We start from the raw sequence: 230,686 nt of genomic DNA on the forward strand, positions 1-230,686 counted from the left end.
CGCGACGAGCGCCGGAAACAGCGTGCGCCCGCGCTCGGGCGTGAGCAGTCCCGTCGGATCCTTCACGGAGATGAAGTCCGCGCGCAACGCGACCAGTTCCTTTGCCCGCTCCACGTAATACGCGTCGGTGTGGACGGGGCTCAGCGTGTAGGTCAGCATGGCGTTGACCTTCATGCCGGCTTCGTGCGCCGAGCGCACCGACGAAACGATGTTCCGGTTGTCGTTGAGCGCGTCGTAGACGGTCAGCACGGACAAGCCGAGACCGGCGAGGACTCTCGAGTTGAGCGCGACGATGTCGTCGGGAAAGAGCTCGAACGTGTAGAGGCTCTGGCCGCGCGTGAGGCCGTCGCAGGGCGTTGCGAGCCTGTCGCACAGAAGGCCGACGCGCCGCCACGGATTCTCCTGCAAGTAGCGCACGCAAACGTCGAAGACCGCGCCGCCGAGAATGTTGACGTAGGCATAGCCCACGCGATCGATTGCGCCGAGAATCGGCGTCATCGTCGAGGTCGTCATGCGCGTGGACCACAGGCATTGATGCGCGTCGCGCAGCGTCACATCGACGAGACCGAACGTGCGAGTCCCGCGATCGTGCGGCGCGCTCGTGCGTTGCATGATGGACAGGTCGGTCATTTCGTCTCCAGAAGCCGCTCTTCGACGAAGCGCGTATGAATCTCGCCGCGTGCGAAGTGCGGATCGTCGAGCAGCGAGAGGTGAAAAGGGATCGTCGTCGTGACGCCTTCGACGCGCATTTCGCCGAGCGCGCGCCGCATCCGCGCGATCGCTTCCTCGCGCGACGCGCCCCACACCACGAGCTTCGCGACGAGCGAGTCGTAATACGGCGGAATGCGATACCCGGAAAACAGATGCGAATCGACGCGCACGCCCGGACCGCCCGGCGCATGGAACTCGCGCACGGTCCCGGGACACGGCGCGAAGTTCTGCGCGGCATCTTCGGCGTTGATGCGGCATTCGATCGCGTGACCATGAATGCGCACGTCCGCCTGAGCGATGCGCAGCGGCTCGCCCTGCGCGATGCGAATCTGTTCCTTCACGATATCGATGCCGGTGACGCATTCCGTCACCGGATGCTCGACCTGCACGCGCGTGTTCATCTCCATGAAGTAGAAGCGGCCCGAAGCATCGTCGAGAATGCATTCGATCGTGCCCGCGCTCCGATATCCGACGTGCCGGCACAGACGCACCGCCGCGTCCCCGATCTGCGCGCGCATGTCTTCGGTCAGCGCGGGCGACGGGCTCTCCTCCAGCAGCTTCTGGTTGCGCCGCTGCGCGGAGCAGTCGCGCTCGCCGAGATGCAGCACGGTTTCGCCGTCCGACAGAATCTGGATCTCGATGTGACGCACACGCGTCAGGAATTTTTCGACGTAGATCGAGCCGTCGCCGAATGCGGCTTTCGCTTCGCGCGAGGCGTCGCCGAATTGCGTATCGAGATCGGCGGGATCGTGCACGACGCGCATGCCGCGCCCGCCGCCGCCTGCCGCCGCCTTGAGCAGAACCGGATAGCCGATCTCCCGCGCGATCTCGCGCGCCTGCGCCGGACTCTCTACCGTGCCGCGCGAACCGGGCGTAGTCGGCACGCCGGCTTCCTCGGCCATGCGGCGCGCCATCGCCTTGTCGCCCATCAGCGAGATCACGCGCGCCGACGGACCGATGAACACCACGCCTTCCTTCTCGCACAACTCGGCGAACCCGGCGTTCTCGGAGAGAAAGCCATAGCCGGGATGAATCGCGTCCACGCCATGCACGAGCGCTGCCGACACGATGAAACGCGCGTTCAGATAGCTTTCGCTCGAGCGCGGCGGCCCGATGCAGACCGCGCGGTCCGCAAGGCGCACGGCGAGCGAATCGCGATCGGCGTCCGAATAGACCTGCACGGTTTCGATGCCGAGATCGCGACATGCGCGGATGATGCGCACCGCGATCTCGCCGCGGTTCGCGATCAGCACGCGCCTGAAGGGCTTTGCGCGCGCGCTCGGTTCGGCGAGCACGTTCATGCGCTGGCCCCCGCGCTTTTCGGCGCGATCACGATGAGCGGCTGGCCGTACTCCACCGGATCGCCGTCCTCGACCAGTACATGCGTGACCACGCCGCCCGCGCCCGCCGCGATGGAGTTCATCAGCTTCATGACTTCGATGATGCAGACGGTGGCTTCCGCCTCGACGGCATCGCCGACTTCGACGAAGGTTTTGGCGCCAGGCTCGGGCGAACGATAGAAAGTGCCGACCATCGGCGATTTGACGACGGTGGAATCCGCCGGCCATTCGGTAGTGGCGGCAGACGCGGATGACGCCGCCGGCTCAGGCGGCCGTGAGACGGACGCGGGAGCGGGAGCGGGCGCAGGCGCAGGCGTCTGCGAAGCAGCGCCGTTTCGCGCGGGAACGGCAGGCGCACTGCCATCGACCGCTTCACCGCGCCGCAGATCGAGTTCGACATCGCCCATGCGCAGATGGAACTCGTTGAAATTCTCCGACGCCTTGATCAGCTCGACGAGTTGCACGAGATCCTGAAACGTCAGGGTTCCTTGTCTTTCCATGTGCGCGGCACCTCGCCGTTCGGTCGACGTTCGCACACGATGCGTGCGAATTCCGTTGAGTGAAATGTGGCGTTCCGTTGAGAGAGATGATTGCACACACTAAGGCAGGATGCAATAATGAAATGCCACATCTCATTCAGTGAAATCCACTAGACCATCGTTTTCGCTCAAGAGGAGTTCCGCATGCCCTCTCCCGTCATCATCACCGTTGCCATCACCGGCGCGGTGCCGAAGAAGCGCGACAATCCCGCCGTTCCCGTCACGCCGGATCAGCAGATCGAATCGACGCACGAGGCGTTCGAGGCGGGCGCATCGCTCGTTCATATTCATGTGCGCGACGCCGACGAAAACCCGAGTTCCAATCCCGAGCTTTTCGGCCGCGTGCAGGAAGGCGTGCGCAAGCATTGCCCCGGCATGATCGTGCAGTTCTCGACGGGCGGACGTGGCCGCGAGCAGTCGGCCCGCGGTGCGATGCTGCCGCTCAGGCCGGACATGGCGTCGCTCGCCACCGGTTCGGTCAACTTTCCGAAGAACATTTATGAGAACCCGCCGGAGTTCGTGGAAGGACTCGCGAAGACGATGCTCGAACACGGCATCAAGCCCGAAATCGAGGTGTTCGATCTCGCGATGTTGTATAACGCCGCGAACCTGGTGAAGGCGGGCCTGCTCGCGCCGAACGCGCACGTGCAGTTCGTGCTCGGCGTGCCGAATGCGTTGCCCGCGCGGCGCAACGTGTTCGATTTTCTGCGTGCCGAGCTTCGCGAAGTGCTGCCCCAGGCGACGTGGGTCGCGGCCGGAATCGGGCGACATCAATGGGAGGTCAACCAGTGGTGTCTGGAGGCGGGCGGTCACTGCCGCACCGGCCTGGAGGACAACACGCGCATCGATGCGACCCGGCTTGCATCGAGCAACGCGGAACTCGTCGGCAAGATCGTCGACGCTTGCGAGCGCTTCGATCGCGTACCCGCGACGCCCCAGGAAGCGCGCGCGATCCTGAAGCTGCCGCAGGCGGCGTGAAGGGGTGCTCACGTACAATGGCCGCTTCGAGGATTCTTGCGACGCGCAATGCTGAACGTTGACCCACAGAAGCCGGAATCGACCGCGTTGAGGGCGTTTGCCGTACTCGAATACGTGGCGCATGCGAACACGCCCGTTTCCCTCGACGATGTGACCCACGCCTGCAAGCTGCCCAAGCCGACGGTGTTCCGCATCCTGTCGATGCTCTTCGAGGCCGATCTCGTCTATCGCGAACCGCTCGGCAAGCGCTATACGGTGGGCGCACGCTCGGCCGCGCTCGCGCTCGACGTGCTGCGCCATTCCACCTTGCGCTCGCAACCGCACACGGTCTTGCAGGAACTCGTGGACGCAGTGGGCGAAACCTGCAACCTGACGATCCTCGACGGCAATCAGGTGCTCTATCTCGATCGCGTCGAAACGCCGATGCCCTTGCGTCTGCATCTGGAGCCGGGCACGCGCGTGCCGCTGCACTGCACGGCGAGCGGCAAGCTCTTTCTGATGAACATGACGCAGAAGCAGATCGAGGCGCTGATCGGCAAGCCGCCGTACAAGCGCTTCACGTCGCGCACGATCACGGAGTGGGAGCCGTTGAAGGAAGAACTGGCCCGCGCACGCGAGACGGGCGTCGGCCTGCACGACAGCGAACTGTTCGACGACTCGGTGGCGATCGCCGTGCCGCTTTCCGATACCTCGGGGCGCGTGTACGCCGCGCTCGCATTACATGGACCGACGTCGCGGCTCGATATCGCGGCCTGTCTGAAGCTGTTGCCCGACTTGCGTGGAGCGGCCAGCGCCATCGCGGATGCAATGGCGCCGCTCAGCAAACAAGCCAGCCCCATGACCCAGAGCGATTCGGCCGAATTGTTGTAGGAAACGACCCGCGCCCGCTAAATACAGCGAACATCAGGCGCCAACGTCGCTCACTTCACTTGCGATATCCCATCGCCCGCGAGATGTTCAGCGCCGCATCCTGAACCGCCGGCGCGAATTCCTTCATGCGCTTGACGCTCAGGCGCTCCAACGGCCCCGAGATTCCGATGGCCGCAGCCGGAAGGCCGAACGCATCGAAGATCGGCGCGGCGACACCGCCCACACTGTCCCGCCATTCGCCACGATTGATCGCATAGCCATTCGCCGCCGCACGCGCGAGCTCGACCTTGAGCGCCTGCAAATCCGTGATGGTGGCCTTCGTATGCGCGGTGAGATCGACCAGATGCCGCGCGAGGAATTCCTGCGTCTGATGCGCGAGAAGAATCTTGCCCGTCGCAACGCAATACGCAGGCGCATGACCGCCGAGCACGGAATACGCGCGCACGGGCTGCGCGCTCTCGATCTTGTCGACATACACGACCGAGGCGCCATCGAGAATCGACAGGTGCACCGTCTCTTGCGTGAGATCGACCAGCGCACGCATATGCACGGCCGCGAACTGCCGCACGTCGATCTGCGCCATCTGCTTCGCGCCCAGCTCGAAGAGTTTGAACGTGCTGCGGTAGTTGCCCGTGGCTTCATCGCGCGTTGCATAGCCTGCGTGCGCGAGCGTTTGCAACGTGCGGTGCGTGTTGCTCTTCGTGAGCCCGACCTGCTCGGCCAGCACCGGGATCGTGACGGGCTTGCCATTCTGATCGGCGAGCGCTTCCAGCAGCATCAGGCCCTTCAGCAACGTCTTGTCCATTGTCCTAAGATTTAGGATTAAAAGCTCATTCTACACCGCGTGTAGCGCCAGGAGCCGCTTATCGATCCGGCAATCTCCCCGGTACGTGTTCACGGTCCCCTGTCACATCATCCTATTTTATAGGACGCATATATCATTTTTTGGTTTACACGCCCGGAAGATCGCGCCACAATCGAATCGACGCGCAGGAGCGCCGCCGCATGCCAACGGGATCGCCAGGGAAAACACATGGATCAGCCACTTCAAGGAATCAGGGTCATCGAGTTCTGCAACGTCGCGGCGGGGCCGTATTGCGGAATGCTGCTCGCGGACATGGGCGCGGACGTCATCAAGGTCGAGCATCCGAACGGCGGCGATACGTTGCGTGCGTGGCCGCCCATCTCCGATGGCTACAGCGAGAATTTCGCGTCTCTCAACCGCAACAAGCGCTCGGTCACGCTCGATCTGAAAAACCCCGAAGACATTCTTCAGGCGAAGTCGTTGATTCAGACAGCCGATGTCGTCATCGAGAACAATCGTCCCGGCGTGATGCATCGCCTCGGGCTCGGTTACGAGGACATTCGCGCGATGAAACCATCCATCGTCTATTGCTCGATCTCCGCGTATGGTCAGACCGGACCGCGCTCGCAGGAAGGCGGTTTCGATCTGACCGTGCAAGCGATGAGCGGCATCATGAGCATCACGGGCGAACCCGATGGTGCGCCGGTCAAGTGCGGCGTACCGCTCGCGGATTTCTCCGCTGGCCTGTATGCCGCGTTCTCGGTGACATCGGCGCTGCGCGGCGTTGCGGCAACGGGCGAAGGCACGCATATCGACGTGCCGATGCTCGGCGCGACGCTCGCCATCGCCGCGTTGCAGACGTCCGAATACTTCGGCACGGGGCGCGATCCGCAGAAACTCGGCTCGGCGCATCCGCGTAACGCGCCTTATCAGGCGTTCAAGGCGCGCGACACGTATTTCGGAATGGCTGCAGGCAATAACGCGCTGTGGGAGTCGGTGTGCAAGGTCGTGCAACGCGACGATCTCAAGGCGGACTCGCGTTATGCGACGACCACGCTGCGCGCGCAGCATCAGGTCGAATTGCGCGACACGCTGGAGGCGATCTTCGCCGCCGACGACGCCGAACACTGGATCGAGCGCTTTCGTGCGGCGGGCGTACCGTGCGCGCCGATCAACACGTATTCGCAAGTGTTGAAGGACACGCAGGTCGAGCATATGGAATGGGTGCAGCCGCTCGAATTGCCCAATGGCGTGCAGACGAAGACGTTCGCATCGCCCGTCAAATTCTCCGGTAAAACGCCTGACATTCGCCTGCGTCCGCCGGGTCTCGGTGAACACAACGCCGAGTTGCTGAAGCGCTCGGAGGTCGAGGCATGAGCGGCATCGTCGTCGAGAAAATGCCGACGCATTGGTCGATCACGCTCAATCGCCCGGACAAGCTGAATGCGTTATCTGCGAGTATCGTGGAAGAACTGATTCAGGCTTTCGACGCTGCCGATGCCGCAAAAATATCGCTCGTGACGCTGCAAGGCGAAGGCCGATGCTTCAGCGCGGGATTCGATATGAGCGACGTGCATGCGCAAAGCGAAGGCGATCTGGTGCTGCGGTTTATCCGCATCGAAACGTTGCTGAACAAGATTGCGAGCGCGTCGTGCTTCACCGTGGCGCTCGCGCATGGCAGAAATTTCGGCGCGGGTGTCGATCTGATTGCGGCGTGCAATCTGCGCGTGGCCGCGCCCGGTTCGACGTTTCGCATGCCGGGGCTGAAGTTCGGCCTCGTGCTGGGTTCGGCGCGATTCGCGCGAATCGTCGGCACGCGTGAGGCGCAGCGCATTCTCGAAACAGCCGCCACGTTCGATGTCGAACGTGCTTGTGCGAACGGGTTTATCGAGCGCGTGGCGGGTCCGGAGCAGTACGCGGATGTCGTCGCCGAAGCGGTGGAACGCGCGCACGCGTTGCCCGCCGAGAGCCGCGCCATGTTGCGACGCGCGCTGGACACCGAAGAGGCCGATACCGACCTCGCCGCGCTCGTTCGATCGGCGTCCGCGCCGGGCATTCACGAGCGCATCGAAGCGTATCTGGCGTCGTCGAAGAAGGCTTAGGAGACAACTCGCATGAGTTCGGGATTCGCAAGCAAGGACAAACAGGTCTCGCTCGCCGAACTGGTTGCGCTCGTACCCAATGGCGCGTCATTGGGCCTGGGCGGCAGCTTTCTGCATCGCGGGCCATTCGCGTTCGTGCGCGAACTGATCCGGCAGGAGAAGCGCGACATCGAGATCATCAAGCAGTCGCCGGGTTACGACATCGACATACTTTGCCGCGCGGGCGTGGCCTCGCGCGCGCGTTGCGGCATCGTCGCGATGGAAGGCAATTTCGGGCTTGCGCCTTGGTATCGGCGCGCGGTCGAGAAGGGTCATCTGAAGCTCGAAGAACACGCATGCGCGAGCCTCACCGCGGGACTGCGCGCGGCTGCCTTCGGCGTGCCGTTCATGCCGTGCGGCGGCTTGCACGGCAGCGATCTCGTGCGGATCAACGACTGGAAATGTCTCGACGATCCCTATGGCAGCGACCAGAAAACCTACGTGATTCCCGCTATTTCGCCGGACTTTGCCGTGATTCATGCATCGAGCGTGGATCGCGATGGCAACGTGCGCGTGGCCGGCACGTATCACTGGGACCGCATCATGAGCCGCGCCGCCAAAAGCGTGCTCGTCGTGGCCGAGGAACTCAGCGATACGCGCTTCGCCGATCAGCCCGAACTCACGATCGTGCCTTATTTCATGGTACAAAACTACGCGATCGTGAAGAACGGCGCATGGCCGGGCTCATGCTGGCCATCGTATGCGATCGACTATCCGGCGGTAGATGCGTATCTTCAAGAAGGCCCCGAAGCGCTCGCACGCCATATCGATGCCGCGCCCGAAGCGGAGGTTCATCGACATGGCTGAACAATGGAGCGGCTTCTCCTACATCGTCACGAATCTCGCGCGCTTCATCCGGCCGAACGAGATCACGTTCAGCGGCGTGAACTCCACGCCGCCGATGCTCGCATGTCTGCTCGCAAAGCGCGCTTATGACTGGGACTTCGTGTATATCAATGTGGCGGGCGGCGTCGATCCGTCGCCCTCTTCCATTCCGATTTCGAGCTCCGACCCATTGCTTGCGGAAGGCTCGGCCTCGATCTTCGCCAACGAGGATTTCTACGATCTCTGCACGCGCGGCCGCATGGATCTCACGTTCCTCGGCGCGGCGCAACTCGATGGCGCGGGCTGCGCGAACAACTCGTGCATCGGCGAATGGGCGCATCCGAAGGTGCGACTGCCGGGCGGCGGCGGCGGCGCGGTCATGCTGCCGACGGCCAAACGCGCCTGCACGTGGCGCACCGAGCATTCGAAACGCACGCTCGTCGCGAAGCTCGACTTCGTGACATCGTGGGGCGGCATGCATGGCGTGGTCACGCCCATCGCCGTATTCGTGAAGCGCGACGGCAAGCTTGCATTGCAATCGTGGCATCCAGAATCGAGTCTCGACGAAGTGCGCGAACGCACCGGCTTCACGTTCGATGCAAGCGACGCCGAGCCCACCGCGCCGCCGACATCGCGCGAACGTGAAGCGCTCGAATCACTCGACCCGCACGGGCAATTCGAGCGCGACGCAGCCGTTCGACTCAGGTAACGAGACGACACAGTGACGACGACCACCGCATTGCATTTCGATGTCAGACCGACGAGTCTCGCGCAAGCCTTCGAACAATACTGGCATGTGCGCAATGTGCAGAACCTTCCCGCAATCGGCGATGGCACGCGTTCGCTGACATATGCCGAACTCGCACGCGAGACCGGCAGCGTCGCGGCGCACTTGTCGGGCCGCAATGCGCGCCCCGGCGATGTCGTCGCTATCACGATGTCGCGCTCGCTCGATGCCGTCGTGTTGTTGCTCGCGGCGATTCGCGCGGGACTGTGTCCGTGCGTGTTCGAACCCAAGCTCGCACCGGACGAAGTGAGCGCGCGTCTCGTCGAAACAGGTGCACGCTTTCTCGTGCATGACGACGACAACACATCGCTCGTGAGCGAACTTGCCATTCCCTCGCATACGACGATCATCGACTTCGCGCGTCTGACGGAGCCGGCGTACTGGCCGCCTGTCGATGTCGCCGCCGATTGCCCCGCCCTTCTGCTCTTCACGTCGGGAAGCACGGGACGTCCGAAAGTCGTGCAACTCACTCAGGCCGCGCTGCTCAACAATGCACTCGGCGTGCTCGAACAAAGCGCGCTATCGAGCGACGACAGGCTGCTTCATGTCATGCCGATCTATCACACGAATGGCGTGAACAATCAGTTGTTCGCGCCGTTGCTCGCGGGCGCGAGCGTCGTGTTTTGCCCGCGTTTTCGTGCGGAAGACATGCCCGATTTGATGACGCGCTTCAGGCCGACCATCATCACCGGCGTGCCTACGATGTATTCGCGCATGCTGGCGCAGCACTTCGACGCCAGCTCGCTCGCAACGCTGCGCATGGCGCGCTGCGGCTCCGCGCCGATCACGGAAGCCTTGCACCGCGAAGTGGAAGCAAAGCTCGGTTGTCCGCTCGTGATTTCCTATGGTTTATCGGAAGCGACATGTACGAGCACGCTCAATCCGCCAACTGCGCGACGCGTGGATTCGGTCGGCAAGGTCGTGCCGGGACAGACAGTCAGGCTGCGCGCCGCCGACGACACGATGATCGATACACCGAATGTCGAAGGTGAAATCTGCATTGCGGGGCCGAATCTCATGACAGGCTATCTGGGCGCCGCCGATGAAACCTCGCGCGCGATCGTCGATGGATGGCTGCGCACCGGCGATCTCGGCCGCTTCGACGACGATGGCTATCTCTACGTGACAGGTCGCATCAAGGACGTGATCATTCGCGGCGGCGAGAACATTTCGCCGTTGCTGATCGAGAGCGTGATCGTGGCGGAAGGGAATGTCGCTGCGTGCTGTGTCGTGGGCCGCGCGGATCGCGATCTCGGTGAAGTGCCGGTTGCGTTCGTCGTGCCGAGAGACCTTACCGCGATACATGCCGAACGCGTGCAGGACGCGGTACGCAAGCGCCTTTCACGCATCTACGTGCCGCACGACGTGGTGTTTGTCGAATCGTTGCCGGAGACGGCGGTCGGCAAGGTGGATCGCAAGGCGCTCGCGTGGCGCCTTGCCAAAGGCTTCTACGATACTCAGCCGTTATAGAACCGCCGGCGAGCATCGCGAAGCCACAAACGCACGAGATGCCGCTTGCGATGCTCTTCATCGAAATCGACGAAGTTCGTGCGTCGATGTCCGCAACGCAAGTTATCGACGATCTGAATCTGGCCTGGATCGAAGAAAAACTCACGCGCCCATTGCGGTTCGCGCATGACGGCTTCGAGCGTTTCCAGTGCTTCGAGGGTCTCCTCGTCCATCTCCCGCTGCGCCATCCGATAGCCGTTGATCACATGACGATGCGACAGCCTGCACACCACACCATCGGCTTCTTTACAAAAGAGAGGATGACTGATGATAGTCGAATCGCCGGGTGCGTGCTCGCGTTGCCGATCGAACAGATACGGCCGATGCAAGCGCGCAAGCAGATGCGGATAACGCTCGATCATCTGGTTGTAGACGGTATGGAAACTGACGATACTGCTCACGCCGCCCTCCTTGGCGGGATGCAGGCACAACAGCGCGACGTAATCCGGCGGGCAGACGTTATAGCTATTGTCGGTATGAAAGTTCTGTTCCGCGTTGGTGATGTCCGGCCGCACGCCGTTGCCGGGCGGCTTGCCGAGATCGCGCACGTCATAAATCATCTTGCCGTCCCAGCTCTGCGCGACGGGACGCGACACCATCTGCGCGAGCAGCCAGTACACCGCCGTTGCTTCTTCCTTGCTCCATAATTCCATCGGCAAGCGGTCGACGATCACGAAGCCCGGCCCGTCGCTCAGCAATCGCGCCGCCTCGCGCATCATCGCGCGGCAGCGTTCGAGCGAAAAGTCGTCTGGACGCAGAAGCGGCGTGGGCAGTGGATTCGCACGCAGCGTCGCCACGACTTCATCGAGCTCGCGGCGGCACGCATCGTCGATCTTCACGATGCCGTCTTCGGGCGCGAGGCTGTCACGCGTCCACGCTATCTTGCCGGTGAAAGGCGTCATGCGTACCGCCTCGCCGAGATCGTGCGCGGCGTCTTCTTCCAGTATCATCGTTTGATCCGTCATCTCCGAGGCTCCTTTTTTGCGGCGCAATGTCGTGTGTTTTATGCCGCGATGCAAGCCAGTCTAGGGCGTGCGCGCCGCGCCGGATAGCGAGACTTTCCGATCGCGCATCATCGAAATAAGCGATGAAGTGATGCCGCCCAACCGCCATGAAGAGCAATGGACATTCGACAACTGGAGACCTTTCTGCGCATCGTGGATACGGGCAGTTTCGCCGCCGCCGCGCAAACGCTCAACGCGACGCAATCGACCGTTTCGGCGCGCATTCGCGAGCTCGAACGCTCGCTCGGCGTCGATCTGTTCGATCGCAGCCAGCATCGCGCGCGGCTCACGGCGAAGGGGCAAGACCTCGTTGTATCGGCGCGCGAGATCGTCGCGCTGGCATCGCGCGTGAGGCATCGTATCGGCGATAAAGACGCGCTCACGGGCACGGTGCGACTCGGCGTCGTGGGGCTCGTCGCGATTACCTGGCTGCCGAAGTTGATGGGCGCATTGCGCGAGCGCTATCCGAATCTCGCGGTCGTGCTCGATATGGGTCTGACGGCGACGCTCGTCGACAAGCTGCGCAACGGCGATCTCGATCTCGCGTTGGTGACAGGTCCGGTCGTGCAAAGTGGGCTTCAGGCCATTTCGCTCGGCTACGACGAATTCGTCTGGATGTGCTCGCCCGCGCTCGCCGTGCCCGCGCGCAAGCTATCGCCCGCCGAGCTCGCGACGTGGCCTGTGCTGGGCTTGTCGTCGCAATCGCATCACTATCCGGTCATCGAACGATGGTTCCGCGATGCGAACGCCGATTATCGTCCGGTCATCTCGTGCAACAACGTGCGCGTGCTCGCGGAGTTGACCGTATCGTGTCTGGGCGTGAGCCTCTTGCCACGCGCGTCGTATCACGCGGAAATTGCGGCGGGCAAGCTGCGCGTCATCGATACCGCACCGCAGATCGGTCCGGTGCAGTTCGTCGCGCTGCATCGGCATACGACGACAGATCCTATCGTCGCGGCCGTGGCCGAGCTCGCGCTGGAGACGAGCGAGTTCGAACGGCCGGGCAATGCGTGATCGCGCTGCGTCGGCTCAAGGCAACGCGGTCCGGGGCTCGCCCGAAGGCCGCGCGAACATGCGGAAGGTCGCGAACAACGCGATCAGCGCGGCGAACGAAAGCCACAACGCAGGCACCGCCCGATTCTGCGTGACCTGAATCAACGCGGTACAAATGAACGGCGTGAAGCCGCCGAAGATGGCCTGCGCGAGACTCCATACGAGCGAGAAGCCCGTGCCGCGAATGCTCGCGGGCATGATCTCCGTGAGCGCGACCACCATGCCTGCCTGATACGAGCCGTAGATCATCGCGTACCACATCTCCACGGCGAGCAAGCGCGTGAAACTGGGCGCCTGCACGAGCCATAACATCGCGGGATAGGCGGTCAGAATCACGAGCACCGCACATACGGTGAGCACGGCCCGCCGCCCGACCCTGTCCGAAATCGCGCCGACGATAGGCAGCATCGTGAAGTTGATGATGCCGACCGCCATCGTCACGAGAAAGGAATCGATGGCGGGCAGGTGAAGCACGCGCGAGCCGTATGTCGGCGTGTAAGCGGTGATGAGATTGAACATGACGGCGGTGAGCGTCACCAGCATGATCGCCCCGCCGATGAGACGCGCGTTGTCTCGCAGCGATGTAAAGATCTCCTTGCTCGTCGGATGCCGCGCGCGCGATTCGAACTCTTTCGTTTCTCGCAGACGGCGGCGAATCATGAAGAGCACGGGAATGATGAGACAGCCGATCATGAACGGAATGCGCCAGCCCCAGCTATTCATCTGTTCGGCCGTGAGCGTGAAGCGCAGGCCCACGCCGAGCACCGCTGCAAACACCACCGCCGCCTGCTGGCTCGCCGATTGCCAGCTGACGAAGAAGCCGCGCCGTCCCGGCGGCGCGATTTCCGCGAGATACACCGACACGCCGCCGAGCTCCGCGCCCGCGGAAAAGCCCTGCAACAAGCGCCCCACCACGACGATGATCGGCGCGGCAATGCCGATTGTGTCGTAGCCCGGCACGAAGGTGATCATCAACATGCCGACCGACATCAGCGCGAGCGTAAGCAGGAGGCCCGCACGCCGTCCGCGCCGGTCGATGTAGGAGCCGAGCACGAGCGCACCGATCGGCCGCATCAGAAAGCCGACGCCGAATGTAGCGAACGACAGCATCAGCGAGACGAATTCGTTGCCGCGCGGAAAGAGCGCCTGGGAGATCGAAAGCGCGTAGAAACCGTAGACGGAGAAGTCGTACATCTCCAGGAAATTGCCGCTCGTGACGCGCAAGATCGTTCGTGCCGATGCCTCGTGCGCTTTACCCGATGTGCCTGATTGCATGACGTGCGTCTCCATTTGATTCGCGCTCTCTGCTCGCAGCCTTCTTGCTCGACCACATTCTGCGACGGACCGAGCATCGTGTAAACCACATTTTGAATGTAGAGTCCTATTTTATAGGACGCATTGGCTTATCTGTCCGATACGAGCGCGCCATCTCGACGACGTTGATAGGCATCCCATCGAATGCTAAAAATGCCGATGCCCGCGCGAGTGTGAAGCGCGCGGGCATCATCGAATGGATCAGTGAAATAGCCGGACTAGGTGCCCGCCCACACCGGCACGACGAACAGATACACGAAGCCGAGCAGCGATCCCGCCGTCAGAAAGATAACCAGCGTGAAGCCCAGCACGCGCTGCACGCCGACGCCCGCAATGGCGACGACCGGAATCGCCCAGAACGGCTGCAACAGACTGCCTGCCATTTCGCCCGCGGCAATCGCCATCGACGTGCCCGGCAAGGATGCGCCGAGCTGCATGGCGGCGGGGATCGTGAACGGCCCCTGCACCGCCCAGTGACCGCCGCCGCTCGGAATGAACAACGTAATCACGCCCGATGCGAGATAGCTCAGGAACGGCAACGTCGTGCTCGAAGCAACGTGAATGTAGGCATGTGCGACAGTTTCATCGAGTGCGGTCGCGCTCATGATGCCCATGATTCCGCCATAGAACGGATACTGCAGCAACATCGGCCCCGTGACCTTCGCGGCCTCCGTCACCGCGCCGACATACCGCCGCGGGCTGCCGTGCAGACACAATCCCGCGAGCAGAAAGATAAAGATGACCGTGTTGATGTCCAGGCTCACGCCGTGACGCGTCCACTGGATTGCCAGGTAGCCCACGCCCGCGAGCACGAAAAGGAGGGCGCAGATGCGCGAGCGTTCGAGCCGGCCCGCGAAGGTCCCTGCGCGCGAATCGGCCGTATCGTCGACCTTCTTGTCTTCCGCTTCGAGCAACGCGGCGTCGGCGGCGATCACGTCTTTATCGGCGGGACGCATGAGGATGAAAACCACCGGAATCAGCACCATTGCAGCGATGCCCGCGAGCAGGTTCCATCCCGCGAACACCGTATGCGCGAGCGGCACCGCCGAGTGCGTATGTTGCTCGACGATATTGAGCGGATTGCCCGGCGACGCGATCGAGAGCGCTATCGAACTCGACATGCCGGTGAACGCCCACAACACCCATGAGCTATACGCGGCGGCCACGAGCCATGCGAAGTCCACGCGCACCTGCCGCGCGACTTGCTTGGACAACAATGCGCCGACGACCAGGCCGAAGCCCCAGTTCAGGAAGGTCGCGACAGCCCCGACGCCGAACACGAGCAGCACGGCGGAAACCGGCCCCACCGCAAGCTTGCTCACGCTGCGCAAGCCCGACTTGATGAGCGGCGCGCTCGCGAGCGCATAGCCCGTGACGAGCACGAGCACCATCTGGAACGCGAAGGTGAAGATGCCGAAAATGCCTTTGTACCAGCCGGTCAGGATCACTTCGGGCGTGCCCTTCGGTGCGAAGACGAGCGCGAGACACGCGACCATCGCCGTGAGCAGAATGACGATGACGAACGGATCCGGCATCACGCGTTCGAACAGATACACGCACGAGGACACCGCTCGCTGCAACAGGGTCTTGCCTTCGTCCGGATGATCAGGGACGGCTTGAGGCCTCACCGCCAGCGGCGGGGAATCATGGGTTTCCATCGTGTGTCTCCTGAACCGGGGTCGATGCTCTCTCGTATGGAGCCTTGTTTACAGGCCTTTTTTGCAGGCCTTTCACGCGGGATGGCGGGTAAAGGCGGCAGTGACCTCAAGGATCTACGCCATCGCAGATTCGTTCGCGGGCGCGCTCTGTCCTGCCAAGCCGATATGAAGCTCGCGCTCCTTGCGCTGCAGACCGACGAGAATCTGACGGGCGCGGCGCAATGCCTTGTCGGTCTTGAGAAAGAGTTCGGAATAGCCATCGTCCGGGTATTCCATCATCCGTTGCTGCCGCTCCAGCGCCCATTGATCCTGCGCGACGACCGCAGGGAACATCTCCGCGACCTTCTTCGCGGTGGGCATGTTCGCATCGCTCAACGTGGTGTGCCAATTCTTGCACGACACGTTCCAGCGCCACACGAGGTTGCGTTCATCCACCGGCAAGTGGAGATGCAGAAGCGTATACCCGCGTTCCTTGTCCGTGCCGAGTTCTCCCTCCGGCGCGACGCGCATCACCACGCGCGTGAGTCCGGGCGTGACCATGCAATGTGTGTGAACGCGCTCCACTTCGTCATACAGAAACCATTCCTTCAGATACGGCGGCTGCCGATAGCCATGCACGTGGCGCGTCGTACGCACGAATGTGTAGCCTTCGCTGTCGCCTTCTTCGAGGTCCACCGGAATCTTGCTGTTTTCCTTATCGCCGATATTGCCGTCGTGTAGCGGATAAAAGTGCGTGATGTCCAGCAGATTTTCGATCAGCAATAAATAATTCGCGGGCACGTAAAGCGGTTCGGGTGAGCCGATCGACAGGTTCTCCGCATCGGTGACCTCGGGCGTGCGCGGCGGCTCACAGCGCTGCGAAGCCGCGATGTCGCCCGGCCAGATCCAGACCACGCCGTCCTGTTCGCGCACGGACACGACGCTCAGGCGCGCTTGCGGTGGAATCGGCTTGTCGGGTGCGGACGGAATCGCCACGCACCGGCCCGCCGCGTCGTAGCACAAGCCGTGATATGCGCATTCGAGCTGACCGTTATCGAGCAGCCTGCTTTGTGAAAGCGGAAAGCGCTTGTGGCAGCAGCGATCGTCGAACGCGACGACATCGCCGCTCTCAGCTCGCCACATCACAATGGGGCGATCGACGATCTTATGCCCCTGCAACTGGCCGATAGCAAACTCCGACGAAAAGCCGATCGGATACCAGCAATCCTTCACATATTCGAATGTGCTCATGGCGCGCATCCTCTTTCTCGATGAGTGGGGAACGTTGAGTCGAGCGGAACCAGTCGCTCCGCGTGTTCTTACTGAAACCGCTTGAAAAGGCGTTTCAAAGATCGAGCACCAGCTTCGGCGACTTCGAACGCGAGCAGCAGATCATGACGAATTCCTCGCGGTCCTCGTCGTCGAGCACGGTGTCGCGATGCAGCGGTTCGCCCGCGAGATAGCGCGTCATGCACGTGCCGCAATACCCTTCGCAACACGACGTATCGACTTCCACGCCGTTCGCGCGCATGACATCGACAATGGATTCGCCTGGTGGCACCGTGAGGATTTTTTGCGAGCGCCGCAGTTCGATATCGAAGGGTGTCTCGGTTTCGGTCGCCGCCTCGCTTTCCTTGATCGCGCCGCTTGCGGAAAAACGTTCGCAATGACGCGTTCCCGCGGGCCAATGCGCGCTCGCGGCTTCGATCGCGTCCATGAAACGGCCGGGGCCGCAGTAGTAGAGATGCGTATCGGCGGGCCGTCGTTCGAGCGTCGATGCGAGATCGAGTCCATTGCGCGGATCGCCGTTATCGAAGTGCAGCGAGACATCGCCGCGCTCGATGAGCGTCTTCAGGCGATCGAGAAACGCGGCACGTTGCGAGCTGCGCGCGCAATAGAAGAGATGGAACGGCTCGCCGCGCTTTCGCACTTCCGCGATCATCGCCATGACCGGCGTGATGCCGATTCCGCCCGCGATGAACACATGCCTGCGCGCCGACTTCGATAGCGCGAAGTGATTGCGCGGCGCTGAAATAAAGAGCTTATCGCCCGCTCGCAAGGTGCCATGCATCGCGACCGATCCGCCGCGGCCCGTCGGATCGCGCAGCACGGCGACCACATAGCGATGTCGTTCGTCAGGCGAATTGCAAAGCGAGTATTGTCGAATGGTTGCGTCGGGAAGGTGCACGTCGATATGCGAACCCGCCGTGAACGCGGGCAAAGGCTCGCCATCGGCGCTCACGAATTCGAATGCGTTGATGTCGTCGGCCAGCGAGGTAATGGACTTCAGCGTGACGTGCAGTTTCTTCTGCCGTTCGTCGTCCGGACGAGCAACCGCCTCCTCTCGCGTGAGGACCGTTTCCATGTGTCTCTCTCCTTATCTCGCAGCAACAGTCGGTGCGGGTCGTGTAGGAACGCGCGCTGTGCTTGAAGAAAAGGTTAGGCGTGACGGCACATGAACTCAAACGAGTAATTTGCGCGAAAAAACATCAGGAAACTTGATGTGTCATGGCGCGCCGCACCATTTATCGCGACGAAGCCGTGGTCTTGATGCACTCGAAATCGCTGACTTCGCGAGCGAGTTCCGCGATCGCGCGAGCGAGCGAATAAGAATGCCCGGCGGGACATGCCGCGATGAATTCGACCGGCTCCAACGGATTTTCCACCTGCACGATCGCGAGTTTGTTCTGCGCGATCTCCTGCCTGTAGGAGCGCACCGGCAGATACGACACGCCCATGCCCGCGATCGTCATCGACGCCGCAACGGCCACGCTTTTGCAGCGCGCGAGATAACGGCATCGCACATGTTCCGTGAGGAACCAGTCCTCCAGCGCGGCGTAATGAAACGACGATTGCTTCATGCCGATGATCGGATACTCGGCCAGTTCGTGGGGCTTGTACGTGCGCGCGTCGAGGCCCAGCGCGGGACTTGCCATCCACTGGAAATCAACGATGCCGAGCGAGAGTGTCGAAAGCTCCGGTGTGCGCGTATGCCCCGGCGCGAGCACGAGTTCCAGTTCGGCCTGATGCAGACTCGCCATCAATTCCGCAGTCAGCGCTTCTTCGATTTCCAGACGCACATTCGGATAGCGTTCCGCAATCGTGGTGATGAGACGCGGCAGCCATGTCGTCGTGACGACTTCCGCCACGCCGAAGCGCACCGTGCCCGACACCGCTTCGGGCGCGCCGATCCGATGCTCCAGTTCGGTCGATAGATCGAGAATGCGGCTAGCATAATCCATCAGTTCGCGGCCCTTTGGCGTGAGCCGCGCCGTGCGATGCGTGCGGTCGAACAACTCGACGCCCAGCGTGCGTTCGAGTTCGCGCACGCGCATGGACACGGCGGATTGCGTCGCGTACAGGCGCTCGGCGGCGGCAGCAAAGCTGCCGAGCTTCACGGTCCAGAAGAAAGTCTCCAACTGTTGCAAAGTCATGATCGCGCTGCCTTATGACTGATGGCCGGTCCGGGCGTAGCGCGAGTTTACGGATTTCGTCGTCATGCGTCAGCCGTGGAAAGCCCTAGCGATTGCAACTTGTATGAGCATGTCTTATTATCCGAATACATGTGTGTCACGTGTCTTGTCGCGGACACACGACGCTAGCTCAAAGGCAATCCATGCAAGGCAATTCCAGCAAACGCGCCGCCGCTCCGAAACGCGGCAAAACGACGAATGAACCGCTGCTCAATCGCGACAGCGCCATCGCGCTTTATATCCAGATTGCGGACCGTCTCCGCGCGGAAATCGACGCGGGCACCTTCGCGACCGATAGCAAACTTCCCGCCGAAAGCGAGCTGACGCAACGTTTCGATGTGAGTCGCGTGACCGTGCGGCAGGCCATCGCGCAGTTGCTTGCGGACGGGTATGTCGTCAGCAAGCAAGGCAAGGGCACCTTCGTCTCGCGCAACAAGTTCGTCCATGATCTGAAGCCGATGCGCGGCTTCTACGATGCCCTGGTTGCACAAGGCGTGGAGCCGAAGACGAAGCTGCTGGAGTTCGGACCCGTGAGCACGCCGGAACCCTTGCGGCAGGCATTCGGGAAAGACGATGGCGAAAGTGATTGCTTTCGCCTCAAGCGGCTCTATCTCGTCGATGGCGAGCCAATTGCGCTCGTCGTGTCGTATCTGCCGCCGCAGGCAAGCGGGCTCACCTGGGAGCAGGCGAACCGCAACCCTATCTACGTGCTGCTCGAAAATCTGCTCGCGATGCCCGTAGCCCAGGCGCAGATTCGCATTCGCGCGTGTTCGGCGGGTACGTCGGTCGGGCGCGCGCTCGGGCTATCGCCGCGTGCCGCATTGCTCGTGATGGACCGCGAATCGTTCGATGGAAACGGCATGCTGCTGGAACGCACGTCGTTTCATATTCGTCCGGAGAACTACGAATTCACGCTGAGCGTGCAAGGACCGTTGCCGGTCGGCTCGTCGATCAAGAACGTGAACGGCGCGGCATCGCACGATCACGCGGCGTGACCGTGCGACGCTGGCTCGTTCAACGATGCGCAGGTTTCACATGCACTGTCGACGTGCCCTGCTGCCCTTGCGCGAACGTCGCCGAAGCAGGTTCGCCCGCTGCCGCGCGCAACACGCGCAGCGTCTTCGTTGCAGGATCGATCTCTACGAACGCGCCATGCGGCACGACCGCCGTCACGTCGCAATCGAAACCCGCGATCATCGAGATATCGCCGAGGGCCGCGCCTTGCGCGAGAATCGGGTTCACCGTGTTGAACACGATTGCCGCCGGCGCCATGTTGCGCGACTGCATCTCGTGCAACATCCACGCGCTGGCTACGCCGCCTTTTGCCGTATCGAGCACGAGTATGCGGCCGATATACGATTGCCCCACGAGCTTGTGTGAAGGCCGAGAAAAGACGCCTTCCAGACGGTTCAGATCGTAGCGGGCGGAGAAGCCGTCGCTTGCAACCAGCGCCTCCGCCGACACTTTATTGCCGAGCGCGTGACGCGCGACAAGCACGATTTCGTTCATGCGAGTTCTCCTGTCACGGCTGCGTCGATGCATGCCTGCATCGATGCCAGCATCGGTGTATAGCCGTATCCGCCGAGAATATTCACCAGCTTCGCGCTGTTGGTGGCGAGCGTTTTCCAGCCCTTCGCCTCGGACATCTCGCGCGCATACGACTGATAAAAGCACATACCCGCGAGCACCGTGCCGCCCGCTTTTTCAATGCAGCGCGTATAACCGAACCGCTCGGCATCGGGCGCGACCTGCGGGCTCGTGATCGCGAGCATCGGCACCTTGAAGGTGCGGCCATCGCAGAGTTCAGCGAGCGCGCGCAGTTCGTAAAGACTCAGTTGCGGCGCGGAAAAGACCACGACGTCCACATGTTTTTCGACTGCATAACTCGCGGTCAGCGCTTCGATTTCCGCGCGGCCGATACGATGATGCACCGGCAACGCATCGCCGCCGACATCTTCGAGCCGCGACGCTTCCGGCGTGATGCCGACGATATGAAACAGCGCGATCGATCCGTAACTCGCCATCGCCGCGCCGAAGTGCTTGAGGTCGTCGGAAGTCGGCGCGGCCTCGATGCCTTCGATCACCGGCACTTCCCAGTAATTGCCCGCAAGACGGCCGATCACGCCGCCGAGGGCGCCCCATTCGTTGAGCGTGCGCGGCGTGAAATCGACGCGAAAGCGCTTTGTCGCACGGCGTTTCTCATCGAGATGAAAACCATAGCGCGGCGTGCGTCCCGTGAGACCAGCGGACAACGCAGACGGGCCGCCTTCGAAATTCGTGCGCGCGCCGCTCACCGAGTTCGAATAGATCACGACGCCGGTATCGCCGAACGCGACGTGTTCGCCGCGCGTGGCCGCAAGCACGGTCTGATAGTTGATGCAGGTGTCGGTCATGCTGACGCCCAGGCGCTCGAACGCGTGAATCGTGCGGCGTTCGAGCTCGACCATCCAGTCGCGCTGACCGAGATCGCTGGCCTTCGAAAAATCGGTGCCACGCGGATCGGTGATGGTCGGAATACGCACGGTGTGGCGGCCATCGCCGAATTCGGAAAGCCGCTCCAGCCACATGACGCCCGCCTGTCCGAGACTCTCGGTATCGGCCATGATGTGCGCCTGCGTGACCGGCACGAAATCACGCGCACCGAAGAATTCGCCGACCTGTATCTGATGGCGCATGGCCATTTGCAGGACCTTGCCTTGCTCTCCATTGAGCATGGCGGTCTCTTCATCGTCGAGCAGCATTCGCAATCCCCCTACGGATATCGTCGCTGAAAACTACGCCTTGATTGTCTTATCTTGTATTAAGACAAGATAGGCGGATAGTAACGACGTGCTCTACCGATGTCAACACGCGTCGATCCGTCATTGGCATCGTGCGGCGGGTCGCACGGCGTCGGCGATTCCACCAGTTGACAGGTGCGAAAGCACGGCGATAGCATGCATCACGATGTATTGATACAAGCTAATACAACGACTGAGCCACATGTCTGACCCAGAACATCGCAGCATTTTCGTTCCCGCCGGCGTGAGTCCGCGTGCGCTTCAATGCGCCGAACGTTCCCGCGTCGAAAAACAAATCGAGGGGAGACACCGGTATGACCAACATCCATATCGTTGCGCTTGTCCTGCTGGTGGTCGTATTTGCGATCAGCCTGTGGCGCGGCATCAATCTAGGGCTGGTTGCGATTCCCGCGAGCTTCTTGCTGGCGGTGCTCGCGAGCGTTCCGCAAAAGCGGATATTCGCATCCTTCCCGACCGATCTCGTCATGCTGATTCTCGGCGTGATGTATCTGTGGAATCTCGTGCGCGATAGCGGACTTGCAGAATTGATCGTGCATCAGGCTGCCGCGATGTCTCGCGGGCGGCCGTGGCTGCTGCCGTGGACGACGTGTGCCCTCACCGCCTGTATCTGCGCATTGGGCGCGTTGCCGATCGCCGCGCTCGTCATCACGTTGCCGGTTGCGCTGGAGATTGCGCGGCGCGAGAGAATCCGCCCGGCGTTGATGGGCATCGTGACCATTCAGGGCGGATGTATCGGCGGATTGTCGCCGTTGAATCCGTGGGCCAAGGTGGTCGCCGCGCAAGCGGCCAAGGGCGGCGTGACGCTGCTTCCCATGCACTTTTTCTTCTGTCAGCTCGCGATCAATTTCACCTTCGCGCTCCTGGCGTTCTTCGCGTTTGGCGGAGCGGAACTGATCGCGCGCGGCAGGAGAGGCAACGCCCCTTCGAAAATCGCTTCAGGAGCGGTCTCCTCGCGACTCGCGCTGACCTGGCAGCAATGGGCCGCGCTCGCCGCGTTGCTCGGTTTCGTCGCGCTGGTGTTGACGCACCACGATGTCGGTCTTAGCGCGTTTTCCATGGGCGTTCTGCTCAACATGGCGGTTCGGGCGGACCCGCGCAAGGTCATCGCCGATCTGCCGTGGAGCATGGTCGTGATGATCTCGGGCATTCTGATTTATATCGGCATGCTCGAACACGTCGGCGTATTGAAGGCGACCGGCGAGCTGCTGCAAAATCTGGAACAGCAATCGCTGGTCCGCGTGGGCATGACGTACCTCGGCACGTTGATGGCGAATTTCGAGGCTTCGTCGGTGGTCGTGCTCGGGTTGGTCATTCCGGTAGTGACGCACTCGCTGGCGAACGAACCGTCCGCGTTGCTTGCGTCGATCCAGTTGGCGCTATCGGCGACGAGCATCGTCGTGATTACGGCGAGTCCGTTTCATCTGGGCGGCGGACTTGTTCTGGCGGAGTTGCATGGAGATGAGAGAACGTTCAAGGATCTCTTGAAGTGGACGGCGGCGTTGACGCTTTTCGTGCCGCTGGGTGCGTTTTTCATCTGAGGCCAGAGCGAACTGCCTTCAACTCACTAATGAAGGTGTCGACGGACGGGTTGCGCGTGTCGCCGCGCCAGCAGACGACCATATCGATTGCCGTGTCCCTGTCCGAGAGCGGCCGGATGCACAATCCGCTGCGCTGAATGTTGCGAATGCACTCGGGATAAATGCTCACGCCCGTATTCGCAGCGACGAGGCCGATGATGCCGTCGCTTGTCGATGCCTCCTGAGCGATCGCGGGCGCAAAGCCCGCGCGATGGCAGATCGAGAAGAAGTGATGGCGAAACGCTTCCCACGAATGCGGCGTGCCGAGCACGAAGCGCTCGTTCGCGAGGTCGGTGAGTTTCAGCGCTTTCTTCTGCGCCAACGGATGCGCGGTTGGCAGGAGCGCAACCATCGGTTCCCGGCCGAACACCCGCGTTTCGACGCCGGGCGCCGCGAACGGCCCGATCATGAAACCGACGTCGATGGTCGAATCGAGCATCGCTTCTTTCTGCACCGTGCTTGGCATATGCACGAGATCGATGTTGATCGACGGAAACTTCTTGCCGAACGCCTCGATGATGGCGGGCAACGTGCCGTTGATCGCGAAGTCCATGTAGGCGATGCGCAAATGCCCGATGTTGCCCGCCTCCGCGCGTCGCGCGAGCGTGATCGCCTGATCGATATGCGTGAGCGCGAGTTGACAATGCTCCGCGAATACGCGGCCCGCATCGGTCAACTCGACGCGCCGCGTCGTGCGCGTGAGCAACGCCGCGCCCACCGATTCCTCCAGCGCCTTGATGATGCGGCTCAACGCCGGCTGCGTCATGTGGAGACGCTCTGCCGCGACATTGAACTGCAGCGCGTCGGCGACCGCCAGGAAGGCTCGAATGTGATGAACGTCGATTCGCATGTCGCGTCGTGGACCCTTCAGCGTCTGTCGGGCCGGACGCGAGGTCGTCGCGGTCCGGGCAAGTGCCCTATCTTACCGGTCGCCCGGCCGAGCCCAGCGTGATCAGCGCGCCAACGACGACCAAGGCCGATACGACGAACAGGCCGTTGTTCAGGCTTCCCGTGACCGTCTTCACGAAGCCCAGCATACTCGGGCTCGCGAAGCCGCCAAGCAGGCCCAGGCTGTTGATGAACGCGATCGTGCCCGCTACCGCGCGCGTGCCTGCGAGGAAGTCGGTGACGATCGCCCAGAACAGCGGCTGCAAAGTGAAGATACAGGCCGTCGCCACGCTGATGCACGCGAGCGCGAGCCGCAGATCGGAGCCCGTGCCCGCAATGGCCGACAGCGCGGCTGCGCCGATCAGGGCACAACCTGCCGTATGCCAGCGCCGTTCGCGTGTTCTATCGGAATGGCGGCTGACAAGCACCATCGTGAGCGCGGCGACGCCATAGGGAATCGCGGAGAGCATACCGATCGAGTAGGCGTCGGTGACGCCTGCACCCCTGATCAGGGCTGGCAACCAGAAGCTGATCGCATACACGCCGCAGATGAACGTGAACCAGACGAGCGCGAGCGCATAGATCCGGCCGCTTCTCAGCGCGCCGCCAAAGCCGTGTCGCTCGAAGAGAGACGACGCGTCACGCTCCCGGTCGAGCTCGTGCAGCACGACCGCCTTCTCGGCATCGGAGAGCCAGCGTGCCTCGCGCGGATTGTCGTCGAGATAGAAGAACGCAGCGATGCCAAGCAGGCACGACGGCAATCCCTCCACGAGAAAGAGCCATTGCCAGCCTTGCAGCCCATGCACACCGTCGAGCCGGTTCAGGGCCCATCCTGACATCGGGCCGCCCAGCACGCCTGCCATCGCCACCGCGGTGAGAAAGAGCGCCATCACGCGGCCGCGTCGCGCGGCCGGATACCAGCACGTGAGATAGAAAATCATGCCCGGAAAGAAGCCCGCCTCGAAGACGCCGAGCATGAAGCGCATCACATAGAACGCCGTGGGCGATTTAACGAACATCATGCCCGCTGAGGTGAGCCCCCAGAGCAGCATGATCCGGATCAGAGTCTTGCGCGCGCCGATGCGCTCGAGAATGAGATTGCTCGGCACCTCGAAAAGAAAATATCCGGCGAAAAAGATACCGGCTCCGAGTCCGTACACCGCGTCGCTGAAGCCGAGATCGCTGCGCATCTGGATCTGCGCGAAACCGATGTTGATGCGGTCCAGATACGCCGCCACGTAGCATACGAAGAGAAACGGAATCAGCCGCCACGTAATGCGGCGATACGTGGCGTTCGCCATCGCGGACGAATGCGGCACGCCATCCTCCGTCAAAACTGCGCCTTGCAATGCACCTTCGTTCATTGCGCTCTCCAAAGATGAGCAATAAATGGCGAAGCGACGACCCCTCGGGAGTCGGTGGCGCGCGGCTCCCGTTCGAAACCGCAAGTGCAGCAACGCGGGCCGCCAGCGGCCCGCGCAACACTCAGCCCTTCACCGATTGCAGATAGTCCACGCAGCGATCGACCGATTCGACATCCGCGAACTTCGCATCGATGTCGAACAGGTTCCATTCGACCGCACCCGGCACGCGGTCGCCGATGCATTCACGCACCGCGATCGTGCGGAAGCCTTCGGCCAGTCCGTCGCACAGCGTCGTGCGTACGCAGGCCGAGGCCGTCACGCCGGTCACGAGAATCGTGTCGACGCCCGCTGCGCGCAGAAAGCCCGCGAGGTACGTCCCGTGAAACGAGCTTGCGCGCTTCTTGATCAGCACCTGCTCGCCTTCGATCGGCGCGATGCGCGAATCGATGGCCCAAAGGTTCTCGTCCGATTGAGCGACCACATCGACGGGAATCTTGTTGTGCCAGAGGCCCATGTCGGTATGCGGATTCTTGCGGTCGGTGACCTGATAGCACGTCGTCACGTGAACGACCGGATGACCGTTCGCGCGGCACGCGGCAAGCAGACGCTGCACGCCGGGAATGATCTGGTCGTCGATGTGCTCGCACGTGAACGGATTGCCCGGTCGCGTCCAGGCATTCGCGAGATCGACGTTGATCAGCGCGGGCTTTTTGCCAAAGCCCACGCGCCGCTGAAAACCACGCTCCTGATAGAGCTTCGTTGATTCTGCGAAGGCTTGCGCCAACATTTCGTTCAGTCCTGCATTCATCTCTTCACTCTCCGATAGTTACTCTGGGACGCTTGTGCCTTGTGTGTCGGCAAGAAAACTATAGGTTCGTCATTAATGCTCGTCCAATTCCGTTTTAGCCGTGTTTAATAGCGATTTTGGTACTAATCCCCCGCCTTCCACACACGCACAAAAAAGCCCGGGACAGGCCCGGGCCAGGACGGCATCAACCATCGCGAATCAGAATCGGCTGCGAATTCCCACGCCGTAAGTCATGCCCGAGGACAGCGCGCTCGCGCGATCCGCGAGTACGGCGGCGTAGAGGTCCGTTCGTCTCGACACGTTGTAGTCGAAGCCGACTGCGAGCGTGCTGCGGCTCGCCTGTGACGCGCCCGAGGACTTCGAATGCATATACGACGCGAGCGCCTTGCCGTCACCGATCGGCACGGCAAGGCCGAGCTGTACGCCATTGACCGTCGTGTCCGCGCCGCTTATGTCGTTGGATAAGCGCTGATACTGGCCGTAGAAGCGCACCACGTTCAGATCGCACAGCGCGGCGACCATCACGGCAGTCTGTCGCGAATAGCCTGGCGCGATCGCATTGAGATCGCCGGGTGTCGTGTCGAAGGGCTGGCTCTGGAACGCGACATTCACGGAGAAGATGCCGCCTGCGTACCCAGCCGATCCGCCCCATTTGTGCGCGTTGCCCGGTTGATTGCCGAGCGCGTAGATCGCGTCCGCGCTGAAGCCCGAAAGGACCGGCGTGCGATACAGCGCCGCGTTGTTCCAGGCATATCCGCCGATGAGTCCCTGCCCGTTCACGCCCAGATACGTGTGCAGTACAGTCGGCGAGAACGTGTAAGAGTCGATGAACGGATTGAACAGCACCGCCGTCACGAAATAGGGCGAGACGATGCGCCCGAGGTGGATCGATCCGTAAGGCCCGCCGACCGAAACCTCCGCGCTGCGTCCGAAGAACGGTTCGCCGTCGAAGCTGCCCGCGCGCCCGTTCTGGGGCCGGAAAAAGTCTTCCAGCGTGAAGCTCGCGTGCCATCCGCCGCCCAGATCGTCCGTGCCGCGCATCCCCCAGTACGACGTCGACATGCCGCCACCGCCGACCGTCCATGCCTGCGCGCTGCCCAGCGGTTTCGATGAGCCCATCCACGCGTCGACCAGTCCGTACAACTGGACCGACGACTGCGCGTGCGCCGCCTGTGCCTGCCACGCCACGACGAGCGCGGCGGCGATTCTCGTCATGGTCCTCGCGCGCCTCATTTGTCCGCCCCCTCGTCGCCCTTGCGCGCGAACATCATCAGCAGCGCGGATGCGAAGCACGGCAGCGCCCCGAAATACAGCGCGCCCTCCTTCCACGAGCCACCGTGCGCGAGCAGCGCGGTGACGCCCGCGCTCGCGATGACCGCGCCGACGGGCCCCATCGCGGTGACGATTGCGCCACCGGTAGCGCGAATGGACGTCGGATAGCTTTCGCCGATGAAGAACAGCGCCGCGGCATACGGCCCGATCAGGAAGAAGAGCCCCAGGCTGTAAAGTGCGACGACCACGGCGAAATCGCTGGGCGCGTAGAGCATCGCGAGAAACGAGAAGGCGCCGAGCGTCCATCCGGCGACGATGGTATTGCGCCGACCCAGCCGGTCGCCGATGTAACCGTGCGCGACATAGCCCAGATAGCCGACCACGTTCGACAGCACGAGCACGACCAGCGAACTCTGAAACGATAACGCGTGAACCTTGGTGATGACGGTCGTGCCGAGAACGCTGAAGACCTGAATCGTCGACCAGTTCAGCATGAAGCTCAAACCCAGAACGAGCGTCGAGCGCAGCGCCCGTCCGCGAAACGCCGCGCCGATTCCTCCACCGTGTTTCTCATAGTCGAGGCCATGCGCCCGCGCGAGCTCTCGCGCTTGCGCCGTGCCTCCCGCGCGCGCCGTATCGACGATGCGCCGGTGCAGCAGAAACTGCGGGCTCTCCTTGAGCCGCCGCGTCATGAACAGAATAGCGACAGCCGGGAACGCCGCGAAAACGAAGCAGCCCTGCCAGCCGACCAGAGGCAGCAACACAGCGGTGAGCCCGGCCGCGACCAGCGCACCGATCGGCCAGCCGCCCTGTACGAGGCTGAAGAAGAAGCCTTTGCGGCGATCCATGCGCGGATCGTCGAGGGCGGCGTACATCTCGTTCAGGTACGTTGCGTTGACCGTCTGCTCGGCGTAGCCGAGTCCCGCCAGCGAACGCACGAGCACGAGTACGGCCTGCCCCGCGTTGCCGGCCGTCGCGGTGAGTCCGGAGCAGAGCGCGGCGCCCGCGACCGTCGTGATCATGCCGGTGCGCCGCCCGAAGCGATCGACGATCGGGCCGACGAGAAACGCGACGACCGCCGAGCCGATCGCCACCAGCGTTGCGATCTTAGCCTGCTGCGCCTCGCTCCATTGATAATGCAGGCCGATCTCGGGCAACAATGTGCCGAACAGAATGAAGTCATACACTGCGAAAATCCACGCAAAAAATGCCGTCCAGCTTGCGCGGCTCACGTCGCGAACGTCGACGGGCGGCGGGGCCCAGAATTTCTGCGATACGGCGTCTTCTCGTTTCATCGTGTCTCTCTTTGCGCTCGCGCGATTGATCGTATCAACGAAAGCACGTTGATTCGTATAGCTAACTATTCATTTCGGAAATCGAAACCGGGAAGGCAGCGGCGAGCCGGAGAGCCCGGCTCGCGATCTGATGCGTTAGCTGCGAATCTTTACGCGCAGCGCCTCGGTCGCCGCGAGATCGAGAGTGAGTCCGGCAGTAATCACGACGCCGTAGGCATCGCGTGCATGCTCGATCGTGCAGAAGTCGTCGAGCACATCGTCGAGGACCTGCTGCGCGGGCCTGTCCAGCGGATCGCCATACCCGCCGCCGCACGGCGCGTAATACGCCATCGCTTCGCCTGCTTCGAGCGCGACGTTGGAGAACTTCGCGGGCATCGGTTTCACGCTGCCGTCGCGCGCAACGATTTCGACCTTGCCCACCTGACCCTCGCCTCCACCGAACGCGCCCCAGGGCACGTCCTCATGACGTTCCGATTCGTGCGTGAGCGTGCCGCCTTCTAGCAGGCGCTGCGTCTTCACGACACCGATGCCGCCACGATACTTCCCCGCGCCCGGCAGCACGTCGTCGCGCAACTCGTAGCGGTCGCATACCATCGGCAGATGCATGCCGAGATCTTCGATGGGATTGTTGCGCGTGTTGGCCATCAGGTTGTCGATGCAGTCGGGACCATCCGACCTGGGGCGCCCGCCATACGCGCCCTCGTTCACTTCGAGAAACACCCAGTAATCGCCCGTCGGACGAATGCCCGAGTAGGCGGCGAAGGACAGTGTCGCCGAATTGCCGGCCGTCGTGCGCTCGGGCAGCACGGGCGAGAGCGCCTTGATGATCAGGTCGATCATGCGGTTGCACTGCGTGAAGCGCGCTTCGGCCGCGGCCGGGAAAATCGGATTGAAGATCGAGCCCTCGGGCGCGGTCACGCTGATCGGCCGGAACGAACCTTCGTTCGGCGGCAGCTTCACGTCCATCAGCGCCGTGTCGGTCAAGAGCGCGCGGAATGCGCAGTAGCAGGCCGGCTTCGTCGATCCCTCGAACGGCACGTTGAAGCCCGTCGGCACCTGATCGGCGGAGCCGGTCAGATCGACTTCGACGCCGTCGCCACGCACTTTCACGCACACCTTGATCGGCAGACGCTTGTCGCGATTGAGCCCGTCGTCATCGAGAAAGCCTTCGGCGGTGTAATCGCCGTCGGGAATCTCCGCGATACGGTTGCGCATCATCGTTTCGGTGTAGTCCATCAACTGATCGGCGGCGCCGAACACCGTTTCGCGGCCGTATTCGTCGAGCAGCTCCTGCATGCGCCGCGCACCGAGCTGGGCCGAGGCGATCTGTGCGTCGATGTCGTCTTTCGTCTGACGCGCGGTGCGGCTGTTGTAGCCGATGAATTGCCAGAGCCCCTCGTTGCGCCTGCCGCGCTCGTAGAGCTTCACGCCTGCGAACAGCATGCCTTCCGCGAACACATCGGGAATATCGATGATGAGCCCGGGCGTCGCCGCGCCGATATCGACGTGATGCGCTGTGTTGGCCGCGAACGCCACCAGTTCGCCGCGCCAGAATATCGGCACGACGATGCAGAGATCCGGGCTATGGCTCGATCCATAGTACGGGTGATTGTGGATGACCACATCGCCTTCTTCCCACGTGCCGCCCTGAAGACAGCGCGAAATGCCTCGCAGATACGCGGGAATCGAGCCGATATGCAGCGGCGAGCCTTCCGATTCGGTCAGCGTGTTGAAGTCCAGATCGAAGAGTCCTGCTCCGATGTCCTGCGATTCGCGAATGATCGACGAGAACGACATGCGATACAGCACGTGTCCCATTTCTTCCGCGATCGTATGCAGCGCCCCGCTGATCACCTGCAAGGTGATGGGGTCGACGCGTCCGTTGTCCATGGTTGCCCTCCTCTTACGCGGTAAGCCGGTTGATATGGATATTGCCGTTCGCGACGACGCGCGCGCGATAACCCGGCGGCACGAGCGTCGTCGAATCGCGCTGCACGACGATTGCGGGTCCGTCGAGCGTATTGCCGGCGAGCAGGCGGCTGCGGTCGTAACGCGGTGTGTCGTAGGTCGCGCCGTCGTCGAAGGTCGTGCGGCGCACGAACATGAGCGCGCGATCGTCGGGTCGCACCGAACCCGTCGACAAGGGCGGCCACTGCAAGGCCGGCGTCTTCGCCACGCCGATGACGCGCAGCGTGACGATCTCCACTTCGACGTCGTCGAAGGCCCAGCCGTAATCGCGCTTGTGCTGCGCGTGAAAGTTCGCTTCGATACGCTTCACGTTCGCGAGGCCGATCGCACCGTCGGGAATGTCGGCGCGCAACTCGAAGCCCTGACCGTGATAGCGGCATTCCGCGACGCGCACGTAGTGCTGGCGGTGCGCCGGAACGCCGTCCGCTTCCAGGCGCGCACGGCATTGCGCGGTCAGTTCTTCAATGACGCCGTTGATCTTGTCGATGTCCTGCTCGGTGACGTTATCGAGCACCGTCATCACCGAACGCGTGAATTCGTATTGCATGTCGGTGACGAGCAGGCCGATGGCGGCTGTGATGCCCGGCGCGGGAGGCACGATCACCTCGCGCGCGCCGACTGCTTCGGCGAGCGCGACGCCATTGAGCGGACCCGCGCCGCCGAACGGCAGCAGCGCGAAACGGCGCGGATCGAATCCCTTCGCAACGGAATTCGCGCGTATCGCGAGCGACATGTTCGAGTTGAGAATGCGGATGATGCCGAGCGCCGCTTCCTTGACGCTCATGCCGAGCGGCCGCGCGATCTTCTCCTCGATCGCGCGATGCGCGAGCTCCGGATCGATCTTTACGCCACCGCCGAGGAACTGGTCGGCGTCGAGCCGGCCGAGCACGACTTGCGCATCGGTGACCGTGGGCTCCGTGCCGCCGCGCCCGTAGCAGGCCGGGCCCGGATCGGCGCCCGCCGAGCGCGGTCCCACGCGAAACGCGCCGCCTTCGTCGATATACGCGATCGAGCCGCCGCCCGCGCCCATCGTCGCCATGTCGATCATCGGCGCGAGCACCGGATACGCGCCCACATAGGTATCGCGCGGATTCATGATCTTGACCTGACCATCGGGAATCGTGCTGAACTCCGCCGACGTGCCGCCGATATCGACCGTGATCACGTCGCGCGCATCGGACATCGCGCCTGCCCACCGTCCGCCCATTACGCCGCCCGCGAGTCCCGACATGAGAATCGACACGGGCCGCTGCGCGCACATCTCGACCGTCGACACGCCGCCGTTCGACTGCATGATGCGCAGGTGCGCGTGGATGCCCGCGTCGCGCAGCTTGCCTTCGAGGTTGTTCAGATAGAGCGCGGTCTTCGGACCAACGAAGGCGTTCATCGCGGTCGTCGAAAAGCGCTCGTACTCGCGGATCACATTCACCACTTCCGACGAACACGACACGTAGGCGTGCGGCAGCACCGACTGGATCAGCGCCTTGGCGCGGCGCTCGTGCGTATCGTTGAGAAAGGAGTACAGGAAGCACACGATCACCGAGTCGATGCCACGCGCCTTGAACACGCGCGCCGCTTCGAGCACTTCGTCCTCGTTCAGCTCCGCGGCGATCTCGCCGGTCGGCGGCATGACGCGCTCGGTGATCGCAATGCGATTGCGGCGCTTCACGAGCGGATGCGACTGCCACGGCACGTCGAACTGCAACGAGAAGTTGTGCGGCCGCTTGTGCCGTCCGATGTGCAGAATGTCGCGAAAACCGCGCGTCGTCAGCATGCCGACTTCGGCGCCGTTGTGCTCGATCGTGATGTTGGTGGCGACGGTCGTGCCGTGCACGATCATCGAGACATCAGCGGGCTTCACGCCGGCGAGCTCGCAGATCTCGAGCACGCCGCGCAGCACGCCCACCGACTGGTCATGCGGCGTGCTCGGTACCTTGTGGACGAACACGCTCGCGCGATCGTTCTTGTTTGCTTTCTCGAGGACCAGATCGGTGAACGTGCCGCCGACGTCGACTCCTATTCTTGCCATGGCCATTTCCTCATTGAACCCTGATGAAGCGCCTGCGCTTCGATTCAGACTGATCGAAGCCAAAGCGCACGTCCGTGCTGCCGCGCAGTGGAAAAGTGGAAGCAACAGGAGGAATTTGGCCCGCCCAATAATCGCATGTCTATTGATATTTCGGGCTCGATTGATACCGCTTTCGGCATGAATTCGTTAGGCGTCGTCGGTCGGTCCGAAGGCTGGATGCGCGCCTTTGCGATCACGATGACGCTTATTTGAAGTTGGCGAATCCGACTGGAGTCGCATAGAGTAAATGCAGCACATCGCGCCTTTTCGTATCGATGATTCGCACGGCTGCGTGCGTGCCGACATCGAGGTCTGTGTAGAAAGCGTTCCAGGAGAAGCGTATCTCCCGGACTTGGCTGGAGCAGGCAGATGAACAAGATGCTTATAACCGGTGCCACGACGATCATCACACTGGCCGGCGCAGCACATGCGCAAAGCAGTGTCACGCTATACGGGCTCATCGACGCGGGTCTGACCTACACGAACAACCAGATCACCGGGACGGGAGGCGGACACAGCAACTGGGAGATGACAAGCGGTGCGGTTCAGTACAGCCGCTGGGGCTTGCGCGGGACCGAAGACCTCGGCGCAGGGTTGAGTGCCATCTTCACCCTGGAGAGCGGCTTCAACCTGAACAACGGGCAGTTCTCGTCGAGCAACCGCATATTCAATCGCCAGGCTTATGTCGGCTTGTCGAGCCGCGAATACGGCGCGCTCACGCTGGGCCGCCAAACCGACGGCATGGTCGATTTCGTCGCGCCGCTTTCATTGACCGGCACGGAGTTCGGCGGCACACATTTCGCGCATCCGCTGGACAACGACAACCTGAACGATTCGTTTCAGATAAACAACTCCGTGAAGTACCTGAGCCCGTATTTCGCCGGCTTCAGATTCGGCGCGCTTTACGGCTTTTCCAATCAGGCAGGTGGCTTCACGAACAATCGCGCCTATAGCTTCGGAATGTCGTATGTATCGGGAGCGTGGAGCTTCGGGGCCGGTTATCTGCAGCTCAACAGTGCCGCGCGCACGCCGGCACAGTTGAACACGAATGGCGCAGTCACCGATACGACCGGCTCGTCCCTGCAAAGCGCGCTCACGCCGACCGCTGTGCCTTTAGGCGTGCTGGCCAGCAGTCAGAAGACCTTTGGCGCCGGCGTGAACTACACCTTTGGCCCGGCTGTGGCGGGCTTCGTTTACTCGCACAGCAAGTTCGCGCAATTCTTCCAGAATTCGCTAAGTGGAACCTTCCAGAACTTCGAGGGCAACCTTCGCTACGCGCTCACGCCGGCGGTCGAATTATCGGGTGCATATACCTATACGCGCGCTGGCGGAAATGGAGGCGCCGGCGGAGTTCCCCATTGGAATCAGGTAAGTGCGATGGCCGACTACCGCTTCTCGCGGCGCACCGATGTTTATGTTCAGGGTGTATGGCAACGGGTGAGTCCAAGCGGCAATTCGCCACTGGGCGTGGCATGGATTAACGGCGTCACCGAGCCGTCATCCACGAGCAATCAGATTGAGGCGACCGTCGGCCTGAGGCATCGCTTCTGATGCTCCAGGAACGATTGAGCAGTGCCTGCTTCAATCATCATCGCCTTGTCTTCATCGCCTCGTCGCTCGCCATCCTGCGCCTGGACGGGCATGTCATCTCGTCAGGTGCCGGACGACGCTAACGTTTCCAACATGTGAGCCGTCGCGTCCCTTCCTGCTTCCACGACGGTGGTGAAATCAGCGGTCTGAAGTGCAGCGGTGTCAGCGCCCGCAATCGGACGTTTTCGCATGGCCTGCCTCAGGATGAGCGTCTTGTGCTGATAAAAGAGTTCGAGTTGCCTTGCATCCGATGCATGAGGTGCCAAGTCGAAAGTCTCTTCAAGCGCCCGGCGTGAGATATGAAAACGTTGAAGTCCGCGAATCACGCGAACCTGGAACACGACCCCGTCACTGTTGTGAGGGATTGCTGCCCAAACCAGCGCGCTGCCCATGCCATGCCTCCATTTGACTTCAATCCTGATTCAAAACTCCTTGCCCTATGATGGCGCTCAAAAAATACGTTTCAAAAATACGGCTTCGTGGCTTTGACATTTTTACGACAAGAGGCTTGTGAGCCTTGACCTGGACTACGGATCAGGGTCGCCGTTTGCCGCGGCCATCAGCGGGTTTCCCAGCCGGCTTATGGGAACCCGCAGCCGGCTCGCCTGCGGGTTTGCTGCGTGGCTTTTGCACGCTGAATGGATTACTGCCGGGCATGCTCGCGCCTTTACCGGCGGCCACAGTGCCCTGCGCCGCAGGCTTGCGCCGGTTTTCGGCACTTTGCGGGTGAAGTTCTTTGCCGAGCACCTTCATGGAGCCCGGCGCAGCTTGCGGCACTTTGGGCTTCTTGGGCTTTTTGGGTTTCTTGATGAGCTGGCCTGTCGCGCTGGTTTGCGGCACGCGATGTTCGGCTTCGAAACCCGGCTCCTCTTCACGGGGCAGCGTTTGCCGGATCAGCGCTTCGATCGCGGCGAGTTGCGGCGCTTCATCGGCACACACGAGGGACACGGCCACGCCGCTGGCGCCCGCGCGGCCAGTTCGGCCAATACGGTGCACATAGTCCTGCGCCACGATCGGCAGATCGACGTTGATCACGAGCGGCAGGTCGTCGATATCCAGCCCGCGCGCAGCCACATCGGTGGCTACCAGCATATCCACTTCGCGTGTCTTGAAACGCTCCAGCGCACGCAAGCGCGCGGGCTGCGGTTTGTCGCCGTGGATGGTGTCGACCGCATAGCCCGCTTCATCCAGCATGGCCGCAAGATAATCCACGCCGTTGCGGGTTTTGACGAACACCAACGCGTGCTTCCATTCGTTCTCAGCCAGAAGATGCATGAGGAGGTCGGGCTTGTTCCTCTTGTCCACGGGCACCACCCATTGCTTGATCCTGCTGGCCGTGGCATTGGGCGGGCTGACGCTGATATTGACCGGGCCGCGCAGAATGCTTGTCGCCATCGCGCGGATGTCATCGGTAAACGTGGCGGAAAACAGCAGTGTCTGCCGTCGAGCGGGCAAAGCGGCAAAGACAGCGTTGAGCTCGCGCGCAAAGCCCAGATCCAGCATGCGGTCAGCTTCATCCAGCACGAGCGTTTCTACTTGATCGAACTGCACCGCATTCTGCCGATTGAGATCCAGCAAACGGCCCGGCGTGGCAACGAGCACATCCACTCCTTTGCGCAACTTCATCATCTGCGGATTGATACTCACACCGCCGTAGGCGGCCAGGCAGCGCAAGTCGAGGCCCTTGCCGTACTCGATAAAACTTTGCAGCACTTGTTCAGCCAGCTCACGCGTGGGCACCAGCACCAGAACCCGCGCGCGATTGCTGGACACCGCCGGGCCGGACTGCGTCAGCCGTTGCAACAGCGGCAGCGCGAAACCGGCCGTTTTGCCAGTGCCGGTCTGTGCCGCAGCCATAATGTCCTTGCCGCTGAGCACGGCAGGAATCGCCTTGGCCTGCACCGGCGTAGGCGTCTGGTAATTGAGGTCCTGCAAATTGCGCAGTAACGGATCGATCAGGCCGAGCGAAGAAAAAGACATGCGCGTATTCCGGACTAAAAGCGCAATTTTAGCGGTTACCGGGGTGATTGCACGGCGCGGATCGATTCGACAACCCGGACCCCTACGGTCCGGGCGGATCGTTCGTCTTGCAAGTAAAGCACGTTGATGAGCGGCGAATGGCAGTTGTCGAAGCAAAAGGAACTATCGAGAATCTATATAATTCGGCATCCGAATTTTCATATCATTTCAAGAGTGCCGTGCGTTTTCCTCGATATCCTTGCTGGCACTCCATCCAAAGCCGCACCCGCAGACCAACCGCCCTATTGCTCGACGAGACACACGGACCCATCGTCTTCGATCTGCGAATGCGGATCGGCGCGAGGAATGCCGTTGAACAACAGGTTCAAGCCGACCGAGGTAAGACAGGCCAACAGTATGCTGCTATGCAGGAGCGGTTGAATCCAGGCCGGAAGTTGCTTGAACAGGGTTGGAGAAAAGGTCGGTAACAGCGAAATGGCCAGCGTTGCGGCGACGATATACACGTTGCGCCGGCTGCTTTCGAAATCTACTCTGGCCAGCGTGCGAACACCCGCCGCCGTGACGACGCCGAACATGAATAGCCCCGCACCGCCCAGCGCCGGCAACGGCACCGATGCCACAATCGTCGCGAGTTTCGGCAACAGTCCAAGGACACAGAGGATCACCCCTGCGGCCACCGCGACCCAGCGGCTTTTCACGCCCGTCACGACAACCAGTCCGATGTTCTGGCTGTAGATGGTGTAGGGAAAGCCGTTGAACACGCCGCCGATCACGCTTGCAAGCCCGTTGGCTCGCAGACCATCCGTCATGTTCGCGGCCGTCAGGTGCTTGCCGGTGACGTCGCCCGTCGCCAGAAAAAGACCCATCGATTCGATCATGATGATGACCATCACGATCACGATGGTCGCTATCGCGAGCGGGTCGAAGACAGGCCAGCCAAAATAGAAAGGCTTGACCATGTCGACCATCGGCGCTTGCTCTACGCCGTGGAAATTGACCATCCCGAAGGGGATCGCGACCAGCATGCCTGCAGCCAGCGCGAGCAAGACCGATATATTCGACCAGAACCCTTTCAGCCAGCGGTTGATCACGAGGATCATGGTGAATACGAACGCCGCCAGCGCAAGGTTATGCGGCGCACCGAAATCCGCCGCGCCTCTGCCACCGCCGACCCAACTCACGCCCACGGGAAACAGCGAAAGCCCCACCACCATGACGATCGAGCCGCCCACGATCGGCGGGAAATATCTCACGAGCTTGCCGAACACCGGCGAGATCAACATGGTCAGCAGACCACCGGCTATCACTGCGCCGATCACCGCTGTCAGGCCGAGGCCCGGACTTGTGGCGATCACCAGAATGGGCGGGAGCGCGCTGAACGCGACGCCCTGCATGACAGGCATCCGTACGCCGAAGCGCCAGAATCCGCCCGACTGCAAGATCGTCGCGATGCCGCAGGTGAACAGATCGGCGTTGATGAGTACAGCGATCGCTTCTTTGGGAAGCTTGAGCGCGCTGGCGATGATCATCGGGACCGCGATAGCCCCAACGTACATCACCAGTACATGCTGGAAGCCAAGCATGAAGAGCAACCCCGGCTTCGGCACTTGATCGACAGGGGCCGGTTCGGGGCGTCGCAATTCAGATCGTGCATGCATACATTGTCTCCTGCATAACTGGGCATGGCGCCAGCGTTGTGAGTATGGTCAAGTCAGGTTTGGGCCATAACGAACGGCGTTGCGCGCAGTCGTTTGCCAGTTGCAGCGAAAATCGCATTGCCTATGGCTGGTACGACGGGGGGATTCGACAGTTCTCCGACACCTCCCGGCGGGCGTCCGGACGGTGGCAATATCTCAATCGCCAACTCGGGTGCTTCGTGTATGCGCAGCACGGGGTAGTCGTGAAAGTTGCTCTCGCGCACCTGGCCGTTTTCGATATGGATCGCATTCGTCAGTGCGGTCGACACTCCCCAGAAAATCCCGCCCGCCAGTTGCTGATGAACCGAACTCGGATCGACTGCGAGCCCGCAGTCCACCACGCAAGTGATCTTATTGACCTTGACCGTGTCCTCCTTCACTTCTACGTCGGCAACGATCGCGATATAACTTTTATATCCTTCGTAGACGGCGACGCCCTGCCCGCGACCCGTGCCGATATCGCGGAAGTTATTCGCTTTCCAACCGGCGAGGACAGCCGCCCGATCGAGCACAGCTTGCAAATTGGGCCGACTGGAAAGCGCTCTGCGACGATAGTCCACCGGGTCCTGTCCGGCCGCGTACGCAGCTTCGTCGATAAGACTCTCGATCGCGAAGATATTGGGTACATAGCTCACTGCGCGCCACCACCAGATCGGGAAACCGGGTTCGTGTCTTACCCATGCGAGGTCGAGAGAGGCGATGTCGTAGTAAAAGTCGTCGCGCATGCCTTCGGTGCAACTGGGATCTACCGGAACCTTTGCCAGAAAGCCCGGGTCATCGGGTTCCTTGATCGACGGCACCACCGCACGCAGACTGAAGCCCAGCAGATTGCCGGAAGCGTCGAGTGCGGCGCGCGCCTTGTGCACGCTGGCGGCGTGATAGTACAGGCCGCGCACATCGTCCTCGCGACTGTAAAGCAGCTTGATCGGCCGACCCATGCGCTTCGAGATAAAGGTGGCTTCCAGAATCTGATGCAGTCCCTCGCGCGCTCCGAAACTGCCTCCGGCCTCGGTCAGGTGAATGCGGACCTTGTCACGCGGCACGCCGGCAATCGATTCCGCCGCTTGCGCGCACCGCGAAGGCACCTGAATGCCTCCCCAGTATTCGACTGCATCCGGCTTGACCCACGCCACCACGCTCAACGGCTCCATCTGAGCATGCGCCTTGTACGGCATGCTGTAGACCTCCTCCACGACGCGCGGCGCGTCCCTGAACGTCGTTTCGGCGGCGCCTTTCGTCTTCGACTTCATGCCTGGATCGTCGACGTGCTTCTTCATCTCCTCGATGGTGGTCTCGGAGTTGAAGCTCGCGAGGTCGCTCTCGCCCCACTCGACTTTCAATAGCTTCCGTGCGCGCTGCGCTGCCCAGAAATGATCGGCAACGATGGCCACACCGGGCTGCGCCGCGCCGTTCGCAACAGGCATCGCGGGCATGTTCTCGCGAAAGTGCGCGATAGCATCCGGAATCTCGATGGCAAAGACATCGCGTACGCCAGGCAATGCCTTGACCGCGTCCGCGTTGAATGACTTCACGCTCGCGTTGACGACAGGCGGATGGATCACGATTGCGGTCAGCATGCCCGGCAGCTTGACGTCGATCGCGTATTGAGCGCGCCCTGTCACTTTGTCGGCAACCCGATAGCTGCGCCGCTCCTTTCCGATCAGGACGAACTGATCGGGGCGCTTGAGCGTCACCTGTGCCGGAACCGGTCCGGCTGCCGCGCCCGCCGCGAGTTCGCCATAGGATGCCTTGCGTCCGCTCGCGGGATGGAACACCACGCTAGCCGCGGCGTTGCAGGCATCCTGGTCGACCGACCAACGCCGGGCGGCTTCAGCGACGAGCATGGCCCGGGCAGTCGCACCGGCGCGCCGCAAGGTATCCCATTCCAGCGACACGCTCGTACTGCCGCCGGTCGCGTGCATTCCCCAGAGCGGATGAAGATAAGCCTTCGCCAGCGGATCGTCCGGTTGAATCACTCGCACTCGATCCCAGTCCGCGTCGAGTTCTTCCGCCAGCATCAGGCCGAGCGCGTTCTTGACGCCGGTGCCGCTATCGAACTTGTGGACGACGAGCAGCACCTGATTGTCCGGCGTGATTCGAACCCACGCGTTCGGCGCGAAGTTCCCGGCTGTGCTGTCCGCGATCGATGCTGCCCGCGCGCTGCGAATGCCGATCCCCGTCGCGTGGATCTCGAGCAGCAGGCCGCCCGCGAGTGCAGCGCCGGTCTGGAGAAAGCGTCGGCGGCCCGCGGAAACGTCGGGTGCATGCAGGTTCGGTTGATCGCGCTTCATGCCGCCGCCCCCTTGCGAAGGACAGCGGCAGCCCGATGGATCGCGCGGCGAATCCGCACGTACGTCCCGCAGCGGCACAGGTTGCCCGCCATCGCCGCGTCGATCTCCTGATCGTTGGGATCGCGCGTATGCCGGAGCAACGCGGCAGCCGACATGATCTGGCCGGACTGACAGTAGCCGCACTGTGGAACATCTTCTTCCTGCCACGCCTGCTGTAGTGCGTGCAGGGTCTGCGGCGCGCCCAGGCCTTCGATCGTGGTGACGCGCTGCGCGGCAACGGACGCCAACGGTGTCTGACAGGCCCGCACCGCCTTCCCGTTCAGGTGGACCGTGCAGGCGCCGCACAGGCCCATTCCGCAGCCGTATTTGGTGCCGGTGAGATTCAGTTCATCGCGCAGCACCCATAACAGCGGCGTGTCGCCCGGCATGGCAACGGTGCGGCGCTCGCCATTCACCTCGAGCATGATCATGTCGTCTCCTGCGTTACCGTCGGTGCGGCAACATTCTCGTAAAGGAATCGCAACGCACGGCGCCTGCATCGACGTCTTTGAGCCGTGTGGGTAAAGCCTATGTGCACAAAATCGATATGTGAAATACGATTTCGGAATCCATTCGATACGAGAAACATATGGATATCCGGCAGCTCCGCTATTTCATTTCAGTCGCTGAGGAAGGCAACTTCAGTCGCGCGGCCGAGCGTCTGCACATCTCTCAACCGCCGCTGAGCCAGCAGATCAAGTCGCTGGAAGACTCGCTTCGGGTTACGCTTTTCGTGCGCGGACGCCACGGGGCACGGTTGACGCGCGCCGGAGAGGCGCTCCTCGTGCGCGCGCGCAGCATCGTCGGCGACTGCGACTCGGTCGAGAAGCTCTTGCGCAGGGTCGCCGATGGACTCGAAGGCTATATCCGCATCGGGATCATCAACTCGGTGATGTACGGTCCGTTGCCGAGGACCATGCATCTGTTCCAGAAGCACAATCCGGAAGTCGAGTGGACGCTGCATGAGCTCTTGCCCGATCAGCAGCAAGAGGCATTGGTGCGGGGCAAGATCGACGTGGGCTTTGCGTGCAGTCCGACGGAGCATCGCGAGCTCCGGTCGATCCTGGTCTATCCGCAACCGCTGGTCGTCGCGCTGCCGGACAGCCATCCGCTTGCCGATTGCCGTTCCGTCAGTCTGCGCGTGCTCTCCGTTGACCGGTTCGTCCTGCTCAACACACAGAGTCCGATGATTCGAGGCATTCTCGCCGCGTGCATCACGGAGGGCTTCCAGCCGCGTGTGCTGCACGAATCCGCCGATCCCGAGACGATACTCAGTCTCGTGGGTGCCGGCGTCGGCATCAGCATCCTGCCCGAGTCGCTCTCGACCACGCCGCGCGAGAACGTCGCGTTCGTCGCACTGGACGAATCCGCGATGAATGCGGACCTCTACGCCACGGTCCGGCGTGACGACTCGCTGCCCGCGCTCGAGCGCTTTCTGGCGTTGCTGAGCGAAGTCACGGACGCGTGGCGCAGCGAATCATCCGACTGACGCGTCGATAAAAAAGGCATTCGTTGCGGGTTTTCCATGCCCATATGCCCTCGCCTTTCGCTTGACAAGCAAATCTCGACCGCTGCATGATTCGCTCGTGGGTAGAAGCGGTCGATTGAACATGCAGCGGCGCAATGCCGCGATCGTTCAACTGGAGATTGCTCACTGACGGAGTATTTGTCAGTGGCGTCAGTTTCCTTTCTCTGCCCCCTCGACAATGCTCCCGAATGCAAGATGCAGTCCGCTCGGCTCATGCCGCGGTCTGCCTGCCTTCAACCTAAGCATTGCGAGGAGATCCCGCATGATTATCGACACCAGCTGCTACCCGACGAATCTCGTCGATCTGGCATGGCGGCATGATGGCGAACCCTTCACCGGAGAACGCCTGATCCAGATGATGGACGGTCCGTTCACGATCAACGGCAAGCCGCGCCGCATCGATAAGGCCTTCATCCAGCCGCCGCAAGGCAACACCATCTACACCTACACCGACGGCAACAAATCCGGCGTCGAGTCCATCGACGCGTACATGGCTTATACGGTGGAAATGGTCGAGAAATATCCCGACCGCTTCATCGGCTGCTTCGTCTACAACCCGCGCTGCGGTGTGGAGAACGGCGTCAATGCCATCGAGCATTACGTTCGCAAGCTCGGCTTCAAGATGGTTCAGTTCCAGGCCAACATGCACGCCTACCGGCCCGACCGCGCGCTCGACTGGCTGCGTCCGGCGCTGCAAAAGTGCGCGGAACTCGGCGTGATGGTCAAGCTGCATACGGGCGATGGCCCGTACAGCATTCCGACTGAATGGGTACCCATGATCAAGGAGTTCCCGACGGTCAACTTCATCATGGCGCACTTCGGTGTGCAGACGGGCGGCGTCTATTGTTTCGAGCCCTTCCAGATGGCCATGGACCTGCCGAACGTGTATTGCGAATCGGGCTGGTGCCTGCAGTCGCGCATCGTCGAGTTCGCGAAGGTGCTGCCGAAGCACAAGATCCTGTTCGGTTCCGATACCCCGCCGAACGAGCCGGGCATGTGGCTGCGTCTGCTCGAAGTGCTTTGCTTCGAACCGCCGCAGGGTCTGAATCTCGATGAAGACACGCTCGAAGACTATCTCGGCAACAACACGGCTCGCATGATCGGCCTCGATCCCACGCCCGCGCCGCGCTCCGTCGAAGAAGCGAAGACCTTGCTGGCCGCCTGAGCGAGGCTGCGGCACGCCAATTCACAAGATACTGGAGTACCAGCATGATCATCGATACCCATCTGCACCCGACCAATCTCGTCGACGAAGCGTGGCGACACACCGGCGAGCCGTTCACAGGCGAGCGTCTGCTGAAGATGATGGATGGACCGTATGTCATCAACGGCAAACCGCGCCGCATCGACATGGGCTTCATCCAGCCGCCGCCGGGCAATACCGGCTATCGCGACGGCAACCGTCGCGGCCGCGAGGGCATCCGCGACTACATGGCTTACGTGGCCGAACTGACACAGAAGTACCCCGATCGGTTCATCGGCAACTTCACGTTCAATCCGCGCTGGGGTCCGGAAGAAGGCGCGCTCGAACTCGAATTTCACGTGAAGGAGTACGGCTTCAAGATGCTGAAGCTGCACGCGAACATGCACGGCTATCGTCCGGATCGCGCGCTGGACTGGCTGCGCCCCGCGATGAAGGTTTGCGCGAAATACAACGTCGTCGTTCTGATCCATACCGGCGACGGTCCCTACACGATCCCGACGATGTTCTATCCGATCATCCGCGAGTTCCCGATGGTGAATTTCATCATCGGTCACTTCGGCATTCAGACGGGCGGCAACTACTCGTTCGAAGCGTTCTGGATGGCGATGGACACACCCAACGTGTACTGCGAGTCGGGATGGTGCTTCCAGTCGCGCATTGTCGAGTTCGCCCGACAACTGCCACGCGACAAGATCGTTTTCGGCACGGACACGCCGCCGAACGAGCCGGGCATGTGGCTGCGCGAGCTGGAGATGTTGTGCGGTCCCGCGCCGCAGGGCATGGATCTCGACGAGGACGGTCTCGAAGACTATATGGGCAACAACATCGCCCGTCTGGTCGGCATCGAGCCGTCGCCGCCGCCGCGCAATCTCGACGAAGCCGAGCTGCGCCTGAAGGATAGCTATGCAAAGCTCAACGACGTCGTAGCGTAAGCGGACGTGCGGCGGGCCGGCGCATCGACGGCCGGCCCGCGATAGCAGCCGAGCGCAGCGGCCCCCGGGATACGGTCCACATAGACACCCCGGGGCGTTGCAAGGCTGATGACAAGGAATAACCATGACATCGTCTAATCCATCTGCCCTCGCCTGCTCGCGCGCAAATCCGCAAGATTTCCGCCATTTTCTCGACGGCTACAGCATTGCAAATCCGGGCGACGTTCTGACCATTCGCGAAAGCGCGAGCGCGAATCAGGATCCGACCGCAGTGATATGGCAGCTTGCCGCGAGAGGGCAACATCCTTTACTGATTTTCGATCGGGTCACAGGTCTTCGGAGTCCGTTGATAACCAACGTCTTCGCGTCGCGCAGCCGGATTGCGTGGATGCTCGATTCGTCTCTCGAGAATCTGCACGCGGCATTCCAGCAGCGCAGCCGCCGGATGATGCCGCCGCGCCTGCTGGCGAATGGGCCGGTGCTGGAGCACGTCCAGACCGATAACATCGATCTGACCGACATTCCGGCCATCACCCATTTCTCGACGGATCGCGGTCCGTACATCACGAACGCCATTCTGATCGCCGAGGATCCTGAAACGGGCGTCGGGAATGCGAGTTATCACCGTTCGACGCTCCATTCGACCACCGAAATCGCCACCAGCCTGCATTCGCGCGGGCATCTCTGGCGCATGCTCCAGCGAGCTCAGGAGCGTGGAACTTCGCTGCCCGTCGCGATGGTGATCGGCGCTCATCCCTTGTTCATGCTTGCCGGTGCGGCGCGGTTGCCCTACGGGGTCGACGAGCGTCATGTGGCGGGCGGCCTGTTCGGCGCGCCGCTCGACGTCGTGCGCACGCCGAGACACGGTATCGCGGTACCGGCGTACGCGGAAATCGTGCTCGAAGGCGTGATCGATCCGCAGGCACGCGCAGACGAAGGCCCTTTCGGCGAGTTCACGGGCTACTCATCGGATCGTTCGACGAACAACCTCTTTCGCGTGCAAAGCGTGCTGCGCCGGCGCGATGCGATGCTGATCGATGTGGCCGGCGGCAATTCCGCCGAACACCTCAATCTGGGTCGCATTCCGCGCGAATCGGAGATGGTCGAGAAGCTCAAGGAGCGCTTTCCGAGCGTAACCGCTGTCCACTATCCCTCTTCCGGCACGCACTTTCATGCTTACGTGGCGCTCAGGCAGATGCGCGCCGGCGAAGCGCGACAGGTCATGCTCGGCTTGCTGGGTTGGGATCCCTATCTGAAAACGGTCATCGCCGTGGACGCGGACGTCGATATCACGCGTGACGAAGAGGTGCTGTGGGCCGTGGCCACCCATTTGCAGCCGCACCTGGACGTCGTGATCATCGACGGCTTGCCGGGCAGCGCGCTCGACCCGTCCGCATCCGGTGTGGGGACGACATCGCGAATGGGACTCGACGCGACGCGCGGCCCCAACTTCGACGGAGTGCGCGCGCAGATCAGCGCCGAAGCCATGGCGCGCGCCGCACAACTGATCGCTGCAGCCAGATCGCACACAGGGCCGGATAGCGTATGACGAAGCGCATGATCGTTGGCATCACGGGCGCGAGCGGCGCGGTTTATGGCGTGCGTCTGCTACAAAGTCTCGCGCAACGCCCGGAGTGGGAAACGCACCTCGTGCTGTCCGCGTCCGGACTGTTGACGGCGGGGCACGAGCTCGGGCTGCAGCGCCGCGAGATCGAGGCCATGGCGCATGTCGTGCATAACGTGCGGGATATCGGCGCGGCCGTCGCCAGTGGTTCATTTCGTTGCGATGGCATGGCCATCGCACCGTGCTCGATGCGCACGCTGGCCGCGATAGCCACGGGCCTCGCCGACAACCTGATCACACGCGCCGCCGACGTGATGCTCAAGGAACGCCGCAAGCTGGTGCTCATGGTGCGCGAGACGCCGCTCAATCTCATCCACCTGCGCAACATGACCACCGCGACCGAAGCCGGGGCGATCGTGTTGCCGCCCGTGCCTGCCTTCTATAACCACCCTCGAACTGTGGACGACATCGTCAACCATACCGTCGGGCGCGTGCTCGACCTTTTCGACATCGATCACGACGGTCTCGTCGGTCGCTGGCAAGGGCTTCGGCCTGAACATTCAGCGGCATAAGCACCTTCTCGAACATCGACACCATTGCAGGAGACATCATGAGCCAACTCGACACCCGACATGCTTCTTCCAACGCGCCCGTTCCGGTCACGATCCTGACCGGGTTCCTCGGATCGGGCAAGACGACACTGCTGAACCATATCCTGACAGAGCGGCATGGGCATCGCATCGCCGTGATCGAGAACGAATTCGGGGAAGTCGATGTCGATTCGGATCTCGTCATGACGTCCGATGAAGAGATCTTCCAGATGACGAACGGCTGCATCTGCTGCGTCGTCGATGTGCGTACCGACCTCGTTCGCATCCTCCAGAAGTTGCTGGAGCGTCCGGAGAAGTTCGATCACATTCTCGTGGAGACGAGCGGTCTCGCCGATCCCACGCCGGTGGCGGCAACGTTCTTCATGGACCACGACGTGGCGCGCCAGGTGACGCTGGATGGCGTCGTCACGCTGGTCGACGCGGTACATATCGAGAGTCATCTCGACGACCCGGCCCTGCGAGGGCGCGACAATCAGGCAGTCGATCAGATCGTTGCAGCCGACCGGATCATCATCAACAAGACCGACCTGGTGCCGAGCTGGTTCGTCGTCGCCCTTGAACAGAGGTTGCACCGGTTGAACGAGGGTGCGCAAATCTTGCGCTCCAACTACGCACAGGTCGATCTGAGCCAGATCCTGGGCATCGGCGGATTTACGCCGACATCGGCAAGCCTGGACGTCGAAGAAGAACACGACCACGCTCACGACCCCGACCACGTGTGCGACGAGGCTTGCGAGCACGCCCACGACCATCACGAACACGACGAAGGCGATAGCACACCGCACGGTCATCGCCACGATCCTTCGGTAACGTCCGTGTCGCTCGTGTTCGACCGTCCGTTCGATCGCTCGCGACTCGATGCCGGTTTGCGCGCGCTACTCGCGGCTCAAGGCGACGATGTATTCCGTATGAAGGGAATCTTCGATATCGCCGACGAGAATCAGCGCTATGTCGTTCAGGCGGTGCACCGTCTCTTCGACCTGCATCCGGCCGATACCTGGGCTGCGGGTCCGCGCGAAAGCAAACTGGTGTTCATCGGACGCAATCTGGATCGTCAGCGTCTCAAGGTGCTGCTCGACCTGTGTCTGTCGCGGCAGCATGCGGACGTCGTTGTGTGAGGCCTTCGGGCTTGGCGTTTTCGTAGCGTGTGACCCCGACGACACGTCAAGCCCATTTCTTTTGTTCTGAATGCATCGGTTGAGGTCGACCTTATGAAAACAGATAAGGATAACGAATCAACACGATCTATTCCGCCAAAGTGATCGGCGTACTAAACCAAGCGTGTTGACTGGAAACCCTATGAAATCGAAACATATCGTGGCGGACTGCGTTCCGAAATCGACGAAACTGACTGTACTTCTTTTTGCGGCGCTGTCGGCGGGAACGGCCTGCGCCCAATCCAGCATACAACTCTATGGTCAGATAGACGAATGGATCGGTTCCCAGAAATTCCCCGCAAACGAGCGTGCGTGGAATATCTCGGGCGGCGGGATGTCCACGTCCTATTGGGGCATGAAGGGGACCGAGGATCTCGGCGGTGGATTCAAAACGATCTTCGCGCTGGAAGCGTTTTATCGCCCGCAGAACGGTCAAGCCGGGAGATTCCAGGGCGATACTTTCTTCGCGCGTAACGCGTATGTCGGCATGTTCTCACCGTACGGCACGCTGACGGCCGGGCGCATTACGTCGAATCTGTTTGTGTCGACGATCCTCTTCAATCCGTTCGTCGACTCGTACGTGTTCTCGCCGATGATCTATCACACGTACCTCGGCACCAGCACCTTTCCTGCCTATCGGACAGACCAGGGCGCGGTCGGTGACTCGGGATGGAGCAATTCGGTTGCCTATACATCGCCGGACTTCTCCGGCCTGAGCGGTTCGGTGATGTATTCGTTCGGCAACGGTGCCGGCGCAGGCGGCCAGCATAAAGACAGCGCGCAAGTGCTGTATCTGAATGGGGCGCTCAGTGCGACCGCGGTCTACCAGTACGTGAACTATAAGAACGTCGCCAACGATTTCTCGAACCCGGCCTCGGCCAACATCGTTGCAGGATTGCGCAGCCAAAGTATCGGCCAGCTTGGCCTGACCTACGATTTCAAGCTCGTGAAGCTATACGGGCAGTACATGTACACGCAGAATTCCGTGTCGTCAGGGGACTACCACGTGAGCACCGGTCAGGCAGGTTTCACGATACCGATCGCAAACGGCAAGGTCATGGCGTCCTATGCGTATTCGAAGGATTCCGGCGGTTTCGATCAAACCAGGAGAACGTGGGCGGTCGGCTACGATTACCCGCTATCCAAACGAACCGATGTCTACGCTGCGTATCTGGATGACAAGATATCGGGCGAATCGCACGGCGAGACATTCGGTGTTGGGATTCGCGCGAAGTTCTAGCGTTGCTTATGGACCGCGATGCCGGATCAAGCTTTCACGCGCTGGACAGGGAAAGGAACCGAGGCGCTGCCTCACTAAAGGCAGGCTGCCTCGGCGACGTCTACATAACGGTTGCCTCAGACTCGAACTTTGCGCAGATCGAACGGCGTCTCGCGCAAGCGCTTGCCCGTCAGCCTGAACACGGCATTGGCGATCGCCGGTGCCACCGACGGACTCGACAACTCGCCGACACCGCCGGGCTTCGCCGGATCGCCCTGCACGATCTGTATGTCGATGTCGGGCATGTCGTTCATGCGCATCACGCGATACGAACCGAAATTGGTCTGCTGAACCTGACCGCCGCGGATATCGATGCGGTCCGCGAGCGCGTGTCCGAGTCCCCACATCAATCCGCCGTACAACTGCTCTTCGACGCCGCCCGGCGACACCGCGAGCCCGCAATCGGCCACGCATGTGAGCTTGTCGATCACGATGGCATCGTCCCGGCGCGTCACGCGCGCAATCACCGCGATATAGCTGCCGTACGCCCGGTTCGTCGCGACGCCGAGCGCGGTGCCGCGCGGCAGCGGCTTGTCCCAGCCGGCTCGCGTCGCCGCCTCGCGCAACACGGCGACATGCCGCGCATCCTTCATATGCGCAAGCCGAAAGTCGACCGGATCGCGATGCCCTGAATGCGCGGCTTCGTCCATGAACGACTCGACCGCGAACACGTTCGGGATATAACTCACCGCGCGATACCAGCCGGTCGGCACGCCCGTTTCGTGACGCACCCAGCCGATATCCACATGCGGCGCGCCATAGGCGAACTCGAATTTGCTGATGGCTTCCGTGGTGCTGTAGTCCATGCGATCGGGGCGATCGGTGTAGCCCGGCTCCCATTGTTCGGGCGATGCGGGCATCACCGCGCGCAGTTGCAGCGCCGAGAGATTGCCGCGCGCATCGAGCACGGCCCGCGCACGATGATGGCTCGCCGAATGATAAAAGAGCGCGCGCATTTCGTCCTCGCGGCTGTTCATCAGCTTGACCGGCTTGCCGGTTTGCAGCGCGAGCCACGTGACTTCGAAGAGCCAGTACTTCGATTCGCGCGCACCGAAGCTGCCACCCGAAACCAGCTCGTGCAGCACGACGCGATTCGCCGGAATGCGGCCGATCACTTCGGCCGCCTCCCGTGCCATCGATGGCACCTGCAACCCGCCCCAATACGCGATGCCGCCGTCTTTCGCCCATGCCGTCACGTTGACGGGTTCGAGCGGATTCTGCGCCTTGTAAGGCATCGAGTACGACGCCTCGATCACACGCGAACCGTGCTTCAGGACGGATGCGGCGTCGCCGTTCATCACGGTCGGCACGACCCGGGCGGCGGGATCGTCGAGCCATGCGGCCTGACGCGCGGACAGATCGCGGCTGTCGAACTTTTTGAACGGACTGTCTTCCCATTCGATGCGCAACGCCGCCTGCCCCTTGTGCGCGGACCAGTAATCGTCGGCGAGCACGGCCACGCCAGCCTGATTGCCGCCGAGCACATCCGGGCGTCCAGGTATCTGCACTACCTGGCGCACGCCTGGCACGGCGAGCGCGGCTTTGGCGTCGACGCTGCGCACGCGCGCATCGATCACGGGCGCGCGCGTGACGACCGCGACCAGCATGCCGGGCAAGCGCACGTCGATGCTGTATGCGAACGCGCCGCACACCTTCTGCGCGGCGTCGCGCTTCTTGCGCAGCTTGCCGATATACCTGAACTGCGACGGATCTTTGAGCGGCACGTCTTTCGGCGCAGGCAAGCTCGCGGCGACGGCGGCGAGCGTGCCGTAGCTCGCGCGCGCGCCACTCGCCTTGTCGATCACGAAGCCATCGTCCGTGGAGCACGCGGACGTCGGCACATTCCACTGTTTCGCGGCGGCCGCGATCAGCATCGCGCGAGCGGTCGCGCCCGCATGTCGCAAGCGATCGTATTCGAGCGACACGCTCGTGCTTCCGCCCGTCGAAAACACCTTCCACAAGGGATGAATGTAATCCGCGTAGAACGGATTCTCGGGCGTGATCACGTCGATGCGAAACGGATCGACATCCAGTTCTTCCGCGACCATCGCGGCGAGCGCGGTGCGCGTGCCGGTGCCCGAATCGTGCTTATGAACGACGAGCTTGATGGTGTCGTCGGGCAGCACGCGCACCCAGGCGTTCGGCTCGAATTCGCCGTCGCGTGGGTGCGGATCGCCGCTCTTCGCCGACGCCTCGGGCAACCGGAAGCCGATCGCGAGCCCCGCTGCCAGCAACGCGGACCCTTGCTGTATGAAACGGCGACGCGCCGCGCGATGTTCGATCCGCATTCAGGCCTCCGCCGCCGCGCGTTTGATCGCCCGGCGAATGCGCGAATACGTCCCGCAGCGGCAGATGTTGCCGGACATCGCCGCCGCGATGGCGTCGTCGCTGACGGACGTCTTGCCCTTCAGAAACGCGGCCGCCTGCATCAATTGCCCCGACTGACAGTAGCCGCATTGCGGCACGTCTTCCGCGATCCACGCACGCTGCAAGGGACTCGCGCCATCCTTGGACAAACCTTCGATCGTCGTGATGCGCCGGCCCGCGACGGCCGCGATCGGCAACAGGCACGAGCGCACCGCTTCGCCCTCCAGATGCACCGTGCACGCGCCGCAAAAGCCGCCGCCGCAGCCGAATTTCGTGCCCGTCAGACCCAGCGAATCGCGCAGCACCCACAACAAGGGCATGTCTTCCGGTACATTGTCGAGCGAGTGCCGCGCGTCGTTGACGATGATTTCTATCATGCGCTGTCTCCTGAATGTCGTTCGTGTTCGCGGCATTATGGGAAGCCGCCGCGGCGGAACGCCAGCGACGATTTCTTTGATCATCCGTAAGCCCGGCTAACACCCATGTTGAAGCGCTACCCTTCCATCCAGTCGATGCAGGCCTTTCTCCAGGCCGCGCGTGCCGGCAGCTTTTCGAGCGCGGCGCGTCAGTTGTCGCTCACGCATAGCGCGATCAGCCAGCAGATCCGCACGCTCGAGGATTTTGTCGGCCAGCCGCTCTTCGTGCGCGAAGGCGCGCGCGTCGTGCTGACCGATGCGGGCGCGCTCTTCGCGAATCAACTGGGCGATGGCTTCGAGCAGATCGATCGTGCGCTGTCGTCGGTGAAGGAACGCGAGGTCAAGCAGTCGATCACACTCGACGTCGATCCCGAACTCGCGCAAAGCTGGCTCGTCGCGCGCCTGCCCGCGCTGCTCGGCGCGCTGACAGGCGTGACGCTGACCGTGTTGTCCGCGCCGCGACACGATCGCAGCGCATTCGAGCGCGTGGATCTCGCACTGCGTTACGGCTATGGCGAATGGGATGGCTTCGAGAACGCGCTGATCTGCGGCGATCGCCTGACGGTCATGGGCGCGCCCGCGCTGCTCAAAGCGCGCGGGCTCACCGCGCCGCTTGCGCCGGAACACGTGCTCGCGCTGCCCTTGCTCGGCTACACGAAGCGCTCATGGATACCGTGGCTCGCCGCTGCCGGTCTGCCGGAAGTTGAACCGCATGCGGTTGCCGTCTTCGACAACGCGGCGGGACTGATCGCGGCCGCGAGCGCGGGCGTGGGCGTCGGACTCGCGCGTGGCCTGCTCGCCGCCGATGCACAGCGCGACGGCAGGCTGATCGAATTGACGCAAGTCGAGATCCCGACGCACTACAACCTCTACGCCGTATGGCCGCGCGAAAAGTCGGCGCGCGTGGCCCCGCTCGTCGATGCGATCCGCGCGCTCGTCGCGCAAACGCTCAATGCGCGCGTTCCGCGCTGACGACCTCGCGCACCGTTTCGAGAAACCGCGCCAGCACCGGCGACGGCGTTTCCGCGCGATAACGCGCATGCAGCGAAACTTCGGGACGCTGCCCCGCGAGCGGCACGAAGGCGACGCCGCCGCCCGACAACTGCTCCGCCGACGCCGGCAGCAGCGCAACGCCGAGCCCTTCGCGCACGAGACATAGAAGCGTGTGCAGCTCCACGACTTCCTGCTCGATGCGCGGCGTGAAGCCCGCCTCGACGCAACAGTCGCGCAAGAACCGCGCGAGTTGGGACTGCAGCAAACCGAACGACAGGAAGCGCTCGGCTTCGAGTTCGCGCAGCGCGATCTCCCCGCGCGACGCGAACGGATGCGTCATCGACAACGCGACCACGGCGGGTTCGCGCAACACGACTTCGCTGACGATCTCCGGATCTTCGCGCGCCACGCGAAAGAAGCACACATCGAGCCGGCGCTCTTTCAACGCCTGAATCTGCGCGGCGGGCGTCATCTCGTGCAGCGTCCATCTCACTTGCGGATGCTTGCGCGCGAATACGCCGAGCGCGCGTGGAATGGGCTCGACCATCGCCGAGCTGATGACGCCGATCTCCAGGCTGCCCACTTCGCCGCGTCCCGCGCAACGCGTGAGATCGATCGCGCGCTCGAACTGCGCGAAGATCAGCGGCGCCTGTTCCTTCAGTGTTTTCCCTGCCTCGGTGAGCTCGACGCGATGTTGCGAGCGCAGGAAAAGCGCGGTGCCCATCTCCTCTTCGAGTATGCGGATCTGCTGACTCAGCGGCGGCTGCGAAATGTGCAGCCGCGCGGCCGCGCGGCCGAAATGCAGTTCATCGGCGAGCACCGCGAAGTACCGCAAAAGCCGCATATCCATATCGCCAACGTATCAAAGTCGTGGTCAAAAAATATTGTACAGAGCGTGCGTAACTTGTGAGACTGCATCGCAAGCAGCAGTGCACGTCAGTGTGACACTCGATGCCGGCGAGGGGAAGACGCAGTCACGACGCGTCTTGCAAAAGGCCGCATGGGCAAGCTCGCGAGAGCTTTCGTTCCATCGACGCGCCTGCCCGCGATGCGGCAACTGGACAAGCCAGTTCCCCTCAAGGAGATCGAGACCATGATCATCGACACGAGCGGGCTCGCGGCTCCGTATCCGGTCGCGCAGACCTGAACAACCCCGCCGACAACGATAATCAGGAGACACGTGATGAACCCCGAACAACACCCCGTCGATCGAGTCCTGCCCAAGCGGCAGATGATCACGCTCGGCCTGCAGCACATGCTCGTCGCTTATATCGGCGCGATTGCCGTGCCGTTGATCGTCGCATCCGCATTGAAGATGTCGCCCGCCGACACCACCGTGCTCATCAGCACGGCGCTCTTCTGCTCGGGCATCTCGACGGTGCTGCAAACCGTCGGCATCTGGAAGTTCGGCGTGCGCCTGCCGATCCTGCAAGGCGTTGCGTTCAGCAGCGTGGGTCCGGTCATCGCGATCGGCATGAGTCCGGGCGTCGGCTTCGCGGGCGTGTGCGGCGCGGTGATCGGCGCGGGCGTGTTCACGATGTTCGCCGCGCCGCTCGTCGGACGTCTGCGGCGCTTCTTTCCGCCTGTCGTGACCGGCTGCATCGTCACGGTGATCGGGCTGCAGCTCTTTCCCGTCGCGTATCAATGGGCGGGCGGCGGCGAGAACGCGCGGCAGCACTTCGGCGCGCTGCCCTTTCTTTGCGTCGCGCTCTTCGTCGCGCTGGTGATCCTCGCCGTCAACCGCTTCGCCAATGCGTTCCTGCGCAATCTGTCGGTGCTGATCGGCCTCGTCGCGGGCAGCGTGCTGGCCTGCGCGCTCGGCATGGGCGACTTCGGCAGCGTCGCCGACGCGCCGTGGTTCACGATGCCGCTGCCGTTTCACTTCGGCATGCCCGTGTTCTCCGTGGTGCCGGTGCTGACGATGATCGTCGTCATGGTCGTGCAGATGGTCGAATCGATGGGCCTCTTCGTCGCGATCGGCGATATCGTCGACAAGAACATCAGCGAGGAAGACGCCGTGCGCGGCATGCGCGCGAACGGTCTCGCGAGCGCGATCGCCGGCATGTTCGCCGCGTTTCCGTTCATCGCGTTCATGGAAAACGTGGGCCTCGTGATTCTGACCGGCGTGCGCAGCCGATGGGTCGTGGCGGTGAGTGGCGTGCTCATGTGCGTCGTCGCGCTGGTGCCGAAGATCGGGGCGGTCGTGGCCGCGACGCCTGCGGCCGCGCTCGGCGGCGCGGGGGTCGCAATGTTCGGTGTCGTGGTCGCGGCGGGCGTGCAGACGCTCTCGAAAGTGGACTTCGAGCGCAATCGCTACAACGTGCTGATCGTCGGCTTCACGATCGCGACCGCGCTCATTCCCGTGATGGCCCCGCAAGTCTTCAAGCAGATGCCGGAGTGGACGCAGCCCTTCGTGCACAGCGGCGTCGTGCTCGCGTGCCTCGTATCGGTCGTGCTGAACGCCGTGCTCAACGGTGCCCACGAAGAAGAAGACGTGCCTGCGCACAGCATGGTGCGCGAGTGAAACGTAATGACAGGACTACCCTTCATGAACATGAAAAACGAAGCGCTGCTGATCAGAAATCCCGTCGCGGTGATGAGCGGCTTGCGCGGCGATGACGCGCGTCTCGGACAGGTCGACATTCGCATCCGCAACGGCATCATCGAGGCCATCGCGCCCGATCTCCAGGCTCGCGACGGCGAGCGCGTCATCGATGCGAGTGCGTGCGTCGTCTATCCCGGCTGGGTGAACACGCATCATCATCTGTTCCAGAATCTGCTCAAGGCGGTGCCTTCGGGCATCGATGCGGATCTGCAGGAATGGCTCGCAGCCGTGCCCTATCCGCGCCTTGCGCGCTTCACGCCGGAGCTCGCGCGCGTCGCGGCACGCCTCGGCATGGTCGAACTGCTTTTGTCGGGCGTGACGACGTGCGCGGACCATCACTATCTCTATCACGCGGACGGCACGACGGAAACCGGCGATCTGCTCTTCGACGAAGCGGCGTCTTTCGGCTTGCGCTTCGTGCTGTGTCGCGGCGGCGCGTTGCAGGCGGCGGGCGATCACCCGGGCTTCTCGAAGGTCGCGCTCAAGCCTGAAACGCTCGATCAGATGCTTGCCGATATCGAACGACTGAAGGCGCGCTATCACGATCCACGCGCGGCATCGATGCGCCGCGTGGTCGTCGCGCCGACGACACCGACCTTCTCGCTGCCTCCCGCGCTGCTGCCCGAAATCGCGCGCGCGGCGCGCGGCATGGGTCTGCGCATGCACACGCATCTGTCGGAGACGCGGCGCTATGTCGAATTCTGCCGCGAGCGGTTCGACATGCTGCCGGTCGAGTTCGTCGCCGAACACGAATGGCTCGGCCCCGATGTATGGTTCGCGCACCTCGTGCATCTCGAAGCGAGCGAGATCGCGATGCTCGCCGAAACGGGCAGCGGCTGCTCGCACTGCCCTGTCAGCAACGCGCGGCTCGGCAGCGGCATCGCGCCCGCGCCGGCGATGGCCGCGGCGGGCGTGCCGATGTCGCTCGCGGTGGATGGCGTCGCGTCGAACGAGTCGGGCAGCATGATCAACGAGGCGCACTTCGCGTGGCTCGTGCATCGCGCGGCGCAAGGCGCGTCGGCGACGACGGTGGAGGAGACCATTCACTGGGGCAGCGCGGGCGGCGCGGGCGTGCTCGGCCTCGATGCGGTCGGCTCGATCGAAGTCGGCAAGGCTGCAGACCTCGTGCTGTACGACATCGACGATCCGCGCTTTTACGGCTTCCACGATCTCGCCGTTGCGCCGGTGACGGCGGGCGAACCCGCGCGTGTGCGCTACAACATCGTGAACGGGCGCGTGGTCGTCGATGACGGCGTGATTCCCGGTCTCGATATCGATGCCTTGCGCCGCGAGGCCGCTGAGGGCGTGAAAGTTTTGCTGGCCGACTAGCGAGGGCTCGACATGCAAACGAAACGATTGAGGATCGGCATTCTGACGCCTTCGTCCAACACGGCGCTCGAACCGATCACCTGCGCGATGCTGAGCGCGCTGCCGCAAGTGAGCGCGCACTTCGCGCGCTTCACGGTGACGGAAATCAGCCTGACGAATCGGGCGCTCGGCCAGTTCGACGTGAGCCGCATTCTCGATGCGGCGAAGCAACTCGCGGATGCGCGCGTCGACGTGATCGGCTGGAGCGGCACGTCGGCGGGCTGGCTCGGCTTCGAGCGCGACGAGGCGCTATGCCGTCAGTTGACGGAAGCGACTGGCATTCCCGCGACGACATCGGTGCTGGCGTTGAACGAGATTCTCGCGACGACGGGCGTGCGCCGGCTCGCTCTCGTTTCGCCCTATACCGACGATGTGCAGGAGCGCATTATCCGCAACTACGAGAACATCGGCGTCGAGTGCGTGGCGGAACGGCATCTGGGACTGAGCGAGAACTTCAGCTTCGCCGAGGTGCCCGACACGCTTCTCGCCGACATGATGCGCGAAGCGGCCTTCGCCCGGCCCGATGCAGTGACGACGTTCTGCACGAATCTGCACGCGGCGCATCTGGCGCGGCCGTTCGAGCGCGAGACGGGAATTGCTGCTTACGATACGGTGGCGACGGTCGTGTGGAAAGCGCTGCGGATGCTCGATGTCGATACGTCGCCGTTGGCGGAATGGGGGAGCGTGTTCGCGATGAGTGCGTGATGTGGACTATCGCGAACGCTCCGGCATCAACTCATGTGCACCGACCGTCCGTCAAACTACCTTCGACCGTTTAACGCTCGCGCGTCTGCCGTGAAACCCGCCTTGTTGCGCCATAACGGCGCCAAGGCTTCGCGCCTGCTCCGCGATGATCGCGCAAAACGCGTCGGTAAAAGAACTGCCCGGTCGCAACGACGGCCTTAGCATCGCGATCGTACGCGGCGGGATTAGTTCGAGCGGTACGAACGCGAGCCCGCTCACATCGATCGATGCCACCGTCAAACTCTCGACTATCGCGCGGCCGCCGGTCAACTGCACCATGCGGCAAGCCAGCGCCGAACTGGACACGCGCGCATGAATCATCGCACCGGTCTCGGCCGATGAGAGCAGTGCCTGCAATTCAGGAATACTTTCGAGCGCCCCCACGGTCGTCAGGGCGACATCGTGAAGATCATCCATTCGCAGCATGCGCCGATTCGCGAGCGGATCATCGGAAGGCATTGCGCAGACGATTGTGGAATCGAGCAAGTGTTGCTCGATGACATTTCTCATCTCCCGGAACGGCGTGCAGATGCCGAGATCGACCTGCTGGCTCTCGACCAGATCGAGCATCTTCTCCGCGTTCTCGATGGCGACTTCCACGAAAACCTTGGGAAACCGCGCCTGAAATGCCGCGATGGCTTCGGGCAGCAATCGTTCCGTGATCGCCGGATAGGCACAGATGCTCAGGCGCCCGAGCGTGCCTGTGCGCAATCCGTCGGCAAGCTCGTTCAACGCGCGCAAGCTGGCATTGGTGCGCTCGGTTTGCTCGAACAGCAGGATCGCCTCGGCCGTAGGCAGCAACCGTCCCTTCTCACGCTTGAAGAGCCTCACGCCGAGGCTTTCTTCCAGCGCCTTGAGTTGCTTGGTCACGGCGGGCTGCGAGATGTGCATGTTATGCGCGGCCGCGGTAAGCGTCCTGCATCGGACGACCTCATAGAGCAACTGGACCTGATGGTAGTTGAGCGTCTGCCTGGCCATGTCGTCTCCGGAATGCACGCGATCCAAAAGCATAACCCACGGTTATGGACTCGCGTTCAAAGATGTATTGGCACACAAACGGATTTTTCGCTGAAATTGCAAGCACACACGGATGAACGGGCTCGCCACGAGCCGCGGAGACGAAAATGCAAACGACAGCGATCGCACGGGCCGAAAAGCCCACGAAATTCAGATGGTTCATGGTGTTCCTCGCGTTTCTCGCGATCGTCACCAACTACATGGATCGCGCGAATCTTGCAGTCGCCTTGCCGTACATGAACACGGAACTGCATCTGTCGTCGGGGGAATCGGGGCTGATTCTCGGCGCGTTCTTCTGGACCTACGCGGCGTTTCAGATTCCGGCCGGCATGCTCGTCGACCGGTTGGGCGCAAAAGCCGTGTTCGCCGCCGCGGTCGTGTGGTGGTCGGTGTTCACGATGGCGACGGGTCTCGCGCGCGGCGCGGCCTCGCTGCTCGGCCTGCGGTTCCTGCTCGGCGTAGGCGAAGCCGGGGCCTTCCCGGCCGCCACGAAGTTCGTCGAACGCTGGTTTCCGCCGACCGAGCGCGGCCTTGCATCCGGCATCTACGACTGCGGCGCACGCGGCGGCACGCTCATCGCGCTGCCCATCTGCACCGCGATCATCACGGCCTACGGCTGGAAGGCGTCGTTCATCTTCACGGGCGCGGTCGGACTCGTGTGGGTCGTCGTATGGCTCTTCGTGGCCAGCGAATTTCCCTCGCAAAGCCGCTTCGTCAACGAAGCCGAAGCAAAGCACATCGAAGAAGGCGCGCCCGCCACGAAGAAGCCCGCCGTGCGCATCAAGTGGGGCCAACTCTTCACGTCCCGCGTCGTCTGGGCCATGTCGCTGGGCTTCGCCTGCCAGGGCTACGTGATCTACTTCTTCATCACCTGGTATCCCACCTATCTCGTCAAGGAGCGCGGCTTCACCCTGCTCCAGCTCGGCTTCTACGGCATCCTGCCGGGCCTCGCGGGACTCGTCGGCTCGTGGTTCGGCGGCTGGATCTCGGACCGCATCGCGGCGAGCCACTACGGCCTGAACTTCGCGCGCAAGGCCTGCATCGTCGTGGGCATGGCGTTGAGCGCGACGATCGGCCTCGCCGGCATCGTCACGCAGGCTTGGCTCGCGCTGCTGCTTCTGTCGATCGCGTTCTTCGGCGTCTCCGTCGCCACGTCGAGCATTCTCGCGCTGCCCGCCGACGTCTCAACCCGCGGCGAGCGCTCCGTGGCCGGCACGGTCGCGGGTTTCCAGAACTGCGTCGCGAATCTCGCCGGCATCGCGAGTCCCGCCGTCATCGGCTTTCTGAAGGACGCGACAGGGTCGTTCACACCGGGTCTCGTGTCGGCATCGATCGTCGCGATCGTCGGGTGCCTCATCTATATCTTCGCGCTCGGGCCGATTCGCTCCGGCGTGCTGGACCACGTCATCGCCGACTGACGCACGGTTCGCGCATTCGTCTTTCTCATCGAGGTTTCCATGCTTTGCGACTCACCGAAAACGCCGTTTCTCGCCTTTCCCGCCGAGCCGGATCTGAGCAAGGTCGATGCGACCTTCGCCGTGCTCGGCGCGCCCTATGGCATTCCCTACGGCCCCGCGCTGCTTCATTGCGATGTCTCGAACGCGCCCGACAAGATCCGCGAGCGCAGCTTTCGTTACGGACGGCAAATCGGCCATTTCGATTTCGATCTGAACGGCACGCTGTTCGGCGACTCGGGCGCGACGGGCGTCGACTGCGGTAACGTGCCCGGCACGCTCGACGTCGCGCGCAACGCGGCGGCGGTGACATCGGCGGTCGCTGCGTTGCTCGCGCGCGGCGCGATTCCGATCGTGCTCGGCGGTGACGATTCGATCCCGCCGCTCTGCGTGCGCGCCTATGAATCGCGCGGCCCGCTCAATGTGCTTCAGTTCGACGCGCACCTCGATTTCCGCGACGAAGTGAACGGCGAGCGCCACGGCTATTCGAGCCCGATCCGGCGCATCCGCGAAATGCCGTTCGTAAAGCGCATCGTGCAGGTCGGCTTGCGCGGCAGCGGCAGCGCACGCACAAGCGACGTCGAAGACGCGCTGCGCTCGGGCAACGTGCTGGTCCCGGCGGAAGTCGTGCACGACGAGGGCATCGGTGCAGTCACGAAGCATCTGGTGAACGATGCGCCGTGGTTCGTGACCTTCGATGTCGACGGCCTCGATCCGGCAATCGCGCCGGGCGTGATCGCGCCCTTGCCCGGCGGATTGAGCTTTCATCAAGCGCGCGGCATTCTCAGGCATCTCTGCATGAAGGCGCAGTTCGCGGGCATCGATTTCGTCGAACATCATCCCGCGCTCGACGTGCGGGACATGACCGCGCTGACGATCGTGCGTCTGCTGACCAACGTGATCGGTCAGCACGCGCGCCGCATGGCTTCATGAGTACGACGCGGCAGCATCTCGCCGACGTCCCGACGACACGATGGAAAAACGGCAAGGGCACGACGCGCGAATTGCTCAGAATCCCCGCGCGAAATGATCCCGATGACTTCGTGCTGCGCGTGAGCGTCGCCGATATGAATGCCGATGGTGCGTTCTCGCTTTATCCGGGTATCGACAGAATAACGGCGATCCTGCGGGGTTCGGGCATTGACCTGATCGATGAATCGGACGGCGCTGTCTGGGAAACGCTCGCCGGCCGATTTTCGTCGCTCGCGTTCGCGGGAGAACGACAGCTACGCGGCCGCCTGCTCGGCGCGCCTGTTCAGGATTTCAATGTGATGGTCAGCCGCGACGCCGGAGTCGCGGCGTTGAGGATCGTCGATGGTCCTTGCACCGTGCCGGTTTCGACATGCCGCTTGCTCTTCGTGGCGCAGGGATCCGCATGCATCGTGTTCGATGACGGAGGCACGCTTGTGCTCGACGCGTCGGAATTCATCGAGCCGATTGGCGCGGCGTCTATCGCAATGGCAAGTGACTCGGTAGCGTTTCTCGTCGATTTCTCGCCGCTCGATTGAGAGGGGCGCGGCGTGTCCGTCGCGGTCTGCTTACCGCAGCCACACCTGAGCGTGCCCGCTTGCTCAATGCGACGAAACATACAGCGAGGACCCCGGACCCGCCTCCGGGATTGCAAAATGCCGTTTCATTCGCCGCAATTCTTCCGAAGGCGTGCCACCGAAGAGCCGCTTGAACTCGCGGCTGAACTGTGGCGCGCTCTCATAGCCCACCCGTGCGCTTGCCGCAGCAGCCGTCATGCCTTGCCGCGCCATCAATAGCCTCGCCTGATGGAGTCGCGTCGACTTGATGTACTGCAGCGGAGAGGTGTTCGTGGCCGCCTTGAAGTGCAGATGAAACGACGGCACGCTCATGGCCGCTTCCTTTGCGAGCGTTTCGATCGTCAGCGCCTCGGCATAACTCGAATGAATCATGCGCAGCACTCTCGATATGCGCCCGAAGTTGCCATCCAGGTTGAGCGCCGCACGCATCGAAGCGCCCTGCTCTCCGATAAACACGCGAAAGTAGATCTCCCGCACGAGGGTCGGCCCCAGAAGCGCGGCTTCGAGCGGATCGCGCATCGCATCGAGGAACCGCAGCATGGTTTCGCCAAGCGCCACATCGAGCCTCGTCGTGGCCATGCCACCCGGCTCGCCCGGCACCACGCCGTTACGCTCGTCGATCTGCAGCAACACATCGGCGGCAAGCGTCGGATCGAGGCGCACGTACACCGCGAGCAAGGGTTCGTCCGCGGTGGCGTCGGTTTCCATCGAGAACGGCAGCGGCAAGGCGACGGCAAGATAATGCTGCGCATCATAGACATACACCTTGCTGCCGAGATAACCGCGCTTGCGGCCTTGCGCGATGACCACGATACCCGGCTCGTAGAGCACCGGCGTGCGCGTGAGCGGACGATTCGATCGCAACAGGCGAATGTCCGGCATCGGCGTCGCGTTATAGCCTTCGTTCGGCGCGAGTTCCAGCAGGCGGCTCACCATCGAAGCGTGCACACGAGCCAGGGCAGCGGCTTCGGTTTCCATCGTCGGCAACTTGGGAGAGCGGTGCGTTTCCATACTTCGAGTTCGATATCGGTGCGTTCATAGAATCGGGCAAGCTTCGCAGACGATCATGCGTTCTCGTCTCCTGCCAACATTCCTAACATTCGATCATGCATCGCACGCACGAATCACGATGCGTCGATGCGCCGGGAAGGCTCACTCACTTCGGAGAATAAAGCATGATCGATGTAATCAATCCCGCCGACGGCACGCGTGTCGGGCAAGTCGAACATCATTCGGAAGCGCAGGTGCGCGCCGCCATCGATCGCACATGCGCGGCCTTTCCGGCCTGGTCGCGCACCCTGGCACGCGAGCGGAGCGCACTGCTGCGCGCATGGTTCGACCTCGTCAGCGCCGACAAGACCGCATTCGCCGAACTGATTTGCCGCGAGAACGGCAAGTGCATATCGGAAGCCTTCGGCGAAATCGAATATGGGTTGGGCTTCGTCGAATGGTACGCGGAGGAAGCGAAACGCATGTACGGCGATACCATCCCCACTCACGCGAAAGACGCGGCGGTGATCGTCACGAAAGAACCTGTCGGGCCAGTGGCGTCGATTACACCCTGGAATTTCCCGTTCATGATGATCACGCGCAAGGTCGCGACCGCGCTCGCAGCAGGCTGCACGATCCTCTTGAAGCCTGCAGAGGAAACGCCCCTGACTGCGTACAAGCTGCTCGAATACGCGCGCCGCGCCGGCATTCCGGAAGGCGTGTTCGAGATGGTCACGGGCGACCCCGTGCAGATCGGCAAGCTCATCACCGACGATCCGCGCATCCGCAAGATCTCGTTCACCGGTTCGACCGCGGTCGGCAAGTTGCTCGCCGCGCAGTGCGCCGGCACGCTTAAGAAGATGACGATGGAACTGGGCGGCAACGCACCGTTCATCGTCTTCGACGACGCCGATCTCGACGAAGCCGCAAAGGCGCTCGTGTCCGCGAAGCTGCGCAACAGCGGGCAGGTCTGCATCTCGCCGAACCGCGTGTATGTTCAGGCCAGCGTGCATGACGCGTTCGTTCAGCGCGTGAAGGCGCTCGTCGAGGCGATTCCCGTCGATCAGGGGCTGCAGGAGGGCTTCGTCGTCGGTCCGCTGATCAATCGCGCGGCCATCGACAAGGTCGCCAGGCTCGTCGACGATTCGCGCGAACGCGGCGCCAAGGTCGTGCTGGGCGGACATCCGCACGCGAAAGGCGGACTTTTCTACGCGCCCACCATCCTCGTCGATGTCGCGGACGATATGCCTGTCGCCTCGTCCGAAATCTTCGGACCCGTCTTCCCGATCTACCGTTTCTCCACCGAAGCCGAAGTCATTGCACGCAGCAACGACAGCGAATATGGTCTCGTCGCCTATGCGTTCACGCGCCAGCTGGGCCGCTCGTTCCGGCTGTCGCGCAACCTCGAGGCGGGCATGGTGATCCTGAACTCCGGCTCGGTCGGCACGGCTTCGGTGCCGTTCGGCGGCGTGAAGCAATCCGGTTACGGGCGCGAAGGTAGTCATCATGGAATCGAGGAATATGTGCACGTCAAATACACGCTCATGAGTTGTCTCGCCTGAACGATGCGAGGCGCGGCATCACGATGCCGCGCCTCGTGTCATGGTTGACTCAGCGTACCGGCAACTGGCCCGCGTCCGCGGGGCTTGCGCACTGTACTTCGCGATTGCGCTGACGGATGAGCCGATCCTGCCGCAGTCCCCAGAAGAACGTGACGGCAAGACAGGGCAACAGCGACGCGATCGAGTACCCGACGCCTGCAAGCGGGTTGCCTGTCAGATTGACGAGCGAAAGACTGATCAACGGAAGAAACCCGCCGAACAGCACATTGCCGAGTTGTTGCGACAATCCGAAGCCCGTGGTCCTGCTTTGCGGCGGAAAACATTCGGCGATGAACGCGGGCAGCGGCGCCATGATCATCGCGGTCAACACGGCCAGCAGCGCGACGAGCATCGTCACCGTGGCCCAGCCGCCTGCGAGCGCATTCGTCCTGATGCCCGCGAACGCAGGATACGCTGCAAGTATCCACAGCACGATGCCGATCAGCATCACACGCGAACGGCCGATCGCATCGGACAGACGGCCGAATGCGGGATAAAGCGGCGCAGCCACGACGATAGCGACACCGAGGCACAGATTGGCGCGCGCAGGATCGACCTTCAACACGTTTTGCAGGAAGTACAGCATGTAGACGATCGACGTATAGAGCGACACCGAGGTTGCGCCTTGCGCGCCGAACATCGCGACAAGAATCGCTTTCCACGACGTCGCGCTCGACAAAGTGTCCTGCAGCGGCGATTTCGACAGACGGCCCGCCTGCTTCATCTCCGCGAACACAGGCGTTTCCATCATGCCGAGGCGAATCCATGTCGCCACCGCGACGATCGGCGCCGAGATCAGGAACGGGACGCGCCAGCCCCAGGATTCGAATGCCGATGCATCGAGCGCGAACTTCAGCGCCGACACGATCGCCAGCGCCAGCAACAGTCCGAGGCTCGCGGTACCTTGCAGCACGCTCGTCGCCATGCCTTTTCGGCCTGCGGGCGCATGCTCCATCACGTAGACGACCGCAGAGCCGTATTCGCCGCCGAGCGCGATGCCCTGCACCACGCGCAGCGTGATCAGTCCCATGGGCGCGAGCAGGCCGGCCATCGCGTAGGTCGGCAGACAGCCGATGCCCACTGTCGCTATGCCCATGATCGCGAGCGTGATGACGAACGTCTTCTTGCGTCCGATGCGGTCGGCCATCGGGCTGAAGATGATCGTGCCCAACGGCCGCGCGATATACGCGATGCCGAAGGTGGCGACGCCCGCCATGGCGGCGACGGTCCGGTCCGTCGATGGAAGAAACAAGTGCGTCAAGGTCGATGTCAGCGCGACATAGACGAAGAAATCGTAGTACTCGAGCATCGTGCCGAGGCTCGATGTCGCGATGATCCGCAGCATGCCGGGCTTTGGATTGCGGGCTCCGGAAGTCGTGGACATGGTCGTCTCCTGTGATTCGGGTTGTGAGGCCCCGCGCGATCGACGCGATGGCCGTATCGGCGCATCACATGTGTGTGCGCTTCTTCGCCGCCTGCTGTTCCAGAAACCGGCCGACGGCCTCCTTGTGCTCGCGACCGCATAGCAGAATGGCCTGCATGCTTGCCGCCATTTCGAGCGTCGTCGCAAGCGATGCATCGGCCGCTTCGCGCACGAGCCGCTTCGCCATGCGCAGCGCCGTCGGCGGGTTCTGCGCGATGCGCTTCGCCAGCGACCGGGCGTCGATGTCGAGCGCGTCCTCGGGCACCACCTTCGACACGATGCCGAGGCCCAGCGCCGCTTCGGCATCGATGAACTCGCTGGTCAGCGTCAGTTCCAGCGCCTTCGCATAGCCCACGATCCGCGCGAGGAACCACGATCCGCCGATGCCCGACACCAGTCCGAGCCGCAGGAAACTCTCTGCGAACACGGCTTTTGTGCTCGCCACGCGGATATCGCACATCAACGCAAGATCGCAGCCCGCTCCGACTGCGGCGCCATTCACCGCGCATACCGAAGGCACATCGAGACCGCTCAGTGCGCGCGTGATTCTGTGCAGGCTGCGATGCAGGCGGTCGCGTACATCCTCGACACTGCCGCTCATGAGATCGCTGCCCCTTTGCATGTCCTTCACATTGCCGCCCGTGCAGAAGTGCGGCGACGACGAACGCAGCAGCACGCAGTGCACGTCGCGCTGCTCGTTGATCTGCTCGAGCGCGTCCGACAGCGCCTCCGTCATCGCGACGTTCAGCGCGTTGCCGTCGCTCGGGCTGTTGAGTGTGAGCGTGAGCACGCCGTCATCGACGGACGATTCGACCCGTGAACCGGCATCGTTTGCATGAGTTGACACGAAGAAGTCTCCTGATTGTTGTCCCGGCCGCTAGCGGTTCTGGAATACCGCCTGACGGCGTTCCAGAAACGCGGCCATGCCCTCTTTCTGATCGGCGAGCGAAAAGCCCGCGTGAAACAGCCGTCGCTCGAACAAAAGTCCTTCCGACAGCGACGACTCGAACGCGCGATTGACGGCTTCCTTGATCGCGACGATCACCGGCAGCGAATGACGCGCGATCTGTTCGCCGACGCGCATCGCTTCGTCGATCAACCGCTCGCGGGCGACGACCTTCGACACGAGTCCGTAAGCCAATGCCTCGCGCGCGCCAAGCGGCTCGCCGGTCAGACACGCGAGCATCGCGGTCGATTTGCCGACCGCGCGCGGCAGACGCTGCGTGCCGCCCGCGCCCGGCACGATGCCGAGCTTGATCTCGGGCTGGCCGAAAAGCGCGTCGTCCGCGGCGATGACGATGTCGCACATCATCGCCAGTTCGCAACCGCCGCCGAGCGCATAGCCGCCTACCGCCGCGATGATGGGTTTGCGGGCCGTGCGGATGCGGTCCCAGCTACGGCCGATGTAGTCATCCGAGAATGCGTTTGCGTAATCGAGCTTCGACATCGCGACAATGTCCGCGCCGGCGGCGAAAGCCTTGTCGGACCCTGTCAGAACGGTGGCGAAAACCTGCGGGTCGGCTTCGTTGCGCAGCAGGACGTCGATCAGCTGATCCATCAACGCGTCGGTCAGCGGATTGAGCGGGTTGTCCGACGCGAGACGCACGAGCGCGACCCGCCCGCGTCGTTCGCTCCGGATCATCGCGGCGCTCATGCGCTCACCTTGCGGTCTTCATCGCTGGTTTCGCGCGATGCGCGGCCCACGCGGATGACGCCCGCGTTCAGCAGGCCCGCGATCTCGCTTTCAGCGAAGCCGTATCGCTCCAGCATCTGCAGCGTGTGCTGGCCCGTCAGCGGCGCGGGCAAATCCGGCGCGCTCGGGCGATCGGATGGACCGAGCGCGAAACCGTGCGTGCGCATGGTGCCCGCGACCGGATGATCGATCGTCCGCGCCAGTCCGCATTCGGCGTACTCCGCTGTTTCGATGACATCGCCGTAGGTTGCGACGGGCGCGCACAGAATGTCGCGCGCCGCGAGCCGTTCCATCCAGTCCGCCGTCGTGCGTTCGACGAAACGCGCGGCGAGCATGTGATGCAGGGTCGTGCGATGGCGCACGCGATCGTCGTTGGCGGCGAATCGCGGATCCGCTTCGAGTGACGGCGAAGCGAGCACCTCACATAACGCGTGCCATCGTTCCGGATGGTAGGCGACGACCATCATCCAGCCGTCCCGCGTTGGGAACGCCTCGTTCGGGCACGCGTAAGGCGCGGCGCTGCCGGTCTTTTCCGGTTCGCTTCCGGACGCGAAGAATGCAGCGAAGCCGATTTGCTGCAGCATCAACGTCGCGTTGTAGAGACTCACGTCGAGATGCTGCCCGCCGCCGCCCGCGCGAACCTGATGCAGCGCGCCGAGAATCGCGATCGACGCGAGATAGCCGCCCATCATGTCGGCGACGGGGATCGGGACTTTGAGCGGCTCGGCGCTCGTCGTGCCGAGCGTGCTCATCAGACCGCTGACGGCCTGGATCACGCCGTCGACGCCAGGCCGCTTGCGATTCGCGCCCGTCTGGCCGAACGCGGAGATCGAGCAGTAGACGAGCCGGGGATTCAGCTGCCGCAATGCGTCGAAGTCGAGTCCCATCGACGCCATCACGCCCGGCCGGAAGTTTTCGACCAGCACATCCGCCTCCAGCAGCATGCGGCGAACGGCCTCGCGCCCTGCATCGGTTTTCAGATCGATCGCGACGCTGTACTTGTTGCGGTTGACGCTGATGAAGGCCGGGCTTTCACCGCTTATCCACGGCGGCCCGATGCGCCGCCCGATCTCGCCGTCGGGCGGCTCTATCTTGACGACGTGCGCGCCGAGATCGGCGAGCGTCATCGAGCAGACCGGTCCGGCGAGGACGTGCGAGAAATCGATCACCCGCACGCCGTTGAGGCTGTCTCTTGGCATTTGTGATTGTCCTGTCTCGTGACTCGCCACAGCGACGAATCATGCCGACGAGAATAGGTACTCACCGGCCTGCCGGACAATCTACAATTTGGAAATGAGCCGTTGACTTTTTGTTAAAAGGTCGGCGGCTGGCCGGACCTATTTGCCGAGCAACGTAAGCAGCCATCGGCGAAAAGTCTTCAATGCATCCGATTGCGCACGCTCCGTCGGCCACGCGAAGTAGTAAGTGTGATGCCCGCGATCGAGCTCGAATGAAAACGGTGTGACGAGCAGACCGCTTTCCAGTTCACCACGCACCAGCGCCTTCTGCGCGATCGCGACACCGTGTCCTTCTATCGCCGCCTGGTACGCGAGCAGCGACGTTTCGTAGCGCATCTCGCGGCGTCGCGCGTTCAAAGGAAGGCCCGCCGCCTTCAGCCACAAGGTCCAGTCTTCCGGGCGCGCAAGCGTGTGCAGAAGCGTCTCGCCCTGCAACTGCGAGCGGGCCTTGACCTGTCTGGAAGGCGCTGCAACAGGCACCAGCTCGTTCGCGATCAGACGTTGTACGCGCAGGCCGGGCCACTTGCCGTCGCCTAGCTGAATGCCGCCGTCGATGTCCTCACGCGCAAAATTCAGCGGAGCCGGGGATGTCGTGAGTTGCACGTCGATGTTTTCGTGCAACCGATGAAAGCTCGCGAGACGTGGGATCAGCCAGCGCACCGCGAAGGTCGCGGGCGAGCGGATCTTGAGCACGCGCGCACGCCGCTCGGACGATCGCAGGCTGTCGGTGGCTTCGCGCAGGGATGCGAACAGCGGCATGAGTTCCGCCAGATACCGCGCACCCGCCGACGTCAGCTCCAGCCGCCCTCTCACCCGCTCGAACAGATCGACGCCCAGGTAAGTTTCGAGCGTACGTACCTGCCGGCTGACGGCGGCGGGCGTGACGGCCAGCTCGTCAGCGGCCTTGGAAATGCTCAGCAGGCGTCCGGTCGCCTCGAACGCCCGGGCGGGATTCAACGGGGGAAGCTGTGCTCGACGTTCCATGGCCTATCCGTGTAGAAGCATATCGAGATTGTGGCTCGAAATGCCCGAAAGACGGTTCGGCACGTGGCGACTCGCCAGATCGTGAAGCACGGAAGAGCGAGGACGGAGCGGGAGGCTACCCCCACCGGTCAGAAAGCAAGTGCCTCGGAACCGGCGCGCTCGTAATACGCGGAGACTGAAAACGAACTAATGTGACGAGACCACCGAAGCCTCGGCGCGAATCCGGTACTGCTCCATCTTTCGATACAGCGTGCTGCGCGATACGCCCAGCGCACGCGCGGCCTGCGCCATGTTGCCCTGCGCCTGCCGCAGCGCCCGCGCAATGGCGAATCGCTCGGTTTCCTCCAGACTTCCCGTGCCCGGCGCGGCGCCGGATGTCACGCTGTCGCGCGCGGCGGGAGATTCGTCGAGCACCTCGGCGGGCAGTTCGGCCAGCATCACGCGCGTGTCATTGGACGTGAGCAGCAGGTTCTCGACGAGATTGCGCAGTTCGCGCACATTGCCCGGCCACGAGTAAGCGCGCAGCACTTCCATCACGATGTCCGCAAACTCTCTCGCCGGCACGCCATGCCGCAGCGCGAGCGCGCGATTGAAATGCTCGATCAGCAAATCGACGTCGCCATCGCGCTCGCGCAGGCTCGGAATACAGATCCGCGTCACGCCGACGCGATAGTAGAGATCCGCGCGAAAACGCCCGCACTCGACCTCTTCGCGCAGGTTCCGGTTCGTCATGGCGAGAAGCCGCACATCGACGCGGCGCGGCTGGGTATCGCCGAGCCGGTAGATCACGCCCTCTTCCAGCGCGCGCAGCAGGATGGGCTGGAGATCGAGCGGCAATTCGCCGATTTCGTCGAGGCACAGCGTTCCGCCGTGCGCGAGTTCGAAGCGCCCGGGCCGCCCTTCCGCCGTCGCGCCCGTGTAGGCGCCGCGCACGTGCCCGAACAGTTCCGCGCCGATCAGCTCCTTCGACGCCGCCCCGCAGTTGTACGCCACGAACGGACCCTCGCCCGACTCCTCGCCGTGGATCGCGCGCGCGAAAAGCTCCTTGCCGACGCCCGTCTGCCCTTCGATCAGCACCGGCACCCGGCGCCGCGCAAGCTGCCGTCCGCGCTCGATGGCGCGCTGCATCGCCACGCTCTGACAGATGATCTGGGCGAAGCAGTTGCGTTTCGGATCGGCTTCGCTGCGCCCCTGAACCTGCACGCCGACACGCCGCGCACCGCTCGTCAGACGCGACGCGCCCGCGAGCCCGGAAGGCGCGGGCACGACGAGCATCGCCCCGATCGCTTCGCCGTCCGCGACGACCGGATCGAACCATTCAGGCCGCAAGCCTTGCGGAAGATGATTCGGCCACTCTTCGATCGGGCAATGCTCGCTCATGCCGGGAAACCGCTCGCCCAAATTGATGGGCAACGGAATGCGCGCGGTGGTGTGCACGAGCCGCCCGCGCCGGTCGATGGCGATGAGCCCCGCCGCATCCGCCGATGACAGCCGTTGCAGACAATACGCAAGCAGGCGCATCTGCTCGCGCGCCACCTGCTCCGCGAGCACCATTTCGATCTGCCGCGCGGCCGTCACGGCGAGCGTCAGATTGTTGATCTGATACGTCGATGGCGGCCCCGAAATGTCCAGCACGCCGAGCACCGCGCCCGTTCCCGGCTCGCAGATCGGCGCGGCGGCGCAGCTCCACGCCTTGATGCCTTCGCAGAAATGCTCGGAGGCGTGGATATAGGTCGGCTGGCGCGTCGCCAGCGCCGTGCCGATGCCGTTGGTCCCGGCCGTCGCCTCGCGCCAGTCGCCGCCCGTCATCAAATGGATTTTTTCGCCGGCGTCGAGCGTGCGCAGGTCGCCGGCGGCCTTGAGAATGACGCCGTCGGCATTGGTGAGCAGCAGAATCGAGGACGAATCGGCGAAGAGGTCCGCCGTCGCCATGAACAGCCGGTCCGATGCCGCCAGCAGTTCGCGATGACGCCAGCGCAGCGCGTCGATCGCATCGCCATGCACCGCGAACGGCGCCGCGCCCGAGGTCGGATTGACGCCCGATTGCAGACTCCGCTTCCACGACGCGATCAGTTCGGTCGGTGCGGCGGTCGTGATTTCGCCCGCCAGAAAGCGTTCCCACGCGAGCATGGTGCTGCTGTCCGAATGAAATCCAGCGTTCACGTCGGCTCGTGTCCGCCCGGCGATACCGCGTTCGCCCGCGGAATCGTCGCCAGCCGGCATGCCGATGAGGCGCCTCGTCATGTGTCTCCTCCGTGCGAGTTGGGGACGCGCGGCCCGCTCTGCGGCGGACCTCGGCGCGACTCGCGAGGGCGTGCCGGCCAGCCCCGGGCGAAGCGCCCGGCGGCTGCGCGGCATCGTCCGCTGAGTATAGACCTCACGCGTGCGCCACGTCCTTTTGGGCAAACGCTTCCGGCGGCCGGACGCGTGTCGCGACGCACAAGGCGGGCGGCCTATTTTCTCCCGAGCAGTTCGGCGCCCGCACCGAGCGCCGGCCCGGCTGTCGGATCGGCGAAATCGGGCTTCTTGGCGATCAGCGTCTGGGTCGTCAGGATCAGCCCGGCGACGGATGCCGCATTGCGCACCGCGCTATATGTCACCTTCACCGGATCGATGATGCCGCGCTCCAGCAGATCGACGATCTCGCCGGTGCGCGCATCGAGTCCGACGCAGCGGCCCGCCGCCGCCACCTGCGCGACGATCGCATGGCCGTCCAGCCCGCAATTCGACGCGATCGTGAAGAGCGGCTTCTCCAGCGCCCGCTTGAGCAGCAGCGCGCCGAGTTGCGCCGCGCCGCGCGTGCGTCCGATCAGATCATCCAGTTGCGCCGATGCGCGCAGCAACGCCGTGCCCCCTCCAGGCACGATCCCTTCCGCGATCGCCGCGCGCGCCGCGTTGATCGAATCCTCGATCAGATGCAGACGGCGCTTCTGCTCGACCGGCGTCGCGCCGCCGGCGAGGATCATCGCGGTGCCGCCCGAAAGCTTCGCCAGCCGGACTTCGAACTTGTCGCGCTCGACGTTCTCCGGCGCCATCTCGTACTGACGCGCGACCTGCTGACGGCGCGCCGCCACCGCCGCCGGATCGCCGCCGCCCGCGGTGATGATGGTCTGGTTGGACGATATGCGGACCTGCCGCGCGCTGCCCAGATCGCGCATTTCGACGGCTTCGAGCCTGCCGCCGAGATCGCGTGCGATGACGCGCCCGCCGGTGACGATCGCGATGTCTTCCAGCATGGCCTTGCGCCAGTGGCCGTATTCGGGCGGATGAATCGCCGCGACCGCGGGCCCGCCGTTGTCGCGGCTCGCCAGCAGCGTGACCACGCAGGCGGGCGCGACCTCTTCCGCGATGATCAGCAGCGGCCGCTTGCTTGCGTTCGCGAGCGCGAGCAACGCCGTCACTTCGGCCTGGTTTTGCAGGCGCTGGTCGGTCATCAGGATGAGCGGGCTGTCGAGCACCACCTGCATGCGTTCGATGTCCGTGACCATGTGATGCGAGAGATAGCCGCGATCGAACGCCATGCCGTCGACCACTTCGAGCCGCGTCTCCACGGTCGTGCCGTACTCGACATCGACGATGCCGTCCGGCCCCACGCGCTCCAGCGCCTCGGCGACGAGACCGCCGGTGAAGTCGTCGTTGGCCGCGACCACGGCGACCGCGCGCACTTCCTCCGGCCCGCGCAGCGGCGTGGCCGCACGCCTGAGCGCAGCGATGACTTCGTTCACCGCCGCGTCGAGCCCCTGCACGAGCTCGACCGGATTCGCGCCGTCCGCGAGACATTCGAGACCTTGCTGCACGAGCGTATCGGCGAGCACGGTGGCCGTGGTCGTGCCGTCGCCGGCGACTTCGTTGGTCTGCTTCGAGACTTCGCGCACGACCTGCGCGCCGATGTTCTCGAACGGATCTTCCAGCTCGATCTCGCTCGCGATGCTCACGCCGTCGCGCGAGATGATCGGCGAGCCGATCGGCCGGTCGATGATCGCGTTCATGCCTTTCGGCCCGAGCGTGGCGCTCACCGCGCGCGCGAGCTTGCCGACGCCGCGTCCGAGCGCCGCGCGCGCCTCTTCGTCATGCAGCATGATGTTGGGCATCGTGTGCTCCTGTCTCCGGTTTATGGTTGTCTGGTTCGAGCGGTCGCGGGAAAAAACGAATCGGCTGCTCCTCGACTTCGCCGTAGCGGGCCGCGAGCAGGCCACGGCAGAGCGCGCTGTTGAACTCGGCATTCACGCCCACGCGCCGCAGCGCGCGCAGATAGGCGCCGAGCGTCGCGGGATCGATGGGCGCGCTGTTGGTATCGACGAAGGCGAGTTCGTGCGTGCAGACATCACGGCGCTCTAGGTATCGCCGGATGAGACGCCCGGTTTCGGGATCGTCGTCGAGCGCGGCAAGCTCGTCCGTGGCGAGCGCAAGCAGCTGCGCCGCTTCGTGCCCTTTGGCGAGCAGATGCGACAGCAGCGCCTCCTGCCTGCGCTGGAACGCCTTGACGAGAAACGTCCGGCGCACCTCGTCGAGATCGTCGCTGGCGGCGTCTCCGAAGGCTCGCTGGAACGACAGGTTCTGCGCCATGCCGCGATTGATCTCGTCCGCGTACATGTGCTCGTCGAGCGTGAGGCCGATGCGCGTCACCCACGGCAGGCCCGCGACGGCCGCGCGCATGTCCGCCGCCATCAGATACGCGAAGTTCGCCGCGCACCAGTAAGTCGGCAGACGATACGCGATGTCCACGCCGCCTTCGGCATCGACCTCGACGCTGGTGACGAAGCCGAGCTCCGTCACCGCCTCGTCGAGTTCCGGATCGACGACGGCTGCGAGTCGCGCCCAGACCTGCTGCGCGCGATCGCCGCTCATGCGTGCGCCACCGCAGCGCGCGGCGCCTCTTCGAGCAGCTTCTTCTGCGCGTCGATATCGATGCCGTACAGGCGCGCCGCATTCAGCCCGAGGATCTTTTTCTTCGCTTCCAGCGTCAGCTTCACGCCCGTTTCCTTGCTGACCGATTCCGGCAGCTCGAACGCCATGAACTTCTCGATCAGCCATTTGGGCGACCAGATCGCGTAATCGCTGCCGTAGAGAATGCGGTCCTCGCCGATCCAGAACAGCAGCTCCGAAATCACATGCGCGAAGTATTCGGGCCGCGTGTGAATGAACGGCAGCACGACGGCGAGCCCGCCATAGACGTTCGTTTCCTGCGTGGCGATCCAGCAGAAATCGTCCAGACGCGGCAGCCCGCAATGCTCGACGATGAAGTTCAGTCCCTGGAAGCTCGTCGCGACATCGTCGATATCCGCGACGTCGAAGGCATCGCGGTTGAGCGGCAGAATCGTCGGACCCTTATGCACGTGAATGTTCCTGATGCCCAGTTGCTCGCATCGCTCCAGGAAGCGATACGCGCCCGGATCGGACAGCTTGTAGCCCTTGCTGTCGCCGCGCCATTCCGCCGTATAGAGCTTCACGCCCTGAATCTTGTATAGCTCGGCAAGCTCGTTCAGGCGCTCCAGCCCCGCTTCGCCATCGCGCGGATCGAACGCGCCGTTCACGATGAAACGGTGCGGATACTTCTTCTTCACCACGTAGTTCGCCTCGGTGGTGTTGAAGCCGTTCTTGTAGAAGTCGGTGAGATAGGTCGGCTGGCAGATCGCCATGTCGTCGTAGCCGGTGACGAACAGGTCGTCATACATGACTTCTTCGCCGTACTTGTCGAACTTCTCCTTCGGCCACAGATAATCCTTCGGGCTCAGATTCTTGTGATACGCATAGAAGCAGTCGATGAACTGCTGGCCGTGCACGTTCTTCAGATTCGCCTTGCTGCCGTCCCATAGATGAACGTGCCCGTCGATGATGAAAATCTCCTCGCCGTCCTGAGTTCTGAACATGTGTGTGTCTCCGTGGGGTTGCCGGACAGCGGCGCGCGCTGCGCGCCGTCGCGCGTTTTCATTCGTAGGCCATCGCGTCTTCCATGTTGCCGAACAGCACGACGGTGTCGTCATCGACCATCACCATGCGGCCGTAATGCGTCGACGTCGATATCTCGAACAGATGGGGCGTCATCTCGCGGCCCAGCACTTCGCTGATTTCGCCCATCCTGAACTCGATCTTGTCCTGCCCGTCGATGCGGATCATCGCCGGCAGATACGTGACCGTGATGCCCGGCTTGCTTCCCATGAGCTCGGCGATCGCGCGAGCCTCGACGCTGTCGTTCATCGTCACGCCGCACTGATGCGAGATGGTCTGCTCGAAGCGAAGATCCTTGATCGACTTGAAGATGTTGTCGGTATGCACTGACATGAGCTGCTCCTGTTCGCGGTGGATTCAATCGAGTCTCAGGCTTCGATCGCGAGTGAAGACGGAATGCCGATTTCCTTGGCGATCAGTTGCGCACGTTCGACGGAACTGTTCAGGCAATCGGTGAATTGCGCCGCCTTCGCATGGGGAATCGACCAGATCGGCTGCAAGTGCCTGGCCGCGTCCGCGGCTAGCGCGCCGTGCTTTTCGAGCCACGCTCCGAACAGCGCGCGGTTCGCGTCGCCGTGCGCCGGATCGTTCGCGAGCATATGAAACAGCTCGACCGCGTTGGCGAGATTGCGCTCGTAGTCGCCTTCGGCGGCGGACACGACGGTCGGCGTCACGAAGTCGTTCTGCGCGGCCGCGATCTGCATGATGAAACCGCTGCGGAACAGGTCTCCGACGAGCGGCTCGAACACCACGTTGACGGCGAAATACTTTTCAAGGTAATCGGTCGCGCCGCCGATCGTCTCGATGGCAAGGCGCGTCGGCTGCCAGAGCGGATCTTCGAGCCAGTGCTTCTTGCCGGCATCGAGATCGAAGCCGGGCAGATCGAGCGCGATCTCGCCGAGATACAGCGTCAGGTCCTGTGCGAAACGCAGCTTGTACGACGCGTTCGTCAGGATCGCGCTGTTGATCATCTGCGTGTAGCCGTAGCGTTGCGCGTGCATGGTCGCGGTGCCGAGCCCGAATTCCGCATGCTTGTAGGCGCCCAGATGCTGCTCCAGCACCTTCACCCACGCCTTGTCGAAACGCTTGACCACGCCCGTGCGCCGCGCATTGGCGATCGCATTCGTGATCATCCCGACGATGGTCGACTGACGCTGATAATGCGTGCGTTCCCATTCCTCATCGACCGCGCGGAACGTGTGCCAGTCCGAGCTTTTCGCCGCGGTCCACGTCTCCGAGTAGGTCGGCGTGCCGTCGGCGAACTGAAGGATCCAGTCCTGAATCAGATAGCGCTTCGGGTCCGGCTGCACATCGACGGTCATGTCCTCGTAATGGCTCGCCTTGCGGCCCTTCGGCTCGAAATAGTTGTACTTGCGGCTGTCCCAGCCCACGAATTGCGCCGCGCCCGCGGCGCCCGACTTGAGCGCTGCCGACTGCTCCGTCACTGTACTCATGTCGCGTCTCCTTTACTTAGCCTTGTGCACCGATGAATCGATCATCGGACCGCCTGAGTGAACTTGTCGAAGAAGAGCCGCTCCGGTTCCACGCCCGCCATCTGCAACGCCGGAATCACGGCGTCGATCATCGCCGTGGGACCGCATGCGTAGGCGTCGATGTCGCCCGCGAGCGATTCCTCGCGCAACGTACGGCTCACGACTTCATGGATGAAACCCGTGTCGCCCGTCCAGTCGTCGCCGGGTTCGGCATTCGACAGCGCCGGAATGAAGCGGAAGTCCGGCAGCCGTTCGGCGAAGTCCGCGAACTCGTCGAGATAGAACAGGTCGCGGCGGGTGCGCGCGCCGTAGAAGAAGCGCACGGGCCGCTCTTCGCCGCTTTGCACGTGATCCTGCAGGATCGACCACAACGGCGACATGCCCGAACCGCCGCCGACCAGCACCATCGGGCCGGGTTGATCCTCGCGCCGAAAACACGTGCCGTAAGGGCCTTTGGCGACGAGCCGGTCGCCGGGCTTCAGGCCATCGTCGAGCAGCGAAGAGAACGCGCCGTTCGGATACTTCTTGATGATGAAGCGCAGCCGCCTTTCGCCATCGGGCGGATTGGCCATCGAGAACGAGCGCGTGATGCCCGCGAACGGGATCGTCAGATCGACGTACTGGCCGGCCCAGAAGCGCAACGGACGGCTCAGTTCGACTTCGAGCAGACGGATGTCGTGCGTGAGCGGCGCGATGCTCGTGACCGTCGCGTCGTATTCGGCTACGGGTATCGAGCGGCGCATCAGGTCTTCGTCGAAGTTCAGCAGCTCGACGGTCAGGTCGCTGTAGGCGAGCGTCCTGCACAGCAGAATATGACCCGACTCCTTTTCATAGTCGGGCAGCGCGAAGGTCGAATACTTCTTCAGCTCGACGTCGCCCTCCACGAGCAGCGACTTGCAACTGCTGCACTGCCCTTCCTTGCATCCGTGCATGACGGCGATGCCCTGCCGGAACGCGGCCTCCAGCACCGTCTCGCCCTCCGCGACGGACATCTCGACGCCGACCGGCTCGAAGCGGACCGTATGCGTCTGATTCGAATCGCTCATAGGTTTTCCCATGCTCGTCGCGGCCCGCTGCGCACGAACGCAGCGGGCCGCAGGCCCGTCTCAACTGCACGGATTGATCGTGAAGCCCGCGCGATATTCCGCGATGTGCTTCTCGCGCTGCTCCGGCGTCATCTCCCGCAACAGCACGATCGGACTCTGGATGGTGTGGCCGCGAACATGGTCGAGCGTCCACATGTCGCGGTTGTCGAAGCGCAGATGCGGTTGCGGCACGAGCGTCCGGCCGTCGCTGCGAACGAAGCCGAGATCCTTGATGCAATCCGCGAGATCCCAGCCGTGATAGACCTCTTCCCATTCGCGGCGGCCGCTGAAGCGGCCCATCGCGGGCGTCGGACGGCCTTCGTATTCCGACGCGAACGCGACCTTGTGCGTCCAGCGGCACAGCTCCGAGCAGTACGTATAGAGCTTGCCGTCGACTTCATCGACACAGAAGTCCTCGCGGATCAGACACGGCACGAGGCAGCTCCAGCACCGATGCGGGTACACATAGCCGTTCTCCTGATCGAACAGCATGTTGGTTTCGCCCGGCACGCTCTTCTTCGCATACCACTTCCAGTAGTCGCCGAACTCCGCATACCAGCCCGGATACTTGTGCTCGAACCACTCGAAGTCCTTCTCCGTCTGCGCCTCGATGCGCCAGAAGTTCACCGGCCAGCCGACCGAGAAGAATTGCGCGACCTTGTGCACGTAGTTCTTCTTGACGAGGCGATCCCACGCGGCGGCGACATCGTCGTGATGAATCTTGATGCCGTACTTTTCGAGCGGCAGCATGTAGGTGCGGTAGTAATCTTCGTAGATCCACCGGTGCCACAACTCCGCATACGACTCCTTCTTCTTGTCGCGATCGGTCGTGCCGTACTCGATGAACGTGCCGATAGCCGCATCGACGATGGCGTGGTTCTGCCAGAACGCATAGCGCAGATCGCGTTCGAGCAGCAGGTGATTGTCCGGATCGTTGATGACCGACATCATCAGCGAGTGACCATTGCCGATGTGCCGGCTCTCATCCGACTGCACCGAGAGGAACACGGTCGGCAACGCATAGTCGCCGTTGCGCGCCGCCTCCGATGGCATCGCCACGAACAGCGTGTTGGTGAAGGCGGTTTCCGCGACCACCTGCAGGAACACGTTGGCGGCCGTCACGGCATCGCCCGTCAGAAAGCCTTCCGCGAACTGGCGGCCGATGGTCGTCGCGTAGCACTTGCCGAACGCGGCTTCCGTGATATCGAAGCCCGCCGGGTCGATGTAGTTCTCCATGTACCACTTCTTCAGATTCATCTGGATCGTCGAGTGGCGAAACTCGTCGACCATCTGCATCGTGAAGCCGGTGCGCAGTTCTTCGCCGGGCGCGAGACGGCCGAGCATCGCCATCGAGCGTGCGGCGGAGATTTCCGGAAACGGGATGATCGCGAGGAACAGCTTCATCCACTCGACCCAGCGCGGCTCGACATTGCGGAACATGTCGCCGCGCAGCGCCGCGTCGAGCGCGCCGTAGACGCGGTTGTCCTTCTCCTCCTGCATAGGGAAATACGAGCGCAGCACCTGCTTCATGGGATCGCGTGGCGCCTTGCTGATCTTGTAGTCGGTCGGGAAGGTCATCGCTTCCTGAACGTAACTGGGTGTCCAGCCGAGATCCGCGACGCGTTTGGCCGCCTCGCCGATGCTGATTCCTCGCTGGGACGTGATCTTGTTGAGCGTTAATGCTTCTGACATCGAGCTCTCCTTGTCCGGTTACAGGGGGACCGGCGGCTTCTCGCGCGCAGGTCCGTGATCACCAACACATGCGCCGCTTTCGTCGGCACGGCCCGACATAGAGCGACAAGCGTGCCATGCACTTCGGGCCCATACAGCAAGGCCGCGCTCGCGATCATGTCGTGGAACGCGACGTATGCATTCCTGCGGTGTCCGAAACTGCGACATCGTTCACTGGCTGTCCGCCGGCGTGGCTTCGTTCTGAACCGGCTGACCTTGCGCGATGCAGCGCGCGGCGACGAGCAGCGCGCCCATTGCGAAGTCGCGGCCGAACACGCCGATCATCTCGTCGGACAGCGCGCCCAGCCGTTCGAAGAACGCTTCTTTCGTGGTTGCATCGGTCGTCATGTTCGTCTCCCTGGTTCCGAGATCCGGCGCGCCGCCGCTTCCATCTCCGCCAGCGCAGCCGTGAGACGCGCGCGATCTTCCTCCAGCGCGCGCATCGATTCGTTCGCGTCGTGCAGCCGTTCGCGCAGCATCTCGATGTTCAGACATTGCTGCGACGTGCGCGCTTCGGGCGGACTCGCCGCCAGCGCGCCTTCCAGTTCGATCTCGACGCCCGCGACGCGGCTCTTGCTGCGCAGATGATCCGAATTGATCTGCGTCAGCGCGATCACGAGCCGCACGCGCTCCGAGATGGGCGTGACATTGCCTTGCGCCGCCATGACGCTCTCCGTTCGAGTCCTGTTGACCGGCTGCTAGGGAATGAGGACCGCGCGTCCCTTGATCCTGCCGTGATGCAGATCCTTGAGCGCCTGATTCGCGTCGCTCAGCCGGTATTCGCGCGTGGCCAGATGCACGAGCCCGCGATCGGCGAGCGCCATCAGCTCGACGAGTTCGGGATAGGTGCCGACCAGATTGCCGACGATGGTCTTTTCGCTCGTGATCATGTCGATGGTCGGAATCTCGATCTTCCCGCCATAACCGACGATGTAGTAGAAGCCCGCGTTGCGCGTCATCGCGAGACCCTTCGCGATGGCATCGCCCTCGCCGACGAAATCGATCACGGCTTCCGCGCCGTTGCCGTGCGTCAGTTCGAGCACGCGTTCCACTTCGCCTTCGCCGCCTTGCACGGTGTGATGCGCGCCGCACTCTTTCGCCAGCGCGAGCGCGGTCTCCGAACGATCGACGACGATGATCTCCGCCGCGCACAGCGCATTGAGCACCTGAATGCCGATATGCCCCAGTCCGCCCGCGCCGATCACCACGGCGAACTGGCCGGGCAGCAAGTGACGCGACGCCTTCTTCGCGGCGCGATATGCGGTCAGGCCGGCATCGGTGTAGGGCGCGACGTCTTTGGGTGCGAGCGTGGATGGCAGACGAATCAATGAGCGTTCGCCGGTCGACAGATATTCGGCGTAACCGCCATTCGCGTTGATGCCGGGAAAGCGGCTCTCGGTCGCGTGCATGTCGTCGCCGCGCCGGCACGCGAGACAGTGGCCGCTCGTGACGAGCGGATGACAGACGACCGGATCGCCCACCTTGACGCTTTCGACGGCGCGCCCGACGGCCTCCACCCAGCCGGCGTTCTCGTGGCCCATGATGTAGGGCAGCGCGACATCGACCTTGCTGCGCCAGATTCCCTCGACGACGTGCAGGTCGGTGCGGCACACGCCTGCTCCGCCGATGCGGACGATCACGTCGGTCGGCCTGACGATGTCGGGCGTTTCGACGTCTTCATAGCGAACGAACTCGTCGCGGGACAAGGTTTCGTCGTACTCATGCAGCACGGCAGCCTTCACGTTATGTCTCCTTGATCGTTATCGTCGAGTCAGCGCGGCGCTGCCCGCGGAGCCTCTGGAGCAAGGATTACGCCAATGAAGACCGATGCGCGGAGAATCCGGATACCTGCACGTCTTTGCGGCCATCGGCTACGCGATACGCGCATGACGCCGGGCGAGTTAAGGGGGGACGTGTCGCAGTTTCGAACACATTGACGAGGCTTTGTCGTATGAGGATGTCGCAACTTGCGACGGCCAGCGCCGGCGATCAGACCGGCTCTTTGCGCCTCGCGCTGTCGTCCTGATCGATCACGATGCGAGCAAACGCATGCCTGTCACGCGATACCGCGCCGCGCAGCGGCATGCCGTTGGCGCGGAGTTCTTCTTCGATCTGGCGCATGCGATGTTGAAGATCGGCGCGATCATCCAGCGCTGCGTAACGAGCGTAACGGGCGCGGCGCGCAGACACGCTGTAGCGGGAAATCAGCCATCCGGCCACGCGAGAAAAGAGTGCGGACATGATGTGCTCCTTGTCGGGTTAGTTCGGCGTTCGCCGCAGCGCACATGTCGTTTCTTTCCTGAGGCTGCCTTGCATGCACCGCCGATGCAAAGCAGGTTACAACCCGTGAATTAGCCTGGAATGAGCGGGCCGGCATGACTTGCGCGCGCCGGCGCACGGTGGCAGGAACGCCGATACACGTCGTCACATCACGGTCAGCGCAGCGGCTCGATCACGCTCGAAAGATCGATCCTGCCGCCTTCGACGACGCGCGCCGTGATGCCGCCGAATCCGCGCACCGCGTTATAGCCGCCGACGCCGAACGCCTCTTCCATGCGCGAGCACGGATGACATTCCCCGCTCGCTTCCAGCACCGCGCCGCCGATGCGAAAGCGACGGTCCTTCAGCGCGTGAAGATTCACGCCCGCCGTCACGATATTGCGCCGCAAATCCAGGGGCGAAACGTCATCGAGACCGAGGTGGCTCGCTATCGCGCGCAGGCTCTCCGCCTGAATCAGCGTCACTTGCCGGTTGCCGCCCTTGCGGCTGTAGTGATCGCCTTCGAGACCGCCGCCCGCCTGCGCGAGCGCGAATTCGACCACGTCGAGCGGCTCGCGCCGCACGCCGCGCAAGCCTATCCATACGACTTTGCCCGGCCTCACCGGAGCATTCATGAGACGTGCGAGAGGGGAATCGGGATTGAGCGGCATGGCATTGACCGTGAGTGATTCGCACGATTTTATCTGTCATGCCATGCCGTGGATTCAAAGGGGGTGCAAAGCGGATATGGCCTGGCGGCGGCATGGGCCGCGCGATGATCGTCAGACGCTCGCTATTGCCGATTTTCGTCGAACGATTCAAGAAAACGCAGATTGATAGATCTTCGGTGTCACGCCGGTTTGCTGTTTGAAGACGCGCGTGAAGTGTGACTGGTCCGCAAAGCCGGTTCGGGCGCCGACTTCTGCAATGGGTCTGCCGTCGCGCAGCATCGGCATCGCTGCGCGCAAGCGCTCCTGCTGCTGAAAGGCATGAGGGCTCAGTCCCGCCTCGCGCACGAAAGCGCGTAACAGCACGAACGGCGTAACGCCGAACTCCGACGCAAGCGTCGACAACGTCACCCTCGCATGAAGGTCTTCGCGCAAGCGGCGCTTTATCGCACGTACCAGAGCAGGCTCGCTTCGCACTGAGGGCAGGTCACCGGAGCGCCCAGGCTGGCGCGCGTACAAGCCGACGATAGCGCAGGCCAGCGCCTCGCTGCGCTTGAAAGGATCGTCGTTTTTCTCGGAACACCAGTTCACGCCGTAGAGGTGCCGCGACAACGCATTGTCGATGACAAACGGGCTATCCAGTTCGAATCGCTCGCGCCGCGGAATGCCAAGCCGTTCACAGTACGCGGCCAGTTCCGCGGGCTGCACGTGTTCGACGCGCATCTTCCATTGGCCGTCACCGGCGGCGGCGCCTGAATGCACCACGTCGGCATCGATGACGATGACGTCGCCGCGCCGGCATATGCGCCGCTGTCCCCGAACCTCGACCGCCAATTCCCCGCCGGTAATGACCGCGAGGCAATGCGTATCGTGTGCGTGCGGCGGATACCGGTGACCGACGAACTGGCCCTTCAGCATGACGGCGTCCATGACGTCGGGCGCGCGCCAGACCTTGACCGAACGAATCGCCGATGCAGCTTTCATGATGAAACCGTCCGTGGAAGTGCTCTGAACACGTCATCATAATCCTGGAGCAGCGGCATCGCGATGCGCGGTCGCGTGTCGTGGCTATCGATGAAGTCGCGCCAGCGCGTCAATGTGTCGGCCCGCTCGGCGTCCGAGCAATAGGGAACGTGCCAGGCGAAGAACGGCTCGACCACTTCATAGCCCACATATCCCAACGTGCCTTGCAGCAGATGACGCAGCATGCCGCTCGCCAGTTCGCCATGAATGCCTTGCGCGCCGAACATGTGCTCCCGGCCACCCAATGTCACGCCGATCACGGCGCGCTTGCCGACCATGCCGCCGCGACCGTAGATGCGCTTGCCGCCATACATCGCGCCCGACAGGAAACAGCGGTCGATCCAGCCCTTGATCAGCGCGGGCACCGAGAACCAGTAAAGCGGAAACACCAGCACGAGCGTGTCGCTGGCCAACAGTGCATCGACCTCTCGCCGCACGTCGGGCGCAAGCGCATCGTGCTCGAGCGCGTGACGTTGCTCCAGTGCATAGACGAGATAGTCGTCGTTGGCGCGCTCGGTGAACTCGCTGGCGCGGACTACGGGATCGAAGTTGAGCGCATACAGGTCAGAGAAGCTCACATCGTGGCCGCGTGACTTCAGTACGCGTTCGGCTTCGCGGGCCATTGCCGAACAGAACGAGTGCGGCTCGGGGTGAGCGTGAACAAGGTGGACTTTAGCCATGAGGAATCGATCTCCAGATGCTCGCGGGAATGAAGGCATTGAGATGGAAGAACTCCCGCTCGATCGCCTCTTGCGCCGTTAACGTAGCGCCTTCCAGAATCAAACGCCGTGTGGTCTGCAAAGCACCCGGCGGTTTAGCGGCGAGGCGCAGGGCGTATTCGTTTGCAACGGCGCGCACGTCCGCGTCCGGTACTACGCGGGACACAAAGCCGTGCCGCAACGCTTCCGATGCCGCTACCGCGCGACCGCTCATCAGCCAGTCGCGTGCCGCGAGATCGCCTACCCTGCGAGCCAGCAACGCTGTCGCTCCCGCTTCGGGCACGATACCGAGATCGGAAAACGGAAACCGGAAGGTCGCGCTTTCGCCGGCAACCACCCAGTCCGCGTGTAACAGCATCGTTGCGCCGAATCCAACGGCCGCGCCATTGACAGCGGCAATCAGGGGCTTGGGCTGCTCGGCGAACGCCGCGATGCATCGCCGGATCGCACCGTCTTCGGCTTGCGGCCACAGGGTGCCGAAAGCGGCGATGTCGTGTCCCGCGCAGAAGCTCTCGCCGGTTCCTTGCAGCAGCACGCAGTGCACGCGTTCGTCGCCCTGTGCGAGGCGCAACGAGTTCGCCAGCGCGTCGAACATCAGACCGTCGAGCGCGTTTCGCTTGTCGGGGCGGTTCAAACTGACAGACCAGATCTGACCGATGCGCTCCGATGTAATCCGCGCTTCCATCATGCGAACAGCGAAAAACCGCCGACCAGTTTGCTGACACGGTTCCTGGGGCCGACCAGTCCGACCGCCAGATATTGAAGCGATTCGCCGGCGTGCGCCTCGACGGCTTCGAGGAACATGGCGTAATCCGTGGTGGCCTGCCCTTGCACGGGAAAGTCCACGACGTCACACTGCGCGAGCGATTTCCGGCGAAGCTCGCTCAGTTGAAGCGCGGATGCCTTCAATACCGGAATGCCGATGGGAATGAGTCCCGGATGCGCCGTGCCGTCCCGCTCGACCAAAGGCGCGCCGACGAGACGGCTGTGGCGCTGGCCCAGAGTGAACGCGACGACCGCCGCAGCGTTCGATGCCTTGCCCGGCGGCAACGCTTCATCAACGACGATCACACAACGCTCCAGCTTCGGCGGCGCTTTCTGCGCGTCCGCCTCGATTGCTTCGGTATGCAACAGCAATGTCTCTCTCCTGAAAAATCGACCCTGGAGAGCATGCTAGGCATTCCATTGCCAAAAGTATTGGACGATTTTGCAGCGCGCCGACCCAGTCGAGTCGAGGTCGGCGTGGACCGGCGCAGCGCGCACGCAGCCGGATCAGCCTCTGCCGACGAACGGCATCTTTGTCGCCATGATCGTATGGAACAACACGTTGGCATCGGGCGGCAGACTCGCGAGATACGCGACCGAGCGTCCGACTATCGCCGCGTCGATCAGCGGCTCGGCTGCGAGCTCGCCGTTCGCCTGCGGCACGCCGTGCGCCATCGCCGATGCCAGCGCGCTGTGCGCATTGCCGACGTCGATCTGACCGACAGCGATGTCATGCGCGCGACCATCGAGCGACGCGCAGCGCGTGAGGCCCGTGACGGCGTGCTTGGTCGCCGTGTAGGCCGTCGAATTGGGCCGCGGCGCCCAGGCCGACAGCGAGCCGTTATTGATGATGCGGCCGCCGCGCGGCGTCTGCGCCGACATGATCCGGAACGCGCGTTGCAGGCAAAAGAACATGCCGTTGAGATTCACGTCCACGACCCCGCGCCATTGCTCCGCTGTCCACGTATCGAAAGCGCCGGGCGGATTGCCGACGCCCGCATTGTTGAACAGCAGGTCGAGCCGGCCGAAATGAGCGACGACCGCATCGAACGACGAAGCCACCGCCGTCGCATCCGACACGTCGCACGATAACGCGAGCGCGCGGCCCGCGAACTCGGGGTCATGCGCGATCTCGAAGAGCGGCTCGCGCCGCCTGCCGAGCAGCGCGACGGACCAGCCGTCGCGCAGCAATTCGATTGCCGCCGCCCTGCCGATGCCCGAGCCCGCGCCCGTCACGATGCCCACGCGCGGCCCCCGCGCGCCGTCCAGTCGATTCATGCGCGCTCCGTCAATGGTTGTCGCGCGCTTCGCCGCGCGCCTCGACGATGTTCAGAAAGAGCGTCGCCGGTTCGAGACACGCGCCGCTGCCCTGCTGCCCGACCATGCTTCGATAGATGGCTTCCCACGGCGTCTGGTTCGCGAGTTCGGGCCGCCTCCATGCGGCACGTCGCGCGGCGAGTTCATCGGCGGATACGAGCAGATCGACACGTCGCACGCCGAGATCGATACGCAGGCGATCGCCGGTCCTGAGCAGCGCGAGCCCGCCGCCCACCGCACTTTCCGGCGACACGTTCAGAATCGACGGACTGCCCGACGTCCCGCTCTGACGGCCATCGCCCATGGTAGGAAGCGTGTCGATGCCGCGCCGGATCAGCGCGGCGGGCGGCTGCATATTGACCACCTCCGCGCCGCCCGGATAACCCACCGGGCCGCAATTGCGCATGACCAGGATCGAGTGTTCGTCGATGTCGAGCGCAGGATCGTCGATGCGCGCGTGATAGTCCTCCGGCCCCTCGAAGACGATTGCCTTCACCTCGAACGCGTCCGGATCGGCGGCGTTCGAGAGAAAGCGCTCGCGAAAGCGCGCGTCGATCACGCTGACTTTCATCACGGCGTTATCGAACAGATTGCCGCTCAGCACGACGTGACCGCCTGCCGACTTCAGCGGTGTATCGAAGGCGCGAATCACCTCGCGGTCAGGCGCCGCGACGCCGGCGAGATTATCGGCGAGCGTGCGTCCCGTCACGGTCATCGCATCGCGATGAAGCCGGCCCGCGTGCAGCAGCTCGCGCATCACGCCAGGCACGCCCCCGGCGCGATGGAACGCCTCGCCGAGAAAGCGTCCGGCCGGCTGGCAATCGACCAGCAACGGAATCTGCGCACCTACGCGCTGCCAGTCATCGAGCGTATGGTCCACGCCGATGTGACGCGCAATCGCGATCATATGGATCGGGCAATTCGACGACGCGCCGATGGCAGCCGCCACCGCGACCGCATTCTCGAACGCCTCGTGGGTCATGATGTCCGATGGCCGCAGGTTCTCCGCAATCATCGAGACGATGCGCCTGCCCGTCTCGTAGGCGAACCATCCGCGCTCGCGGTACGGCGCGGGCACCGACGCGCAACCGGGCAGCGACATGCCGAGCGCCTCGGCGAGCGCGTTCATCGAAAGCGCGGTGCCCATCGAATTGCAATGCCCGGCGGATGGCGCGGACGAAGCCACTTTCTCCATGAACGTGTCGTAGCCGATCTGGCCGGTCGCGAGTTCCTTGCGCGCCTCCCACACGACCGTGCCCGACCCCGCCAGCTTGCCGCGATGCCAGCCGTCGAGCATCGGTCCGCCCGACAGCACGATCGACGGAATGTTGACCGTCGCCGCCGCCATCAGGCAGGCGGGCGTGGTCTTGTCGCAACCGGTCGTGAGCACGACGCCATCGAGCGGATAACCGTGCAGCACTTCGACGAGACCGAGATACGCGAGATTGCGGTCGAGCGCGGCCGTCGGACGCTTGCCGGTTTCCTGGATCGGATGCACGGGAAACTCGAGCGGAATGCCGCCCACGTCGCGAATGCCGTCGCGCACGCGCTTCGCCAGTTCGAGATGATGCCGGTTGCACGGCGCGAGATCCGAGCCGGTCTGCGCAATGCCCACGATCGGCTTGCCCGACTGCAACTCCTCACGCGTGATGCCGAAGTTCATGTAGCGCTCAAGGTAGAGCGCGGTCATGCCGGGATTCGACGGATCGTCGAACCAGCGGCGGCTGCGCAGACGCTTCGGTTCGGCCGGTGACTGAGCGGAATTCAACGATGTCTCCATGAATGATCTAGCGTGCGCGCAACAGCGCTTCATGACGTTCGACGAACGAGGCCACCGCTTGCGCGAAGCGTTCGAGATCGCCTTCGTCGTGCGCGAGCGTCAGCACGATGAAGCCGCGCCGCGCGACATAGCAGCCGCGCTCCAGCATGTGGAAGAAGAACAGGTCCTTGAGCGGCGATTCGCCTTCGATGAAGTCCGCCACCGAATGGATCGGATGCACGCCGGCATGCAGGTTCATCAGCGATCCGATACCGGTGAATTGCATCGCCACGCCGCGCTCGCGGCACAGTCCGTTCAGTCGCGCGCGCAAGCGCTCGCCCTTTTCGCTGAGCGCGGCGGCAGCGCCCGGCGTATAGAGCCGCGACAGACCCGCATGACCCGCCGACATCGACAGCACGTTGTTGTTGAAGGTGCCCGCGTGCGGCGTCGCGCCGGGCCTGCGCGGATCGAATTGCGCCATCACGTCCGCCCGGCCGCCGAACGCGCCGAACGACATGCCGCCGCCGATGTACTTGCCGAACGTCGTGAGGTCGGGCCTGATCCCGAGCAGCGCCTGCCGCCCGCCGCCCGACAGCCGCGAGGTCACGACTTCATCGAAGATCAGCAACGCGCCATGACGCTGCGTGAGATCGCGCAGGCCTTCGAGAAAAGCCGGTTCGCCGACGATGCATCCGCCCGCGACCTGCATCGGTTCGACGATGACGGCGGCGATCTCGTCGCCATGCGCGGCGAAGATTCGTTGCGCGCCGGCCAGATCGTTGTACGACGCGACGATGAACTCGTGCGGCACGTTCACGGGACTGTTGCCGCTGCCGAAGGTCAGCACGCCACCGTGATAACCGCCCGTGAACGCGACGACTTTCCTGCGCCCCGTGAAGATGAGCGATGCCGCGATGGCCATCAGGTTCGATTCGGTTCCCGAGTTCGTGAAGCGCAAGGACTCGACCGATTCGAAGCGTTCGCGCAACAGGCGCGCGAGCGGCACTTCCAGCGTGTTGTGACCCGTCAGGTTCAGGCCGTTGTCGAGCGCTTCGACGATCGCCGCGCGTATCACCGGATGGCTGTGGCCGTACATCGCCGTCGTGTATTCGGCGAGGAAATCGGTATAGGCGTGGCCGTCGAGATCCCACAGGCGCTTGCCTTCGCCGCGTGCGATCGTCAGCGGGAACGGCTTGTAGAACAGCACCGAGCGCGTGTTGCCGCCGGGCATGACAGCGAGCGCATCGAGATGAGCGGCGGCGCTCTTCGGGTTCGCTTCCGCGAACACGCCGGCGGCACGCTCCGCGGCGTGGCCGAGCCCTTCCACGTCGAGTCGTGGCGATACTGCGTTTTCAGTGGACATACGCTTCCTGGATTGTTCGAGGTTCGTTCATGATCTGTATTCGTCCCGCGTTCAATCGACCGGCACGATCGATCCGCCCGCCGACCAGTACAGCGTCATCGGCGCCTTGATCCATTCGCCGCGCTGATCGAACCGCACCTGACCGAACAGCGTATTGAAGGTGGTCTGATGCAGCGTCTTGTCGAGCGCTTCCGGAGACAGCGACTGCGCCGACGAGATCGCGTCGCCGATCATCATCGTCGCCGCATAGAACGACGGTCCCTTCTGATCCGGATTCACGCCGTAAGCGGCCTTGAAGCGCGTCTCGAAACGCTTGCCTTCGGGCAATGCGCCGAGCGGCGTGCCGCCCTGCGGACAGTACATTTTCTTGTCGAGCGCGCCGTCCGCGAGACGCGGAAACTCGCCGACGCACAGACCGTCGCCGCCCATCAATACGCCGCTGACCGCGAGATCGCGCATCTGCCGGGCGAGATAGGCAGCCTGACCGTAGTAGCCGCCGTAGAAGATGCCGTCCGGTTTCGCCGGCTTGATCTTCGACAGCACGGCCTTGAAGTCCACCGTGTGATCGGTCGAGTACTCGCGCGTCACGATGTCGATGCCGAGCTTCTTCGCCGTGGCGACGAACACATCCGCGACGCCGGAGCCATAAGCGGTGCGATCGTCGATCACGGCGACACGCTTCAGATGCAGCGTATTGGCCGCGTAATCGGCCATCCTCGCGCCGAGCACGTTGTCGTCGGTGGTGAGGCGAAACACATACGGATAGCCCGGAACGGTCAACGCCGGGTTCGACGCCGCGGGCGTGATCATGATCACCTTGGCATCGTTGTAGATCTTCGACGCGGGAATCGTCACGCCCGAATTCCAGTGACCGATGACCGCGATCACCCCGCTGTCCACGAGCTTTTGCGCGGCGGTCACGCCGGCTTTCGGGTCCGACTCGTCGTCCACCGAAATGAGCTCGAACCTGAGCGGCTGGCCGCCGAGCGTCATATGTTTCGCGTTCAGGTCATCGATCGCCAGCCTGGCGCCGCGTTCGTTGTCCTTGCCGCTTGCGGCCTGCGAGCCCGTCAACGGTCCTGCCACGCCGATCTTCACGAGCGTGTCCGCATGGACGGCCGGCGCCGCGCACGCCACGCTCAGACATAGAACGAGGGTCTTGATTGCTGCTATTTGCATGATCGTGCTCCTGTCACCGGTCGATGAGACGTTCCAGCACGCCGCGCACCGGTTCGAGCGTGGCGAATTCGTGATCCGGACGCGCCTGCCAGTCGCCCAGACGCTCGTTGCCGCGATTGATCCACGCGACCCGGATGCCGAGCGGTTTCGCGCCGTCGATGTCCGCCCAGGTGCCGATCGAGCAATGGAAGATCTCGTCGGCATTCAGGCCGAGCGTCGCGAGCCCGGTCTTGAAGATCGTCTCGGAAGGCTTGTAGGCCCGCGCCATCTCGGCCGTCGTCACCTGCGGGAAGTAGCGCACGAGGCGGCTGCGTTTCCATAGGTCCGTATCCATGTTCGTGATGGGCATCAGCGCGAAATGTTCACGGGCCCAGTCGAGGAATGCGACGGCGTCGTCGAAAGGCGGCGAGGACTCCACCAGATGCGTAAGCAGCAGCTCGGTCAGCGCCGCCATGTCCTGGCCATCGGTGCATCCCTCCGCAAGCGCTTCCAGACAACCCGTGAGCGCATGCTGCGCGACCACGCGATAACGCATATACGCGTGGCTTCGGTAGGTCTGCACCGCGCGCATGTCCCAGTCGAGATAGACATCGGCGGCGGACTTCGCCGGATCGAGAGAGAGCTGCTGGAGCACCGCTTCGATGCCGCGTATGCCTCCCGTCGTCACGTCTACGAGCGTGCCGAAGTAGTCGAAGGTAAGCGCCTTGGGCTTCATGGATCGGTCCTTTATGTAGTATGACTAATCAAAACGAATGTCGCGGCGCTCGCATGAGCGTCGCCCTCTCCGGACAGAAAACGGGTTCGCCCGCGATGTCCGTGCCGTCGATTTGCATTTACTGTACGCCGTACAATTAAATCGTGCAAGCGAGCGAATTGCCGGGTTTTCCCGCACCTGTCGCATGTCGCCACCGATTGCAGTAGAGTGACGCTCGGTCGAACTCAAACTCGGGAAGTCACGTTGAGGAAAAAGGAAGAGGCAGCGCCGGAAAAGAAGCGACGGGGCCGCTCCGCGCGCGACCAGGGGCTTTCGCGGGAACGCGTCGTGGAGGCGGCGCTCGCGCTGATCGACGCAAAGGGTTATGCAAACTTCAGCCTGCGCGATGTGGCGCGGGAGCTCGGCGTCTATCCGACCGCCATCTACTGGTATGTCACGAGCCGCGACGAACTGCTGGTCGAGGTCATCACGCGCGCGCTAGGCGATCTCATTCCCGGGCCGCTTCCCGCCGGGCGCTGGCGCGACTGGCTGAAAGAACTGTTTCATCGCTACCGTCGCGCGGTCGCGCGGCATCCGAACGTCGCGCCGCTGCTCGGTTCGCAGATCATCTCGAACGCCAGTATGAATCCGGTGATGGTCGAGGCGGTGCTCCGGACGCTGTTGTCCGCGGGCTTCAAATCGGAGGAACTGATTCACGTCTATAACACCGTGATCACCGCGATGGTCGGATTCGTCACGCTCGAATTCGCGGGCCACGGCGCCGACGAGCGCGACGAATGGGAGGACAGGCTGCGCGTGCGCTTCGAGGAGCTTGACCGTGATGAGTTTCCGCTGTTGACCGCGAACATGACGCGCATGTCGAATCAGGCGTTCATCGTGCGATGGAAGGGAGGAACGAATCGCGCGCTCGAACAGAGCTTCGATCGATATATCGATGTCGTACTGGATGGATTGCAGAGGCAACTGGCGGGCGATGCCGATACGCAGAAGCAATGAACCCGACTGCCGCGCAATCCGCGGCAATCGGGTCGAATCGTTCAGTCCTCTTCGTTCAGACGACCCATCGTTTCAGGCACGATGAACGCGCCGATGAGGAACAGGACGCTGATTACGACGAGCGCGACCGCGAGCACGACCGGCAAATCGACGGGCGACTTCGCGACCACGGAAACGACCGTCGGCATGATGCCGCCCACTGCAAAGCCCAGATTCCACGACAATCCCGTTCCCGATGCGCGTATCGCGGTAGGAAAGCGTTCGTTCAGGAATATGAGGATCGGCGCATAGCCTGCGCTGCCGAGCGCGCTCAACACGATCGCATAGAAGCCGATGAGCCACACGCCGTCCGCATGCGGCATCGCGAGATAGAGCAGCGGAAAGCAGATCAGACGCGCGACGCCGAGCCAGATGAAGCTGCGTTTGCGTCCGATCAGCGTGCTCAGATGTCCCGCCGCCGTCGATGCGATCACCACGGCGACGCTCGACCACATCAGAATCCATCCCGCGCTCGTCGCTGAAGTATGCGTGACGACCTTGAGGAACGTCGGCAAGTATCCCGACGTCAGGTAATAGCCGCTGCCTCCACCGACGGTCAGCAACAGGTTCACGAAGAGGATCGAGCGATACTTCTTCGAGAACAAGACGCGCAACGGCGAAGCGACCGGCCCTTCCTGCGCGGCGCCTTTCGCGCGCGCGGCTGCCTTCTTTCGTGCGGCGAGCTCGGCCCACAGCGGCGATTCCTCGAGCCTGTTGAAGACGAACACGCCGAGCACGGAACTCACGATGCCCGCGAAGAACATGCAGCGCCAGCCCCACACCTCGAACGCCGCACCCGGAAAGATCGCGGTCGTCGCCAGATAGACGAGCGATGCGAGCAACGCGCCAAGTCCCGCGCCACCGCCGCCGACGAACCCGGACACCGCACCGCGCCACTTGAGACTGACCGTCTCCGTCCCGATCGTATGCGTCGATGCAACCACGCCTCCGACGAACACGCCCTGCACGAGACGCAGCAAGAGGAACAGCGCGGGCGCGACGATGCCTACCTGTGCAACAGTCGGCAACATGCCGAATGCGGCCGTGGAAACGCCCACGCCGACGACGGACACCACCATTGCGCGCTTGCGTCCGTGTTGATCGGCAAAGGAACCGAAGATCGCGGAGCCGAGCGGCCTCATCAACAACGTGACGGCGAACGATGCATAAACAGCCGCGAGCGAAAGCATCGGATTGGACGACGGAAAGAACAGATGCCCCACCACCGGTGCCACAAACAACACGACGAACAGGTCGAACAGATCGAGCGCCCATCCGAGGCACGATGCCATCACGGCGACCGCCACCTGACTTCCCTTCACATCTTGCGCGACTTCATCGCGCCGGTATACTTCGTCCATTTCCGATCTCCATGTCCAATTTTTAATTTGGATACCTATCTGTATGATTTTTACGTCTCGCCTGCCGGGACAACTCGCGACGGTCGTTTCCTAACGCTCCGGTTCGTATTCGCCGCTCGAAAGCTTGCGTCGCAGTATCTTTCCGACGGGCGATTTCGGTATCTGATCGACAAACACGTATTCACGCGGACGCTTGAAGTTCACGAGGTCCGAGGTGCGGCAAAACTCGTCGAGCGCGCGCTCGTCGACGTGATGCGATCGCTTGACGAACGCGACTACTTTCTGGCCCCAGCGCTCGTCCTTCACGCCCGCCACGGCCACTTCATCGACGGCGGGATGCAGCGACAGTACCGATTCGATATCGACCGGCGATATGTTCTCGCCGCCGCTGATGATCATGTCGTCGACGCGGCCGGTGACGTAGAGATCGCCGTCCGCATCCAGGTAGCCGGTATCGCCGGTGAAGTACCAGCCCTCGCGTAACGACTTCGTGTTCGCATCGGGACGGTTCCAATAGCCTTCGAAGGCTTCATCGCCGAGCAGTTCGACGATGATCTGGCCTTCCTCGCCGCGCGATGCAAGCTGTCCGGGCGATGCAGCGTCGAGCTTCACGACGCGCAGGCGCGTGTTGAGGCCCGCGCGTCCCGCGCTGCCGGGTTTCTTCGTCGCGTCCTGATCGATGCTGAACGTGTACACCTCGGACGAGCCGTAGTGATTCACGAAGAGCTCGGGCTCGAACGCGGTCGAGCAGCGCTTGAGCAGGCCGTCGTTCATCGGCGCACCCGCGAATCCCAGCTTCGTGACGGAACGCGTGCGCGCGCTCGAAAAGCCGGGCGCGGCGAGCAGGTCGTGATATAGCGTCGGCACCAGATAGAGGCAGGTCAGCGCATGCGCTTCGATCGAGTCGAGCGCGAGTTGCGCATTCCATCGCCGCACGCAGACGAAAAGTCCGTCGACGAGCGCCATCGCGAGCAGCGAGCGCACGCCCATCGTGTGATAGAGGGGCATCACGCCGAGCGTGCGTTCGCCGTGCCGATAGAGATTCTGCGCGACATGCGCGAGCGCGGCGGCTCGCTCATGCCGGTGCCTGCGCGGCACGCCCTTGCCCATGCCGGTCGTGCCGGAGGTGTAGAGCATCACCGAGTAGTCGTCCGCCGACGCTTCCGTGGCAAGCTGCGCAGGCGCGCGCGCTCGAAGCACATCGAACGCATGTGTCGCACCTTCGACGTCGTCGAGACCGATGCGCGCGATATCCTGCGCCGCCGCGCTCTGCGTCACGGCTTGCGCGCAAACGCCTTCATAGACGATCGCGCGCGCGCCGGCATCGGTCACGCTGTAGTTGAGCTCCTCGGGCTTGATGCGCCAGTTCAACGGCACGATGACGATGCCCGTGAACTGACACGCCCAGTGCAGCGTCGCCATCTCCCAGCGATTCTGCAGCGCGACCAGCAGACGATCGCCGCGCGTCAGGCCGAGCGACTGGAAACCTGTCGCGACCCTGGCGATTTCGTCGAACCATTGCGCATAGGTGAACGCGATATCGCCGTCGATAAGCGCGGGCGCATGCGGGCTGCGCTCCACCGATTGCATGAACGTGCGGCCGAGATCAAACATGGCTCGCCTCCTCTTCACGCGAATGCGCCTGCCGCCGCTTCGCCACGTCGAGCACCGCCGCGACGATCGGCGTATAGCCCGTACATCGGCACAGGTGGCCGGACAACATCTCGCGCACCTCGTGCTCATCGGGATTCGGCACGCGCTCCAGGAAGTCCGTGCACGACATCAGGATGCCCGCCGTGCAAAAGCCGCACTGCAACGCATGATGACGCGCGAACGCTTCCTGTAGATCGCCGAGTGTCTGCGCCGACGCGGACAGTCCATCCACGGTGTCGATGCGCCGTCCGTCCGCCTGCACCGCGAGCATGAGGCACGAACGCGCCGCGACGCCATCGACGAGCACCGTGCACGCGCCGCACACGCCGTGCTCGCACCCGACATGCGTGCCGGTCGCGCCCAGCTCGTGACGCAGGAAATCGGACAGCAGCTCGCGTGTTTCGCATGCGCCGCGACGCATGACGCCGTTAAGCTCCAGCGTCACGGCGCATGACGTGTCTTCTGAGAGCGCGAAGCGCAATGCATCGCCGGAACCTGCATGTTGGGTCTTTCTCACTTCGCCTCCTGTATGACTTGCCATCCGAGCTGGCGCACGAGATGACGTCGATATGACGCGCTGACATTCGCGTCGTCGCGCGCGCCGAGCTTCCAACTGAAATCGTTCAGTGCGCCGCGCAGATCGTCGCCTTCTAGGCGCGGCAGGCACTCGAGCACGGGCCTGTCGGCGACGCCGCCCACGCCGATGCGGATCGAATCGTCCGTGACGAGCGCCGCGCACGAGACCAGCGCGAAATCGCCATGACGCGCCGAGAATTCCGTGAAGCCGAAGCGTTGTCCGGGCGTCTTCAGCGGAAAGCGCACGGACTCGACGAGTTCGTCCGGCTCGCGTGCGGTCATCAACATGCCCTGAAAGAAATCGGCCGCGCCCAAGGTGCGCTTGCGCTTCGCGGAACGCAGCGTGACGTCGCCGCCGAGCGTGAGCAGCGCGAGCGGAAGCTCCGCGCTCGGATCCGCATGCGCGATGGAGCCGCATACGGTGCCGCGATTCCTGATCTGAAAATGCGAAATATGGGGGAACGTCATGCGCAGGAGCGGCACTTCATCGTCGAGCGTCTTGCGCCATTCGACGCTGCCTTGCGTCGCCGCCGCGCCCACGACGAGATGTCCCGACTCCACGCGCACCGTGTTCAGTTCCGCGGTGCGCGAAATGTCGATGAGCCAGCGCGGCTGCGCCAGCCGCATGTTGAGCACCGCCATGAGCGACTGGCCGCCCGCGAGCACACGCGCGTCGGCGCCGGCCTGCGCAAGCGCGTCGAGCGCGTGGCGCGTGTCCTGCGCGCGCAGATAGGCAAACGGTGCTGGCTTCATGACGGCCTCCGCAGTTTCGCGAGCATGCGTCCGAGCCACGATGCATTCGTGCGCACGGCCTTGCCCGATGCCTGTCTGCCAAGCGATTCGAAGAGTTGCCGCAATACCACCTGCGCCGCGCCTTCGAGCATGCGTGCGCCGACCGCCGCGACCTTGCCCGACACCTGCGCTTCGTAGTCGTACGCGAGCAGCGTGCCTTTCGCGGTCGGCTCCAGCCTGACGAGACCTTCGCCCTGCGCGCTGCCGAGCGGCGATATCCCCGCGCCCGCGAGACGTAGGCTACGCGGTGCATCGATGTCGGAGAGACCGATCTTCGCCTCGAAGCGCGCCTTGATCATGCCGACGCCGACCGTCACATCGGCGCGATACTGATTCGGTCCGATGGTCTCCAGCGCATGACAGCCCGGCACGACCTTCGCGAGCGCCTCGGGGTTCATCAAGACCGCGAAGACGGCCTCGGGCGTCGCTTCGAGTTCGACGGTGCCCTGCGCGGTGAGCGCCTTGCCGCCGCCGCTCACCGGCTTCTTCGCCGGCGCGGCTTCGCGATACTCGGGCCGCGACGGCGGCGGATCGTCGATGCCGATCATCGACATCACCTTCGCCGGCGTGAGCGGCAATCGAATGTCCGCCACGCCGAGCGCATCGGCCACTGCATTCGCGATGCAGGGCGGCGTGCTCATGTTGTTGCCTTCGCCGAGTCCCTTCGCGCCGAGCGGCGTAAAAGGCGAAGGCGTTTCCAGATGCACGATGATTGGATCGGGCACCTCGCATGTCGTCGGCATCAGATAGTCGGCGAGCGTGCCCGACTGAAAGCTGCCGTCCGCGCCGTAACGAAACTCTTCCATCAGCGCCGCGCCCAGGCCCTGCGCGAACGCGCCGCGAATCTGGCCATCCGCGAGCGCGGGATTGAGCAGCGTGCCCGCATCGTGCGCGGTCACATAGCGGTCGATGCGCACGCGTCCCGTCGCGCGATCGATCTCGACGCCGCACATGTCGAACGCGAAGCCGTAGCACGCGGAGGTGTTGATGCGATCCTCGTCATCGGGCGGGGTCATGTTGGGCGGATTCCAGAACACGGTTTCGCGCAGCCCCGGCGACTCGCCTTCGGGCAGGAGCGCGGGCGACCAATGCGGCGCGTTGCTCGCGGCGCGTGCGAACGGCAACGCTTTCTCGGGCGCCTGCCGCATGTACACGCGTCCGCCTTCGAAACACACGTCCTGCTCCGTGCAAGAAAACTGCTTCGCGAGAATGCGCGCGAGCTTGTCCTTCACGCGCGTCGCGGCGAGATGCACCGTGCCCGCCACCGCACCGGCGAACCGGCTCGAATAGTTGCCGGCCGCGACCGACCACGCGTCCTTCTGCGTGTCGAACTCGACGTTCACGACGATATCCGCCGGATCGAGACCGAGCACATCCGCGACGACCTGCGCGCACACGGTCATATGCCCTTGCCCCGCCGGCGTCGATGCAATGGTGACGATCACGCCACCCATCAGATCGACGCTCACGGTCGCGCTCGCGATCGCACCGCTTTTCGGACCGGCCTTGCGACGCGCTTCGGCGGGCATGACCGTCGTGATGTAGCCCATGTTCGATACGGACGGCTCGACGATCGCCGCGAAACCGATGCCATACAGGCGCCCTTCGCTGCGCGCGATCTCGCGGCGCGCCTTCAGTTCGTCATGGCCGCCCTGCGACAACGCACGCCGCAGCGCTTCCTGATAGTTGCCCGAATCGAGCAACGCGCCCGCTGCCGCGCGATACGGAAACGCATCGGCCCTGACGAAGTTGCGGCGATAGACATCGAGCACATCGAGCTTCAGTTCGTCCGCGATGCGCTGAATCAGGCGCTCCAGCGAGAAATACACCTGCGGTCCGCCGAAGCCGCGCACGAGTCCGGTCGGCGTTTTCGTCGTCAGCGCGACGCGATTGCGCACGAGCAGGTTCGAAATGTCGTATGCGCCCGTCAGACATCCATGCATGCGATAGAACGTGGCGGGCTCCGGCGCGCGCAGATAGCCGCCGCAATCCTCGATCTGATCGTAGGACAGCGCGGTGATGCGCCCGTCGCGCTCGACGGCGGCTTCGAGCGTCGCGAGGCGCGCGGTCGCGGAAGTCGCCGCGCTCAGATGTTCGAGGCGGTCTTCGACCCACTTCACGGGCGCGCCGCATTTTCTCGACGCGAGGCACATGAGCACGACATAAGGAAACACCGCCTGCTTCACGCCGAAGCTGCCGCCCGAATCGCGCGGCGCCTTGTGACGCAGACGATTGGCGGGCACTTTCAGCGCCATCGACATGACCGCGTGCAACGAGAACGGCCCCATGAAATTCGAGGTCACGTCGTAGCCTTCGTTGCCCGGGAGACATTCCGCGATCACGACGCCGCATTCGATCGGCGCGCACGTGTTGCGCGGATAGTGCGTGGTGATCGACACGCGATGCGGCGCGTTGTCGAACGCCGCTTCCGGCTCGCCATAACGAAAGCTGCGGTCGCTGACCACGTTGCTGCCGATCTTCTCGTGAAGCACCGGCGCATCGTCGGCGATGGCCGCTTCGATCGATACCACTGGCGGTAGCGGCGCGTAGTCCACCTTGACGAGATCGAGCCCGTCCTCGGCGATGGCGCGCGTCTCGCCGATCACCACCGCCACCGGCTCGCCGCTATAACGCGCGCGATCCATCGCGAGCGCCCAGTGCTCCATCGGCGATTTCACGCCGACGACGAACGGCTGCGACCATGCGCGCACATCGTCGCGCGTGAGCACGGCGCGAATGCCCTTGTGCGCGAGCGCGGCGCTCACGTCGATGCTTCTGATCTCCGCATGCGCATAAGGCGAGCGCAGCACGGCGGCGTGCAGCGTGCCTGTCTTGATGGCGATATCGTCGCCATAGCGGCCGCGACCCGTGAGAATCGCGGGGTCTTCGAGGCGTTGCATCGGTCGGCCCACAAACGGGCGAGAGGACGCTTGCGCCTCGTTGCGACCGGAAGCGATCGCGGGCGTCTTGCGTTCCTTCAGGGCGGTGTCGGTATCGGTGTCGCTCACACGTGTCTCCTGCATGGCTGTGCGCGATGTTCAGTAACAGCGGGTCTCGCACTTGCGGCGAGACACATCGCATCGTCGATTCAATGTACTGCCCGACTGCGCAAAATCGCTTACCAAGCGGTCGGGCGAATTACCTTACAGTCCGATGCTTTTCGCGAGGCAAGCCCTGGTGACAGACGCGACAGTGCAGCGCACGCGCGAGATCGCGTGCGCGGGGATGTGTCCACGCTCAGATCTGTACTTGCCTGGAATCCGCTTCGTACAACTGCACCACACGGCGATACTCGCTCGGCGTGATACCCAGGTTCTGCTTGAAGAAGCGCGTGAAATGCGCGGGCGCCGAAAACCCCAGATCGTATGAGATGTCCGTCAGCGAATGCGCGCTCGCGGATAGATCGTTGATCGCCGTTTCCATGCGCAGCACGTTCAGATACACGTTGGGCGTCACGCCCGTGCAGCGATGAAACAGCGCGAAGAAATGCGCACGCGAAAGCCCGCAATGCTCCGCCAGGCGATTCATGTCCGGCTCTGCTCCCGTGTTCTCGCGCAGATACGCGATTGCCTTGCGGATGCGCGGATCGTTCGGACGCCGGCCCGACAACTCCATCTGCCGCGACGACTCGTGCCAGCTTCGGCTCGGATCGATCACCGAAAGGATCAGCTCGAAGAGCAGCCCCTCCAGACGCCCGGCGGCGACGCTGTCCGCCCACCACATCTCCATCGCGAGTTCTTCGGCGCGCTTTTTCGCATGGTTCGACATGCGCACGCACGACTGCGGGAAGAAGCGCGGATGACCGCCGCTCACGAGCGGATGCTGAATGGCGGTCAGCCAGTCCGGCTCGATATACATCGCGAGAATCACCGTGCGCTGCTCGGCATGTTCGATATGACGATACGCGTGCGGCTCCCACGGATTGATCAGCACCGCGGTGTCGCCGGTCAGCGGCTGGAGTTCATCGTGAACGGCGAAGAACGTGTCCGGTCCTGCCGCCTTGATCAGAAGATGGCAGTGATGATGCGCGTGCTGAATGAGCGGCGCATCCATGTCGAGCAGCGCCACTCGTCCAAAACGTCCCTGATAGATCTTGATCGCACTAGACACTCGTTTTGCCTCACTCCATGCCGCTGCCGCTTTGCGCGGCTTATTTTCGGTCGAGTTTAAACCCGCTCCGGCTCAGGAACCCTTGAACGCGGCCCTGCGCTTTTCATGGAACGCTTCCACGCCCTCGCGGAAGTCGTCGGAGCTGCGCAAGCGACTGTAGTTGAGCCCCTCCAGTTCGATGGCGACTGAAAGCGGCGCATCTTCCGTGTCGTTCAGTAGCTTCTTCGCGGTGCGCTGCGCGAGCGGCGAGAACGCGAGCAGTTCGCGCACGAGCGAATCCGTGGCGCTTTCCAGTTCGGCATCGGCGACGAACTCCGTCGCGATGCCCCATTCGTATGCCTGCGATCCCGTGATGCGGCGCGAGCGCATCACGATGTCCTTCGTGCGCCCGATGCCCACCATCTTCTGCAGGCGCGCGGAGCCTCCCGAGCCGGGAATCTGCCCGAGCTTTTGTTCGGGCAGCGCGTAGAGCGTCGTTTCTGTTGCGATGCGGAAATCGCAGGCAAGCGACAGCTCGAAGCCGACGCCGAAGCAATAGCCGCGATTCGCCGCGATGACCGGTTTGCTGCAACGCGCCGGCGACGCGATATTCCACGCGAGCTTCGCCACATGCTCGGGCGATGCCTCGATGAAGCCCTTGATATCGCCGCCGCTGGAAAAATGCTCGCCTTTCGCGCGCACGACGATCACTCGCACGGCGTCGTTGGCGTCGAGCGCTTCGAACGTCAGACGCAATTGCTCGCGCTGATGCATCGACACGATATTGAACGGCGGCCGGTCCAGAACGATGTCGGCGCGCGAATCGGCGGAATTGAAGTCGACGTGAAAGCCGTCGAGTTCGGCGAGCAGCGAATGAGCTGGGTGAGCGAGCTGGGTCATGAATTGTCCTTCGATGAGCGATGCCTGAACGAGATCCGTTGCTTAAGCCACGGTTCAAGTATCCGCGCCTCGCTGACATCCTGCTTACCCCTGATTCCGGCGAGTTACCCATGAGTCTGATTTTGCGCCACGAAAGCCTTCCCTTGCCTGCCTTCGACAGACATGCAATACTGAACCACATGGCTCAGTATTCTGAAAGAACCCGAATCGATGCTTCGTTCGCCGCGCTGGCCGATCCCACCCGGCGCGGCGTGCTGGAGCAGTTGATGCGCGCCGATGCATCCGTCACCGATCTCGCCGAGCGGTTTCACATGACCCTGACCGGTATGAGGAAACACATCGGCATACTGGAGCAGGCGGAACTCGTCACCACGGAGAAAGTGGGGCGCGTGCGGACCTGCCGGCTGGGCTCGCGCCGCCTCGAAGAAGAGTCGGCCTGGATCGAGAACTACCGTCAGACGTGGGCCGCGCGCTTCGACGCGCTGGACAGCGTCATCGAGGAACTCAAACGCAAGGAGAAACGCGATGGTCGCAAGCAGAGAGAATGAGCCCGGCGGCGCGAGCAACCGTACTACGTCGGAGCGAAAGTCCGATCGCGAGATGGTTATCACGCGAATTTTCGACGCCCCGCCGCGGCTCGTGTTCGAAGCGTGGACCACGCCCGAGTTGTTCAGGCAGTGGTGGGTGCCGAAGTCGAGCGGCGCGACACTGCTTTCTTGCGAACAGGATGTCCGTGTCGGCGGCGGCTATCGTCTGGAGTTTGCGCATCCCAGGGCGGCGGCGCCCATGGCGTTCTTCGGCAGATATCTCGAAGTCGTGCCGAATGCCCGCCTCGTCTGGACCAACGAGGAAAGCGAGGACGGCGCCGTCACGACCGTGACCTTCGAGGAGAAGGATGGCAAGACGCTGCTGGTGATGCGCGAGCTCTATCCGTCGAAGGAAGCACTCGACATCGCTATCGAAGGAATGGACGAGGCGATGCCCGAGACGTTCGAACAACTGGATCAATTCCTGATTGCCCGCGGCGCGGGGGCCATGCTCAGTCAAAGCGACGTCTCGACTCGAATCCCGGCACAAGACCTCGTTCGGGCGAGAGCTTTCTACTCGACGAGGCTCGGCCTCGAACCCGTGGAAGAACGGCCTGGCGGCCTGCGCTACAAGTGCGGCAGTGGCTACTTCACACTGTTTCAATCATCCGGTTCGGCCTCTGGCGCACACACGCAAATGGGCTGGGAAGTCGACGACATCGAGGCAACCGTTAGCGAACTGCGACAGAGGGGTGTCACGTTCGAAGAGTACGATCTTCCCGGCCTCAAGACCGTCAACGGGATCGCCGAGATAGACGGGAATTACCCGTCGAAGGGAGCGTCGGGAGAAAGAGGCGCGTGGTTCCGGGATAGCGAGGGCAACCTCCTCGGCATTGGACAGCCGCGCAGATAAGGCGGCACGTTATCGTTTCATCACGTCACTCTGAGTCGAACATGAACGTATCCGAACGCCTTGCACAAGCGGGCCTCGAATTGCCGCCGCCCATCGACCCGCTCGGCTCCTATCGAACGGTCTCCGTTTCGGGGAGTCGACTCTACGTCTCCGGTCTCGGACCCTTCGAGGATGGCAAGCCGATCGTCGGAATAGTCGGCGGCGATATGTCTCTGGAAAGGGCTCAGCACGCAGCACGTCTGACGATGCTCATGATCCTCGCGTGCGTCGATCAGGCATGTGGGCTCGACAACATCGACAGATGCAGCCGGCTGACCGTGTACGTGCGTGCCGATCAGTCGTTCACCCGGCATCCGCAGGTAGCCAATGGCGCCAGCGATCTCTTGCTGACATTGTTTGGGCAAGACAAGCTTCCGGCTCGAAGCGCGCTTGGCGTGTACACGTTGCCGATGGGCATCCCGGTCGAGATCGACAGCATCTTCGAATTGAAGCGATGAAGATGTGCCGAGTCACGCTATATCCCGCCCGCGATCAATACTCGATGCCCGAATCCAGCGGATAGACCGGCCGCTTCAGGTTCTCGAACGAGAAAAGGCCATAGTCGGAGCTCGTGACGCCACGGCTATCGCATTCGACGAGTCCGCCCGAAATCGGCACGAACACCGGGCGGCAATACATGCGCGACTTGAGTATCAGAAACCGCGCGCCACGCGGATCGATACCAACGCTCTCGAACACGCCCAGATCCCACGGTTCGTGCGTCCGCTCCGTGACCAGGATGCGCGCCGCCGGCGTTTCCAGCACGGCGGCGCGACCCATGTACGCGCGTTGTCCCGTGTAGGTCGGGCCGCTGATGATGTACTCGCCATCGGTCAGCGTACGCACGATACCCGTCACTTCGAGCGGCGGCTTTCCGCGCGAAGGCACGCTTGCAAGCTTGTTGCCGATGCCGATCGTGACCGTCGCGCCCTCGCCCGCTTCGAAGAGCGTGGCCACCGCTTCGGGATCGCACAAGGGCCCGACGACAATCCCATCGAGACCTTGCTGCAACGCTTCTTCGAATGCATCGGTCGTGTCGCATGTGCCGCCCGACATGCAGTTGTCGCCGTGATCGAGGAGCAGCACGGGCTTGTCGGTCTCGCGCGCGAGTGCGGCGCCTTCGCGTATCGATAGCGCAAGCGGCGCGCTGCGATACACGAAGTCATCGCGCTCGTCCCAGATCTGCCGCGCGATGCGGTCGGCGACTTCCTGCGCCTTCGCGCGCGCACCGTTCGCCACGACGACGACGCTGATGCAAGGCGCGTCGATATCGGCAAGCGAGAAGCCCGACAGTACCGACACGGCCAGCACGCCATCCTCGCCTTCGACGGCGCGAGCGGCATCGACGGCGCGCTTCATCGCACCCCCGGCGGTCGAACTCCTGAGCGTGTGCGTGAGCAGCGGCGGCTGCGCCCATGCGATCACGGGCTTCGCCTTGCCATGAATGAGATCGAGCAAGAGCCGAGCCGCATGCTCGCCGCTCTCGTACATGTCGACGTGCGGATAAGTCTTGAAGCTCGTTATCACATCCGCGTTGTCGATCATCTTCTGCGTGACGTTCGCGTGCAGATCGAGCGATACGGCGATCGGCGCATGAGGCAGCGCGCGCCGCACGCGTTCGAGCAGATCGCCTTCGCCATCGGACGAGTTTTCCGCGACCATCGCGCCGTGCAGATCGAGCATCACCGCATCGCAACCTGCTGCGGCATCGACGATCGCCTGGCAGATCGCGTCATAAGCCGCAGCGGCCACGCGCCCGCTCGGATTCGCCGATGCCGATATCGGCGTGACGACCTCGGCCTGCTCGCGCCTCGCGGCATCGATGAACGCGGACATCGCCGTGCGCATGCCCGCATTCTCGCGATACGCGTCGTCGCCATAGCACGGGCCTTCGCGCCCAAAGGCCGCGAGCGGCGTCGCGACCGGCGAAAAAGTATTGGTCTCGTGATTCATCCGCGCGATGAGAATCTTCATGCGGTCTCTCCTTCGACGCCTTCGGCAGATGCATTCGCCGCGCGCAGCATCACTTGCAGGAGCACGTTGCAGCCCGCTTCGAGATGATCGGCGCGCGCATCCTCGATTTCATTGTGACTGATGCCGTCCTTGCACGGCACGAAGATCATCGCCGCAGGCGCCACACGCGCGAGATACACGGCGTCATGTCCCGCGCCGCTCACGACATTCATCGAGTTCAGGCCGAGCGCCTGCGCGCTCTCTCGCACCGAAGCAACCAGCGATGCTTCGAACGGCTGCGGCGCGAAGTAGACAACTTCGTCTACCTGTACCGGCAAGCCCGCTTGCGCACACGCGTCGCGCAATGCACGGTCCATCGCGAGGAGCGCGGCATCGTCTGCGGCGCGCAGATCGACGCTCAGCTTCACGCGCCCCGGAATCACGTTGCGCGAATTCGGATGCACGTTCACCCAGCCCACCGTGCCGCGTCCATGCGGCGCGTGATCGAGCGCGATGCGATTGACCGTGCGAATCAGATCGGCGGCGGCCAGCAGCGCATCGCGGCGCAACTCCATCGGCGTCGGGCCCGCGTGCGCTTCCATGCCGTCGATCGTCACGTCGTACCAGCGTTGGCCGAGCGCGCCCTGCACGACGCCGATCACCGTGTCGTTCGCCTCCAGCACCGGCCCCTGCTCGATATGCGCTTCGAAATACGCGCCCACGTCATGCGCCGCAACACGTTCGCCCGCATAACCGATGGATGCGAGCGCATCGCGCACCGATACGCCTTCGCGATCCGTCTGCGCCAGCGCATGATCGAGCGTGAATGCGCCCGCGAACACGCCCGATCCCATCATCACCGGCACGAAACGCGAGCCTTCCTCATTGGTCCATACAGCGACTTCGAGCGGCGCTATCGTGCGCACGTTGTTGTCGTTCAGCGTGCGCAAGACTTCGAGGCCCGCCAGAACGCCGTAGTTGCCGTCGAACTTGCCGCCGGTCGGTTGCGTATCGATGTGGCTGCCCGTCATCACGGGCGGCAGATCGTCGCGCGTGCCCGCGCGGCGCGCGAAGATATTGCCGATCGCATCCACGTGCACCGTGCAGCCGATATCCTTCGCCCATGCGACGAAAAGATCGCGGCCTTGCTTGTCGAGCGGGGTAAGCGCCAGTCGACATACGCCGCCCTTTGGCGTCGCGCCGATGCGCGCGAGTTCCATCAGGCTGTTCCAGAGACGCGCACCGTCGATGCGCAAGCCGGCCAGCGCCGGCAGATCATGAGCTTGCATGCAGAGTTCCTGAGCTGAGTGTTGCTGATACGACCTTCAGACGACGCCAACGCCGAGATAACGATCCTTGATCGATTCATCGGCGATGAACGCATCATTCGCGCCTTCGTACACGATGCGCCCCTGCTCGATGATGTAGTGACGATCGGCGAGCTGCGTGCACACTTCGAGGTTCTGTTCGACGAGAAGAATCGCCACGCCCGCTTTGCGGATCAGCTTCAGTTGCGCGACGATTTCCTCGACGATCACCGGCGCGAGTCCTTCCACCGGCTCGTCGAGCATCAGCAGACGCGGATGATTCATCAGCGCACGTCCGATCGCGAGCATTTGCTGTTCGCCGCCGGAAAGCTGGCCGCCGCCGTTCGTGCGCCGCTCGTGCAAACGCGGAAAGATGCGATAGATGTCCGCAAGCTGCCACGGCGAGTCCTTGCGCGCGCCAAGGCGCAAGTTCTCTTCCACCGATAACAGCCTGAAGATGCCGCGATGCTCCGGCACGAAGCACACGCCGCGCGCAGCGATCTTGTGAGGCGGCAGCTTCGAAAGCTCGGCTCCCTTGAATTTCACGCTGCCCTGCTCCGCCGTCACGACGCCCGCGATGCTCTTGAGCGTCGTCGATTTGCCCGCGCCATTGCGCCCGAGCAGAGTAACGGTTTCGCCGTCGCCTATCTTCAGCGAAACGCCTTGCAGGATATGGCTCTTGCCGTAATAGCCGTGGATGTTATCGACATCGAGCATCATGCGCGGCCTCCGGTGATCATGTTGCCGAGATAGGCGCTGCGCACGCGCTCGTCGCCACGAATATCGGCGGGCTTGCCTTCGACGAGCACGCGGCCTTGCTGCATCACCGTGATCGTGTCCGAGATGTCCATCACGATATCCATGTTGTGCTCGATCAGAACGACCGTGTAGTCCTCGCGCAGACTGCGGATCAGATGCTTCATGTCGTCGAGATCGTCGATGCCCATGCCCGAGGTCGGCTCGTCGAGAAAGATCGCCTTCGGCCGTGCGGCGAGCGCCATGCCTACTTCGAGGCGTCGTTGCTGACCATGCGACAGCGCGCTTGCCTGCGTCGATGCGAAGCGTTGCAGCGCGAGGCGCTCCAGAATGCCATCGACTGTATCGCGATGTTCGAGCGCGCCACGCGGCGGCGTCCATGCATCGAGCGCGCGCTTCGAATCCACGCCTTGCGCGGCGAGCCGCAGATTCTCGCGCACCGGGAGATTCGCAAACAGGCTCGTCACCTGAAACGAACGCGCAATGCCGCGCTTCACGCGCCGGTGATCGGGCTCGTGCGTCACATCGTGACCATCGAACACGATACTGCCCGCGGTGATCGGCACCGTGCCCGTCAGCACATGAAAGAGCGTGGTCTTGCCCGCGCCGTTCGGGCCGATGACGGAATGCACCGTGTTCCTTGCGATGCGCAGATGCACATCGGTGAGTGCCGCGAACTTGCCATAGCGTTTCGCGACGCCCTTCGCTTCCAGTATCGACACGCTCATGCCGGCTCTCCCCGATCGCGCTTCACCATGCGCCAGATACGTTCTCCCAGTCCCCACAAACCGCGCTGCATGAAGAGGCTCACCGCGATCAGCACGAGACCGAGCAACAGCAGCCAGCGCGGCCAGAGCGTCGACAGCCAGTCGGCGAAGAGCACATAGAACGCCGCGCCGAGCACGGAGGAAAAGAGATTGCCCGTGCCGCCGATCACCGTCATCACGAGAATCATCTCGCTCGTGTGATAGTCGATGTTCGATAGCGGCGCGATACCCGTCATCATCGCGTGCAGTGCGCCGGCGAGCCCCGTGACCGCGCCCGATACCACGAACGCCACGAGCTTGAAGCGCCTCACGTCGTAACCAACGGCAGCGGCGCGCGCTTCGTTGTCGCGGATCGCGAGCAAGGTGCGGCCGAAGACCGAATGCGACACGCGCAGCATCAGCCAGAACGCGATCAGGAACAGCACCGCCACGAACGCGTAGTACTGCCACGGCGATGCGATCGATACGAGCGGCTGACCGAAGATCGACAAGGCGGGACGCGGAATATCGAGCAGGCCGTTGTCGCCGCCGGTGAGATCGGGCGTCGTGTACGCAAGAAAGTAGAACATCTGCCCGAATGCCAGCGTGAGCATCACGAAGTACGCGCCGCGCTGACGGATCGAGAACCATCCTACGATGGCCGCCGCGACCGCACCCGTCACGATCGCACCGAGCAACGCGACCGGTACTTGCAGTCCTGACTTCGTGAGTATCAGACCGGCGCTATAACTGCCGAGGCCGAAGAAGATGCCTTGCCCGAAGGACAGCAGGCCCGTATGCCCGAGCAGCAGATTGCAGCCGAGCGCGGCGAGCGCATAGACGAGCACTTCGGTGGCGAGCGATCCGGAACGCATCGTCATCGGCAGGATGCAGACGACGATCGCCGCGAGCACCAGGAACCGATAGCGATGCAGCGAATGCCTGAGGGATCGTTGGGGCACGCTCACGTCCAATGTATTCGAATCGAGCTTGGAATTCACGCGGTCCTCCCGAGCAATCCGTTCGGACGCAGCAGGAGCACCGCCGCCATCGCGACATAGATCATGAGACGCGCGCCTTCGGGCCATAGCGTGCTCATCACGCTTTGCACGATGCCGACCAGCAATCCGCCGACGAGCGCACCGAGAAAGTTGCCCATGCCGCCCACCACGACGACCACGAACGCAACGCCGAGCGCCTCGATGCCCATGAATGGATCGACGCCGCGTATCGGCGCGGCGAGCACGCCCGCCAGCGCCGCCGTGCCTGCGCCGAGCGCGAACACGAGACTGAAGATGCGCGTCACGTTGATGCCGAGCAGCGACACCATCTCGCTCGATTCACTGCCCGCGCGCACTGCGCTGCCGAGGCGCGTGCCTTCGAGCACCCACCACAAAACGCCCGCCAGCACGGCCGTGAACGCGATCACGAAGAGGCGGTACTTCGGGTAGATGAAGCTGCCCCACATCACGACGCCGTTCAGGATGTCGGGCACGGCGACGTTATCGCCGAGCGGTCCCCACACGATGATCGCGCACTCCTGTATCACGAGCGCGAGACCGACCGTCGCGAGAATATGGAACTCATGCTGTTGCGCATAGACATGCCGCAGCACGAGTTTCTCGACGATCCACGCGCACGCGCCGACGACGATGGGCACGATGACGAGCGCGGCCCAAAAGCTCATCGACCACTGCATCGCCTGATAGCAGAAATACGCGCCCAACAGATAGAACGCGCCATGGGCGAAGTTCACGAAGCGCAGCAGCCCGAACACGATCGACAAACCGACCGCGAGCAGAAAATACAGCATGCCCACGCCGATGCCGTTCACGACCTGCAACAGATAAACGTTCATGGCCTTGCATCAGAAAGGTGTCGGCGCGAATGCAGGTCTTGCCCGCATTCGCGTGAGAATGACCTGGTCAGTACATCACGCGATCAGGCAAGCTTGCACTGCGTCTTGTCGAGCGGCAGGAACGATTGCCCCGAACTCACGATGTCGGCGTAATCGTCCTTGTCTTTCATCTTGCTCTTGGGCTTGCCCTTCAGCAGATAGTAATTCTTCAGCACCTGATGATCGCCCGCGCGAATCTCTTCGGGACCGGTCAGGCCCGCGTACTTCATACCCTGGAGCGCGGCGATGACTTTCTTCGGATCGGCGGTGCCCGCCTTCACGATGCCATCGAGCAAAATCTTCGTGCAGATATACGATCCGGCGAGGCTGTAGTTCGGGTTCGACTTATAAGCCGCGCTCACGCGCTTGACGAGATCGTGGTTGAGCGGTGCGTCGATCGCGTGCCAGTATTGCGCGCCGAAATACACGCCCTCGCAGATATCCGGCCCGAGCGCTTCGAACTGCTCCAGACCGGACGCCCATGCCATCAGGATCGTGCAGTTGTTCTTCATGCCGAAGCTCACGGCCTGACGCAACGTGTCCGACGATTGCGAGCCGAAGTTGAGGATGAGAAGAACGTCGGGCTTGGCCGCGACCGCATTGGTCAGATAGCCGCTGAATTCCTTTTCATTGAGCGAGTGATAGCTGTTGCCCACATGCTCGATGCCCTTCTCCTTGAAGATGTTCTTCGCCGCGGACAAGAGGCCGTCGCCGAACACATATTGCGGCGTGATCGTGTACCAGCGCTTCGCCTTGGGCATCGATTCGATCAGCGGGCGCACGGTCTGCTCGATCGCACCGAAAGTCGGCACCGACCAGCGGAACGTCGCGCTGTTGCAGTCCTTGCCGGTGAGTTCATCCGCGCCTGCCGTCGTGATGAAAATGCCGTCGGCCTTCTCGGCTTCCTTGCCCATCGCGAGCGCTTCCGAAGAAAGAATGCCGCCCGCGAAATAGCGCGCGTTCTTTTGCTGCGCGATTTCCTGCACGCGCCGAACGGCGGTTGCGGGTTTTCCCTCGGTATCGAGCGTCGTGTAGGCGAGCGGCTGGCCGAGCACCTTGCCGTATTGATCGATCGCGAGCTTCATGCCGAGATCGGCGTACTTGCCGTTCGCCGCAAACGGACCGGACATGGGCACCGGGCACGCAAACTGGATCGGCGAGCCCTGCGCGAAGGCGCTTCTTGCGACGAGCGCTTCGAACGATCCCGGAATGGCCGACAGCGCGGCCAGCTTCAACATGTTTCGGCGATTCAAAATTGACGCTCCTTGAGAAGATGACCCGCGCAGCCGCTACGCTTTATTTTCGTGGTAGCTTCAAGCCTCGGCCCGGTTCATTCTATTTATCATGATAAATAGAATGAACCTGATGCTAGGAACAATAAATTCGCGTGTCAATAAGGCAAAATTCCAAGTCCGACGAGCGGGCCGTGCGCGCGTATAAATCAGACAAAGACAGGGAGCATCGACATGGTGATGGAGCGTGCAAAACGCGCGGGCGCGGCAATCGAGATCGCGCAGCAACCGATCAAGCAGCCAAAGCGCGCCGACCTGGTCGCGGAGGAGATCAAACGGCTGATCACGGAAAAGAACCTCAAGCCCGGCGACAAGCTGCCGCGCGAGGTCGAGTTGCAGCAGCTCTTTTCCGTGAGCAAGAGCACGACGCGCGAGGCGCTCAAGTCGCTCGAAGTGCAAGGGCTCATCAAGGTGACGACAGGGCCTTCGGGCGGCGGCACGATCGTCGAGGTGCCGCTCGATCGCACCTTGCAGTTGCTGCAGAACTATCTGTTCTTCAAGGACGTGACCATCGACGACATCTACACGGTGCGTCAGTTGCTTGAACCCGAACTTGCGGCGGGCGCGGTGCCGCATCTCACCGACGAGGATTTCGCGGCGCTGGAAACGAACATCGCATGTTGCGACGAACCTGCTTCGAAGCATGCGGATCGCGATATCGTGCGGCAACGACAGGAGGACGTGAACTTCCACGACATTCTCGCCGCGGCGAACCCCAATCCCTTTTTGCGCTTCACGTGCGAGCTCATCAACGAGATGATCCGGCAGCTCATCGAGTTCAGGAACGACACGCCGCCGGCCGAGCATGAGCGCTTCGGCCGCGCGAATGTGAAGATCCATAAGGCGATCACGGAAGCGGCGCGCGCACGGGATGCGGACAAGGTGCGCGAACTGATGGTGATCCATATGACCGAGGCGCCGCGTTATGTGAAGCGCATGAAGGGCAAGTTGCGCGGGCGGCTGATTCTCGACTCGGAGATTCGCAAGCGCACGGGCGGACGCGGCAGTTGATCGTGGAGGTCCGCCAGAGATCTAAAGGGACCAGCCCGAGGTCCAGCGAAACTATTCCCGAATCTCCCATCTTCAGCGCCGTCGTGATGAACCGCCCAATAGCATTGGACGCCGCTTAGCCTCAAGCCATCGCCTTCGCTTGCCGATAACCCGATCAGTTCCCGAACCCTGCGTTGTGCCAGGAAGCCCTCGCACGCGTATCCCCTGGCGCGGGCTATCTACCCTGCCGCCTTTAACCGTATGCTCCGACGAAGGACCCGAAGATGACGACCAAATCCATCAGCCGACGCACTTTTCTTCTCGGCATGGGGGCATCGGGCCTCCTCGCGGCATGCGGCGGCGGTTCGGGTTCGAATCCGGCATCGGGATCCGCGGCGGCGTCGTCCGGTCCTGCCTCCCCGTCCGGGCCGCAGGCAGGAGGCGCGCAATCCACCGCGAAGACGCCACTGACGCTCGATCTCACGCAGACCGATCTGCCGGCCGGTACGGCCGTTTATGCCTATGTGATCGGCGAGACGAGTCTCACCTCCGGCGTGACGCAGTACTGGGTGGACTCGACCGGCACACCCCACGTGATGAGCGCCGCCGACAACACGATCGCCGCGAAGACGTTCCCCGGCTCGTCCGCGTTGCCCGGCAGCGAAGCCGCGGCGCTTGCACAAACGTATCCGCTCGCATGGGCCGATTACAGCATTCCGCTCACGGTCGGTTCGAGCTTCGTACTGGATCTGTCGAAGCTCAACGCATCGAGCATTCCGGGTCTGGGCACCGGCACGGCGGCGTTCAGCGGCCGCATTTATCTGTCCGTCGGTGTGCCGAAACTGCCGTTCACGGCGCTCAGCAGCAGCGCATACACGGCCCCTGTGACCGTCGACGGTCCCGGCTCACTTACCTTGTTCGACTGGATCGAATTTTCCTTCGACAGCGAAGGCAATTTCAACGGCAACACCACGCAGGTCGATCAGTTCGGCTTTCCGCTGTTGCTCGCCGGCACGCCGGGCGGCGCGCAGCAAGGTCAGTACGATTCGTCGCGTCCGGCTATCCTCGATGCGGTGTCGAAGCTGCCCGCCGCGTTCTACCTGCCGCAGAGCGTGTCCGCGCCGTCCGCGTTTCCGGCGGGACTCGCGGTCAATGGCAGCGTCACCTTGCGCGCGCTGTCGCCCAAGAGCATCTCGGCGCAGAACCGGTACAGCGGCTCGCTGCTGACGTATTTCGATCAGACCATCGAGAACTGGTATCAGACGTGGACCGCCACGCCGCTGTCGGTCACCGATCTCGCGACGGGCACCTACACCGGCATCGTGCAATCCGGTGTCGGCCTGACCTTCTACGCCGGTTCGACGGCGAGCGGCACGGCGGCGTTCACGGTCGGCGGCGCGGGCACGCCCGGCATCTCCAGCTATGACGTCTGGCAGTGCGCAAACAGCCTCGCGACCGGCAGCGACGCGGCCAAGAACGTGCAGAAGATGCTGGCCGCCGCGTTCAACCGAGGCGTGATGTCGAACACGCTCGCCGATGCGACCTGCAAGAACGATGCAGCCAGCTTCTATCAGATCGCGAACCCGAACACGCTCGTCTTCAATCCGTGGGCGCAGTTGTTCCATCGACTGAGCAGCAACTCGCTCGCCTATGCCTTCCCGTACGACGACGTGTGCGACCAGAATCCGTCGATCGGACTGACGGCGACGCAGTCGGTCACGATCACGCTCGGAAAGTTCTTCAGCTGAATTTCGGCAAAGTGGGATGAGGCTCATGTTTCATTCGTAACCTGAGCCCGTTTTTCTGAAACGCAGCGGTAACGGCGCGTGCACAGAATACATCTCATGCGCTAAACGAAACGCGCCAAACAAACCGGAGAACAAATCATGCCGATGCCGTGCTACCTCACCCTCGAAGGTCAGAATCAAGGCAAGATCGAAGGCTCGAACAAAGTCCAGGGCCACGAAGGAAAGATTCTCGTCCAGGCCGTCGATCACACCATCGAAATTCCGAAGAGCCCGCAAACGGGCCTGCCCACCGGCAAGCGCGTGCATGGCGCGATGACGATCACGAAGGAAATCGACAAGTCCTCGCCCAAGCTGTTTCAGGCGCTGACCTCGGGCGAGCAGATGAAGGACGTGTCGCTGGAGTTCTATCGCATCTCGCCGAAGGGCACGGAAGAGAAGTACTACACCGTGAAGCTGTCGAACGCGATTCTGACGAACATGAAGTCGTGGACGCCGAACGCGCTGGACCCGAACAACAAGCAAATGGGCCACATGGAAGACCTCGCGTTCACATACGAGAAGATCACGTGGACCTACGAACCGGACGGTATCGAAGCCGAGGATTCGTGGCTCGCGCCGAAGGCCTGATTTCGAGTTGATCGGTGCACAGTGGTTCCGCTCTGGTTACGGCTTCATCGACACCAGAGGAGAAAGGAACTGCTCGACGTGCGGCAACCAGATAGGAATGGAATCGGTGACGGCGAACATCCCGTGACCGTTCCTTCCAAAAGGCGGCTCGACGATCATCTCTCCCTGACCGCCCGCCGCCTGAAACGCGGCGTACCAGGTCGCCACGATCTCGGGCGAAAAGTACATATCGTTTTCGACATAGTGCCAAAGCACCGGCGCTTTTATCGTCGATGAAAAATGCCGGATCGCGTCGGCCATCTGTTGCGGGCCGCAAGGTACGCCCGGATGTTTCGCCGGGTCGCCACCGCGACCACCCGAGAAGTTCACGACCGCGACCAGCCCCTTCGGGGCATAGCTCGCCGCTGCAAGCGACGCGAATCCGCCTGCCGACTGACCGACCAGAACGACGTGATCCCTATCGATCTGGGGCAACGTCGCGGCATAGGCGACGGCTGCGAGCACATCCTGCGCCGACTCCTTGCCTGCCTGGATATAGTCGGGGTTCTTGCATGATCCGAAGCCCTCTTCATAAGTCCCGCCCGTAGCGCCGAAGCCCCGGCGAATCGGCACGATGACTGCAAAGCCGTGCTGGACGAATGTCCGGATTTGCGGCAATTCACGGTAGCGGCCGACCTTCGGACGGTCCCTCGGATCAGGCGGACTGCCGTGGCTCAATACGATCAACGGAAAAGGTCCATCGCCGTCGGGCATGTAGGTGGTCGCGACGATGTCGCGTTCGTGTTCGCCGAAGAGCCCGTGCTCGATCACCGGCACCTTGACGACAGTTTCGTGCAGATCGGTAGCGCGTGTGTCCATGTCGTCACCAGCCAATGCGACGCCGGCGATACCCCAGATCGATGCGCCCAACGTCATCGACCACGCCAGCCGGATCAGAATCCCTTTTCGACGATTCATCGCGGTCATACCAAGGCTCAGACGCGCGGTCGCGCCCGGTACCACTTCGGATGAAATGCTTCGACCAGCGGGCCGTCGCTACGCAGCGCATGACAACCGTCGATTTGAAACGGCCGCGTGGCGCCGCTCGCGTTGATCTCTTCGCTCATGGTCTGGAACGCGGCCGTCGCCACTGCGCCGATCAGCTCCGTCAGATGCGTGCAGCCCTGAACGCCACCGAACAGGCTTCTGATCTCGCGCATGAAACCCGGCGCGAGTGTCATGCCTTGCAGCTTCCGATACTCCGGCGCGATCGAGTCGCAATGGCCGACATAGGGCACCGTAATCGACTCGGCATGCGCATCGCGAATCACGAAGTCGACGCCTATCGTAATGCACAGCATCATTTCGTGTACCGGATCGCCTGCCTTGACCACCACGCCATGCGATGCACGGTCGTATGACTTCGTATCGCGCAGACGGCCTTCGATGTCGTAGAGACCGTCGGCGCGTTTGAAGCCTTGAAGTGTGATCTGCCGCGTGTGCAGCGGCACGCGATCCGTCGTCACAGCGTGCTCGCGAGTTCCGGTACGACCGTGAAGAGATCGCCGACGAGACCGTAATCGGCCACGCTGAAGATCGGCGCTTCCGGGTCTTTGTTTATCGCGACGATGACCTTCGAATCCTTCATGCCGGCCAAGTGCTGAATCGCGCCCGAGATACCGACCGCCACGTACAGTTGCGGCGCGACGATCTTGCCGGTTTGACCGACCTGATAATCGTTCGGGACATAGCCAGCATCGACTGCCGCGCGCGATGCGCCCAGCGCCGCATTGAGTTTGTCCGCGAGCGGTTCGAGCGTTTTCGTATAGTTCTCGCCGCTGCCGAGGCCGCGTCCGCCCGACACGATGATATTTGCACTCGTCAGTTCCGGACGATCGAGCTTCGTCACTTCACGGCTCACGAACTGCGAGATGCCTGCATCGGCCGCGGCTTCGATCTTTTCAATCGCAGCACTGCCGCCTTCCGCTGCAACCGGATCGAAGCCCGTCGCGCGCACCGTGACGACTTTGATCGGATCGCTCGATTGAACCGTCGCAATCGCATTGCCCGCGTAGATCGGGCGCTCGAAGGTATCGGCGCTATCGACGGCGGTGATATCGCTGATCTGCGCGACATCCAGATGCGCGGCGATGCGCGGCGCGATGTTCTTACCGTAAGCCGTCGCTGGCGCGAAGATATGCGAATAGTCCTTCGCGATGTTCAATACCGTCGCTTCGACGTTTTCCGCGAGGCCATCGGCGAGTTGAGGCGCATCGGCGAGCAGCACTTTCGAAACGCCCGCGATCTTCGCCGCCGCATCCGCCGCGCCTCGCGCGTTCGAACCCGCGATCAGCACATGCACATCGCCACCGATCTTCAACGCAGCCGCAATCGTGTTCAGCGTCGCTGCCTTGATCGATGCGTTGTCGTGTTCCGCAATAACGAGAGTCGTCATCAGATTACCTTCGCTTCGTTCTTCAGTTTCTCGACCAGCGTCTTCACGTCCGGCACCGTAATGCCCGCGCTGCGCCTCGGCGGCTCGACAACTTTCAATGTCTTCAGACGCGGCGTAACATCGACGCCCAGATCGGCGGGCTTCACCGTCGACAAAGGCTTCTTCTTCGCTTTCATGATGTTCGGCAACGTCACGTAGCGCGGTTCGTTCAGGCGCAAATCAGTCGTGACCACTGCGGGGAGTTGCAAAGAAAGCGTTTCCGCGCCGCCATCGACTTCACGCGATACAGTCGCCTTGCCGTCCGCGACTACGACCTTGGATGCGAACGTCGCCTGCGGCAGACCTGCCAATGCAGCAAGCATCTGACCGGTCTGATTCGAATCGTCGTCGATAGCCTGCTTGCCGAGAATGACGAGTTCGGGCTTCTCCTGATCGACCAGCGCCTTCAACAACTTCGCGACGGCCAAAGGCTGCAAGTCCTCCGACGTTTCCACCAGCACAGCCCGATCCGCGCCAATGGCAAGCGCAGTACGCAACGTCTCCTGACACTGCGTCACCCCGCACGACACCGCGATAACTTCCGTCGCCACACCCGCTTCCCTCAACCGCACCGCTTCTTCAACAGCGATCTCATCGAACGGATTCATCGACATCTTCACGTTGGCGATATCGACGCCCGTGTTATCCGACTTCACCCGGACCTTGACGTTGTAATCGACCACACGCTTGACCGGCACCAGAACCTTCATTCCTCTTATCTCCTCATGTCCGCTTCACGCGGCCTGAATTCGTCGGGCGCGATCGACGATCGGCTTGTCGACGAGTTTTCCGTCCACCGAAATCGCGCCGCGCGGATTGGCTTCGAGCGCGGCCAGAACACGCGCCGCCCATTCGCGTTCCGCGCCGCTCGGCGCGAAACCCGTGTTCACCGAATCGACCTGCTTCGGATGGATGCACAACTTGCCGCCGAAACCGAAACGGCGCGCATCGAGCACATCGGCGTTGATCGCATCGATATCGCCGGTGGCGAGCGTCACGCCGTCTACCGGCGGCGGCAGTCCCGCAAAGCGCGACTCGATGACGAACTGCGAGCGCACGTAATCCAGCTCGCGCCCGGTGCCATCGATGCCCGCGTCCACGCCGAAATCGAACGAACCGAAGGCGAGCCGCGCCACGCGTCCGCCCTGCGCGATCTCGCGCATACGGACCACGCCCGCGACGCTTTCCACCAGCGCGATCAGTTCGACGCCCTCGACACAGCGCGCCGCGATATCGGCGAGCTGCGCCGCATCCTCGGCCTTCGGCGCCATGACGGCGCGCACGCCAGCCGCGCGCACCATCGACACATCTTCCTCGTGCCACGGCGTGCCATAGGCATTCACGCGTATCACGACGCGCTCGCGCACCTCGGCCGATAGTGGCGACTGCAACCATTGCGCGATCTGCGTGCGAGCCTGCGCTTTCGCGTCGATGGCGACCGCATCCTCCAGATCGATGACGACGCGATGCGCCTCTGTCGCCAATGCCTTGTCGAAACGTTCCGGACGATCACCCGGAACGAACAGATAACTGCGTGCAATCATGCGCAATTCCTCGAATGCTTCAGGCGCCGCTCCAGCCGCGCTGGAACGTCTCCGAATAGCTGAAGCGGTCGGCGGGGTGGATGCTGACCGCCGCCTCGACGATCTCCCCGCGCTTGTTGAAATACCGGCGCGACAGCCACAGTGCGGGCGAACGCGCCTTCGCATTGACGAGGCGCGCGATGTCCGCGGGCAACGCCATCGCGCGAATCTCCTGCTCCACGCGTGCGATCTGCTCGCCGAACTGACGCTCGATCATCATGAAGATCGGCGTATGCGGCTCGTCCTCGATGCCCGTCAGCGAACGGAACGCGGGCTGTATATAGACTTCGGTATGACAGATCGGATCGGCACTCTCCGGCGAGCGCCGGATGCCTTCCAGACGCAGCCACGTTTCGCCGGGCTTCGCCTGCAACATCGCGCACAGCGAGGCATCGCTCACTTCGACGGTCTCCTTCTTCAGGACCTGAAGCGCGGTGTCCGCGGAATAGCGATGCAGGTCGCTCAGTTGCTGCATGACCTGCCGATAACTGCCTTCCGAATTCAGCGCCTTGACCGTGGTGCCGATGCCCGCCTGCCGCACCACCATGCCGAGTTGCACGAGCTGCTTGACCGCTTCGCGCACGGTCGAGCGGCTTGCGCCGAATTGCTCGCACAGTTCGAATTCGGTGGGAATGGTGGAGCCCACGGGAAAGCGTCCGTTCTGAATTTCGTTGATGAGCGTCTGCGCCAGTTGCAGATAACGCGGTTGCTGACCGAGCACGTTGACCATCTTTTGCACGCACGATGAGGGATTGACGGACGGACCCGCCATTCGCGCGACATCATCCGGTGCAAGCATCATCATTGCACCGCGCCGCTTTCGCGCAAATGAGCGATCCGTCCAGCATCGTAACCGAGTTCGGCCAGAAGCCTCGCGTTGTCCTGCCCGAGGTCGGGCGCGGCGCGTGCCGCCAGGGTCTCGTTCACGCGCACCGGCGCGGCCACGTTGCGGACCTTGCCGAAGCGCGGATGCTCCGCTTCCGTCACGCTCTGACGCTCCGCGACGAACGGATTGTCGAGCGCCTGCTTGACGTCGTAGACCGGCGCGGCGGGCACGCGGCCACCCAGGCGTTCGAGCCATTCGGCGGTCGTCGCGCGCGAGAGCGCCGCATCCAGTTCCTGTTCCACGAGATCGCGATTCGCGAGCCGCGCCTTGAAATTGCAGAAGCGTTCGTCGGTGATCCACGACGGCTTGTCGAGTATCTCGGCCAGCACGCCCCAGAACTTTTCCTTGTTGCACATCAGGAAAATCCAGCCATCCTTCGTCTTGTACAACTGGCTCGGCGTGAGCGACGGATGCGCCGAGCGACGGTCGCGTCCGGTCACCGTGCCGCCGTTCAGATACCACGTGCCGACATACGCGAGGTTATGCAGCGCGACATCGAAGAGGCTCGTGTCCATGTCGCGGCCGATGCCCGTCGTGCGCGCCTGCACGAGACCCGCGAGCAGCGCCATCGCGGCCGTGGTCCCGGTCATCAGATCGATGATCGAGAGGCCGAAGCGCGCAGGCGGCGCGTCGGGCTCGCCGGTCACGGACAGATACCCCGCTTCCGCCTGCATCAGATAATCGTAGCCGGGCCACGATGCGCGGCTGCCGGTGCGTCCATACGCGGAAAGATGCGCGCAGACGATCGCCGGATTCGCGTCCTTCAACTGGTCGTAGGTGAGACCCAGTTTCACAGGCAGATCGCCGCGCAGATTGTTGAAGACCGCATCGCTCGTCTTCACGAGATCGAGCAGCACTTCACGCCCCTCGGGCTTCTTCAGATCGAGCGTCAGGCTGCACTTGTTGCGATTGAACGCCTCGAAGAAATGGCTGTCGCCCTCGCCGAAGAAATAAGGACCCACGTTGCGGCCGACATCGCCGCCTTCGCGGAAGTTCTCGATCTTGATGACTTCCGCGCCGAGATCGGCGAGATGCTGCGTCGCGAACGGACCCGCACCGTATTGTTCGATGGCGACGATACGTACGCCGGAAAGAGGCAGGCTCATGCAGGGTTCCTCGCAATCAGCATCTTGGCGATGATCAGGCGTTGCATCTCGTTGGTGCCCTCGCCGATGGTCAGGAGCGGCGCATCGCGATACAGCCGCTCCACGTTGTATTCCTTCGAATAGCCATATGCGCCGTGGATGCGCATGGCTTCCATGCTGTTCTCGACAGCCGCTTCGGTCGCGAAGTACTTCGCCATGCCCGCTTCCATGTCGCAGCGCAGGCCTTTGTCGTACGCGCGCGCGGCCGAGTCGGTCAGAAGGCGCGCGGCTTCCACGCGCGTCGCCATTTCGCCGAGCTTGAGCGCGATCGCCTGATGCTCGCAGATGGGCTTGCCGAAGGTCTTGCGCTGCTGCGAATACGCGACCGCTTCATCGAGCGCGGCCTGCGCGACGCCGACGCCGCGTGCCGCCACGTTGATGCGGCCGAGTTCCAGACCGCTCAGAATTTGCTTGAGCCCGAGCCCTTCCTGACCGCCGATCACGCGCGACACCGGCACGCGAAAATCGGTGAACGTGAGCTCGCAGGTATCGATGCCCTTGTAGCCGAGCTTCTGCAACTGGCGGCTCACTTCGTAACCCGGTCCTTTCTCGACGATCAACAGGCTCATGCCTTTATGACGCGGCTGTGCGTCCGGATCGGTCTTGACGAGCAGCGCGAGCACGTTGCCGTACTTGCTGTTCGTGATCCATGTCTTGTTGCCATTGACGACATACTCGTCGCCATCGCGGCGCGCGACGGTGCGGATCGCCTGAAGGTCCGTGCCGCAATCCGGCTCGGTCAGGCCGATGCCGCCGCGCAGTTCGCCCGTCGCCATGCGCGGCAGGAACTCGCGTTTCTGGTCTTCGGTGCCGTTGCGCTGGATCGTCATCGCCATGATGAGGTGCGAGTTGATGATGCCGCTCACCGACATCCACACCGCCGAAATGCGATCGACGATCTTCGCGTAGGTCGCCGTCGTCAGACCGAGACCGCCGTACTCGGGCGAGATCAGGCAACCGAACAGCCCCATGTCCTTCATCTTCTCGACGATCTCGTGCGGATACTCGTCCTTCGCGTCGAGTTCGTGCACATACGGTTTGACTTCCGTCTTGAGGAAGCGGTCGAGCATGTCGAGAATGAGCGTCTCGTTCTCTGCGTAGTCGCTCATGTCCTGCTGTTGATCGGTGTCGATGGTAGCCATTGCTTCTCCTGTATTCGTGTGTACGTCTTACGCGAGCGCGTGCGCCAGCGTGCGTGCCGGATGCGCGTCGAGCGAAAGCACCGCTTCGCAGATGCGTTCGGCGGCATCGCGCGAAACATTGCGCTGCGCGTTGTCGAAAAACTTCGCGACGATGTCGTCGTTGGTGAGCGGCTTGTCCGACGAGCCGCGATTGATCGACTCGCGATGCGTCAGCGTGCGGCCATCGCGCGTATGCACGATCACTTCGCCCGTGTAGTGACGCGGGTATGTCGAGTCCGGGTCCGCCTCGTGTACGACGCGCGCCGCGAGTGCGCGCACGGTTGCATCGGAGAGCGCTTCCGGTTCGAGATCGTCGAGCGTGAAGCGGCCATGCAGCAGCCCGGTCGCGACGATGTACGGAATGCTGAACTGCGCGTCGTAACTGTTCGAAGGGTTCTGCTTCGGCGCGACCGGCTCGCAGACGATCGGGATCGTCGGGCCGGGCACGCGCACGATCACGCGCTCGATATCGCTCGCCTTCAAACCATGCGCGCGATGCAGCGCGATCGCCGCATCCGACGATGCATGCGTGAAATGGCACGCGGGAATCGGCTTGAGGGCAACGCCGTCGATTTCCCATGTTTCGCCGAGGCCCGCCGTCGCGATGTCGATATCGCCCGCTTCGAGCGACTGCTTCATGTAGAGCGCATAGAGACCGAAGCGGCCTTCATACGCCGCGCCCGGGCCGATATAACCATGCTTCGCGAGCGTCGCGGATGTTGCGCCTGCGACCGCGGCCCATCCCGGATGCAGGCGCTTGGTCCATGCGCCGTCTTGCAGAAATTCCAGATTGCCCGATGCCATCGACAGCACGATGCCTTGCGCATGCTGCGCCTGTTCGACCGACAGACCGAGCAGACGCGCCGCGCCCAGCGCGCAGCCGAACGCGCCTACGAGGCCCGTCGGATGAAAGCCCGCGTTATGAAAGCCGCTCTTCGCGGCGGAGCCTACGCGCGTCGATACTTCCATCGCGCAGAGATAGGCGGTGAGCAGATCGGCGCCGCTCGCGTTCTCGCGCTCGGCGAGATTGAAGGCGACGGGCAAGGCGCTCGCCGTCGAATGAATCACGCCGCGTGCGTGGGTGTCGTCGAAATCGAGGCTGTGAATCAGCAGGCCGTTGAGCAGCATCGCATCGCGCAGCGCGAGCTTTTGCTCGTGTCCGAAGACCGTCGCTTCGCCGCTGCCGAGTTCCTGCATCGCGGCGAGCGTCGAGCTTGCGTAAGGCAGCTTCAGCGTCGCATAGGCAAGGCCGATGCTGTCGAGGATCAGATGCTTCGCGCGTTCGCGCACGCGCTCTGGCACGTCGCTCAGTTGCAGATGCGTCGTAAAGGAAGCCAGGCGTTGCGACACCGTTAGTGCCTGCTGCTGAATCTCGTTGCGTGCATTCATCGCGTGGCTCCCTGATGGTTGAGCGGCAGATCGTTGGCGGCGGGTTCCTCATCGGGCGAGACGTCTTCCAGCGAGAACTGGTTCGCGTCCACGCCGAGACTCAACACGGCGATCACGAGCAGGACCAGAACGCCCGCGACCATGCCGAGCACGCCGAACAGGCCGAGTTGCGCGTACAGGATCACCGCTGCATACGAAGTGAGCATCGACGCGACGCGTCCGCATACGCCCGCCACGCCCGTGCCGCGCAGACGCAGCGCGGTCGGGAACAGTTCGGGCACATAGCCGAACAGGCCCAGCGTGACGATGCCGAAGATGCAGCTCACGAGCGTGAAGCCCACGACGGCGATCGCCGCATTGGCCGTCATCTGCGGATAGACGAAGCCCAGCACGATAGTGATGACGCTAAAGAACACGAGTCCTTTCGCGCGGCCCAGACGATCGGCGGTCACGTAGCCGAGCACCGCGCCGAACGGCGCACCGAAGGACATCAGCGTCGTGAAGCCGAGCGAAGTCACGATGTCGCGACCTTCGTGCACGAAGAACGTCGGCAGCCACGCGACGAAGCCGTACACCGCGACATTCACCGCGACCGCCGTCAACGCGGCCGTGAGCGTGCGGCCGATCATGCCGCGGCGAAAGAGGGCCGACAGCGGCACGCTCGGCACCTGAAGATTCTGCGTGCGGGGGACGTCGGACAGCGGGCCTTTGCGCGCGGCGACTTCGGCTTCGATGGCGCTCACGGTTTCTTCCGCTTCCTGCGTGCGTCCGACCGATTCGAGCCAGCGCGGCGACTCGGGCATGCGATGACGCAGCGCCCACACGATCACCGCACCGATGCCCGCGATGCCGAACATCCAGCGCCAGCCGAGATGCGGAATGACCACATAGCCCACGCTCGTCGCGATCACGAGGCCCGAGTTGACGATGAGGCCGAGCAGCGAGATCCAGCGTCCGCGATACGCGGGCGGAATGAATTCGCACAAGGTGCCCGCCGCGACGACCAACTCTGCGCCGAGCCCGATGCCCATGACGAAGCGCGCGCCGATCAGCCATTGGATGTTCGGCGCGAATGCGGCGACGAACGACATCAAGCCGAAGAGCGCGAGATTGAACTGATACGAAGAGCGGCGGCCGAAGCGGTCGCCGAGATAGCCCGACAGGCCCGCGCCGATCACCATGCCGAGAAAGCCCGACGAGACGAACAGCGCGTTGAGTTGCAGCGTCGAGAAGCCCGATTTGAGCATGGCGGCGGACACGCCGCCCGCGAGATAGACATCGAATGCGTCGAGGCATGCGCCCGCGCTGATGAGACCGAGAATCTTCCAGTGAAAACGCGACATCGGCAGCCGGTCAAGCCGGGCGCCCGAGCTTACGTAATGACTCACAGTTGTCTCCAGTACTGTGACGATGAACCGTCGCGCCGCCGCGTGTCGTCGTTATCGAGGCGGTCTTGTGGGCGAGACGGAAAGGGAGCGCCGGCGGCAATGTCGCCGGCTGGATGCATCAGGTCTGCGGGCTCAGTCTTCGGCCGTGCCGTGGCCGCGCTTTGCGATCAGCGCGGTACGGATGAAGTCCATGACGGGCTTGCCGTCCTGATTGAACGCACGCGTGTGCACCGTGACGACGCCTTGCGTCGGGCGTGATTTCGACTCGCGCACTTCGAGCACTTCCGACTCCGCGTACAGCGTGTCGCCCGCAAAAACGGGACCCGTCAGGCGGATTTCCTTCCAGCCGAGATTGGCGATCGCCTTGCCGCTCACGTCGTTCACCGACATGCCCAGCACGATCGCAACGGTCAGGCCGCTGCTCACGAGAAGCTTGCCGAACTCGCTCTTCGATGCGTGATGCGCGTCGCAGTGCATTGGGTGGAAGTTCATCGTCAGCAGCGAGAACTGGATGTTGTCCGCATCCGTGATGGTGCGGCCCGGGCGATGCTCGTAGATATCGCCGACGGTGAACTCTTCCAGATAACGACCGTAGCTGGCCCGGTAACGCTGTTTGCCCACTCTGTCCGAATGCATGCTTTACGTCTCCTGTCTTAAACGTTGCTTTGTACGGACAAAGTATCGTTTGTGATGAAGTTGACGTCAAGGCGGAATGTGTAGCGGTAAACCCTTCCTGCGTTCGGAACGGCGACCGCTCGGCCAGAGGCGGACGGCCAGGCAACCCTGCGAACGAGCCGGGGCGAACCGGCGCGTGAACACAGCGACACGTAGTCAGCCATGATTGCGTTCATTCCGGCGCAGTGAATTTCGGTCCGCGTCGCAACCGAATCGGGCCATGAATGCTCGACTCGGGGTTCAATCGCGTCCCTTTCTGCGTCATCACAATGCGCTCCTCACGCGCAAGCCTCGTAGCGACTTGCCTTATCGACGGCATCAACGCTCGCCATCCGTCTTCGTCGTGAACTAAAGCACGCGCGACGTCCGATGGACAAATCGAGGCCGTCGTAGCGCGCCTGCCGAGCAAGTCCAGCATGCATTTCTCGATGTCGAACTTCGTTACGGTCATGGCTGTCTCGTGCCCTCGTGTTTGACGGTCCTGTTCTGCAGCACCGTCCAGGAACATGGCCGTTTGAAATGATCGAGTCAATCGCGAGGGTCGACATCAGTTCTTCGGGCACAGCTTTACACGCGTCGCCTCGCCACAACACTTTCTGATACGACCAATCGATAAATGTACCGTTCGTTTAACTTTTTGCCCTACAATCGCGAATAATTCGCATTTACATATTTCACTTACCACTCAACGAAAAAGAGTCTGGCCTTATGTCGCAACGGGGAATGCAGCAAGAAACTCATCGGCGCACTGCGGTGTCGTGGGCGGTCGACCGCCTGTTCGTCGGACTGATCGCCGCAACTGCGCTCCAGGCGAGCGCCTACGCGCAGAGCCCGACCGACGGCACCGACGGCACCGCATCGCAATCGACGGCGCTTCCCGCCATCGTGGTCAAGGGCACCGCCGACGCTGGCGACCTGCCCGCGCCCTACGCGGGCGGTCAACTGGCGCGAGGCGGCAGCATCGGGGTTCTCGGGACATCGAACGTGATGAATCAGCCGTTCGACACCACCAACTACACCGAGCAGATGATCCGCGACACGCAGGCGCGCACCATCGCCGATGTCGTCACCAACAACGCCTCCGTGCGCGCGGAACAGAGCAGCGGCGGCTTCGGCGATGTCTTCCAGATTCGCGGCTTCGATGTGCAACCGACCGATGTCGCGCTCAACGGCCTGTACGGCATGGTCTCGGCGGCGCGCGTGCCCGTGAATCTGCTCGAGCGCGTGGAAGTGCTCGAAGGCCCGGGTTCGCTGATGTACGGCATGGGACCGGGCGGCAGCGTCGGCGGCGCGATCAACATCGTCACCAAGCGCGCCGACGATACGCCGCTCACGCGACTGACGGCGCTGTATCAGACCAAAGGCCAGTTCGGCATCGCCGCCGATGTCGGCCGCCGCTTCGGCGACGAAGGCCAGTGGGGCATCCGCTTCAACGGACAGATCAAGGACGGACAGACGGGCATCGCGCACGGCAATCAGCTCCAGGGCGACAGCGCGATCGGGCTGGACTATCGCGGCAAGCAACTGCGCTGGTCGTTCGACGCCTACAACGTCTCCGAAAACACCGACGAGTTCCGTTCGCAAATCGGCTTCGGCACTGCGACTGCCGTGCCGGCGGTGCCGTCGGCGTACAACAACCTCTATCCCGGATCGAAGCTGAAGCTGCGCGACTCGGCCGTCATGACGCGCGCCGAGTACGACATCAACAAGTACGTGACCGTGTACGGCGCGGCAGGCGAGCACTACGGCACGTCCGAGCAGAACTTCCCGTTCGCGAGCGGCATGACGGCCGCGGGCGCCTTCGACGTCGCGAACGGCTACTACGATCAATACACCCGCACGAAGACCGTCGACGCGGGCCTGCGCTTTCACTTCGATACCTTCGGCGTCAGGCACACGCTCGTCACCGGCGTCACGAGCCTGAATCAGGAGATCGGCTATTTCTATGCGCTGTCGTCGGATTCGGTGGCGTCCAATCTCTACAGTCCGACGCCGCTCGCACCGGTGGGCATCCCGCGCGGCGACATGCAGCGCAGCAGCCAGACGCGCCTGAACAGTCAGCAGATCATCGATACGATGTCGTTCCTCAATGACCGCGTGCTGATCACGGGCGGCTTCCGCCGTCAGACGATCGGGCAGGACAACTACGATCCGACCACGGGCATCCAGCAAAGCTCGATCGATCAGCAGGCGATCACGCCGCTCGCGGGCATCGTGGTGAAGCCGCTATCGAACGTTTCGGTGTACGGCAACTTCACGTCGGGTCTCAGCAATGGCGGCACCGCGCCGGCCGGCACCGCGAATGCAGGACAGGCATTCGCGCCGTACAAATCGAACCAGTACGAAGCGGGCGTGAAGGCGGACTGGGGCCGCGTGATGACGTCGGCCGCGATCTTCCAGATCTCGCAGCCGAACGCCGTCACCGATCCGACGACGAACATCTACGGCTACAACGGCAAGACGCGTGTGCGCGGGCTCGAACTGGCCGCTTACGGCGAGGTATATCGCGGCCTTCGCATGATGGCGAGCGCGACGTTCTACGATCCTAAGGTCTCGGGCACGGCGGGCGGCACGCAGGACGGCAACGATCCGGGCGGCGTGCCGAAGTTCGCGTTCAACCTCGGCGCGGACTACGACCTGCCGTGGGTGGCCGGGCTGAGCGTCAATGGCCGGATCATCCATACGGGCGCGCAGTACTACGATTCGAGCGACACGTTGCGCCTGCCGGCGTGGACGCGTTACGACGTCGGTGTGCGTTACGGAATGCGGATCGCGCAGAAGGATGTCGTATTCCGCGCGAACATCGAGAATCTCTTCGGTAGCCGATACTGGATTCAGCAAGGCACGTACGTGATGAATGCCGCGCCGCGCACGTTGCTGCTTTCCGCGCAGATCGATTTCTGATGTGCTTCGCTGTCGTGACCTGAAGGTGGTGGCCAACGCAAAAGGGGCGCGCAGCGACACATAGCGTCGATCAACGCCCCGCCACGCGTATCAACCTTGCCGTCTGATCCGCCTGCTCCATCGCGTCAGTCTGATCACCGACGACGCGCCACTTCGGAAACGTCCCGGACCTGTCGACTTTCCACGGATCGCCCATTTCATCGACATACATCGCGCCCGCGCTTCGCCCAACCGCCGACGCGCGTCGCAGCGCGCCCGGCGCGGCACGTTCGAACGAACGGCTGCCCTCTTCGTTGAACACGGTCGCAATCGGCCGCCGCGCCTGGCCTGACAGACTCAGCGGCGCGGTGAGCGGTCCGGCGGGCGCGCGCAACACCGCGTCGGCGGGCTTGCGGCCGGCGAGGATCGCAGCGAGCAGCGTGGACGGACCGTTGGCCGTATCGTCGGACCGCTTCACGGTCGGCGCGCTCGGCGAATCGAGTGCGAGCGATTCGCTCGCGCCGTCGATCTGCACGACGAGGATCACGTGCCAGTCGTCCGGCGTGTTGTTGTAGCGCGGCGCGAGCGACACGAGACGCAGTCGCGCGATGTCGAAACCCGCGTCGCGTAAAAGCAGATACTTCGCGACGGCGAAGTCCTTGCATACGCCGCTTTCGGCAAAGAACCGTGCCGGCGCGTAGTAGCTGCCGTCGGTTCCATCGCGGTAGCGCACCTCGTTGACGAGCGCATCGGCGAGCAGCGCGGCCGACGCATCGCCGGCCTTCAGGCGCTCGGCCCGCACCTGCGCAACGAGGCGGCTCCAGCCGGCGGGTTGGCGCATCTGATGGCTGCGCATCGCTTCGCGCAGGCGCTGCACGCGGCCGATCGCATCCGACGATGGTTCGAGCTTCTTGTCGGCAAGCGGCAAGAGAAACATCAGGTCGCCGACTTGCGCGAGTTCCGGGCGGATCTTCCGATTGGCTTCCCACCACGTTCCGGTACGCAGGCGCTCGATGCCTGTCTTCAATGCGTGAGGCATGGCCGAAGCGCTGGAATCCCCGTCGCGCGTTGCGGGTTCATAGCTGTGCGAGGCGGCTGGCAGACTCGCCGCGCCCGCGACGAATGGCAAAAGCACCGCCGCAGCGAAGGTGCATCGGAGAAGGCAGAGGAGCAGTCGAGCGAGCGGCATGGGTTGACTCCGGTGTTGCGAAGCCTCCCGATGCCGTTCTACGTCATTCCGCGCAAGGCAACGCTGGCTCGACACCAACATTGCATGGGCCGTGCCAATTTGTCGTGTCGCTCTATGCCTTTGATTGGAAGGGATATTGTCTCCGATGAACAAGGGCCGAAAGCTGCCGATGACGCCCGCCACCCGACAGGCCCGCGATATCCGTTGGTGTCATCCGAACACGTTAAGTTGACGGAGGGTTGCCCTCTTCCCGAATGTCTTCGACGAATCTGTCCACCGCGCGCCGCTCGACGTTCTCGCTCCAAACGCATGGGTTTTCACTACCCCATATAAAGCGGTTTTGAACGCTTCTATTAGATTGCCTAATATTAATCGTAAAACTTGGCTCGTTATTGGGTGTGAATTAACATGCCTTATATCAGGAGCAGCAATGACAGAGCTTTCCCGGCTGGAGATTCGGGCGCTTCAAGTCTTCGAAGCTGTCGCGGCCGAAGGTAGCGTATCCGCCGCGGCGTCGAGACTCGGCGTTACGCAGTCTGCCGTCTCACAGACGATTGCACAGATCGAAGAAGTCCTGGGGACGAAGGTGCTCGATCGCAGCCGTCGCCCGATCAGGCTCACTTCCGCAGGAATCGCGCTGAGGAGAGACGCCCATTCGGTCGTCGAGGAGATGAATCGACTGCTGGCGAATGCGCGAGAAGCTGACGCGGCGAATCGCCCGGAAATCAGAATCGGCATGATCGACTCGTATGCCGCCACGGTCGGACCGGCAGTCGTGAAAGAGGCAATCCACCAGGGTCATCAGGTGGTTTTGTGGGCGGGACTCGCATATCGACATTCACAAGCCCTTTTGCAGCGGCAACTGGACCTGATCGTGACGTCCGACGCACTTGAAGATATGGATCGGCTGGTCAGACGTCCATTATTCAGCGAGCCGTTCATGATCGTTTTGCCTGCCGGGCGAAAGGAGAAGATTCGAGAAGGGGTCATTGCCGACATTGCACGTCAATTGCCGTTAGTACGCTTCAGTACGACTTCGCACTATGGCGCATTGACCGAACGCTATCTGAGGCGCTGCGGTATCTCGGCCAAGCGACATCTGGAGATCGACGCCTCGGACGTCGTCCTGTCGATGGTCGCCGCCGACCTTGGTTGGGCAATCACTACGCCCCTGGTTCTTTTGCAGAGCCGGGGCTATTTGAAGGACGTTTGCGTGTTGCCGATCAGCGGGCCTCCGCTTACTCGAACCATCTATCAGGTGTCGCGTGCCGGAGAGTACGAAGAGACCGCCGAATACTTTTACCAGACGAGCCGGCGCGTATTGGAGACAGCGGTTTTCCCGGAGATAAAAAGTTTGCTCCCGGACGCAGGTCTGAAGTTGCACTTAAGTTGACAGGGCTAACTATTGCGGCGGCGTGTATGTCAGCGCTGCCCGGTAATGTCTATATCGGAAAGTAACTCAGTGATGAACATCCAACAGTCTTCATCGGACCGGAGAGCGACCGGCATATCGCCGGTCTACAAACAGCGCTCCGGCTGGAACGCAATGTTGCCCGAACGAGTCGAGCGTTCACGGCCAACGCGATCGCGATACGCAACGATCATCATCGGCGGCGGTTATACCGGTCTCGCGGCCGCCCGGCGCATCGGGGAATTACGGCCGGGCGAAGACGTCCTGGTGATTGAAGCATCGACGATCGGCGAGGGATCGGCGGGAAGGAACTCGGGGTTCATCATCGACCTTCCTCACAACACGAAGATGGGCGGACATACCAGCCCGCTGGAAGTCGCGCGCAAGCAGATCCGCATGTATGACGACGGCAGAAAGTGGCTCGAAGAGCTGGTGCGTGAACATCGCATCGATTGTGGATGGAATCCGGCGGGCAAGTATCACGCGGCCGCGGGCGACAAGGGCGTTGCGAGCTTGCGCGCCGTGATCGACCAGTACAGGCAATGGGGCATATCGTTCACCGAGTTCGATCGTGAAGGGCTCAACGAGAAGATTGGCACACCGTATTATCAGTACGGGTTCCACTCGCCCAACAACGTATTCGTGCAGCCCGCAGCGCTGATTCGCGGCCTGGCCGATTCGCTGCCAACGAACGTCACCATCCTCGAAGACGAGCCGGTCCTCGCTCTTGACGAGACCAGGCCCTTCGTCGTCAAGACGGTCAACGGTGAATACACGGCTGATCGCGTCATCATCGCCAATAACGGCTTCGCCAAACAGCTTGGCATTCTTCGCGATCGTATTTTCACGATCTTCACCTATGCGGCCGTCACGCCCAGGCTCTCGGATACCGAACTTGCCAGATTGGGCGATTCGAAGGAATGGGGCGTCATCCCCGCGAACAGGCTTGGCACGACCTTGCGCCGCATTCAGGACGGCAGGTTGATGGTGAGAAGCGCGTATTCGTACGAACGCGAGCAAGCGTCGGAAAAAACGCGTGAGTTGCTGACCGGTTGCTATAAGCGTCGGTATCCGCAGATGAAGTCGCACGAGTTCGAATACATGTGGGGCGGCACGACAGCGCTCACTCGCAATGGCGCATCCTTTTTCGGCGAACTTCGTCCGGGCCTCTATGCATCGGTCGGTTGTAACGGGGCCGGCGTGCTGAAAGGAAGTGTGTTCGGAAAGTTGCTGGGCGAGATGGCGATGGGTGTCGACTCTGCCGCTTTGACCGACGTGCTCGGTTTTGACGGACCGACATGGCTGCCGCCCGATCCAATTCGAAAAGTCGCGGTCACATCGGCAATCAGGTATCAGGCCGCGGTGGCAGGCCCGGAACGTTAATCTCTGGCGGAGAAATCAGTGTCCATTATCGAACGTAGCCGCGTGAACAAGCGGATGTCGCAAGTGACCCGGCATGGCGGCGTGCTGTATCTCGCGGGTCAGGTAGCAACCGACGTAGAGCAGGACATGACGGGGCAAACGCGTCAGGTACTGAAATCCGTCGATGAGTTGCTCAATGAGCATGGCTCCGACAAGTCTCAAATCCTCTTCTGCCAGATTTTCCTGGCGGATATGTCTGCATTCCAGGCGATGAACGCGGTCTGGGACGACTGGGTGACGCCGGGTCGAGCGCCTGCACGAGCGACCGTCGGCGCGACCCTGGCGTCCCCGAAGAAGCTCATCGAGATCGTAGTGACAGCGGCAAGCTCAGCCTAGCGGCGAAGGCGATTCGCTTGCACGGTTGAATCGCATTCCAGCATCAACCTCATCCGTTTTTTCTTTTCGTCCTCGACCCGGCGTTTCCACGCGCAGCGGTGTCGGACAGGTATGGCATCGCCTCCGAATTCGAATCGGCGGCGTAAAGTGTGAGTAGACAGGAGACAGCGTGAACAAACCCATACTTATGGAAGACTTGCCTCTGCGCAGGTTCCACCTTCGCGTCGCATTTGCGGGAACGGGCGGCGTATTCAGTGACGGCTTCGTGCTCGGCATTGTCGGCATCGCGGTGAGCATTGCCGCAGTACCTCTACATCTCAGTGCATTCTGGATGGGGCTATTGGGCGCCGCCTCTCTGATCGGCCTCTTTCTGGGCAGTCTGATAGCCGGTCCGTTAGCCGACCGATTCGGACGTCGATGGATATTCGGTTACGACATGGTGCTTTTCGCTCTCGTATCCGGCGCGCAGTACTTCGTTACGTCGCCGACAGAACTCTTCATATTCCGGATTCTGCTGGGCGTCATCCTCGGTGCCGATTATGTCGTCGGCAAAGCATTGATCGTCGAATACGTGCCGCGCCGCTACCGTGGACGACTTCTCAGCATGCTCTCGATCGCCTGGGCATCGGGTTACGTGAGCGCATATATCGTTGGACTCTTGCTGAAAGACGTCGCGCCCGACTCCTGGCGCTTGATGCTCGCGTTGAGTGGCGTGCCCGCGCTCCTGATCTTTCCCTTCCGGCTCGGAATTCCCGAGTCTCCGCTTTGGCTCATCAAGAAATCACGGGCGGCAGAAGCGGCAGCGATCATCCTGAAGAAGTTCGGCGCGAACGTGACGGCGACCGTCGCACCGGTCAGCAACGCCATCGACAAGCGCGCGAGCTTCAGCACGTTGTTCTCCGCGCGTTTGCGTCGGAACACCTTCGTCGGCTGCGTCTTCTTCACCTGTCAGGTGATCCCGTACTTCGCGCTGGGGACCTTCACGCCGAAGGTTCTGGAATCGCTCAACGTTCACGACAATTACCTGGGAGCGGTTGTCTATAACATCCTGCTCATCGTGGGATCGATGATCGGGCTCACGATCATCGACCGGATCCCGCGCCGCGTATTCCTGACCGGGTCGTTTTATCTGTGTGGTGCCATTCTTTTCGCGCTGGCCTCGTTTAGCCAGAGCACGATCCTCACCATTCTTCTCTTCGGACTGTTTGCCTGCGTGCTTTCCGGCGCTGCCAACCTGGAGTATGTCTATACGCCGGAACTCTTCCCGACCGAATTGCGTGCTTCAGGCGTGGGCGTCGTGATCGCGTGCAGTCGACTTGGATCGGCAGCGGCAACCTTCCTGCTGCCTATCTCGGTTCAGCAGTTCGGCATTCGTGAGTCGCTTTTCTTCTGCGTCGGAACGCTGATCATCGGAGGGATCGTCTGTCAGTTGTTCGCGCCAGAGACGCGCAACGCCGGCTTGATGTCCGAACCGGAGCCAGTAAGCAATCCGGGCCATGTCGCACTCGAGGTTCGTGCAGGGAAGCAGTAAGTCCCTCATCGCGTAAAAAAAACGCCAACCCACATGGGTTGGCGTTTTGCTCGAAGTACGGCTGAAGTTATCAGAACTGGTTCATCGTGTTGTCCTTCCCCGCCGCTTTCAGGGCCGCTTCGCCGCTGAAATACTCCTTGTGATCATCGCCGATGTCCGAGCCGGACATGTTCTGATGCTTCACGCAGGCGATGCCCTGACGGATTTCCTTGCGCTGCACGCCAGCCACATAACCCAGCATGCCCTGATCGCCGAAGTATTCCTTGGCAAGATTGTCGGTCGACAATGCAGCCGTGTGATAGGTCGGCAGCGTGATCAGGTGATGGAAGATACCCGCTTCGCGCGATGCATCGGCCTGGAAGGTACGGATCTTTTCGTCGGCAAGCTTCGCCAGTTCGGTCTGATCGTATTCCACGCTCATCAACTGGGCGCGGTCGTATGCCGATACATCCTTGCCCGCTTCCTTCATCGCGTCGAACGCCTGCTGGCGGAAATTCAGCGTCCAGTTGAACGACGGGCTGTTGTTGTACACCAGCTTGGCGTTCGGGACGACCTTGCGAATCTCGCTCACCATGCCGTTGATCTGCGCGATGTGCGGCTTTTCGGTTTCGATCCACAGCAGGTCGGCGCCGTTCTGCAGCGCGGTGACGCAATCCAGCACGCAGCGCGCTTCGCCCGAGCCGGCGCGGAACTGGAACAGGTTGCTCGGCAGGCGCTTGGGACGCAGCAGCTTGCCGTCGCGCTTGATGATGACGTCGCCATTGCCCAGTTGGTCCGCCGACAGTTCCTCGCAATCGAGGAACGCGTTGTATTGGTCGCCCAGATCGCCCGGCGTATGGGTCACGGCGATCTGCTTGGTGAGACCTGCGCCCAGCGAATCGGTACGCGCCACGATGATGCCGTCGTCCACGCCCAGTTCCAGGAACGCGTAGCGGATCGCGCGGATCTTGGCCAGGAAGTCCTCGTGCGGCACGGTGACCTTGCCATCCTGGTGACCGCACTGCTTCTCGTCCGACACCTGGTTCTCGATCTGGATGCAGCATGCGCCCGCTTCGATGAACTGCTTGGCCAGCAGATACGTTGCTTCCGCGTTGCCGAAGCCCGCGTCGATGTCGGCGATGATCGGCACGACGTGGGTCACGTGGTTATCGATCTTTTCCTGGATCGCGGCCTTCGCAGCGCCTTCGGCCGCGTCGAGCTGACGGAACAGGCCGCCCAGCTCACGGGCATCGGCCTGACGCAGGAACGTGTACAGCTCGCGGATCAACGCGCTGACGGAAGTCTTTTCGTGCATCGACTGATCCGGCAGCGGACCGAACTCGGAGCGCAGCGCGGCAACCATCCAGCCCGACAAATAAAGGTAACGGCGCTCGGTGCTGTTGAAGTGCTTCTTGATGGAGATCATCTTCTGCTGCCCGATGAAGCCGTGCCAGCATCCCAGCGACTGCGTGTACTTGGACGGATCGGCATCGTAGGCGGCCATGTCGTCGCGCATGATCTTCACCGTGTACTTGGCGATATCCAGACCCGTTTTGAACTTGTTCTGGGCACGCATCCGAGCGGCGTACTCGGGGTTGATGGCGTTCCAGGCGCTGCCGTTGGTTTCTTTCAGACCAGCAACTGCCTTGATGTCTTCTTGATATTGGGCCATGTGACTCTCCTGAGAGCAAAGCGCGGTTAACTAAACGGTTTGGCGTGTCGCGACGTTTGTCGAAGCGAACTGCATGACTTAATAGTACCGTCGTTTATCGGCTCTGCGTGAACTCTTATATAAGACATAAGACATAATTTACGCTTAATTTTCAATGAGTTACGCGGCAGTTTTTGCGATGCAAAAACCGTTTTCAAGCGGCAAAAAAGCACGACTGCGCAAATTTCCGGGAAGTCCCGCAATGTGAAATGCACTTTCGAATGTTGAGGGCTGGCCGCGACACTTCAGAGCCGCGTTTATTCCTTTCTCGCCCGCAAATAAAGTCCCCCTCGCACGCGGAACAAATCCTCCCACCCCGCTGTTTTGCTTTCGACGGTCGCGACATCCCACGGCGACCACGATCGCCACGACTCGCTCAGCGAACCGCGCCCGACAGGAGGCATCATGCACCGCGAAATCTTTGTCCTCGAGCACAACTTCTTCAGTTTCGGCTGCATCTATCGAGTGGACCTGCGCAGCCGCAGCGGCCGCCTGATCGAAAGCCGCTACGTGAAGCTGAACGATATCGCCTGGTGCTAGGGCGCCTCCCCGACAGTCAATCACCACCTCAGGTTTTCGAGGAGACCTCTCCATGCCCTACGCTTATGCCCAGTTGCCCGATATCGTTGCTCACGATGAATGGCTCAGAGGAACCTCGGCGCTGCTTCAGGTACGCGGCGCCGCGCTCAAGGATCTGGATCAGCAGATCCTCATGTATCACCGCAACCGGACGGTTCATCAGTTTCACGCGCTGGTGCAGGCGTTCGAGCGCTGGCGACTGTCGGCCGGTCCCGACGATGCCTGGAGAAGCGCATCGCGCAACGGCTCAAAGTACTTCACGCTGCTCGATCAGCAACTGCATGGCAACGGCGACACGGACGCCGCGGCCGGTGCGCAGGACTTCATGACGCCCGCGCTCATCAACGCGCGCCTCGGCGTGCTGTATCTCTTCGGCAACCTGGAACTGGAAGACGACACGTTTCAGGTGCTGCTGGAAGGCGCTTTCGATATCACCAACGTCGGCCTCGGGTTCGCGCCGGACACCAATGTCGCGGCGGCGCGCGCATCCGCGGTGCTGGACAACAGTGTCGTGCAGAAATCGGCGTCGCTCGCGCTCGAACAGGTGCAGAAGAAGATCAGAAGGCACAAGGAACCGACGCTCACGAAATCGAATCAGCTCACCAACGCCACGCTCACGTTGCCGGCGTTGAGCAGCGCGGCGCAGCGGCTGTACGAGGCCATTCGCGCGAAGGTCGAGGAAGGGGCGAGAAAACTATGGGACATGATCCGCGAAAAGGTCGCGGACATCCGCAACGATCCCGGCGGTTTCGCGCTCGACACGATGCCCGCGCTCTTGCGCAAGCTCGTCGATTTCCTGTGCGGCAAGCTGCTCGCCACGCTCGCGCCGTTCATCGGCGCGGGCCTCGATATCGCCAAGGGCATCGCCAATACCGTCGATAGCAGCATCACCAAGTATCGCGAATGGGTGCAAGGCCGCGACGTGCAACTGCTGACCGGGCATCCCGGCACCATCGTGGAAGCGATCAGGCGCGCGATGAAGCTGAGCATCGGTTCCGGCGTCTATGACCTCGTGAAAGGCGGCGCGAGCCTCGGGCTACAGTTCGCGAGCCAGGGTGCATCGACCATCATCGATGCGGTCGTGTCTATCATGGAAACGCTCGCGAAGGTCATCTGGAAGATCGTGGAGATCAAGCGCATCAAGCGCTTTTGCGAGCAGGCGAAGGGCTACTGGGAAGCACGCATGCAACGCGACGCGCTGCATACGCGGCCGATCGCCTTCAACGGCTGGTTCAAGCGCTATGCGGTGCCGATTCCGGCGCTCTCGGTGCTGGCTCTCAACTCCGGCATTTGCGGCGACAAGATGCACTTCCTCGCGATGTTCAAGGATGACGAGAACATCGTCACGCAGGCGGAATTCACGGCCGGCTGCAAGTACGTCGACAGCCTCAAGGTCTGGGGATCGGACTATCTGGGCGATGCGGGCTTCGCGTTCAATTCCGACGACGCGATGATCAAGGGTCTCCTCACGCTCGCCACGAGCCACACGGAAGAGCAGACCTGGGACCTGAAAGTGCGCAAGGCCGTGCTCGGCTTTCTGAACGGCTAGCGCCTTCGCGCATGAAATGACCGGCGCCGTTTTCGTTCCATCGATATAGGGGAAATTCATGTGGAATAGAAACCGGCGCACGGCTGTTTTCGTCGCAATACCTTCACGCTCCGAGGCATCGCCGCGATGAACGCCCGAACCCTGCTGCACACTCTTCGCTTGAGCGTCGCCCTTGCATGTCTGTGCGCGCTTCACGGCGCACAAGCGGGCCAGGCGATGCTGCTGCCCGAAGGAACCGTCACGCTGATCCGCGCGACGACCGCGTTCAACGCCGATGCGCCCATCGCGCTTCAACCAGGCGATCTGCTCGCCACCGATGCGCACGGCGGCGCGCAAATCGAAGACGGCGACGGCACGATCATCGCGCTTGGCGCCGACACGCGCGTCGCCTTCGATGCCGCGCCGCACGGCGATGCGCTCGCGCTCCTTTCAGGCTGGATCAAGATCGCACGTCTGCACCAAAGCGCGTCCGATCCCTTGCCAATCGACACACCCACGCTCCACGCGAGCCTGCGCGACGGCTCGGCGGTACTGCACGCGAGCCGCGACATGACTTCGCTCTTCATCGAAGCGGGCAGCATGACGCTCGCCCTGTCCGAGCATGCCGACGCGCATCAGCAACTCGACGGCGAACACTACGCCGAACGCGAAACCGGCAGGCCGCTCGTCGTGGGCACACGCCCGGCGACGTCGTTTATCGCCGCGATGCCGCTGCCTTTCCGCGATCCGCTCGCGTCATCGGCGACGCCTGCGAAGGCGAAGCCTGTCGCGCCCGCGCAGGGCCGCCCGGCGACCTATGCCGATATCGCCGACTGGCTGAGCGCGCCGCTGCCGATCCGGCGTGGTTTCGTCGCGCGCTTTCGGCCGCTCGCGCAAGGCGAGCCGTTCCGCGCCCAGGTGCGGCAGAACCTGCGCAACCTTCCCGAATGGCGGCGCGTGCTGTGTCCGCCGCCCGCCATGCCGCGCCGGCGCGCGGTCTCGCCCGCGCAGAACCAATCAACCGAGGTGGAGTCATGAGACTGTCGCTCGCCGTCAAGTTCAATCTGGTGTTCCTCACGGTCTTTGTCGTCGGCTTCGTGTCGGCCGGGTTCGCCGCGCGCGAGTTGCTGCGTCGCGCGGCCATCGACGAGACCGTGCAGAATGCGCGCGTCCTCATGGAAGCGGCGAGCGCGGCGCAGAACTACACCGCCACGCAAGTCACGCCGCTTTTGCAGACGCAGCTCAAATACAGCTTCGTGCCGCAATCGGTGCCGGCCTTCTCGGCGGTCGAAACGCTGATGACGCTGGAAAAGCGCCTCGCGGGCTACTCCTATCGCTCGACGATGCTGAACCCGACCAATCCGCGCGACCGTCCCTCGGACTGGGAAACGGATGTGATCCGCCATCTGCACGACAAGCCCGAGCTGAAGGAAATCGTCGGACTGCGCGACACGCCGACCGGGCAGAATCTGTATATCGCGCGCCCGAACCGCATCAACGACGCCGCCTGCATGGAATGTCACAGCGTGCCTTCGCGCGCGCCGAAAACGCTCATCGACAAATACGGTCCAAACAACGGCTTCAACTGGACGATGCACGATGTGATCGGCGCGGATTTCGTCTCGGTGCCGATGGCGCTGCCCGTCGCGCGCAGCGACGCGGTCCTGCGCACCTTCCTCGGCTCGCTCTTCGCCGTGTTCGTGCTGTTGCTGATCGCGCTGAACGTAACGGTGCATCTGCTCGTCACGCGGCGCATCCGCGCCCTCTCGCGCGCCGCCGACGAAGCCAGCCTCGGACAACTCGACGGCGCGAACTTCAGCGAGCGCGGCCGCGACGAGATCGCTTCGCTCGCCGCGTCGTTCGCGCGCATGAAGACGAGCCTCGTGGAAGCATTCAAGATGATCGAGGCATGAGGTGAAAGCCGCCGCGATGGACCCGCCGCGCATCGCGCAACTCGGCAAGTACCGCATCGACGCGGTGCTGGGCGCGGGCGCGATGGGCGTGGTCTATCGCGCCTTCGATCCGCACATCGAGCGGCATGTCGCGCTGAAGACCGTGCGCCACGAGTTGTTCGAAACCGGCGAACGCGCGAGTTTGATGACGCGCCTGCGCAGCGAGGCGCAGGCCGCGGGACGGCTCACGCATCCGAACATCGTCGGCGTGTACGACTACGGCGAAGCCGACGACACCGCCTTTATCGCGATGGAACTCGTCAGCGGACACGCGCTGAAGCCCTTGCTCGACGCGGGCCGTCCGCTCGCACTCGCGACCGCGCTCGACTGGTTCGCGCAACTGCTCGCCGCGCTCGGCTTCGCGCACGAGCATGGCGTCGTGCATCGCGACATCAAGCCCGCGAACCTGCTCGTCAGCGAGCAAGGGCGGCTGAAAGTCGCGGACTTCGGCGTTGCGCATGTCGAATCATCGACGCTGACGCTGGCGGGCGCGATGATCGGCACACCGTGCTATATGTCGCCGGAGCAGTTCACAGGCGAAGCCGTCGATGGCCGCTCCGACCTGTTCTCCGCCGCGATCGTGCTCTATCAGATGCTCACCGGATGCCGGCCGTTCGCGGGCGCATCGCAGGCGGAAGTGATGCGGCAAGTCATGCACGAGACGCCGCGCATGCCGTCCGTGTGCAACCCGACGCTGCCGGCCGGAATCGATGACGTGCTGATGCGCGCGCTGTCCCGTCGTCCCGCCGCACGCTTTCAGACGGCCGATGCACTGCGGCAGGCGCTTCAGCATGTCTCCGACGGCAGGCCCGCGACCCCGGATGACTGCACGATTCTCGAAGCGCAGACGGCGACGCCAGCCGCTCCGCTCGCATCGGGAACGGGCTCATGGCGCGGCGAGTCGTTGCCGTCGCTCACGATGTGGCCCGCCGCCACGCTCGCCTCGGTCGAGGCGCGACTCGCCGCGCAGATCGGGCCGGTCGCGCGTCTGCTGGTGCGGCGTGCGGCGGCGCGTATCGCGGATGCGCCGGATCTGCCCGCGCTCGTCGCGCTGCTCGCGCCGCATGTGCCCTCCGATCGCGGCCGGGCGCAGTTCGTCGCCGCCTTCGCGGACGGATCGGGTACGGGCACGGCGCACGGGGCGACATCGCCTTCTTCATCGCTCGATGCGCAAGAGGTGCGAGCCGCCGCGCTCAAGCTCGCCGTTTATCTCGGGCCGATCGCCACCATCATCGCGAAACGAGAGGCCGCCCGTGCGGCCGGCCTGCGCGCGCTGTACGAACGGCTCGCGGCGACGATCTCCGATGAACACGACCGCACGCGTTTCCAGCGCGACGCCGGACTGTAGCGCCTCTTCACCACGACACGCATCCCAAGGAGCACGACCGATGAATCCCGACACGCTCATCCGCCGCGCGCCAGTCCGCCTTGCCGCATGCACGGCGGCCGGCCTCACCGACCCCGGCCGCGTGCGCCGCGAGAACCAGGACCGCTTTCTGATCGATCCGGCGCTGAACCTCGTCGCGGTCGCGGACGGCATGGGCGGCCATGCGTTCGGCGCGCGCGCCAGCGCGACCGCGCTCGACTGCATCGCCACGCGGCTCGCTGCGGATACGACCTGTCGCGCTCACGCCGGCATCGTGCACACCGACGATCCCGACGCCACCGTGCACGATGCCTCCGCATGTGCGATGCGCGCTGCCGCCGACGCGCTCGACCACGCCAACGCGACACTTCACGCGATGAACCTGCGCGAGCATCTCGCGCACCGCTCGATGGGCACCACGCTGACCGGCATCTGGCAGCCGTCCGGCTCGGCGCGGCTGATCTCGTTGCACATCGGCGACAGCCGCCTCTATCGCTATCGCGACGGCGCGCTCACGCAACTGTCGCGCGACCAGACGCTCTATCAGCAGGCGCTGGAGCGCGGCGTCATCGAACATCTGCCGCCGCGCAACGTGCTGCTGCAGGCGCTCGGGCCGCTGCCGTCGATCGCGCCCGTCGTCGAAGCCCACGCGTGGCTGCCCGGCGACCGCTATCTGCTGTGCAGCGACGGGCTGCACGGCGAAGTGCCGCATGGCGAGATCGAAACGGTCCTCGCGACGATGACGCCGCAAACCATCGACGACGCCTGCGAGCAACTGATCGCGCTCGCGCTCGACGCGGGCGGCAAGGACAACATCACGGCGGTCATCGCCTGCTTCGACGGTTGCTAACCGGCGCGGTCATCGAAGAGCGCCGCGACGAACGCGGCATCGGGCAGACCTGCGCTCGTGCGCGCATTTTGCGCGTGCCACCAGACGCTCGTTCCCCAGCCTCCCGCATGTAACGGCGTCGAAACCTCGTTCGCGTCATATCCAGGCGATAGCGCCAGCAATCCGGCATCGAAATCCGCGAGACTTGCGCCCTTGTCGAGCGTCGCGAGCGCGAGCGCGCCGCAACGCGCAAACCACGCGTGCGCATCCGGACGCCAGATAGACCACGCGCCCGCTTCGACGGGCGCGGCGATCGTCAACGGAAAATGCCGGCCCGCGCTATCGACGCTCGGCATCAGCACGCCCGCCCAGCCGTCCGCACCCAGCACGCCGCCGCCGAGCGCGAAGCACCACAGCGGCGCGGTCAGATATGCATCGAGCCATCCACGCCCGCGCGCCGCGCGGCCCGCGAGCAGGCCCGCCTGCAACATCGCATCCCAGGGACCGACAAAGCTTTGCGGCAGACGCCGCGTCACGAAGTCGCCGTTGCCGCGCAGCTTGCCGAAGCATCCAGCGACACCCGGCGATGCCATCACAGATGCTCCGGACAGCGAAACTGTTCGAGCGGCGTGCGCCGGAACGGATTGACGACGCTCGTTGCGTCTAGCTCCAGCACGGCCTTGCGTCCGGCGGAATCGAGCGTGAGCTTGTAGCGGTCCGGCTGCGCAGTGGCGTCGAGCCTGCCCGCGTCGATCAGATGCAGAAGCGCCCACGGACCGCTCGCGTCGAGCGGCGCGGCTTGCGTCGCCGAAGCCGGATCGAACTGCGCGCTCGCGCGGCCCGTGTTCTTGCCGCTCGGCCACTGCAACAGCATCGACTGAAGGCCGTCCTGTCTGAGCGCAAGCTGCTGCCCGTCGATGTCGAGATTGAGTTGCGTCAGCGCCGGATCGAACGAAAGCGCCTTCACGCGAAAGCGGATCGACATGTCGCGGCTGCCGTCGTGGAAGAACGCATCGCGGATCTGCGCGGCGCGCTGGAATTGCGCGAGGGCGTCGCGCGGCATGCCCGCCGGCGGCGTGCCCGCGCGCCATTGCCAGAGCGGCCCGCTCGTATCGACCAGCGCGGCGAGATTCTTCTGGAAGAAATCGTCGATGAGGCCGCCCGGCGCGAACAGCTTGCCGAAGTCGTCGGCGGCGACGTCGCGGGTCGAGGCGCGCACGAAAGGATAGCGGCCATCGAGCGCGCGGCGGCACAGCGGGCCGGCGTTCGCGTTCCACTGCGCATCCAGCCGGGCGCGCTCGCCGCCTTCGAGGAGCGCCGTGCCCGCCGTGGCGATCGATGCGGCGACTGGCGTGAGCGGCGCCGGGCTCGTCTGGCTCGCGAGCCGCAGCTTGCCGAGCGCATCGCCGGCGGGCGCGGGCTGGCCCATTCTGCGCGCGGCGTCGGCGGCATCGAGATAGACGGCGGCGTCCTTGAGCGGCGCGAGCGCGCGATCGAGCGCCGTGGCGTCGCCCGGCTTGCCCGCGAGCTGATGCAGCGGCTGGAAGTGATCGTCGACGCGCGTCGGCGAATTCGCGCCGAGCGTCGTCTCGCGCGCCGCCGCGACGATGAACTTCCTGAGCGGCGAGTCGGGCGCGGAAAGCTCGTTCGCGACACGCGCGCCATCGGCGAGACCGGTGACGGGCGCAGCGGTCACATCGTCGAGCAGTGCGTCCCATGCGTGGATATACGCGTCGAAGTAACGCTCGTCGAGTGCGGCGCGCAACGCGGCGATGCCGTCGGGCGTGAGCGCGACGTCGTCGTGGCCGAGCACCCAGGCGTCCTTCTCGACATTGGCGAGCGCGGCGTCGCGCAAGCGCGTGTATTGCGCGTAGCCGGCGCGGGTGTACGCGCCCGCGACGCCGGCCGTAAGCGGCGCGCCGCTCGCGCGCCGCAGCAGCAGCGGCGCGTTGGGTCCGGCCGCGGCGCTCACGCTGAACGCGGCGATGTTGCCCTGCGCCAGCTCGCCGTCCACGCGGTTGCCGACACGCTGCGACAGCGGCAGCTCCGCCAGGCGCGCGCGCGCCGCCTTGATGAGTGCGTCGTCGAGCGGAAGCGACGGATCGAAGTGCGTCTTGTCGAACAGCGCGGCGAGATGCGCATCGAGCGCGCTGCGCTGCGCGGGATTCGCGTCGCCCGCGAGCGCCGGAACCAGATGCGCGCGCAGCGCGGCGGCGTCGAAATGGCGCGCGTCGCCGAGCATCAGATAGGCGCGCAGCGCTTCGTATCGATTCGCTTCGGATGCCGAAGCGTTGCCCGTTGCGCCATCGTGCAATTCCTGCGTCAGTTTGCCGACCGCGAGCGGCAGCAGCGTCTGATCGAGCAGTCGCCGGTACGTCACGCGCGCCTCCTGACCGAGCTTGTCGCCCTGATAGAGCCAGAGCCGCGTGAGCCACGGCACCGGCTTGCCGGCGTCCGCATAGCCGGCGGGCAGCGCGCGCGCCGCGTCCAGGAGCGGCAGCACGGCGAGCGGATCGGCGGCCGCGTTCGCCTCGCGCGCCAGTTGCCCGACATGCTGCGTCTCGCGCTCGAACTCCGCGACATAGGCGCGATTGCGCTGATAGCTCACGGCCATGCACCCGAGCGCAAGCGCGAGCGTCACGCCGACCAGCGCGAGCGCGCCGCGCCGCAGCCACGCGCTGCAGCGCTCGAAGCGGGCGTTCGCGCCCACGAGCCCGGCTTCCGCGATCACCACGTCCTTGAGCATCCGGTTGATGAAATACGCGCGCCCCGACGCATCGCGGTTATACGCGGCATCGCGACGCAAGCCGAGCGATTGCGCGATGCTGCTGATCGCGCGGTCGATCGGCCGGCCGTGCTGCGTGCCGCTCGTGAAATAGACCCCGCGCAGAAGCGGCGACGCCTCGAAGCGCGTGCCGCGAAACGCGCCGTCGAGAAAACGGCCGAGCGCCGGCTGCAGCCCCGCGAACTGCTGCGCGAAGCCGTAGATGCGTGCGCGCCGCGCGACGTCCGTCTCACGCTGCATGCGATGCAGCACGCGCGTCTGCAGCCGCGTGCCGAGCGCATCGAATTCGGCGGGGAATGCGCCGAGCGCCGCGCTCGCCCCCGGCGATTCGTCGAGTGCGAAGGTGATGCCCCAGACCTGGTTGCGCTCCGCTTCGCCGAGATCGTCGAAGAACTCGGTGAAGCCCGCGAGCAGGTCGCACTTCGTCACGACGACATACACCGGAAAGCGCACGCCGAGCCGCTCGCTCAACTCCGTGAGACGGCTGCGGATCGTGCGGATGTGCGCATCGCGGGCGGCGTCGTCCTCGCGCACGAGATCCGCCGCCGACAGCGTGACGATGACACCGTTCAGCGGCCGCCGCGGCCGATACTTGCGCAGCAGTTGCAGGAAGCCCGTCCACGCGGATTCGTCGGCCTGAGCGTCGCTGTCCTGCGTCGTGAAGCGGCCTGCCGTATCGACGAGCACGGCGTCGTCAGTGAACCACCAGTCGCAGTGACGCGTGCCGCCGACACCGCCGATCGCGTCCTCGCCCAGCTTCTCGCGCAGCGGAAAGCGCAGGCCGGAATGCGCGAGCGCGGTGCTCTTGCCGGTGCCCGGCGCGCCGATGAACATGTACCACGGCAACTGATAGACCCATTGACGGCCGTTGACGCCTTTCATGCGCGCCTGCCGCAGGATCGCGAGCGCCTGCTCGAAGCGCTCGCGCAGCACCGCAAGCTCCGCGCTGCCGGCCGCTGCCGCCTGTCCCCGCCCCGCCATGCTGGTCATGAAACGCAGATTGACGAGCCGCGCGGCGACGAGGCGCGCGCCCCAGACGAGCCCCCACACGCCGACGAGCGCGGCCATCGCGATCCAGCGGCTGCGCGGCGTTTCGAGCGGCGCGTGGCCGTTGAACGCGAACAGCGGCCCTTCGAACCACACGACGACGAGCAACGCGAGCACGCCCGCGAGCGTGAGCCATTGCGGCGTCCTGAGCGTTCCTGCGATCTTTTTCATCGATGTCTCCATGCTGATCTGTGTCCCGGACGCGTCACGACGACGCGCCCGGCGCAAGCAACGTGATCTCCACGCGGCGGTTTTTTGCGCGGCCTGCTGGCGTGTCGTTCGACGCGAGCGGCTCCGCGTCGCCGCGCCCTTCGGCCGAAAAGCGCGCGCTCGTGCCGGTGAGCGACGCGAGCATCGCGCGCACGCTATCGGCGCGGGCCTGCGACAGATGCCAGTTCGACGGGAAGCGCGCGGACACGAGCCGCTGATCGTCGGTATGGCCGGTCACGACGACCCTGCCGGGCACGCCCGCGAGCGCCTGCGCGATGCGTCCGATCAGCGTGTCGTAGGCGGGATCGAGCGTCGCGCTGCCGGAGGCGAACAGGTTGTCGCCGTTGATCGTGACGATCGAGCGGTCTGCCGCCTCGCGCACCGAAACCAGGCCTTCGCGAATCTCGGGCGCGAGGAAGGCCGCGAGATTCGCGGCGGCGGCGGGCATCGCGGCGGGCGCGATCACGCTCGCGGGCGCTGCGGGCCGTTCGCTCACGCGAATGCGATCGAGCGCTTCGAACACCGGGTCGGACGTGCGATTCAGGCTCATCGCGAGCGCGATGTGCGTCGCCACCACCACGACGCCCGCGAGTGCGGCGCAGACCCACGGCGGCATGCGCTGGCCAAGCGGCCGGCGCGCGCGCTCGGCGGGCCGCCAGTGCACCGACAGCTCGGTCTCGAACGCGCCGCGCTGGTCGCGGATGATGCGTTCGAGCCGCTCGCGTACGGAGTCGAGTTGGCTGCGTCCGCCGTCGATCAGGCGATAGCGTCCTTCGAAACCGAGCGACAGGATCACGTACAGAAGCTCCAGCACGTCGATGTTGCGCGCCGGGTCCTGCGCGAGCCGCTGCAGGATCAGAAAGAAGCGCTCGCCGCCCGACGCCTCGTTGTGAAACGTCACGAGCAGGCTGCGGCTCGCCCAGACGCCGCTGCCCCACGGCGTGCCGGAGATCGCCTCGTCGATGCAGGTGCACAGGCAATAGCGCGCAGCCGCGAGCTTTTCGGTATCGATGCGGCTGGCGCGGGCCTCCTCTTCGAAGGCGCGCACCATGCGCACGAGTTCGCTTCGCAGCGCTTCGATATCGGTCATCGAGGCCCGCTGACGCAGCGGCAACGCCAGTTCGATGAGCGGATTCGCCGCGCGCACGAGCGGGTTCAGGCCGCTCGCGGCGGGCAGCGCCGGTGCGCGCGGTGTTTCGTCCATGCGCGCGCGTTCCGCCAGGCGTCCGCCCGGTTGCGGAATCAGAATGGTGTCGTCCGGGTCGAAGCCGGCTTGCGGCAAGGCGGGTGCATTCACGATGCGTTCCTTCGTCGAATGAAGCGGGGGATTCACGGGCGGATCGCCCAGAACTCGAACTCGATGCCGGGAAAATCCCCCGCGACGTGCAGCGCCACGCCCGCCGAAGTCGCGAATTGCCGCCACAGATCGCCGCCGCGTTCCAGCTCGAAATAGGTGAAGCCCGCATGGAACGGCAACTGGCGCGGCGCGACCGGCAGCGCACGCAGCGCGATGCCCGGCAATTGCAGATTGACGAGATCGCGGATGCGCTCGACCGGCCCGAGCTTGGCCTGCTGCGGAAAGCCGTTGAGCAGCGCGGCGGGCGCAAGATCGGCCTTCACCGCGAGCACGAAGCTCGCCGAGCGGAACAGCTCGCGGTCCGGCACGATCGCCACGCGCAGGCCGTACTTGCGCTCTTCCAGCGCGATCGGCACGGCATGCGGGTCCATCACGGCGGCGAGCGCGGCGCGCAGCGCATTGACGATCGGCGTGAAGGTCTCGTCGAGCCGTTCGTGGCGATAACCCGGGAACGCGCCCGGACGCTTGCCCGACTGGCTGAAAGTGGCAAGCTCGCCCGCCAGTTGCAACGCGTGCTGATGCAGGTCGTGCGGATGCAGACCGGTCGTCGACGCAATCCCCGCGAACAACGGCTCGGCCCGGTTGAGCACTTGCAGCAGCAGAAAGTCGGCGATCTCCGCAGCGCCGGTCGCGGCGGGCTGGGCGAGACGCGCGGCGAGCGCATCGGCGCGCTGGTGCATGAGGCCCGTGAGTTCGTCGACGAATCCGCACAGCCGGCGCGACACGCGATAGTCGAGGCACGGCGGCGCGTAGGCGGCATCGAGCACGATGCTGTTGTCCGCGCGACGCTCGACGATGCGCGCGATCCCGAGCGACGTATGCGCATGCGCCACGTCCTCTTCGAACGCGAGGCGCAGTTGCAGCTTGCCGACCTGCACGAGTGCGGCGCCGGTCGCGCCCTCGTTGCTGTCGAGCACTTCCGTTTCCGCGATGCGGTGGCGCGCGAAACCATCGTGAGCGGCGTGCGCCGCATACGCGGCCTCGGGCGCGCCATGACGCGCGACGGGCAGCGCGAGCACGATCGTCAGATCGCGCGCGTCCTCGGGCACGGCGAGCGGCAGCGGGAGTTCGTCGTCGGCGGGAAGGCGGAACGGACTGCCATCGGGCAGCACGCCCGCGCACGCGTTCAGCGCGATGCGGCCGAGCTTCAGTTGCTCGACATCGATCTCCAGTTCCGAAAAGCCGAACGCATAAGGCCGCAAGGCGGCGCAGCGCGCGTCGATCTGCGCGCGCACATAGCGGTCGTGCTGCTGCAGATGCTGCGGCTGAAGCAGCATGCCTTCGGACCAGATCACCTTGTTGTTCCTGGACATCGTCGCCTCGCGCTTTGATTCAATGAAGGATGGAAGGAGCCAGCGGCTTCGTCTCGGCGAAACCGTTCGCCTGCCGCTCGTATGCGTCGTTGAAAGCGCTGCCGGATAGCGCCTGGAGGTCGTCGGCGCTCGCGCGCGTCAGTTCGGCATGCAGCGCCACCAGACGCTCCCACTGACGCGCCTTGCGGCACGCGGGCAGCCAGTCGAGCCAGCCGCGCCGCGTGTCGGCAGCGGCGATCGCCTGCGGATCGAAGCGGCCGAGCAGATGCTGCATCGCCGCCCGCGTGCCCGCGAGAACCGCGAGTTCGTGACGGCGGATATCGTCGAAGGCGCTTTCGAGCGCGGTCTGCGCGGGCAGATAGCCGGCGCTCGCGCCACGCAGCATCTGCCCGAGCGCACCGTCGCCGTCGGGAAAGAACTTGAGCGGGTTGTTGTCGCGCTGGACCAGCATCGTCGTGTCGAGGCTGATTTCGCGCTTCATCACCGAGCGCGACAGCAGCACGTCCACCACGCCTCGCACCGCCGTGCGCAGCATCGCGCCCGCGAGCCGCGCGACCTCGGCGGCATCGCGTGTGCCGAGCGCGGCGGCATCGACGCCCATGCCGTCGAGCAGCGCCGCGTAGGCCGATTCGGCGATGGCGTCGTTCGCCGCGACCGTCGTGTGGATCGGCAACTCCGGGGCGCTCGTGCAAGGCGCAAGCGCGATGTCGCCGAGCGGATCGTAGTCGTGCGGAATGCCGCCCGCCGGCGCATGTGTGATCGAGCGCACGGGCGGCACGTAGGCGACCTGCTCGGGCGGCACGTGATCGCTCTGCGATCCGGCGAACGCCGCGTGGCCGTCGAGCCGATGAGGCATTTCCTCTTCACCGCCGAGCGGATCGAAGCGCGGGCCCGGCAGCGGCGCATCCGCCAGCACCGCCGCGCAGGCAAGCGGATCGTGCGCGAATGCCTGCGCCGTGCCCGCTTCGTGCACGCTCGCCGCGTCCAGCGGATCGAAGCCGCGACGGTCGTGCACGCCGAGCGGCGCGTCGAAAGCCGCAGCGGGTGCGCGCGCCATCGTGCGCACGCCGAGCCGGTAGCCGCCGATTTCCAGCACGTCGCCATCGGCGAGCGGCGCGGGCTGGCCGCCCGCGAGCGGCCGGCCGTTGACCCGGCTCGGATTGCTGCCGAGATCGACGAGCCGCCAGCCGTCCTCGCTCCAGTCGATCCGAGCATGTACACGCGACACGGTCTTCGCCGCATCCGGCAACATCAGCACGTTGCCGGGGCCGCGTCCGATGGTGCCGCCCGCCGCGCCGAAGCGGCACGCGAGCGGCGCCTCGGGCGCGCTGCCCTGATAGCTCTCCACCGTGAGCGTGAGATACATGGAGTCTCCTTTGCGATCGTTCATCTGGAACCGTCGTCGGCCTGACGGGGCGCGGCGGGCGCATCGGGCGACGCGTTCGCCGCGCCCGCCCCACCGCCTCCACCGCCGCAGTTGATCTGCACGACCACGCCGTCGATCGACACCGGCCCGGCCGCGCTGATCGCGATGCCGGATGGTCCGAGCACGATGGTGTTGCCGCCCGCCTTGAGCGTGAGCGTCACGCCGGCCTCGATGGTGACGTTGGCCCCGCCCTTCACATCGACGTTAACACCCGCCCCCACCGAAATATTCGCCCCGCTTTTGTGATGCGTATCGCCGCCGATATCGAGAGAAAATTTGCCGCCGACCCGCGTGCGCTGGGCGCCCTGCACCTCGTCGCTGCGATTTCCGCCGCAGCGCGCGTAATCGTCCTGCTCGACGATTACATGGCGCTCGTGGCCGATGCGCGTGAGCGCGTCGTGCTTCACCCAGGTTTCCATATCGCGCTCGGCGTGAAAGAACAGTTGCTCGGCATCCTTCGTATCGTCGAAGCGCATTTCGTTGAAGCCGTTGCCGCCTTTCGTCGAATTGCTCTTGAGCGTGGTGCGGGCCATTTTCGCGGGCAGTTCGTAAGGTGTCGTCTGCGCGGCGTTGTAGACGCTGCCGATCACGAGCGGCTGATCCGGATCGCCTTCGATGAAATGCACCAGCACTTCCTGTCCGATGCGCGGCAGGAAGAACGCGCCGTAGCCCTTGCCGGCCCAGGGTTGCGCGACGCGCACCCAGCAGCGCTGCAGCGACTCGCGCGACGCCTCCGGTTCGAGTTGCTCCCAATGAAACTGCACCTTGATGCGGCCGTATTTGTCGGTATGAATCTCTTCGCCCTTCGGCCCGACGACGACCGCCGTCTGCGGTCCCGCGACGCACGCGCGCGGCGTGCTGCGCGCGGCGCGAAAACCGGCGTCGCGCGGCAACGCCGTGAAGGCGCAATCGAACACGGGCGGACGGTCGCGCGCATCGAAAGTGGAAATATAGTCATCCGAATTGATTTCATATTCGGCCGAAACGACGAGATACTCGCCGTTGTGCTGCGCGAGCGGATGATCGCTCAGATGCACGATGCCGCCAGGCCAGATGGCGCGCGCGGTGGTGCGCGCGTTCACGCAGACATTGCCCGCCTGATGCGCCTCGACGCGCGCGCGTGCGAGACGCTCGGCGTCTTCGTGGCGCGTGTAGCCGGGCGCGTGCTCCTGCATCGCGTAGACGGGCTCATCGAAGCGCTTCACGCGATGCGCACGTGCGACGAGACCTTGCTGCGCCGATTGCGACGGCTTCTCGAAGTCGTAGTCGTTGATCTCGACGATGCCTGTCGCCACTTCGCCGCCCGTGGACCATGCATAGACCCACTCGTGCTCGTGCGGCGCGGCGGTCTGCGCGCGAAAAGGCAGCGCATTGCAATGCGGCGTCGCGCCATGCACCTGCGACGAATCCGTGAGAATCAGTCGATGCTTGCCGCCGCGATGCTCGACGTAGTAGTAAATGCCTTCGCGCTCGGCGAGCCGGCTCACGAAATCGAAATCCGTCTCGCGATACTGCGCGCAATGTTCGAGGCTCGGATAGCTCGCCGAGCACTTGTTCTCGAAGTCGATGTGATAGTCCGCGAGCACGCGGCCGATGATCGCGGGCACGGTCATCCGGTGAAAGAAGCGGCAATGCGATGCTCGCGTGAGCAGCCACAGGCGCGGGCGCACCGTCGCGCGATACAGCGCCGGACGATTCGGCTGCGTGCTCGCGGGCCGCGCCAGCTCGAACGCCGTGACGATGCCGTTGTACTCGCGCGTGCCGCCCGACGGAATCGCCAGCGACAGCGAGAAATCACTGCCGAGCATCTTCGCGATGTCGAGATTCGAGCGGTCGGCGAGCAGTTCGAGATCCCATTGCGCGAGACGTCCCAGTTCCTCGCGTCCGCGCATGCGATAGAGCACGAGCGCGTTCGTGCCGAGCGCGCAGGTCACCTGCGCCATGCGATCGTTATCGGTGAGCATCATCGGTGGCCTCGTCGTTCAGGGAATCTGCGTTTCGCACGTGGCCGGATCGACGATCGTCACCACGCCGCCCCAGTTGCAGAGGCATTTGGAGATGTTGTCGAGCGACGGCTGATTGCCAAGCAGCACCGTGACCGCGCCTGGCACCCAGGGCGACACGGTCGCGGGCACGCAGGGCATCGGCGTCGGCGTGCCGAGCGCGGCGGCGGTGGCCGCGGCGACTTCGGGATTCGCCTGCGAGGTGCACATGCCGAACGGCATGATGTTCACGAGCGGCTCGTGATCCATGATGTTCGCGGAAATCGACCCTTCGCAGCGCACGCGATTGACGGGCAACACGACGAGCGCGGACGGCGTCATGCCGAACGAGCATTGCAGCGTCGCGCCCATGACGACTTGTTGTGGCATGACCGGCTCCTCAATCGAACGAATAGGTGAACTCGCCGTCGCATACGCCGACTTCGACTTTCGCCACGCTGCGGCCATCGACGAGACGGCTCAGGAATTCCGTGCTCACGCGCGGCAGAACGGTGTTGGTGAGAATCGCGTCGATCATGCGGCCGCCGCTCGCGAGTTCCGTGCAGCGCCGCGCGATCTGCGCGACCACCGCGTCGTCCCAGGCGAAGTGGACGCGCTGCCGCTCGCCGATGCGCCGCCCGATGCGCCCGAGCTGGAGACGGATCACCGCATCGAGCATCGCTTCGTCGAGCGGGTAATACGGGATCACCGCGACGCGCCCGAGCAGCGCTGGCGGAAAGGCTTCGAGCAGCGGCTCGCGCAGCGCCCGTGCGATGTCCTCTGGCGACGGCGCTTCACGCCCGCCGCCGCACAGATGCGTGATGAGCTCGGTGCCGACATTGGTCGTGAGCAGGATCAGCGTGTTGCTGAAATCGATCTCGCGCCCCTCGCCGTCTTCCATGCGGCCCTTGTCGAAGACCTGGAAGAAGACCTTGTGCACGTCCGGGTGCGCCTTCTCGAACTCGTCGAGCAGCACGACGCTATAGGGACGCCGCCGCACCGCTTCGGTGAGCACGCCGCCTTCGCCATAGCCGACATATCCCGGCGGCGCACCCTTCAACAGCGACACGGTGTGCGCCTCCTGGTACTCGCTCATGTTCACGGTGACGACGTTGTCCTCGCCGCCATACAGCGCCTCGGCGAGCGCGAGCGCGGTTTCGGTCTTGCCGACGCCCGATGTGCCCGCCAGCATGAACACGCCGACCGGCTTGCAGGGATCGTCGAGACCGGCGCGCGCGGTCTGCACGCGGCGCGCGATCATGTGCATCGCGTGATCCTGTCCGACGATGCGGCGGTTCAGCGTCGCGGCCAGATCGAGCACGCTGGCGGCTTCGTCGCGCACCATGCGGCCGACCGGGATGCCGGTCCAGTCCTGCACCACCGATGCGACCGCGTGCGCATCGACGCCCGGCAGGATCAGCGGCGTTTCGCCCTGGCGTTGGGCGAGTTCGTCGGTCAGCGCTTTAAGGTCCGCGAGTGCGACGGACTCGCCGCCCGCCTCGATCGCCCGCCGCGCCGCGAGAATGCGCCCGACGAGCGCGCGCTCCGCCTCCCAGCGCGCGGTGAGATCGGCGAGACGCGAACGTTCGGTGTCGAGCCGCGCGGCGACGTCGGCGGCGCGTTCCCGCGTATCGATGCCGAGCGCCGCCTCGCGCGCGACGATCTCGCTTTCCGTCGTCCACGTCTCGATGCGCCGCTTCGCATCGTCGATGGCGGGCGGCAGCGCCTGCTGGCTCACCGCGACGCGCGCGCAGGCGGTGTCGAGCAGGCTCACGGCCTTGTCGGGCAACTGGCGCGCCGGAATGAAGCGATGCGAGAGCTTCACCGCCGCCTCCAGCGCCTCGTCGAGCACCTGCACGCCGTGATGCCGCTCCATCTTCTGCACGAGGCCGCGCATCATCGCGATCGCGCCCGCTTCCGTCGGCTCCGGCACCTTGACCACCTGGAACCGCCGCGTGAGCGCCGGGTCCTTCTCGATGTGCTTCTTGTATTCGACCCAGGTCGTCGCCGCGATCGTGCGCAGCGTGCCGCGTGCGAGCGCGGGCTTGAGCAGGTTGGCGGCGTCGCCGGTGCCCGCCGCGCCGCCCGCGCCGACGAGCGTGTGCGCCTCGTCGATGAAAAGAATCACCGGCTTGTCCGACGCCTGCACCGCGTCGATCACCTGCTTCAGCCGGCTCTCGAACTCGCCCTTCACGCTCGCGCCCGCCTGCAGCAGACCGACATCGAGCGTGCGCACGACGGCATCGCGCAACGCGGGCGGCACGTCTCCCGCGACGACGCGCTGCGCGAAGCCTTCCACCACCGCCGTCTTGCCGACGCCCGCCTCGCCCGTCAGGATCGGGTTGTTCTGCCGCCGCCGCATGAGAATGTCGATGACCTGGCGAATCTCCGTATCGCGTCCGACGATCGGATCGAGCTTGCCCTCGCGCGCCTCGGCGGTCAGATCGACGGTGTAGCGGGCGAGCGCGTCGTTCTGCGCGAGCGGCGCGGCCGGTTCCGTGGCGGGCGCAGCCTGCGCTTCCGGCGAGCCGTCGAGCAGCGCATCGAAACGCGCGGACAGCGCGTCGAAGCTGATCTTCTCGAACTGGCGCGACAGCGCGTAGAGCGCATTGCGCAGGTTCGGCGTGCGCAACATGCCGATCACGAGATGACCGCTGCGCACCTTTGAGGCGTTGAACATCAGCGAGCCGAAGACCCAGCCGCGCTCGACGGCTTCATCGACTTGCGCGGAGATATCGGACACGGCTGTCGCGCCGCGCGGCAGGCGATCGAGCGCGGCGGTCAGATCGCGTTCGAGCGCGGTCTCGTCCAGTTCGAAATGCCGCACGAGACGACGCAGATCCGAATCCGCCGCGAGCAGAATCTGATGCACCCAGTGCGCCAGTTCGACATACGGATTGCCACGCAGCTTGCAGAACGCCGCGCCGTTTTCGATCGCACGATAGGCAAGCGGATCGAGCTTGCCGAACAGGGCCATGCGGCTGATTTCAGTCATGAGAAGTCTCCTTGCGTGGGGCTTGCTTGTGGTTCGCTTGCGCCTGCCCGGCGATCACGACCCGATGGTTGTCATGGACCGGCGCGCCGCTCGTGAGCCAGGTGTTCCAGCCGAGGCGCGCGCCTTTCGTCGAATTGCCTTGCAGACGCAGCGGCGGCACTTCCTCGCGCTTCAGATGCAGCGCCACATCCCAGTCGAGCGGATCGCGCACGTAGTTGCGGACCCAGTCGGCGAGCTTCGCGAGGCTCGCGCCGCCCGGCAGAAAACGCATGAAATCGACATAGCCGAGCGGTCCGATCACGATGCGAAACTTGTGCTGGCAATCCCAGACCCGCGTGCCGACGACCGTCGATACGCCGAGCCGCGCGCCGGACAGACGCGTGCGCGCATCTTCCGGCAGCGCGATCCAGTGGCCGCGCCACGGCTCGATCGATACGTTCACGCCGAAAAAGCGCGCGAGTATCAGCCGCAGCCCGTCGGCGTGGCGCGTCGGCGCGGCGAGCACGCCTGCGAAGTGACGCTTGGCGGAATCGGGCACGGCGTCGCGATCGGCGAGTGCGGGCGCGCCGAGGCCGAACAGGCTGCCGACGTAGCCCGCGAAGCGATCGTCGCGCGGACGGTCGGCGCTCACGACCGGCTGCGCATCCGCCCACGCGCGATAGAACAGCGACAGCATCCGGTGATGGAACACATCGAGAAAACGCGCGAGCGTCGGATCGTTCGCGTTGCGGGCGCGCTCGCGCACGTAGGCGGTGAGGTGCGTCGGCAGCGGGCCGTTCGGGCCGAGCAGGCCGAGAAAATTCACCGCGAGCCGGCCGGGCTTGCCGTCCTCGCCCGGCACGTAGTCGCCGAGCGTCGTCGGGTGAAAGATCAGTTCCGGGTCTTGCGAAAGCCGCACGGCGTCGTCGCGCACGGACAGCGAGCGGCCGAGGCGCGGACGCTCCCCATGCGCCTGCTCGATCAGCCGCAGCGCCTGAAAGAAGTCGAAGCGGCGGGCGTCGCGGGCGAGCATGCCGTCGATGGTCAGAGCGTCGCGCATCGTCCGATCCTCGCGGGCCACTGCATGACCGGACCACGCGCGAGCGTCGCGACCTGGGTCTCGGTGAACGAATTGATCGACACGTATTGCGCGAAGAACTGCGCGAGCACCGCGCCGAGCAGAAATGCGCTCGCGCCCTCGAACGCAGCGTCGTCGAAGTGCAGCGTGATCGCGAGGCCGCGTCCGTAGACGATCGGACCCGGCGAAGGCAAACGGCGCACGACCGGCGCGCACGACACCGAACGCAGACCTTCGACCTGCCGGTGCGCGGCGGCATCGTCGGCGGGGCAGTAGAGCGCGAGCAGTTCGCGCAGCGCGCGGGCACCTTCCTGCTCGTTGGTATCGACGAGCGACGCGTAGTTGAGCGAAAGATGATCGAGCAGCCGCCACGCCGCCGGCCCTTCTGCGAACGAAGGCAGCGGCCGGCTCGGGCCGGCGACGCAGCGCACGGCGGTGACGGGCGCTTCGGCATCGAGCGTGAAGTCGGTCGAGCCCGCGCCCACCGGCATCGAGAGCGGCAGATCGCGATTCGTGCACCACGCGCCGATGCCGAGCTGGCGCACGTCGCCGCTGTCGGGCGCGCCCGCCGCATCGACCAGCGCGATGAAGGCTTCGCTGCCGAGGTAGCTGCTGCGCGCACCGTTCTGCTGCTGCCGCGCCGACGCGCGCCGTGGCTCGCGCCGCAGTTGATAAAACGCGCCGCCCTCGCCCGGCATGTCGAGATCGTTCGCGCAGTGGAACGGCCGATACTGCTTCTGCGCATCCGCGCCCGCGCCGTAGCCGGTGACTTCGTCGATCTGATGGATTTCGTAATCCATCGGACGCGTGCGATCGACCACGACGTGATATTCGAACGCCGTGTCCGACAGCGCGACGCGGTCGGTGCGGCGGCGAAACAGGTTGATGGCGGGCGTGCAGTCGAGCGCGAAGTTCGCAGCATCGACGCCGCGTTCGAGCGATGCATCCGCCTGATCGAGCAGGATCACGATCTCCGCTTCCCGCCCGCGGCAATGACGCAGTGCGTCGCGCAAGCCGGCCAGTTCGACGAACATGAAGCGCGGCGCGAAGGCGAAATATTCCTGTAGCAGACGATAGCCGTCGAACGATTGCCGGCCGACCGGCAAGAGCGCCTCGTCTTCGGCGAAGCCGAGCGGTCGCAGCGCCGTCCGGGGTAGCACGGCAAGCGTGGTCGCGGCGCTCGCGCCATTGCCCGGCTGCATCACCGCAACGCCGACGCAATGCGCGAGCAGGCGCTCGTGCAGCTTCGCCGGCAGGCCATCCGGGCCGCGCAGATACAGCGCGAGACGGTCGAGCGAGAGACGCTCGAAGCCGAGCGAACCGGTCGCGCGCAAGCGCAGCCGCAAGCCCGCCTTGACGCCCGCGGGCAGCGCCGGCGCCGACGCGTTCAGCGAGCCCGCATGCGTGAAGAACTTCGCCTGCGCGATCTCGACGGGCCACAGCGTGACCGCGTGCGCGGTGCGATATTCGCAGCGCGTCGACGCGGACTTGTCGAGCATGCCGCGGAGCGCCGTATGACGCGGCACGACGATGCCATCGGCGCTCGCCGCGAGTTGCGGGTTCGCGTGATCGGCCTGCAACTGGACGACCGTCATCGACGGCGTCGGCGCGAGATAGTGCGGATACGCCAGTTCCAGCAGATGCTGCGTGAAGCGCGGGAACTCGGCGTCGAGCTTCATCTGCACGCGGGCGGCGAGAAAGCTGAAGCCTTCCAGCAGCCGCTCGACATACGGGTCCGCGCATTCGACGCCATCGAGCGCGAGCCGTCCGGCGATCTTCGGAAACGCGGCGGCGAATTCCCCGCCCATCTCGCGGACGTGCTGAAGCTCCTGGCTGTAGTACCTGAGGAACGCGGGATTCATGTCTGCTGCTCCCCGGCCGATGCATCGCAAACGCGCACTTCGCCCGCTTCGAGATCCAGTTCCGTGCGCAGGAAAAGCCGCTCGGGATACGGCTGCGACCACATGTCCGCCTCGATCTCGAAGCGGATCACGTGGCCGCCTCGCGCGCTTTTTGTTGCTGCTGCGCCCTTCACTTCGTCGATCGCCGTCACGCGCACCGATTCCCGCGCGAGCCGCGGCTCGAAAGCCCACAGCGCGTCGCGGATGATGCGCTCCAGCGCGCCTGCCGCGAGCGCGGCGACGTCGCGGCCCGCGAGATCCGGCAGGCCGTAGTTGAGCACCGACGTCGCGACATGCGGCAGATTCGCCGCGTCCTGTGCGAGCGAGCGCTCGCCGAGACCGCTCGCGTTGAGAAGCCAGCCGATATCGCGCTGCACGCTGTCGCGCAGCGCACGCGCCGAGATCACGCGACGCTCGCGGGATTCGTGACGCGCGTGCGGTTCGAAATCGGTCAGGCGGTCGAGCAACGACGGCTGCAGCCGGTCGCGGGCGGAAGGTTCGGACATGAGCGGCTCCTTTTGCGGGCAATGGGCGGACGTGACGCGGCTCAGGCGGCCTTGGCCGTCGGCAGTTTCGACACGAGCCGCAACGACACCGTCAGACCTTCGAGCTGGTAGTGCGGACGCAGGAAGAACTTCGACGTGTAGTAGCCCGGATTGCCCGCCACTTCCTCGACGATGACCTGCGCGTCGGCGAGCGGCTTGCGCGCCTTGGTGTCTTCGGAAGAATGCGCGGGATCGCCATCGACGTATTGAAGGATCCAGTTCTGCAGCCAGCGCTCCATGTCGTCGCGTTCCTTGAACGAGCCGAGCTTGTCGCGCACGATGCACTTCAGGTAGTGCGCGAAGCGGCAGCACGCGAACAGATACGGCAGGCGCGCGGCGAGATTCGCGTTGGCGGTGGCATCCGGGTCTTCGTATTCGGCGGGCTTGTGCAGCGATTGCGCGCCGATGAATGCCGCGAAGTCCGAGTTCTTTTTGTGCACGAGCGGCATGAAGCCGTTTTTGGCGAGCTCGGCCTCGCGCCGGTCGCTGATCGCGATCTCGGTCGGGCACTTCATGTCGACGCCGCCGTCGTCGGTCGGAAACGCGTGCACCGGCAGACCTTCGACCGCGCCGCCCGACTCGACGCCGCGAATCCGCGAGCACCAGCCGGAGGTCTTGAACGAGCGCGTGATGTTCGCCGCCATCGCATACGATGCGTTCGCCCACGCGTACTTGCTGCTGTTCGCGCCCGCGGTGTCTTCCTCGAAGTCGAACGCCTCGACCGGATCGGACTTCGCGCCGTAGGGCGCGCGCGCGAGAAAGCGCGGCATCGCGAGGCCGATGTAGCGCGAGTCCTCGGAATCGCGCAGCGAGCGCCACGCGGCGTGCTCGGGCGTCTGGAAGATCTTGGTCAGATCGCGCGGATTGGCGAGCTCCTGCCACGACTCCATCAGAAGCGCCGCCGGGTCCGCGCCCGCGATGAACGGCGCATGCGCCGCCGCCGCGATCTTCGCGATCTGCGTGAGCAGGTCCACATCCGGGCCGCTGTGGTCGAAGTAGTAGTCAGCGACCAGCGCGCCGTAGGGCTCGCCGCCGAACTGGCCGTACTCTTCCTCGTAGAGCTTCTTGAAGAGCGGGCTTTGATCCCACGCGACGCCGCGATATTTCTTCAGCGTCTTGTGCAGTTCCGCCTTGGAGATGTTCAGCACGCGGATCTTGAGCGACTCGTCGGTCTCCGTGTTGTTCACGAGGTAGTGCAGACCGCGCCATGCGCTCTCGACCTTCTGAAACGGCTCGCTGTGCAGGATCAGGTTGATCTGCCCGGTGAGCGTCTGATCGATCTGCGCGATCAGCGCTTCGATTGTCGCGAGGACATCGCCGGAAATCACGCCGGTGTCGCGCAATGCTTGCTCGGCGAGCGTGCGCACCGCGTTCTCAACGGCGTCGCGGGCGCGCTCGGACTTCGGTTTGAACTCCTTTTGCAGCAGCGTGGAGAAGTCGTCGAGTTCGGGCGCCGCGTCCAATACGGCGGGGCTTGCCTGTTGCTGGATGCTGAGATCGTTCATCGCGTCATGCTCCGGTGATGGGTTGGTCGGCGTCGTCGTTCTGACGAGTCTGGGTGGCGAGCGCCTTCATCAACGCGGGCTCTTCGAGCAGGCGCGCGATCAGCGCTTCGGCGCCGGTCTTGCCGTCCATGTAGGTCAGGAGGTTCGCCAGTTGCGTGCGCGCTTCCAGCAGTTGCCGCAGCGGCTCGACCTTGCGTGCGATCGCGGCGGGCGTGAAGTCGTCCATGCTCTCGAAGGTCAGATCGACCGCGACGTTGCCGTCGCCCGTCAGCGTGTTCGGCACCTGCACCGCGACGCGCGGCTTCATCGACTTGAGACGTTCGTCGAAGTTGTCCACGTCGATTTCGAGGAACTTCCGTTCGGCGGCGGGTGCGAGCGGCTCGGCGGGCTGTCCCGCGAGATCCGCGAGCACGCCCATCACGAAGGGCAGATTGATCTTCTTCTCCGAGCCGTAGATTTCGACGTCGTATTCGATCTGCACACGCGGCGCGCGATTGCGCGCGATGAATTTCTGACTGCTTTCCTTTGCCACGATGTCTGCTCCTTTGCTTTGCTTGTTTCCGGGACTCGTCAGACGACGCCGCCCAGATGCCTGAATTGATGCGCGCCGTCCGGCGCGACGTCCTCGATGATCTCGATGAAACTCTTGCCGACGAGCCTGCGCGCGCGTTGCAACAGCACCGGCAACGGGCTCGACGGCTCGCACTGTGCGTAGTACGCGCAGATCGCGTCGAGCGCGTCGCTCACGTCTTTCGCGCTCGCGATGCGCCGGGGCGCTGCGGGCCCGGCCGCGACGGCGTGATGCGCCGCCGGACCGGAACCCGCGCCCTCTTCACTGCTGCTGGTCTCCATCGCCCTTCCCCCCGTATCCGGATCCAGCACCTCGACCCGCGCCGCCACGAAGTCCCCGATGCGCCCGAGCGGCCGCGAAAGCGGACCGAAATCGAGCGCGCGCGCCGGCCCCACGCGAGCGGTCAGCGTGCTCTCGATCTTTTCGAGCGACGCCCGCGCCGACGAGAGCGCCGCGCACATCGCCCGCGCCGCGTCGATGCCCGACTGCGCGAACGCCGCATCGATGGCCGCGAGCGTCGGCATCTCGTCGCCTTCGGAAAGCGGCGCTTCGCCTGCCATCACATCGAGCTCGCGCAGTGCGAAACCGCGCTGGCCGCGCGGCGCGACGAAGGGCACGTCGCGCAGCTCGCCCACGAGTCCCGCGTCGTCGACGAGCGCCGAGAGCGCGTTGACCCGCGCGGTCGGATCGTCGTCGTCGCTGGCATCGAGTTGCGGATGCACGCCGCCCCAGTGCCGATCGAGCAGCCCTTCGATCAGCGCAAGGCCGCGCGCCAGTCCGACGAAACCCTCGCGGACCGTGCCCGAACGCGTGTAATGCACTGCCACGCGCAGATCGCGCGTGCGTTCGAGCAAGGTCATCGAGAGCGAGTGGGCGAGCGTCCAGTCGGGCGGCGTGGCGGCGATCACGGTGCCGCCGTACTGGACGTCGGGCTTGCCGGCGAGCGCCTCTTCCAGAGACCGGAAATCGGCGCTGTACTCTTCGTCCTCGCCGCACGGAACATCCGGCGAAAGGTCGGTGAGCCAGGCTGCGATATCTGCGCGATTCATGGTGAAGTCCGTAAGAGGCGTGGGTTAGTGTGTGAACCGGCGGTTCATTCCGACTTGTTCTTCGGGATGTTCCACTTGCCCGTCACCACGCCGCCCTTCTTCGCGCCGGTGTTGTCCTGCGGCTGATACTCCATGTTGAATTGCGCGAAGTTGAGCGTGACGCTCTCGGCAATCTGATCGCCGCCGCCCGAGCCCACCGAATGGCTGCTGATGAGCACTTCCTTGAGCGTGATCTTCAGATACTCGACCGGCTCGTTGCCGCCCGCCTTGCGCAGCGTGAGCACGGCTTCGGGCATGTGCACGCCCTGGCAGCACGACTGCACGATCGTGGGCGAGCTTTTATCGACGTACTTGCTGATCGTGAGGTCCTGCACCGACGCGGTTCCGGTGCCGCCGCCCGTGCCGGTGTGCGTGGTGCCCATCTGCGAGCAGCCCCAGGACCAGCTCAGCACCTCGATCTCTTCGGTGTGACCCACCGCCAGAGATTCACCCTTGATATCGCCCAGCTTGAGAAACATATCCACAGCCATGTCAGTCTCCAGAGAAAAATGCGCCTTGCGGCACAGGCAAAATTCGCGTCGCCATTGGATCGCGAAGCTTGGTTTGCGGCCTATAAACGCACCGCATTGATTCGGATACCTAATTCATAACGATGCTTCGGCGCGTTCGAAACGCCGCGCATCAACCCGAATTCACATCGAAATTCATTCGCCGAGCGCGCGGCGGATCGCCGCCGCCACGGCTGTCGCGTCGCCGCGTTCGCACAGCGCAGCCCAGCTTTCAAGCGTGTTACGACTCACCGCCGGCGCTTCGCAAAGCTGTGCAAATCGTGCGAGGGTTGCCGTCGAACCGGCTATGCTATGAAAACGTTCGCGTCCGATGCACGCGTCCAGCATGACCGCCATGCCTGCCTGCCGGGCGCGGTCGAGGAGGGTCTCCATGATCTGTCTCCTAATCGGTGGTTCGAGTGCGCGCCGTTGCGCGATCCGTGACCCGAAAACAGCCGCCCCCGCCCGCTTATTCCGCAAAAAAAATCGAAAAATTTTCGGAATAGATCGGCTTCTGGAGTGTTGTCAATCATGAGCGCGCCCATCACAGGAGCTGCCCCGATGAACGACGACGACCTGCCGACCGTCCTGCCGACGCTGTTGCCTCGGTTATGGCGGTTCGCGCTGCGGCTCACGCAGAATCAGCACGACGCCGAGGATCTGGTGCAGCGCGCCTGCGTGCGGGCGCTGGAGCGGCGCAGCCAGTTGCAGCCGGGGACGTCGACGCTGAGCTGGCTGTTCTCGATCGTGCATTCGACGTGGATGAACGAATTGCGCGCACGTTCGATTCGCAGCCGCGGCAGCATGGACTGGCAGGACGAAGAGATCGAATCGTTCGCCGATCCTTCGGCGCGTAATCCGGAGCTCGATTTGCTGCATCGCCAGGTGATCGACGCGGTGGAGACGCTGCCCGAAGCGCAGCGGGTCGTGATGGTGCTGGTGGCGATCGAAGGCCTGAGCTATCGCGAGGCGGCCGAGGTGCTCGACGTGCCGATCGGCACGATCATGAGCCGGCTGTCGCGCGCGCGGCTTACGATCGGCCAGAAATTCAGCGTGCAGGCTCCGGCGGCAACCAGAAAAGGAGAATCCTTATGATGAATGTCGATGATTCGCTGCTGATGTCGTACGTCGACGGCGAGCTTTCGCCGGAACAGCGCGCGGAAATCGAAGCGGCGATCGCGCACTCCGACGAGCTGGCGGCGCGCGCAGCGGCGCTGCAGGCGTCGGTCCTGCCGTATCGCGCCGCCTACGACCGGCAAACGGTGCCGCCCGTGCCGGAAAGCCTCACGCGCCGCATCGAGGAACTCGTGAGCGTCAGCACGCCGCAAGAGCGCAAGGCGCCGCGCGGCACGCGCCGCTTTTCGATGCAGTGGGCGGCCGCGGCCTTCGTCGCGGGTGCGGTCTGCTCGGGCGTGCTCACCGGTTATCTCGGCGGCTACAACCCGTTGAATCGCGGCGCCGATCCGTGGGTGCAGAGCGTAGCGGACTATCAGGTGCTCTACGGGCGCGACACGGTCTCCAATCTGCGGGAAGACAAGGCCAGCACGGAGCAGGTCCTGGCCGATATCCACCAGCGCGATGGCATGCCGGTCGATGTTCCGGATCTGCGCCAGGTCGGCCTCAAGTTCAAGCGCGTGCAGCGCCTGAATTACCACGACCGCCCGCTCATCCAGATGGTGTATCTGCCGGAGCGCGGCGATCCTGTCGCCTTGTGCGTGATCGAGGAAAACGAGAGCGACGCGCCGGTGCGCTCCGGTCAGGTCGGGGACATGAAGACGGTCACGTGGCGTACGAACCGGCTCGCTTACGTGCTGCTCGCGAAAGCGCCTTCGCTCGACCTTCAGGCCGTCGGCAACAGCATCGCCAGCGGGAAGACCGTTCCGCTTTACAGCGATCGCGCGGAGGGCGCGCGCGACAGTTAGCCAAACGCGTGCGCCCAGGAGTGCCTTCTCCTGGCCCTAACCAGCCGCGTCACGACGCGCGGCGCCATGTTCGATCGCCGATGCATCGACTCGCTCGAAGATGGCGCCGCGTGGCGCGGAAGGATCGGTGATCGGCGCGTAGGCGAGTTTTCGGGCTTCCTTCGCTCCGATGCCGAAGGCGCGCATGAGCGCGTACATCGATTGCTCGGCGTAGTCGACGGGCGCGTCGCCGGATAAAAGCGTTTCGATGCCGTACATGATCGAGCCGAGCGCGATATCGCGTGCGACGACCACATCGGCGACGTCGAACCGGCCGGCATCCAGGGCCATCTGCAGATCCCGCATGAGGTACTCGTCGAGCAGACGGCCTCGCGATCCCCGTTTCGTCCCCACTCGCGTGATGAACGCGCCCCACAGCGGATAGCGCGCCGCCATGCTCATGTAAAGGCGCGAACCCACCACCACGCGCTGCGCCGGATCGTCGATCGCGCGCACGAGCGGATCGATGACGGCGAGCACTTCGTCGCTACTTTCGCCCGCCACCGCCGACAGCAGTTCCGCCGTCGTGCGGAAGTAGTTGTAGAACGTCCCCCGCGCGACGCCCGCCGCAGCGATGAAATCGTCGATGGTCGGAGCGTCCGCGCCCTTCTCCGCAAACACCGCCAGCGCGCTTTCGATCAAACGAATGCGCGTCTTTTCGCGTCGCAACGCACCCACGCGCGTCCGGTGATTTTCGCTCGATTCTGTCGCTTCCATTGGCTATCCCGTTGATCCGGTTTGATTTTAGCAGCGCATGCACTGTGCGGGTTTGTCCTGATCTGATTCATATTGACGAGTTTGTCATTTTGCATAAAATTGGAACTGACAAATTCGTCAATACGAGATTCAGCACACCCGAGGCGCTTCGTCCGCGGGTCTACAGGAGGCAGAAATGAGATTCGTCAGTTTCGAAAAGAATGGCCGTGCAACCCTCGGCGTGCGCGAAGGCGATTACGTGCGCGTCATCGGCGACGAGCCGCTGGAATCGCTGCTCGCACGCGGCGTCCGGCTCGATGAATATGCAAAGAACAACGCGACGGAGGACAAGATCCCTGCAGCCGGCCTGAAGTACCTTCCGCCGCTGCAAAAGCCGCCGAAGATCGTTTGCGTGGGTCTGAACTACGCCGACCACACGAAGGAAAGCAAGTACGAGCAACCCGATTACCCGACGCTGTTCCTGCGCGTCAACACGAGTCTCGTCGCGCACGAGCAGCCGATGATTCGTCCGTCCGTGACCGATTCCGAAGGGCTCGATTACGAAGGCGAAGTCGCCGTCGTGCTGGCCACGGGCGGCCGTCACATCTCGAAGGAAGCCGCGCTCTCGCACGTCGCGGGCTATGCGCTCTTCAACGACGGCTCGGTGCGCGAGTATCAGTTCAAGACACCGCAATGGACCGTCGGCAAGAACTTCGACGGCACGGGCGCGTTCGGTCCCGATCTCGTGACCGCCGACGAGCTGCCCGAAGGCGCGAAGGGCCTGCTGCTGGAGACGCGCGTGAACGGCGAGGTGGTGCAATCGGCCAGCACCGACGACATGGTCTTCGATGTCGCGACGCTCATCAGCGTGATCAGCGAAGCCATCACGCTCGAACCCGGCGACGTGATCGTGACCGGCACGCCCTCGGGCATCGGCTGGGCGCGCACGCCGCGCCTCCTGATGAAAGCGGGCGACGTTTGCGAAGTGTCGGTGGAAAAGATCGGCACGCTGCGCAATGTCATCGCCGACGAAGCCGCGCGCTAATTCCTTATCCGCGAAGCCGGCCGCAGAGCCGGCGCTTATCGAACATGGAGACGCGGTCATGAGCGACCCAACCGTAGCATCCGCATGTGCGAGTGTTCACTCGATCGATCACTTTGCGCTCAACGTTCCCTCGCTTGCCGATGCCGAGCGTTTCTTCAGCGCGTTCGGTCTCGATGTGACATCGACCGCCGACGAACTCGAGTTGCGCGCAGCCGATGGACATCGCTGGGCGCGCATCATTCCCGCATCGACAAAGTCGCTCGCGTATTTGAGCTTCAACTGCTTCGAAGCGGATTTCGCAGCGATCCTCGAACAGGTGAAGGCGACAGGCGCCGACGTGCTTGCATCGCCCGAAGAAGGCTTCTGGTTCCGCGACCCCGACGGCAATCTGATCCAGGTGAAAATCGGCCCCAAGACGACGCCGTTCGAGAAGGCACCGTGCGTCGTCGCATCGAGCCATGCGGACGAGCGCGGCGCGCATATGCGCTCGGAAGCGAAGACCGTGCGCCCGCGACGCCTCTCTCATGTGCTGCTGTTTTCACCGGACGTCCTCGGCGCGCTCGATTTCTACGGCAAGGCGCTCGGTCTGCGCCTGTCGGACAAGTCACTCGACATCATCGCGTTCACCCATGCACCGCACGGCAGCGACCATCATCTCGTCGCGTTCGCCAAGAGCCGCGCGCGCGGCTGGCATCACGCGGCGTGGGATGTCGATAACGTGAACCTCGTCGGTCAGGGCGCGTCGCAAATGGCCGCTGCCGGCTTCACGAGAGGCTGGGGTACAGGCAGGCACGTTCTGGGCTCGAACTACTTCCATTACGTGCAGGACCCGTGGGGCTCCTTCTGCGAGTACTCCGCCGATATCGACTTCGTGTCCGCAGGCGAAGCGTGGCCCGCAGGCGATTTCGCGCCGGAAGACTCGCTCTATCTCTGGGGTCCGCCGGTCCCCGACGACTTCATCCACAACACCGAAGCCGGCGTCGTCTTAGAAGACTGATCGCTTCACACCCTTTGCATCGATCCGATGGCAGCCGGTTCATCCGGCGCCAGGGCACAACTCGCTCTATTTTCAGCAGGTGAACCGAAATGACAGATCAAACCATTCTCGACATCGCTATCGTCGGATACGGACCCGTCGGGCAATCTCTTTCGATATTGCTCGGAGAACGCGGCTATAACGTCGCGGTCTTCGATCGCTGGCCTTCGCTGTATCCGCTTCCGCGCGCCGTATTTCACGACCACGAGATTCGTCGTGTTTTCCATGCGATGGACATCGGAGAAGACGTCGAACGCATCTCGCAACCGTCGTCGAAGTATCAGTGGTTCAACGCGGACTGGAAGACGCTCGTCGAGATCGACTGGTCGGCTGAATCGATCAGCGATGGACCGGTGGGCTATCTCTTCAATCAGCCGTCGCTCGAAGCGCTGCTCGACGGAAAGGCGAAGTCGCTTCCGAACGTCTCCGTGCAACAGGGCTGGGAAGCAACCGGTTTGCGCCAGTTGTCCGACTGCTGCGAACTGACTTTGCGTCGCGGCGTAATGAACGGCGCGACGTGGGAGCCGACCGGCGAGACGCAGACGGTGCGCGCACGCTATGTCGTCGGCGCGGACGGCGCGAACAGCTTCGTGCGCAAGTCGCAGCACATCGAGTTCGATGATCTCGGCTTCCAGGAAGACTGGCTCGTGATCGATCTCAAGCCGAACGACGGCGTGAAGCTCGACGTGCCCGATATCGGCCAGTGGTGCAATCCGGAGCGCCCGACGACGATGGTGCCGGGCGGCCCGGGCTTGCGTCGCTGGGAGTTCATGCGTCTGCCGCACGAATCGATCGAAGAGCTGCAAAAGCCGGAGAAGGTGTGGGAACTGCTGTCGCCCTGGGTCACACCGGAGAACGCGACGCTCGTGCGCCATGCCGTCTACAAGTTCCGCTCGCTGATCGCACGAAACTGGCATGACGGGCGCGTCGTGCTCGCGGGCGATGCTGCGCATCAGATGCCGCCGTTCATGGGACAGGGCATGTGCTCGGGCATTCGCGACGCATGGAATCTCGCCTGGCGCTTCGACCTGATCCTGAAGGGCATCGCATCGGACCGCGTGCTGGAGGACTACACGCCCGAGCGCCGTCCGCAGGTGCGTGCGGTGATCGATGCATCCATCGCGATGGGACAGGTCGTCTGCATCTCCGACAAAGAAGAAGCGGCTCGACGCGACGCGGCGTATCTCGCCGGCGACGTGCCTGCGCTGCCGCCCTTCCCCGGCCTCACCGATGGCCTGATCTGCAAGGACCCGGCGTTCGCTTGCGAAAGCGTGGCCGGACTGCTGAGCGTTCACGGCCAGGTCATGAACGTGGGCGAAGCATCCCGTTACGACGACGCGATGCCCAACGGCTTTCACGTCATCGCGCTCGACGCGCACCCGAACCGCTATCTCGACGCGCAAGGCAAGGCCGCTCTCGCTGCCATCGGCGGGCGTTCGATCGGCATCACGAGCGACGCGGACAATGCCGTCAAGGATCGCGTGCTCATCGACGTCAGCGGCAAGTACAGACAGTTCTTCGATGAGCACGGCGTCGAAGCCATCATCGTGCGGCCCGACTACTACATCTTCGGCGGCGTGAAGACGCTCGAAGAACTGCCGATGTTGTTGAGCGATCTCATGTCGCGCCTTTCGGTCGACCAGCGCACGGAAGCGGTCGTCCTCTGACTCAAAACAAAAAGGAAAAGAACATGAGGAAGACACTATGCGCGCTGCTTGTTACATGCGCGCTCGCTCCGCAAGCCAGAGCGCAAAGCAGCGTGACGATGTTCGGTATTCTCGACGTCGGCGTGAGCTATGTGAGCAACGAAAACGGCAGCCATAACTTCAAGGCCGACGACTCGATCTGGACGCCGAGCATCTGGGGCGTTCGTGGCATCGAGGATCTCGGCGGCGGCTACAAGACCCTCTTCGAGCTTGCCTCGCAGTTCTCGGTGAACAGCGGCGCGGGGATTCCGGGACCGGGCGCCGACTTCAACCGGCAGGCTTTCGTGGGTCTGTCGAAGGACGGCGTCGGGCGCATCACGTTCGGCCAGCAATACAACCTGATGGCCGACTTCCTCTTCTTTCCGCCTGCGAAACTGGACGGCGCCTTCACGTATGGCGGCCTCTACAACATGCGTCAGGGGCCGTTCGCCGCGCTCGGCATTCCCCAGAATCCGACCGGCTCGTTCGACTTCGATCAGACCGGCGGAACGTCGCGCGTGTCGAACTCGGTCAAGATCGTCTCGGCCACCTTCGCAGGCCTGAGGTTCGGCGCGCTGTACGGCTTCGGCAACACGCCCGGCTCGTTTTCCGCGAACAATACGATCGGCTTCGGCGTGAACTACGCGATCGGCAACTTCGGTATCGCGGCCGCGTACAACGAGACCCGGTACGCGGCGCTGAACGACGGCCACGACGGCATCCGCAATTTCGGAGGCGGGCTCAGTCAGACGATCGGCGACGTGTATCTCAACGCGCTCTATACCAACACGCGCAATACGCTGACAGGCGGCGTCGTGCAGGCGGTTCAGGCCGGCGCCTTGTACACGTTCATGCCGGATATCCGCTTCGGCGCGAACTATCAGTACATGAAGGGCAACGCGCAGTTGAGCCACAACAGGGCGCAGCAAGTCACGAGCGTCGCTCAGTATCTTCTTTCCAAGCGCACCACGTTGTACGCCGAAGCGGTCGTTCAGTGGACCGGCGGCGATGTCGAAGGCGGACACAACGCCTGGATCAACGGTGCGGGTCAATCGAGCACCACGCATCAGGTCATCGGCCGCCTCGGCCTGCAGACTTCTTTCTGACATCAATCGCTCGTCGCGTGCGACGACATCGCTCTACGATCTGGAGATCGCAAACATGGAACACAACAGGGTTTCAGGGTGGGATATCGCCTACGAGTGGAAAGCCGTGGCCTTGCTGTCGCTGGGCTTCGGACTCGTCGGCATCGACCGGTTCATGATCATGCCGCTCTTTCCCGTCATGATGACGGATCTGCATCTCGACTATCAGGACCTCGGGCACATCACCGGCGCGCTCGCCGTCGCGTGGGGCATCTCGGCGATGTTCATGGGCAATCTCTCCGATCGCGTGGGCCATCGCAAGGTCATCATTCCGGCGATCATCGTGTTTTCGTTGCTGGCGGGGTTGAGCGGTCTTGCAACGGGCGTCGGCTCGCTGATCCTGATTCGCGCCGTGATGGGCTTTGCCGAAGGCGCCTATACGCCTGCGAGCATCATCGCGACACTCGATGCATCGAAGCCGACGCGTCACGGCCGCAACATCGGCATTCAGCAGATGGCGCTGCCGCTATTCGGTCTGGGCATCGCGCCGATCCTCGTCACGCAGTTGCTGAAAGTGCTGCCGTGGCACTGGATATTCGCGGTGGTATCGATTCCGGGCTTGCTGGTGGCTTATCTGATGTTCAGGGTGCTGCGCAATACGAAGGCTTCGGTTGCTGCACAGCACACGGCGACGCATGATGCCCTCACCCACAGATGGACCGATGTCTTTCGCTACCGCAACATAGCGTTGAACATCGTCGGCATGTTGTGCTGGCTGACGTGTCTCGTCGTGCTCAGCGCACTCTTTCCCAGTTACCTGATCGACTACCTGCACCTGAGCATGCAGCAGATGGGTTACGTGCTATCCGCGATCGGTTTCGGCGGCACGCTCGGCACGCTCGTGATGCCGGCACTTTCCGACAAGCTCGGCAGAAAGCCGGTCATGATCTTCTCGGTGATCGGCGCGGCCGTCTTCCTGTTTCTCCTCATGCGGACCGGTGCGAATCCGAGCTTGCTGTTCACCTATCTCACGCTCACGCTTCTGTTCGTCTTCAGCATGATCACGCTGACCGTGGGACCGTTGAGCGCGGAATCGGTGCCGGCGAAGCTGATGTCGACAGCTTCGGGGCTCGTGGTCGGCATCGGCGAAGTGTTCGGTGGCGGATTCGCCCCGGCGATTGCGGGTTACATCGCAAAGCACTTCGGCATTCAGTACATCATGCATCTCGGACTGGCTGCGCTTGCGATCGGGTTTGTCGTGGCGCTCGGGTTGAAGGAAACGGCACCGTCGCGAGCGCGAGTGGAGGCGGGTGCCGTGGCACTGGATTGATTGATTTCCCGTGGCTATAGGGTGCCGGGCGAAGCCGATCTCAACGCCTCCTGACAACCCTGCAGATCGGCCATGAACGCCTTCAGAATGGAGGGCATGGAAACACCCCGCCGCGTAATCGCGCAGAACGGCCACTGTCCGCCCAGCCGCTCTGCGCTGATCCGGCGCATGTCGCCAGTCTCGACCCAGCGTGCCGCGTAGTGATTGGGCAGGAACCCCACGTACGCCCCCGACAGAATCAGAATGGCCTGCGCCTCGACATTGTCGACAGTCGCCGCTGCCTTGCTCGCGCTCAACATGCGCAGATCATGCTGCTGGAAATAGCCGCGCGCGACGATCCGGCTCTCCGCGATCGTTTCGGACGATACGTCCGCATCGAACGCGCGCGCATAAAGCGGATTCCCCTTCCCGCAATAGAGGCCATCCGGTTCCGCATAAAGCTCGGCGTAGCTCAGGCCCGGCACGTGAATCGGAAAGTGGCCGATGGCTACATGCAGCCGTCCGTCCAGCACGCGTTCTTCGAGTTCGGCAGGCGAGCCGACATAGACATCCACATGCACATCGTGCCCGCGCGAGACGAACTTCTGCAGCACATACGGCAGCGGCGATGTCTTGTCCGAAACCGTGTTGTCGATGGTCCCGAGATACAGCCGTCCCGAGATGTGCTTCTTCAGCGCATCCGTATCCATGCAAAACGCTTCCACCGCAATTTGCAGCCGCTGCGCCGCTTCGTAGGTCGCGATGCCGTGCTCGGTCAAACGGAAACCGCCCCGGCCCCGCTCGCATAACTTCAGGCCGAGACGGGTTTCGAGCGTCGTCATTTGCTCGCTGATCGTCGACTGGCTGACATTCAGGCTCGCCTGCGCCGCAGAAAAGCCGCCGCATCGCACCACGGCCATGAAAACCCGCAACAGCTTGAGATCTACGTCCTGCAACTGGGTCATCGGGTTCGCGCCTCCACGCGTCGTTGCTTCGGAAATTCCGATATGAACATCCGATAGTCATGATTCTCGTGCCCGCTATTCCTGTTCATAGTCTCTCAAAACAACGCGCAGGCTCAACCTGCGGCCCATCTTGACAGAACAGGAGATGAAGATGCACGAAAACAGCTACGAATCCGGACGGCTCAATCTGCCGTTCGTCGGTCATTGCACTTTCGCGAAATCGCCGGTGTGCCTCGACTGGAACCGCATCGACGCCGATGTGGCGATCCTCGGTGCGCCGAACGACATGGGCACGCAATGGCGCTCCGGCGCACGCTTCGGGCCGCGCAGCATCCGCGAGGCGTCGACGCTGTTTTCGTTCGGTCACGCCGGCGCCTACGATCACGAAGACGATGTGCTGTATCTGAGCCGCGATCAGGTGCGCATGGTCGACGTCGGCGACGCCGATATCGTGCACACCGACATGGCGAGCAGCAACGCGAACATCGAGCTCGCCGTGCGCAAGATTCTGGCGTGCGGCGCGATGCCCGTCACGCTGGGCGGCGACCACTCGATCCACGCACCGGTCATCAAGGCGTTCGAAGGCAAGGGGCCGATTCACATCATCCACTTCGATGCGCATCTGGACTTCGTCGACGAGCGGCACGGCGTGCGCTACGGGCACGGCAATCCGCTGCGGCGCGCCTCCGAGATGGCGCATATCGTCGGCATGACGCAGCTCGGCATTCGCAACGTGTCGTCGTCGAACCGCGACGACTATGACGCGGCGCGCCGTGCCGGCTCGGAGATCCTGTCGGTGCGCGACGTGCGCAAGCTCGGCACGGAAGGCGTGCTCGCGCGGGTTCCCGAAGGCGCGGCCTACTATATAACCATCGACATCGACGGCTTCGATCCGTCCATCGCGCCCGGCACAGGCACGCCGAGCCACGGCGGTTTCCTGTACTACGAGGTGCTCGAGATCATCCAGGCGCTCGCCCGGCGCAGCCGCGGAAACATCGTAGGAATGGACCTCGTGGAAGTCGCGCCCGCCTACGACCCCGCCGGTGTCACGCCGATTCTCGCCGCTCAACTGCTGATGAACTCGATCGGCTTCATCTTTCACGAGCGCAGCAAAGCGAATCGTTGAAGGCGCGCAGGCGCACGGTTCACATCGACATTCACGGGACTCGACATCACGAAGTCCCGGAAAAACAGGAGACGACGTTGGATACCATTGTCCGCAATTATCTGGAGCGTTTCGGCGTTCAGGAAGCCACCACGCGCTTTTTGAACAAGCCGCAGACGATGTTCATCGGTGGCGAGTGGGTGCCGGGCGGCGCAGGAGAGACGCTCGATGTCATCGAACCTTCGACCACGGGTTGCATCACGCAGATTCCGCTCGCAACCGTCGGGGATCTCGATCGCGCGGTTCAGGCGGCGCGCAAGCAGTTCGACGGCGGTCCGTGGCGCAAGCTCAAGCCGCTGGAACGGGAGCGCCTGCTGCATCGGCTCGCCGATCTGATCGAAGCCAACGCGACCGAGCTCGCGGAAATCGAATCGATCGACATGGGCAAGTCCGCCGCGCAGGCCCGCGACGTCGACGTGCAGGGCACCATCGATACGTTCCGCTACTTCGCCGGCTGGGCCTCGAAGCTGCATGGGCGCACCGTCGAGCCGTCGCTGCCGGGTGACTATGTCGCCTATACGCGCAAGGAGCCGGTCGGCGTGGTCGGCATCATCGTGCCGTGGAATTTCCCGCTCCAGACGATGGCGTGGAAGCTCGCGGCCGCTCTCGCCGTGGGCTGCACGGCGGTCATCAAGCCGGCCGAGCTCACTTCGCTGTCGACGCTGCGCTTCGCGGAGCTCGTGCAGGAAGCCGGCATTCCGGCGGGCGTCGTCAACGTCGTGACGGGGCGCGGCAACGTGATCGGCGCGGCGCTCGCGCGTCATCCTGGCATCGACAAGCTCACGTTCACCGGCTCGACGGACGTCGGGCGCAACGTCGGACAGGCAGCCGTGAGCGATATCCGCCGCGTAACGCTGGAGCTCGGCGGCAAGTCGCCGGTGCTCGTGCTCGACGATGCGGACGTCGACGCCGCCGCGCGCGCCGTCGCCAACGGCATGTTCTTCAACTCGGGCCAGGTCTGCGATGCGGGCACGCGCGTATATGTCCAGCGCAAGATCCACGAGCGCTTTCTCGCCGCGCTCGTCGACTACACGCGCACGTTGAAGATCGCGCCCGGCCTCGATCCCGATTGCTTCATCGGTCCGCTCGTATCGGCGCTGCAGAAGGAACGCGTGAGCGCGTATATCGACACGGGACGCCGCGAAGGAGCCGAGCTCGTCTACGGCGGACGCAGGCGCGATGAAGCCGGGTACTTCGTCGAGCCCGCGATCTTCGCGCATTGCCGCAACTCGATGAAGATCGTTCGCGAAGAGATCTTCGGGCCCGTGCTGGTGACATCGCCCTTCGATGATATCGACGATGCCGTGCAGCTCGCGAACGACTCGCCGTATGGTCTCGCCGCAGCCATCTATTCGAACGACGTGAACCGCATTCACAACCTTGTGCCGCGGCTGCGCGCGGGCAGCGTCTACGTGAACGCGCACAGCACGATCGACCCGTCGATGCCGTTCGGAGGATTCAAGGAATCGGGCTTCGGCAAAGACCTCGGGATGGAGCAGCTCGACCATCTGACGGAGACGAAGGCCGTCTGGATCACGTTGCACTGAGCGTCTCTCCCCTCTTACGGCATCAGCTTACTGATCGAGGTACGCGATGAAATCATACGAAAGCGCGGCGAGCACGAGCTCGGCGGCGAGCGAGCACGGCGCGATCGAAGGTCATTCGATCGACTTCATTCCCGAGCACGAGCGAACCGACCGGCTCTCGCGACAGGGTCCTTTCTGGTTCCTCGGCAACTTCACTTTCTTCACGATGACGATCGGCTTCGTCGGGCCGAGCGTCGGCCTCACGTCGTGGTGGACGACGATCGCCGGCACGCTGGGCATCATGTTCGGCACGCTGTTCATGGCGTTTCATGGCTCGCAAGGCCCGCATCTCGGCTTGCCGCAGATGATCCAGTCGCGCGCGCAGTTCGGCTATCGCGGCGTGATTCTCGTGCTCTTCGCGACGCTGTTCGTCTTTGCGGGCTTCAACATCGTCAATCTCGTGTTGATGATGCAAGGCCTGAAGACACTGTTCGGCTGGGACCCGTTCAGGATAGCGCTCGCGGTCACCGTGCCGGCTTCGATTCTCGCCGTGCTCGGCCACGACTGGATGCATCGCAGCTTCAAATGGGCGCTGTATCTGTCGCTTCCGCTGTATGGGCTCGTCACCGTCGCGGTGCTGATGCACTGGGTCCATGACATCCCGCTGCCGGCAGCGGCGGCGGGCGCGACGCCTCCGGCGCCGCTCGGCTTCAACTGGACAGGCTTCATCGCCCAGTTCGCGGCGGCCGCAAGCTACAACATCGCCTATGCGCCCTATGTGTCCGACTACTCGCGCTATCTGCCGAAGAACACGCCGGGCGGCAAGCTGATCGCGGCGGTTTTCGTGGGCGCGTCGCTGTCGGGTGCGTGGATGATCGCCGTCGGTGGCTGGCTCGCCGATCATCTGCACGCGAGCGATGTGCTCGTCGCGCTGAATCAGGTCGGCAGCGATCTCGCACCGGGGCTCGGCAGCGTTGTCGTCGCCGTCACGATACTCGCGTTCCTGCCCGTCATCGCGATGAACATCTACAGCGCGAAGCTCACGGCCATCACCGGCGTGGATTCGTTCAGGAAGATCCGGCCGACGGCCAGAACGCGCATCGTCGCGGTGCTGTTCGTCGTGTGCCTGCAACTGGGCGTGGCGTTGAGCATCTACACGTCGGGCAAGGGATTGTCGGTGCTGAACATCTATCTCGTCGTGATGCTGTACTTCCTCGTGCCGTGGACGGCGGTCAACCTCACCGACTATTTCTTCGTCCGCAAGGGCCGCTATGCGATCCCGCATTTCTTCATGCCGCACGGCAGCGTGTACGGCGCGTGGGGCGCGCGTGGACTGATCTCGTATGTCATCGGCTTCGCGGCGATGATCCCCTTCTTCTGCATCTTCGATGGCCAGGACGAAGTCTATGTCGGTCCGCTTGCACGAGCGATCGGCAGTGTCGATCTGGCATGGCTGGTCGGCCTCTTCGTGTCGGCAATCGCGTACTTCCTGCTCGCGCGCTCGCTCGACATGAGAAAGGAAGAGGCGGTCATCGCGCACATCGAAAGCACACAGCCCCAGTACACGACCGGCGACAAGCGCTTCTAGGCCGAGCCGTCACTCAAGGAAAAAACATGTCAACCGATCAATACGATTACATCATCGTCGGGGCGGGTTCGGCCGGATGCGTGCTGGCCAACCGCCTCACCGAAAACCCGAATGTGCGCGTGCTGGTGCTGGAGTATGGCGGCAGCGATCGCAGCATCATCATTCAGATGCCGAGCGCGTTTTCGATGCCGATGAACACGAAGAAGTACAACTGGAAGTATCAGACCGCGCCGGAACCCCATCTCGAAGGACGCCAGTTGCATTGTCCGCGCGGCAAGGTGCTGGGCGGGTCGTCGTCGATCAATGGTCTCGTCTATATTCGCGGCCATGCGTACGATTTCGACGAATGGGAATCGCTCGGTGCGCGAGGCTGGGGATACGCGAACTGCCTGCCGTATTTCCGGCGCGCCGAGAGCTACAAGTTCGGCGGCGATCAGTATCGTGGCGAGAGCGGGCCATTGTCGACGAACAACGGCAACAACATGCGCAATCCGCTGTACGGCGCATGGGTCGAGGCGGGCGCGCAAGCGGGCTACATCAAGACCGACGATTGCAACGGCTACATGCAGGAAGGCTTCGGCGCGATGCACATGACGGTCAAGGACGGCGTGCGCTGGTCCACCGCGAATGCCTATCTGCGCCCGGCGATGACGCGGCCCAACCTGCATGTCGTGACCCACGCGATGACACGCCGCGTGCTGATCGAAGGCAAGCGCGCGGTGGGCGTCGTCTACGATCAGGGCGGCGTGACGCATACCGCGCGCTGCCGCGCCGAAGTGCTGATTTCGTCGGGGCCGATCGGTTCGCCTCACCTGCTTCAGCGCTCGGGCATCGGGCCGGCGGAGGTGCTGCGGCGCGCGGGCGTGGAGGTCCGGCACGATCTGCCGGGCGTCGGAGAGAACCTGCAGGATCACGCCGAGATTTATATCCAGTACGCATGCAAGCAGCCGGTCACGCTCAACAGCCGGATGGACCCGTTCAGCAAGTTCATGATCGGGCTGCGCTGGCTGCTGTTCAAGGATGGCCTCGGGGCCAGCAATCACTTCGAAGCCGGCGGCTTCATCCGCTCGGAAGCGGGCCTGCGCTGGCCGGACATCCAGTTCCACTTTCTGCCCGCCGCCATGCGCTATGACGGCGACAAGCCGCTCAAGGGACACGGCTTCATGGTGCTCACCGGCCCCAACAAGCCGAAGAGCCGGGGTTATGTGCGACTGAACGAAGCCGATCCCTATGCGCATCCCGAGATCCGCTTCAACTATCTCGAACGCGAGGAGGATCGCGAAGGATTCCGGCGATGCGTGCGCCTCACGCGCGAGATCATCACGCAACCGGCGATGGACCCGTTCCGCGATGTCGAGCTTGCGCCCGGCCCCGGCGTCCAGACAGACGACGAGATCGACGCCTTTGTCCGCGCGAACCTGGAAAGCACGATGCATCCTTGCGGATCATGCCGCATGGGCGAAGACGCGATGGCCGTGGTGGATTCGGAACTGCGGGTGCGGGGAATGGACGGGCTGCGCGTGATCGACTCGTCCGTTTTTCCGACCGAGCCGAACGGCAACCTGAACGCGCCCACGATCATGCTGGCCGAACGCGCCGCCGATCTGGTGAAAGGCGGTCCCATGCTCGAACCTTCGCACGCGGATGTGGGGCTCGCGGAAGGTTGGGAAACGCGGCAACGAACGCATCAGCCCAAGCGCAAGCTGCATCACGCCTGAACGACGGACGCGTTGTGAATGCACGGGCGGCGAAACGGCCGTTCGGCCGGAAATGGCCGCCCGTGCACTTCGGCCGAGCGCCGCGAGGGAAAACCCTCATCATCGGATTTCAGCCCCACAGCCCCGCCCCGCGCGGCACACAGGATGTGCCCCGACCGATCGTTACCCTGACGATAACGAACGCATTCCGAAGCTGATTGAACGCGCCTCTCCCGCTCCCTAGACTCGCTTCAAGTCTTGAGCGAGAGTCCACATGTCCAGTCAAAGTCAGAGCCAGTCCCGCTGGGCCACGCGCCGCGCGGAGAAACATCGTCGGCTTGCGCGGGTTGCATCGATAGCGGACGGCATGGTGCTGCCCACCGAGCGCATCGTCGATGTCCTGCAAGCGCTCGTCGCCCCCGGCGACCGCGTGGTCGTCGAGGGGAACAACCAGAAGCAGGCGGATTTTCTGTCGCGTTCGCTTGCGAAGGTCGATCCGGAAGTCGTCCACGACCTGCATCTCATCATTCCGAGCGTGAGCCGCGCCGAACATCTCGATCTCTTCGAGCGCGGCATCGCGCGAAAGCTCGACTTCGCGTATGCCGGCGCGCAAAGCCTGCGCATCTCGCAGTTTCTGCAGGACGGCATCCTGGAGATCGGCGCGATTCATACTTACATCGAGCTGTATGCGCGGCTCTATGTGGACCTGACGCCGAACGTCGTGCTGTGCGCGGGCTACAAGGCGGATCGCGCGGGCAATCTCTATACCGGTCCGAGCACCGAGGACACGCCCTCGCTCGTCGAAGCCGCCGCGTTTCGCGACGGCATCGTGATCGCGCAAGTCAACGAGATCGTCGACGATCCGAAAGACCTGCCGCGCGTCGATATCCCCGGCTCGTGGATCGATTTCGTCGTGCAGGCCGACAAACCTTTCTTCATCGAGCCGCTCTTCACGCGCGATCCACGTCTCATCACGCCGATCCAGGTGCTGATGGCGATGATGGCGATTCGCGGCATCTACGAGCGGCATCAGGTGCAGTCGCTCAATCACGGCATCGGCTTCAACACGGCCGCCATCGAACTGATCCTGCCGACCTACGGCGAAAGGCTCGGCCTCAAGGGCAAGATCTGCCGTCACTGGACGCTCAATCCGCATCCGACGCTGATCCCGGCGATCGAAACCGGCTGGGTCGAGAGCGTGCATTGCTTCGGCGGCGAGCTCGGCATGGAAGCGTATGTCGCGCAACGGCCCGACATCTTCTTCACCGGCCGCGACGGCTCCATGCGCTCCAATCGCACGATGTGCCAGCTCGCCGGGCAATACGCGGTGGACATGTTCATCGGCTCGACGTTGCAGATGGATGGCGCAGGCAATTCATCGACGGTCACGCACGGGCGGCTCACCGGCTTCGGCGGCGCGCCGAACATGGGCCACGATCCGCACGGCCGGCGCCACGCCACGCCCGCATGGCTCGATCTGCTGCAAACGGACAGCCCGCTCGAACGCGGCCGCAAGCTCGTCGTGCAGATGGTCGAGACGTTCCAGGCGGGCGGCCAGCCGACCATCGTCGAATCGATCGATGCCGTCGAGGTCGGCCGCGAGTCCGGCATGCCGCTCGCGCCGGTCATGATCTACGGCGACGACGTCACGCACGTGCTGACCGAGGAAGGCATCGCGTATCTCTACAAGGCGCGCTCGCTCGAACATCGCAAGGAGATGATCGCGGCCGTCGCGGGCGTCACGCCTGTCGGCCTCAAGAGCGACGCAGGCAAGCTCGCCGCGCTGCGCCGCGACGGCTTCGTCGCGCTGCCCGAGGACCTCGGCGTCCATCGCAGCGAGGCGAGCCGGTCGCTGCTCGCCGCGAAAAGCATGGCCGATATCGTCGACTGGTCGGACGGGCTGTACGAACCGCCCGCACGCTTTCGGAGCTGGTAATGCGCGCGAACCTCGCTATGCACGCGGCGCGGCCGCTGCGCCGCGCGCCAGATCTGGCCGAACGTTTCGGCGCGCATGTGGTGCAAGCGCTGATCGATGAAGTCACGCTTGCGCCGAAACCCGGTCTCGTCGATATCCGCAGCCGTGGCGCGCATCGCGATCTCGACTGGGGCCTGATGTGCGTATCGGCGCTCGCATTGCAGCCGACGTTCGTCGAGCTGGCGCGTGCCGGCATCGATATCGAACCGATGCGCGCGCTGCGCGAGCGTATCGGCGCAATCGGACGCGACGGCGAAGCGCGCATGTTCGACGCGACCGGCGGCGTGAACACGCATCGCGGCGCAATCTGGGCGCTCGGGCTGCTCGTGACCGCAGCGGCGCGCGAACCTCTGGAACTCGATCCGCGCGCCGTCGCGTCGCGTGCCGGCTCCATCGCTCGCGTGCAGGATCGCCACGCCCCGGCGATCACCGGCAACAAGGGCGAGCAGGCATGCATCGACTATAACGTCGGCGGCGCGCGCGGACAGGCGCAGGCAGGCTTTCCGCATGTCGTGGATATCGCGCTGCCGGAACTCATGCGCTCGCGCGCGCGTGGCGACAGCGAAACGGCTGCGCGCCTCAACGCATTGCTCGCCGTGATGGCGACGCTCGACGACACCTGCGTGCTCGCGCGCGGCGGACGTGACGCGCTCGCCGAGATGCAGCACGGCGCGCGCTGCGTGCTCGAACGAGGCGGCGCCGCCGCGCTCGCGGGACGCCGCGAACTGAAGGCACTGGACCGGCGTCTCGTGGAACTGCACGTATCGCCCGGCGGCGCCGCCGATCTGCTCGCCGCAGCCCTCTTTCTCGACCGGCTTCAGTGCGAAGCCAACCAGCCGTCGAACGCATAGGAACACACATGGAAACCATCGTCCTCGAATTCCCGGCGGGGCAACCCGCGCAAGGCCGCGCGCTCGTGGGCGTCGTCGCTTCGGGCGACCTCGAAGTGCTGCTCGAAGCGAACGCGGCGAATCGCACGGTCGTGAACATCACGACGTCCGTCGACGGAAAAGGCCGACTCTGGCAAGCCGTGCTCGAACGCATTTTCGGCGACGGCTCGCTGCCCGCCGCGAAACTCGAAATCAACGATTCGGGCGCGACGCCGGGCGTCGTGCAGATGCGCATCGGGCAAGTCTTCGAACAACTGCAATCAACCGGCGGAGCGTGAAGATCATGGATACACAGCAACTGCTCGAACGCCAGAGCTTCATCGAGCTCGATGCGCGCAGCCGCGCAAAACGGCTCCTCGACCAGGGCACGTTCAGCGAACTGCTCGACCCGTTCCAGCGCGTCACGTCGCCGTGGCTCATGCGCCAGGGCATCGTCACGCAGGCCGACGACGGCATGGTGGTCGCGAAGGGCAGCATCGACGGGCAGCCCGCCGTCGTGCTCGGCATCGACGGCGGATTCCAGGGCGGCAGCATGGGCGAGGTGTCGGCGACGAAGATCGCGGGCAGCCTCGAACTCGCGGCCGAGGACAATCGCAACGGCATTCCGACGCGCGCGGTCATCCTCTTCGAAACGGGCGGCGTGCGCCTGCAGGAAGCCAATCTCGGGCTCGCGGCGATCGCGGAGATTCACGCGGGCATCGTCGACCTGCGGCGCTACCAGCCGGTGATCGGCATCACGGCCGGGCCGATCGGCTGCTATGGCGGCATGTCGATCGCGGCGGGCCTGTGCAGCTATCTGATCGGCACGCGCGAGGCGCGCCTCGGCCTCAACGGCCCGGCGGTCATCGAGCAGGAAGCGGGCATCGCCGAATTCGATTCGCGCGACCGTCCGATGATCTGGAGCTTCACCGGTTGCGAGCAACGGCATCGCACGGGCCTCGTCGATGACTACGTGGCCGACGACGCCGATGCGATTCGCGCGGCCGTCATCGACTTGTTTCGCGCGGGTCGGCCCGACGCATGCCGCAGCGAACGCGTCGCGGGTTTCCTCGCGCGCTTGTCCGAGGTCGATCCGGGCGTGCAGGCCACGCCCGAACAGGCAGCCGCCATCTACGGCAAGGGGTTTCAGTCATGAGCACACAAGAGCTTTCGAAGCGCGGCGCGGTCTGGCTCGACGCGCTCACCTACAGCGCGCCGTTGCAGCCCGGCTATCCGCCGTCCGTGCGAGTCGCCGATGCGCGGCTGGGCGAGCATCGCGCGCGCTACATCGCCGTGGTGCCCGATCCGGACAATCCGTTTCCGCGTGCGCGCAGCGGCGAGGTCGGGCTCGTCGAGGCGTGGGAACTCGCGCGGGCGGTGCGCGAAGTCATCGCGGCCGACAAGACGCACGACGAGAAGCGCGCGATCGTCGCGGTCATCGATGTCGCGAGTCAGGCGTATGGACGGCGCGAGGAAGCGTATGGCATCCACCAGGCGCTCGCCGGCGCCGCCGATGCCTACGCCAGCGCACGGCTCGCGGGTCATCCGGTGATCGGGCTGATCGTCGGGCGCGCGATGTCGGGGGCGTTTCTCGCGCATGGCTATCAGGCCAACCGGCTGATCGCGCTCGCCGATTCGCAGGTCATGGTTCATGCGATGGGCAAGGAATCGGCCGCTCGGGTCACGTTGCGCTCGGTCGCGGATCTCGAAGCGTTCACGGCGCGCGTGCCGCCGATGGCCTACGACATCGACAACTATGCGTCCCTCGGATTGCTGTGGAAGCTCCTGAGCGTAGGCAACGCCGATGCGCCGACCCGCGCCGATCAGACAGCCGTCGAGAAGTCCCTGCAAGCCGCCTTCGACGACATCCGCCGCGATCCTTCACGCGGTTTGGAAAGCCGGCTCGGCAGCGAGCACCGTGCTGCTTCCGCGACGGTGCGGCGCAAGTTGCGGGAGCAGTGGCGCTAGAACCCGCCTTGCGCAGCGGCTCGCTGGAAACCAATAAATTCATTAACGGAGACACGACATGATCATCTACGGAACCGCCCTTCTGGCGTTCTGCCACTTAGCAGGACTCTTTCTCGGCGATTTGCTCGGCGTCGCGATCGGCGTGAAGACGAACGTCGGCGGCGTCGGCATCGCCATGTTGCTGCTGATTTTCCTGCGCCTCTATCTGCACAAGAAGGGCTGGCTGCCGAAGGAAACCGAAGCGGGCGTGGGCTTCTGGGGCGCGATGTATATCCCCGTCGTCGTCGCGATGGCGGCGAACCAGAATGTCGTCGCCGCGCTCAAGGGCGGTCCCGTCGCGCTGTTGTCGGCGCTGGGCGCTGCCGCTGTCTGCGCGGGCTGCATCGCCGTTCTTTCCCGCACCGGTCACGACAGCACGTCGTTCGTGAGCGCCCCGCACCTCGAAGAAATCTGAAGCAGGAGACCGTCATGCTGCATATGCTCGACAAGATTTTGATCCAGAACGGCCTCGTCACCTCGTTCTTCCTCGTGGGCCTCATCATGTGGGTGTCGTCGCTGATTTCGCGCAAGCTGACCTTCGGGCGCGTGCACGGTTCGGCGATCGCGATCGTCATCGGCCTCGTGCTCGCCTACATCGGCGGCGCGTTCACCGGCGGGCAAAAAGGTCTCGCGGACCTGCCGCTATTCACTGGCGTCGGCCTGATGGGCGGCGCGATGCTGCGCGACTTCGCCATCGTCGCGACCGCGTTCGAAGTGCAGGCGACCGAAGCGCGCAAGGCGGGGCTGATCGGCGTGGTGTCGCTGCTGCTCGGGACGGTGTTGCCGTTCGTCGTCGGCGCGAGCATCGCACATGCGTTCGGCTACACGGATGCGGTCAGCATGACGACCATCGGTGCGGGCGCGGTCACGTATATCGTCGGTCCGGTGACGGGCGCGGCGATCGGCGCGAGCTCGGATGTGATCGCGCTCAGCATCGCGACGGGTCTCATCAAGGCGATCATCGTGATGATCGGCACGCCGATCGCGGCGGGCTTCATGGGACTGAAGACGCCACGTTCCGCGATGATCTTCGGCGGGCTGGCCGGCACCGTGAGCGGCGTCAGCGCGGGACTGGCCGCAACCGACCGCCGGCTCGTTCCCTACGGCGCGCTGATCGCGACCTTCCACACGGGCGTCGGCTGCCTGCTCGGGCCCTCGCTCTTGTTTTTCGCGACCAAGGCGCTGATGGGCGCGTGATGCGTCCGAGAGAACCATCGTGTCCATCAACGAAGAAGTCATCCGAGCGCACGACCTTTTGTGGATCGCGACGCCGATATCGGACGTGCCCGCATGGGCTTCGCCCGAGTGGCTGTCGATCGCGCCGGTGGTCGTGCGGCGCGAGGCGGTCGCGGAGCATGGCGTCGTGCCGGTCGGGATTCGAGGACGCACGCGCGGCGAGCGCTTCGCGGCTTTCGTGGCCCGCGAGCGCATCGTGAGGCGCGTGTCACCCGAAGCGCTCGCCCGGGCGCGCGGCTGGCGGGCACACGTCGCGCTCGCGAACCTGCCCTGCATTCGCGCACTCGATCGCATCGCGCCCGAACTCGACCGGCTTCCGTCGATCTGGGGCATTACCGGCAGCGTCGGCTTTGCGCTGGCAAGCGGCGTGAGCACGCTCCGGGAGGACAGCGACCTCGACCTCCTGTTGCGTGCCGAAAAGCCGTTGCCGCGAGAAGAAGCGCGCGCGCTGCTGTCGCTGCTGCGAACCATGCCCGCGCGCATCGACATGCAAGTGGACAACGGCCACGGCGGCCTCGCTCTCGCGGAGTGGGCCGGCAACGCGGACCGCGTTCTGCTGAAGACCGGGCGCGGTCCCGTGCTCGTCGCCGATCCCTGGTCGCCGGACGCATCATGAGCGTGCTATTCACGTTTCCCGGTCAGGGCTCTCAGCGCGCCGGCATGCTGCATGCGCTGCCGGCGCGCACGGAAGCCGCCCGCACGCTCGAAGAAGCCAGCGACGTGCTCGGCTACGACGTGAAGTCCATCGACGACGCGGCAGCGCTTCGCTCGACCGTCGCCGTGCAGCTTTGTCTGCTGATCGCGGGCGTCGCTCAGGCGCGCGTCATTCGGGCGTGCGGCCACGAGCCCGACATGGTGTCGGGACTGTCGATCGGCGCGTATCCCGCCGCCGTGATCGCCGGCGCCCTCGCCTACTCCGACGCCATCAGGCTCGTCGCCTTGCGCGGCCAGTCGATGGAGCGCGCCTATCCGGGCGGCTACGGCATGACTGCGATCGTCGGCATGACGCAACGGGCGCTCGAACGGCTGATCGCGCAAGTGAGCGGCGATGTCTTCCTCGCGAACATCAACACGGAAACGCAGATGGTCGTCGCGGGCAGCGATGCCGCGATGCGGCGTCTGTCCACGCTTGCAATCGAACAGGGCGCGCAACGTTGCGAGCGTCTCGATGTCGCGGTGCCGTCGCATTGCGCCCTGCTCGATGCGCCCGCCGCCGCCCTTGCCGATGCGTTCGCCCACGTCGACGTGCGTGCGCCGGGTATCGTGTATCTGAGCAGCAGCGCCGCGCGGCCGCTTTTCGACGGTGCGCGCATCGCCGCCGACCTTGCCGGCAATATGGCGCGGCCGGTGCGCTGGCACGACACGATGAGACTCGCGTGGGAGCGCGGCGCGCGCCTCGCGATCGAGATGCCGCCCGCAAACGTCCTGACGCGGATGGCCGGGCCGATTTTCGCGGAGGGCGTCGCCGTAAGTTGTAGCGAGACCTCGCTGACGGACCTCGGCGCGCTCGTCGAGCGCGAACGGACACGCGACGAACGCTGAAGCGTCAGCCGGCGCTTCTCGTGCGCAGACGGCAGACGGCCATCAGCGCGAGCAGGTTCGGGTCGCGCTCACGCGCGCGCAGAAAGCTCACGCCGATAGTCTGACGCATCAGGTACTGCGGCTTGAGCGGAATGAATTGCACCTTGTCGCCGAAGACGCCGCGCACGCGCCCGGGCAAAAGCGTGTAGCCGACGCCGCCGCTCACGAGGTTCATCAGCGAGAAGATATCGCCGGTGCGCATCGTCACGTTCGGCGTGAAGTCGGCGACGCGAAATGCCTCCACGAAACCGTGATAGGTCGCGAAGCCCTCGCCGAGCGAAACGAATGCTTCGTCGCGGCAGTCCCGCAGATCGACGGCTTCCTGATTTGCGTAGGCGGAACCCGCCGGTGCGGCGAAGAAAATATCGTCCTCGAAAAGGGGGATGGATTCGATCTCGGGTTCGGCATCCGGCACCGCCATCAGAGCCGCATCGATTTCGCCCCGCTTCAGTTTGTCGACCAGTTCTACATTCGGACCGAGCACCAGTTCGACGTGGAGTGTCGGCCTGCGCACCTTGATATCGACGACGATGCCGGGCACGCTCTTGATGGTCAGCGAATACAGCGAACCGATCCTGAGCCGGTCTGACGAATAACCCGCCGCCTCGCGTGTCGCGCGAATGCCGTCGGACATCAGCGTCATCACCTCTTGCGCCACGTCGGCGAGCATCTGCGCCGCTTCGGTCGACTTGAGATTGCGGCCCTCGTGACGGAACAGCGCGCATCGCACGCCTTGTTCGAGCGAGTGCAGCGCGCGATGCACACTGACCGTGCTCACGTTCAGCGCTTCGGCCGCCTTCGCCAGATTGCCCGTCTCCATGAATGCGAGCAGGACTTCGAGCTTGCGGAAGGTGATCTCATCGTCGATTCGGTCGCGCATCTTGGGTCGTCGAGTAGTCGAATGTCCTGATTATCGCCCTGCAATCGCGTTGGACGAATAGCGTTTATCCCTCAAGGCGTTGTTGTTAGCGCTGTCGCCGCCGGCTTCCCATATCATTGCCTATCGTTCATCGAGTGTCCGGCCATCCGCCGGGACTCGATAACGCACGGCATCTGCCTCGATTCTTCTTTCGGGTCGCGTCGCATATGGACAAACTTCAGGCTATGGCGACTTACGTGACGGTCGTCGAAACAGAAGGCTTCTCTTCGGCGGCACGCAAGCTACAGGTCTCGACATCCGTTATCAGCCGTCTGGTCAACGATCTCGAGGCGCATCTCGGCGTGCGTCTTTTGAACCGCACGACGCGCATCGTCCGAACGACGGATGCCGGCGCCGCATTCTTCGATGAATGCCGCCGCGTTCTCGCGACCGTGGAGGCAGCGGAGCTCGCCGCGGCCGGCGCGCGCACATCGCCGCGAGGCCAGTTGACGGTGACCGCGCCCATCGTTCTCGGCAATACCCATGTGACGCCGATCGTCCAGGAATATCTCGCGCGATATCCGGATGTCATCGCGAGCTGCTGGTTTCTGGACCGGACCGTGAATCTGGTCGACGAGGGCGTCGACGTTGCGATCCGTATCGGAGATCTGCCCAATTCCTCCCTTCAGGCAATCTCGGTGGGCAAGGTGCGCAGCCTTCTTTGCGCGTCGCCGGCCTATCTCCAGGCACGCGGCGAGCCGCAAAAGCCCGAGGATCTCGCGTCACATGTGACGATCCAGTCGCTTCCTTCGACGCCATCGCCCGAATGGCGCTTTCGCGTGGACGGCAAGCCCATCGTCGTGCCCATCCAGCCACGCCTGATCACGACGACAAACGACTCGGCGATGTCGGCTGCGATGTCCGGACTGGGAATCGTGTGCCTGCTGTCCTGTCAGATCGCACCCGCGCTGGCGGCAGGAAAGCTGCAAGTCGTGCTTCCCGGGCACGAGCTGGCCACGCTGCCCATTAACGTCGTGCATCGCGAGGGCCGGCACGTCAATCAAAAGGTGCGCGTATTCGTCGATCTGGCGGTCGAAACATTGAGGGCCGACACCGCACTGTGGTACGCATAGCCGACGCGCGCAGCCCCAGCTTTCGCGTTTCGCGAAAGATCCTTTCGGGCTAGCCCTGTTTCTCACCTTCCGGCCACGGCACATACTGGGCGCCATCAATCGCACCAACCGTGTGATCCCCCGTATGAACAGTGAGAAATCCCATCATGAACACAGCAGCGAACACAGCCGCCGCCAATGTCGACTTCTATTACTGGCCGACGCCCAACGGTCAGAAGGTCGCCATTTTCCTCGAAGAAGCGCTGGTGAATTACCGGGTTCACCCCGTCGATATCGGCAAGGGTGTCCAATTCACGCCTGAATTCGCGAAGCTTTCCCCAAACAATCGAATGCCTGCCATCGTCGACCGTGAACTCGATGTGTCGATCTTCGAGTCCGGCGCGATTCTTCTGCATCTGGCCGAGAAAACGCGCCGGTTCATTCCGGCGAACCCGCAGGGTCGCGTCGAAGTCTTGCAATGGCTGTTCTGGCAGGTGGCCGGCCTCGGGCCGATCCTGGGCCAGACAGTCTTCTTTCGAAACTATGCGTCGGAAGCGCAGCCGCTCGCGATCGACCGGTTCAGTAAAGAAGCAAAGCGCCTCTACGCAGTTCTGAACAAGCGCCTGGCCGATCGGGAATACATCGCAAACGAGTATTCGATTGCCGATATGGCCGCTTTCCCGTGGGCTTTGCAGTACGCCGCGCAGGGGATTGCCCTGGATGAGTTTCCACATGTCGCCCGCTGGCTGGATCGCGTCGGCAATCGGCCTGCCGTGAAACGCGCATACGCGCTGGGTGAAGAGATCCGTCCTTCGCAATTGACCGATGAGCATCGCAAACAACTGTACGGTCAGCAAACGCAAAAAGCCTGAATACACGGTGCCGGGGTTCTATCTCCGGGCCGAAATTCTTCGCAGCAAACGATAGATTCGACAACATCTTAAAGGAATCCGAAATGTCTTTCTCAACCAAAGCCAAACGACTCGCAGCAGCAGCAGCATTTCTCGCGGCAATCCCCGTACTTGCAGCAGCGGCCGGCGACAAAGCCGATCTTTACGCCGATACATCGAAGGTCGTTCCAGTAACCGAGTTAAAGTTCTATCAAAACAAGGAAGGTCTGACCATCGCGAACGGCTGGGGCGACCCGGCGTCCAGTGCTCATAGCAACTACATCAAGATGGCTGGCGGCACCGCCAGCGGCGTTCACACGCACACCTACTCGTATTACGGCGTCGTCATTGCTGGCGTCGTCGCCAATGAAGCTCCCGGCTCGAGGCAGGATCATCCGCTTGCTGCCGGCTCGTACTGGTATCAGAAAGGCGGCGAACAGCACGTGACGAAGTGCATCTCGCAGACCGAGTGCATCTTCTTCGTCACGTCCAAAGGTCCGTTCGATTATCTGCCTGCGAAGTAACGAGAACTCAGGTACTGTCGTGGCTGACGAGATGCCCGGGCAAGCGCCCGCCTTCGCGGTCACGACGACCGTACCACTGAGCCATCTCCCCCACGATGCCGCGCCGGAACAGCATCACGCAGGCGACGAACATGATCCCGGTCACGATGCTGACCGATTCGCCCAGTCCCTGAAACCACGCGATATGCGTAAGTTCCGCGAGCCACGTGCCGAACGCGGCCAGCTTCGTTTCGAGCCCGACGACGATCACCGCGCCGACCGCCGGACCGAACCGCGTGCCGAGACCGCCCAGCAGGGTCATGAGAATCACGGTGCCCGACATCGTCCAGTGCACGTCGGACAGCGTGGCGAAGCCGAGCACGAGCGTCTTCATCGCGCCCGCGAGGCCCGCACATGCAGCCGATATGACGAACGCCAGCAGCTTGAAGCGATCGACATCGTAGCCGAGCGAAACCGTGCGCGCCTCGTTCTCCTTCAGCGCGCCGAGAATGCGGCCGAACGGCGAATCGATCACGCGGCCGATGAACGCGAACGTCATCGCACCGATGGCCAGCACGACGTAGTAGAGCGTCAGGTCGTCGTCGAGCGGGAGCACACCGAACAGCCGCCCGCGCGGCACGCCCTGCATGCCGTCCTCGCCGCCCGTGAACGGCGCCTGCACGCAGAAGAAATAGATCATCTGGGCGAGCGCGAGCGTGACCATCGCGAGGTAGATGCCCTTGCGGCGAATCGCGAGCAAACCCATCACGAAGCCGAGCGCGGCCCCGGCGCCCGCGCCGAGCAGCAACGCCGCTTCGGGCGGCAAGCCGTGATCGCGCAACGCGCTGCCCGCGACATAGGCCGCGACGCCGAAGAACGCCGCATGACCGAACGACAGCAGGCCGACATAGCCGAGCAGCAGATTCAGCGACGTGGCGAACAACGCGAAGCACATGAGCTTCATCATGAAGACCGGATAGGCGCCGAGCCACGGCGCGGCGGCGAGCACGGCCAATGCGACGACGAATGCAAAGCGGTTATGCATGAGACACCTCATTTCGATTGACCGAACAGCCCGGCGGGACGCACGAGCAGAACCAGCGCCATGACGGCGAACACCACGGTCGCCGACGCCTCCGGATAGAACAGCTTCGTCAGGCTTTCGAGGATGCCGAGCGCGAGACTCGTCAGCACCGATCCGGCGATCGAGCCCATCCCGCCGATCACGACGATCGCGAACACGGTGATAATCACGTTCTGCCCCATCAGCGGCGACACCTGCATCACCGGCGCGGCGAGCACGCCCGCGAACGCGGCGATTGCAACGCCGAAGCCATAGCTCAGCGACACCATGCGCGGCACATCGACGCCGAACGCCGCGACGAGGCGCGGGTTCTCCGTCGCCGCGCGCAACAGCGCGCCGAGTTGCGTGCGCTCGATCGCCCACCACGCCGCCCCGCACACGGCGAGCGATGCGACGACGACCCATGCGCGATACGCGGGCAGCATCATGAAGCCGAGATCGACGGCGCGCGCGAGGTTGTCGGGCGCGGCGTACGACATCCCCGAGACGCCGTAGACGGAACGCGACAGTCCCTCGAAGATCAGCGTGACGCCGAGCGTGAGCAAGAGGCCGTACAGATGATCGAGTTTGTAGAGACGGCGCAGCATCGAACGCTCGACCAGCACGCCGACCGCGCCCACCGCCAGCGGCGCGATGACGAGCATCAGCCAGTAGTCGAAGCCGAAATAGTTCGTGCCCATCCACGCGAACAGCGCGCCGAGCATGAAGAACGCGCCGTGCGTGAAATTGATCACGTTCAGCAGGCCGAAGATGAGCGACAGGCCGAGGCTCAGCACGGCATAGAAGCAACCGTTCATCAGACCGAGGACGAGCTGGCCCGATACCGCCTGCAGCGGCATACCAAAGAATTCCATGATGTTTCGCTCCGGTCAGATGTTGAGCAGCGCTTGCAGCGTGGCCGTTTTCTCGGGAAGACGAGCCGACTCGAACGCATCGACGATGCGTCCGTGCTCCATCACATAGAAGCGATCGGCGAGCGGCGCGGCGAAGCGAAAGTTCTGCTCGACGAGCAGAATCGTGAAGCCCCGCGACTTCAGCAGCCTGATGACGCGCGCGAGCGTCTGCACGATCACCGGCGCGAGCCCTTCGGAGATTTCATCGAGCAGAAGAATGTCGGCGCCGGTGCGCAGAATGCGCGCGATCGCGAGCATCTGCTGCTCGCCGCCCGACAGACGCGTGCCCTGGCTCGCGCGGCGCTCGGCCAAGTTCGGGAACATCGCGTAGATTTCTTCGAGCGGCATCGGCGTGCCCTTCGCGTCCGGCAGACGCGGCGGCAGCAACAGATTCTCTTCGCACGACAGTCCCGCGAAGATGCCGCGCTCCTCCGGGCAATAGCCGACGCCGAGGCGCGCCACGCGCTGCGGCTCGTGGCCGATCGTCTCGCGTCCGTCGATGCGGATCGAGCCGCTGCGCCGATCGGTCAGGCCCATGATCGCCTTCAGCGTCGTGCTGCGGCCCGAGCCGTTGCGCCCGAGCAGCGTGACCACTTCGCCGCGCGCCGCGCGCAGGTCCACGCCATGCAGGATATGCGATTCGCCGTACCACGCTTCGAGGCCCGCGACACGCAGCGCGTCTTCGCATGTCGCCGTGTCGATGCCGGCATCATCCGGCGCTTCAATGTGCGAGTGATTCATTTTCCGTCCCCATGTACGCTTCCTTCACTTGCGGGTTCGCGGAGACGGAGGCGTAATCGCCTTCCGCCAGAATCTCGCCGCGCTGAAGCACCGTGATCGTGTCCGCGATGCTCGACACCATCTTCATGTTGTGCTCGACCATCAGGATCGTCCTTCCGCTCGATACCTTCTTGATGAGCGCCGTCACGCGATCGACGTCCTCGTGTCCCATGCCCTGCGTAGGTTCGTCGAGCAACATCAGCACAGGGTCCATCGCAAGCGTCGTGGCGATTTCGAGTGCGCGCTTGTGGCCGTACGACAACTCGACGGTCTTCACATCGGCGTATGCGGCAAGGCCGACCTCGCCGAGCAAATCGAGTGCGCGTTCCCGCAGGCGCGTCAGCATCGCGCTGCTTTTCCAGAAGCGAAACGACACGCCGAGCGGCCGCTGCAACGCGATGGTCACGTTCTCGACCGGCGTCAGATGCGGGAACACCGCCGATATCTGGAACGAGCGGATCACGCCTTTGCGCGCGATCGCGGCGGGCGCGGCCCGCGTGATCTCGCGGCCATCGAAAAAGATCTGTCCCGAAGTCGGCGTCAGAAATTTCGTCAGCAGGTTGAAGCACGTGGTCTTGCCCGCGCCGTTCGGTCCGATCAGCGCGTGGATCGTGCCTCGCCGCACGCGAAGATCGATGCCCTTGACGGCCGTGAAGCCGTTGAACTGCCTGGTTAAACCCTTTGTCTCCAGAATCATCTCTGCATGCGTCATCGCGCTCTCCTCAGCCCATCACCGGCAGCGTCTCGATCTCATAAGCGTGGCGCAGCGCGCGGCCGAGCACCGGGTCTTCGAGCACGGTCTCGAAGCGCTGCGCCGGGCGAATTCCGCCGATGGCCGCCAGCGTGCCGCAGAGCATCGCGGTTCCATCGACGAACTCGCCGCCGCGTTGCGCGAACTGCTCGAGCAAGTCCTGCGGCGAGCGCATCGCGGTCACCTTGCCGTCCTGATAGAGCACGCGCTCGCCGTCGATCGTCGCGTACGAACGCAGCAGCAACGCATCCCAGTGATCCGCCACGTCGCTCAGCCGCCACAGCGTGTTCGAGCACGGCTTGTCGCACATCTGCTTCGACACGGTGATGCCATAGGCCTCGACCTGTCGATCCGTGTGATCGGAAGCCACGCCGACGAACACTTCGCCGCCGTCCTTCACCAGCACGAACTCCGCTTCGCCGCTGCTCTCCTCGCCCGAGACCTGCATCGTCGATGCAGGCCCGAAGCGATCGGCCGCCACGCGATAGAACACCGGCGTATAGGCAGGCCGTTTGATGCCCAGCTCTTCGAGCTCGCGGATGTGCTTCTCCATCGCTTCGGTGTCGCGTCCGGTCCAGCCCGCGATGACGAGCGCGTCGATTGCAATGGCGCGCTCGACATTGCCGTCGCGCGTTTCGATGTTGAATGTGATGGCTTTCATCATTGGCTCCGTTTATTTCGATGCAGCGACTTTGCCGCCGACCAGCGGGCAACGGCTCGCGCCGAGCGGCGCATAAGCGTCCTGCGCTGAAATGGTCTGTTTGATCGCGTAGTAATCCCAGGGCTTCTTCGATTGCTCCGGGCTCTTGACCTCGGCGATGTACATGTCGTGCACCATCAGCCCATCCGCGCGGATCACGCCGTTGGTCGCGAAGAAGTCGTTCACCGGTGTCTTGCGCATCTGCGCGAGCACGGCGTCGGAGGCATCGGTGCCGCTCGCCTGCACGGCCTTCAGGTAATGCAGCGTCGATGAATAGACGCCCGCCTGGATGAAGGTCGGCATGCGGCCCGTCTTCGCGTAGAAGCGCTGCGACCATGCGCGGCTCGCTTCGTCGCGGTCCCAGTAGAAAGGCGTCGTCAGCATCATTCCCTGCGCGGACTTGAGGCCGAGACTGTGGACATCGCTGATGAACATCTGCAAGCCCGCGATCTTCTGCTTGCCCGGCGCGTTGATGCCGAATTCGCGCGCGGTCTTGATCGCGTTGACGGTATCCGCGCCCGCGTTGGCGAGACCGATCACCTTCGCGTGCGAAGCCTGCGCCTGCAGCAGATTCGAGGAGAGGTCCGCGGCGTGCATCGGATGCTTCGATTCGCCGAGCACCTTGCCGCCCGTCGCGTTCAACGCCGCCGCAGAATCGCTCTTCAGCGACGCGCCGAGCGCATAGTCGACGGTCAGGAAGTACCACGAGTCGTCGCCGGCGCGCGCCATCGCCTTGACGAGGCTCGTCGTCAGCGCATAGGTGTCGTACGAGTACTGGATCGTGTACGGCGAACACGCCTCGTTGCTGAGCTTCGTCGTGCCCGCGCCGCTCGCGATCGCGATCTTGTGCTTCTCCTTCGCCACGTTCGACACGGCAAGCGCAACGGATGACGGCAACAAGTCCTGCACCATATCGACCTGTTGATTGTCGAACCATTCACGTGCAACGGTCGCGGCGACATCGGTCTTGTTCTGATGATCCGCGCTGATCACCTTGACCGGCGCGCCGAGCACCTTGCCGCCGAAATCGTCGACGGCCATCTGCGCCGCCACGACCGAGCCTTTCCCGCCGATATCGGAAAAGATCGACGACATGTCCGTGAGCACGCCGATCTTCACCACGCCGTCGCTGATGGCGGCTGCGTTCGCCGTCATCGCGACCGCGGCGCACACCGCGCCGCACGCGAGTTGTCTGTACATGGAAGTCTCCTGATATGTATTTGTGAAGCACGCTGCGTCATTGCGGACGCACGACCGACTCGACACCGATACCCATCGCGAGCAACTGGCGATCGCTCATGTGCCTGGCCATCAACATCAGTCCCACGGGCGCGTCGCCGTTCGCGTGACACGGAATCGACAGCGAACATAAATCGAGCATGTTGGCGATCGACGGATTGCGCAGCAGCAAGCGATTCGTCGATGTGTATGCGGGCTCTTCGTCGAGGTCCGCGATGCGCGGCGCGACGATCGGCACCGTCGGGCAGACGATGGCATCGAACGGACGCAACTCATCGTCGGCCTGACGGCATAGCTGCGCACGCAATGCACGATTACGCAGGTACTCCGCGGTGCTGTGCTCGCTGCCGAGCCGGATGCGGGCGATCACGCGCGGGTCGTAATCGTCGGCATGACGCTTGATGAGTCCGACATGCCACGCCCACGCTTCAGCCGCGACGAGCCCGCCGTGCTGACCGATCGTCGCAAGGTGCTGCCAGCTCTCGAACGAGACTTCGCGCACGATCGCGCCCGCCGCCGTTAGGCGTGCAATCGCGCGCTCGAACGCGGCGGCGACGTGCGCGTCCATGTCGTCGAGCACGATGGTCTTCGGTATGGCGAAGCGCAGTCCGCTCAACGGCAGCGGCAGGGTCGCCGCTGGCTCGGTATCGCCGGCCATGATCGAATCGAGCGCGGCGCAGCACGCGACGCTTCGCGCGATGGAACCGATCGAGTCATAGCTCGACGACAACGGCACCGCGCCTTCGAGCGGGATGCGCGCGGCCGTCGGCTTGAAGCCCGCGAGACCGCACAACGCCGCGGGAATCCGGCACGAGCCGCCTGTATCCGAGCCGATCGCGGCAGCGGCCATGTCATCGCTCACCGACACAGCCGCGCCCGACGACGATCCGCCGGGAATCCGCGCGCCATCGCGGTCGAACGGATTCGCGGGCGTGCCGTAATGCGGATTGATGCCGAGGCCCGAGTACGCGAACTCGGTCATGTTGGTGCGCCCGACGAACACCGCGCCCGCCGCACGCAATCTGCCGATCGCGACAGCGTCGCGCGTGGCGGCCTGCTCGGGAAGGACCCGGCTGCCGGCGCGCGTGATTTCGCCCTGCACGTCGAACAGATCCTTCACCGAGACCGGAATGCCCGAGAGCGGACCCGCGACGCCATGACGGCGCAGCGCATCGCTCGCCGTCGCCTGCGCTGTGGCCGCTTCACTCACGCCGTGCGGAAAGACGCGCTTTCCTTCGCCCGAGTCATCGCCGATACGTTCGATGCACGACGCGAGAAGCGACGCGGCATCGATACGACCATCGGCGAGTTGGGCACGCAAAGAATCGAGAGCGGGCAGCATGATCAGGCCGGATCGTAGTAATGCACTTCGAGCAGCACGCAACCGCCGTTCGACTTGAACGGACCATGCCACGCGCCCGGCGGACGCACCGCGTAGGTGTAGCCCTCGAACGGTTTGCCGCCCTCGCCTTGCTCGTCATTGCCGACGGTCAGATCGCCTTCGACGAGAAACACTTCTTCCCAGTAGTCGTGGACGAACGGCTTCGTCGTGTACATGCCGGCGGGAAGGCGCAGCAATCGCGTGCGGCTGCCGCGCTTGTTGCCGGTATCGAGCGCGCCGGAAAGGATCAGCTCCTGTGCGCCGGAACCGGGCGCATAACCTTCCGGCAACTGCCAGCCGTCGGCCATGTCGAGTCCGTGAAACTCGTCGTGAAGTTTGTTGATAGCCATGTGTTTCTCCTTTAGGGAAGCGTTGATTACGTCGAGTCGGTTTCAGGCGGCCTGGCGCGTCTTCGCCAGTTCCGAATCGAGCGAATAGCTCGACAACATGGTGTCGACGAGACCCGTCGCGCGGCGCCAGTCGTAGCTGCGATACGCATGGCCCTTCGTCACGAACGACGCGCCCGCATAGAACAGCTCATACTGGTTGTGACGCGAGGCGAACTCCGAGCCGACCGCGTCCCACGCGAGCTTGAAGAACTTCACGCGTTCCTCCGCGCTGCAAATGGGCGACTTCTGCGTCTTCTCGATGATGCGTGCGAGGTCCGGGTTCTCGAAGTCGTGCACGCTCGAAGGCAGCATGATCATTCCGCCGCCCGCGAGCTCGCGCAGCGTCGTGAGGATCTTCGAATAGAGCTGTTGCGTGAGCACCTGCGAGCTGTACAGCATGTTGCGGTCGGGCACGTAGTAGCCGTTGACGACGCTGCCCTTCGCTTCCATGCCGTACACATAGGCTTCGACCATCGATGCTTCCGATGCGAGCTGCCCCAGCGTCTCGCGCACTTGCGGAAACGCATTCGTGCCGTTGATTTCCGAAATGCGCAGACCAAGGCCGACGAGAAAGCGCAGCTTCGTCATCAGGCGCACCTGACATTGATAGTTCTGGTAGACGTGCGCGGGCGTCACATGAAACTGCTTCGCGCACATCGCCACATCGCCGGCGACGAAGATGCGTTCCCACGGCACCTTGACGTCGTCGAAGTACAGCACCGCGTCGTTCTCGTCGTAGCGGCTCGACAGCGGGTTGTCGAACACGGATTGCGCGTGCTCCTCGTACGACTTGCGCGACATCACCTTCATGCCCTTCGCGTTCATCGGAATCGCAAAGGACAGCGCGTACATCTCGTCGCCTTCACGCAGTGGCTGAATGCAGCTACAGAAGACTTCGTTCGCCATGATGCCGCTCGTCGCGAGCATCTTCGCGCCACGCACCGTGATGCCTTCCGCATCCTGATCGACGATGCCGACCGCCAGATACTTGTCCTCCTGCTCATGCGCCGACTTCGACTGATTCGCCTGCGGATTGACGATCACGTAGGTCAGGAAGAGATCGTTGTCGCGGGCGTACTTGTAGTAGTCGCGCAGCGCGCCGGCCCGTGCCGGGTCGTATTGCTCGAACAGATCGATGCCCATGACCATGCCCGAGATGCACGACGCGACGTGATCCGGCGAGCGGCCCATGAAGCCGAAGTGCAGTTCCGTCCACGCTTCGAGCGCGATGCGTCGCTCGACGAGTTGCTCGTAAGAGGTCGGGAGTTCCCAGATGCGGCTCACGCGATTGCCCGAATCGGGCGATACGAACGTCATCTTCTCGACGTTTTCCGGACGCGCCTGGTAGTCGTACAGATTCGCGTAACTGCGAATCGAGTTGCGGAACGCGGGATGCGTGGTGACGTCGCCGACCGCCTTGCCGTCGAGATAGACCTGACGTCCGTCGCGCAATGACGCAATATGTTGAGTGCCGTTTTTGATCATGATGTTCTCCAGAAATGAGTTCGTCCGCCGTTTCAGGCCGACGCTGCTTGAACGCCGTTGAGCGTGTGATAGCGGCCGCCGAAAAAAATGAGCGGACGTCCTTGCGAGCGTGTTCGATGACGAATCACGCGGCCGACGAAGATCACGTGATCGCCGCCGTCGTATTGCGCGTAGGGCTCGCATTCGAAGGTCGCGAGCGTGTCGGGAAGCAGGACCGGTTCGCGGCACGGGTTCGTGGCGGCATCGCGCCAGCCCCACTTGTCGCCGTTGGCTTTCGCGAAGCGATTCGACATGTCCTGCTGCGATTCTTCGAGCACGTTGACCGCGTAGCTGTTCGCCACGCACAGATCGGCGAGGCTCAGACTGCGGCGGTCCACCGAAAACAGAATCAGCGGCGGATCGAGCGACACCGAATTGAACGATGCGACCGTCATGCCGATCGGCGCGCCCTCATCTCTCGGCGCCGTGATGACCGCGACGCCCGTGGCGAACATGGACAATGCGGACCGGAACTGACGCTGCGTTTCCGGATCGCTGCCCGGCCTTACGATGCTGTCCTTCATCTCGTTCTCCTTCGCGCCGCTGCTCGCGACGCCTTCATCGAACCCAACAAAGCGTTTTTGTTTAGCTTTGTTTCCTAGCTTTTATTACATGACAACAGAACGGGCTGTTCAAGCTATCGTTTACCCTCGTCTAAAAAGCTTTGTATGAAAGACAACCCTACTCGATGAATGGGTGTTGACCCGAAGACGCGAGCGTCCGGGCTACACTGCGGCCAACTTCCATTACGAGGGAACACGATCAATGACTGCACGTCCCGTCTACATGGACTACAGCGCGACGACGCCGGTCGATCCGCGCGTGGTCGAGAAAATGATTCCGTACCTTTACGAGCGCTTCGGCAATCCCGCTTCGCGCAGCCACGCCTACGGCTGGGAAGCGGAAGAAGCAGTGGAGGATGCGCGCCGGCATGTCGCCGGTCTGCTGCGCGCGGACCCGCGGGAAATCGTCTGGACTTCGGGCGCGACCGAAGGAAACAATCTCGCGATCAAGGGCGCGGCGCACTTCTACAAGGGACGCGGCCGTCACATCGTGACGGTGAAAACCGAGCACAAGGCCGTGCTCGATACGTGCCGCGAACTGGAGCGGCACGGGTTCGACGTCACGTATCTGGATGTCGGGCACGACGGACTGCTCGACATCGCCGTGTTACGCGCGGCATTGCGCGCCGATACGGTCCTCGTGTCGGTCATGATGGTCAACAACGAAACCGGTGTGATACAGCCGGTCGCTGAAATCGGCGCGATGTGCCGGGAGCAAGGCATCGTGTTTCATTGCGATGCGGTGCAGGCGGCGGGCAAGATCGATATCGACGTCGCTGCGCTCAACGTCGATCTGCTGACGGTGACCGCGCATAAGGTCTATGGCCCGAAAGGCATCGGCGCGCTGTATGTGCGGCGCAGGCCGCGCGTGCGCATCGAGGCGCAGATGCACGGCGGCGGACACGAACGCGGCATGCGCTCGGGCACGCTGCCGACGCATCAGATCGTCGGCATGGGCGAGGCGTTTCGGCTCGCGAAGGAAGAGATGGAAGCGGAAAGCCGGCGCATCGGCGCGTTGCGCGACCGGCTGCTTGCGGGGCTTCTGGAACTGGATGAAGTCTATGTGAACGGCGATCTGACACAGCGTATCGCGCACAATCTGAACGTCAGCTTCGCGTTCGTCGAAGGCGAGTCGCTCATCATGGGCATCAAGGGTGTCGCGGTGTCGTCGGGGTCGGCGTGTACGTCGGCGTCGCTGGAACCCTCATACGTATTGCGCGCGCTCGGACGCAGCGATGAACTGGCGCACAGCTCGATTCGCTTCACGCTCGGCCGCTTCACGACCGAAGCGGAAGTGGACCAGGTGATCCGGCAGGTTCAGGAGACCGTCATCCGGCTGCGCGCGTTGAGCCCGCTGTGGGACATGCATCTCGAGGGCGTCGATCCGAACTCGATTCAATGGGCCGCGCACTAGTCATGCCGTGCGCCGCGCGGTTACGACTTTTCCTGTCGCGCAATCAGATGCGACAGATCGAGCGTCGCGCGGTCGCCATTGGCGACGAGCCTGTCGACAACCGAGCACAGCGCCCTGAATTCGGTCTTCGTCACGCCTTCGAACAGCACGTTGTTGATGTGCTGCTGCGTCGCGGCCAGTTCGCGAAGCAGCTTCACGCCGTTCGATGTGACCGTCAGGCGCATCTTGCGCTTGTCGTGCGGGTCCGAGCGCTTGTCGATATAGCCGAGCTTCTTGAGCTTGCCCGTTTCGATGGTGACGAACGCCCCGCTCAAATGCAGATGGTCCGCGAGCCGGTTCACCGTGACCGACTCGCCGTGCGAGAGATGGGACACGGAGACGAGCAGCGAATACTGGATGCCGGTCAGGCCGATGAGCGTGCCGAAGCCGTCGCGCACGGACAAGAGCCGCGCCGCGAACGGCAGGAGACCATTGATCAGATGGCGGAATTCCGTGTCTGTCCCGTCGACGAGGCACGCTGGATTGGTAATCGTCAGAGCGGATTCGTCGATCTGTTTCGGCATGACACTCAAACTCCCGTATGCTAATGCAGTTACCTTTTAAAGGTAATTATACGGCAAAGCTTAACAAACGAGATTCAGCCATGAACCCTGCAATTTCGACGTCTTCCGTGCGCTCGCTTCTGGAATGCTATATCCGTGCAAAGGACGAGAACCAGCCGGCGTTGATCTTCGATTGCTTCGCCGGCGATGCCGAGCTGACGTTTTCGATCGCAACCGATGCAATCGATTTTCCCCGCAGCGTGAGCGGCGCATCCGCGATCGCGAAGACGCTCGTCGCCGATTTCGGCGAACGGTTCGACCGGTGCCGCACGTACTACGTCTGCACCGCGCCCGAACCGGATGGCGACGGCATCTGCACGATGCCGTGGCTCGTCGCGATGCGGCAGAAGGACAATGAAGCGCTGCGGCTCGGCAAGGGCACGTACAGGTGGCGCATCGCGCGCATGGCCGATGGGTCCGGGCGAATCGCCGGGCTGCATATCGCCATCGAGCGCATGGACGTGATCGACGATCCGGGCGCGGTGAAGCTTCAGGAGTTGCAGGACTCGCTGAGTTATCCGTGGCTGGCGGAAGCCACGTTGGCGCGGCGCGCGGCATCGTTACTTGCAAAGTTTCCGGATACTGACCTTGCGGCCGCCATGCAGCATCACATCCAGCAATGAACGACAGGCGCCCTCAACGGTTCACCGCATCCGCCGGAACCCAACGCAGAATCATCATCGACGCGATCAGCAGGCAGCCCGATACGACCATCAGCCCGACGGCGAGCGAATGCGTCGTTCCATGCAGCCACCCGAGCAAAGCCGGCCCGACGAAGCTCGCGAGGTTGCCGGTCGAATTGATCAGCGCAATGCCCGCCGCCGCACCCGCGCCGCCGAGAAACGACGAAGGCAGCGCCCAGAACATCGGCAGCGATGTGATGATGCTCGCGGTCGCGATGGTGAGGCCGATCATCGCGATCAGCGGTTCGTGGCCGCCGAACGCACACAGCAGGAAGCCGGGAACCGAGAGCAGCACGGGCACGACCGCATGCCAGCGGCGCTCGCGCATGCGGTCCGAACTGCGTCCCGCGTAGATCATGCCGATGAGCGCGGCAAGATAGGGAATCGTCGCGAGCAGCCCGATCATCAGCGGGTCCTTCACGCCTGAGTTACGGATGATCGTCGGCTGAAAGAAGCCGATCGTGCTCGTGCCCATGACGATGAAAAAGAGGATCGCGCACAGCAGCCAGACGCGGCCGCCCGTGAGGCCGTAGCGAATCGAGGTGTGCGTGCGTGAGGCCGCATCGGCTGCGATCTCGGCGCTCGCGACGGCGCGTTCGCCGGCATCGAGCCAGCGCGCATCGGCGACCTTGTCGGTCAGAAAGAAGTACACCACGAGCCCGAGCAACGCGGCGGGTGCGGCTTCCAGAAGAAACAGCCATTGCCACGCGGCCATGCCGTGCCAGCCGTTCATCGCGTGAAGAATGTAACCGGAGACTGCGCCGCCGATGATGCCCGACACAGGGTTGCCCGCCATCAGTATCGCCACCATCCTGCCGCGCCGATGCGCCGGAAACCACTGGCTCAGATAGAGCAGAATGCCCGGCAGGAATCCGGCTTCGGCGACACCCAGCAGAAAGCGCAACACATAGAACTGCGTGGTCGAGTGCGTCCACGCCATCGCCGCCGACATGATCGCCCACGTCACCATGATGCGTCCGATCCAGCGCCGCGCACCCACGCGATGCAGGATCAGATTGCTCGGCACCTCCGCCATAAAATAGCCGATGAAGAAGATGCCCGCGCCGATGCCATACGCGGCATCGCTGAAACCGAGATCGTTCAGCATCGTCAGCTTGGCGAAGCCGACGTTCACGCGATCCAGATACGCCACCACGTAGCAGATGAACAGCAACGGCATGAAGCGCCACGCGATCTTGCGAAAGACGGCATCGCCCGAGCGCGTGTTTTCTGCGGGCAGCGTGCCCGCGTTCAGGTCCAGATCCATTTTCGTGTCTCCTTGGTTGGCTCTGTCGGCCATGATCGTGTCGGATGTTCGCGTTCAGGCGCCGGTGAATCGAGCCGGACGACGTTCGATGAAATGCGCCACGCCTTCCGTGAAATCCTCGCTCTGGATGCTGTAGAACATCTCGCGATTCGCCAGCTTGATGGCTTCGCCGAGCGTCTGAAACGGCGCCTCGCCAAGCTGCTGCTTCATGATGCGGATCGAGCGCGGCGAGACGTTGGTCGCGAGATCGTCGGCGTAGGCGATCGCTTCGGCAAGCAGATCGTCGTGCGGGATGATGCGCTCGACAAGACGCATCGCGAGCGCTTCGTCCGCGCTCACCTTGCGCGCGGAGTAAAGCATATCGGCCGCATGGCCCGGCCCGACGACGCGCGGCAGCATCCACGCGATGCCATGCTCGGCGATCAATCCGCGCTTCGCGAACGCCGTCGAAAAAATGGCCTTGTCACTGGCGAAACGGATATCGCTGTAGAGCGCGAACACGAGGCCGAGCCCGGCGGCCGCGCCGTTGATCGCACTGGTGACCGGCTTCTTCACGCCCATGAAATACGAATAGCGGCTTTGAAAATCGGCGCGGCGGTTCATGTCGTAGGGACGCATCCATTCTGCCGCGCGAATGTCTTCGGGCGGCAGGACTTCGAGTTCGGCGATGTCCATGCCCGCGCAGAACGCGCGCCCGTTGCCCGTCAACACAATGGCGCGCACGGCGTCGTTCCGGTCTAGCGTATCGAAGGCGTCGCGCAATTGCGCTTCCATAACTTTGGTCAATGCATTCATCTTGTCCGGACGATTGAACGATACGACCGCGACCTGCTCACGCGCGCCCGCGCGGGTGATGTCGATTTGCTGATCCATCTTCGTATTCTCCTGAATCATGTCATTGCGCGAGTTGAATGGCGCGAAGCTCGACGAATTCCTCGATGCCGAACGCGCCGCCCTCGCGTCCGATGCCCGACGCCCCGAAGCCGCCGAATGGTGCGAGCGCGTTGAACGGCGCGCCGTTGATATCGATCTGGCCTGCCCTCATGCGTCGCGCGACGCGTTGCGCATGTTCCGCCGATGCGCTCCATACCGCGCCCGCGAGTCCGTACGCCGTGCCGTTGGCGAGCGCGACGGCTTCGTCTTCGGTCGAATACGTCTGCACCGCGAGCACCGGACCGAAGACTTCTTCCTGCGCGAGTTCCGCGCCGATCGGCACGCGGCCGAAGATCGCCGGCGCGACGAAATAGCCTCGCTGCGGAACATCCGGCTTCACGTCGATGGCGATATCGTCATGACCTGCCTGTTCGGCGCGCGCGATATACGCCTGCACGCGCCGCCGATGTTCCGCCGAGACGAGCGGCCCGATGCGCGAATCGGCATCGCGCGGATCGCCGACGCGCAGCTTCGCGACACCTTGCCGAAGCTGCTCGCGATACGCCGCATACTGCGCTTCGGGCACGATGAGCCGCGTGATCGCGCTGCATGTCTGCCCCGAGTTGAGCATGCACGAGGACAGCGCGTGCTTCACGACCATCGCCTGATCCGCGTCGGGCAGCGCGATGCTCGCCGACTTGCCGCCGAGTTCGAGCGCCACGCGCTTGAGTTCCGCGCCGGCGGTCGCTGCGATCTGTTTGCCGGCGGCCGTCGATCCCGTGAACGAGACCATGTCGACGCCCGGATGCGCGACGAGCGCTGCTCCGGTCGCGCGATCGCCGTGGACGATATTCAGCACGCCGCGTGGCAGCCGCGCTTCGAGCACGGCATCGCACAATGCGCCGACGACGCCCGGCGCCAGTTCCGATGGCTTCAGCACCACGCAACAGCCAGCGGCGAGCGCGGCCGCCAGCTTCGCCGTGATCTGATGCAGCGGATAATTCCACGGCGTGATCGCGGCGACGACGCCGGCTGGTTCCTTCGTGATCACCGAATGCGCGACGCGTATTTGCGCGAGCGCATCCGCAGCCAGCGACGCCGCCGTGCGCCACGCCGCGATCGGCGCCTGCACCTGGATGCGTCGCGCGAGCTTGAGCGGCATGCCGACTTCGGCGACGACGGCGTCGGCCATGCGATCGGAACGGGCTTCGAGCGCATCGGCGATGGCGCGCAGATAGCTCGCGCGTTCATCGACCGACGTGTTCGCCCAGTGCGGAAACGCCTTGCGCGCCGCAACGACTGCGGCATCGACTTCGGACGCGCTGCCGTGCGCCACGCTCGCAATCGGCGCTTCCGTCGTGGAATCGTGGATGGTCGTCGTGGCCGCGCTCGTTGCAGTGCGCATGTCGCCATCGATCAGATGCTGGTTGTAGTGGATCATGTCGTCGAACTCCTGAGAAACGCGCGCATGGCCGCTTGCGGCTCGCCCTGCGCATAGCATTCGGTTTGCGCTTCGATGCCCGCGGCGCAGGCGGCATCGAAGCCGGGCTGCGTCATCGCGCGCATACGTTGTTTGGAAAGCCTGATCGCGTGCGGCGGAAGTCTTGCGAGTTTCGTCGCGCGTTCGAGCGACACGCCAAGCACGCTCGATTGCTCCGCGAGTTCCGTCACGAGGCCGATTTCATACGCGCGCCGCGCATCGATCAGATCGCCGGACAGCGACATCTGCACGTTGTGCGTCATGCCGACATGCAGCGTCATCAGATACGATCCGACGATGCTCGCCAGCCCCGCCTTCACCTCGGGTTGCCCGATACGCGCGTTCATCGCCGCGATGCGCCAGTCCGCGCACAGCGCGATCTGGAATCCCGCGCCGGCCGCGACGCCGTTCAAAGCGGCGATGCACGGTTTGTCGAGATTGCGCACCGCCTGATACATCGCGCGCTGATTGTCGAGCCACGCAGGAATGCGCGCGATATCGACGCTGGCCGCTTCTTCGAGATCCTGACCCGCGCAGAACGCGCGCTCGCCCGCGCCGGTCAGCACGATCGCTCGCACGGCTGCGTCGCCGTTCAGATGCGCGAGCGTGTCGATCAGCGATGCGCGCAGCGCCTGATTCACCGCATTGAGTTTCGCAGGGCGGTTCAGCGTGACGAGCGCAACGCCGTCGTGAATATCGCAAAGGACTTCGCTCATGCGCGCTCCCCGAACTGAACGACCGCATCCACGACGACGACACCTTCGCCGCGCGCCATCACCATGACGGGATTCATGTCCACGGACACGAGCGAGGTGCGATAGGCGATCGCGAAGTTGCCGAGCGCGACGGCGGCATGCGCGAGCGCGTCGGCATCGAGCGCGGGCTGGCCGCGATAGCCATCGATCAGCGGCGCGATACGCAAACGGCGCATGGCCGCGAGCGCGTCATCCGCGGTGAACGGCGCGAGCAGCGACACGACATCGCCGCGCACTTCCACGAGCGTGCCGCCCTCGCCGATCACGACAATCGGACCGAGCACCGGATCGACCGTCACGCCGAGCATGAATTCGTGCAGCCCGCGCGCCATGCGTGCAACGACGACGCGCGGCGCGCCGACATCGAGCGACTTCAGACGTGCGAGGCACGCAACGGCGGCCGCACGCGAGTCGCCCGCGCCGACGCCGATGTGCACGAGGCCGTGCTCGCTCTTGTGCGGAATCTCGGCGGCGCAGCCTTTCACGACGACTTTTTCGCCGAACGCGTTCGCAAGCGCCGCGGCTTCGTCCGCGTCCGCGCACACCGCGTGATCGACGACCGGCACGCCGTAGCGTTGCAGCAGGCTCAGGCTCGCGGCTTCGTCGAGCAGGCCGTGCGGGGCGTCCGCTTCGGCGGGCGGCAGCGCAAACGCCGGCGGCGCGCCGCGCATGCGCTCGCTGCGCGCGTACTGCCAGAGCGCGTGGATCGCATCGGTTTCGCCGGTGTAGGTCGGCACGCCGCACGCGTCGAACTCAGCGCGGACCGAGCGCTGCGGCGCGGTGACGACGAGCGGCTTGCGATGCGTCGCCATGAACCGCGCCGCCGTGCGCGCAAGCTCGGGCACGTCGTAGCCGGGACCGGCCACCGGCACGCCGATCGCGAACATGTCGGCTTGCGGATCGTTGCCGAGCACGTCGAGCACTTGCGAGAACAGCGCGCCGTTGCCGAGCAGCGAGGCGGTCAGATCGAGCGGATTGCCCGCCGTCGCGAAGCCGGGAAGAATTCGCGTGAGCGCCTCGATCGTCGCCGCCGACAAGCCCGCGAGCGGCAAGCCCACGCGCTCGGCCGCATCCGCGCACAGCACGCCGACCGCGCCGCTGTGGCTCATCACGACCGTGCGGCCTTCGCGCACCGGAAAGCCGCGCACGAACAGCGAGGCCGCGTTCACGAGTTCGTGGACGTCGCGGGCACGCACAATGCCGTGTCTGTCGAGAAACGCATCGAGCGCGGCGTCGAGGCCCGCGAGCGCGCCCGTATGCGACGCCGCCGCGGCCGCGCCCAGCGTGCTGCTGCCGCCCTTGAGCAACACGACGTGCGCGCCCCGCTGCCGTGCGATGCGCGCGGCTTCGGCGAGCATCGCGGGCTGCGACAGCGATTCGACGTACACGAGAATCAGCCGGATCGATTCATCCGATGCCACGCTCATCGCCAGATCGGATACGCCGAGATCGGCGTCGTTGCCCGTGGCCGCGAGATAGCGCACGCCGAGGCCGCGCTCGCGCAACAGCACGTAAGGCATCACGCTCGCCGCGCCGCTCTGGCTCACGATGGCGATCGGCCCGTCCTGCGGCTCGACTTCCATGAACATCGTGCTGAAGTTGAGCACCGCGCCGCTCGCGAAATTCGCGATGCCCTGCGCGTTCGGCCCGACGATGCGCATGCCGGCCGCACGGGCGTAGCGCACGAGCTCGTCCTGCAACGCCCGGCCGTCCTCGCCGGTTTCCGCGAATCCCGACGCCATGACGATCGCGACGCGCACGCCCATGTCCGCGCACGCACGGATCGCGGCGCTGGCGGCATCGCCCGACACCGCGACGATCGCCGCCTCGGGCACTTCCGGCAGATCGGCGAGGCTCGCGAAACACGGCAGACCCTGCACCTCGGCGCGCTGCGGATTGACGGGCAGGATGCGCCCGCCGAACCCGTAGCGGCGCATGTAATGGATCGGGCGTCCGCCGACCTTGTTCGGATTGTCCGACGCACCGATGACCGCCACCGATGCCGGATTCCACAACGCCGCCGCCGGCGCGTGAAGGATGTCGTTTCGTCTCGTAAGCATGTCGTTTTCATCGATCAGGATTGCATGATCGACAGGCTACGTGCGCCGGACGCCATCAGGAAGTGTTAGATTGGCTATATCAGATATCGACTTTTGTGAAACCATGAACCTCAAGCAGCTTGAGACTTTCCTGGTCGTGGCCGAACTCGGCTCGATCTCGCGGGCGGCGCAGGCGCTGGGCGTCGCGCAATCGCTCGTCAGCCGCAATCTCACGCAACTGGAGGAAGAATGGGGCGACCGGCTGTTCGAGCGCACGGGCCGCGGCGTGATGCTCACGGAGTTCGGCCGGCGCGTGCAGCCGGAAGTCGCGTTGCTGCTGAATCAGGCGGAGCGTCTGGAGGTGGCGGTCAAGGAATCGGCGGGCGCGCTGTCGGGCACGGTGCATATCGGCCTGCTGCCGTCGCTCGCGCCGCAATTGCTGCCGCTCCTGTTCGCGGACATCAGCGAGAAAGCGCCCGCCGTGAAACTGCATGTCGCGGAAGGATTCAGCGGCACGCTCGACGAGCAGCTCGGCAATGGCCGGCTCGACATGATCGTCGTCAACCGGTATGGCCCGGCGCAAGGGCGGCACGAGGACGTGCTCGGCATCGTTGATACGTTTCTCGTCGGCGATCCGCGGCACGACGTCTTTCGAAGTCAGGCGATCGCCTTCCGGAAGCTCGCGGGTTTGCGGCTCGTGCTTCCTGCCGCGCCGAACGGTTTGCGCGCGATGCTCGATCACGTCGCGCGCGAGAGCGGCACGTCGCTGAACATCGTGATGGAAGTCGATACGCTGATCGCAATGAAAGAAGTCGCGGCGAGCGGCGGCGCATTCACCATTCTTCCCGAACTGGCGGTGCGGGAAGAACAGAGAACCGGCCGTCTCGCTGCGGCGCGCATCGAGCGCCCGGCCATCAAGCGGACGATCGCGCTCGGCTTCACCCGGCAGCGCCCGCTTTCGAAAGCAGCGCGCTTTGTCGGCGCGCGCCTGCGCGAACTGGCGACCGGGCTACTGGCGGGGTGATGCGTTCAAGCCGGGAAAGGTCCCGGCTCCCGCGCCGCCGCGCCATTCAGGCATCGAACGAATCGACCGGGCCGATGAAGTCCATCTTCACGAGATCGACGCCATTTGCACGCAGAATCGCGTAGGCCATTGAAACGTGGAAGTAGACGTTCGGAATCACGATTTGCAGCAGATAGTTTTCCCCGGTCAGCTTGCCGGGCACCCACGACACTTTCACGACCTGATTCGCCGCGTCCGCGTAACGCCCGATCGCCACGCTTTCCACGAAGTCGATCGTCTTGCGGATTCGCGCACGCGCTTCTTCGAGCGTTCGCTCGTCATCTTCATGTCGCGGAGGCTGTTGCCCCGACAGCCACGCTGCTCCGCCCTTGAGATAGTCGCAGGCGCTTTGTATCTGATAGAGCAACGGCGCCATGTCGGGAGCGAGCCGCGTCGATAGAAGAATGGCGGCATCGAACTTCTTCGCGCTCGCGAAGCGCTCGGCCTTGTCGAGATACGTTTCCATCGTTCTGACTGCTTCCACGCATTGCGCGATGGCCTGTGCGTACATTGTCGATCTCCAGAGAAACATGCTTTCGGCTTCGAGCCTTCGCAAGCCACTTCCCCTACAATACTGCGACCTTATTCCACGTGAGCGAATGCGGTGGACCGACTCGAAGCCATGGAAATGCTGGTGACCGCGGTGGACGGGGGAAGCCTGTCGGCGGCGGCCCGCGAACTGAAAATTCCTGTCAGCACGCTCACCCGCAAGGTCGCCGATCTCGAAGAGATGCTCGGAAGCCGGCTGCTCATCCGCACCACGCGCAAACTCACGTTGACCGATGCAGGCATGGCATACGTCGCGGCGGCGCGGCGCATCCTCGAACTCGTGCGCGAACAGGAGCACGAAGCCACGGGCGAGTTTGCGACCGCAAGAGGCGAACTGGTCGTCACAGCGCCCGTGCAACTCGGCCGCCTGCATGTGTTACCGGTCATCAACCAGTTCCTCGCGCAGTATCCGGACATCACCGTTCGACTCCTTCTCTCCGACCGGAACATCGATCTCATCGATTCTCACGCCGATCTCGCCGTGCGTATCGGCGAATTGCCCGACAGCAATATGATCGCCACGCGCGTCGGCGCATTGCGGCCGATCCTGTGCGCGAGTCCGGCCTTTCTCGCAAGGCACACGCCGCCGCGCGAGCCCGACGAACTCGTGAAATATTCGTGCGTCGTCTTCAATAGCCCGTATCTGTCGCCGTGGCGCTTCCGGCTGCCCGCAACGCACAAGGTCTACGTGCTGGAAGTGAAGCCCCGGCTCGAAGTCACATCGCCCGATGCCGCCGTCAGCGCCGCAGCGGCCGACACGGGCATCACCTACGTGTTCGAACACGACGCCGATGAAGCGCTCCGCAGCGGACAGATCGAAGTACTGCTATCGCAGTTCGAAATCGATCCCGTACCCGTTCATCTGGTTCACGTGTCCAGGAACCTCATGGCCATCAAGCTGCGGCATTTCATCGACTTCGCCGTGCCCCGGCTCAGGGAATCCCTGTCGCGATTCGGCAAGCAGAAGCGGCGCTGAGTCTCACGGCAACTTCACGATTCCTCGCCCCGCTCGCCGAGCACCCGATCATTGCGATTCTCGATGACATCCCGCGTCTTCTCCGTCGCGCCGGGACCGGCGGCGAAGCGAACGTCCCGATAGCTCAGCGCCTGCCTGCCCGGTCCGCGAACCTCCACGGTCTCGACGCGCTTTCCGCTCGCATGTTCGACCAGTTCGATAGGCGGCTTGCCGTTCGGCCTGAGCCATTTATCGCCCCATTGCATGAGCGCGACCAGCACCGGATATAAGTCCGATCCTTTCGACGTCAGCCGGTAGCCGAACGTATTCGCGCGGTCCGCGATCGGGAAGCGTTCGAGAATCCCCAGTTCGATCAAGCGTTCGAGCCGCGCCGTCAGAACATTTCGGGCGATGCCGAGCCCGCTCTGGAATTCGTCGAAGCGGCTGCTGCCCTGCGTGCACTCACGCACGATCAGCAGCGTCCACCACTCGCCGACCTCATCGAGGGCGCGGGCGATCGAGCAATCCATTTCGTCGAAGCGTTTTCTATACATGATGGCGCCCATCCTAACCCAAGTTTCATGACGCAACTTAACCATTCCGCGGGGAACAGCTTCCCGGTTTCGGCCAGTACCGTGCCGCAACGGTCTTGCCTATAGTTGCGTCACGAAACTTATCCGGCAGTCATCGACGGGACGTTGCCCGATGCCGCTGCCTCCTTCAGATCGCTAACGCTGTCGCTCTGGATACGCCTCGACATCGCCTAGCCATCAAACACACTTAGGATTGCCATGGATAATCAAATTGATCAGGCCGAGATGCGAGTCGATGCTCCGGACATCGCGGCGAACTCCGGTCCGGTTCGATGGATCGGTAAAGGCGTGGCCGGCCTGATGATCGTCGCCGTGGCCGCGACGGCGTTCCATCTGCACGGGTCCGGTGCCGCGCCGGCTGCCGCGCCCCCGCCGCCATCGGTGACGATAAGCGCGCCGTTGCAGCGCGATATCGAAGGCCGGCTCGGGTTTCTCGGCCAGTTTTCAGCGGTGAATCGCGTGGAACTGCGTGCGCAGGTGGGCGGCACGCTGACGCAGATCTACTTCAAGGACGGCGACATCGTTCATCAGGGCGATCCGCTCTTCGAGATCGACCCGGAACCGTATCGGATCAAGCTGAGCGGAGCTGCGGCCGAACTCGAATCCGCCAATGCGCGGCTCGCGCTCGCGACGCGCCAGCTCGCCCGCGCGCAAGAACTGCAACGCGCGGAAGCGGGAACCGTCGAAAACGTCGATCAGCGCGTGGCCGAACAGCGCGCGGCGCAGGCGGCGGTGGACAACGCGAACGCGTTGGTGCGCGACGCACGCTTCGATCTGGATCGCTGCAGGATCGCGGCGCCGTTCACCGGGCGTATCGGCACGCATCTCGTGTCGAAGGGCAATCTGGTGTCCGGCAGCCGCGCCGGCAGCGGGCCGACGACATTGCTCGCCACCATCGTTTCACTCGATCCGATCTACCTGGATTTCGACATCAGCGAAAACGACTACGCCGCGTTCCAGCGTTCGCGCGGCAGCCGGCAAGGACCGCTGGCCGACGCCGTGAACATTTCGCCCACCGGCGACAGCGGATTCACGCGCGTCGGCACGCTCGATTTCATCGACAACACGCTCGACCGTTCGAGCGGGACGATCCATGCGCGCGCGACGATCTCGAATCGCGATCTGTCGTTGACGCCCGGCGGCTTCGCTCGCGTCCGCCTCGCCACGACCGCGCCGCAACCGGCGCTGCTCGTGCCCGATGCCGCCGTGCTCGACGATCAGACGGACCACATCGTGTATGTCGTCGATGCGGACGACGTTGCCAAGCCGAGAAAAGTGCAGATCGGCGATCTTCGCGGCGGGCTGCGGGTGATCCGCTCCGGGCTTGCGCCGACCGACCGTGTCGTGATCGACGGCATTCCGTCCGTTCATCCCGGTTCGAAGATTTCGCCGCGCGCGGGAAGCATCGAGTTCTCGGCGGAGCAAGTGGCCGAAGGAGCCAAATCATGAAGCTGACTCACTTCTTCATCGAGCATCCGCGCTTTGCCGCGGTGCTCAACATATTCGTCCTGCTGATCGGTCTCGCGACCATGATCAAGCTGCCGGTGGCTCAGTATCCGAACATCGTCCCGACGACGATTCAAATCACGACTTCGTATCCCGGCGCATCGGCCGATACGATCGCGCGCACGGTCGCGACGCCGCTAGAGCAGTCCATCAACGGCGTCGAGAACATGGATTACATCTCGAGCCAGTCGACGAGCAATGGTCAATTGACGATCACGGTGATCTTCAAGGTCGGCACGAATCCGGACACTGCCCTTCTGCTCACGCGCAGCCGGGTGGAAGACACGCTCTCGCGCCTGCCCGCCGACGTGCAATTGCAGGGCGTGCAGGTGAAGAAAACGATTCAGGCGCTGCTGCTCGGCGTTCATGTGTATTCGCCGGATGGTTCGCGAAGTCCCGAGTATCTGTCGAACTATATGCTCAAGGTTCGCGACCAGATTGCGCGTTTGCCCGGCGTGTCGGACTTCCAGTTGTTCGGCGAGCGGCAGTACGCGATGCGCATCTGGATCGATCCCGACAAGGCCGCTTCATATCGCATTAGCGCGGGCGAGATCCTCGCCGCGCTTCGCGCGCAGAACGCGGCCGTATCGGCGGGCGTGCTCAATCAGCCGCCGGTATCGAACAGCGGCACGGGCGCGTATCAGATCAACATCGAGGCGCTGGGCCGTCTCAGCACCGCCGAGCAGTTCGGCGATGTAATCGTGAAGTCGGATGCGCAAGGACGCGTCACGCGGATTCGCGATATCGGCCGCGTCGAACTCGGCTCGGTGGACTACGGCTCGAAGGCGTATGCCGACCGCTATGCGGCCACGCCGTGGTTCGTGATAGCGACGCCGGACGCGAACGTCGTGCAGGTCGAACACGACGTCTGGGCCAAGATGGCCGAGCTGAAAAAGAGCTTTCCTCCCGGCGTCGATTACATCAGGATCTACGATCCGACCACGTTCGTCTCGCAATCGATCCACGAAGTCGCCAAGACGATCGGCATCGCGATTCTGCTGGTGGTCGGCGTGGTCTATCTGTTCCTGCAGAACTGGCGCGCGACGATCATTCCGGTGGTCGCGATCCCGGTGTCGCTGGTCGGGACGTTCGCCATCCTGTCGCTGTTCGGCGCGTCGATCAACAACCTCTCCCTGTTCGGACTGGTGCTGGCGGTCGGGATCGTCGTGGACGATGCGATCGTGGTGGTAGAGAACGTGGAGCGCAACATGGCGCTCGGCATGACGCCACGCGAAGCCGCGCATCGGACGATGAACGAAGTCTCGACCGCCATCATCGCCATCGCGCTGACCTTGTGCGCGGTGTTCGGGCCGACCGCGCTGATGTCCGGCATTTCGGGGCTGTTCTTCAAGCAGTTCGCGATCACCATCGCGGCGTCCACGGTCATCTCGTGCTTCGTGTCGCTTACGCTCAGCCCGGCTCTCTGTGCCGTGCTGCTCAAGCCGCACGAGATGGAGAAGTCGCACGGCGGTTCGACCGCGCTGGGCCGCCTGCATCATGCCGTTTTCGGCCGCTTCAACGCGTCGTTCGAATGGCTGTCGTCCCGATACGGAAAGATCACGGGCCGCGCGGTGCGCGCAACGACCGTGATGCTGATCGTCTATGCCGGCCTCATCGCGGCGACCGGCCTGCAAATGTCGAGAATGCCCACGGGGTTCATTCCGGAACAGGACATCGGCTATCAGGCGGTGATCGCGTTCCTTCCGCCCGGCTCCAGTCTGGAGCGCACCGACAAGGTGATTCGCGAGATCAACGACATCGTGCTCGACGCACCCGGACTCAAGGGCGTCACACACACGTCGCCCGTGTCCGGCTTCGACGTTACGACCGGCACCATCGCGCCGAATGTCGGAACGCTCTTCTACGGTTTGCCTTCGCTGTACGGCAAGCATGTGCCCGGCGTCAGCGCGGCGTCGATGCTGGTCGAACTCCGCAAGCGCGTGGCCGGCGTCAAGGACGCGGTCGTCGTGGTGGTGAATCCGCCGCCGGTGCAAGGGCTCGGCGCGGCGGGCGGCTTCAAGCTGATGCTCGAAGATCGCGGCGGACTCGGCCCGCAGGCGCTCGCCGACGCGGCGCACGCGCTCGTGGCGGCGGCCAACAAGGACAAGACCTTCGGCGGCGTGTTCACGCTCTATAACGCCGGCGCGCCGTCGGTCTATGCGGACGTCGATCGCCTCAAGGCGGAAAAGATCGGGCTCACGCCAACGGACGTGTTTTCGACGATGGAGCTGTACCTCGGCTCGCAGTACGTGAACGACTTCAACTTCATGGGACGCACGTATCAGGTGCGCGTTCAGGGCGATGAAGCCTTCCGCCGCACGCCGGAAGACATCGGACGGCTCAAGGTTCGCAACGCGTCGGGCGACATGGTGCCGATCAGCAGCGTGGCGACGTTCCGCAACGACACGCAGCCGTATCGCGTGCCGCGCTACAACCTGTATCCCGCGGCGGAAATCATGGGCGCGGCAGGCCCTGGCTTCTCGTCGGGCGATGCGATCGAACGCATGGAGCAACTCGCCCAGCAGGTGCTGCCGAACGGCATCACATACGAATGGACCGACCTGGCTCATCAGCAGAAAGAGCAGACCATGTCGCCGCTCGTGATCTTCGCCGCTTCCGCGCTGTTCGTGTTCCTCGTGCTGGCTGCGCAGTACGAAAGCTGGAAGACGCCGCTCGCGATCGTGCTGATCGTGCCGATGTGTCTGCTCGCGGCATCGATCGGGCTGAATGTGCGCGGCATGCCGATCGACATTCTTGCGCAGATCGGTTTCGTGGTGCTCGTGGGACTGGCGGCCAAGAACGCGATTCTGATCGTGGAGTTCGCCAAGCAGCGTCAGGAAGAAGACGGCGTCGGCGCGGAGGACGCCGCCACGCACGCGGCTCACGTCCGGTTGCGGCCGATCCTGATGACGTCGTTCGCCTTTATCGCCGGCGTGGCGCCGCTTGCCATCGCCGATGGCGCGGGCTCGGAAATGCGGCAGTCGCTCGGAACGACGGTCTTCTTCGGCATGCTCGGCGTGACCCTCTTCGGTCTCGCCTTCACACCGGCGTTCTATGCGTTCGTGCGCAAGCTCGGCATTCGGAACACGCGTGCCTTGCCGCGCAAACTCAATAGCGGAGAAGTGAAATGAACTCGCTCCTGGCCAGGACTTCGAAAGCGATCGCGGGCAGTCTCTTCGTCAGCGCGTTTCTCGCGGCGTGCGCAGTCGGACCGAACTACGTCGAACCCGAAACGCACATGACGCCGTTTCATAACGCGCAGGTCGTCGCCGAGCGGCCAGCCACGCTGCCCGCGCCGAGTCTCGACAACTGGTGGACCGGCTTCGACGATCCGGAACTGGTCCAGGTCGTGCAACGCGCGCTCGCTCAGAACCTGAGCATTCAGGCCGCGATAGCGCGCGTCGCGCAATCGCGTGCGGCGGCGCAGGCGGCGGGTGCGCAGTTGCTTCCGACCGTCGATGCCAACGCGTCGTTTTCGGCGCAGCACCAGAGCGTGCAGAGTCCGCTCGGCACGCTTGCAAGTGCGTTTCCAAACTACAGCCGCGATCAGAAAGAGTATGTCGCAGGCGCGACGGCAAGCTGGGAAATCGATCTGGCGGGCGGCCTGCGACGCGCCCACGCGGCAGCCACGGACGAAGAGCAAGCCGCCGAAGCCGCTCAACTCGGCACACGCGTGTCGGTCGCGGCCGACGCCGCCGACGCCTATCTGCAAATCCGCGGTCTGCAGGCGCGGCTCGCCGTCACGCAGGACCAGGTGGACACGGATGCGCGTCTGCTGGCGCTCGTGAAAGCGCGCAAGCAGGCCGGTGCGTCCGATGAACGCGAGGTGGCTCAGGCCGAAGCGCTGTTGCGTCAGGCGCGCGCGACCGTGCCGAGCCTTCGGATATCGCTCGAAGCGCAGTTGAATCGGCTCGATGTGCTGTTGGGCGCGCAGCCCGGCACGTATGCGGCGGAACTCGGTGCGCACGCCGGCGCCATTCCCGACGCGCCGGCGATCGGCAGCGCCGATACCCCGCTCGATGTCCTGCGACGACGTCCCGACATCATCGCGGCGGAGCGGCATCTGGCGGCATCGAACGAAGGGATCGGCGTGGCGCTTGCCGAGTACTACCCGAAGATTTCGCTCGCCGGCGCGCTGGGATTCGACAGCACTTCGGCCAGTCATCTCCTGAGCGCGAAGGCGTTCCAGCCGATCGGCACGGGCGCGCTGCGCTGGCGTCTGTTCGATTTCGGCAAGGTGGACGCCGAAGTGAAAAGCGCGCGCGGCGCATACGCGGAGGCGTTGGCGCAGTATCGCGAGGCGGCGCTCAAGGCGACCGAAGATGTCGAGGACGCGTTCATGACGCTCTCGCAAACGGAGCTTCGCGCACAGGAGATTCAGCAGGAAGTCGATGCCTTGACGCGAACGCGAGACTTATCGGAGAAAGCGTATCGCGCGGGTTCGATCACGCTCACCGATGTGCTCGACGCCGACCGGCAACTGCTCGCATCGCGCGACGATCTCGACGCGACGAAGGCGGACGTTGCACGCGCCGCGGTGAGAACGTTCCGCGCGCTCGGCGGCGGATGGGATGCGCCGCAGCAACAGATGGCCGCGAAGAACTAGCCCGGCTTATCGCCCGATCGCACGCCGTCGGAAAACAACCGGGCACTTCGCCACTTTACGGTGAACAGCTTCCCACTTCCGATCGGTAGTGCGATCCCGCTGGCTTCCCTATAGTTTCGTCACGCAACGCAATTCGCAATCCTTCAGGAGAGGTTGACATGGATCGTCGCCTATTGACACTTTCGCTCGGCATGTTCGCGCTGGGCACCGACAGTTTCGTTTTCGCGGGCATCCTGCCCGAAATCGCCAAGTCGTTCGACGTGAGCATCGGTGCGGCGGGGCAATTGATCAGCGTCTATGCAATCAGCTACGCGCTGCTGGGTCCGACCATCGCCGCGCTTGCCGCGAACGTCGGACGCAAGCGTCTGCTGCTCACCGGCATCGGCCTTTTCGTGCTGGCCAATCTCGGCACCATCGTGGCGCCGAACCTCGGCATCGCACTGGCTACGCGGGCCTTCGCGGGCCTCGGCGCGGCGATGTTCTCGCCGGCGGCCAGCGGAACCGGCGCGGCGCTCGTGCCGCCGGAGCGCCGCGGCTATGCGCTGTCGATCATCGTGGCGGGGCTGACCACCGCTACCGCGCTCGGCTCGCCTATCGGCGCGGTGATCGGCGGCTTCGCGGGCTGGCACTGGACGCTGGTTCTCGTCGCCGCGCTCGGTGCGGCGGCCTTCGCCGGCATCCTCGCGTTTTTGCCCGACGTGCCGCTGCCGCCAGCCGTCTCGCTTCGCGCACGTCTGTCTCCGCTGACCGATTCGCGCGTAGGACTGACGCTCGCGACGACCGTGCTGGCCCAGATCGGCACCTTCATCATCTTCAGCTACTTCTCCGTCGTGTTCGACCGTGCGACCGGCCACAACGTCACGGTGCTCGGCGCACTGCTGGTGCTGTGGGGGCTGGCCGGGACGTTCTCGAACCTGCTGACAGGACGCATCCTCGACCGGATCGGTTCGCACAAGGTCGTGCGGATCAAGCTGGCCATCGTCGCACTCGTCGTCTTCACCATGCCGATCACGAGCGCACACCTCTGGAGCGCGGCCATCGCGGTGACGATCTGGGGTGCATGTGCATGGGGCGTGCTGGTGCCGCAACAGTTCCGCCTCGCGAGCCTGAATCCGCCGATGACCGCAGTGCTGGTCGGTCTCAACACGTCGGCGACGTATGTGGGCGTATCCATCGCGGGCACGCTGGGCGCTGCCGCGATCCCGATCGTCGGCGGTCACAACCTGGGCTATCTGTCCGCCGTTCCCGTCGTGATCGCGATTCTCGTCTCCGAGCTTGCGACGCGCCGCATCGCATCGTTCGCGGGATCCAAAGCCGCGGTCGCAGCCTGAGTCCGGCGACCGCACTTCTTCCCATTCATTCGAGACTCGAGGAAACAGCCATGTCCAACACAAGCACATTCCGCCGCTTACATGAGAATTCGACACCGCTCCTTCTGCCAAACGCGTGGGATGCCGGCAGCGCCCGTCTCATCGAGGTGCAGGGCGCGTCCGCCATCGCCACGACGAGCGCGGGCTTTGCGTGGGCGCTGGGTTACCCCGACGGACGCATGCTTCCGTTCGATGAAGTCGTCGCCTCGGTGCGGCGCATCGTGCGTGTTCTGAAGGTGCCCTTGTCGGTCGATGTCGAAAACGGCTACGCCGACACGCCCGAAGCCGTCGCGGACCATGTCATGCGACTGGTCGATCTCGGCATTGCCGGCATCAACATCGAAGACGGCCCGGACGCTGCGTCGCTTCTGGCCGCGAAGATCGAGGCGATCAAGCGTGCCGTCGCGAAGGCGGGCGTGGACCTCTTCGTCAACGCGCGCAGCGACGTCTTTCTTGCCAGTCTCGTCGAGCAAGCGAAACAGCCGCAGGAGGCGATTGCCCGCGGCAATCTCTATGCGTCGGCTGGCGCGGATGGTCTTTTCCTTCCGGCGCTCGTGCGGCCGTCGGACATCGAGACGATCGTCGGCGCGATCCGGTTGCCTTTGAACGTGATGGCGCTTCCCGGCCTGCCCGATGCAGCGACGCTCGGAAAGCTCGGGGTGCGTCGGCTCAGCGCGGGCAGCGGCATCGCGCAAGTCGTGCTCGGCAGAACGAAGGCGATGGCCGCCGACTTTCTGGCGCACGGCCGCTCCGAAGCGCTCGCCGACCAACCCTTGCCGTACGCCGAAATTCAGCAGCTTTTCATCTGACTCACCAAACCGTTTGAACTCTTTACTCATCGACACGTAATGGAGGTTGTCATGATGCTTCAAGGAAAACGCGCTCTGGTCACCGGAGCAAGCCGCGGTATCGGCGCTTCGATCGCGAAGGCTTTGGCGCTTGCCGGCGCGGATGTCGCGATCACGTATGAAAAGTCGTCGGAGCAGGCCGCGCATGTCGTGAAGGCGATCGAAGCGGAGGGTCGCCGCGGTATCGCGATCCAGGCCGATAGCGCCGATGCATCCGCGATCGAGGCGTCCGTGCGGAAGACGGTCGAAGCGCTCGGTGGCCTCGATATTCTGATCAACAACGCCGGCATACTTCGGATGGGCGATGTCAAAGACATTTCCATCGAAGACATCGACGCGACGCTCGACGTGAACGTACGCGGACCGATCCTCGCCGCAAAAGCCGCGATTCCTCATCTCGGGGCCGGTGGACGCATCATCTCGATCGGCAGCTATTTTGCCGACCGTGTGCCTGCCTCGATGCTCGGCGTCTACTCCGCTTCCAAGTCCGCGCTCGTTGCGTTCACGCAGGGCCTCGCAAGAGAACTCGGCCCGCAAGGGATCACGGCGAACCTGGTGCAGCCCGGCTCGATCAATACGGACATGAATCCCGTCGATGGTCCGTTCGGGCCGACATTGAAGTCGCTGACGGCCACCGGTGAGTACGGAAAAGGCGAGGACATCGCGCAAGCCGTGGTTTTCCTTGCGAGCGCCAATGCGAGCTACATCACCGGCGCAACATTGACCGTCGATGGCGGCGCCAACGCGTAGGCTCGATGTCCGGGCGTTCGAACGCGCCCCACCGTGCTATTTCATCCGAATCCGTCCGGCCGGGGAATAACCGGCGCGTGCGCACGATCTTGTAGATGAAGCCACACGGAAAGGGGAATCGAAATGGACATCATCGACATGGCGCGCGCATCGGGGCTGACGATCATTCTCGATGGCAGAATCGGCCACGAGGAATATCGGAGCGTATGCGGGTCGGTATCGGCGCTGGAGCGATTCGCCGAAACGCTGCAACAGTGCGCGGCGAATCAGTATTGCGGCGCGGCGCATCGAAGCTCCGGCGATGCATCATTCCAACGCGTGCGTTGATGCTTCAGATGCAAGCCGTTCTGCGCCGCCTGCAATTCGGGACGGGCATGGTGCTGCTGACCTATCTCTCGATGCACCTCGTAAATCACGCGCTCGGGCTCTGGTCAATGGAGCTCGCCGGACGGGGACTCGAAGTCGCGCTGCGGCTCTGGCGCAGCGCACCCGGAACGATTGCACTGTACGGTGCCGCCTTCGCGCATTTCGCGTTGGCACTGCACACGATATACGGCCGCCGCAACTGGGCGCTGCCCGCCGCGGAATGGATCCGGCTTCTGGCGGGCCTCAGCTTGCCGCTGCTGCTCATCCGTCATGCGGTAACCACGCGGCTCGCGTCGGCGCTCTATGGCTTCGAGCCGAACTACGAGCGGGTGGTCGTCATGCTGCTCACGAGCGGCACGCAGGGTCTGCAACTCGCGCTGCTCGCCCCCGGCTGGTTACACGGATGCCTCGGATTATGGTTCCGGTTGCGCCATCATCCGCTTGCATCGCGCATGAAGCTCGCGCTGTTTGCGTTCGCAGCGCTGTTGCCGATGCTATCGGCGGGAGGCTTTATCCGGATGACGCTCATCGCGGAAACGAAGAACGCGCTTCGCCCGGCCCCCGATCCGACGTTGCTCGTCCATCAACTTGCGCTCGACGCGTGGCGTCACGATCTCGTCGTCCTTTACCTGACGTTGACCACCAGCGCGTTCGTCGCGGGTCAGTTGCGCAATCGAATCGAGCGTCGGGGATTACAGAAGCAGCATTGAAGCGTCAACGCGTCATCGCGTCAACGCGAACAGATCGCTCAGATCGATGCCGCTTTTGGCTTCGTTCAACTGTTCATCCGGCACCGGTCCTTGTCTGTCGAGATCGACGAGCGCCTGATTCAGCTTCACATACGGCCGCATGCGTTCTTCGTACGCGGCGAACGCCCGAGCAAAATCCGCGCGATTGCGCATCAGTTCATGCGCGAGCACGAATGCGCCGACGAGCGCGAGGCTCGTGCCCTGCCCCGAAAACGGCGATGCGCAATGCGCTGCATCGCCGATCAGCACGACACGCCCCTTCGACCACGACGGCATGTGGATTTGCGCGAGATCGTTGAAATAGAAATCGTCGGTGCCGCGCATCGCTTCGATGAAGCGCGGGAAATCGCCGCGCAGATGCGCACATCGATCGGCGACGAGTTGCTTCTGCGCGCTTACGTCGTTGCGCGCGACCGGCGCTTCCGGCGCGCCGAATCCAACGCCGATGCGCAGTTGCGTCTGATCGAGGCTCGGGTAGATCACGTAGCCGAATTCGTCCACGCGATGCCCGATCTGCCAGTCGCGCAGATCGATGAGATTCGGGGTCGAGAAGAGCGCGAGAATCACGCCGAGCGGAAACACGACCGCTTCTTCGCAATCGAAATGCAGCTTGCGTATGTTCGAATAGATGCCGTCGGCGCCGACCAGCAGATCGAAGCGGCGCCGCTCGCCATCGGCGAACGACACCTCGACGCCGTCGCTCGTTTCGTCGATGGTCCGTACGCTGTCGCCGTACCGGAACTCGACGCGCTCGTTCAGCGAGCCCATGATCAGTTCGCACAAATCGTCCCGAAATATTTCGATGTCGTCGCTGTCGAGCCGTCCCGCGCTGTAGGTGCGTTCTTCGGTGCGGTCGATTTCGTTGCCATCGGCGTCGAGCATCGACATGCCTTTCAGACGCGTTCGCAATGCCTGGGCGCGATCGAGCAGATGCATCGCGCGGGTCACGTCGAGCGCGACGCCGCGGATGTCGACCGCCTGACCACCGCGCCGGAACGCGGACGAGCGTTCGACGAGCGTGACGTCGAATCCGGCGGCATCGAGCCAGTAAGCAAGCGCAAGACCGGCCACGCCGGCGCCGGAAATCAGGACCTTTTCGTTCATTGAATGCCTCGATGGGTTGCTATCCGATCAATGCGGTCGGCGATCTCGTCACAGTTCGTTTCCACCGCAAGGACTATGAGTGTTTTTTCCGGGTACTGTCAACATGGGCGGACGGGCGCGAAGGCGTAGGTATCCTGACGTTCGAGCGGGTGAAAGATTGGCGGCCGCAATGATCATTTCCTCATTGCCCGATCATGCCTTTCGATCCGACGACACTTCGCCGCGTCTGCGTTGCAGGAACCGGCGCACGGCCGGATCGCGCTCTAGTCCGATAGCAAGGTCGTAAGCGGCCAGCGCTCCGGCCCACGCGCCGGCACGCGCGAGCAGATCGGCTCGTGCGGCCCAGTACGGCTGATAGTCGGCGAGTCGCGGATCGTCCGCGTACGGCGCGAGCGCATCGAGCGCCGCCTGCGGACCGTCGCGTTCCGCCACCGCGAGCGCGCGGTTCACCGCGACCACCGGCGACGCCGCGATCGCGAACAGCGCATCGTAGAGTTGCACGATCTCATCCCAGTTCGGGCGATGCGTCCGGCAGCGATGCACGTGCGCCGATTGCAGCGCGGCTTCGAGCTGAAAGCGTCCGATTGCGTCGAATGTGTTCGCGCGCCGCAGCAGCGCGTCGGCGGCATCGATCATCGGCGCGTTCCATGCCGCCGGATCCTGCGCCGATAGCGGCACATAGTCGCCGGCCGCATCGCGTCGCGCGTCGCAACGCGACTGCGCATACAGCATCAGCGCGAGCAGACCGAGCGTCTCCGGTTCATCGGGCAACAGTTCGACGAGCAGATGCGCAAGAAAAAGCGCCTCGCCGGTGAGATCGCGCCGCCCGCCATCGCAGCCGGCCGGGTCGGTCCAGCCTTCCGCATACGCCGCGTAGACGGCCTCCAGCACCGCGGCGAGCCGATCGGGCAACTCCTCGCGCTCGGGCACGCTGAACGGAATGCCCGCCTCGCGGATCTTGTGCTTCGCGCGCACGAGGCGCTTGCTCATCGCGGCGGGCGACATCAGGAACGCCGAGGCGATCGTCTTCGCTTCGAGCCCCAGCACCACCTGAAGCATCAGCGGCGTGCGAATCGCGGCTTCGAGCGCCGGATGTGTGCACGCGAACAGCAGCGCAAGCCGTCGATCGGGCAGCGCGCCTCTCTCGTGCTCGTCGATCTCGTCGGCGAGGATGGCGAGCTGGTTCGTCACTTCGTCGCCGACACGGCGATGGCGCGCCCCGTCGATCGCCCGCCGGCGCGCGACCGTCATCAGCCATGCTTCGGGATTCGCGGGGCAACCGCGCTCGGGCCAGTCGGCGAGCGCGGCCGCGAACGCGTCGGCGAGCGCGTCCTCGGCTGCGGCGACATCGCGTGTGCGCATCGCCAGCAGCGCGACGAGCTTGCCGTAACTGCGGCGCGCGACCGCCTCGGCAATCGCGCGTGTGGAAGCGCTGGCGTCAGCGCCGCCCAACGGCTGGCTCATGCGGCGGATGGCGCATCGTAAGGGGCCGTCCACACCGGGCGCACTTCCATCAGGCCGTGCGCGGCGCCGGGACAGCGCGACGCCCACGCAATCGCCGCATCGAGATTGGGCACGTCGATCAGGTAGTAACCGGCGAGCTGCTCCTTGGAATCGGAATACGGTCCGTCGAGCACCTGCGGCTTGCCGTCGATGAGCCGCACCGTCGTGGCCGTGCTCGTGTGCTGCAAACGGTTCGCGCCCGCCAGCACTTCCGCCTTCTTCAACGATTCGGTGTACGCCTGATACGCGGCGACGCCCTGCTGCCGCTCGTCGTCGGTCATCTGATTCCAGCGGTTTTCTTGCGAGTAGATCATCAACAGATATTGCATTTGAGCCTCCGTCACGGGGTTGCGGCGGGCGCATCGAATTTGCGCCGCCATCACGATGACGCGCGAACCGCGTATCGATGGACACGCGGCCGCAAAAAAGAGGAACTATTTCTCGCCCGCTTCCGTACCGGCCGTCGACGTCCGCGCGAACACCCGGAGCGCGTGGCGCGCGCTGAGCGCGAGCAATATGCAGGACAGCGCGTTGAACAGGAACAGCCCTCTCGGCCCGATGAGCGTCATCAGCGCGGAAGCCAGCGTGGGCCCCGTCATGCCTCCGAGGGAAAAAAGCACCAGCAACATCGCGGACACGCCGACACGCAGGTGCGACTCCGTGCGGTCCTGCACGTGCGACACGATAAGCCCGTACTGCGTGAACGTCACAGCGACATACGCCAGTGTCGCGCACCATGTGACGATGCGAAAATCGAAGCAGAACAGGACGACGCTGAGTATCGCCGAGACCGAGGACGTCCATAGAACGAGACGCCGCCGGTCGATGCGGTCCGAGAGCCGCCCCATCGGATACTGAGGCAGCAGTGCGCCTATGAGCGCGACGCCCATGAATGTCGCGAGCTCCTCAGTCGTGAAGCCGGAGCGCTGAAGATAGACGGGCATCAGCGCATAGAAGTTGCTGTAGATGAACCCGGCGAGAATGCAGCCCGGAACGCCGAGCGGCGCGAGCGCCATCATTTCGCGAAGGCTTTCGCCCCAGGTTCGGGCCGGCACGCGGTCGAGATTCGCGTCGTCGACCTTCGCGGGCCAGCCTTCCATCAGCGTGACCGGCAGCACCGCCGCGGCAAAAAGCGCCGCGCTGATCGAGAACTGCTGCGCCCCCGTCCCCGCTCCGACATTCAGCAGAAACTGGCCGCTGCCTACCGCGAGGTAGTTGATGCCCGCGTACAGGCCGAATACCTGGCCGCGCTTCTCGTTCTCGACCGTGCCGTTGAGCCAGCTTTCGACGGAGGTATAAAGCCCCATGAACGCGACGCCCGTAAGCAGGCGCACGCCGCCCAGCATCCAGGGCGATTGCGCCGCGCCGAAAGCGAGCGCGAGAATGGACGCTGCCGCCGAGAACGCGACGAACGTCCGATGCTGACCGATGCGGTCGATAAGACGCCGGTTGACCATTGCGCCCAGGATGAAGCCCGCGTAATAGCTCGACTGGATCAGACCGGTGACGAACGTCGAATAGCCCGACTGGAGAATGCGCAAGGGAATCAGCGTCTGGAACAGGCCATTGCCCGCGACAAGCAACGCGAGGCCGAACAGAAGACCAGCCAGCGCGCGCACCGTGCCTTGCGCGCCGGCGCGCGCTTGGTGGCCGGGGTTGGCCGCCGCCGAATCCGGCCACGGTGGCGTTTTGCGCCCGAGCAGCGCCGCTTCGTTCAGCGGCCCGGTGCGGCCGACCGCCGATGCGTCGTACTCCTCGCCCGCCTCGCTTCCGTGCGGTCCATCCGCGCCGGTTTCGGCCCCGCGCGCAAGATGGTTCGCACTGGCGTTCGCTTTCTCTTGTTCGAGATGTGACATGACACCCTTGGGTTCGTCGAAGCCCCTACATGATGACAGAAGCGCCGGTCGGGCCGTCTTCGCGCTAGGGCGTCGTGACTTTGCGGGAGTCGTCGGCTTTGGCGAAACAATACGCGGCGGCGGCCCCTGTCAGGGCGATGCCGCGCAATTCCTCCGGCGATGCCAGATGCGCGGCGACGATCTCGCGGTTATCGAGCCGCAACTCGGGCAAGGCGTCGAGTCTCAGTTCGAAGAAATGCACGGTATCCCTTCGTCCGTCCCAGATACCGCTGGCGCGGCCCGCAGGGACCAGAGCGTGCGGCGCGAGCCCGATCTCCTCGTCGATTTCGCGCAGCGCCGCCGCATAGGGCGTCTCGCCGGGATCGACACTGCCGCCCGGCAGATTCCACTCCGGGCGATACGACGGCTTCACGAGCAAAAGCGCCCGCCCGACGTAGATCGCGACGAGCGCGCCTTCGTGATGAGGCTGTCGAAGGCTCCACCACGCGCGCGCGAGGGGGAATGCGACCCGCAGCATCACGCGCCAGACAGAATCGACTAGCGTGGCCGGTCGTGCTTGCTCGACGCTAGGCATGAGCGCTCTCCTTCACTTTCATCGTGTTTTCGTGTGGATATCCCGATCACGAATCATACCGATGCAAAGTTCAGACAGGACTTCATGCCTCAGTTGCTCTTCGAGTCGTCGTGCAGCGAATGCAGGTTCCAGACCTTTCCGACGAGCCACTGGAATAACGAGTGGCCTTTCTCCTGCTCGGCGGGCATCGGCGTCGTGAGCTTGCCGAGCTTGTCCTGCCGATACGCCAGCAGCTCGCACATCTGCTTCGCGACCTCGCCGTGGTCCTTGAGAAAGGACGTCATGTCGTCCTTGCCGAGCTTGAAGAGCACCGACGGCGTAAGCGTCGTGATGGCGACCTGCATTGCAAGCCCGGCGAGCAGGCCTGCTTCGCCGAACGCCTCTCCCGGCCCGATGCGAGAAATTTCGCGACTGCTCGTCCCGTCCATGATGGAGACCGAGAGGACGCCCGAGTGCACGATCGAGAGGCTGTCGGGCACCGTATCGGGCGCGAGGACTTGATGATTCGCCTGATATTCGTGGCGGGAAAGGCGTTTGGCCAACCGCGAAACATCCTCGCCGGACAAGCTGTCGAACAGGCTCACGCGCTTCAGCAGCGCCTCTCTTTCGTCGTAAGAAGCGGTGGTCGCCGCCGGCACGCAGAGAACGCGCAACACGACGCACGCGGCCGCGAGATGCCGATAGCAGAGATCGAAGAGTTCGTTGGATACGGCAAGCTTCTTGTTCATGTCGTCGACGAAGGCCACCACCTCGTACTGCACCGAGTTGGTCGTGGTGCGCTTCATCCGCGCGAACGGAGCCGGCGACGCGAGGATGACGTTGCAGCCGGTGAGTGCGCGCTCCAGCGCATCGAGCACGGTCTTCGGCCGCGCCTCGGGTTCGATCTCCAGGATGAGCGACAGCCCGTGGACGTCTCCCGGTTTGCTGTTATTGGTGATCTTCGCCTTCGCCGCGACCGCGTTCGGCACGATGAGCGTGTTTCCCTGACCGGTCAGCAGATGCGTCGCGCGCCAGTTCATCTCGACGACCTTGCCCTCGACATCGTCGATCACCACCCAGTCGCCTACCGCGTACGGCTCCGTCGTGTTGATGACGATGCCCGCGAAGACATCGCTCAGCGTGCTCTGAATGGCGAGGCCCAGCACGATGGCGAGCGCCCCCGAGGTCGCGACGAGTCCGCGCACCGGCAGTTCCAGCACGAAGCCAAGGGCAGCGACGGCCGCGGCGAGGAAGACCACTGCGCCGAACACGTCCGAGAACAGGCGCTGCTTGCGCCATGCCCTGGGCAGCAGCAGGGTATCGAGTGAAAGAGAGAGCAGACGCGCGCCCATCAGCCACCAGATGATTTCCAGAATCTGTCCCAGCCAGTGAAGCTCGACTGCGCCGTAGTCCGGAGCCTGAGTGAAAGGACTCAGGCCCGAGGTGAAAAGAATCCAGCTCAGCGCAAAGAAAAGCGCGAGCCTGATGAACAGCCGCGCGAGGTCATGCGCAGGCAGGCGTCCGCGCCAGACGACGAGGTCCACCGCGACGATAGCGAAGCCCAGAATCAGCGGGTATTTCACGGGCACCCCCAAATCCATGACCTCGAAAGAATACACATCCGCGAGCGGACTTGTGTAGTTGCGGCAGAGCGGCGGGCACGGTTGCGCGTCGTCGCGATTGTGCGACGCACCATGACGATTCGATGACGGCTCGCGCAGCGTGGAGCATGCGTTAGATCAAGGAGCAACGATGCGTTGAAGCGTAGGATGTTGCGGTGGCCACGTCGCGCAGCCCGTGTCTTTCGAACGCAGTACGGATCACTAACGATGTGCCGAAACCACCAAACCGGAAGGAGGAATTCATGACCGCCGTGATGAAAGCCGCTGTCTTCATCGAGCCGGGCCGTATCGAACTCGCCGAAAAGCCCATCCCCGACGTGGGCGCCAACGACGCGCTCGTGCGCATCACCACCACCACGATCTGCGGCACCGACGTGCACATCCTGAAGGGCGAATACCCGGTCGCCACAGGCTTGACCGTCGGCCACGAGCCGGTTGGCGTGATTGAGAAGCTCGGCAGCGCGGTGGTCGGCTACGAGGAAGGCCAGCGCGTCATCGCCGGCGCGATCTGCCCCAACTTCAACTCCTACGCCGCGCAGGATGGCGTCGCCTCGCAGGACGGCAGCTACCTGATCGCGCGCGGCCAGTGCGGCTGTCACGGCTACAAGGCGACGGCCGGCTGGCGTTTCGGCAACATGATCGACGGCACGCAGGCCGAATACGTGCTCGTGCCCGACGCGCAGGCGAACCTTGCACCGATCCCCGACGGCCTGACCGACGAGCAGGTACTCATGTGCCCCGACATCATGTCCACGGGCTTCAAGGGCGCGGAGAACGCCAACATCCGGATAGGCGACACGGTGGCCGTGTTCGCGCAAGGTCCGATCGGGCTGTGCGCGACGGCGGGGGCCCGCCTGCTCGGCGCCACGACGATCATCGCGGTGGACGGCAACGATCATCGGCTCGACATGGCGCGCAAGATGGGCGCCGATGTCACGCTCAACTTCAAGAATTGCGATGTCGTGGACGAAATCCTCAAGCTCACCGGCGGACGCGGCGTGGATTCGTCGATCGAGGCGCTCGGCACGCAGGGCACGTTCGAATCGGCGCTGCGCATTCTCAAGCCGGGCGGCACGCTGTCGAGTCTCGGCGTGTACTCGTCCGATCTGACGATTCCGCTCGGCGCTTTCGCGGCCGGACTCGGGGATCACAAGATCAACACGGCGCTGTGCCCTGGCGGCAAGGAGCGAATGAGGCGTCTGATGAACGTGATTCAGTCCGGGCGCGTCGAACTTGGCGCGCTGGTGACGCATCACTACAAGCTGGACGATATCGTTGCCGCGTACGACCTCTTTGCGAATCAGCGGGACGGCGTGCTCAAGGTGGCGATCAAGCCGTTCTGAACGACGGCTCGCTATGGAACGCGCGCAGTATCGGCCACTCGAAGGCGTTTTCGGCGATGGTCGCGCAAGAGATGACGCCGGGCGCTTCCGTGTCCGACGCGGGCCTCGAATCCGTGATCCTCGGCAATCTCGATGCATACGCGCATCCGACATCCACCGCGCCGATGGGCGACGATGGCGTGGTCTATAGCAATGGCCGCGTTCACGGCATCGAAGGTCTGATGGTCGTCGATGCGTCCATCATGCCCGGCATCCCGAGCGCGCCGACCAATCTGACGACGATGATGATCGCCGAGCACATCGCGGTACGCGTGTTCGCCGCCGCGTGAGGAACGATGAGGACATCGCCGGATCGGTACAATTCGCGGATGAATTCCTCTTCGACAGCATCGACGCGAGACACGCTGACTTCTTTCTTCTGGAGCGGCGACGCCATCCGCAGCCGGCGCGTCAGCGATATCGTTTTATCGGACGTGCTCGACGTGCCCGTGCCCTCTGCAAGCCTGCTCGCGGATTGGCAAAGGGAGACATCGTCGCGACTCGTTCTGGAAGCCGGGGATGTCGAGGAAATGCCGCTGGCGCGGGCTCGCGCGCGCTGGCCGGACTACAGGCAGTGCGTGAAGGCAGTGTCCGACTGGACATCCGCGCTCGGAATGCCCGGCGTGCTTGCCTCGAGTGACGTGGCGCTGATGGCCTGTCGCGGGGCGAGATATCACCATGACGGTGCGCAATATGGCGGTGCGGCCTTTTGCAATCTCTTCCTGACCGAGGACAAAGGTCTGGACGTGCATTTTCCTTCCACTGGCCGCCGGATTCCCCTCGTCCGCGGAACCGCCGTGATATTCGATACGGCCCAGCCTCACGGTGTCATTCAGCGCCACAGCGACAGTTTCAGTGCGTCCGACTTTGCGCCAGACCGGGATTTCGTTCAAATATTTCTGACCTGGGAGCTTCCCATCGAAGACCCCAACGTTGCGCGAGCACTCGAAGTGGCCTTCGACGTCGCCTCTTCGACCGCAACGAAACCGGATGACGAGCAAGTCTGGTTGAACGGCGCACCAGCCGCTGTGTCGCCGGAAACCGGCCGCTGGCACGCGGTCGACGCTAGCTGACATCGACGATAAGCCCATCACTTGCGTGTTTTTTCGTCGCGCGTGCACGCGGCTGTCATATCGCGGTGAGGTAATCGGACTCCATACGAAGGTTAAAAGAGCGATCGGCAGGCGGCTTCCGTTTGCGCATCGTTTTTACCGAAATTCATTCGACTCGTTAAAGGAGTGGTCAATGTTCCAGTATCCCGGTCAATTCGCTTATCAGATTCCGTCGATCGCGCGTGCCAATCTGCAAGTGCTTCTGAACGTCACCGGGCGCTTCGCGAGCGGTCTGCAGGCGCTCACGGAATTGAACGTGCAGACGGTTCGCAAAGTCGTCGAGGAAAGCAACGCGCTCTTGCGCGCGGGCGATGAAGCAGGCGCCGGCGACGTGCTCGGCTGGCAGTCGGTCATGTTTGCGCAGCTTCCCCAGAAGGCCGCTTCATACAGCCACCATGCGCTGTCGATCATCACGTCGACGCAAGACGACATGATCGGCGAGGTGCGCAATCAATACGAACGCAACGGCATCAAGCTCGGCGACATGGCGAAAGCCGCAACCGACGATGTCAGAACGGCCGCGGAATCGTCGGGCGAACTCATCGCGAATCTGGCCGACACCGCCAGCGACGCCGCACGCGACACGAGCGCGACCGTTCTGGATGCGAGCGGCGAAATCGCGAAGACTACGCGCGCGTCCGCCAAACGCTCGGTCTGATACGAGTTGACGCCTGAGGCCGCACGCGTGGCCTCGGGCCGT

Annotated in this window: 213 protein-coding genes (2 of these 213 cut by a window edge); 85 read left to right on the top strand and 128 right to left on the bottom strand. The window is 63.7% G+C overall.

Features of this window, described 5'->3' with window-relative positions; all coding sequences use genetic code 11:
* The 3 genes in view from QCE73_RS15925 to accB are tightly spaced (each overlapping or abutting the next) and all read right to left on the bottom strand, a layout consistent with a single transcriptional unit that may run on beyond the window.
* On the bottom strand, positions 1–630 hold the 5' portion of the coding sequence (locus tag QCE73_RS15925; RefSeq protein ID WP_309882237.1) for a pyruvate carboxylase subunit B. The gene continues 876 nt to the left of window position 1, outside the view; 630 of the gene's 1,506 nt are visible here — the first part of the coding sequence; its start codon is at positions 628–630; the stop codon falls past the left edge of the window.
* On the bottom strand, positions 627–2,012 hold the full coding sequence (locus QCE73_RS15930) for an acetyl-CoA carboxylase biotin carboxylase subunit (RefSeq protein WP_051626627.1): 1,386 nt from the start codon (positions 2,010–2,012) through the stop codon (positions 627–629). The genes QCE73_RS15925 and QCE73_RS15930 overlap by 4 nt, the downstream gene beginning before the upstream one ends.
* The gene (accB, locus tag QCE73_RS15935) at positions 2,009–2,551 is read right to left on the bottom strand and encodes an acetyl-CoA carboxylase biotin carboxyl carrier protein (protein WP_309882239.1); all 543 of its coding nucleotides are present in this window, start codon (positions 2,549–2,551) and stop codon (positions 2,009–2,011) included. The genes QCE73_RS15930 and accB overlap by 4 nt, the downstream gene beginning before the upstream one ends.
* A gap of 183 nt (positions 2,552–2,734) precedes the next feature.
* Here accB and QCE73_RS15940 point away from each other — a divergent pair, with 183 nt between their 5' ends.
* Both QCE73_RS15940 and QCE73_RS15945 read left to right on the top strand, forming a co-directional pair.
* Complete coding sequence (locus tag QCE73_RS15940) at positions 2,735–3,568, top strand: 3-keto-5-aminohexanoate cleavage protein (RefSeq protein WP_035498177.1); 834 nt, start codon at positions 2,735–2,737, stop codon at positions 3,566–3,568.
* Positions 3,569–3,616: 48 nt separating this feature from the next.
* Entirely contained in the window at positions 3,617–4,438 is an 822-nt protein-coding gene (locus QCE73_RS15945) for an IclR family transcriptional regulator (RefSeq protein WP_309882241.1), read from the top strand.
* Between the two features lie 55 nt (positions 4,439–4,493).
* Here QCE73_RS15945 and QCE73_RS15950 read toward each other — a convergent pair whose 3' ends face one another.
* A complete protein-coding gene (locus QCE73_RS15950) occupies positions 4,494–5,243 on the bottom strand; it encodes an IclR family transcriptional regulator (protein ID WP_309882243.1) in 750 nt (249 codons plus the stop codon).
* A gap of 228 nt (positions 5,244–5,471) precedes the next feature.
* Here QCE73_RS15950 and QCE73_RS15955 point away from each other — a divergent pair, with 228 nt between their 5' ends.
* The 5 genes from QCE73_RS15955 to QCE73_RS15975 are packed head-to-tail and all read left to right on the top strand — an operon-like array spanning position 5,472 to position 10,466.
* Positions 5,472–6,620 (top strand): CaiB/BaiF CoA-transferase family protein, encoded by a 1,149-nt coding sequence (locus tag QCE73_RS15955; RefSeq protein ID WP_187609091.1) that lies wholly within the window; start codon positions 5,472–5,474, stop codon positions 6,618–6,620.
* A complete protein-coding gene (locus tag QCE73_RS15960; RefSeq protein WP_309882245.1) occupies positions 6,617–7,345 on the top strand; it encodes an enoyl-CoA hydratase/isomerase family protein in 729 nt (242 codons plus the stop codon). The genes QCE73_RS15955 and QCE73_RS15960 overlap by 4 nt, the downstream gene beginning before the upstream one ends.
* A 12-nt stretch (positions 7,346–7,357) precedes the next feature.
* Positions 7,358–8,191, top strand: a complete 834-nt coding sequence (locus QCE73_RS15965; RefSeq protein ID WP_309882246.1) for a CoA transferase — start codon at positions 7,358–7,360, stop codon at positions 8,189–8,191.
* The gene (locus QCE73_RS15970) at positions 8,184–8,918 is read left to right on the top strand and encodes a CoA-transferase subunit beta (protein ID WP_035498166.1); all 735 of its coding nucleotides are present in this window, start codon (positions 8,184–8,186) and stop codon (positions 8,916–8,918) included. Before QCE73_RS15965 ends, QCE73_RS15970 begins: the two co-directional genes overlap by 8 nt.
* Before the next feature lie 12 nt (positions 8,919–8,930).
* Positions 8,931–10,466, top strand: a complete 1,536-nt coding sequence (locus QCE73_RS15975) for a class I adenylate-forming enzyme family protein (protein ID WP_309882250.1) — start codon at positions 8,931–8,933, stop codon at positions 10,464–10,466.
* Here the strand turns inward: QCE73_RS15975 and QCE73_RS15980 are convergent.
* On the bottom strand, positions 10,454–11,470 hold the full coding sequence (locus tag QCE73_RS15980) for a TauD/TfdA family dioxygenase (RefSeq protein ID WP_309882252.1): 1,017 nt from the start codon (positions 11,468–11,470) through the stop codon (positions 10,454–10,456). The two genes, QCE73_RS15975 and QCE73_RS15980, sit on opposite strands and share 13 nt — an antisense overlap.
* Before the next feature lie 156 nt (positions 11,471–11,626).
* On the opposite strand from QCE73_RS15980, the gene QCE73_RS15985 reads away from it, so the two are divergent.
* Positions 11,627–12,523, top strand: coding sequence for a LysR family transcriptional regulator (locus tag QCE73_RS15985; RefSeq protein ID WP_035498164.1), 897 nt, complete (start codon positions 11,627–11,629; stop codon positions 12,521–12,523).
* Between the two features lie 15 nt (positions 12,524–12,538).
* On the opposite strand, the gene QCE73_RS15990 is transcribed toward QCE73_RS15985, so the two are convergent.
* The 5 genes from QCE73_RS15990 to QCE73_RS16010 form a co-directional block, all read right to left on the bottom strand.
* Positions 12,539–13,837, bottom strand: coding sequence for an MFS transporter (locus tag QCE73_RS15990; protein WP_035498456.1), 1,299 nt, complete (start codon positions 13,835–13,837; stop codon positions 12,539–12,541).
* A gap of 257 nt (positions 13,838–14,094) precedes the next feature.
* Complete coding sequence (locus QCE73_RS15995) at positions 14,095–15,534, bottom strand: short-chain fatty acid transporter (protein WP_238217966.1); 1,440 nt, start codon at positions 15,532–15,534, stop codon at positions 14,095–14,097.
* A gap of 114 nt (positions 15,535–15,648) precedes the next feature.
* On the bottom strand, positions 15,649–16,764 hold the full coding sequence (locus tag QCE73_RS16000) for an aromatic ring-hydroxylating dioxygenase subunit alpha (protein ID WP_309882254.1): 1,116 nt from the start codon (positions 16,762–16,764) through the stop codon (positions 15,649–15,651).
* Between the two features lie 94 nt (positions 16,765–16,858).
* Entirely contained in the window at positions 16,859–17,878 is a 1,020-nt protein-coding gene (locus QCE73_RS16005; RefSeq protein ID WP_309882255.1) for a PDR/VanB family oxidoreductase, read from the bottom strand.
* A 160-nt stretch (positions 17,879–18,038) separates the two neighbouring features.
* A complete protein-coding gene (locus QCE73_RS16010) occupies positions 18,039–18,947 on the bottom strand; it encodes a LysR family transcriptional regulator (RefSeq protein ID WP_309882256.1) in 909 nt (302 codons plus the stop codon).
* A 182-nt stretch (positions 18,948–19,129) separates the two neighbouring features.
* Between QCE73_RS16010 and QCE73_RS16015 the strand changes: the two genes are divergently transcribed.
* Positions 19,130–19,981: a GntR family transcriptional regulator gene (locus QCE73_RS16015; protein ID WP_309882258.1), complete on the top strand. Its 852-nt coding sequence runs from the start codon at positions 19,130–19,132 to the stop codon at positions 19,979–19,981.
* Between the two features lie 19 nt (positions 19,982–20,000).
* On the opposite strand, the gene QCE73_RS16020 is transcribed toward QCE73_RS16015, so the two are convergent.
* On the bottom strand, positions 20,001–20,495 hold the full coding sequence (locus QCE73_RS16020; RefSeq protein ID WP_309882260.1) for an aconitase X swivel domain-containing protein: 495 nt from the start codon (positions 20,493–20,495) through the stop codon (positions 20,001–20,003).
* The gene (locus QCE73_RS16025; RefSeq protein ID WP_309882262.1) at positions 20,492–21,727 is read right to left on the bottom strand and encodes an aconitase X catalytic domain-containing protein; all 1,236 of its coding nucleotides are present in this window, start codon (positions 21,725–21,727) and stop codon (positions 20,492–20,494) included. Before QCE73_RS16025 ends, QCE73_RS16020 begins: the two co-directional genes overlap by 4 nt.
* Before the next feature lie 353 nt (positions 21,728–22,080).
* Here QCE73_RS16025 and QCE73_RS16030 point away from each other — a divergent pair, with 353 nt between their 5' ends.
* On the top strand, positions 22,081–23,325 hold the full coding sequence (locus tag QCE73_RS16030) for an SLC13 family permease (protein WP_309882264.1): 1,245 nt from the start codon (positions 22,081–22,083) through the stop codon (positions 23,323–23,325).
* Here QCE73_RS16030 and QCE73_RS16035 read toward each other — a convergent pair.
* The 7 genes from QCE73_RS16035 to QCE73_RS16065 all read right to left on the bottom strand — a co-directional run bounded on the left by QCE73_RS16035 (position 23,318) and on the right by QCE73_RS16065 (position 32,988).
* Complete coding sequence (locus tag QCE73_RS16035) at positions 23,318–24,214, bottom strand: LysR family transcriptional regulator (protein WP_309882265.1); 897 nt, start codon at positions 24,212–24,214, stop codon at positions 23,318–23,320. The two genes, QCE73_RS16030 and QCE73_RS16035, sit on opposite strands and share 8 nt — an antisense overlap.
* 67 nt (positions 24,215–24,281) lie before the next feature.
* A complete protein-coding gene (locus QCE73_RS16040) occupies positions 24,282–25,616 on the bottom strand; it encodes an MFS transporter (protein WP_309882267.1) in 1,335 nt (444 codons plus the stop codon).
* Between the two features lie 121 nt (positions 25,617–25,737).
* Positions 25,738–26,424: an isochorismatase family protein gene (locus QCE73_RS16045; RefSeq protein WP_187609075.1), complete on the bottom strand. Its 687-nt coding sequence runs from the start codon at positions 26,422–26,424 to the stop codon at positions 25,738–25,740.
* Between the two features lie 198 nt (positions 26,425–26,622).
* Positions 26,623–27,657 (bottom strand): porin, encoded by a 1,035-nt coding sequence (locus QCE73_RS16050; RefSeq protein WP_404989773.1) that lies wholly within the window; start codon positions 27,655–27,657, stop codon positions 26,623–26,625.
* Positions 27,654–28,991, bottom strand: a complete 1,338-nt coding sequence (locus QCE73_RS16055) for an MFS transporter (RefSeq protein WP_309882269.1) — start codon at positions 28,989–28,991, stop codon at positions 27,654–27,656. Before QCE73_RS16055 ends, QCE73_RS16050 begins: the two co-directional genes overlap by 4 nt.
* 135 nt (positions 28,992–29,126) lie before the next feature.
* Complete coding sequence (locus QCE73_RS16060; protein ID WP_309882270.1) at positions 29,127–30,881, bottom strand: hydantoinase B/oxoprolinase family protein; 1,755 nt, start codon at positions 30,879–30,881, stop codon at positions 29,127–29,129.
* Between the two features lie 13 nt (positions 30,882–30,894).
* Positions 30,895–32,988 carry a hydantoinase/oxoprolinase family protein gene (locus QCE73_RS16065; RefSeq protein ID WP_309882271.1) on the bottom strand — a complete coding sequence of 698 codons (2,094 nt, stop codon included), beginning with the start codon at positions 32,986–32,988 and terminating at the stop codon, positions 30,895–30,897.
* An 87-nt stretch (positions 32,989–33,075) separates the two neighbouring features.
* Between QCE73_RS16065 and QCE73_RS16070 the strand changes: the two genes are divergently transcribed.
* Positions 33,076–33,240, top strand: coding sequence for a hypothetical protein (locus QCE73_RS16070; RefSeq protein WP_309882272.1), 165 nt, complete (start codon positions 33,076–33,078; stop codon positions 33,238–33,240).
* Positions 33,241–33,396: 156 nt separating this feature from the next.
* Positions 33,397–34,578 carry a porin gene (locus tag QCE73_RS16075; RefSeq protein ID WP_309882274.1) on the top strand — a complete coding sequence of 394 codons (1,182 nt, stop codon included), beginning with the start codon at positions 33,397–33,399 and terminating at the stop codon, positions 34,576–34,578.
* Positions 34,579–34,679: 101 nt separating this feature from the next.
* On the opposite strand, the gene QCE73_RS16080 is transcribed toward QCE73_RS16075, so the two are convergent.
* The 5 genes from QCE73_RS16080 to QCE73_RS16100 all read right to left on the bottom strand — a co-directional run bounded on the left by QCE73_RS16080 (position 34,680) and on the right by QCE73_RS16100 (position 41,055).
* Positions 34,680–35,009, bottom strand: coding sequence for a hypothetical protein (locus QCE73_RS16080; RefSeq protein ID WP_309882275.1), 330 nt, complete (start codon positions 35,007–35,009; stop codon positions 34,680–34,682).
* 142 nt (positions 35,010–35,151) lie between these two features.
* On the bottom strand, positions 35,152–36,597 hold the full coding sequence (locus QCE73_RS16085) for a DEAD/DEAH box helicase (RefSeq protein WP_309882276.1): 1,446 nt from the start codon (positions 36,595–36,597) through the stop codon (positions 35,152–35,154).
* Between the two features lie 281 nt (positions 36,598–36,878).
* A complete protein-coding gene (locus tag QCE73_RS16090) occupies positions 36,879–38,255 on the bottom strand; it encodes a nucleobase:cation symporter-2 family protein (protein ID WP_309882278.1) in 1,377 nt (458 codons plus the stop codon).
* 53 nt (positions 38,256–38,308) lie between these two features.
* The gene (locus QCE73_RS16095; RefSeq protein ID WP_309882280.1) at positions 38,309–40,585 is read right to left on the bottom strand and encodes a molybdopterin cofactor-binding domain-containing protein; all 2,277 of its coding nucleotides are present in this window, start codon (positions 40,583–40,585) and stop codon (positions 38,309–38,311) included.
* Positions 40,582–41,055, bottom strand: coding sequence for a 2Fe-2S iron-sulfur cluster-binding protein (locus tag QCE73_RS16100; protein WP_309882281.1), 474 nt, complete (start codon positions 41,053–41,055; stop codon positions 40,582–40,584). Before QCE73_RS16100 ends, QCE73_RS16095 begins: the two co-directional genes overlap by 4 nt.
* Before the next feature lie 158 nt (positions 41,056–41,213).
* On the opposite strand from QCE73_RS16100, the gene QCE73_RS16105 reads away from it, so the two are divergent.
* The 7 genes from QCE73_RS16105 to QCE73_RS16135 all read left to right on the top strand — a co-directional run bounded on the left by QCE73_RS16105 (position 41,214) and on the right by QCE73_RS16135 (position 48,860).
* On the top strand, positions 41,214–42,113 hold the full coding sequence (locus QCE73_RS16105; protein ID WP_035498142.1) for a LysR substrate-binding domain-containing protein: 900 nt from the start codon (positions 41,214–41,216) through the stop codon (positions 42,111–42,113).
* A 301-nt stretch (positions 42,114–42,414) separates the two neighbouring features.
* Positions 42,415–43,317, top strand: coding sequence for an amidohydrolase family protein (locus tag QCE73_RS16110; protein WP_187603439.1), 903 nt, complete (start codon positions 42,415–42,417; stop codon positions 43,315–43,317).
* Positions 43,318–43,361: 44 nt separating this feature from the next.
* Positions 43,362–44,288 (top strand): amidohydrolase family protein, encoded by a 927-nt coding sequence (locus tag QCE73_RS16115; protein WP_035498139.1) that lies wholly within the window; start codon positions 43,362–43,364, stop codon positions 44,286–44,288.
* A 124-nt stretch (positions 44,289–44,412) separates the two neighbouring features.
* Positions 44,413–45,837, top strand: coding sequence for a UbiD family decarboxylase (locus QCE73_RS16120; protein WP_309882285.1), 1,425 nt, complete (start codon positions 44,413–44,415; stop codon positions 45,835–45,837).
* The gene (locus tag QCE73_RS16125) at positions 45,834–46,424 is read left to right on the top strand and encodes a UbiX family flavin prenyltransferase (RefSeq protein WP_309882286.1); all 591 of its coding nucleotides are present in this window, start codon (positions 45,834–45,836) and stop codon (positions 46,422–46,424) included. Before QCE73_RS16120 ends, QCE73_RS16125 begins: the two co-directional genes overlap by 4 nt.
* A 38-nt stretch (positions 46,425–46,462) precedes the next feature.
* Positions 46,463–47,581 carry a GTP-binding protein gene (locus QCE73_RS16130; RefSeq protein ID WP_309882287.1) on the top strand — a complete coding sequence of 373 codons (1,119 nt, stop codon included), beginning with the start codon at positions 46,463–46,465 and terminating at the stop codon, positions 47,579–47,581.
* 181 nt (positions 47,582–47,762) lie between these two features.
* On the top strand, positions 47,763–48,860 hold the full coding sequence (locus QCE73_RS16135) for a porin (RefSeq protein WP_404989787.1): 1,098 nt from the start codon (positions 47,763–47,765) through the stop codon (positions 48,858–48,860).
* A 116-nt stretch (positions 48,861–48,976) separates the two neighbouring features.
* Here the strand turns inward: QCE73_RS16135 and QCE73_RS16140 are convergent, their stop codons facing one another.
* On the bottom strand, positions 48,977–51,187 hold the full coding sequence (locus QCE73_RS16140; RefSeq protein ID WP_309882290.1) for a molybdopterin cofactor-binding domain-containing protein: 2,211 nt from the start codon (positions 51,185–51,187) through the stop codon (positions 48,977–48,979).
* Positions 51,188–51,643 carry a (2Fe-2S)-binding protein gene (locus QCE73_RS16145; protein WP_035498132.1) on the bottom strand — a complete coding sequence of 152 codons (456 nt, stop codon included), beginning with the start codon at positions 51,641–51,643 and terminating at the stop codon, positions 51,188–51,190.
* Positions 51,644–51,748: 105 nt separating this feature from the next.
* On the opposite strand from QCE73_RS16145, the gene QCE73_RS16150 reads away from it, so the two are divergent.
* Entirely contained in the window at positions 51,749–52,654 is a 906-nt protein-coding gene (locus tag QCE73_RS16150; protein ID WP_309882292.1) for a LysR substrate-binding domain-containing protein, read from the top strand.
* On the opposite strand, the gene QCE73_RS16155 is transcribed toward QCE73_RS16150, so the two are convergent.
* Positions 52,632–53,525 (bottom strand): LysR substrate-binding domain-containing protein, encoded by an 894-nt coding sequence (locus tag QCE73_RS16155; RefSeq protein ID WP_309882294.1) that lies wholly within the window; start codon positions 53,523–53,525, stop codon positions 52,632–52,634. The genes QCE73_RS16150 and QCE73_RS16155 overlap by 23 nt on opposite strands.
* Before the next feature lie 150 nt (positions 53,526–53,675).
* Here QCE73_RS16155 and QCE73_RS16160 point away from each other — a divergent pair, with 150 nt between their 5' ends.
* The 4 genes from QCE73_RS16160 to QCE73_RS16175 are packed head-to-tail and all read left to right on the top strand — an operon-like array spanning position 53,676 to position 57,353.
* The gene (locus QCE73_RS16160) at positions 53,676–53,822 is read left to right on the top strand and encodes a hypothetical protein (protein ID WP_309882296.1); all 147 of its coding nucleotides are present in this window, start codon (positions 53,676–53,678) and stop codon (positions 53,820–53,822) included.
* 36 nt (positions 53,823–53,858) lie between these two features.
* Positions 53,859–55,199 carry a nucleobase:cation symporter-2 family protein gene (locus QCE73_RS16165; protein WP_035498128.1) on the top strand — a complete coding sequence of 447 codons (1,341 nt, stop codon included), beginning with the start codon at positions 53,859–53,861 and terminating at the stop codon, positions 55,197–55,199.
* A 24-nt stretch (positions 55,200–55,223) separates the two neighbouring features.
* Positions 55,224–56,609, top strand: a complete 1,386-nt coding sequence (locus QCE73_RS16170) for an amidohydrolase family protein (protein WP_035498126.1) — start codon at positions 55,224–55,226, stop codon at positions 56,607–56,609.
* Positions 56,610–56,621: 12 nt separating this feature from the next.
* On the top strand, positions 56,622–57,353 hold the full coding sequence (locus tag QCE73_RS16175) for an aspartate/glutamate racemase family protein (protein WP_309882297.1): 732 nt from the start codon (positions 56,622–56,624) through the stop codon (positions 57,351–57,353).
* Positions 57,354–57,404: 51 nt separating this feature from the next.
* Here QCE73_RS16175 and QCE73_RS16180 read toward each other — a convergent pair whose 3' ends face one another.
* Positions 57,405–58,370 (bottom strand): LysR family transcriptional regulator, encoded by a 966-nt coding sequence (locus QCE73_RS16180; protein ID WP_051626656.1) that lies wholly within the window; start codon positions 58,368–58,370, stop codon positions 57,405–57,407.
* A 146-nt stretch (positions 58,371–58,516) separates the two neighbouring features.
* On the opposite strand from QCE73_RS16180, the gene QCE73_RS16185 reads away from it, so the two are divergent.
* Genes QCE73_RS16185 through QCE73_RS16195 form a run of 3 tightly spaced genes read left to right on the top strand, consistent with a single transcriptional unit; the run spans position 58,517 to position 61,371 of the window.
* Positions 58,517–59,827 (top strand): MFS transporter, encoded by a 1,311-nt coding sequence (locus QCE73_RS16185; protein WP_035498123.1) that lies wholly within the window; start codon positions 58,517–58,519, stop codon positions 59,825–59,827.
* 39 nt (positions 59,828–59,866) lie between these two features.
* Complete coding sequence (locus QCE73_RS16190; protein WP_309882299.1) at positions 59,867–60,796, top strand: agmatinase; 930 nt, start codon at positions 59,867–59,869, stop codon at positions 60,794–60,796.
* Entirely contained in the window at positions 60,793–61,371 is a 579-nt protein-coding gene (locus QCE73_RS16195; RefSeq protein ID WP_309882301.1) for a HutD family protein, read from the top strand. The genes QCE73_RS16190 and QCE73_RS16195 overlap by 4 nt, the downstream gene beginning before the upstream one ends.
* A 63-nt stretch (positions 61,372–61,434) precedes the next feature.
* Here the strand turns inward: QCE73_RS16195 and QCE73_RS16200 are convergent, their stop codons facing one another.
* A complete protein-coding gene (locus tag QCE73_RS16200; RefSeq protein WP_309882302.1) occupies positions 61,435–62,421 on the bottom strand; it encodes an AraC family transcriptional regulator in 987 nt (328 codons plus the stop codon).
* Between the two features lie 164 nt (positions 62,422–62,585).
* Here QCE73_RS16200 and QCE73_RS16205 point away from each other — a divergent pair, with 164 nt between their 5' ends.
* Positions 62,586–63,962 (top strand): NAD-dependent succinate-semialdehyde dehydrogenase, encoded by a 1,377-nt coding sequence (locus QCE73_RS16205; RefSeq protein ID WP_309882304.1) that lies wholly within the window; start codon positions 62,586–62,588, stop codon positions 63,960–63,962.
* 49 nt (positions 63,963–64,011) lie between these two features.
* On the opposite strand, the gene QCE73_RS16210 is transcribed toward QCE73_RS16205, so the two are convergent.
* The 27 genes from QCE73_RS16210 to QCE73_RS16340 form a co-directional block, all read right to left on the bottom strand.
* Positions 64,012–65,385 (bottom strand): MFS transporter, encoded by a 1,374-nt coding sequence (locus QCE73_RS16210; RefSeq protein WP_309882305.1) that lies wholly within the window; start codon positions 65,383–65,385, stop codon positions 64,012–64,014.
* 64 nt (positions 65,386–65,449) lie between these two features.
* Positions 65,450–66,271: an enoyl-CoA hydratase-related protein gene (locus QCE73_RS16215; RefSeq protein WP_035498118.1), complete on the bottom strand. Its 822-nt coding sequence runs from the start codon at positions 66,269–66,271 to the stop codon at positions 65,450–65,452.
* A 30-nt stretch (positions 66,272–66,301) separates the two neighbouring features.
* Complete coding sequence (locus QCE73_RS16220; RefSeq protein ID WP_309882306.1) at positions 66,302–67,078, bottom strand: enoyl-CoA hydratase-related protein; 777 nt, start codon at positions 67,076–67,078, stop codon at positions 66,302–66,304.
* Positions 67,075–68,316 carry a CoA transferase gene (locus QCE73_RS16225; protein WP_309882307.1) on the bottom strand — a complete coding sequence of 414 codons (1,242 nt, stop codon included), beginning with the start codon at positions 68,314–68,316 and terminating at the stop codon, positions 67,075–67,077. Before QCE73_RS16225 ends, QCE73_RS16220 begins: the two co-directional genes overlap by 4 nt.
* 138 nt (positions 68,317–68,454) lie before the next feature.
* Entirely contained in the window at positions 68,455–69,339 is an 885-nt protein-coding gene (locus QCE73_RS16230; protein ID WP_309882309.1) for a LysR substrate-binding domain-containing protein, read from the bottom strand.
* A gap of 186 nt (positions 69,340–69,525) precedes the next feature.
* On the bottom strand, positions 69,526–71,583 hold the full coding sequence (locus QCE73_RS16235) for a sigma-54-dependent Fis family transcriptional regulator (RefSeq protein ID WP_035498111.1): 2,058 nt from the start codon (positions 71,581–71,583) through the stop codon (positions 69,526–69,528).
* A gap of 209 nt (positions 71,584–71,792) precedes the next feature.
* Positions 71,793–73,430: a molecular chaperone GroEL gene (locus tag QCE73_RS16240; protein WP_309882310.1), complete on the bottom strand. Its 1,638-nt coding sequence runs from the start codon at positions 73,428–73,430 to the stop codon at positions 71,793–71,795.
* On the bottom strand, positions 73,408–74,187 hold the full coding sequence (locus tag QCE73_RS16245; RefSeq protein ID WP_309882311.1) for an iron-sulfur cluster assembly protein: 780 nt from the start codon (positions 74,185–74,187) through the stop codon (positions 73,408–73,410). The genes QCE73_RS16240 and QCE73_RS16245 overlap by 23 nt, the downstream gene beginning before the upstream one ends.
* On the bottom strand, positions 74,184–75,209 hold the full coding sequence (locus QCE73_RS16250) for an amidohydrolase family protein (RefSeq protein ID WP_309882312.1): 1,026 nt from the start codon (positions 75,207–75,209) through the stop codon (positions 74,184–74,186). The genes QCE73_RS16245 and QCE73_RS16250 overlap by 4 nt, the downstream gene beginning before the upstream one ends.
* A 58-nt stretch (positions 75,210–75,267) precedes the next feature.
* Positions 75,268–75,621 carry an MmoB/DmpM family protein gene (locus QCE73_RS16255; protein ID WP_250487385.1) on the bottom strand — a complete coding sequence of 118 codons (354 nt, stop codon included), beginning with the start codon at positions 75,619–75,621 and terminating at the stop codon, positions 75,268–75,270.
* A 35-nt stretch (positions 75,622–75,656) separates the two neighbouring features.
* On the bottom strand, positions 75,657–76,742 hold the full coding sequence (locus QCE73_RS16260) for an aromatic/alkene monooxygenase hydroxylase subunit beta (RefSeq protein WP_309882314.1): 1,086 nt from the start codon (positions 76,740–76,742) through the stop codon (positions 75,657–75,659).
* A gap of 41 nt (positions 76,743–76,783) precedes the next feature.
* Positions 76,784–77,827, bottom strand: coding sequence for an FAD-binding oxidoreductase (locus QCE73_RS16265; protein WP_309882315.1), 1,044 nt, complete (start codon positions 77,825–77,827; stop codon positions 76,784–76,786).
* A gap of 60 nt (positions 77,828–77,887) precedes the next feature.
* Positions 77,888–79,558: an aromatic/alkene/methane monooxygenase hydroxylase/oxygenase subunit alpha gene (locus QCE73_RS16270; RefSeq protein WP_035498102.1), complete on the bottom strand. Its 1,671-nt coding sequence runs from the start codon at positions 79,556–79,558 to the stop codon at positions 77,888–77,890.
* 210 nt (positions 79,559–79,768) lie between these two features.
* On the bottom strand, positions 79,769–79,945 hold the full coding sequence (locus tag QCE73_RS16275; RefSeq protein ID WP_309882316.1) for a hypothetical protein: 177 nt from the start codon (positions 79,943–79,945) through the stop codon (positions 79,769–79,771).
* A complete protein-coding gene (locus QCE73_RS16280; protein WP_309882317.1) occupies positions 79,942–80,262 on the bottom strand; it encodes a hypothetical protein in 321 nt (106 codons plus the stop codon). The genes QCE73_RS16275 and QCE73_RS16280 overlap by 4 nt, the downstream gene beginning before the upstream one ends.
* Positions 80,263–80,295: 33 nt before the next feature.
* A complete protein-coding gene (locus QCE73_RS16285; RefSeq protein ID WP_035498098.1) occupies positions 80,296–81,339 on the bottom strand; it encodes an NAD(P)-dependent alcohol dehydrogenase in 1,044 nt (347 codons plus the stop codon).
* A gap of 247 nt (positions 81,340–81,586) precedes the next feature.
* Positions 81,587–81,838 (bottom strand): DUF3563 domain-containing protein, encoded by a 252-nt coding sequence (locus tag QCE73_RS16290; protein ID WP_309882318.1) that lies wholly within the window; start codon positions 81,836–81,838, stop codon positions 81,587–81,589.
* Positions 81,839–82,032: 194 nt separating this feature from the next.
* Positions 82,033–82,527 carry an MOSC domain-containing protein gene (locus tag QCE73_RS16295; RefSeq protein ID WP_309882320.1) on the bottom strand — a complete coding sequence of 165 codons (495 nt, stop codon included), beginning with the start codon at positions 82,525–82,527 and terminating at the stop codon, positions 82,033–82,035.
* Positions 82,528–82,674: 147 nt separating this feature from the next.
* Positions 82,675–83,508, bottom strand: coding sequence for an AraC family transcriptional regulator (locus QCE73_RS16300; RefSeq protein WP_309882321.1), 834 nt, complete (start codon positions 83,506–83,508; stop codon positions 82,675–82,677).
* Complete coding sequence (locus QCE73_RS16305) at positions 83,505–84,227, bottom strand: NAD(P)H-dependent oxidoreductase (RefSeq protein ID WP_309882323.1); 723 nt, start codon at positions 84,225–84,227, stop codon at positions 83,505–83,507. The genes QCE73_RS16300 and QCE73_RS16305 overlap by 4 nt, the downstream gene beginning before the upstream one ends.
* A complete protein-coding gene (locus QCE73_RS16310; protein ID WP_309882325.1) occupies positions 84,220–84,954 on the bottom strand; it encodes an enoyl-CoA hydratase-related protein in 735 nt (244 codons plus the stop codon). The genes QCE73_RS16305 and QCE73_RS16310 overlap by 8 nt, the downstream gene beginning before the upstream one ends.
* A complete protein-coding gene (locus QCE73_RS16315) occupies positions 84,951–85,403 on the bottom strand; it encodes a DUF2000 domain-containing protein (RefSeq protein WP_404989774.1) in 453 nt (150 codons plus the stop codon). The genes QCE73_RS16310 and QCE73_RS16315 overlap by 4 nt, the downstream gene beginning before the upstream one ends.
* A 135-nt stretch (positions 85,404–85,538) precedes the next feature.
* Positions 85,539–86,309, bottom strand: a complete 771-nt coding sequence (locus QCE73_RS16320) for an SDR family oxidoreductase (RefSeq protein WP_309882326.1) — start codon at positions 86,307–86,309, stop codon at positions 85,539–85,541.
* Positions 86,310–86,319: 10 nt separating this feature from the next.
* Positions 86,320–88,116: an IlvD/Edd family dehydratase gene (locus QCE73_RS16325; RefSeq protein WP_309882327.1), complete on the bottom strand. Its 1,797-nt coding sequence runs from the start codon at positions 88,114–88,116 to the stop codon at positions 86,320–86,322.
* A 19-nt stretch (positions 88,117–88,135) separates the two neighbouring features.
* On the bottom strand, positions 88,136–89,470 hold the full coding sequence (locus QCE73_RS16330) for an aspartate aminotransferase family protein (protein ID WP_309882328.1): 1,335 nt from the start codon (positions 89,468–89,470) through the stop codon (positions 88,136–88,138).
* Positions 89,471–89,521: 51 nt separating this feature from the next.
* Positions 89,522–90,649 (bottom strand): branched-chain amino acid ABC transporter substrate-binding protein, encoded by a 1,128-nt coding sequence (locus QCE73_RS16335; protein WP_309882330.1) that lies wholly within the window; start codon positions 90,647–90,649, stop codon positions 89,522–89,524.
* A 13-nt stretch (positions 90,650–90,662) separates the two neighbouring features.
* The gene (locus tag QCE73_RS16340; RefSeq protein WP_035498087.1) at positions 90,663–91,364 is read right to left on the bottom strand and encodes an HAD family hydrolase; all 702 of its coding nucleotides are present in this window, start codon (positions 91,362–91,364) and stop codon (positions 90,663–90,665) included.
* Positions 91,365–91,607: 243 nt separating this feature from the next.
* On the opposite strand from QCE73_RS16340, the gene QCE73_RS16345 reads away from it, so the two are divergent.
* Complete coding sequence (locus QCE73_RS16345; RefSeq protein ID WP_035498086.1) at positions 91,608–92,360, top strand: TetR/AcrR family transcriptional regulator; 753 nt, start codon at positions 91,608–91,610, stop codon at positions 92,358–92,360.
* 41 nt (positions 92,361–92,401) lie between these two features.
* On the opposite strand, the gene QCE73_RS16350 is transcribed toward QCE73_RS16345, so the two are convergent.
* The 7 genes from QCE73_RS16350 to QCE73_RS16380 all read right to left on the bottom strand — a co-directional run bounded on the left by QCE73_RS16350 (position 92,402) and on the right by QCE73_RS16380 (position 101,770).
* Positions 92,402–93,760, bottom strand: a complete 1,359-nt coding sequence (locus QCE73_RS16350) for an MFS transporter (protein WP_404989775.1) — start codon at positions 93,758–93,760, stop codon at positions 92,402–92,404.
* A gap of 90 nt (positions 93,761–93,850) precedes the next feature.
* Positions 93,851–95,374 (bottom strand): AMP-binding protein, encoded by a 1,524-nt coding sequence (locus QCE73_RS16355; RefSeq protein ID WP_309882334.1) that lies wholly within the window; start codon positions 95,372–95,374, stop codon positions 93,851–93,853.
* Positions 95,367–95,834, bottom strand: a complete 468-nt coding sequence (locus tag QCE73_RS16360; RefSeq protein ID WP_404989788.1) for a (2Fe-2S)-binding protein — start codon at positions 95,832–95,834, stop codon at positions 95,367–95,369. The genes QCE73_RS16355 and QCE73_RS16360 overlap by 8 nt, the downstream gene beginning before the upstream one ends.
* A gap of 92 nt (positions 95,835–95,926) precedes the next feature.
* Positions 95,927–96,742 carry an FAD binding domain-containing protein gene (locus QCE73_RS16365; protein ID WP_309882336.1) on the bottom strand — a complete coding sequence of 272 codons (816 nt, stop codon included), beginning with the start codon at positions 96,740–96,742 and terminating at the stop codon, positions 95,927–95,929.
* Positions 96,739–99,738 carry a molybdopterin cofactor-binding domain-containing protein gene (locus tag QCE73_RS16370; protein WP_309883131.1) on the bottom strand — a complete coding sequence of 1,000 codons (3,000 nt, stop codon included), beginning with the start codon at positions 99,736–99,738 and terminating at the stop codon, positions 96,739–96,741. The genes QCE73_RS16365 and QCE73_RS16370 overlap by 4 nt, the downstream gene beginning before the upstream one ends.
* 280 nt (positions 99,739–100,018) lie before the next feature.
* The gene (locus tag QCE73_RS16375; RefSeq protein WP_309882338.1) at positions 100,019–100,891 is read right to left on the bottom strand and encodes an AraC family transcriptional regulator; all 873 of its coding nucleotides are present in this window, start codon (positions 100,889–100,891) and stop codon (positions 100,019–100,021) included.
* Positions 100,892–100,963: 72 nt separating this feature from the next.
* Positions 100,964–101,770 carry an enoyl-CoA hydratase/isomerase family protein gene (locus QCE73_RS16380; RefSeq protein ID WP_035498079.1) on the bottom strand — a complete coding sequence of 269 codons (807 nt, stop codon included), beginning with the start codon at positions 101,768–101,770 and terminating at the stop codon, positions 100,964–100,966.
* Positions 101,771–101,880: 110 nt separating this feature from the next.
* Between QCE73_RS16380 and QCE73_RS16385 the strand changes: the two genes are divergently transcribed.
* Genes QCE73_RS16385 through QCE73_RS16395 form a run of 3 tightly spaced genes read left to right on the top strand, consistent with a single transcriptional unit; the run spans position 101,881 to position 103,707 of the window.
* The gene (locus tag QCE73_RS16385) at positions 101,881–102,318 is read left to right on the top strand and encodes a metalloregulator ArsR/SmtB family transcription factor (protein ID WP_309882339.1); all 438 of its coding nucleotides are present in this window, start codon (positions 101,881–101,883) and stop codon (positions 102,316–102,318) included.
* A complete protein-coding gene (locus QCE73_RS16390) occupies positions 102,296–103,210 on the top strand; it encodes an SRPBCC domain-containing protein (RefSeq protein WP_309882340.1) in 915 nt (304 codons plus the stop codon). The genes QCE73_RS16385 and QCE73_RS16390 overlap by 23 nt, the downstream gene beginning before the upstream one ends.
* 41 nt (positions 103,211–103,251) lie before the next feature.
* On the top strand, positions 103,252–103,707 hold the full coding sequence (locus QCE73_RS16395; RefSeq protein ID WP_309882342.1) for a RidA family protein: 456 nt from the start codon (positions 103,252–103,254) through the stop codon (positions 103,705–103,707).
* 34 nt (positions 103,708–103,741) lie between these two features.
* Here QCE73_RS16395 and QCE73_RS16400 read toward each other — a convergent pair whose 3' ends face one another.
* The 7 genes from QCE73_RS16400 to QCE73_RS16430 form a co-directional block, all read right to left on the bottom strand.
* Positions 103,742–105,223: a M81 family metallopeptidase gene (locus tag QCE73_RS16400; RefSeq protein ID WP_309882344.1), complete on the bottom strand. Its 1,482-nt coding sequence runs from the start codon at positions 105,221–105,223 to the stop codon at positions 103,742–103,744.
* Positions 105,220–106,491: a Zn-dependent hydrolase gene (locus QCE73_RS16405; protein ID WP_309882345.1), complete on the bottom strand. Its 1,272-nt coding sequence runs from the start codon at positions 106,489–106,491 to the stop codon at positions 105,220–105,222. Before QCE73_RS16405 ends, QCE73_RS16400 begins: the two co-directional genes overlap by 4 nt.
* 36 nt (positions 106,492–106,527) lie before the next feature.
* Entirely contained in the window at positions 106,528–107,229 is a 702-nt protein-coding gene (locus QCE73_RS16410) for an ABC transporter ATP-binding protein (protein WP_309882346.1), read from the bottom strand.
* A complete protein-coding gene (locus tag QCE73_RS16415) occupies positions 107,226–107,993 on the bottom strand; it encodes an ABC transporter ATP-binding protein (RefSeq protein ID WP_035498072.1) in 768 nt (255 codons plus the stop codon). The genes QCE73_RS16410 and QCE73_RS16415 overlap by 4 nt, the downstream gene beginning before the upstream one ends.
* Positions 107,990–109,012 (bottom strand): branched-chain amino acid ABC transporter permease, encoded by a 1,023-nt coding sequence (locus QCE73_RS16420; RefSeq protein ID WP_035498070.1) that lies wholly within the window; start codon positions 109,010–109,012, stop codon positions 107,990–107,992. Before QCE73_RS16420 ends, QCE73_RS16415 begins: the two co-directional genes overlap by 4 nt.
* A complete protein-coding gene (locus tag QCE73_RS16425; protein ID WP_238211769.1) occupies positions 109,009–109,869 on the bottom strand; it encodes a branched-chain amino acid ABC transporter permease in 861 nt (286 codons plus the stop codon). The genes QCE73_RS16420 and QCE73_RS16425 overlap by 4 nt, the downstream gene beginning before the upstream one ends.
* 83 nt (positions 109,870–109,952) lie before the next feature.
* A complete protein-coding gene (locus QCE73_RS16430) occupies positions 109,953–111,161 on the bottom strand; it encodes an ABC transporter substrate-binding protein (protein WP_035498066.1) in 1,209 nt (402 codons plus the stop codon).
* A 213-nt stretch (positions 111,162–111,374) separates the two neighbouring features.
* Between QCE73_RS16430 and QCE73_RS16435 the strand changes: the two genes are divergently transcribed.
* The 3 genes from QCE73_RS16435 to QCE73_RS16445 all read left to right on the top strand — a co-directional run bounded on the left by QCE73_RS16435 (position 111,375) and on the right by QCE73_RS16445 (position 114,565).
* Positions 111,375–112,211, top strand: coding sequence for a FadR/GntR family transcriptional regulator (locus tag QCE73_RS16435; protein ID WP_309882349.1), 837 nt, complete (start codon positions 111,375–111,377; stop codon positions 112,209–112,211).
* A 263-nt stretch (positions 112,212–112,474) separates the two neighbouring features.
* A complete protein-coding gene (locus QCE73_RS16440) occupies positions 112,475–113,938 on the top strand; it encodes a beta-1,3-glucanase family protein (protein WP_309882351.1) in 1,464 nt (487 codons plus the stop codon).
* 138 nt (positions 113,939–114,076) lie between these two features.
* Positions 114,077–114,565, top strand: a complete 489-nt coding sequence (locus QCE73_RS16445; protein ID WP_035498061.1) for an Hcp family type VI secretion system effector — start codon at positions 114,077–114,079, stop codon at positions 114,563–114,565.
* A gap of 36 nt (positions 114,566–114,601) precedes the next feature.
* On the opposite strand, the gene QCE73_RS16450 is transcribed toward QCE73_RS16445, so the two are convergent.
* The 12 genes from QCE73_RS16450 to QCE73_RS39425 all read right to left on the bottom strand — a co-directional run bounded on the left by QCE73_RS16450 (position 114,602) and on the right by QCE73_RS39425 (position 125,793).
* The gene (locus QCE73_RS16450; RefSeq protein ID WP_309882353.1) at positions 114,602–115,522 is read right to left on the bottom strand and encodes an alpha/beta fold hydrolase; all 921 of its coding nucleotides are present in this window, start codon (positions 115,520–115,522) and stop codon (positions 114,602–114,604) included.
* Positions 115,523–115,539: 17 nt separating this feature from the next.
* Positions 115,540–116,070, bottom strand: coding sequence for a DUF2889 domain-containing protein (locus QCE73_RS16455; protein ID WP_309882354.1), 531 nt, complete (start codon positions 116,068–116,070; stop codon positions 115,540–115,542).
* The gene (locus QCE73_RS16460; RefSeq protein WP_309882355.1) at positions 116,067–116,999 is read right to left on the bottom strand and encodes an FAD-binding protein; all 933 of its coding nucleotides are present in this window, start codon (positions 116,997–116,999) and stop codon (positions 116,067–116,069) included. The genes QCE73_RS16455 and QCE73_RS16460 overlap by 4 nt, the downstream gene beginning before the upstream one ends.
* Complete coding sequence (locus tag QCE73_RS16465; protein WP_309882357.1) at positions 116,999–117,748, bottom strand: electron transfer flavoprotein subunit beta/FixA family protein; 750 nt, start codon at positions 117,746–117,748, stop codon at positions 116,999–117,001. The genes QCE73_RS16460 and QCE73_RS16465 overlap by 1 nt, the downstream gene beginning before the upstream one ends.
* Positions 117,749–117,772: 24 nt before the next feature.
* The gene (locus QCE73_RS16470) at positions 117,773–118,582 is read right to left on the bottom strand and encodes a CoA ester lyase (RefSeq protein WP_309882359.1); all 810 of its coding nucleotides are present in this window, start codon (positions 118,580–118,582) and stop codon (positions 117,773–117,775) included.
* A gap of 19 nt (positions 118,583–118,601) precedes the next feature.
* Complete coding sequence (locus QCE73_RS16475; RefSeq protein WP_309883133.1) at positions 118,602–119,351, bottom strand: GntR family transcriptional regulator; 750 nt, start codon at positions 119,349–119,351, stop codon at positions 118,602–118,604.
* A 71-nt stretch (positions 119,352–119,422) separates the two neighbouring features.
* Entirely contained in the window at positions 119,423–120,613 is a 1,191-nt protein-coding gene (locus tag QCE73_RS16480) for a CoA transferase (protein ID WP_309882361.1), read from the bottom strand.
* Positions 120,610–121,794: an acyl-CoA dehydrogenase family protein gene (locus tag QCE73_RS16485; RefSeq protein ID WP_309882363.1), complete on the bottom strand. Its 1,185-nt coding sequence runs from the start codon at positions 121,792–121,794 to the stop codon at positions 120,610–120,612. The genes QCE73_RS16480 and QCE73_RS16485 overlap by 4 nt, the downstream gene beginning before the upstream one ends.
* A gap of 27 nt (positions 121,795–121,821) precedes the next feature.
* The gene (locus QCE73_RS16490) at positions 121,822–123,222 is read right to left on the bottom strand and encodes an MmgE/PrpD family protein (protein WP_309882364.1); all 1,401 of its coding nucleotides are present in this window, start codon (positions 123,220–123,222) and stop codon (positions 121,822–121,824) included.
* On the bottom strand, positions 123,219–124,565 hold the full coding sequence (locus QCE73_RS16495) for an MFS transporter (protein WP_051626612.1): 1,347 nt from the start codon (positions 124,563–124,565) through the stop codon (positions 123,219–123,221). Before QCE73_RS16495 ends, QCE73_RS16490 begins: the two co-directional genes overlap by 4 nt.
* A 177-nt stretch (positions 124,566–124,742) precedes the next feature.
* Positions 124,743–125,246 (bottom strand): MaoC family dehydratase, encoded by a 504-nt coding sequence (locus QCE73_RS16500; RefSeq protein WP_086968128.1) that lies wholly within the window; start codon positions 125,244–125,246, stop codon positions 124,743–124,745.
* 211 nt (positions 125,247–125,457) lie between these two features.
* The gene (locus tag QCE73_RS39425; RefSeq protein ID WP_404989776.1) at positions 125,458–125,793 is read right to left on the bottom strand and encodes a DUF3253 domain-containing protein; all 336 of its coding nucleotides are present in this window, start codon (positions 125,791–125,793) and stop codon (positions 125,458–125,460) included.
* Positions 125,794–126,008: 215 nt separating this feature from the next.
* Between QCE73_RS39425 and QCE73_RS16505 the strand changes: the two genes are divergently transcribed.
* Positions 126,009–128,189, top strand: coding sequence for a TonB-dependent siderophore receptor (locus QCE73_RS16505; protein ID WP_309882368.1), 2,181 nt, complete (start codon positions 126,009–126,011; stop codon positions 128,187–128,189).
* A 70-nt stretch (positions 128,190–128,259) separates the two neighbouring features.
* On the opposite strand, the gene QCE73_RS16510 is transcribed toward QCE73_RS16505, so the two are convergent.
* Complete coding sequence (locus tag QCE73_RS16510) at positions 128,260–129,357, bottom strand: transglutaminase domain-containing protein (protein WP_309882371.1); 1,098 nt, start codon at positions 129,355–129,357, stop codon at positions 128,260–128,262.
* 430 nt (positions 129,358–129,787) lie between these two features.
* Here QCE73_RS16510 and QCE73_RS16515 point away from each other — a divergent pair, with 430 nt between their 5' ends.
* The 4 genes from QCE73_RS16515 (at position 129,788) to QCE73_RS16530 (ending at position 134,057) form a co-directional block, all read left to right on the top strand.
* On the top strand, positions 129,788–130,750 hold the full coding sequence (locus QCE73_RS16515; protein WP_309882373.1) for a LysR family transcriptional regulator: 963 nt from the start codon (positions 129,788–129,790) through the stop codon (positions 130,748–130,750).
* Between the two features lie 72 nt (positions 130,751–130,822).
* On the top strand, positions 130,823–132,151 hold the full coding sequence (locus QCE73_RS16520; protein WP_309882374.1) for an FAD-dependent oxidoreductase: 1,329 nt from the start codon (positions 130,823–130,825) through the stop codon (positions 132,149–132,151).
* Between the two features lie 18 nt (positions 132,152–132,169).
* Entirely contained in the window at positions 132,170–132,526 is a 357-nt protein-coding gene (locus QCE73_RS16525) for a RidA family protein (protein WP_404989777.1), read from the top strand.
* Positions 132,527–132,695: 169 nt separating this feature from the next.
* Positions 132,696–134,057 (top strand): MFS transporter, encoded by a 1,362-nt coding sequence (locus tag QCE73_RS16530; RefSeq protein ID WP_309882376.1) that lies wholly within the window; start codon positions 132,696–132,698, stop codon positions 134,055–134,057.
* 70 nt (positions 134,058–134,127) lie between these two features.
* Here the strand turns inward: QCE73_RS16530 and QCE73_RS16535 are convergent, their stop codons facing one another.
* Complete coding sequence (locus tag QCE73_RS16535; protein ID WP_309882378.1) at positions 134,128–135,708, bottom strand: isocitrate lyase; 1,581 nt, start codon at positions 135,706–135,708, stop codon at positions 134,128–134,130.
* A 444-nt stretch (positions 135,709–136,152) separates the two neighbouring features.
* On the opposite strand from QCE73_RS16535, the gene QCE73_RS16540 reads away from it, so the two are divergent.
* From QCE73_RS16540 to QCE73_RS16565, 6 genes are all read left to right on the top strand, one after another.
* Positions 136,153–136,287, top strand: a complete 135-nt coding sequence (locus tag QCE73_RS16540) for a hypothetical protein (RefSeq protein ID WP_255503495.1) — start codon at positions 136,153–136,155, stop codon at positions 136,285–136,287.
* 52 nt (positions 136,288–136,339) lie between these two features.
* Entirely contained in the window at positions 136,340–137,875 is a 1,536-nt protein-coding gene (locus QCE73_RS16545) for a hypothetical protein (RefSeq protein ID WP_250487340.1), read from the top strand.
* A gap of 126 nt (positions 137,876–138,001) precedes the next feature.
* On the top strand, positions 138,002–138,892 hold the full coding sequence (locus QCE73_RS16550; protein ID WP_309882380.1) for a FecR domain-containing protein: 891 nt from the start codon (positions 138,002–138,004) through the stop codon (positions 138,890–138,892).
* Positions 138,889–139,767 (top strand): DUF3365 domain-containing protein, encoded by an 879-nt coding sequence (locus tag QCE73_RS16555; RefSeq protein ID WP_309882381.1) that lies wholly within the window; start codon positions 138,889–138,891, stop codon positions 139,765–139,767. Before QCE73_RS16550 ends, QCE73_RS16555 begins: the two co-directional genes overlap by 4 nt.
* A 1-nt stretch (position 139,768) precedes the next feature.
* Entirely contained in the window at positions 139,769–141,154 is a 1,386-nt protein-coding gene (locus tag QCE73_RS16560; RefSeq protein ID WP_309882383.1) for a serine/threonine-protein kinase, read from the top strand.
* A gap of 40 nt (positions 141,155–141,194) precedes the next feature.
* Entirely contained in the window at positions 141,195–142,022 is an 828-nt protein-coding gene (locus QCE73_RS16565) for a protein phosphatase 2C domain-containing protein (protein WP_309882385.1), read from the top strand.
* Here the strand turns inward: QCE73_RS16565 and tagF are convergent.
* The 16 genes from tagF to QCE73_RS16645 all read right to left on the bottom strand — a co-directional run bounded on the left by tagF (position 142,019) and on the right by QCE73_RS16645 (position 162,685).
* Positions 142,019–142,594, bottom strand: a complete 576-nt coding sequence (tagF, locus tag QCE73_RS16570) for a type VI secretion system-associated protein TagF (RefSeq protein WP_309882386.1) — start codon at positions 142,592–142,594, stop codon at positions 142,019–142,021. The genes QCE73_RS16565 and tagF overlap by 4 nt on opposite strands.
* Complete coding sequence (gene tssM, locus QCE73_RS16575) at positions 142,594–146,004, bottom strand: type VI secretion system membrane subunit TssM (protein WP_309882387.1); 3,411 nt, start codon at positions 146,002–146,004, stop codon at positions 142,594–142,596. Before tssM ends, tagF begins: the two co-directional genes overlap by 1 nt.
* A 34-nt stretch (positions 146,005–146,038) precedes the next feature.
* Positions 146,039–147,340, bottom strand: coding sequence for a DotU family type VI secretion system protein (locus tag QCE73_RS16580; RefSeq protein WP_309882389.1), 1,302 nt, complete (start codon positions 147,338–147,340; stop codon positions 146,039–146,041).
* 32 nt (positions 147,341–147,372) lie between these two features.
* A complete protein-coding gene (tssK, locus tag QCE73_RS16585) occupies positions 147,373–148,713 on the bottom strand; it encodes a type VI secretion system baseplate subunit TssK (RefSeq protein WP_309882391.1) in 1,341 nt (446 codons plus the stop codon).
* Positions 148,714–148,732: 19 nt separating this feature from the next.
* Positions 148,733–150,079, bottom strand: coding sequence for a type VI secretion system-associated FHA domain protein TagH (gene tagH, locus QCE73_RS16590; RefSeq protein ID WP_309882392.1), 1,347 nt, complete (start codon positions 150,077–150,079; stop codon positions 148,733–148,735).
* Between the two features lie 20 nt (positions 150,080–150,099).
* Positions 150,100–152,106 (bottom strand): type VI secretion system tip protein TssI/VgrG, encoded by a 2,007-nt coding sequence (locus tag QCE73_RS16595; protein ID WP_309882394.1) that lies wholly within the window; start codon positions 152,104–152,106, stop codon positions 150,100–150,102.
* Positions 152,107–152,121: 15 nt separating this feature from the next.
* Positions 152,122–152,511: a DUF4280 domain-containing protein gene (locus QCE73_RS16600; protein WP_309882396.1), complete on the bottom strand. Its 390-nt coding sequence runs from the start codon at positions 152,509–152,511 to the stop codon at positions 152,122–152,124.
* A 10-nt stretch (positions 152,512–152,521) separates the two neighbouring features.
* Entirely contained in the window at positions 152,522–155,116 is a 2,595-nt protein-coding gene (tssH, locus tag QCE73_RS16605; protein ID WP_309882398.1) for a type VI secretion system ATPase TssH, read from the bottom strand.
* On the bottom strand, positions 155,109–156,155 hold the full coding sequence (tssG, locus tag QCE73_RS16610) for a type VI secretion system baseplate subunit TssG (protein ID WP_309882400.1): 1,047 nt from the start codon (positions 156,153–156,155) through the stop codon (positions 155,109–155,111). Before tssG ends, tssH begins: the two co-directional genes overlap by 8 nt.
* Complete coding sequence (gene tssF / locus QCE73_RS16615) at positions 156,140–158,035, bottom strand: type VI secretion system baseplate subunit TssF (RefSeq protein ID WP_309882402.1); 1,896 nt, start codon at positions 158,033–158,035, stop codon at positions 156,140–156,142. The genes tssG and tssF overlap by 16 nt, the downstream gene beginning before the upstream one ends.
* Positions 158,032–158,580, bottom strand: coding sequence for a type VI secretion system baseplate subunit TssE (gene tssE, locus QCE73_RS16620; RefSeq protein ID WP_309882404.1), 549 nt, complete (start codon positions 158,578–158,580; stop codon positions 158,032–158,034). The genes tssF and tssE overlap by 4 nt, the downstream gene beginning before the upstream one ends.
* A gap of 41 nt (positions 158,581–158,621) precedes the next feature.
* Positions 158,622–160,124, bottom strand: coding sequence for a type VI secretion system contractile sheath large subunit (gene tssC / locus QCE73_RS16625; protein WP_309882406.1), 1,503 nt, complete (start codon positions 160,122–160,124; stop codon positions 158,622–158,624).
* Positions 160,125–160,128: 4 nt separating this feature from the next.
* A complete protein-coding gene (gene tssB / locus QCE73_RS16630) occupies positions 160,129–160,656 on the bottom strand; it encodes a type VI secretion system contractile sheath small subunit (protein WP_309882408.1) in 528 nt (175 codons plus the stop codon).
* A 38-nt stretch (positions 160,657–160,694) separates the two neighbouring features.
* Entirely contained in the window at positions 160,695–161,744 is a 1,050-nt protein-coding gene (tssA, locus tag QCE73_RS16635) for a type VI secretion system protein TssA (RefSeq protein WP_309882410.1), read from the bottom strand.
* Between the two features lie 44 nt (positions 161,745–161,788).
* A complete protein-coding gene (locus QCE73_RS16640) occupies positions 161,789–162,274 on the bottom strand; it encodes a type VI secretion system tube protein Hcp (protein WP_035498968.1) in 486 nt (161 codons plus the stop codon).
* A 174-nt stretch (positions 162,275–162,448) separates the two neighbouring features.
* The gene (locus tag QCE73_RS16645) at positions 162,449–162,685 is read right to left on the bottom strand and encodes a hypothetical protein (RefSeq protein ID WP_035498969.1); all 237 of its coding nucleotides are present in this window, start codon (positions 162,683–162,685) and stop codon (positions 162,449–162,451) included.
* Between the two features lie 168 nt (positions 162,686–162,853).
* Between QCE73_RS16645 and QCE73_RS16650 the strand changes: the two genes are divergently transcribed.
* Together QCE73_RS16650 and QCE73_RS16655 are read left to right on the top strand one after the other, a co-directional pair.
* Positions 162,854–163,387 (top strand): RNA polymerase sigma factor, encoded by a 534-nt coding sequence (locus QCE73_RS16650; RefSeq protein WP_035498970.1) that lies wholly within the window; start codon positions 162,854–162,856, stop codon positions 163,385–163,387.
* On the top strand, positions 163,384–164,214 hold the full coding sequence (locus tag QCE73_RS16655) for a zf-HC2 domain-containing protein (RefSeq protein WP_309882415.1): 831 nt from the start codon (positions 163,384–163,386) through the stop codon (positions 164,212–164,214). Before QCE73_RS16650 ends, QCE73_RS16655 begins: the two co-directional genes overlap by 4 nt.
* A 36-nt stretch (positions 164,215–164,250) precedes the next feature.
* Here the strand turns inward: QCE73_RS16655 and QCE73_RS16660 are convergent, their stop codons facing one another.
* Entirely contained in the window at positions 164,251–164,970 is a 720-nt protein-coding gene (locus QCE73_RS16660; protein WP_309882417.1) for a TetR family transcriptional regulator, read from the bottom strand.
* Between the two features lie 175 nt (positions 164,971–165,145).
* On the opposite strand from QCE73_RS16660, the gene QCE73_RS16665 reads away from it, so the two are divergent.
* The 5 genes from QCE73_RS16665 to QCE73_RS16685 all read left to right on the top strand — a co-directional run bounded on the left by QCE73_RS16665 (position 165,146) and on the right by QCE73_RS16685 (position 171,130).
* Positions 165,146–165,994: a fumarylacetoacetate hydrolase family protein gene (locus tag QCE73_RS16665; protein ID WP_309882418.1), complete on the top strand. Its 849-nt coding sequence runs from the start codon at positions 165,146–165,148 to the stop codon at positions 165,992–165,994.
* Positions 165,995–166,052: 58 nt separating this feature from the next.
* The gene (locus tag QCE73_RS16670; protein WP_309882420.1) at positions 166,053–166,991 is read left to right on the top strand and encodes a VOC family protein; all 939 of its coding nucleotides are present in this window, start codon (positions 166,053–166,055) and stop codon (positions 166,989–166,991) included.
* Between the two features lie 89 nt (positions 166,992–167,080).
* Positions 167,081–168,697 carry a bifunctional 3-(3-hydroxy-phenyl)propionate/3-hydroxycinnamic acid hydroxylase gene (locus QCE73_RS16675; protein ID WP_309882421.1) on the top strand — a complete coding sequence of 539 codons (1,617 nt, stop codon included), beginning with the start codon at positions 167,081–167,083 and terminating at the stop codon, positions 168,695–168,697.
* Between the two features lie 23 nt (positions 168,698–168,720).
* Entirely contained in the window at positions 168,721–169,821 is a 1,101-nt protein-coding gene (locus tag QCE73_RS16680) for a porin (RefSeq protein WP_309882423.1), read from the top strand.
* Positions 169,822–169,876: 55 nt separating this feature from the next.
* Complete coding sequence (locus tag QCE73_RS16685) at positions 169,877–171,130, top strand: MFS transporter (RefSeq protein ID WP_309882424.1); 1,254 nt, start codon at positions 169,877–169,879, stop codon at positions 171,128–171,130.
* A 14-nt stretch (positions 171,131–171,144) separates the two neighbouring features.
* Here QCE73_RS16685 and QCE73_RS16690 read toward each other — a convergent pair whose 3' ends face one another.
* A complete protein-coding gene (locus tag QCE73_RS16690; protein ID WP_309882426.1) occupies positions 171,145–172,074 on the bottom strand; it encodes a LysR family transcriptional regulator in 930 nt (309 codons plus the stop codon).
* A 151-nt stretch (positions 172,075–172,225) separates the two neighbouring features.
* Between QCE73_RS16690 and speB the strand changes: the two genes are divergently transcribed.
* The 13 genes from speB (at position 172,226) to mdcH (ending at position 185,679) form a co-directional block, all read left to right on the top strand.
* Positions 172,226–173,200 (top strand): agmatinase, encoded by a 975-nt coding sequence (gene speB / locus QCE73_RS16695; RefSeq protein ID WP_035499150.1) that lies wholly within the window; start codon positions 172,226–172,228, stop codon positions 173,198–173,200.
* A gap of 77 nt (positions 173,201–173,277) precedes the next feature.
* The gene (locus QCE73_RS16700) at positions 173,278–174,786 is read left to right on the top strand and encodes an aldehyde dehydrogenase family protein (RefSeq protein WP_309882427.1); all 1,509 of its coding nucleotides are present in this window, start codon (positions 173,278–173,280) and stop codon (positions 174,784–174,786) included.
* A 46-nt stretch (positions 174,787–174,832) separates the two neighbouring features.
* On the top strand, positions 174,833–176,353 hold the full coding sequence (locus QCE73_RS16705) for a cytosine permease (protein WP_309882428.1): 1,521 nt from the start codon (positions 174,833–174,835) through the stop codon (positions 176,351–176,353).
* A 26-nt stretch (positions 176,354–176,379) separates the two neighbouring features.
* Positions 176,380–178,071 carry a choline dehydrogenase gene (gene betA, locus QCE73_RS16710; protein ID WP_309882430.1) on the top strand — a complete coding sequence of 564 codons (1,692 nt, stop codon included), beginning with the start codon at positions 176,380–176,382 and terminating at the stop codon, positions 178,069–178,071.
* A gap of 253 nt (positions 178,072–178,324) precedes the next feature.
* Positions 178,325–179,986 carry a malonate decarboxylase subunit alpha gene (gene mdcA, locus QCE73_RS16715; protein WP_309882431.1) on the top strand — a complete coding sequence of 554 codons (1,662 nt, stop codon included), beginning with the start codon at positions 178,325–178,327 and terminating at the stop codon, positions 179,984–179,986.
* On the top strand, positions 179,986–180,876 hold the full coding sequence (locus QCE73_RS16720; protein ID WP_309882433.1) for a triphosphoribosyl-dephospho-CoA synthase: 891 nt from the start codon (positions 179,986–179,988) through the stop codon (positions 180,874–180,876). The genes mdcA and QCE73_RS16720 overlap by 1 nt, the downstream gene beginning before the upstream one ends.
* 8 nt (positions 180,877–180,884) lie before the next feature.
* On the top strand, positions 180,885–181,193 hold the full coding sequence (locus tag QCE73_RS16725; protein WP_035498982.1) for a malonate decarboxylase subunit delta: 309 nt from the start codon (positions 180,885–180,887) through the stop codon (positions 181,191–181,193).
* Positions 181,194–181,198: 5 nt separating this feature from the next.
* Positions 181,199–182,050, top strand: coding sequence for a biotin-independent malonate decarboxylase subunit beta (locus tag QCE73_RS16730; RefSeq protein ID WP_309882434.1), 852 nt, complete (start codon positions 181,199–181,201; stop codon positions 182,048–182,050).
* Complete coding sequence (mdcE, locus tag QCE73_RS16735) at positions 182,047–182,862, top strand: biotin-independent malonate decarboxylase subunit gamma (protein WP_309882435.1); 816 nt, start codon at positions 182,047–182,049, stop codon at positions 182,860–182,862. The genes QCE73_RS16730 and mdcE overlap by 4 nt, the downstream gene beginning before the upstream one ends.
* A gap of 58 nt (positions 182,863–182,920) precedes the next feature.
* Positions 182,921–183,316 (top strand): malonate transporter subunit MadL, encoded by a 396-nt coding sequence (gene madL, locus QCE73_RS16740; RefSeq protein WP_035498984.1) that lies wholly within the window; start codon positions 182,921–182,923, stop codon positions 183,314–183,316.
* 14 nt (positions 183,317–183,330) lie between these two features.
* Positions 183,331–184,098: a malonate transporter subunit MadM gene (gene madM / locus QCE73_RS16745; protein ID WP_309882437.1), complete on the top strand. Its 768-nt coding sequence runs from the start codon at positions 183,331–183,333 to the stop codon at positions 184,096–184,098.
* Positions 184,099–184,117: 19 nt separating this feature from the next.
* Complete coding sequence (locus QCE73_RS16750) at positions 184,118–184,753, top strand: malonate decarboxylase holo-ACP synthase (protein WP_309882439.1); 636 nt, start codon at positions 184,118–184,120, stop codon at positions 184,751–184,753.
* Complete coding sequence (gene mdcH / locus QCE73_RS16755) at positions 184,750–185,679, top strand: malonate decarboxylase subunit epsilon (protein WP_309882441.1); 930 nt, start codon at positions 184,750–184,752, stop codon at positions 185,677–185,679. Before QCE73_RS16750 ends, mdcH begins: the two co-directional genes overlap by 4 nt.
* A gap of 4 nt (positions 185,680–185,683) precedes the next feature.
* Here mdcH and QCE73_RS16760 read toward each other — a convergent pair whose 3' ends face one another.
* Entirely contained in the window at positions 185,684–186,598 is a 915-nt protein-coding gene (locus QCE73_RS16760; RefSeq protein ID WP_309882443.1) for a LysR family transcriptional regulator, read from the bottom strand.
* 206 nt (positions 186,599–186,804) lie between these two features.
* Here QCE73_RS16760 and QCE73_RS16765 point away from each other — a divergent pair, with 206 nt between their 5' ends.
* The 3 genes from QCE73_RS16765 to QCE73_RS16775 all read left to right on the top strand — a co-directional run bounded on the left by QCE73_RS16765 (position 186,805) and on the right by QCE73_RS16775 (position 189,103).
* Positions 186,805–187,710, top strand: a complete 906-nt coding sequence (locus tag QCE73_RS16765) for a LysR family transcriptional regulator (protein WP_309882445.1) — start codon at positions 186,805–186,807, stop codon at positions 187,708–187,710.
* A 146-nt stretch (positions 187,711–187,856) separates the two neighbouring features.
* Positions 187,857–188,561 (top strand): glutathione binding-like protein, encoded by a 705-nt coding sequence (locus tag QCE73_RS16770; protein ID WP_309882447.1) that lies wholly within the window; start codon positions 187,857–187,859, stop codon positions 188,559–188,561.
* An 83-nt stretch (positions 188,562–188,644) separates the two neighbouring features.
* The gene (locus QCE73_RS16775) at positions 188,645–189,103 is read left to right on the top strand and encodes a DUF4437 domain-containing protein (RefSeq protein WP_238211659.1); all 459 of its coding nucleotides are present in this window, start codon (positions 188,645–188,647) and stop codon (positions 189,101–189,103) included.
* A 7-nt stretch (positions 189,104–189,110) separates the two neighbouring features.
* Here the strand turns inward: QCE73_RS16775 and QCE73_RS16780 are convergent, their stop codons facing one another.
* Genes QCE73_RS16780 through QCE73_RS16825 form a run of 10 tightly spaced genes read right to left on the bottom strand, consistent with a single transcriptional unit; the run spans position 189,111 to position 198,347 of the window.
* The gene (locus QCE73_RS16780) at positions 189,111–190,127 is read right to left on the bottom strand and encodes a branched-chain amino acid ABC transporter permease (RefSeq protein WP_309882449.1); all 1,017 of its coding nucleotides are present in this window, start codon (positions 190,125–190,127) and stop codon (positions 189,111–189,113) included.
* An 8-nt stretch (positions 190,128–190,135) separates the two neighbouring features.
* Positions 190,136–191,020: a branched-chain amino acid ABC transporter permease gene (locus QCE73_RS16785; RefSeq protein ID WP_309882450.1), complete on the bottom strand. Its 885-nt coding sequence runs from the start codon at positions 191,018–191,020 to the stop codon at positions 190,136–190,138.
* Between the two features lie 15 nt (positions 191,021–191,035).
* On the bottom strand, positions 191,036–191,800 hold the full coding sequence (locus QCE73_RS16790) for an ABC transporter ATP-binding protein (protein ID WP_309882451.1): 765 nt from the start codon (positions 191,798–191,800) through the stop codon (positions 191,036–191,038).
* Positions 191,781–192,551, bottom strand: coding sequence for an ABC transporter ATP-binding protein (locus QCE73_RS16795; protein ID WP_309882452.1), 771 nt, complete (start codon positions 192,549–192,551; stop codon positions 191,781–191,783). Before QCE73_RS16795 ends, QCE73_RS16790 begins: the two co-directional genes overlap by 20 nt.
* A gap of 10 nt (positions 192,552–192,561) precedes the next feature.
* Complete coding sequence (locus QCE73_RS16800; RefSeq protein WP_309882453.1) at positions 192,562–193,251, bottom strand: DUF2848 domain-containing protein; 690 nt, start codon at positions 193,249–193,251, stop codon at positions 192,562–192,564.
* Between the two features lie 12 nt (positions 193,252–193,263).
* Positions 193,264–194,490, bottom strand: coding sequence for an ABC transporter substrate-binding protein (locus tag QCE73_RS16805; protein WP_309882455.1), 1,227 nt, complete (start codon positions 194,488–194,490; stop codon positions 193,264–193,266).
* Between the two features lie 37 nt (positions 194,491–194,527).
* Positions 194,528–195,871, bottom strand: coding sequence for an amidase (locus QCE73_RS16810; protein ID WP_309882456.1), 1,344 nt, complete (start codon positions 195,869–195,871; stop codon positions 194,528–194,530).
* A gap of 2 nt (positions 195,872–195,873) precedes the next feature.
* Entirely contained in the window at positions 195,874–196,260 is a 387-nt protein-coding gene (locus QCE73_RS16815; RefSeq protein ID WP_035498997.1) for a hypothetical protein, read from the bottom strand.
* A 42-nt stretch (positions 196,261–196,302) separates the two neighbouring features.
* Positions 196,303–197,784, bottom strand: a complete 1,482-nt coding sequence (locus QCE73_RS16820; protein WP_035498998.1) for a 4-hydroxyphenylacetate 3-hydroxylase family protein — start codon at positions 197,782–197,784, stop codon at positions 196,303–196,305.
* A gap of 32 nt (positions 197,785–197,816) precedes the next feature.
* Positions 197,817–198,347 carry a flavin reductase family protein gene (locus tag QCE73_RS16825; RefSeq protein WP_309882458.1) on the bottom strand — a complete coding sequence of 177 codons (531 nt, stop codon included), beginning with the start codon at positions 198,345–198,347 and terminating at the stop codon, positions 197,817–197,819.
* Between the two features lie 241 nt (positions 198,348–198,588).
* Between QCE73_RS16825 and QCE73_RS16830 the strand changes: the two genes are divergently transcribed.
* Positions 198,589–199,800: an IscS subfamily cysteine desulfurase gene (locus tag QCE73_RS16830; RefSeq protein WP_309882460.1), complete on the top strand. Its 1,212-nt coding sequence runs from the start codon at positions 198,589–198,591 to the stop codon at positions 199,798–199,800.
* 20 nt (positions 199,801–199,820) lie between these two features.
* Here the strand turns inward: QCE73_RS16830 and QCE73_RS16835 are convergent, their stop codons facing one another.
* Positions 199,821–200,363 (bottom strand): MarR family winged helix-turn-helix transcriptional regulator, encoded by a 543-nt coding sequence (locus QCE73_RS16835; RefSeq protein ID WP_035499001.1) that lies wholly within the window; start codon positions 200,361–200,363, stop codon positions 199,821–199,823.
* 80 nt (positions 200,364–200,443) lie between these two features.
* Here QCE73_RS16835 and QCE73_RS16840 point away from each other — a divergent pair, with 80 nt between their 5' ends.
* The gene (locus tag QCE73_RS16840) at positions 200,444–201,025 is read left to right on the top strand and encodes a hypothetical protein (protein ID WP_309882462.1); all 582 of its coding nucleotides are present in this window, start codon (positions 200,444–200,446) and stop codon (positions 201,023–201,025) included.
* A 13-nt stretch (positions 201,026–201,038) separates the two neighbouring features.
* On the opposite strand, the gene QCE73_RS16845 is transcribed toward QCE73_RS16840, so the two are convergent.
* The 5 genes from QCE73_RS16845 to QCE73_RS16865 are packed head-to-tail and all read right to left on the bottom strand — an operon-like array spanning position 201,039 to position 207,520.
* Positions 201,039–202,352: an MFS transporter gene (locus QCE73_RS16845; RefSeq protein WP_309882464.1), complete on the bottom strand. Its 1,314-nt coding sequence runs from the start codon at positions 202,350–202,352 to the stop codon at positions 201,039–201,041.
* Positions 202,353–202,406: 54 nt separating this feature from the next.
* Positions 202,407–203,225, bottom strand: a complete 819-nt coding sequence (locus tag QCE73_RS16850; RefSeq protein ID WP_309882465.1) for an enoyl-CoA hydratase — start codon at positions 203,223–203,225, stop codon at positions 202,407–202,409.
* A gap of 22 nt (positions 203,226–203,247) precedes the next feature.
* Positions 203,248–204,666 carry an aldehyde dehydrogenase family protein gene (locus QCE73_RS16855; RefSeq protein ID WP_309882466.1) on the bottom strand — a complete coding sequence of 473 codons (1,419 nt, stop codon included), beginning with the start codon at positions 204,664–204,666 and terminating at the stop codon, positions 203,248–203,250.
* Entirely contained in the window at positions 204,663–205,421 is a 759-nt protein-coding gene (locus tag QCE73_RS16860; protein WP_309882468.1) for an enoyl-CoA hydratase/isomerase family protein, read from the bottom strand. The genes QCE73_RS16855 and QCE73_RS16860 overlap by 4 nt, the downstream gene beginning before the upstream one ends.
* Positions 205,418–207,520, bottom strand: coding sequence for an acetate--CoA ligase family protein (locus QCE73_RS16865; protein WP_309882470.1), 2,103 nt, complete (start codon positions 207,518–207,520; stop codon positions 205,418–205,420). Before QCE73_RS16865 ends, QCE73_RS16860 begins: the two co-directional genes overlap by 4 nt.
* Before the next feature lie 103 nt (positions 207,521–207,623).
* On the opposite strand from QCE73_RS16865, the gene QCE73_RS16870 reads away from it, so the two are divergent.
* Positions 207,624–208,523 (top strand): LysR family transcriptional regulator, encoded by a 900-nt coding sequence (locus QCE73_RS16870; RefSeq protein ID WP_309882471.1) that lies wholly within the window; start codon positions 207,624–207,626, stop codon positions 208,521–208,523.
* Between the two features lie 46 nt (positions 208,524–208,569).
* Here QCE73_RS16870 and QCE73_RS16875 read toward each other — a convergent pair whose 3' ends face one another.
* Positions 208,570–209,073, bottom strand: a complete 504-nt coding sequence (locus QCE73_RS16875; RefSeq protein ID WP_309882473.1) for a DUF1993 domain-containing protein — start codon at positions 209,071–209,073, stop codon at positions 208,570–208,572.
* Between the two features lie 111 nt (positions 209,074–209,184).
* On the opposite strand from QCE73_RS16875, the gene QCE73_RS16880 reads away from it, so the two are divergent.
* A complete protein-coding gene (locus QCE73_RS16880) occupies positions 209,185–210,087 on the top strand; it encodes a LysR family transcriptional regulator (protein WP_309882475.1) in 903 nt (300 codons plus the stop codon).
* 14 nt (positions 210,088–210,101) lie between these two features.
* Here the strand turns inward: QCE73_RS16880 and QCE73_RS16885 are convergent, their stop codons facing one another.
* Complete coding sequence (locus tag QCE73_RS16885) at positions 210,102–210,620, bottom strand: helix-turn-helix domain-containing protein (protein WP_309882476.1); 519 nt, start codon at positions 210,618–210,620, stop codon at positions 210,102–210,104.
* A 237-nt stretch (positions 210,621–210,857) separates the two neighbouring features.
* Here QCE73_RS16885 and QCE73_RS16890 point away from each other — a divergent pair, with 237 nt between their 5' ends.
* From QCE73_RS16890 to QCE73_RS16925, 8 genes are all read left to right on the top strand, one after another.
* The gene (locus QCE73_RS16890) at positions 210,858–212,108 is read left to right on the top strand and encodes an efflux RND transporter periplasmic adaptor subunit (RefSeq protein ID WP_309882477.1); all 1,251 of its coding nucleotides are present in this window, start codon (positions 210,858–210,860) and stop codon (positions 212,106–212,108) included.
* The gene (locus QCE73_RS16895; RefSeq protein ID WP_309882479.1) at positions 212,105–215,296 is read left to right on the top strand and encodes an efflux RND transporter permease subunit; all 3,192 of its coding nucleotides are present in this window, start codon (positions 212,105–212,107) and stop codon (positions 215,294–215,296) included. Before QCE73_RS16890 ends, QCE73_RS16895 begins: the two co-directional genes overlap by 4 nt.
* Entirely contained in the window at positions 215,293–216,771 is a 1,479-nt protein-coding gene (locus QCE73_RS16900; protein ID WP_309882481.1) for an efflux transporter outer membrane subunit, read from the top strand. Before QCE73_RS16895 ends, QCE73_RS16900 begins: the two co-directional genes overlap by 4 nt.
* Before the next feature lie 158 nt (positions 216,772–216,929).
* Positions 216,930–218,102 carry an MFS transporter gene (locus QCE73_RS16905; protein ID WP_309882483.1) on the top strand — a complete coding sequence of 391 codons (1,173 nt, stop codon included), beginning with the start codon at positions 216,930–216,932 and terminating at the stop codon, positions 218,100–218,102.
* A 50-nt stretch (positions 218,103–218,152) separates the two neighbouring features.
* Complete coding sequence (locus QCE73_RS16910) at positions 218,153–218,950, top strand: isocitrate lyase/phosphoenolpyruvate mutase family protein (protein ID WP_309882485.1); 798 nt, start codon at positions 218,153–218,155, stop codon at positions 218,948–218,950.
* A 51-nt stretch (positions 218,951–219,001) separates the two neighbouring features.
* Positions 219,002–219,739 carry an SDR family oxidoreductase gene (locus QCE73_RS16915; RefSeq protein ID WP_309882487.1) on the top strand — a complete coding sequence of 246 codons (738 nt, stop codon included), beginning with the start codon at positions 219,002–219,004 and terminating at the stop codon, positions 219,737–219,739.
* Positions 219,740–219,862: 123 nt separating this feature from the next.
* Positions 219,863–220,066, top strand: a complete 204-nt coding sequence (locus QCE73_RS16920; protein WP_309882489.1) for a hypothetical protein — start codon at positions 219,863–219,865, stop codon at positions 220,064–220,066.
* Between the two features lie 8 nt (positions 220,067–220,074).
* Entirely contained in the window at positions 220,075–220,815 is a 741-nt protein-coding gene (locus QCE73_RS16925) for a hypothetical protein (RefSeq protein WP_309883136.1), read from the top strand.
* 12 nt (positions 220,816–220,827) lie between these two features.
* On the opposite strand, the gene QCE73_RS16930 is transcribed toward QCE73_RS16925, so the two are convergent.
* The 6 genes from QCE73_RS16930 to QCE73_RS16955 all read right to left on the bottom strand — a co-directional run bounded on the left by QCE73_RS16930 (position 220,828) and on the right by QCE73_RS16955 (position 227,453).
* On the bottom strand, positions 220,828–221,958 hold the full coding sequence (locus tag QCE73_RS16930; protein ID WP_309882490.1) for an FAD-dependent monooxygenase: 1,131 nt from the start codon (positions 221,956–221,958) through the stop codon (positions 220,828–220,830).
* Positions 221,959–222,150: 192 nt separating this feature from the next.
* The gene (locus QCE73_RS16935; RefSeq protein WP_309882492.1) at positions 222,151–223,422 is read right to left on the bottom strand and encodes a DUF6596 domain-containing protein; all 1,272 of its coding nucleotides are present in this window, start codon (positions 223,420–223,422) and stop codon (positions 222,151–222,153) included.
* On the bottom strand, positions 223,419–223,790 hold the full coding sequence (locus QCE73_RS16940) for a YciI family protein (RefSeq protein ID WP_238289373.1): 372 nt from the start codon (positions 223,788–223,790) through the stop codon (positions 223,419–223,421). Before QCE73_RS16940 ends, QCE73_RS16935 begins: the two co-directional genes overlap by 4 nt.
* Before the next feature lie 105 nt (positions 223,791–223,895).
* Positions 223,896–225,317 carry an MFS transporter gene (locus tag QCE73_RS16945; RefSeq protein WP_309882493.1) on the bottom strand — a complete coding sequence of 474 codons (1,422 nt, stop codon included), beginning with the start codon at positions 225,315–225,317 and terminating at the stop codon, positions 223,896–223,898.
* Positions 225,318–225,381: 64 nt separating this feature from the next.
* Positions 225,382–225,891, bottom strand: a complete 510-nt coding sequence (locus QCE73_RS16950; RefSeq protein WP_309882494.1) for an NUDIX hydrolase — start codon at positions 225,889–225,891, stop codon at positions 225,382–225,384.
* Between the two features lie 89 nt (positions 225,892–225,980).
* The gene (locus QCE73_RS16955; protein ID WP_309882495.1) at positions 225,981–227,453 is read right to left on the bottom strand and encodes a mechanosensitive ion channel family protein; all 1,473 of its coding nucleotides are present in this window, start codon (positions 227,451–227,453) and stop codon (positions 225,981–225,983) included.
* Positions 227,454–227,734: 281 nt separating this feature from the next.
* Here QCE73_RS16955 and QCE73_RS16960 point away from each other — a divergent pair, with 281 nt between their 5' ends.
* From QCE73_RS16960 to QCE73_RS16975, 4 genes are all read left to right on the top strand, one after another.
* Positions 227,735–228,835 carry an NAD(P)-dependent alcohol dehydrogenase gene (locus QCE73_RS16960; RefSeq protein ID WP_309882496.1) on the top strand — a complete coding sequence of 367 codons (1,101 nt, stop codon included), beginning with the start codon at positions 227,735–227,737 and terminating at the stop codon, positions 228,833–228,835.
* 29 nt (positions 228,836–228,864) lie between these two features.
* Entirely contained in the window at positions 228,865–229,164 is a 300-nt protein-coding gene (locus QCE73_RS16965; protein WP_309883137.1) for a GMC family oxidoreductase, read from the top strand.
* A gap of 39 nt (positions 229,165–229,203) precedes the next feature.
* Positions 229,204–229,947 carry a hypothetical protein gene (locus QCE73_RS16970; RefSeq protein ID WP_309882498.1) on the top strand — a complete coding sequence of 248 codons (744 nt, stop codon included), beginning with the start codon at positions 229,204–229,206 and terminating at the stop codon, positions 229,945–229,947.
* 172 nt (positions 229,948–230,119) lie between these two features.
* Complete coding sequence (locus QCE73_RS16975) at positions 230,120–230,644, top strand: phasin family protein (RefSeq protein ID WP_051626689.1); 525 nt, start codon at positions 230,120–230,122, stop codon at positions 230,642–230,644.
* Positions 230,645–230,685: 41 nt separating this feature from the next.
* On the opposite strand, the gene QCE73_RS16980 is transcribed toward QCE73_RS16975, so the two are convergent.
* Position 230,686, bottom strand: partial view of a PAS domain-containing protein gene (locus QCE73_RS16980; protein WP_309882499.1) — a 1-nt sliver only. The gene runs 2,057 nt beyond the window's last position; a 1-nt sliver of its 2,058-nt coding sequence is all that appears in the window; the start codon falls outside the window, past its right edge; the stop codon is cut by the window's right edge — 1 of its three bases falls inside, at position 230,686.

It is taken from the genome of Caballeronia sp. LZ029 (assembly GCF_031451275.1).
In the GTDB taxonomy this organism is placed as follows: Bacteria; Pseudomonadota; Gammaproteobacteria; order Burkholderiales; family Burkholderiaceae; genus Caballeronia; species Caballeronia jiangsuensis.

Bases quoted from the DNA above. Each gene is read 5' to 3' on its own strand.
- QCE73_RS16725 (WP_035498982.1), top strand. From the start codon at position 180,885: ATGGAAACCATCGTCCTCGAATTCCCGGCGGGGCAACCCGCGCAAGGC.
- QCE73_RS16145 (WP_035498132.1), bottom strand. From the start codon at position 51,643: ATGATAGAAATCATCGTCAACGACGCGCGGCACTCGCTCGACAATGTA.
- QCE73_RS16495 (WP_051626612.1), bottom strand. From the start codon at position 124,565: ATGTCGCGTTTTCACTGGAAGATTCTCGGTCTCATCAGCGCGGGCGCA.
- QCE73_RS16705 (WP_309882428.1), top strand. From the start codon at position 174,833: ATGAAATCATACGAAAGCGCGGCGAGCACGAGCTCGGCGGCGAGCGAG.
- QCE73_RS16300 (WP_309882321.1), bottom strand. From the start codon at position 83,508: ATGAAAGCTGCATCGGCGATTCGTTCGGTCAAGGTCTGGCGCGCGCCC.
- QCE73_RS16945 (WP_309882493.1), bottom strand. From the start codon at position 225,317: ATGTCACATCTCGAACAAGAGAAAGCGAACGCCAGTGCGAACCATCTT.
- QCE73_RS16940 (WP_238289373.1), bottom strand. From the start codon at position 223,790: ATGCAATATCTGTTGATGATCTACTCGCAAGAAAACCGCTGGAATCAG.
- QCE73_RS16395 (WP_309882342.1), top strand. From the start codon at position 103,252: ATGAACGTATCCGAACGCCTTGCACAAGCGGGCCTCGAATTGCCGCCG.
- QCE73_RS16670 (WP_309882420.1), top strand. From the start codon at position 166,053: ATGAGCGACCCAACCGTAGCATCCGCATGTGCGAGTGTTCACTCGATC.
- QCE73_RS16845 (WP_309882464.1), bottom strand. From the start codon at position 202,352: ATGGATCTGGACCTGAACGCGGGCACGCTGCCCGCAGAAAACACGCGC.
- QCE73_RS16825 (WP_309882458.1), bottom strand. From the start codon at position 198,347: ATGAAGGACAGCATCGTAAGGCCGGGCAGCGATCCGGAAACGCAGCGT.
- QCE73_RS15930 (WP_051626627.1), bottom strand. From the start codon at position 2,012: ATGAACGTGCTCGCCGAACCGAGCGCGCGCGCAAAGCCCTTCAGGCGC.
- QCE73_RS16775 (WP_238211659.1), top strand. From the start codon at position 188,645: ATGTCTTTCTCAACCAAAGCCAAACGACTCGCAGCAGCAGCAGCATTT.
- QCE73_RS16780 (WP_309882449.1), bottom strand. From the start codon at position 190,127: ATGCATAACCGCTTTGCATTCGTCGTCGCATTGGCCGTGCTCGCCGCC.
- QCE73_RS16970 (WP_309882498.1), top strand. From the start codon at position 229,204: ATGAATTCCTCTTCGACAGCATCGACGCGAGACACGCTGACTTCTTTC.
- QCE73_RS16795 (WP_309882452.1), bottom strand. From the start codon at position 192,551: ATGACGCATGCAGAGATGATTCTGGAGACAAAGGGTTTAACCAGGCAG.
- QCE73_RS16185 (WP_035498123.1), top strand. From the start codon at position 58,517: ATGCAAACGACAGCGATCGCACGGGCCGAAAAGCCCACGAAATTCAGA.
- QCE73_RS16225 (WP_309882307.1), bottom strand. From the start codon at position 68,316: ATGCCAAGAGACAGCCTCAACGGCGTGCGGGTGATCGATTTCTCGCAC.
- QCE73_RS16445 (WP_035498061.1), top strand. From the start codon at position 114,077: ATGCCGATGCCGTGCTACCTCACCCTCGAAGGTCAGAATCAAGGCAAG.
- QCE73_RS16885 (WP_309882476.1), bottom strand. From the start codon at position 210,620: ATGTATAGAAAACGCTTCGACGAAATGGATTGCTCGATCGCCCGCGCC.
- tssK (WP_309882391.1), bottom strand. From the start codon at position 148,713: ATGTCCAGGAACAACAAGGTGATCTGGTCCGAAGGCATGCTGCTTCAG.
- QCE73_RS16810 (WP_309882456.1), bottom strand. From the start codon at position 195,871: ATGCTGCCCGCTCTCGATTCTTTGCGTGCCCAACTCGCCGATGGTCGT.
- QCE73_RS16230 (WP_309882309.1), bottom strand. From the start codon at position 69,339: ATGGAACGTCGAGCACAGCTTCCCCCGTTGAATCCCGCCCGGGCGTTC.
- QCE73_RS16680 (WP_309882423.1), top strand. From the start codon at position 168,721: ATGAGGAAGACACTATGCGCGCTGCTTGTTACATGCGCGCTCGCTCCG.
- QCE73_RS16415 (WP_035498072.1), bottom strand. From the start codon at position 107,993: ATGAGCGTGTCGATACTGGAAGCGAAGGGCGTCGCGAAACGCTATGGC.
- QCE73_RS16290 (WP_309882318.1), bottom strand. From the start codon at position 81,838: ATGTCCGCACTCTTTTCTCGCGTGGCCGGATGGCTGATTTCCCGCTAC.
- QCE73_RS15990 (WP_035498456.1), bottom strand. From the start codon at position 13,837: ATGCAATCAGGCACATCGGGTAAAGCGCACGAGGCATCGGCACGAACG.
- QCE73_RS16660 (WP_309882417.1), bottom strand. From the start codon at position 164,970: ATGGAAGCGACAGAATCGAGCGAAAATCACCGGACGCGCGTGGGTGCG.
- QCE73_RS16235 (WP_035498111.1), bottom strand. From the start codon at position 71,583: ATGACGAGGCGCCTCATCGGCATGCCGGCTGGCGACGATTCCGCGGGC.
- QCE73_RS16340 (WP_035498087.1), bottom strand. From the start codon at position 91,364: ATGAAGCCCAAGGCGCTTACCTTCGACTACTTCGGCACGCTCGTAGAC.
- QCE73_RS16090 (WP_309882278.1), bottom strand. From the start codon at position 38,255: ATGCATGCACGATCTGAATTGCGACGCCCCGAACCGGCCCCTGTCGAT.
- QCE73_RS16125 (WP_309882286.1), top strand. From the start codon at position 45,834: ATGACGAAGCGCATGATCGTTGGCATCACGGGCGCGAGCGGCGCGGTT.
- QCE73_RS16350 (WP_404989775.1), bottom strand. From the start codon at position 93,760: ATGGACGAAGTATACCGGCGCGATGAAGTCGCGCAAGATGTGAAGGGA.
- QCE73_RS16935 (WP_309882492.1), bottom strand. From the start codon at position 223,422: ATGAGCCAGCCGTTGGGCGGCGCTGACGCCAGCGCTTCCACACGCGCG.
- QCE73_RS16045 (WP_187609075.1), bottom strand. From the start codon at position 26,424: ATGAATGCAGGACTGAACGAAATGTTGGCGCAAGCCTTCGCAGAATCA.
- QCE73_RS16600 (WP_309882396.1), bottom strand. From the start codon at position 152,511: ATGCCACAACAAGTCGTCATGGGCGCGACGCTGCAATGCTCGTTCGGC.
- QCE73_RS16400 (WP_309882344.1), bottom strand. From the start codon at position 105,223: ATGAAGATTCTCATCGCGCGGATGAATCACGAGACCAATACTTTTTCG.
- tssG (WP_309882400.1), bottom strand. From the start codon at position 156,155: ATGCGCGACGCTCTGACCATCGACGGCATGCTCGCCCGCGACGCCCGC.
- QCE73_RS16870 (WP_309882471.1), top strand. From the start codon at position 207,624: ATGAACCTCAAGCAGCTTGAGACTTTCCTGGTCGTGGCCGAACTCGGC.
- QCE73_RS16120 (WP_309882285.1), top strand. From the start codon at position 44,413: ATGACATCGTCTAATCCATCTGCCCTCGCCTGCTCGCGCGCAAATCCG.
- QCE73_RS15945 (WP_309882241.1), top strand. From the start codon at position 3,617: ATGCTGAACGTTGACCCACAGAAGCCGGAATCGACCGCGTTGAGGGCG.
- QCE73_RS39425 (WP_404989776.1), bottom strand. From the start codon at position 125,793: ATGTTCCTGGACGGTGCTGCAGAACAGGACCGTCAAACACGAGGGCAC.
- QCE73_RS16155 (WP_309882294.1), bottom strand. From the start codon at position 53,525: ATGGATATGCGGCTTTTGCGGTACTTCGCGGTGCTCGCCGATGAACTG.
- QCE73_RS16095 (WP_309882280.1), bottom strand. From the start codon at position 40,585: ATGAAGCGCGATCAACCGAACCTGCATGCACCCGACGTTTCCGCGGGC.
- QCE73_RS16140 (WP_309882290.1), bottom strand. From the start codon at position 51,187: ATGCGGATCGAACATCGCGCGGCGCGTCGCCGTTTCATACAGCAAGGG.
- QCE73_RS16130 (WP_309882287.1), top strand. From the start codon at position 46,463: ATGAGCCAACTCGACACCCGACATGCTTCTTCCAACGCGCCCGTTCCG.
- QCE73_RS16760 (WP_309882443.1), bottom strand. From the start codon at position 186,598: ATGCGCGACCGAATCGACGATGAGATCACCTTCCGCAAGCTCGAAGTC.
- QCE73_RS16830 (WP_309882460.1), top strand. From the start codon at position 198,589: ATGACTGCACGTCCCGTCTACATGGACTACAGCGCGACGACGCCGGTC.
- tssH (WP_309882398.1), bottom strand. From the start codon at position 155,116: ATGACTGAAATCAGCCGCATGGCCCTGTTCGGCAAGCTCGATCCGCTT.
- QCE73_RS16305 (WP_309882323.1), bottom strand. From the start codon at position 84,227: ATGGCTAAAGTCCACCTTGTTCACGCTCACCCCGAGCCGCACTCGTTC.
- QCE73_RS16115 (WP_035498139.1), top strand. From the start codon at position 43,362: ATGATCATCGATACCCATCTGCACCCGACCAATCTCGTCGACGAAGCG.
- QCE73_RS16220 (WP_309882306.1), bottom strand. From the start codon at position 67,078: ATGAGCGCCGCGATGATCCGGAGCGAACGACGCGGGCGGGTCGCGCTC.
- tssM (WP_309882387.1), bottom strand. From the start codon at position 146,004: ATGAAAAAGATCGCAGGAACGCTCAGGACGCCGCAATGGCTCACGCTC.
- QCE73_RS16540 (WP_255503495.1), top strand. From the start codon at position 136,153: ATGCACCGCGAAATCTTTGTCCTCGAGCACAACTTCTTCAGTTTCGGC.
- QCE73_RS16170 (WP_035498126.1), top strand. From the start codon at position 55,224: ATGAACATGAAAAACGAAGCGCTGCTGATCAGAAATCCCGTCGCGGTG.
- QCE73_RS16165 (WP_035498128.1), top strand. From the start codon at position 53,859: ATGAACCCCGAACAACACCCCGTCGATCGAGTCCTGCCCAAGCGGCAG.
- QCE73_RS16890 (WP_309882477.1), top strand. From the start codon at position 210,858: ATGGATAATCAAATTGATCAGGCCGAGATGCGAGTCGATGCTCCGGAC.
- QCE73_RS16270 (WP_035498102.1), bottom strand. From the start codon at position 79,558: ATGTCAGAAGCATTAACGCTCAACAAGATCACGTCCCAGCGAGGAATC.
- QCE73_RS15970 (WP_035498166.1), top strand. From the start codon at position 8,184: ATGGCTGAACAATGGAGCGGCTTCTCCTACATCGTCACGAATCTCGCG.
- QCE73_RS16690 (WP_309882426.1), bottom strand. From the start codon at position 172,074: ATGACCCAGTTGCAGGACGTAGATCTCAAGCTGTTGCGGGTTTTCATG.
- QCE73_RS16975 (WP_051626689.1), top strand. From the start codon at position 230,120: ATGTTCCAGTATCCCGGTCAATTCGCTTATCAGATTCCGTCGATCGCG.
- madL (WP_035498984.1), top strand. From the start codon at position 182,921: ATGATCATCTACGGAACCGCCCTTCTGGCGTTCTGCCACTTAGCAGGA.
- QCE73_RS16365 (WP_309882336.1), bottom strand. From the start codon at position 96,742: ATGAAGCCAGCACCGTTTGCCTATCTGCGCGCGCAGGACACGCGCCAC.
- QCE73_RS16200 (WP_309882302.1), bottom strand. From the start codon at position 62,421: ATGGAAACGCACCGCTCTCCCAAGTTGCCGACGATGGAAACCGAAGCC.
- QCE73_RS16295 (WP_309882320.1), bottom strand. From the start codon at position 82,527: ATGCCGCTCAATCCCGATTCCCCTCTCGCACGTCTCATGAATGCTCCG.
- madM (WP_309882437.1), top strand. From the start codon at position 183,331: ATGCTGCATATGCTCGACAAGATTTTGATCCAGAACGGCCTCGTCACC.
- QCE73_RS16535 (WP_309882378.1), bottom strand. From the start codon at position 135,708: ATGGCCCAATATCAAGAAGACATCAAGGCAGTTGCTGGTCTGAAAGAA.
- QCE73_RS16360 (WP_404989788.1), bottom strand. From the start codon at position 95,834: ATGCGTCGCGGCGCATGCGAAACACGCGAGCTGCTGTCCGATTTCCTG.
- QCE73_RS16925 (WP_309883136.1), top strand. From the start codon at position 220,075: ATGCAAGCCGTTCTGCGCCGCCTGCAATTCGGGACGGGCATGGTGCTG.
- QCE73_RS16050 (WP_404989773.1), bottom strand. From the start codon at position 27,657: ATGAGGCGCGCGAGGACCATGACGAGAATCGCCGCCGCGCTCGTCGTG.
- QCE73_RS16135 (WP_404989787.1), top strand. From the start codon at position 47,763: ATGAAATCGAAACATATCGTGGCGGACTGCGTTCCGAAATCGACGAAA.
- QCE73_RS16280 (WP_309882317.1), bottom strand. From the start codon at position 80,262: ATGGCGGCGCAAGGCAATGTCACGCCCATCTCGGAGCGCGTGCGGCTC.
- QCE73_RS16930 (WP_309882490.1), bottom strand. From the start codon at position 221,958: ATGAACGAAAAGGTCCTGATTTCCGGCGCCGGCGTGGCCGGTCTTGCG.
- QCE73_RS16675 (WP_309882421.1), top strand. From the start codon at position 167,081: ATGACAGATCAAACCATTCTCGACATCGCTATCGTCGGATACGGACCC.
- QCE73_RS15985 (WP_035498164.1), top strand. From the start codon at position 11,627: ATGGACATTCGACAACTGGAGACCTTTCTGCGCATCGTGGATACGGGC.
- QCE73_RS16405 (WP_309882345.1), bottom strand. From the start codon at position 106,491: ATGCAAGCTCATGATCTGCCGGCGCTGGCCGGCTTGCGCATCGACGGT.
- QCE73_RS16510 (WP_309882371.1), bottom strand. From the start codon at position 129,357: ATGCCGCTCGCTCGACTGCTCCTCTGCCTTCTCCGATGCACCTTCGCT.
- QCE73_RS16650 (WP_035498970.1), top strand. From the start codon at position 162,854: ATGAACGACGACGACCTGCCGACCGTCCTGCCGACGCTGTTGCCTCGG.
- tssA (WP_309882410.1), bottom strand. From the start codon at position 161,744: ATGAATCGCGCAGATATCGCAGCCTGGCTCACCGACCTTTCGCCGGAT.
- QCE73_RS15940 (WP_035498177.1), top strand. From the start codon at position 2,735: ATGCCCTCTCCCGTCATCATCACCGTTGCCATCACCGGCGCGGTGCCG.
- QCE73_RS16860 (WP_309882468.1), bottom strand. From the start codon at position 205,421: ATGAGCGAAGTCCTTTGCGATATTCACGACGGCGTTGCGCTCGTCACG.
- speB (WP_035499150.1), top strand. From the start codon at position 172,226: ATGCACGAAAACAGCTACGAATCCGGACGGCTCAATCTGCCGTTCGTC.
- QCE73_RS16665 (WP_309882418.1), top strand. From the start codon at position 165,146: ATGAGATTCGTCAGTTTCGAAAAGAATGGCCGTGCAACCCTCGGCGTG.
- QCE73_RS16100 (WP_309882281.1), bottom strand. From the start codon at position 41,055: ATGATCATGCTCGAGGTGAATGGCGAGCGCCGCACCGTTGCCATGCCG.
- QCE73_RS16255 (WP_250487385.1), bottom strand. From the start codon at position 75,621: ATGTCAGTGCATACCGACAACATCTTCAAGTCGATCAAGGATCTTCGC.
- QCE73_RS16000 (WP_309882254.1), bottom strand. From the start codon at position 16,764: ATGAGCACATTCGAATATGTGAAGGATTGCTGGTATCCGATCGGCTTT.
- QCE73_RS16015 (WP_309882258.1), top strand. From the start codon at position 19,130: ATGCAAGGCAATTCCAGCAAACGCGCCGCCGCTCCGAAACGCGGCAAA.
- QCE73_RS16555 (WP_309882381.1), top strand. From the start codon at position 138,889: ATGAGACTGTCGCTCGCCGTCAAGTTCAATCTGGTGTTCCTCACGGTC.
- QCE73_RS16720 (WP_309882433.1), top strand. From the start codon at position 179,986: ATGCGCGCGAACCTCGCTATGCACGCGGCGCGGCCGCTGCGCCGCGCG.
- QCE73_RS16790 (WP_309882451.1), bottom strand. From the start codon at position 191,800: ATGAATCACTCGCACATTGAAGCGCCGGATGATGCCGGCATCGACACG.
- QCE73_RS16815 (WP_035498997.1), bottom strand. From the start codon at position 196,260: ATGGCTATCAACAAACTTCACGACGAGTTTCACGGACTCGACATGGCC.
- QCE73_RS16915 (WP_309882487.1), top strand. From the start codon at position 219,002: ATGATGCTTCAAGGAAAACGCGCTCTGGTCACCGGAGCAAGCCGCGGT.
- QCE73_RS16770 (WP_309882447.1), top strand. From the start codon at position 187,857: ATGAACACAGCAGCGAACACAGCCGCCGCCAATGTCGACTTCTATTAC.
- QCE73_RS16545 (WP_250487340.1), top strand. From the start codon at position 136,340: ATGCCCTACGCTTATGCCCAGTTGCCCGATATCGTTGCTCACGATGAA.
- QCE73_RS16210 (WP_309882305.1), bottom strand. From the start codon at position 65,385: ATGTCCACGACTTCCGGAGCCCGCAATCCAAAGCCCGGCATGCTGCGG.
- QCE73_RS16850 (WP_309882465.1), bottom strand. From the start codon at position 203,225: ATGGATCAGCAAATCGACATCACCCGCGCGGGCGCGCGTGAGCAGGTC.
- QCE73_RS16765 (WP_309882445.1), top strand. From the start codon at position 186,805: ATGGACAAACTTCAGGCTATGGCGACTTACGTGACGGTCGTCGAAACA.
- betA (WP_309882430.1), top strand. From the start codon at position 176,380: ATGTCAACCGATCAATACGATTACATCATCGTCGGGGCGGGTTCGGCC.
- QCE73_RS16110 (WP_187603439.1), top strand. From the start codon at position 42,415: ATGATTATCGACACCAGCTGCTACCCGACGAATCTCGTCGATCTGGCA.
- QCE73_RS15955 (WP_187609091.1), top strand. From the start codon at position 5,472: ATGGATCAGCCACTTCAAGGAATCAGGGTCATCGAGTTCTGCAACGTC.
- QCE73_RS16080 (WP_309882275.1), bottom strand. From the start codon at position 35,009: ATGGGCAGCGCGCTGGTTTGGGCAGCAATCCCTCACAACAGTGACGGG.
- QCE73_RS16500 (WP_086968128.1), bottom strand. From the start codon at position 125,246: ATGCATTCGGACAGAGTGGGCAAACAGCGTTACCGGGCCAGCTACGGT.
- QCE73_RS16875 (WP_309882473.1), bottom strand. From the start codon at position 209,073: ATGTACGCACAGGCCATCGCGCAATGCGTGGAAGCAGTCAGAACGATG.
- QCE73_RS16180 (WP_051626656.1), bottom strand. From the start codon at position 58,370: ATGGCCAGGCAGACGCTCAACTACCATCAGGTCCAGTTGCTCTATGAG.
- QCE73_RS16950 (WP_309882494.1), bottom strand. From the start codon at position 225,891: ATGCCTAGCGTCGAGCAAGCACGACCGGCCACGCTAGTCGATTCTGTC.
- QCE73_RS16410 (WP_309882346.1), bottom strand. From the start codon at position 107,229: ATGATGCTCGATGTCGATAACATCCACGGCTATTACGGCAAGAGCCAT.
- QCE73_RS16640 (WP_035498968.1), bottom strand. From the start codon at position 162,274: ATGGCTGTGGATATGTTTCTCAAGCTGGGCGATATCAAGGGTGAATCT.
- QCE73_RS16150 (WP_309882292.1), top strand. From the start codon at position 51,749: ATGTTGAAGCGCTACCCTTCCATCCAGTCGATGCAGGCCTTTCTCCAG.
- QCE73_RS16205 (WP_309882304.1), top strand. From the start codon at position 62,586: ATGATCGATGTAATCAATCCCGCCGACGGCACGCGTGTCGGGCAAGTC.
- QCE73_RS15965 (WP_309882246.1), top strand. From the start codon at position 7,358: ATGAGTTCGGGATTCGCAAGCAAGGACAAACAGGTCTCGCTCGCCGAA.
- QCE73_RS16025 (WP_309882262.1), bottom strand. From the start codon at position 21,727: ATGCTGCTCGACGATGAAGAGACCGCCATGCTCAATGGAGAGCAAGGC.
- QCE73_RS16065 (WP_309882271.1), bottom strand. From the start codon at position 32,988: ATGGCAAGAATAGGAGTCGACGTCGGCGGCACGTTCACCGATCTGGTC.
- QCE73_RS16480 (WP_309882361.1), bottom strand. From the start codon at position 120,613: ATGAGCCTGCCTCTTTCCGGCGTACGTATCGTCGCCATCGAACAATAC.
- QCE73_RS16055 (WP_309882269.1), bottom strand. From the start codon at position 28,991: ATGAAACGAGAAGACGCCGTATCGCAGAAATTCTGGGCCCCGCCGCCC.
- QCE73_RS15960 (WP_309882245.1), top strand. From the start codon at position 6,617: ATGAGCGGCATCGTCGTCGAGAAAATGCCGACGCATTGGTCGATCACG.
- QCE73_RS16245 (WP_309882311.1), bottom strand. From the start codon at position 74,187: ATGAGCGGCGATCGCGCGCAGCAGGTCTGGGCGCGACTCGCAGCCGTC.
- QCE73_RS16105 (WP_035498142.1), top strand. From the start codon at position 41,214: ATGGATATCCGGCAGCTCCGCTATTTCATTTCAGTCGCTGAGGAAGGC.
- mdcA (WP_309882431.1), top strand. From the start codon at position 178,325: ATGTCCAGTCAAAGTCAGAGCCAGTCCCGCTGGGCCACGCGCCGCGCG.
- QCE73_RS16010 (WP_309882256.1), bottom strand. From the start codon at position 18,947: ATGACTTTGCAACAGTTGGAGACTTTCTTCTGGACCGTGAAGCTCGGC.
- QCE73_RS16490 (WP_309882364.1), bottom strand. From the start codon at position 123,222: ATGAATGCACGCAACGAGATTCAGCAGCAGGCACTAACGGTGTCGCAA.
- QCE73_RS16960 (WP_309882496.1), top strand. From the start codon at position 227,735: ATGACCGCCGTGATGAAAGCCGCTGTCTTCATCGAGCCGGGCCGTATC.
- QCE73_RS16485 (WP_309882363.1), bottom strand. From the start codon at position 121,794: ATGGCTACCATCGACACCGATCAACAGCAGGACATGAGCGACTACGCA.
- QCE73_RS16805 (WP_309882455.1), bottom strand. From the start codon at position 194,490: ATGTACAGACAACTCGCGTGCGGCGCGGTGTGCGCCGCGGTCGCGATG.
- QCE73_RS16275 (WP_309882316.1), bottom strand. From the start codon at position 79,945: ATGACGACCGATGCAACCACGAAAGAAGCGTTCTTCGAACGGCTGGGC.
- QCE73_RS16390 (WP_309882340.1), top strand. From the start codon at position 102,296: ATGGTCGCAAGCAGAGAGAATGAGCCCGGCGGCGCGAGCAACCGTACT.
- QCE73_RS15980 (WP_309882252.1), bottom strand. From the start codon at position 11,470: ATGACGGATCAAACGATGATACTGGAAGAAGACGCCGCGCACGATCTC.
- QCE73_RS16075 (WP_309882274.1), top strand. From the start codon at position 33,397: ATGAACAAGATGCTTATAACCGGTGCCACGACGATCATCACACTGGCC.
- QCE73_RS16800 (WP_309882453.1), bottom strand. From the start codon at position 193,251: ATGAAAGCCATCACATTCAACATCGAAACGCGCGACGGCAATGTCGAG.
- QCE73_RS16160 (WP_309882296.1), top strand. From the start codon at position 53,676: ATGGGCAAGCTCGCGAGAGCTTTCGTTCCATCGACGCGCCTGCCCGCG.
- accB (WP_309882239.1), bottom strand. From the start codon at position 2,551: ATGGAAAGACAAGGAACCCTGACGTTTCAGGATCTCGTGCAACTCGTC.
- QCE73_RS16465 (WP_309882357.1), bottom strand. From the start codon at position 117,748: ATGAAGGTTCTGGTGCCGGTCAAGCGTGTGGTCGATTACAACGTCAAG.
- QCE73_RS16730 (WP_309882434.1), top strand. From the start codon at position 181,199: ATGGATACACAGCAACTGCTCGAACGCCAGAGCTTCATCGAGCTCGAT.
- QCE73_RS16565 (WP_309882385.1), top strand. From the start codon at position 141,195: ATGAATCCCGACACGCTCATCCGCCGCGCGCCAGTCCGCCTTGCCGCA.
- QCE73_RS16035 (WP_309882265.1), bottom strand. From the start codon at position 24,214: ATGCGAATCGACGTTCATCACATTCGAGCCTTCCTGGCGGTCGCCGAC.
- QCE73_RS16250 (WP_309882312.1), bottom strand. From the start codon at position 75,209: ATGTTCAGAACTCAGGACGGCGAGGAGATTTTCATCATCGACGGGCAC.
- QCE73_RS16905 (WP_309882483.1), top strand. From the start codon at position 216,930: ATGGATCGTCGCCTATTGACACTTTCGCTCGGCATGTTCGCGCTGGGC.
- QCE73_RS16385 (WP_309882339.1), top strand. From the start codon at position 101,881: ATGAGTCTGATTTTGCGCCACGAAAGCCTTCCCTTGCCTGCCTTCGAC.
- QCE73_RS15950 (WP_309882243.1), bottom strand. From the start codon at position 5,243: ATGGACAAGACGTTGCTGAAGGGCCTGATGCTGCTGGAAGCGCTCGCC.
- QCE73_RS16330 (WP_309882328.1), bottom strand. From the start codon at position 89,470: ATGTCCACTGAAAACGCAGTATCGCCACGACTCGACGTGGAAGGGCTC.
- QCE73_RS16470 (WP_309882359.1), bottom strand. From the start codon at position 118,582: ATGATTGCACGCAGTTATCTGTTCGTTCCGGGTGATCGTCCGGAACGT.
- QCE73_RS15995 (WP_238217966.1), bottom strand. From the start codon at position 15,534: ATGGAAACCCATGATTCCCCGCCGCTGGCGGTGAGGCCTCAAGCCGTC.
- mdcE (WP_309882435.1), top strand. From the start codon at position 182,047: ATGAGCACACAAGAGCTTTCGAAGCGCGGCGCGGTCTGGCTCGACGCG.
- tssE (WP_309882404.1), bottom strand. From the start codon at position 158,580: ATGTCCGAACCTTCCGCCCGCGACCGGCTGCAGCCGTCGTTGCTCGAC.
- QCE73_RS16020 (WP_309882260.1), bottom strand. From the start codon at position 20,495: ATGAACGAAATCGTGCTTGTCGCGCGTCACGCGCTCGGCAATAAAGTG.
- QCE73_RS16505 (WP_309882368.1), top strand. From the start codon at position 126,009: ATGCAGCAAGAAACTCATCGGCGCACTGCGGTGTCGTGGGCGGTCGAC.
- QCE73_RS16440 (WP_309882351.1), top strand. From the start codon at position 112,475: ATGACGACCAAATCCATCAGCCGACGCACTTTTCTTCTCGGCATGGGG.
- QCE73_RS16240 (WP_309882310.1), bottom strand. From the start codon at position 73,430: ATGCCCAACATCATGCTGCATGACGAAGAGGCGCGCGCGGCGCTCGGA.
- mdcH (WP_309882441.1), top strand. From the start codon at position 184,750: ATGAGCGTGCTATTCACGTTTCCCGGTCAGGGCTCTCAGCGCGCCGGC.
- QCE73_RS16595 (WP_309882394.1), bottom strand. From the start codon at position 152,106: ATGATGCTCACCGATAACGATCGCATGGCGCAGGTGACCTGCGCGCTC.
- QCE73_RS16920 (WP_309882489.1), top strand. From the start codon at position 219,863: ATGGACATCATCGACATGGCGCGCGCATCGGGGCTGACGATCATTCTC.
- QCE73_RS16060 (WP_309882270.1), bottom strand. From the start codon at position 30,881: ATGGACAACGGACGCGTCGACCCCATCACCTTGCAGGTGATCAGCGGG.
- QCE73_RS16685 (WP_309882424.1), top strand. From the start codon at position 169,877: ATGGAACACAACAGGGTTTCAGGGTGGGATATCGCCTACGAGTGGAAA.
- QCE73_RS16005 (WP_309882255.1), bottom strand. From the start codon at position 17,878: ATGGAAACGGTCCTCACGCGAGAGGAGGCGGTTGCTCGTCCGGACGAC.
- QCE73_RS16265 (WP_309882315.1), bottom strand. From the start codon at position 77,827: ATGAGCGATTCGAATCAGACGCATACGGTCCGCTTCGAGCCGGTCGGC.
- tagF (WP_309882386.1), bottom strand. From the start codon at position 142,594: ATGGCATCGCCGGGTGTCGCTGGATGCTTCGGCAAGCTGCGCGGCAAC.
- QCE73_RS16190 (WP_309882299.1), top strand. From the start codon at position 59,867: ATGCTTTGCGACTCACCGAAAACGCCGTTTCTCGCCTTTCCCGCCGAG.
- QCE73_RS16835 (WP_035499001.1), bottom strand. From the start codon at position 200,363: ATGCCGAAACAGATCGACGAATCCGCTCTGACGATTACCAATCCAGCG.
- QCE73_RS16450 (WP_309882353.1), bottom strand. From the start codon at position 115,522: ATGAATCGTCGAAAAGGGATTCTGATCCGGCTGGCGTGGTCGATGACG.
- QCE73_RS16030 (WP_309882264.1), top strand. From the start codon at position 22,081: ATGACCAACATCCATATCGTTGCGCTTGTCCTGCTGGTGGTCGTATTT.
- QCE73_RS16655 (WP_309882415.1), top strand. From the start codon at position 163,384: ATGATGAATGTCGATGATTCGCTGCTGATGTCGTACGTCGACGGCGAG.
- QCE73_RS16910 (WP_309882485.1), top strand. From the start codon at position 218,153: ATGTCCAACACAAGCACATTCCGCCGCTTACATGAGAATTCGACACCG.
- QCE73_RS16855 (WP_309882466.1), bottom strand. From the start codon at position 204,666: ATGATCCACTACAACCAGCATCTGATCGATGGCGACATGCGCACTGCA.
- tssF (WP_309882402.1), bottom strand. From the start codon at position 158,035: ATGAATCCCGCGTTCCTCAGGTACTACAGCCAGGAGCTTCAGCACGTC.
- QCE73_RS16195 (WP_309882301.1), top strand. From the start codon at position 60,793: ATGAGTACGACGCGGCAGCATCTCGCCGACGTCCCGACGACACGATGG.
- QCE73_RS16435 (WP_309882349.1), top strand. From the start codon at position 111,375: ATGGTGATGGAGCGTGCAAAACGCGCGGGCGCGGCAATCGAGATCGCG.
- QCE73_RS16520 (WP_309882374.1), top strand. From the start codon at position 130,823: ATGAACATCCAACAGTCTTCATCGGACCGGAGAGCGACCGGCATATCG.
- QCE73_RS16895 (WP_309882479.1), top strand. From the start codon at position 212,105: ATGAAGCTGACTCACTTCTTCATCGAGCATCCGCGCTTTGCCGCGGTG.
- QCE73_RS16820 (WP_035498998.1), bottom strand. From the start codon at position 197,784: ATGATCAAAAACGGCACTCAACATATTGCGTCATTGCGCGACGGACGT.
- tssC (WP_309882406.1), bottom strand. From the start codon at position 160,124: ATGAACGATCTCAGCATCCAGCAACAGGCAAGCCCCGCCGTATTGGAC.
- QCE73_RS16460 (WP_309882355.1), bottom strand. From the start codon at position 116,999: ATGACGACTCTCGTTATTGCGGAACACGACAACGCATCGATCAAGGCA.
- QCE73_RS16310 (WP_309882325.1), bottom strand. From the start codon at position 84,954: ATGATGGAAGCGCGGATTACATCGGAGCGCATCGGTCAGATCTGGTCT.
- QCE73_RS16840 (WP_309882462.1), top strand. From the start codon at position 200,444: ATGAACCCTGCAATTTCGACGTCTTCCGTGCGCTCGCTTCTGGAATGC.
- tagH (WP_309882392.1), bottom strand. From the start codon at position 150,079: ATGTATCTCACGCTCACGGTGGAGAGCTATCAGGGCAGCGCGCCCGAG.
- QCE73_RS16355 (WP_309882334.1), bottom strand. From the start codon at position 95,374: ATGTTTGATCTCGGCCGCACGTTCATGCAATCGGTGGAGCGCAGCCCG.
- QCE73_RS16880 (WP_309882475.1), top strand. From the start codon at position 209,185: ATGGAAATGCTGGTGACCGCGGTGGACGGGGGAAGCCTGTCGGCGGCG.
- QCE73_RS16335 (WP_309882330.1), bottom strand. From the start codon at position 90,649: ATGCAAATAGCAGCAATCAAGACCCTCGTTCTATGTCTGAGCGTGGCG.
- QCE73_RS16515 (WP_309882373.1), top strand. From the start codon at position 129,788: ATGACAGAGCTTTCCCGGCTGGAGATTCGGGCGCTTCAAGTCTTCGAA.
- QCE73_RS16900 (WP_309882481.1), top strand. From the start codon at position 215,293: ATGAACTCGCTCCTGGCCAGGACTTCGAAAGCGATCGCGGGCAGTCTC.
- QCE73_RS16425 (WP_238211769.1), bottom strand. From the start codon at position 109,869: ATGAACGTTTATCTGTTGCAGGTCGTGAACGGCATCGGCGTGGGCATG.
- QCE73_RS16645 (WP_035498969.1), bottom strand. From the start codon at position 162,685: ATGGAGACCCTCCTCGACCGCGCCCGGCAGGCAGGCATGGCGGTCATG.
- QCE73_RS16040 (WP_309882267.1), bottom strand. From the start codon at position 25,616: ATGAACGAAGGTGCATTGCAAGGCGCAGTTTTGACGGAGGATGGCGTG.
- QCE73_RS16550 (WP_309882380.1), top strand. From the start codon at position 138,002: ATGAACGCCCGAACCCTGCTGCACACTCTTCGCTTGAGCGTCGCCCTT.
- QCE73_RS16175 (WP_309882297.1), top strand. From the start codon at position 56,622: ATGCAAACGAAACGATTGAGGATCGGCATTCTGACGCCTTCGTCCAAC.
- QCE73_RS16085 (WP_309882276.1), bottom strand. From the start codon at position 36,597: ATGTCTTTTTCTTCGCTCGGCCTGATCGATCCGTTACTGCGCAATTTG.
- QCE73_RS16475 (WP_309883133.1), bottom strand. From the start codon at position 119,351: ATGGTCAACGTGCTCGGTCAGCAACCGCGTTATCTGCAACTGGCGCAG.
- QCE73_RS16260 (WP_309882314.1), bottom strand. From the start codon at position 76,742: ATGAGTACAGTGACGGAGCAGTCGGCAGCGCTCAAGTCGGGCGCCGCG.
- QCE73_RS16380 (WP_035498079.1), bottom strand. From the start codon at position 101,770: ATGACCCAGCTCGCTCACCCAGCTCATTCGCTGCTCGCCGAACTCGAC.
- QCE73_RS16785 (WP_309882450.1), bottom strand. From the start codon at position 191,020: ATGGAATTCTTTGGTATGCCGCTGCAGGCGGTATCGGGCCAGCTCGTC.
- QCE73_RS16320 (WP_309882326.1), bottom strand. From the start codon at position 86,309: ATGAATCGACTGGACGGCGCGCGGGGGCCGCGCGTGGGCATCGTGACG.
- QCE73_RS16865 (WP_309882470.1), bottom strand. From the start codon at position 207,520: ATGCTTACGAGACGAAACGACATCCTTCACGCGCCGGCGGCGGCGTTG.